General features: G+C 50.3%; 181 protein-coding genes, 2 tRNA genes, 1 pseudogene and 2 riboswitches (2 of these 186 cut by a window edge). Of the genes and pseudogenes, 70 read left to right on the top strand and 114 right to left on the bottom strand.

Features of this window, described 5'->3' with window-relative positions; translation table 11 throughout:
* From DESTI_RS15920 to DESTI_RS15930, 3 genes are all read right to left on the bottom strand, one after another.
* Positions 1 to 732: the 5' portion of a GAF domain-containing protein gene (locus tag DESTI_RS15920; protein WP_014810992.1), read on the bottom strand. 1653 nt of this gene lie to the left of the window's left edge; only the first 732 of its 2385 coding nucleotides appear in the window; the start codon lies at positions 730 to 732; its stop codon lies off the left edge, out of view.
* A gap of 249 nt (positions 733 to 981) precedes the next feature.
* Entirely contained in the window at positions 982 to 1167 is a 186-nt protein-coding gene (locus DESTI_RS15925; RefSeq protein WP_014810993.1) for a type II toxin-antitoxin system HicA family toxin, read from the bottom strand.
* Complete coding sequence (locus tag DESTI_RS15930; RefSeq protein ID WP_014810994.1) at positions 1164 to 1355, bottom strand: type II toxin-antitoxin system HicB family antitoxin; 192 nt, start codon at positions 1353 to 1355, stop codon at positions 1164 to 1166. Before DESTI_RS15930 ends, DESTI_RS15925 begins: the two co-directional genes overlap by 4 nt.
* Before the next feature lie 496 nt (positions 1356 to 1851).
* Here DESTI_RS15930 and DESTI_RS15935 point away from each other — a divergent pair, with 496 nt between their 5' ends.
* Together DESTI_RS15935 and DESTI_RS15940 are read left to right on the top strand one after the other, a co-directional pair.
* Positions 1852 to 2454 carry a methyltransferase family protein gene (locus DESTI_RS15935; RefSeq protein ID WP_014810995.1) on the top strand — a complete coding sequence of 201 codons (603 nt, stop codon included), beginning with the start codon at positions 1852 to 1854 and terminating at the stop codon, positions 2452 to 2454.
* Between the two features lie 87 nt (positions 2455 to 2541).
* Positions 2542 to 3072 carry a GNAT family N-acetyltransferase gene (locus tag DESTI_RS15940; protein ID WP_014810996.1) on the top strand — a complete coding sequence of 177 codons (531 nt, stop codon included), beginning with the start codon at positions 2542 to 2544 and terminating at the stop codon, positions 3070 to 3072.
* 127 nt (positions 3073 to 3199) lie between these two features.
* Here DESTI_RS15940 and carB read toward each other — a convergent pair whose 3' ends face one another.
* Positions 3200 to 6442, bottom strand: a complete 3243-nt coding sequence (gene carB, locus DESTI_RS15945) for a carbamoyl-phosphate synthase large subunit (protein WP_014810997.1) — start codon at positions 6440 to 6442, stop codon at positions 3200 to 3202.
* A gap of 163 nt (positions 6443 to 6605) precedes the next feature.
* Between carB and DESTI_RS15950 the strand changes: the two genes are divergently transcribed.
* The 3 genes from DESTI_RS15950 (at position 6606) to DESTI_RS15960 (ending at position 12399) form a co-directional block, all read left to right on the top strand.
* Positions 6606 to 8039: an MATE family efflux transporter gene (locus DESTI_RS15950; protein WP_169316381.1), complete on the top strand. Its 1434-nt coding sequence runs from the start codon at positions 6606 to 6608 to the stop codon at positions 8037 to 8039.
* Between the two features lie 950 nt (positions 8040 to 8989).
* Positions 8990 to 9853 (top strand): substrate-binding domain-containing protein, encoded by an 864-nt coding sequence (locus DESTI_RS15955; RefSeq protein WP_014810999.1) that lies wholly within the window; start codon positions 8990 to 8992, stop codon positions 9851 to 9853.
* 773 nt (positions 9854 to 10626) lie between these two features.
* A complete protein-coding gene (locus tag DESTI_RS15960; protein WP_272913414.1) occupies positions 10627 to 12399 on the top strand; it encodes a PAS domain S-box protein in 1773 nt (590 codons plus the stop codon).
* 13 nt (positions 12400 to 12412) lie between these two features.
* Here the strand turns inward: DESTI_RS15960 and DESTI_RS15965 are convergent, their stop codons facing one another.
* Together DESTI_RS15965 and DESTI_RS28995 are read right to left on the bottom strand one after the other, a co-directional pair.
* Positions 12413 to 12688 carry a hypothetical protein gene (locus tag DESTI_RS15965; RefSeq protein ID WP_014811001.1) on the bottom strand — a complete coding sequence of 92 codons (276 nt, stop codon included), beginning with the start codon at positions 12686 to 12688 and terminating at the stop codon, positions 12413 to 12415.
* Between the two features lie 21 nt (positions 12689 to 12709).
* Complete coding sequence (locus DESTI_RS28995; protein ID WP_052316063.1) at positions 12710 to 14197, bottom strand: S41 family peptidase; 1488 nt, start codon at positions 14195 to 14197, stop codon at positions 12710 to 12712.
* 776 nt (positions 14198 to 14973) lie between these two features.
* Between DESTI_RS28995 and DESTI_RS15975 the strand changes: the two genes are divergently transcribed.
* Positions 14974 to 15441 carry a hypothetical protein gene (locus tag DESTI_RS15975; protein WP_014811003.1) on the top strand — a complete coding sequence of 156 codons (468 nt, stop codon included), beginning with the start codon at positions 14974 to 14976 and terminating at the stop codon, positions 15439 to 15441.
* A gap of 120 nt (positions 15442 to 15561) precedes the next feature.
* Here the strand turns inward: DESTI_RS15975 and DESTI_RS15980 are convergent, their stop codons facing one another.
* Positions 15562 to 16203: an energy-coupling factor ABC transporter ATP-binding protein gene (locus DESTI_RS15980; RefSeq protein WP_014811004.1), complete on the bottom strand. Its 642-nt coding sequence runs from the start codon at positions 16201 to 16203 to the stop codon at positions 15562 to 15564.
* A 493-nt stretch (positions 16204 to 16696) separates the two neighbouring features.
* Here DESTI_RS15980 and DESTI_RS15990 point away from each other — a divergent pair, with 493 nt between their 5' ends.
* From DESTI_RS15990 to glnE, 5 genes are all read left to right on the top strand, one after another.
* The gene (locus tag DESTI_RS15990) at positions 16697 to 17542 is read left to right on the top strand and encodes a purine-nucleoside phosphorylase (RefSeq protein WP_014811006.1); all 846 of its coding nucleotides are present in this window, start codon (positions 16697 to 16699) and stop codon (positions 17540 to 17542) included.
* A 2-nt stretch (positions 17543 to 17544) separates the two neighbouring features.
* Complete coding sequence (locus tag DESTI_RS15995; protein ID WP_014811007.1) at positions 17545 to 18882, top strand: amidohydrolase; 1338 nt, start codon at positions 17545 to 17547, stop codon at positions 18880 to 18882.
* 43 nt (positions 18883 to 18925) lie between these two features.
* Positions 18926 to 19954 carry a phosphoribosylformylglycinamidine cyclo-ligase gene (purM, locus tag DESTI_RS16000; protein WP_041287229.1) on the top strand — a complete coding sequence of 343 codons (1029 nt, stop codon included), beginning with the start codon at positions 18926 to 18928 and terminating at the stop codon, positions 19952 to 19954.
* A 34-nt stretch (positions 19955 to 19988) separates the two neighbouring features.
* Positions 19989 to 20423 (top strand): 2-thiouracil desulfurase family protein, encoded by a 435-nt coding sequence (locus DESTI_RS16005; protein WP_157212179.1) that lies wholly within the window; start codon positions 19989 to 19991, stop codon positions 20421 to 20423.
* Between the two features lie 655 nt (positions 20424 to 21078).
* The gene (gene glnE / locus DESTI_RS16010) at positions 21079 to 24111 is read left to right on the top strand and encodes a bifunctional [glutamate--ammonia ligase]-adenylyl-L-tyrosine phosphorylase/[glutamate--ammonia-ligase] adenylyltransferase (RefSeq protein ID WP_014811011.1); all 3033 of its coding nucleotides are present in this window, start codon (positions 21079 to 21081) and stop codon (positions 24109 to 24111) included.
* Positions 24112 to 24150: 39 nt separating this feature from the next.
* On the opposite strand, the pseudogene DESTI_RS16015 reads toward glnE, so the two are convergent.
* A pseudogene (locus DESTI_RS16015) lies at positions 24151 to 24450 on the bottom strand (IS66 family transposase); the annotation flags it as partial.
* A 180-nt stretch (positions 24451 to 24630) separates the two neighbouring features.
* Between DESTI_RS16015 and DESTI_RS16020 the strand changes: the two are divergent.
* Positions 24631 to 25116 carry a VOC family protein gene (locus tag DESTI_RS16020; protein ID WP_014811012.1) on the top strand — a complete coding sequence of 162 codons (486 nt, stop codon included), beginning with the start codon at positions 24631 to 24633 and terminating at the stop codon, positions 25114 to 25116.
* 205 nt (positions 25117 to 25321) lie between these two features.
* Here the strand turns inward: DESTI_RS16020 and DESTI_RS16025 are convergent, their stop codons facing one another.
* The 12 genes from DESTI_RS16025 to DESTI_RS16080 form a co-directional block, all read right to left on the bottom strand.
* The gene (locus DESTI_RS16025; RefSeq protein WP_014811013.1) at positions 25322 to 26008 is read right to left on the bottom strand and encodes a corrinoid protein; all 687 of its coding nucleotides are present in this window, start codon (positions 26006 to 26008) and stop codon (positions 25322 to 25324) included.
* 189 nt (positions 26009 to 26197) lie between these two features.
* Positions 26198 to 27238 carry an MtaA/CmuA family methyltransferase gene (locus tag DESTI_RS16030; RefSeq protein ID WP_014811014.1) on the bottom strand — a complete coding sequence of 347 codons (1041 nt, stop codon included), beginning with the start codon at positions 27236 to 27238 and terminating at the stop codon, positions 26198 to 26200.
* Between the two features lie 106 nt (positions 27239 to 27344).
* Positions 27345 to 28094, bottom strand: coding sequence for an ABC transporter ATP-binding protein (locus tag DESTI_RS16035; protein WP_014811015.1), 750 nt, complete (start codon positions 28092 to 28094; stop codon positions 27345 to 27347).
* 19 nt (positions 28095 to 28113) lie between these two features.
* Positions 28114 to 28854: an ABC transporter ATP-binding protein gene (locus tag DESTI_RS16040; protein ID WP_041286250.1), complete on the bottom strand. Its 741-nt coding sequence runs from the start codon at positions 28852 to 28854 to the stop codon at positions 28114 to 28116.
* A gap of 11 nt (positions 28855 to 28865) precedes the next feature.
* Positions 28866 to 29657, bottom strand: coding sequence for an ABC transporter permease (locus tag DESTI_RS16045; RefSeq protein ID WP_014811017.1), 792 nt, complete (start codon positions 29655 to 29657; stop codon positions 28866 to 28868).
* A gap of 90 nt (positions 29658 to 29747) precedes the next feature.
* Positions 29748 to 30725, bottom strand: a complete 978-nt coding sequence (locus tag DESTI_RS16050) for an ABC transporter substrate-binding protein (protein ID WP_014811018.1) — start codon at positions 30723 to 30725, stop codon at positions 29748 to 29750.
* Positions 30726 to 30781: 56 nt separating this feature from the next.
* Complete coding sequence (locus tag DESTI_RS16055; protein WP_169316382.1) at positions 30782 to 31699, bottom strand: homocysteine biosynthesis protein; 918 nt, start codon at positions 31697 to 31699, stop codon at positions 30782 to 30784.
* A 46-nt stretch (positions 31700 to 31745) separates the two neighbouring features.
* On the bottom strand, positions 31746 to 33074 hold the full coding sequence (locus DESTI_RS16060) for a (Fe-S)-binding protein (RefSeq protein WP_014811020.1): 1329 nt from the start codon (positions 33072 to 33074) through the stop codon (positions 31746 to 31748).
* A gap of 56 nt (positions 33075 to 33130) precedes the next feature.
* Positions 33131 to 34456, bottom strand: coding sequence for a methanogenesis marker 16 metalloprotein (locus DESTI_RS16065; RefSeq protein WP_014811021.1), 1326 nt, complete (start codon positions 34454 to 34456; stop codon positions 33131 to 33133).
* 21 nt (positions 34457 to 34477) lie between these two features.
* Positions 34478 to 35206, bottom strand: a complete 729-nt coding sequence (locus DESTI_RS16070) for a UPF0280 family protein (protein WP_014811022.1) — start codon at positions 35204 to 35206, stop codon at positions 34478 to 34480.
* Positions 35207 to 35218: 12 nt separating this feature from the next.
* The gene (locus DESTI_RS16075) at positions 35219 to 35713 is read right to left on the bottom strand and encodes a 4Fe-4S binding protein (protein WP_014811023.1); all 495 of its coding nucleotides are present in this window, start codon (positions 35711 to 35713) and stop codon (positions 35219 to 35221) included.
* A gap of 64 nt (positions 35714 to 35777) precedes the next feature.
* On the bottom strand, positions 35778 to 37991 hold the full coding sequence (locus DESTI_RS16080; protein ID WP_014811024.1) for a molybdopterin-containing oxidoreductase family protein: 2214 nt from the start codon (positions 37989 to 37991) through the stop codon (positions 35778 to 35780).
* Positions 37992 to 38967: 976 nt separating this feature from the next.
* Between DESTI_RS16080 and DESTI_RS16085 the strand changes: the two genes are divergently transcribed.
* The 4 genes from DESTI_RS16085 to DESTI_RS16100 all read left to right on the top strand — a co-directional run bounded on the left by DESTI_RS16085 (position 38968) and on the right by DESTI_RS16100 (position 45186).
* Positions 38968 to 40392, top strand: a complete 1425-nt coding sequence (locus tag DESTI_RS16085) for a sigma-54 interaction domain-containing protein (protein ID WP_014811025.1) — start codon at positions 38968 to 38970, stop codon at positions 40390 to 40392.
* A 923-nt stretch (positions 40393 to 41315) separates the two neighbouring features.
* Positions 41316 to 43052, top strand: coding sequence for a sulfoacetaldehyde acetyltransferase (gene xsc / locus DESTI_RS16090; RefSeq protein WP_014811026.1), 1737 nt, complete (start codon positions 41316 to 41318; stop codon positions 43050 to 43052).
* Positions 43053 to 43749: 697 nt separating this feature from the next.
* A complete protein-coding gene (locus DESTI_RS16095) occupies positions 43750 to 44682 on the top strand; it encodes a uroporphyrinogen decarboxylase family protein (RefSeq protein ID WP_041286252.1) in 933 nt (310 codons plus the stop codon).
* A 114-nt stretch (positions 44683 to 44796) separates the two neighbouring features.
* Entirely contained in the window at positions 44797 to 45186 is a 390-nt protein-coding gene (locus DESTI_RS16100) for a hypothetical protein (RefSeq protein ID WP_041286253.1), read from the top strand.
* Positions 45187 to 45469: 283 nt separating this feature from the next.
* Here DESTI_RS16100 and DESTI_RS16105 read toward each other — a convergent pair whose 3' ends face one another.
* Complete coding sequence (locus DESTI_RS16105; RefSeq protein WP_014811028.1) at positions 45470 to 46024, bottom strand: flavodoxin family protein; 555 nt, start codon at positions 46022 to 46024, stop codon at positions 45470 to 45472.
* Between the two features lie 197 nt (positions 46025 to 46221).
* A complete protein-coding gene (locus DESTI_RS16110) occupies positions 46222 to 46740 on the bottom strand; it encodes a helix-turn-helix domain-containing protein (protein ID WP_014811029.1) in 519 nt (172 codons plus the stop codon).
* A 418-nt stretch (positions 46741 to 47158) separates the two neighbouring features.
* On the opposite strand from DESTI_RS16110, the gene DESTI_RS16115 reads away from it, so the two are divergent.
* The gene (locus tag DESTI_RS16115; RefSeq protein WP_014808019.1) at positions 47159 to 48598 is read left to right on the top strand and encodes an IS1182 family transposase; all 1440 of its coding nucleotides are present in this window, start codon (positions 47159 to 47161) and stop codon (positions 48596 to 48598) included.
* Between the two features lie 270 nt (positions 48599 to 48868).
* Here the strand turns inward: DESTI_RS16115 and tnpC are convergent, their stop codons facing one another.
* From tnpC to DESTI_RS16205, 17 genes are all read right to left on the bottom strand, one after another.
* Complete coding sequence (gene tnpC / locus DESTI_RS16120; RefSeq protein ID WP_014809758.1) at positions 48869 to 50245, bottom strand: IS66 family transposase; 1377 nt, start codon at positions 50243 to 50245, stop codon at positions 48869 to 48871.
* Positions 50246 to 50606: 361 nt separating this feature from the next.
* Entirely contained in the window at positions 50607 to 51080 is a 474-nt protein-coding gene (locus DESTI_RS16125; protein WP_014811030.1) for a hypothetical protein, read from the bottom strand.
* Positions 51081 to 51618: 538 nt separating this feature from the next.
* Entirely contained in the window at positions 51619 to 53682 is a 2064-nt protein-coding gene (locus DESTI_RS29000; protein ID WP_014811031.1) for a sigma-54-dependent Fis family transcriptional regulator, read from the bottom strand.
* Positions 53683 to 54063: 381 nt separating this feature from the next.
* Entirely contained in the window at positions 54064 to 54900 is an 837-nt protein-coding gene (locus DESTI_RS29005) for a PRC-barrel domain-containing protein (RefSeq protein WP_014811033.1), read from the bottom strand.
* Positions 54901 to 55143: 243 nt separating this feature from the next.
* Positions 55144 to 55707 carry a UbiX family flavin prenyltransferase gene (locus tag DESTI_RS16145; RefSeq protein WP_041287235.1) on the bottom strand — a complete coding sequence of 188 codons (564 nt, stop codon included), beginning with the start codon at positions 55705 to 55707 and terminating at the stop codon, positions 55144 to 55146.
* 191 nt (positions 55708 to 55898) lie between these two features.
* The gene (locus DESTI_RS16150; RefSeq protein ID WP_014811035.1) at positions 55899 to 57170 is read right to left on the bottom strand and encodes a TRAP transporter large permease; all 1272 of its coding nucleotides are present in this window, start codon (positions 57168 to 57170) and stop codon (positions 55899 to 55901) included.
* Positions 57170 to 57682 (bottom strand): TRAP transporter small permease, encoded by a 513-nt coding sequence (locus DESTI_RS16155; protein ID WP_014811036.1) that lies wholly within the window; start codon positions 57680 to 57682, stop codon positions 57170 to 57172. The genes DESTI_RS16150 and DESTI_RS16155 overlap by 1 nt, the downstream gene beginning before the upstream one ends.
* Positions 57683 to 57798: 116 nt before the next feature.
* A complete protein-coding gene (locus DESTI_RS16160; protein WP_157212180.1) occupies positions 57799 to 58806 on the bottom strand; it encodes a TRAP transporter substrate-binding protein in 1008 nt (335 codons plus the stop codon).
* A 77-nt stretch (positions 58807 to 58883) separates the two neighbouring features.
* Positions 58884 to 60230, bottom strand: coding sequence for a UbiD family decarboxylase (locus DESTI_RS16165; protein ID WP_014811038.1), 1347 nt, complete (start codon positions 60228 to 60230; stop codon positions 58884 to 58886).
* Between the two features lie 327 nt (positions 60231 to 60557).
* Entirely contained in the window at positions 60558 to 61232 is a 675-nt protein-coding gene (locus tag DESTI_RS16170; protein WP_014811039.1) for an RraA family protein, read from the bottom strand.
* A 15-nt stretch (positions 61233 to 61247) separates the two neighbouring features.
* A complete protein-coding gene (locus tag DESTI_RS16175; protein WP_014811040.1) occupies positions 61248 to 61928 on the bottom strand; it encodes an RraA family protein in 681 nt (226 codons plus the stop codon).
* Between the two features lie 12 nt (positions 61929 to 61940).
* Complete coding sequence (locus DESTI_RS16180) at positions 61941 to 62621, bottom strand: 4-carboxy-4-hydroxy-2-oxoadipate aldolase/oxaloacetate decarboxylase (protein WP_014811041.1); 681 nt, start codon at positions 62619 to 62621, stop codon at positions 61941 to 61943.
* 15 nt (positions 62622 to 62636) lie between these two features.
* Positions 62637 to 64061, bottom strand: coding sequence for a Serine dehydratase alpha chain (locus tag DESTI_RS16185; RefSeq protein WP_014811042.1), 1425 nt, complete (start codon positions 64059 to 64061; stop codon positions 62637 to 62639).
* A gap of 116 nt (positions 64062 to 64177) precedes the next feature.
* Positions 64178 to 65803 (bottom strand): FAD-dependent oxidoreductase, encoded by a 1626-nt coding sequence (locus tag DESTI_RS16190; protein WP_014811043.1) that lies wholly within the window; start codon positions 65801 to 65803, stop codon positions 64178 to 64180.
* Between the two features lie 142 nt (positions 65804 to 65945).
* Positions 65946 to 67136, bottom strand: a complete 1191-nt coding sequence (locus DESTI_RS16195; RefSeq protein WP_014811044.1) for a 4Fe-4S binding protein — start codon at positions 67134 to 67136, stop codon at positions 65946 to 65948.
* 35 nt (positions 67137 to 67171) lie between these two features.
* The gene (locus DESTI_RS29010) at positions 67172 to 67900 is read right to left on the bottom strand and encodes a FadR/GntR family transcriptional regulator (RefSeq protein WP_014811045.1); all 729 of its coding nucleotides are present in this window, start codon (positions 67898 to 67900) and stop codon (positions 67172 to 67174) included.
* Positions 67901 to 68860: 960 nt separating this feature from the next.
* The gene (locus DESTI_RS16205) at positions 68861 to 70300 is read right to left on the bottom strand and encodes an IS1182 family transposase (RefSeq protein ID WP_014808019.1); all 1440 of its coding nucleotides are present in this window, start codon (positions 70298 to 70300) and stop codon (positions 68861 to 68863) included.
* A 741-nt stretch (positions 70301 to 71041) separates the two neighbouring features.
* Between DESTI_RS16205 and pncA the strand changes: the two genes are divergently transcribed.
* Entirely contained in the window at positions 71042 to 71740 is a 699-nt protein-coding gene (gene pncA, locus DESTI_RS16210) for a bifunctional nicotinamidase/pyrazinamidase (protein WP_014811047.1), read from the top strand.
* A 199-nt stretch (positions 71741 to 71939) separates the two neighbouring features.
* Here pncA and DESTI_RS16215 read toward each other — a convergent pair whose 3' ends face one another.
* The 3 genes from DESTI_RS16215 to DESTI_RS16230 all read right to left on the bottom strand — a co-directional run bounded on the left by DESTI_RS16215 (position 71940) and on the right by DESTI_RS16230 (position 76311).
* On the bottom strand, positions 71940 to 73598 hold the full coding sequence (locus DESTI_RS16215) for an acyl-CoA synthetase (RefSeq protein ID WP_014811048.1): 1659 nt from the start codon (positions 73596 to 73598) through the stop codon (positions 71940 to 71942).
* Between the two features lie 224 nt (positions 73599 to 73822).
* Positions 73823 to 74305, bottom strand: coding sequence for a MaoC family dehydratase (locus tag DESTI_RS16225; protein WP_014811049.1), 483 nt, complete (start codon positions 74303 to 74305; stop codon positions 73823 to 73825).
* Between the two features lie 422 nt (positions 74306 to 74727).
* Complete coding sequence (locus tag DESTI_RS16230; protein ID WP_014811050.1) at positions 74728 to 76311, bottom strand: ImmA/IrrE family metallo-endopeptidase; 1584 nt, start codon at positions 76309 to 76311, stop codon at positions 74728 to 74730.
* A gap of 979 nt (positions 76312 to 77290) precedes the next feature.
* Between DESTI_RS16230 and DESTI_RS16235 the strand changes: the two genes are divergently transcribed.
* On the top strand, positions 77291 to 78988 hold the full coding sequence (locus tag DESTI_RS16235; RefSeq protein WP_014811051.1) for a long-chain-fatty-acid--CoA ligase: 1698 nt from the start codon (positions 77291 to 77293) through the stop codon (positions 78986 to 78988).
* Positions 78989 to 79666: 678 nt separating this feature from the next.
* Positions 79667 to 82702, top strand: coding sequence for a PAS domain S-box protein (locus DESTI_RS29015; protein WP_014811052.1), 3036 nt, complete (start codon positions 79667 to 79669; stop codon positions 82700 to 82702).
* Between the two features lie 45 nt (positions 82703 to 82747).
* On the opposite strand, the gene DESTI_RS16245 is transcribed toward DESTI_RS29015, so the two are convergent.
* A complete protein-coding gene (locus DESTI_RS16245) occupies positions 82748 to 84298 on the bottom strand; it encodes a sigma-54 interaction domain-containing protein (RefSeq protein ID WP_157212182.1) in 1551 nt (516 codons plus the stop codon).
* A 346-nt stretch (positions 84299 to 84644) separates the two neighbouring features.
* Here DESTI_RS16245 and larAH5 point away from each other — a divergent pair, with 346 nt between their 5' ends.
* From larAH5 to DESTI_RS16275, 6 genes are all read left to right on the top strand, one after another.
* Entirely contained in the window at positions 84645 to 85910 is a 1266-nt protein-coding gene (larAH5, locus tag DESTI_RS16250; protein WP_014811054.1) for a nickel-dependent malate racemase, LarAH5 family, read from the top strand.
* A gap of 66 nt (positions 85911 to 85976) precedes the next feature.
* Positions 85977 to 86255 carry a UxaA family hydrolase gene (locus tag DESTI_RS16255; protein WP_014811055.1) on the top strand — a complete coding sequence of 93 codons (279 nt, stop codon included), beginning with the start codon at positions 85977 to 85979 and terminating at the stop codon, positions 86253 to 86255.
* A 3-nt stretch (positions 86256 to 86258) separates the two neighbouring features.
* Positions 86259 to 87422, top strand: a complete 1164-nt coding sequence (locus DESTI_RS16260; protein WP_014811056.1) for a UxaA family hydrolase — start codon at positions 86259 to 86261, stop codon at positions 87420 to 87422.
* Positions 87423 to 88064: 642 nt separating this feature from the next.
* Positions 88065 to 88532 carry a tripartite tricarboxylate transporter TctB family protein gene (locus DESTI_RS29020; RefSeq protein ID WP_014811057.1) on the top strand — a complete coding sequence of 156 codons (468 nt, stop codon included), beginning with the start codon at positions 88065 to 88067 and terminating at the stop codon, positions 88530 to 88532.
* Between the two features lie 7 nt (positions 88533 to 88539).
* Positions 88540 to 90057, top strand: a complete 1518-nt coding sequence (locus DESTI_RS16270) for a tripartite tricarboxylate transporter permease (protein WP_014811058.1) — start codon at positions 88540 to 88542, stop codon at positions 90055 to 90057.
* Positions 90058 to 90075: 18 nt separating this feature from the next.
* Positions 90076 to 91038, top strand: a complete 963-nt coding sequence (locus tag DESTI_RS16275) for a tripartite tricarboxylate transporter substrate binding protein (RefSeq protein ID WP_014811059.1) — start codon at positions 90076 to 90078, stop codon at positions 91036 to 91038.
* A gap of 278 nt (positions 91039 to 91316) precedes the next feature.
* On the opposite strand, the gene DESTI_RS16280 is transcribed toward DESTI_RS16275, so the two are convergent.
* Positions 91317 to 91391, bottom strand: a tRNA-Gln gene (locus DESTI_RS16280).
* Positions 91392 to 91413: 22 nt separating this feature from the next.
* A complete protein-coding gene (gene ispE, locus DESTI_RS16285; RefSeq protein WP_014811060.1) occupies positions 91414 to 92271 on the bottom strand; it encodes a 4-(cytidine 5'-diphospho)-2-C-methyl-D-erythritol kinase in 858 nt (285 codons plus the stop codon).
* A gap of 61 nt (positions 92272 to 92332) precedes the next feature.
* On the opposite strand from ispE, the gene DESTI_RS29025 reads away from it, so the two are divergent.
* Complete coding sequence (locus DESTI_RS29025) at positions 92333 to 92965, top strand: class I SAM-dependent methyltransferase (RefSeq protein WP_014811061.1); 633 nt, start codon at positions 92333 to 92335, stop codon at positions 92963 to 92965.
* 597 nt (positions 92966 to 93562) lie between these two features.
* Positions 93563 to 98521 carry a PAS domain S-box protein gene (locus DESTI_RS29030; RefSeq protein ID WP_014811062.1) on the top strand — a complete coding sequence of 1653 codons (4959 nt, stop codon included), beginning with the start codon at positions 93563 to 93565 and terminating at the stop codon, positions 98519 to 98521.
* A 12-nt stretch (positions 98522 to 98533) separates the two neighbouring features.
* Here the strand turns inward: DESTI_RS29030 and DESTI_RS29035 are convergent, their stop codons facing one another.
* Positions 98534 to 102202, bottom strand: coding sequence for a hybrid sensor histidine kinase/response regulator (locus DESTI_RS29035; protein ID WP_014811063.1), 3669 nt, complete (start codon positions 102200 to 102202; stop codon positions 98534 to 98536).
* 800 nt (positions 102203 to 103002) lie between these two features.
* Between DESTI_RS29035 and DESTI_RS16305 the strand changes: the two genes are divergently transcribed.
* Positions 103003 to 103989, top strand: a complete 987-nt coding sequence (locus tag DESTI_RS16305) for a magnesium transporter CorA family protein (protein WP_014811065.1) — start codon at positions 103003 to 103005, stop codon at positions 103987 to 103989.
* 240 nt (positions 103990 to 104229) lie between these two features.
* Here the strand turns inward: DESTI_RS16305 and DESTI_RS16310 are convergent, their stop codons facing one another.
* The gene (locus DESTI_RS16310; RefSeq protein ID WP_014811066.1) at positions 104230 to 104955 is read right to left on the bottom strand and encodes a PilZ domain-containing protein; all 726 of its coding nucleotides are present in this window, start codon (positions 104953 to 104955) and stop codon (positions 104230 to 104232) included.
* 852 nt (positions 104956 to 105807) lie between these two features.
* Here DESTI_RS16310 and DESTI_RS16315 point away from each other — a divergent pair.
* Entirely contained in the window at positions 105808 to 106095 is a 288-nt protein-coding gene (locus DESTI_RS16315; protein ID WP_014811067.1) for a hypothetical protein, read from the top strand.
* 540 nt (positions 106096 to 106635) lie between these two features.
* Here DESTI_RS16315 and DESTI_RS16320 read toward each other — a convergent pair.
* The 13 genes from DESTI_RS16320 to iorA form a co-directional block, all read right to left on the bottom strand.
* A complete protein-coding gene (locus tag DESTI_RS16320; RefSeq protein ID WP_014811068.1) occupies positions 106636 to 108489 on the bottom strand; it encodes a hypothetical protein in 1854 nt (617 codons plus the stop codon).
* A gap of 473 nt (positions 108490 to 108962) precedes the next feature.
* Positions 108963 to 109349, bottom strand: coding sequence for a DUF488 domain-containing protein (locus tag DESTI_RS16325; RefSeq protein ID WP_014811069.1), 387 nt, complete (start codon positions 109347 to 109349; stop codon positions 108963 to 108965).
* A gap of 252 nt (positions 109350 to 109601) precedes the next feature.
* Positions 109602 to 111839 carry a molybdopterin-containing oxidoreductase family protein gene (locus DESTI_RS16330; RefSeq protein WP_014811070.1) on the bottom strand — a complete coding sequence of 746 codons (2238 nt, stop codon included), beginning with the start codon at positions 111837 to 111839 and terminating at the stop codon, positions 109602 to 109604.
* A gap of 127 nt (positions 111840 to 111966) precedes the next feature.
* Positions 111967 to 112380, bottom strand: a complete 414-nt coding sequence (locus tag DESTI_RS16335; RefSeq protein WP_014811071.1) for a MarR family winged helix-turn-helix transcriptional regulator — start codon at positions 112378 to 112380, stop codon at positions 111967 to 111969.
* Positions 112381 to 112555: 175 nt separating this feature from the next.
* Positions 112556 to 112894, bottom strand: coding sequence for a helix-turn-helix domain-containing protein (locus DESTI_RS31085; RefSeq protein ID WP_014811073.1), 339 nt, complete (start codon positions 112892 to 112894; stop codon positions 112556 to 112558).
* A gap of 96 nt (positions 112895 to 112990) precedes the next feature.
* Positions 112991 to 113419, bottom strand: coding sequence for a type II toxin-antitoxin system RelE/ParE family toxin (locus DESTI_RS16345; protein WP_014811074.1), 429 nt, complete (start codon positions 113417 to 113419; stop codon positions 112991 to 112993).
* A complete protein-coding gene (locus DESTI_RS16350; RefSeq protein WP_014811075.1) occupies positions 113416 to 113637 on the bottom strand; it encodes an addiction module protein in 222 nt (73 codons plus the stop codon). Before DESTI_RS16350 ends, DESTI_RS16345 begins: the two co-directional genes overlap by 4 nt.
* A 255-nt stretch (positions 113638 to 113892) precedes the next feature.
* On the bottom strand, positions 113893 to 114615 hold the full coding sequence (locus DESTI_RS16355; protein WP_014811076.1) for a TVP38/TMEM64 family protein: 723 nt from the start codon (positions 114613 to 114615) through the stop codon (positions 113893 to 113895).
* A gap of 75 nt (positions 114616 to 114690) precedes the next feature.
* Positions 114691 to 116157 carry a protein-disulfide reductase DsbD family protein gene (locus tag DESTI_RS16360; protein ID WP_014811077.1) on the bottom strand — a complete coding sequence of 489 codons (1467 nt, stop codon included), beginning with the start codon at positions 116155 to 116157 and terminating at the stop codon, positions 114691 to 114693.
* A gap of 342 nt (positions 116158 to 116499) precedes the next feature.
* Positions 116500 to 116670: a hypothetical protein gene (locus DESTI_RS30800; RefSeq protein WP_014811078.1), complete on the bottom strand. Its 171-nt coding sequence runs from the start codon at positions 116668 to 116670 to the stop codon at positions 116500 to 116502.
* A 48-nt stretch (positions 116671 to 116718) separates the two neighbouring features.
* Positions 116719 to 117339, bottom strand: coding sequence for a DJ-1/PfpI family protein (locus DESTI_RS16365; RefSeq protein ID WP_041287248.1), 621 nt, complete (start codon positions 117337 to 117339; stop codon positions 116719 to 116721).
* A 517-nt stretch (positions 117340 to 117856) separates the two neighbouring features.
* Entirely contained in the window at positions 117857 to 118447 is a 591-nt protein-coding gene (locus DESTI_RS16370) for an indolepyruvate oxidoreductase subunit beta (protein WP_014811080.1), read from the bottom strand.
* Positions 118444 to 120225 carry an indolepyruvate ferredoxin oxidoreductase subunit alpha gene (iorA, locus tag DESTI_RS16375; protein WP_014811081.1) on the bottom strand — a complete coding sequence of 594 codons (1782 nt, stop codon included), beginning with the start codon at positions 120223 to 120225 and terminating at the stop codon, positions 118444 to 118446. Before iorA ends, DESTI_RS16370 begins: the two co-directional genes overlap by 4 nt.
* Before the next feature lie 454 nt (positions 120226 to 120679).
* Here iorA and DESTI_RS16380 point away from each other — a divergent pair, with 454 nt between their 5' ends.
* Complete coding sequence (locus tag DESTI_RS16380) at positions 120680 to 121540, top strand: L,D-transpeptidase (protein ID WP_014811083.1); 861 nt, start codon at positions 120680 to 120682, stop codon at positions 121538 to 121540.
* A 214-nt stretch (positions 121541 to 121754) separates the two neighbouring features.
* Positions 121755 to 122804: a selenide, water dikinase SelD gene (selD, locus tag DESTI_RS16385; RefSeq protein WP_085930235.1), complete on the top strand. Its 1050-nt coding sequence runs from the start codon at positions 121755 to 121757 to the stop codon at positions 122802 to 122804.
* A 292-nt stretch (positions 122805 to 123096) separates the two neighbouring features.
* Here selD and DESTI_RS16390 read toward each other — a convergent pair whose 3' ends face one another.
* Positions 123097 to 124188 (bottom strand): SDR family oxidoreductase, encoded by a 1092-nt coding sequence (locus tag DESTI_RS16390; RefSeq protein WP_014811085.1) that lies wholly within the window; start codon positions 124186 to 124188, stop codon positions 123097 to 123099.
* A 1112-nt stretch (positions 124189 to 125300) separates the two neighbouring features.
* Between DESTI_RS16390 and DESTI_RS29040 the strand changes: the two genes are divergently transcribed.
* From DESTI_RS29040 to DESTI_RS16440, 9 genes are all read left to right on the top strand, one after another.
* Positions 125301 to 133226 (top strand): type I polyketide synthase, encoded by a 7926-nt coding sequence (locus tag DESTI_RS29040; protein WP_014811086.1) that lies wholly within the window; start codon positions 125301 to 125303, stop codon positions 133224 to 133226.
* The gene (locus tag DESTI_RS16400; protein ID WP_014811087.1) at positions 133223 to 134035 is read left to right on the top strand and encodes a 4'-phosphopantetheinyl transferase family protein; all 813 of its coding nucleotides are present in this window, start codon (positions 133223 to 133225) and stop codon (positions 134033 to 134035) included. The genes DESTI_RS29040 and DESTI_RS16400 overlap by 4 nt, the downstream gene beginning before the upstream one ends.
* Before the next feature lie 20 nt (positions 134036 to 134055).
* Positions 134056 to 135621, top strand: a complete 1566-nt coding sequence (locus DESTI_RS16405) for a B12-binding domain-containing radical SAM protein (protein WP_014811088.1) — start codon at positions 134056 to 134058, stop codon at positions 135619 to 135621.
* 119 nt (positions 135622 to 135740) lie between these two features.
* Complete coding sequence (locus tag DESTI_RS16410) at positions 135741 to 136034, top strand: integration host factor subunit alpha (RefSeq protein ID WP_014811089.1); 294 nt, start codon at positions 135741 to 135743, stop codon at positions 136032 to 136034.
* A 158-nt stretch (positions 136035 to 136192) separates the two neighbouring features.
* Positions 136193 to 136819, top strand: a complete 627-nt coding sequence (locus DESTI_RS16415; RefSeq protein WP_014811090.1) for a hypothetical protein — start codon at positions 136193 to 136195, stop codon at positions 136817 to 136819.
* A gap of 16 nt (positions 136820 to 136835) precedes the next feature.
* On the top strand, positions 136836 to 138227 hold the full coding sequence (locus DESTI_RS16420; RefSeq protein ID WP_014811091.1) for an MATE family efflux transporter: 1392 nt from the start codon (positions 136836 to 136838) through the stop codon (positions 138225 to 138227).
* A 247-nt stretch (positions 138228 to 138474) separates the two neighbouring features.
* Positions 138475 to 139641: a methionine adenosyltransferase gene (gene metK / locus DESTI_RS16425; RefSeq protein WP_041286256.1), complete on the top strand. Its 1167-nt coding sequence runs from the start codon at positions 138475 to 138477 to the stop codon at positions 139639 to 139641.
* A 68-nt stretch (positions 139642 to 139709) separates the two neighbouring features.
* Positions 139710 to 140963 (top strand): adenosylhomocysteinase, encoded by a 1254-nt coding sequence (gene ahcY, locus DESTI_RS16430; RefSeq protein WP_014811093.1) that lies wholly within the window; start codon positions 139710 to 139712, stop codon positions 140961 to 140963.
* Positions 140964 to 141223: 260 nt separating this feature from the next.
* The gene (locus tag DESTI_RS16440) at positions 141224 to 142171 is read left to right on the top strand and encodes a diguanylate cyclase (RefSeq protein WP_014811094.1); all 948 of its coding nucleotides are present in this window, start codon (positions 141224 to 141226) and stop codon (positions 142169 to 142171) included.
* Between the two features lie 337 nt (positions 142172 to 142508).
* Here DESTI_RS16440 and DESTI_RS16445 read toward each other — a convergent pair whose 3' ends face one another.
* A complete protein-coding gene (locus DESTI_RS16445) occupies positions 142509 to 143615 on the bottom strand; it encodes an ATP-binding protein (protein ID WP_014811095.1) in 1107 nt (368 codons plus the stop codon).
* Between the two features lie 262 nt (positions 143616 to 143877).
* On the opposite strand from DESTI_RS16445, the gene DESTI_RS16450 reads away from it, so the two are divergent.
* A complete protein-coding gene (locus DESTI_RS16450; protein WP_014811096.1) occupies positions 143878 to 144750 on the top strand; it encodes a hydroxymethylglutaryl-CoA lyase in 873 nt (290 codons plus the stop codon).
* 97 nt (positions 144751 to 144847) lie between these two features.
* Here the strand turns inward: DESTI_RS16450 and DESTI_RS31255 are convergent, their stop codons facing one another.
* The 24 genes from DESTI_RS31255 to DESTI_RS16565 form a co-directional block, all read right to left on the bottom strand.
* Positions 144848 to 145204, bottom strand: a complete 357-nt coding sequence (locus tag DESTI_RS31255; RefSeq protein WP_014811097.1) for a hypothetical protein — start codon at positions 145202 to 145204, stop codon at positions 144848 to 144850.
* Between the two features lie 154 nt (positions 145205 to 145358).
* Positions 145359 to 146015: a hypothetical protein gene (locus DESTI_RS16460; RefSeq protein WP_014811098.1), complete on the bottom strand. Its 657-nt coding sequence runs from the start codon at positions 146013 to 146015 to the stop codon at positions 145359 to 145361.
* A gap of 3 nt (positions 146016 to 146018) precedes the next feature.
* Positions 146019 to 147752: a terminase large subunit gene (locus DESTI_RS16465; RefSeq protein WP_014811099.1), complete on the bottom strand. Its 1734-nt coding sequence runs from the start codon at positions 147750 to 147752 to the stop codon at positions 146019 to 146021.
* Complete coding sequence (locus tag DESTI_RS16470; protein WP_014811100.1) at positions 147733 to 148125, bottom strand: hypothetical protein; 393 nt, start codon at positions 148123 to 148125, stop codon at positions 147733 to 147735. Before DESTI_RS16470 ends, DESTI_RS16465 begins: the two co-directional genes overlap by 20 nt.
* 21 nt (positions 148126 to 148146) lie before the next feature.
* On the bottom strand, positions 148147 to 148335 hold the full coding sequence (locus DESTI_RS16475; RefSeq protein WP_014811101.1) for a hypothetical protein: 189 nt from the start codon (positions 148333 to 148335) through the stop codon (positions 148147 to 148149).
* Positions 148336 to 148367: 32 nt separating this feature from the next.
* A complete protein-coding gene (locus DESTI_RS16480) occupies positions 148368 to 148745 on the bottom strand; it encodes a hypothetical protein (RefSeq protein ID WP_014811102.1) in 378 nt (125 codons plus the stop codon).
* Positions 148745 to 148972 (bottom strand): hypothetical protein, encoded by a 228-nt coding sequence (locus DESTI_RS30805; RefSeq protein WP_014811103.1) that lies wholly within the window; start codon positions 148970 to 148972, stop codon positions 148745 to 148747. The genes DESTI_RS16480 and DESTI_RS30805 overlap by 1 nt, the downstream gene beginning before the upstream one ends.
* A 310-nt stretch (positions 148973 to 149282) precedes the next feature.
* Positions 149283 to 150218 carry a hypothetical protein gene (locus DESTI_RS16490; protein WP_014811104.1) on the bottom strand — a complete coding sequence of 312 codons (936 nt, stop codon included), beginning with the start codon at positions 150216 to 150218 and terminating at the stop codon, positions 149283 to 149285.
* Between the two features lie 52 nt (positions 150219 to 150270).
* On the bottom strand, positions 150271 to 155577 hold the full coding sequence (locus DESTI_RS16495) for a Kelch repeat-containing protein (protein ID WP_041286259.1): 5307 nt from the start codon (positions 155575 to 155577) through the stop codon (positions 150271 to 150273).
* Between the two features lie 400 nt (positions 155578 to 155977).
* Complete coding sequence (locus DESTI_RS16500; protein ID WP_014811106.1) at positions 155978 to 157126, bottom strand: phage adaptor protein; 1149 nt, start codon at positions 157124 to 157126, stop codon at positions 155978 to 155980.
* A 17-nt stretch (positions 157127 to 157143) separates the two neighbouring features.
* On the bottom strand, positions 157144 to 157296 hold the full coding sequence (locus DESTI_RS30810) for a hypothetical protein (protein WP_157212184.1): 153 nt from the start codon (positions 157294 to 157296) through the stop codon (positions 157144 to 157146).
* Between the two features lie 46 nt (positions 157297 to 157342).
* Positions 157343 to 157537: a hypothetical protein gene (locus tag DESTI_RS16505; RefSeq protein WP_014811107.1), complete on the bottom strand. Its 195-nt coding sequence runs from the start codon at positions 157535 to 157537 to the stop codon at positions 157343 to 157345.
* 3 nt (positions 157538 to 157540) lie between these two features.
* The gene (locus tag DESTI_RS16510) at positions 157541 to 157945 is read right to left on the bottom strand and encodes an NlpC/P60 family protein (RefSeq protein WP_014811108.1); all 405 of its coding nucleotides are present in this window, start codon (positions 157943 to 157945) and stop codon (positions 157541 to 157543) included.
* A 34-nt stretch (positions 157946 to 157979) separates the two neighbouring features.
* Complete coding sequence (locus DESTI_RS16515) at positions 157980 to 158279, bottom strand: DUF350 domain-containing protein (protein ID WP_014811109.1); 300 nt, start codon at positions 158277 to 158279, stop codon at positions 157980 to 157982.
* Between the two features lie 10 nt (positions 158280 to 158289).
* Entirely contained in the window at positions 158290 to 158643 is a 354-nt protein-coding gene (locus DESTI_RS16520) for a hypothetical protein (protein ID WP_014811110.1), read from the bottom strand.
* Between the two features lie 196 nt (positions 158644 to 158839).
* Positions 158840 to 159226, bottom strand: coding sequence for a hypothetical protein (locus DESTI_RS16525; protein ID WP_014811111.1), 387 nt, complete (start codon positions 159224 to 159226; stop codon positions 158840 to 158842).
* A gap of 10 nt (positions 159227 to 159236) precedes the next feature.
* Positions 159237 to 161105 (bottom strand): DUF5000 domain-containing lipoprotein, encoded by a 1869-nt coding sequence (locus tag DESTI_RS16530; protein ID WP_014811112.1) that lies wholly within the window; start codon positions 161103 to 161105, stop codon positions 159237 to 159239.
* Between the two features lie 3 nt (positions 161106 to 161108).
* Positions 161109 to 161429 (bottom strand): hypothetical protein, encoded by a 321-nt coding sequence (locus DESTI_RS16535; RefSeq protein WP_014811113.1) that lies wholly within the window; start codon positions 161427 to 161429, stop codon positions 161109 to 161111.
* 13 nt (positions 161430 to 161442) lie between these two features.
* Complete coding sequence (locus DESTI_RS16540) at positions 161443 to 161769, bottom strand: hypothetical protein (RefSeq protein ID WP_014811114.1); 327 nt, start codon at positions 161767 to 161769, stop codon at positions 161443 to 161445.
* An 86-nt stretch (positions 161770 to 161855) separates the two neighbouring features.
* Positions 161856 to 163073, bottom strand: coding sequence for an SU10 major capsid protein (locus DESTI_RS16545; RefSeq protein ID WP_014811115.1), 1218 nt, complete (start codon positions 163071 to 163073; stop codon positions 161856 to 161858).
* Positions 163074 to 163149: 76 nt separating this feature from the next.
* Positions 163150 to 163917 (bottom strand): hypothetical protein, encoded by a 768-nt coding sequence (locus DESTI_RS16550; protein ID WP_014811116.1) that lies wholly within the window; start codon positions 163915 to 163917, stop codon positions 163150 to 163152.
* A 20-nt stretch (positions 163918 to 163937) separates the two neighbouring features.
* Entirely contained in the window at positions 163938 to 164225 is a 288-nt protein-coding gene (locus DESTI_RS16555) for a hypothetical protein (protein WP_014811117.1), read from the bottom strand.
* 239 nt (positions 164226 to 164464) lie between these two features.
* Positions 164465 to 166420: a portal protein gene (locus tag DESTI_RS16560; protein WP_014811118.1), complete on the bottom strand. Its 1956-nt coding sequence runs from the start codon at positions 166418 to 166420 to the stop codon at positions 164465 to 164467.
* A 142-nt stretch (positions 166421 to 166562) separates the two neighbouring features.
* On the bottom strand, positions 166563 to 166802 hold the full coding sequence (locus DESTI_RS16565; protein ID WP_014811119.1) for a hypothetical protein: 240 nt from the start codon (positions 166800 to 166802) through the stop codon (positions 166563 to 166565).
* Positions 166803 to 167353: 551 nt separating this feature from the next.
* On the opposite strand from DESTI_RS16565, the gene DESTI_RS16570 reads away from it, so the two are divergent.
* From DESTI_RS16570 to DESTI_RS16595, 6 genes are all read left to right on the top strand, one after another.
* Positions 167354 to 168529, top strand: a complete 1176-nt coding sequence (locus tag DESTI_RS16570) for a glycosyltransferase family 2 protein (protein WP_014811120.1) — start codon at positions 167354 to 167356, stop codon at positions 168527 to 168529.
* Positions 168530 to 168658: 129 nt separating this feature from the next.
* The gene (locus DESTI_RS16575) at positions 168659 to 169504 is read left to right on the top strand and encodes a PsbP-related protein (RefSeq protein ID WP_014811121.1); all 846 of its coding nucleotides are present in this window, start codon (positions 168659 to 168661) and stop codon (positions 169502 to 169504) included.
* A gap of 18 nt (positions 169505 to 169522) precedes the next feature.
* The gene (locus DESTI_RS16580) at positions 169523 to 171904 is read left to right on the top strand and encodes a glycerol-3-phosphate dehydrogenase (RefSeq protein ID WP_014811122.1); all 2382 of its coding nucleotides are present in this window, start codon (positions 169523 to 169525) and stop codon (positions 171902 to 171904) included.
* Between the two features lie 44 nt (positions 171905 to 171948).
* Positions 171949 to 172941, top strand: coding sequence for a 3'-5' exoribonuclease YhaM family protein (locus DESTI_RS30815; RefSeq protein WP_041286260.1), 993 nt, complete (start codon positions 171949 to 171951; stop codon positions 172939 to 172941).
* Positions 172928 to 174032, top strand: a protein-coding gene (gene prfB / locus DESTI_RS16590) for a peptide chain release factor 2 (RefSeq protein ID WP_157212186.1) whose coding sequence is annotated in 2 segments (ribosomal slippage) — positions 172928 to 172993 and positions 172995 to 174032 — 1104 coding nt in all. Because the reading frame shifts where the segments join, the coding sequence is not laid out codon by codon here. Before DESTI_RS30815 ends, prfB begins: the two co-directional genes overlap by 14 nt.
* Positions 174033 to 174511: 479 nt before the next feature.
* Positions 174512 to 175744 (top strand): hydrolase, encoded by a 1233-nt coding sequence (locus tag DESTI_RS16595; RefSeq protein ID WP_014811124.1) that lies wholly within the window; start codon positions 174512 to 174514, stop codon positions 175742 to 175744.
* A gap of 239 nt (positions 175745 to 175983) precedes the next feature.
* Here the strand turns inward: DESTI_RS16595 and DESTI_RS16600 are convergent, their stop codons facing one another.
* From DESTI_RS16600 to DESTI_RS16610, 3 genes are all read right to left on the bottom strand, one after another.
* Entirely contained in the window at positions 175984 to 177594 is a 1611-nt protein-coding gene (locus tag DESTI_RS16600; RefSeq protein WP_014811126.1) for an ankyrin repeat domain-containing protein, read from the bottom strand.
* A gap of 233 nt (positions 177595 to 177827) precedes the next feature.
* Positions 177828 to 178715 (bottom strand): PRC-barrel domain-containing protein, encoded by an 888-nt coding sequence (locus DESTI_RS16605; RefSeq protein WP_014811127.1) that lies wholly within the window; start codon positions 178713 to 178715, stop codon positions 177828 to 177830.
* A gap of 475 nt (positions 178716 to 179190) precedes the next feature.
* The gene (locus DESTI_RS16610) at positions 179191 to 180726 is read right to left on the bottom strand and encodes a B12-binding domain-containing radical SAM protein (RefSeq protein WP_014811128.1); all 1536 of its coding nucleotides are present in this window, start codon (positions 180724 to 180726) and stop codon (positions 179191 to 179193) included.
* Positions 180727 to 181426: 700 nt separating this feature from the next.
* Between DESTI_RS16610 and DESTI_RS16615 the strand changes: the two genes are divergently transcribed.
* A complete protein-coding gene (locus DESTI_RS16615; protein ID WP_014811129.1) occupies positions 181427 to 181756 on the top strand; it encodes a hypothetical protein in 330 nt (109 codons plus the stop codon).
* Between the two features lie 105 nt (positions 181757 to 181861).
* Here DESTI_RS16615 and DESTI_RS16620 read toward each other — a convergent pair whose 3' ends face one another.
* Together DESTI_RS16620 and DESTI_RS29050 are read right to left on the bottom strand one after the other, a co-directional pair.
* Positions 181862 to 182953, bottom strand: coding sequence for a 4Fe-4S dicluster-binding protein (locus tag DESTI_RS16620; protein ID WP_014811130.1), 1092 nt, complete (start codon positions 182951 to 182953; stop codon positions 181862 to 181864).
* 206 nt (positions 182954 to 183159) lie between these two features.
* Positions 183160 to 184563 (bottom strand): N-acetylmuramoyl-L-alanine amidase family protein, encoded by a 1404-nt coding sequence (locus DESTI_RS29050; protein WP_157212188.1) that lies wholly within the window; start codon positions 184561 to 184563, stop codon positions 183160 to 183162.
* A 173-nt stretch (positions 184564 to 184736) separates the two neighbouring features.
* Between DESTI_RS29050 and DESTI_RS30820 the strand changes: the two genes are divergently transcribed.
* The 5 genes from DESTI_RS30820 to DESTI_RS16645 all read left to right on the top strand — a co-directional run bounded on the left by DESTI_RS30820 (position 184737) and on the right by DESTI_RS16645 (position 188086).
* A complete protein-coding gene (locus tag DESTI_RS30820) occupies positions 184737 to 184892 on the top strand; it encodes a hypothetical protein (RefSeq protein WP_157212189.1) in 156 nt (51 codons plus the stop codon).
* Positions 184893 to 185147: 255 nt separating this feature from the next.
* The gene (gene ftsY, locus DESTI_RS16630; protein ID WP_014811133.1) at positions 185148 to 186266 is read left to right on the top strand and encodes a signal recognition particle-docking protein FtsY; all 1119 of its coding nucleotides are present in this window, start codon (positions 185148 to 185150) and stop codon (positions 186264 to 186266) included.
* A 248-nt stretch (positions 186267 to 186514) separates the two neighbouring features.
* Positions 186515 to 186913, top strand: a complete 399-nt coding sequence (locus DESTI_RS16635) for a secondary thiamine-phosphate synthase enzyme YjbQ (RefSeq protein ID WP_041287256.1) — start codon at positions 186515 to 186517, stop codon at positions 186911 to 186913.
* Complete coding sequence (gene rnhA, locus DESTI_RS16640) at positions 186910 to 187380, top strand: ribonuclease HI (RefSeq protein ID WP_014811135.1); 471 nt, start codon at positions 186910 to 186912, stop codon at positions 187378 to 187380. The genes DESTI_RS16635 and rnhA overlap by 4 nt, the downstream gene beginning before the upstream one ends.
* Before the next feature lie 172 nt (positions 187381 to 187552).
* The gene (locus DESTI_RS16645; protein WP_041286262.1) at positions 187553 to 188086 is read left to right on the top strand and encodes a hypothetical protein; all 534 of its coding nucleotides are present in this window, start codon (positions 187553 to 187555) and stop codon (positions 188084 to 188086) included.
* Positions 188087 to 188150: 64 nt separating this feature from the next.
* Here DESTI_RS16645 and DESTI_RS16650 read toward each other — a convergent pair whose 3' ends face one another.
* The 3 genes from DESTI_RS16650 to serC are packed head-to-tail and all read right to left on the bottom strand — an operon-like array spanning position 188151 to position 192215.
* Entirely contained in the window at positions 188151 to 189440 is a 1290-nt protein-coding gene (locus DESTI_RS16650; RefSeq protein ID WP_014811136.1) for an adenylosuccinate synthase, read from the bottom strand.
* A 54-nt stretch (positions 189441 to 189494) separates the two neighbouring features.
* Positions 189495 to 191099: a phosphoglycerate dehydrogenase gene (gene serA, locus DESTI_RS16655; protein ID WP_014811137.1), complete on the bottom strand. Its 1605-nt coding sequence runs from the start codon at positions 191097 to 191099 to the stop codon at positions 189495 to 189497.
* A 30-nt stretch (positions 191100 to 191129) separates the two neighbouring features.
* Positions 191130 to 192215 carry a 3-phosphoserine/phosphohydroxythreonine transaminase gene (serC, locus tag DESTI_RS16660; RefSeq protein ID WP_014811138.1) on the bottom strand — a complete coding sequence of 362 codons (1086 nt, stop codon included), beginning with the start codon at positions 192213 to 192215 and terminating at the stop codon, positions 191130 to 191132.
* A 343-nt stretch (positions 192216 to 192558) separates the two neighbouring features.
* Between serC and DESTI_RS16665 the strand changes: the two genes are divergently transcribed.
* Together DESTI_RS16665 and DESTI_RS16670 are read left to right on the top strand one after the other, a co-directional pair.
* Positions 192559 to 192855, top strand: a complete 297-nt coding sequence (locus DESTI_RS16665) for a hypothetical protein (RefSeq protein ID WP_014811139.1) — start codon at positions 192559 to 192561, stop codon at positions 192853 to 192855.
* On the top strand, positions 192852 to 193367 hold the full coding sequence (locus tag DESTI_RS16670) for a hypothetical protein (protein ID WP_014811140.1): 516 nt from the start codon (positions 192852 to 192854) through the stop codon (positions 193365 to 193367). Before DESTI_RS16665 ends, DESTI_RS16670 begins: the two co-directional genes overlap by 4 nt.
* A gap of 325 nt (positions 193368 to 193692) precedes the next feature.
* On the opposite strand, the gene trhA is transcribed toward DESTI_RS16670, so the two are convergent.
* Complete coding sequence (trhA, locus tag DESTI_RS16675; protein ID WP_014811141.1) at positions 193693 to 194352, bottom strand: PAQR family membrane homeostasis protein TrhA; 660 nt, start codon at positions 194350 to 194352, stop codon at positions 193693 to 193695.
* Positions 194353 to 194671: 319 nt separating this feature from the next.
* A riboswitch (cobalamin riboswitch) is annotated at positions 194672 to 194859 on the top strand.
* A 404-nt stretch (positions 194860 to 195263) separates the two neighbouring features.
* Between trhA and DESTI_RS30825 the strand changes: the two genes are divergently transcribed.
* From DESTI_RS30825 to DESTI_RS16700, 5 genes are all read left to right on the top strand, one after another.
* Positions 195264 to 196025, top strand: a complete 762-nt coding sequence (locus DESTI_RS30825; RefSeq protein WP_014811143.1) for a hypothetical protein — start codon at positions 195264 to 195266, stop codon at positions 196023 to 196025.
* A gap of 58 nt (positions 196026 to 196083) precedes the next feature.
* On the top strand, positions 196084 to 198579 hold the full coding sequence (locus tag DESTI_RS16685; RefSeq protein ID WP_085930236.1) for a TonB-dependent receptor: 2496 nt from the start codon (positions 196084 to 196086) through the stop codon (positions 198577 to 198579).
* A gap of 49 nt (positions 198580 to 198628) precedes the next feature.
* Positions 198629 to 199312, top strand: a complete 684-nt coding sequence (locus tag DESTI_RS16690; RefSeq protein ID WP_014811145.1) for a hypothetical protein — start codon at positions 198629 to 198631, stop codon at positions 199310 to 199312.
* Between the two features lie 401 nt (positions 199313 to 199713).
* Positions 199714 to 200235, top strand: a complete 522-nt coding sequence (gene cobO, locus DESTI_RS16695) for a cob(I)yrinic acid a,c-diamide adenosyltransferase (protein ID WP_041286266.1) — start codon at positions 199714 to 199716, stop codon at positions 200233 to 200235.
* Between the two features lie 46 nt (positions 200236 to 200281).
* Positions 200282 to 200584, top strand: a complete 303-nt coding sequence (locus DESTI_RS16700) for a hypothetical protein (RefSeq protein ID WP_014811147.1) — start codon at positions 200282 to 200284, stop codon at positions 200582 to 200584.
* 65 nt (positions 200585 to 200649) lie between these two features.
* Here the strand turns inward: DESTI_RS16700 and DESTI_RS16705 are convergent, their stop codons facing one another.
* From DESTI_RS16705 to DESTI_RS16730, 6 genes are all read right to left on the bottom strand, one after another.
* On the bottom strand, positions 200650 to 204573 hold the full coding sequence (locus DESTI_RS16705) for a cobaltochelatase subunit CobN (protein ID WP_014811148.1): 3924 nt from the start codon (positions 204571 to 204573) through the stop codon (positions 200650 to 200652).
* Entirely contained in the window at positions 204574 to 206634 is a 2061-nt protein-coding gene (locus DESTI_RS16710) for an adenosylcobinamide amidohydrolase (RefSeq protein WP_014811149.1), read from the bottom strand.
* Positions 206635 to 206647: 13 nt separating this feature from the next.
* Positions 206648 to 206986, bottom strand: coding sequence for a DUF2149 domain-containing protein (locus tag DESTI_RS16715; protein WP_014811150.1), 339 nt, complete (start codon positions 206984 to 206986; stop codon positions 206648 to 206650).
* Positions 206983 to 207603, bottom strand: a complete 621-nt coding sequence (locus DESTI_RS16720; protein WP_014811151.1) for a MotA/TolQ/ExbB proton channel family protein — start codon at positions 207601 to 207603, stop codon at positions 206983 to 206985. The genes DESTI_RS16715 and DESTI_RS16720 overlap by 4 nt, the downstream gene beginning before the upstream one ends.
* Positions 207604 to 207608: 5 nt before the next feature.
* Positions 207609 to 208352, bottom strand: coding sequence for a DUF2162 domain-containing protein (locus DESTI_RS16725; RefSeq protein ID WP_014811152.1), 744 nt, complete (start codon positions 208350 to 208352; stop codon positions 207609 to 207611).
* A 61-nt stretch (positions 208353 to 208413) separates the two neighbouring features.
* Positions 208414 to 209634, bottom strand: a complete 1221-nt coding sequence (locus tag DESTI_RS16730; protein ID WP_014811153.1) for an energy transducer TonB — start codon at positions 209632 to 209634, stop codon at positions 208414 to 208416.
* Positions 209635 to 209758: 124 nt separating this feature from the next.
* A riboswitch (cobalamin riboswitch) is annotated at positions 209759 to 209944 on the bottom strand.
* Positions 209945 to 210150: 206 nt separating this feature from the next.
* Between DESTI_RS16730 and DESTI_RS16735 the strand changes: the two genes are divergently transcribed.
* A tRNA-Val gene (locus DESTI_RS16735) sits at positions 210151 to 210225 on the top strand.
* 1 nt (position 210226) lies between these two features.
* Here the strand turns inward: DESTI_RS16735 and DESTI_RS16740 are convergent.
* Together DESTI_RS16740 and DESTI_RS16745 are read right to left on the bottom strand one after the other, a co-directional pair.
* Positions 210227 to 211504, bottom strand: a complete 1278-nt coding sequence (locus DESTI_RS16740; RefSeq protein WP_014811154.1) for a tyrosine-type recombinase/integrase — start codon at positions 211502 to 211504, stop codon at positions 210227 to 210229.
* Positions 211498 to 211959, bottom strand: a complete 462-nt coding sequence (locus tag DESTI_RS16745) for a helix-turn-helix domain-containing protein (protein ID WP_014811155.1) — start codon at positions 211957 to 211959, stop codon at positions 211498 to 211500. Before DESTI_RS16745 ends, DESTI_RS16740 begins: the two co-directional genes overlap by 7 nt.
* Positions 211960 to 213120: 1161 nt before the next feature.
* On the opposite strand from DESTI_RS16745, the gene DESTI_RS16755 reads away from it, so the two are divergent.
* The 4 genes from DESTI_RS16755 (at position 213121) to DESTI_RS16770 (ending at position 217243) form a co-directional block, all read left to right on the top strand.
* Positions 213121 to 213354 (top strand): helix-turn-helix domain-containing protein, encoded by a 234-nt coding sequence (locus tag DESTI_RS16755; RefSeq protein ID WP_014811157.1) that lies wholly within the window; start codon positions 213121 to 213123, stop codon positions 213352 to 213354.
* Between the two features lie 208 nt (positions 213355 to 213562).
* A complete protein-coding gene (locus DESTI_RS29055) occupies positions 213563 to 214480 on the top strand; it encodes a bifunctional DNA primase/polymerase (RefSeq protein ID WP_014811158.1) in 918 nt (305 codons plus the stop codon).
* The gene (locus tag DESTI_RS16765) at positions 214461 to 216317 is read left to right on the top strand and encodes a phage/plasmid primase, P4 family (RefSeq protein WP_014811159.1); all 1857 of its coding nucleotides are present in this window, start codon (positions 214461 to 214463) and stop codon (positions 216315 to 216317) included. The genes DESTI_RS29055 and DESTI_RS16765 overlap by 20 nt, the downstream gene beginning before the upstream one ends.
* Positions 216318 to 216742: 425 nt before the next feature.
* Complete coding sequence (locus tag DESTI_RS16770; RefSeq protein WP_014811160.1) at positions 216743 to 217243, top strand: hypothetical protein; 501 nt, start codon at positions 216743 to 216745, stop codon at positions 217241 to 217243.
* 390 nt (positions 217244 to 217633) lie between these two features.
* Here the strand turns inward: DESTI_RS16770 and DESTI_RS16775 are convergent, their stop codons facing one another.
* From DESTI_RS16775 to DESTI_RS16800, 6 genes are all read right to left on the bottom strand, one after another.
* Positions 217634 to 218299 (bottom strand): recombinase family protein, encoded by a 666-nt coding sequence (locus DESTI_RS16775; RefSeq protein ID WP_014811161.1) that lies wholly within the window; start codon positions 218297 to 218299, stop codon positions 217634 to 217636.
* Positions 218300 to 218510: 211 nt separating this feature from the next.
* Positions 218511 to 219083, bottom strand: coding sequence for a hypothetical protein (locus DESTI_RS16780; RefSeq protein WP_014811162.1), 573 nt, complete (start codon positions 219081 to 219083; stop codon positions 218511 to 218513).
* Between the two features lie 12 nt (positions 219084 to 219095).
* Positions 219096 to 219464 (bottom strand): helix-turn-helix domain-containing protein, encoded by a 369-nt coding sequence (locus DESTI_RS16785; RefSeq protein WP_014811163.1) that lies wholly within the window; start codon positions 219462 to 219464, stop codon positions 219096 to 219098.
* Positions 219461 to 219835 carry a hypothetical protein gene (locus tag DESTI_RS16790; protein ID WP_014811164.1) on the bottom strand — a complete coding sequence of 125 codons (375 nt, stop codon included), beginning with the start codon at positions 219833 to 219835 and terminating at the stop codon, positions 219461 to 219463. The genes DESTI_RS16785 and DESTI_RS16790 overlap by 4 nt, the downstream gene beginning before the upstream one ends.
* The gene (locus DESTI_RS16795) at positions 219832 to 220473 is read right to left on the bottom strand and encodes a hypothetical protein (protein ID WP_014811165.1); all 642 of its coding nucleotides are present in this window, start codon (positions 220471 to 220473) and stop codon (positions 219832 to 219834) included. Before DESTI_RS16795 ends, DESTI_RS16790 begins: the two co-directional genes overlap by 4 nt.
* Before the next feature lie 362 nt (positions 220474 to 220835).
* Positions 220836 to 221060: a hypothetical protein gene (locus tag DESTI_RS16800; protein ID WP_014811166.1), complete on the bottom strand. Its 225-nt coding sequence runs from the start codon at positions 221058 to 221060 to the stop codon at positions 220836 to 220838.
* Between the two features lie 751 nt (positions 221061 to 221811).
* On the opposite strand from DESTI_RS16800, the gene DESTI_RS16805 reads away from it, so the two are divergent.
* The 4 genes from DESTI_RS16805 to DESTI_RS31090 all read left to right on the top strand — a co-directional run bounded on the left by DESTI_RS16805 (position 221812) and on the right by DESTI_RS31090 (position 223475).
* Positions 221812 to 222024: a ribbon-helix-helix protein, CopG family gene (locus DESTI_RS16805; protein WP_014811168.1), complete on the top strand. Its 213-nt coding sequence runs from the start codon at positions 221812 to 221814 to the stop codon at positions 222022 to 222024.
* Positions 222025 to 222081: 57 nt separating this feature from the next.
* Entirely contained in the window at positions 222082 to 222792 is a 711-nt protein-coding gene (locus DESTI_RS16810; protein WP_014811169.1) for a hypothetical protein, read from the top strand.
* Positions 222793 to 222836: 44 nt separating this feature from the next.
* Positions 222837 to 223229: a hypothetical protein gene (locus tag DESTI_RS16815; protein WP_014811170.1), complete on the top strand. Its 393-nt coding sequence runs from the start codon at positions 222837 to 222839 to the stop codon at positions 223227 to 223229.
* Between the two features lie 69 nt (positions 223230 to 223298).
* The gene (locus DESTI_RS31090) at positions 223299 to 223475 is read left to right on the top strand and encodes a hypothetical protein (protein ID WP_014811171.1); all 177 of its coding nucleotides are present in this window, start codon (positions 223299 to 223301) and stop codon (positions 223473 to 223475) included.
* An 18-nt stretch (positions 223476 to 223493) separates the two neighbouring features.
* Here the strand turns inward: DESTI_RS31090 and DESTI_RS16820 are convergent, their stop codons facing one another.
* The 5 genes from DESTI_RS16820 to DESTI_RS16840 all read right to left on the bottom strand — a co-directional run.
* The gene (locus tag DESTI_RS16820) at positions 223494 to 227414 is read right to left on the bottom strand and encodes a phage tail tape measure protein (protein WP_014811172.1); all 3921 of its coding nucleotides are present in this window, start codon (positions 227412 to 227414) and stop codon (positions 223494 to 223496) included.
* Positions 227415 to 227429: 15 nt separating this feature from the next.
* Positions 227430 to 228122: a helix-turn-helix domain-containing protein gene (locus tag DESTI_RS16825; protein WP_014811173.1), complete on the bottom strand. Its 693-nt coding sequence runs from the start codon at positions 228120 to 228122 to the stop codon at positions 227430 to 227432.
* Positions 228123 to 228540: 418 nt separating this feature from the next.
* Positions 228541 to 229773 (bottom strand): tyrosine-type recombinase/integrase, encoded by a 1233-nt coding sequence (locus DESTI_RS16830; protein ID WP_014811174.1) that lies wholly within the window; start codon positions 229771 to 229773, stop codon positions 228541 to 228543.
* Positions 229764 to 230096, bottom strand: a complete 333-nt coding sequence (locus DESTI_RS16835) for a helix-turn-helix domain-containing protein (protein WP_014811175.1) — start codon at positions 230094 to 230096, stop codon at positions 229764 to 229766. Before DESTI_RS16835 ends, DESTI_RS16830 begins: the two co-directional genes overlap by 10 nt.
* Positions 230097 to 230257: 161 nt before the next feature.
* Positions 230258 to 230686, bottom strand: the 3' portion of a protein-coding gene (locus DESTI_RS16840) for a hypothetical protein (protein ID WP_014811176.1). The gene runs 231 nt beyond the window's last position; 429 of the gene's 660 nt are visible here — the last part of the coding sequence; the start codon falls outside the window, past its right edge; its stop codon occupies positions 230258 to 230260.

Genomic DNA, 230686 nt, shown 5'->3' on the forward strand with positions numbered 1-230686 from the left:
GTCCTTGTCGATGAGATCTCTGTCCAACGCGGCAAGAACCTTCTGGTCCGTCACCTCCATAGCTTTTATGGCCACGAATCCCCGAAACTCGAATTGCTCGGGAGGAAGCACCTGCCTCAGAACCTCCGGTTGGTTCAGATTGGCCAGGATAGTTTCTCGCTGTTCAGGAGTGAGGATCTCGGGAGCACCCACTCGATGAATTTCCACAAAGCGGGTGTTCAGCGTGAGTGAAAAATATCTGTCGAGACCTGTCTCCGGGTCAGGGACCACATGAATCTCAGGGATGTCTATTCCCTCTTCAATGCCGTAACAGTTCTTCAGGATGAAGAAGTAGGCTCGCAAGATTCGTTTGCGTACGTACTCGTCGGGTGCGAGACACGGATGTCCCCTGTACGATCTGTCGCCGTTAAGAAGCAATCCCTCGAAATTGGGAGAAGCCAAAAACGGGCTCAAAGTAAAAGGGACCGCTGCGGCCATTGCTTCGGTATCCCAAAGTGCCCGCGGAAAAACAGCGTCCATAAGATAGCTGACAAGCTGGCGATGAGGCTCCAAATCCGCCAGGTTTTCGATCGGCTCCAGAAGAATAGGGATCTGCATCAGCGGCTCACGAAACCCCGCAGAGTGCGAGACGTCCTTCCCACAACCGGCGCCAGTGCACTGCTCCCAGAAGTCGACCAACGGTTTGAGATTCAGTACGCATCGAAACGGATAGTCACGCAGAGTGGTTTCCATGATCGGCCTCCTTCGGGGAATAGGCGCTAACCCAGAGTGTTCTTGGTTGGTTGTTCCGGAGGAACAACTGCAAATAGGCCGGCGATTCATCGCCGGTTAAGAAAAAACATAATGATTTCCGAGTCCCAGAAGGACGGCTGATACACAAATTCCCGGCAATGAATTACCGGGCTATTTTCCTTAGTCCCTTTGGGACAAAGAATTGGAACAAAGCTAGCGCACATGCCCCTTCGGGGTACTGCGCAGAGGCTATTTCGCCTCCAGGCCCAGATACTTCATAATGTGCTTCGCGAGTGCTTCGTCAACTTCGGCATGTCTCGGAACGGGTTGCTTTTGTCTTGTCATTGGATTCAAGTAGATGTCGTGTCGGGAGCCGTGGCGATGCAGGACACAGCCTGCCTGGATCAGTTGCCGAACCAGCTCACTTCTCTTCATAGCACAATTTCTTTGATCTCATAGGAATCCGGGACGTCATCCAGAGCCATGAGAAGGTAGGCATCGCGAAGATTGGCTTCCAACTCTTCCGGAGTCTCCCCTTGAGTCATGATCTCAGGATGCTCCAAGAGCTTGCCCAGCCAGAACTTGTCACCTTTCCAATAAATCATCGTGAGCTTTCTCTTCATGTCAGCACTCCCGATTTCCAGGAATCCGCGGCGGATCACGTTCACTCACACCGATCCGCAGAAAATCACCCATTTGCACCAATAAGTCCGCCCCTTATCGACTCCGGCCCTTCCGATGACCGGGGAATCAGGGATTCCTAGTTTAGAGTACTATCCTTCGGAGCCTGAGTCAAACTCCGGGGACATCCAGAGGTCAGTAGGAATAGAGAGGCTGCCATTTGGGCAGCGGTACTGTGAAGATCGCCATCGATGAGACCTAGTCCCCTCGATGGGCGCCAGGATCACATCGTGCTTGCCTTGGCGGCGAACGCGGGCCTATACTCCAGCGCATCGGAGGACAAGGACGGCCGTGGCGTTCCCGGCCCAGTCGATGGGCGTGCAGTTCGGGAGTAGGTTCTTGCACGGAAAAGAAGCTTCGGTCCCACATCTGATGCGAATCTGGTCATTGTGAGGTGTGAGACCTCGACTGGAGGAGCAGAATAACAAGGAGGGGCTCTTGGAGATCATCATTGTTCAGGTGCTTGGCGTCTTCACATTTCTGATAGGCTCTGTCTGGCTCGGGACCTGGATCAGGCGTGCCCCTGACAAGGACACGGCTGAAAAGGCCAGCCGTATCAGTCACTTGCTGTTCTGGAGCTGTCTGGTGCTGCCTGGCTCGATCGGTCTTCTCTACCCGGGCCTGACTCGTTACGATTCGATTTTGGGGGTGCCGTCGCTTCCACTGCAGAGCCCGGCATTCGCCGGTGGCCTTGTGCTGCTATTGGTGGGAATCGGCTTTCTGGTCAGATCGAACCACGCGTTGATCAGGCTCGGAAGGGGGATCGCAGCATTCCTGCTTACACGGCAAGTAGTCAGCGAGCAGGTCTACCACTGGGGCAGGAATCCAATGTCTCTTGGGTATTACCTGGCTTGTATAGGGATGGGCCTGATGGCGGGCTCCACCACAGTCACTCTTGGGGCCTTGTTCCTAATAATTCCTGTTCACATGTTTAACCTGAGATATTTTGAAGAACGTGAACTGGAGCTCCGATACGGACAACCATATCTCGAGTACAAGCGCCGCGTTCCCTTTCTTTTGCCGAAGCTCGGAAGAGGTTGAGGGATGTGCGCCTGACGCTCCGCTCAAGTGCAAGCAAGGCCGGGCGGATCAAAGCCAATCGCCAGAGAACTGAGCAGAGGCTGAAGCGTGGAAACGAGGACTGCAATAAAAGGCGCCCATATGAACGCAACAGCAAACATCGAAATCCGGAATGGTAAGCCATCAGATCATCAGAGCATTGTTTCCGTTATGCCCGATTGGTGGGGCGGACGGGATCTGTCGTCTTCGGTGCTGAAGATCTTCTTTATTCATTTTGCCGACACCACGTATGTGGCTGAAATAGGAGACGATCTGATCGGTTTCCTGGTGGGGTTCCTGTCGCAGTCGGATAAGGATGTGGGGTATATCCATTTTATGGGCGTTCATCCGGAGTACCGGAGGGCAGGTGTCGGACGCCGCCTGTATCAACGGTTTTACGATGGCTGTGCAGCAAACGACAGGCCGATTGTCAAGTCGTGCACTTCACCCATAAACAAGCTTTCCATTGCTTTCCACCTTCGCATGGGCTTCGAAATCGAGCCCGGTGACGGAATAGTTGACGGTGTTCCTGTCACGATGGACTTTCTGAGAGCCAATGATCCCAAAGTGCTTTTCAGAAAAGAGCTAAGGAAGAAATGAGAGCTCATCCGCAGGCCCTTCAGTAGGAGTTGAACATGATCATCCATAATGAGACAATGTCCGATGTCGACGCAATATCTGAGGTAACCAAAGCGGCTTTCGAAAACCCGTAACAACGATACCAGCATCAGCTATCTTTAGAGATATTTTTCGTTCCGTGATACTCCTGGAGCGAGACGACCCGGAATGTGTCTCCTCTTCGAATTGCTCTGAGTCCCAAAGACAACGCGTTCGCTCCGGCAATGGTGGTGAAATAGGGTACATTGTGATTCAGAGCTGCGAGACGAATCCTGTACGAATCCTGCATGGATTTCTTGTCTGCAGACGTGTTTATCAGCAGGGCAATCTTATTCTGGCGGATAAGGTCGATTACGTCGACATCACGTTTTTCATGGACCTTGTCGACGCGAGTACAGGGAATTCCGGCAGCTTCCAGAGCCACTGCAGTTCCATTGGTACACACGAAGGTGAATCCGCATTCCTTCAAACGACGGGCGACAATCACCGCATTGGCCTTGTCCGCGTGAGCTACGCTGAGGAACACCATGCCGCCTGACGGGATTGGAAAATCCGTACTGTACTGAGATTTGAGAAACGCCGGACCGAACTCCCGGTCGATTCCCATGACCTCACCCGTGGATTTCATCTCCGGTCCGAGCACGACATCCACGCCAGGGAACTTGATGAAGGGAAACACCGCTTCTTTCACGCTCACGTGATCGGGAAGAATCTCTTTCGTAAATCCCAGTTCATGGAGCTTCTTTCCAGCCATGACGCGAGCGCCGATCTTCGCAAGGGGCACTCCAATTGCCTTGGATACAAAGGGAATGGTTCTCGATGCCCTGGGATTCACTTCCAGGACGAAGATTTCTCCCTCTTTGAGCGCAAGCTGCAGGTTCATGAGTCCTTTCACCTTCAGCTCCAGAGCCAGCATGCGAGTAATGCGGCGGATCTCGTCCAGATGATACCGTCCGAGACTGTACGGCGGCAGTGAACAGGAAGAATCGCCCGAATGCACTCCCGCTTCTTCAATGTGTTCCATGATGCCGCCGATCACCACGTTTTCGCCATCCGCCACTGCGTCCACGTCTATTTCCACCGCGCCGGTGAGATATCCATCGACAAGGATCGGGTGCTCGGGCGAAGCCTGAACGACGTGCGTCAAATAGTCCTTGAGATCCTGTTCGTTGTGGACAATCTCCATGGCCCGTCCGCCAAGAACGTACGAGGGCCGTACCACGAGCGGATAGCCGATCCGCTCAGCCACTTCCATCACTTCCGCGTACGAATGGGCTATGTCGTTGGGCGGTTGATTCAGCCCCAGAGCTATGAGCATCTCTTTGAAGCGCTTCCGATCCTCGGCACGGTCGATTGCATCGGGCAGCGTGCCGATAATCGGAACTCCTGCCTCCCAGAGCGATACAGCGAGTTTCAGGGGAGTCTGGCCTCCGAATTGTACGATGACTCCATCAGGTTTCTCGCGTTTTACAATTTCCACCACGTCTTCAAAGGTGAGAGGCTCGAAGTACAGTCTGTCCGAGGTATCGTAATCGGTGCTTACAGTTTCCGGGTTACAGTTGACCATAATGGTCTCGTAATTGTCCTCTTTAAGCGCAAATGCACCATGCACGCAGCAGTAATCGAATTCGATCCCCTGACCGATGCGGTTTGGACCTCCACCGAGAATGACGATCTTCTTTCGGTCTGTCGGTGCGGATTCGTCTTCGTCTTCGTACGAGGAATACAGATACGGAGTATGTGCTTCGAATTCCGCTGCACAGGTGTCTACTCTCTTGTACACGGGGATTACCGTGTTCTTCTCTCTGAGCTCCCGAATATCCTTTTCGGTTTTTCCTGTGATCTGCGCCAGGCGAATATCCGAAAAACCGTACGCTTTGGCGTCACGCAGAGCTTCGGCAGCATCATCTGCCTCAAGCCTGCCGGACCTGGCAAGATCGGTTTCCATTTCCACGATTTGCGCGATCTGCCCCAGGAACCAGGGGTCCACTTTGGATGCTTCGTAAATGTCTTCCAGAGAAATCCCGGCTCGAATTGCGTCTGCCAGATACCACAGCCTTTCAGGCGTCGGTATCGCCACATGCTGTAGGATCTCACCCCGTGAGAGATCGGAAGGAAGTCTGGGATCAAGCCCATACACATCGATCTCCAGGGATCGGATCGCTTTCTGGAGCGATTCTTTGAATGTGCGGCCGATTGCCATGACTTCACCCACTGATTTCATCTGGGTATTGAGAACCCTGTCAGCACTGGGGAATTTCTCGAAAGTGAACCTGGGGATTTTGGTTACCACGTAGTCTATGGTGGGCTCAAAGGAAGCAGGTGTTTTGAGCGTGATATCATTGGCTATTTCGTCAAGAGTATATCCTACCGCGAGTTTTGCGGCAATTTTCGCAATGGGAAAACCCGTGGCTTTTGACGCCAGAGCACTGGATCGGCTCACCCGCGGGTTCATTTCAATGACCACCACGCGTCCGTTATCCGGATGCACAGCAAACTGGATATTCGATCCTCCGGTATCCACTCCGATTTCACGGATGATCGCAATGGACTGATCGCGTAGGATCTGGTACTCCTTGTCCGTGAGTGTCTGGGCAGGTGCGATGGTTATGGAATCGCCGGTATGCACGCCCATGGGATCGAAGTTTTCTATGGAACAGATGATCACGACGTTGTCGCCGCCGTCCCGCATGACCTCGAGTTCGAACTCTTTCCAACCGAGCACGGATTCTTCCACGAGAATCCTGTTCACAGGGGACACTTCCAATCCCCATCGGGCGAGATCGTTAAATTGCTCCTCGGAATACGCGATGCTTCCGCCTGTGCCCCCCAGAGTAAAGGACGGCCGTATAACATTGGGGAACCCGATTCGCCGGGCGACTTCCCAAGCCTGATCGATATTTTCCGCGTACCCGCTTTCGGGAAGATCCAGTCCTATATTGGTCATAGCGATCTTGAACAGATCACGGTCTTCCGCTTTCTTTATCGCGTCTATTCCCGCACCGATGAGTTCCACGTTATACTTCTGAAGCACTCCGGCGTCATGAAGCTCCACAGCCTTGTTGAGAGCCGTCTGTCCGCCGAGTGTGGGGAGCAGTGCGTCCGGTCGTTCTCGTTCGATGATCGTGGTGAGAATGTCGAGCTTGAGCGGTTCGATATAGGTGGCATCCGAGAATTCCGGATCGGTCATAATGGTTGCCGGATTCGAATTGACCAGGATGACGCGATATCCTTCTTCCTTGAGTGCCTTGAGAGCCTGGGTTCCTGAATAATCGAATTCGCAGGCTTGTCCGATGATGATCGGGCCTGATCCGATCATAAGTATGGATTTGATGTCTGTTCTTTTCGGCATAGTTGATGTGGTCCTGCAGGGAAATACCCGAAAATTGGTCACCGGAAACTATAGGTGGCGCAACGGAAAAATACAAGAGTATCTGCCCGGATTATGATCGGCTTCATGTCAGCATTGTCGAAAACCTTCCGGAAGGGTTATGTTTAGAGTGATGCGAGAGTTCATGAGAAATTTTGGTCAAATGAAATCCATTTCGGAAGTGAGGCATTTTCTCCTGGAATCCTGGAACATGGGATGGCCTATCATCCTGATCATGTTCTTCCAATTCCTCATTGGACTTACCGATGTCTACGTAGCGGGTTTGCTCGGAAAAGAAATATTGGCCGCTGTGGGGTATGTGGGTCAACTCTACTGGACACTCATGATTTTGGCCAACGGCATTACTGTTGGAACGGTGTCCATGGTCTCTCAGGCCTATGGAGCGAAACATCCGGAAGGTGTGGGGAGCATTACAGCTCACTCTCTTGTTTTGGGCGTCTTCATCTCTGGTGTGCTCACTGTTCTCGCTCAATTGTTTCCGGAACAGATAACGAGATTTGCCGGAATGCCCCCGGAAATTCAAGGAATTGCCACTGCGTTCCTGCGCGTCTTCTCGCTCGTGCTTATCCCGACGTACATCATGATCATAACGAGCGGTGTTTTGAGATCTTCCGGCCGGGTGCGCGTCGCAATGCTCAACAGTTTTGTCACTGCAATGGTGAATATCGTGGCCGACCTGTCGCTGGGGTTGGGATGGGGACCGATACCGGCTCTCGGGTTCATCGGGATAGCGTGGGGCACTGCCATTGCCACTACTATCGGCATGGTCTTGAATCTCGGATACGTGATTCGAGGAGAGAAACTCCAGATCCTGCATTCCCTGGGAAGACCTCTTCCTAGATGCATGCGGAATCTGGTGAAGCTGGGCGTGCCCACGGCACTCCAGCAGACTGCCTGGAACGCAGGAACCCTGGTTGTCTATTTTCTTGCAGGACAGCTTCAGGCAGGGGAAATAACGGCTCTTGCCGCAATGACCGCGGGCGTCCGGGTGGAGGCGGTAATCTTCCTCCCGGTATTTGCGTTTAATATGGCATCTGCAGTTCTCACCGGCACCAGGTTGGGAGCGGGAGATGTAAGCAGTGCGCGATCCGGTGCGAAGGCGACTGCATTGCTCTGCCTGGGAATTATTCTCCTGCCGGCAGTAGCGATTTTCTTTCTTGCGCCGTACATATCCGCTTTTCTTACAGAAGATGCTGCGGTTCGCGAAGAAATGACCCGCTATCTTCAGATCAATATGGTGGGAGTCCCTTTTCTGGCCCTGGGAATCACGCTTTCCGGTGCTCTGCAGGGAGCCGGTGACACATTCGGCACCATGAAGATCATTTTTACAGGAATGTGGATATTTCGTATTCCTCTCATTTTGGTGGTTGTCCACATTTTTCATGCCGGCGCGCTGGGCATCTGGTGGTCCATGACCGTTTCCATGGTGCTGATGTGCAGTCTTCTTGTGCATCGTTTTGTCGGAGAGAAGTGGATAACCGCGTCCAGAGACAAGCAGACGAACACCATGCTTTGGGAAGCCTGTATACCCGAAGACAGGCCCTCCGAAACCAAATAGGCGTTGACCAAATGTCGGTTCCTTCCTTGAATGCCCCGGAGGGGCAACCCAGTGGTAGCCGTGGGTGTCAGAGACTGTCTCAAAATTCTCGAATACACAACAAATCGTGCCACGATTCGCCATCTTCGTAGGGGTAGGCCTAGTGCCTACCCTTATTTGGGCGGACACGAGACCCGCCCCTACAATCAGTCCAGCAGGACGATGATAAATTCGTGCCACGATCCGGGGTAAATTTCGACTTTTGAGACAGTCTCGTCAACCCACGGAAACGATGTGTCGAAATCCTTGTTCTTGCCGACCCCGCCGGGGTCGTTTATCAGAGATTATGGACGCTCTGTCCCACGGGTTTCACCCGTGGCTACTGTCGGTTCGCTCCTCCGGAGCTCGAAATTTCATTTTCCCCCGAATAACTGAACACTTACGTGAGCGGTATGAGCATTTGTTCGCAAAGAGTATCGGGATTGTCCATTCAGCAGTTCCGTTAAATGTTGTCATTGCGAGGAGCGCAGCGATCCAGCGTCTCGCGGGACAATCGCCCGGGACTCAGGCGCTTAATTTCAGGCGATTGCTTCGCTCTGCTCGCAATGGCAAGCTTTAAGGTCGCAGTAAGCATGAGGACCCTAAGGATTCTCGTTGTTCACTCTCGAGTGGTTCTGGTGTCGATCTTTTCTGCTTACTCACCACAATTTATAAGGATTTTCCTTCCCCGGATAGAGAATGAACAACCATCTACAAAGAAGAGGAACAAAATACTTTTTCCTGGTATCTTAAACTAGTGAAGGAATCCCCCGGAAACGTGCTTGGTACGATTCCTTCGGAAATGCTGGTAGACAGTTCGTCCGAGAGTAATCTTCAAGTATAGCGAATTGACTGTTGTTGCTGAATTGTGGGGGGATTCAATTGGGGTGCGCGTCTCCAAGAGATCGGCCGCTTTTAGGGAGGGGAATGGTATGAAGCGGTGGTTCGCAATTAATGAACATTACTGTTTGGGGCTTCGTCGCAACTTATCCGGCAGAATCGCTCTCTATTTGATCATATGCCTGACCATCCTTTTGGGCGGATTCGAAGCCACCGCCCTGAACTCCAGAGGAACGGAAGAATCCAGGCTGCCGGACAGCCGGCAATTGGACCGGTTGACAAAGCTGGATTCGGACAGCCTGATTCGGATGATACGACTGGCCGGCAGAGATCGACTCATGTTTGTGTTGAAGAATATTGACGCCGATACCCTTGCTGGAATTCTTCGCACCATGGAGCCCGAGAAATTGGCTAAGATAATTCGTGTCTTGGCCGACGAGCAATTTCTCGCACATCAATCCCAAAACCGAAGATTCTTGAATCGAGAGAACGTGCAGAGAGAAGCAATTCAGCAGACGATTTGCGAGCCTGACAAGAAGGTCGAACCAGCGACAACTCCCGTCAATGTTCAGCCTCCTGCATCTGAGACGGAACCGTCCATCGAGATTGACCGGTCCGTTTCACTCATTATTCATCCGTCCAACCCGATCAGGGAACTCAGCACGCGTCAACTCAAACAGCTCATCTCCGGTGACGTAACGAATTGGAGTCAACTGGGCGGACCTGATTTGCCATTGAAAATGGTTACTACTCACCCCAGACACGGTATTGGCGAGTTCATGAATCCCGGAAATCTTATCCAGGCCCCATTTGACAGTCTGGTGGTAGTTGGCGTCGCTGGAACCCGGGGAGCGCTCGGCTTGGTTCGCACGCAAAACGAACGTCAACGATCGTTCTTGAACAACCATTCTGCAGTGAAGACGCTCGGCATCAGAACCGCAAGCGAAAAACCGTAATATGTGCTGTTCGGAAGAGTGGATATGTCCTTACTCCAAGTTTTGAGGGCCGGCTGGATTTTCCGATGATAGTTATAGCCATTGCCGAATTGATGCCCGATTGCGGATAGGAGTTTGGTGGGCGCCGGCCTCCGCGCCTGCACACGTTAAATAGAATGAATGATATCAATAGAATGGACCGGCAGGGAAGCACGGAGAATATGTCTCAAAAGTCAAAATTGATCCCTGATCGTAGCACGATCTTCTCGTCATCCGCCCGGCCTGATTGTAGGGGCGCCCCTCGTGGGTGCCCGGTAGTGACCGGCCTCCGTGCCGGTCATTCGGGGAAGGGCAGGCACTAGGCCTGCCCCTACCAAGATCGTGAATCGTGGCACGATATTCTGTCCATTCATGAATTTTGAGACAGTTTCGGGACGCCGGTCCCCACTAACATCCTGAACTGAAGCGTGGGATAAACGTCGGAATTTATAGCAATCGCTCTAACATTCACATGCAGAATATTTTCCGGATGTGTTTTCCGGATTTTCTTGAAGGCTTGTAGCACTGCTCTGCGTGAATTCTTATACTATGAAAGATCGTGAATTGCTCCCGCCGCAAAATGTGATCTCGGCGGGTTCGGTCCGAGTGTCATGATTTGAAGGAGATCAAAAACGGAAGAATTACCTGCCAGACTCTCTGACACGGATAGCGCCGAAGAACGGTTGCATAAGAGGAGCCGGTTTTCCGCGGTGTTGCCGCAGGCTCATCATATTGCCGAGGCGTTCGAGGGGCTTGTGTACACTTGTTCTCCACATTCCCGCATAGAATTTATGAACTCGGAAATGGCTGAATGGATCGGCCGCAATGTAATCGGAGAAAAGATATCCGAATCAGTCCCGGAATTAACATTTACCTGCCCCGAGGAAGCAATTGAAGAAGCGAGACAAGGGAAAACGGTAAAATGGGATGCTTTGAACCCGGCGAACGATCGCTGGTACCGCGTTGTGAATGCTCCTCATGAAAACCCGGACGGTTCGGTTTCTGTGCTGGTGATGGTGCGTGACATCACCGAACAAAAATCTACTGAAGAGAGAGTTCGGCTACTGAACAATTTTCTCGATCACGTGGTGGAATCGTTGGCTCATCCGTTTCTTATAATCGATCCTGACGACTACTCGATCGTTATGGCCAATTCTGCGGCAAAGAAGGCAGGGGCAGCATCGGGATTCTGTGCCGAAATGGGTGATGACGACTTCAACAATGATAACCTTCCCTGCCCTCTAGACGAGATTAACCGAACCGGCAAACCTGTCATCAAATCGTTTGAACGTGAACTGGCCGGAAATTCAAAATACCTGGAAATCCATGCTCACCCGTTTTTCGACAAAGACGGTAATCTCGTCAAAATCGTGGAATATATCCTGGACCTGACCGAAAAAATCACCTTGGAACAGGCTCTTAGAGATTCGGAGACAAGAACTCGTTCGGTTGCACAATCCTCGGTGGACGCCATAATTTCGTCCAACGATGAGGATGTAGTCATTTTCTGGAATGACGGCGCACGAAAGATGTTCGGGTACCGTGAGGAGGAGATCCTTGGTAAACCGGTTACCACGATTATTCCGGAGCGCTACAGAAAGTATCACTCCGAAGGGGTGAAGCGCTTTTTGGAAACCGGCGCAACCAGCCTCACCGGCCGCACTATGGAATTACAGGGACTCAGGAAGAATGGTCAAGAGTTCCCGCTGGAACTCTCGTTATCCACATGGAGAGCCCGCGGACGCGTTTACTTCAGCGGCATAATCAGAGATATCACAGATCGAAAAGAAGCGGAGCAAGCCCTGGCCCAGCGAACAGCCGAGGTTCAGGAGAGAAAGGAAGAGTTGGAAGCACTCATCCAGATGGTTGCTCACGACCTGAAAAGCCCGGTCATAGCCATTGCCGGACTGGTGCGGAGTTTGAAAAAGAAGATCGACTCAAATCCGCAGGATGAAAATGTCGGTCGCATTGCAGAACAGATTCTCACTTCAAGTCAGACCATGGAAGAATTTCTGACCGATTTGTTGGATGCCATGGCTGTGGAAAAGACGGAACCGCAATTAGAACAATTCAACCTCGAGGAAGTCATCGAAGAAGTTGTGAGCGAGCACCGGCCTTCAATCGATGAAAAGCGAATCACGGTTCAAACTGAATTCTTTGCGTCAGATTCCACGGTTACCGCTGACAAACGAAGAATAAAGCAGGTCTTCGATAATCTGGTCTCAAACGCGTGGCGTTACATGGGCGATGTGTTGGAGCCCACCATATGTATCAAAATCAGGGACGATGGTTTATTCGTGACCGCCATGGTGTGCGACAACGGTATCGGAATTCCGCAAGAATATCAGAAAAGAGTTTTCGATCAGTTCTTTCGAGTATCGAATTCATCCCAACAAAAGGGCACGGGTCTGGGATTGTCTATCGTGAAGAAAATCGTTGAAATCCATGGAGGCGCGATTCATTGCGAATCGGAGTTGGGAAAGGGCGCTGCTTTTATCATGAAATTGCCCAGGAATCCTCTACAATAGTCAATGTTCTGAACTATGGCTTCTTTTTCTTGTTTTTCTGGCCCTCGGGACCGGAGGTGTCCCACTCTCCCGATATTTCGACCGTTATACCATCCTGAGCCATCCGTGCCATATCCTGAATATTGATCATTTGAGTATCCGCAGCGGAGATCTCCGCCGGATCGGGTCTGTTCGGGTCCAATTTTTTTTTGCATTTGGGGCAGCTTGCGCGTCCTGCCTTTAGCTGCGATTCGGATACTATGAAGTCATTACCGCAGGAACAGTGCCATGAGATTTCACGTTTTTTCACTTTTCACCTGCCATTAATTGCTCAGTACATCGTAGTGAAAGGGGAGACGCCGGGTCTATTGTTTGCCGCGTGGTACTCGAGAATCTTCCGTATCCAGGGGTCCCGTTCCAGTTGATCGGCTCTTAGAACATCCACAGCGGTGCGCTCCGGCCAATGCGAGTCTTCTTCTATGAGAATATCCGGCTGGAGTCCTTTTCCTTCTATATCACGACCGTCCGCAGTGTAATAGTGGGCAGTCGTGAGGCGCAAGGCCATTCCTGTCTGAATGGGAAAAACTGCCTGAACCGATGCTTTTCCGAAACTGGGTTTTCCAGCGACAATGACATTCGTGCGTCCCTGCAGTGCTCCGGTCAGAATTTCGGAAGCACTCGCAGACCCCTGATTTATCAAAATAATGATCTTTGTATCCGGAACCATTTTCTTTCCGGATGCTCGAAATTCCCTCGCGAAATCCGGGTTTCTCCCTTTTAGAGAGGTAATCATGCCATCAGGGACAAAAAGATCCGCCACCTGGATTGCTTCTTCAAAGACCCCTCCGGGATTATCCCGAAGATCCAGGATAAGCAGTTTATCACGGGATGGCATTCGCGAGAACCGGACCAGTGCCTGATATACTTCTCCTGAAACCGATTCCTGAAAATTGACGATTCTTAAATACGCTGCATCCTGTGAAAGTAGAGCAAAACGAACCGGACGGATTTGGATCATGCGCCGTTTCATGACCAGTTGACGAATTCGTCCAGATCTCGCTTCTTTCAATGTCACGGATATGGTCGATCCCGCCGGACCTCGTACCTTGCGAAGGACCTCCAGTAAAGGCACATTTTGAAGAGAATTCTGATCTATTTGAAGGATGGTGTCACCTGCCCGAATTCCCGCATCGTAAGCCGGAGATCCCTCGAACGGCGAAATGACGACGTACTCGCCATTCTTGGGCGTCACCACCATTCCTACGCCTCCGAATTTTCCGGAAGTGCCTATCTTGAGCTCTTTGAGCATGCTCAAATCCATCAAGCAGGAATTGGGGTCCAGATCCTGAAGGAACAGGTTCAAGGATCTGAGGAGAGACTGTTCGCGGTTAATTTTACAGGCCGATTCTATTTGTGCGATTGCCTTCGAGAAACATACTTCCGGTTCCGCACCGCATTCTTGAAAAGTCTCCAAATCTTCCGTGCAATTGGGCAGCATACTGAATGTGAATTTCTCCAGTATACCATTGAAGAGATCGGCATCATGAATTTTCTGTGCATAATGCTGACGAAACAGAGCAATTGCCTCATCGAACGGCCGAATGCCTGTAACAGATCGCAATGGTCTGATGAAACCCGAATCGGAAAATTCCGTGCCGTTTGTAGCAGCGAACCCCGTGACAGCGCTCCCGTAGATGAAAAACATAAGAAACAGGAGAGGTAAGATGACTTTTCCGGAAGTCAGTATCAACATTTCTGCTCGAATAAGAACGGTTTTCTTGGGCAGAAAGCAAACTCCTGCCTTCGGTGAATCATCCACTACGGAGCAAATCCTGTCAACCGTATCCGCCAGCCTGCAGAGTTAAAATTTTCCCCGAATCGGGACTAATGCAGCGGCCTTTCAGGCCCAATCCCCTACATTACTATACGCTAAGAAGACGAAAAAAGAGATGACAATCATGCAATTCGAGGATACAATCCAGCTCATGTAGTTATTTTTTTTCTGTGGTGAGGGTATTATGCGGTTCAAACAGGTCTGCCTTGCCATTTTTGTTGCGGTTCTTTGTTTTATTCCGGCTTTGTCCGGCGCAGCCTGATGTGATTTCGCCTTCTGGGCAGAAGGTCCGAGCTATTTTCAGGGTGGCACGACTCCTCCAAATCCGGGATATTCCGGTAATTGGAACAATGGTTACCAACAGCCGCAACAGCAATCGGCTCAAGATCGAGATTACGAAGTCCAGGTATTCACCGGTGAGGGTGGCTCAGTAACTCCCAGTCCTGCGAATCCGCGGCTTCGGCCGGTACATCAGCGAGACAATGCTACAGTAGCACGGCCCGTGAATCCGCGTTCTGTGAAGCCACACATCGAGGTTGGCAGCGCCGTTTCCGATTCGCGACTGGTCTATGGAGACCAGGCTTCACGCCCTATGTCTTCGAGAGTTTTAGGCCCTTACATGTGGTAGTTTTTTTGCTGGTTTCGCCTGCCTTTGAGCGGCTTCATTGAGAGGATCGCACCGTTCGATATGCCGTGTGATCTGATTGGCAATTCAAGATACACATATTTACTTTATTTTTTGGATGAACTGAGGGTGAACCGTGGTAGTAAAGGAGCGTAAGATAAAGAAGAGCAGTGTTGATGAGACGACTGAGACGGATCAAGCATGGTGGTCCGATTCGAGTGACGACACTGATTGGCTGGATCACGATTCCAACCATTTTGATCCTGACATGAACGGGATGATCTCTCCCGTGATTGTCGATTCCGTAAACTTCACGTCCAGCCGTGTTGCTTCGATCAGAGAAAGCCACGCGTTGCTCAGTCAATTTTCTCAAAAAGAACTCAAAATACTCATGAGTCTCAAGCGCAACACTTCTCCGAAAGCGTGGACGCTGAGAGAAGATCTCGTAGTCCTGACGCTTGCCATGAGCAATCGAGAAATTGCTGAAGTGTTGACGGACAGGAACAAGGAAGCAGTGAAGAAACGGCTGCAATTATTGCGATCCAAAGGTTTGTCCAAGAGACAACCCGAAGAAGAATCAGCTCCCCAGCAAAACGCACTCTAAAGGTTGCAGAGCCGTTTTCAACAATTCGCGCCACAACCAAATCATATCACAAAAAAAGATGTCGGAAGGGACCTCTAAATGAGCAGAGGTCCTTCTCTTTGCTGTTTGCCCTGGGTCAGCTCAGGCTTCGACCAGGTTTCCTCTGGAAATTTTCAGAAGCGAATTTGTAGTTTTCTGAACAAAATCCCTGTCGTGAGAAATCACAATATAGCTGAGATTCAGGTCGTGCAGCACTTCGATTATGCGTTCGGTAGTCTCTTCATCGAGTCCGCTCGTAGGTTCATCGAGAATCAACACTTCCGGTTCCATTGCCAGAACAGTGGCTAGCGATACCAGGCGCTTCTCCCCGCCAGACAGCTTGTACGTTATTCTTTCCTCGAATCCCTCCAGTTTGAGGGTTCGCAATGTCTCACGAACAATGCGCTTCGCCTCTTCGGGCGATTTCCCCATGTTCAGAGGACCGAAAGCTACGTCTTCCAGAACCGTAGGACAGAAAAGCTGGTCGTCTGCATCCTGAAAGAGAAATCCTATGCGGCCCCGTATTTCTGCAAAATCCGATTCACTGGTCCGCTGTTTTCCGAAAATTTCCACGATCCCGGATTCAGGGAAAGCCAACCCCATAATGATGTGGCATAGCGTGGTTTTTCCGGATCCATTCGGTCCTACAAGCCCGACCCGATCGCCGGGATTCAGCGAAAATGTTACACCATCAAGAACGTACCGAGTATCGTAGCGAAATCTTATGTCTCTCAGTCGGATCATTATTGTGCGATCAGGAGGGTGAAACGAACGGTGGGTGCAAAATGCAAATGAGATGCTGCGACTACGTATCTATCGAGTATATGCGCTTGTTTCATCGGCCCGTATTTAGTTCATGTTATGTTTTTTCAATAAATAGCATTCCTGATTCTCTCTGTCAACTCGCAGAAACCAAGACCTCATCGCGTGACACGGGCTTCTATCCGATACCGAAGTGGTAGGCAGAACGCGTGCGTTCGAAGCGTCGGAATCCGGCCAAAGCGAGACCCCTCGCATCAAACTATAGGAGTGGAGCGGGTTTGTCCGGAATACTTGGAGCATATCATGCAACTCGTTAAGAGACTGTCCAAGATGGGTGACAAGAATCACTGTCCGCGAAGCCATTCCTGCAATGGAACTCTTGCGACATGCAAAAGAGTAGACTTTGTATTGTGTTTCCTTGACTTTCCCTGAGTCGATCATTGATACTTGCCTCAATTCGCAGGAAAGAGAACACATGGAAGACCTCTATCAATGGATCCAGGAAGCTGCCGCTTTCCTGAAGAGGACAGTCGATTTCAAGCCCGATGCAGGAATTATCCTCGGAACCGGACTTGGTGGCGTTGCCGAGCGTCTGGAAATTGCCGAGCGTATCCCGTACAGCCGGATTCCACATTTTCTGGAATCCACTGTTGAAGGACATTCGGGGCACCTGGTTTTCGGAAAGCTGGCGAATCGTCCCGTTGTTGTCATGCAGGGACGTTTCCATTCGTACGAAGGCTACTCGATGCACCAGATAACACTCCCGGTCAGGCTCATGCACGCATTGGGTGCCCGGTACCTGTTCGTCAACAGTGCAGCGGGAGGACTGAATCCTCAATTCGTCCCGGGCGACATTATGATCGTGACGGATCACCTCAATTTGATGGGGCAGAATCCCTTACGAGGTATGGTGGATCCGAGACTGGGAGACCGTTTTCCTGAAATGAGCTGTGCATACGATCGTGAGATGATCCGGATTGCCTTGAATGCTGCACTCGACCTGAAGATGCACCTGCAGGCAGGCGTGTACGCTGCGGTTCAGGGGCCTTGTCTGGAGACCCCCGCAGAAACCCGGATGCTGCGTATCCTCGGAGCTGATGCAGTAGGAATGAGCACCGTTCCGGAAGTCATCGTTGCTGTCCAGTGTCGCATGAGAACCATGGTCTTGGCTGCCATAACCAACGTCAATCTTCCTGATTGCATGAAACCCGTGTCCGTGCAGGAAGTCATAGCCAACGCCTCGATCGCGGAACCGAAAATTTCTCTGCTGATACAGGAGACGCTCCTGCGTCTCACTTTTGACGAAACGATTGAGGTATGAGCATGACGGGTTCCGTCCAAGAAATTGCGCTCGTGAACGGTCTCATTCTTGCCGATCCGCGATCCTGCAAGGTCGTGCCTCACGGGAAGACTATCATCAAGGGCAATCGAATTGCCGAGGTGAATTCATCATACCTGGGGGATGAAATCTCTGGCGAGGTATTGGACTGCACGGACTGCATCATTCTTCCGGGCCTCGTAAATGCCCATACGCACGCGGCCATGAGTCTCCTGCGAGGATTGGCCGACGATTTGCCTTTGAACACCTGGCTGAACGATTACATTTTTCCTTCCGAAGGGCAGTATGTCGCGCCTGATTTCGTGTATCTCGGAACGAGCCTGAGCGCTGTGGAAATGGCTCTGGCCGGAATTACCACCTTTGCCGACGGCTATTTCTTCATGGAAAGAGCTGCCGAAGCAGCGGCTGCAGTCGGCCTGAGAGCGATCGTTGCCCAGGGGATTCTCGATGTCCCGGTTCCCGACAATCAACGCCCCGAAGCATGGCCTGACCGTGTACGGGCATTCTTCTCCGGTTTTCCTTCAAACGATCTGGTGACTCCAGCGCTCTTTTGCCATTCCCCTTACCTGTGCAGCCCTGAAACCCTTGTGCGGGCCAAGCGCATGGCCGAGGATCATAATTGTCTTCTTTTTTCGCATATTGCGGAAACACGCTCTGAAGTGGAGCAGATCGGGTTTCGTTATAATCGAACGCCTCTGGACCACGTTCACGCTTTGGGAATACTGGACCCGAATTTTGTTGCCGTACATTGCGTTCATCTCTCCGAGAAAGAGGTGGAATTGGCAGCGGAATCAAAAACCGGCGTCGTGCACTGTCCTGAAAGCAATATGAAGCTCGCATCCGGCGCTTGTCCTGCCTGGGATCTCGTCCGTCACGGCGCAAAGATGGCCATCGGCACGGACGGTCCTGCGAGTAACAACAATCTCGACCTGTTTGAAGAAATGAGGTCTGCATCATTCTTGTCGAAACTGTTGACCGGAAATCCCGAGGCTCTGGATGCAGCAACCGCTCTGCGGATGGCAACAATTGGAGGAGCAGAAGCCCTGGGACTCGACGATAGAATAGGCTCCCTGGAACCGGGCAAATTTGCCGATATCATCGTGATCGATCTGAATAGACCGCATCTCATGCCCGTATTCGACCCGGTTTCGCATCTGGTGTATTCGGCAAAAGGATCGGATGTGAGGGATGTTCTGGTCAATGGAAAGTTCGTGGTGAGAAACGGCACTATCATGACAGTAGACACGAGCGAGCTTTACGCTCGTGTTCGCGATCTCTCTAACAAAATCGCCGCTGCTCTCGATGCCCCCGGAAGGCGGTAAGATCGGGGAATTGTGGAAGTTGGAACAACGTATGACGGAAAAAATAACGTACAAGGATGCGGGAGTAGACATCGAGCTTGCTGACAGGGTTATCGGTTCTTTGTCCGAGCGGATCAAATCCACGTTTCGGCCTGAAGTCATCGGGAAGATGGGCGGATTTGCCGCGATGTTTCGACCTGAGTGGTCGCGATATCAGGACCCGGTACTGGTGTCTGCAACCGATGGTGTAGGAACAAAATTAAAACTTGCGTTTCTCACGGGGATTCACGATTCAGTCGGTATCGATCTCGTGGCCATGAATGTGAACGATCTGCTCGTTATTGGAGCAGAGCCGCTCTTTTTTCTCGATTATTTCGCTACTGGAGCACTCCGGGAAGAGACGATCACCGCTGTGGTTTCAGGCATTGTGGAAGGCTGCAAACAAGCAGGGTGCTCTCTTATCGGAGGGGAAACTGCGGAAATGCCCGATTTCTACGCACCTGGAGAGTACGATCTGGCGGGATTCTGTGTGGGCATTGTGGATCGTGCCCGTGCAATCGATGGAACGGGGATTCAAGCGGGAGATACAATTCTGGGCGTGGCATCATCGGGCCTTCACAGTAACGGATACAGCCTGGTGCGACGCGTGTTGCTCGAGCACAAGAAGTATTCTTTGGACTCGGTTTTTCCGGATCTGGGAAAGCCCCTGGGAGAAGTATTGCTCACCCCTACGAGGATTTACGTGAAATCCGTATTAAAGCTATGCAGCGAAATTCCTGTCAAAGGTATGGCTCATATTACCGGAGGCGGCTTCATCGGAAACATTCCCCGTGTGCTGCCTGAATCCTGTGCGGTACGCATTCGTCGCAGGTCCTGGGAGATTCCTCCTGTATTCAGGATGATCCAAAGAGATGCATCTCTGGATGACGAAGACATGTATCTCACCTTCAACATGGGAATCGGCATGGTGATTGTCGTGAATCCCGGTGACGCGGACAAAGCAGCGGATTCACTCAAATCTATGGGAGAGCGTGTCTCTCTGATAGGAGAAGTGGTCGCTCGGACGGGAGAATCCCCGGTAATTCTGGAATAGGATGAATAGTAGAGTTCCGAAAAGAATCGTACTTATGAGCGCATGTCTTACAGGCCTGCGAACCCGATACGACGGGAGTTCCCGTCCTCATCCTCTTCTGGATTATATCTCGAAGAATTGCATTGTCGTGCAAGTCTGTCCCGAAACGCTCGGCGGTATGGGAATCCCGAGACCTGCCAGCCGGTTTATGGGAGGAGACGGAACAGCAGTGCTTCGTGGGAATGCTCGGGTGGAAGATGCGTTCGGAAAAGACAGGACTCCCGAATTTGTGCGTGGAGCCGAAGAAACGCTTGCCATGCTCCGACTTGTCGGCCCGGAGTTGATTATCTTTAAAGAGGGAAGCCCCTCATGTGGTGTGAGAAGAATCGATCTTGCCGGAGCAAAGACCGCAGGCGTCGGAGTTGCAACCGCACTCCTGTCTACCACGGGAATTCCCATTATAACTGAAGAGGATGAGCTACCTTTCTGATACGAATTCTCAAGGGAACAGTAAGATGTTTTTCTGCAAATGGATTGATCCTTTAGCAGCTACTAACGCTACTGTGCTGAGACGTGCTGTCCGGAGCCCCACCGGGGCGATCCAAATGGTAGCCATGGGTGCAACCCATGGAAAGAATTATGGCAAAACTAAGTAGTCAGGACCCTGGAGGGATCCACCATCGTTCAACTTGAACTCAGATTTACACAATGGTGGACCCTTTCAGGGGTCCAAACAGTTATAATGTGGCGCCGCTGCCCACGGGTTTGCGAAACTGTCTCAAAAATCTTGAATGCACAACACATCGTGCCACGATTCATCATCCTTGTAGGGGCAGGTCTCGTGCCTGCCCTCCCGCAATGACCGGCACGGAGGCCGGTCACTACCGGGCACCCACAAGGGGCGCCCCTACAATCAGGCCGTGAAGATGATGAGAATTTCGTGCCACGATCTGGGACAAATTTCGACTTTTGAGACAGTCTCTTGCACCCGTGGCTACTCATGGTTTGTCCCTTCGGGACTGCAGCATTGAGCCAAGTGGCGCCCCAAACGCAAGGGTATGAAATTAGCTGAACTAAGGACATAATTCATTCACGAAAAAGATTCCCCGGTCTTACCTTCGGCATGAGGTTTTCCGTTTCGGCTTATGGAAATAAACACTTTACTCACGTACATCGGACGCAACTGCCCTGCTCTTTCCTGCTGGTTGGCTTCCCTGGAAACAGATCAATCGGATCGAGTCTGCAGGGATCTGCTCGACACTGCAAATCCGAGGATCGCCGTCGGTCGGGTGGAAGATCTTCTGGGAACGGACGGCGGTGAAACGGTCAGGACTATTCTGCGGGATGAGCGATTGCGAAGAGTCTTTCTGACCACCGTCGGAGGCTCCCGTTTTCTCTTCTCAATCCTGTGCAGGATTCCGGAATCGCTCGCTCCCCTGTTCCTTCAAGAAGGGTGTTCGATCCGCAAGACTCGTGCAATCATGGAACGGGAATTGAGGGAAACCTATGAGGGATTAGGCAACTCCAAAGAATTCGACCGTATGCTCCGGGTGTACAAGGAACGGGAATTCCTCCGTATCGGCTGCAGAGATCTGAATAATCTGGCCGAGGTGGAGGAAGTTATGGCCGAGCTCTCCGACCTCGCTGCTGCCGGCATAGAATCCGCAATACAGTTTCATTGGAAACGTCTCACGGAAAAACACGGCACACCGGAAGGTCTCGAACAGGGACTTGGTTTTGTAGCTCTGGGAATGGGCAAGATTTCAGGACGTGAGCTGAACTTCTCTTCGGACGTGGATCTCATATTTATTCGGGAACCGGAAGAAGGCAGGACACAGGGACCCGAGCCGATCCCCATCGCGAAGTTTTATGAATCCCTTGCTCAGTCTGTTTCTCGCTCTCTTTCCGATGTAACGGAGGACGGATTCGTCTTTCGCATAGATCTGCGGCTCAGGCCTGAAGGCGAAAAAGGAGAGCTTGTCCCTTCGTACACCAATGCTCTCGATTACTATCTCGGATGGGGCCGGACCTGGGAGCGGGCTGCGCTCATGAAAGCGGCTCCTCTGGCTGGAGACCGTAAGCTCGGCAAGGATTTCCTCCAGGAATTGGAGCAATTCGTCTATCGCAAGCACCTGGATTATTCGACACTTGAAGAAATGCGAATCATGAAGCTCCGCATTGAGGCACAGCTCAAGAAGAAACCGGGAGTCAATATAAAGCTCGGCCAGGGAGGCATTCGGGAGATAGAATTTTTTGTTCAGGCACTTCAATTGATCAATGGCGGAAAACAACGGCGTGTCCGTTCAGCCAGTACACTTGAAGCTCTCGACCTGCTCCGGGAAACAGGTCTGCTGGATAAGCAGACTACAGACGCTCTTCGATCTGCGTATCGTTTTTTCCGCAAGACCGAACACAGGATTCAGATCAATCACCAGCTCCAGACGCACGAACTGCCGCGAACTCCCGAAGACCAGGAAGAACTGGCACGGCGGCTCGGGTACAAAGAAGAGCCTCTGAAGCATTTTCTTGCAGACCTTGATTATCATCGTCGTGTGGTGGAAGAGCTTTTTTCCAGCATGTTCCATCATTCTGACGAGGAGATTCTCGACAGAATCTCGCCCGAGGCGAAACGTTTGATCGAAACCATACACGATGAGTCTGTATGTAAGAATCTGCTCGAACAGCTCGGCTTCGACGATCCTCTCTCAGCCTATGCGGTTCTCAAGAATCTTGTGATCCCGACAGACCGCAAGATTCCATCCGAGAAGGCTCGAGTACTCCTCAGCCGACTTGCTCCGCTGTTCCTCGACGAGTTGCTCACGGTTCCCGAGCCGGAAAAGGCTCTTGTTGCGCTCGACCGGTATATAGATTCCCTGTTTGCGCATTCGTCCTATTTTTCCACACTCCTCGAGAATCCTCCTACCATCCGTTTTATCGTCAAAATACTTGGGGAGAGTCGTTTCTTTACCGACTTGTTGGTCCGTCATCCCCAAGCTATCGATTCTCTTATTGCACGTGGCGCTGAGGAATTCCCCAAATCCAGGGAGACTCTTGAAAGCATCGTCACCGAGCGCCTTGCGTACAGCGAGGATCTCGAAGCGGAAATGGATGTGCTCAGGACATTCAAGAACGAAGAGATCCTGATGATTGGGGTCAAGCATCTTGCCGGTGAGATCGATTCGCCCACGGCAAGGGCGCTTGTCACGGAACTGGCTGAAGTATGCCTGTGTGCTGCCATCGATCTTGCGGTAAAAGAGATGACCAGAAAATTCGGGGAATTCGATTTTCTCGATCCGCTTCCTTTTGTGGTGCTGGGCATGGGCAAGCTTGGCGGCAGAGAGATGACCTACTTGTCGGACCTGGATGTCATCTTTATATACGAGTGCCCGGAGATGCAGATCGGACGGTTTTCCACACACGAATGGTTCACAAGGCTGGCCAATCGCATCATTTCGATCCTGAGTGTTCCTACTGCGGAAGGGACCGTTTTTTCCATCGACACGAGGCTTCGCCCTTCAGGCAATAAAGGTCCGCTGGTTTCGTCTCTCGACTCTTTCAGGGATTACCATGAAGCTACTTCCCAGCTCTGGGAAAAGCAGGCGCTCTTGAGAGCCAGGCCGCTCTCGGGTGGACCCGATCTGGTGCAGCAGGTAAACTGTATTGTGAGAGATTGCATCACCCGAACGCGGCTTTCCTCTGACGACGTGAAAGAAATCGCCAGACTGAGAGGCCGCATGGAAACGGAATTGGCGTTGGAAGACGACTTGCATGTGGATCTCAAGACCGGGCATGGCGGACTGGTTGACGTGGAATTTCTGGTGCAGGCTCATATTCTTAAGCATGCCTATCACTTCCCGGAAATAATAAAGAATAACACTCTGGAAGGACTGTCCGCTCTGAGAGATGCAGGCATTATTGACGAGTGTGCGTTTGAGAGCCTGGATTTCGGGTACCGATGGTTGAGCAATCTTGAAGACCGTCTCAGGATAATGGAACATAGAAGCATCGACAGAATGCCCTTGACCGGCGAAAAACTACGGGGCCTGGCGCTCCGGCTGGGATATGGCGAGGGAGGCGAGGATCGGCTCATCAGCGACTACTTCACCATAACGGGGACTATTCGGAGCATTTACCGGGCATTTTTCGGCGAACCCCTTGCCCGTGCTCCACGAACGTAAAGCTTCAGTTATTCGCGGGAGCAACAATGATGGGGATATCTATTCTTGAGGTCCACTTCTTTGAAAGAGGAGTTCATAGGGATCCGGCTTAAGATTCGTTGCTAGTCGATCGAGAGTTTTCTTGATCTGTTCTGTAGGATCACTGCCTCGTTTCTTGAGGGTGGTGAGGACGGTTGTAAGAATACTGCACGTCTTGGCTCCGTTATCGGAAATAGATCCGTAGCTGACTTTTCTCGCTACAACAGACGGTCTGAGATCTCTCTCGGCCAGACTGTTTTCTGTCGGAACCGTTCGGTCTCGAGCCCAGTGGTACAACCTCTCTTCATTTTCACGGAAGATACCGGAACCTTTGTGTCCCGACCGCGCCTCCCACTTGTACAATTGACGAGAAAAGATACGTGTACATACTCTTAATTGAAGCAACATAGTTGATGACTGAAAGACAAAGCACATGAGCGCAGTGTTTGCCAAGGAGAAAAGTCTCTTGCATCAAAAAGATGAATGAGAAGGAGAGAAATTATGCAAAAGATTATCCCTTTTTTGTGGTTCGATGATAATGCTGAAGACGCCGTGAATTTCTATGTCTCTATTTTCAAGAATTCCAAAATCGTAAGCGTCGCTCGCTATGGTGAAGCCGGGGCAAAGGTTTCCGGGCAACCGGAGGGAACCGTAATGACTATCGTATTTCAGCTCGAAGGGCAGGAATTTATGGCATTGAATGGCGGCCCTGTATTCACTTTTTCACCGGCAATATCGCTTCTCGTAAATTGCGAGACACAAGAAGAAGTAGACGATCTCTGGGAAAAGCTCTCCCAAGGCGGAGAAATAATAGAGTGCGGCTGGCTGAAAGACAAATATGGAGTGTCATGGCAGATCGTCCCCACTGCTCTCAATGAAATGCTACAAGATAAGGACACTGAGAAATCGGAGCGAGTTATGAGTGCAATGCTCCAGATGAAGAAGATTGATATAGACGAATTAAGGCAAGCATATGACCAAGGCTAAAGTCTCACACTCAATTTTCATCCGACATTGTCCATAAAGGTCTGCAGGAGCCGCTAGATCCGGAACTCAAAATTGAAAGGAGTCCGGCAATACTGGGACTCAACCAAATTTGATCTGACGGCGGCTCCAAATAAACCGAGAGAAAAGCAACTCCACCAAATATCATCTATACGAATTACTTGAGCGTTAGACACCCGCAGTCACATCAATTCGGAGGGCCCGTTTGGTCCAACTTGCGGCGCAACTTTATCATTTTCAGCGCTTCCTGGATCGCGTCTGCAGTTCCCTCCGCATAGCCGTCCGCTCCGAAGAGCGCAGCGACCTCCTTGGTCACCGGGGCTCCTCCAAGCATGACGGCAACATCCGGATTCTTCTCCTTGATCGTTTCTATCACCTTCTTCATGTTCATCATCGTGGTTGTCATCATGGCAGAGAGGGCCACGATATCGGAATTGGTGCGCGACTGCTCCTCCGAGAATTTCTCTAAAGGCACGTCTCGCCCCAAATCATACACAGTGAAACCGGATACTTCGAACATCAGCTTTATTAGATTCTTTCCGATATCGTGTACATCGCCTTGTACGGTTCCGATAACGACCTGTCCTTTTATCCCGATGGAATCAGTCTTTTTGATATGAGGCTTCAGAATGTCCAATCCTGCGTACAGAGCATCAGCGCACATCAACATTTCCGGTACGAAATACTCTTGCTGGTCGTAAAGGTCACTTACAATCTCCATGCCTGCAGCGAGTCCGTTCATAATAGCGTCATACGCGTCCAGGCCTTCTTCCAGGGCTATTTCAGAGTATTCTCGGACAAGATCCTCCTCGTATTTCACGACTCCTTCGGAAAGCCTTCGCAGAATTTCCGCACGTCTTTCTTCCGAGACCATCTGTATTCCTCCATGTTATTCGATCATCCAACGTGGTGTACTCATCGTGACTGTCTTCTTCCGATCTTCCTGACACTCGTGAGCTTTTGACCCGAGGCAAAGGACACAGTGGTCCCTGTCGGCACCCGCTCCAAGCTTGAGGTAGATTTGTATCCCTTATTTCCGGACTTGCCAGTCGATCTGAAAGAGTCAAGCAGTCTGCGCTTTTTCCCGACTGCCGAGGAAGTAATCGTCCCTCGCCTTCCGTAGTTGGAGAATGTTTTCGATGGGCGACTGTGGAGCTATCCCGCATCCGGGAGCCAGGAAATCAACGCCATTTTCCAATGCTGCTACCGCTTCTTTGTAGCATTCTTCAGGTGACCCCATGAACAGCGTAGAGGATGTCCCCACGTTTCCAAATACTTTGACTCCCTTTCCATGGGCAATCTCTACAGCTTTCTTCAAATCCGTCTTCTCCTCCACACTAATCCCGGCTACTCCGGTGTCGCACATCATGTGGATTATCCTATCGGTGTTTCCGCAAACGTGTAAGACTATTGGGCCGTCCACGTTCGTCACCACTTTTCTCACTGCGGGAAGCACATATTTCTCGTACGCTTTCGGGCTCAGGAGATCGGGGCTGCTCGTCGGGTCGCCGAGGCAGAAGTAATCTGCTCCGTTACTGAATGCAAATTGGGCGACTTTAGTAACTGCTTCCACAGTAACATCCAGAACCTTCCGGACTGTTTCCGGATCTTTTATTATGGCTCGCATAATAGTCGATGCTTCAAGAAGGTTGGATGCGCAGGTGAAAGGTCCCTCAGCCATACCGAAAATGGCGAGTCGGTCTCCCACCCTTTCCTTCAAAAGCCTGAACTGTTCTTTGTAAGCCGGAAACCTTCCCCGCATCAACAGGTCTTCCGGGCAGTGCAATCCGTCCAGGTTGTGCTCGAAAGGATGGACTTTGATATAATATTGTAAGTCGATGGCAGGTTCTCCCAGGCCACAACCAAACACTTCGCTCAAAGCTGTCAGATCCCAGCCCATCGCTTTCACCCATTCGAATCCTGCATACTCATGTCCTGCCAGTGACAACTCTGTCAGGGCCACTGGATCGACATCGGCCAAAGGGCGTGCGTAGCCGCATCTGCTCATAAATTCCACTACGGGATAAGCCGTGGTACACCCGACAGGGGTCACGTCAACTTCTTTACCGGTCAGGCGTCGCATAAATCTTTCTTTAAGTGTCATGTGTGTTCCTCGCGGATACCTCGATGCTGATGAACACGAGCAGCTCGAATCGAATCGGCCCCGGGTTCCAACGCAAAAGATCCTGGCAACTCGTCACCTGATGTCCTTACCACCACCTCACCAGATCGGTCACCTGCTTACGAATTTTCACGAATTCGCGGTCGGTAATGTCTCTCGGATAATCGAGATGATCCACCATGACTTCCTCTTTGATCTTGGTAGGTTTCGGCGTGCACACCAGTATCCTCTCGGACAGGTACACCGCTTCTTCAAGATTGTGAGTCACGAATATTACGGTCTGCTTAGTCTTCTGCCACAGCCGAACAAGACTGTTTTCGATATGGAACCGGGTGCTGGTGTCCAGTTGTCCGAAAGGTTCGTCCATCAGCAGCATGTCCGGCTCGGTAACGAAAGCCCTTGCGATGGCTACACGCTGTTTCATCCCTGCGGAAATCTGGTTTGGGAAGAAATCCTTGAATTTCGTCAATCCTGTGAGGTCAAGAACGTTACCTACCCTTTCCTTGATTTCCGATTTCGGGTAACCCTTGATTTCAAGCCCGATCTTTACGTTGTCCCAAACGGTCCTCCACGGAAGGCAGGATGGTTCCTGAAACACAAAGGAAATATTGTGCTTCTTGAAATCCACAGGTTCACCATCCATGATGACGGATCCTTTTGTTATAGGCATGAGCCTCGTCACTACATTGCAGAACGTGGTTTTGCCACAACCCGTCGGGCCGACAACACATAGGAATTCGGAATCGTAGATATCGAAGTTGATATCGTTCAAGACGACCAGATCCCCGAAGTGCTTGCAAAGATCCCTCACCTGAATTTTAACTTTCTTTGCGGCCATGCCCTGTCCCTCTATTCTGTTATTCGACGATTTCGCATTCTCTGGTAATAGTAGCTCGGAACTCAAGGAATTCCGGGCTCGTCAGATCCCTCGGTCTCGGTAGGTCCACGGTGTACTCGCCTTTCATATGCGCCGGGAGCTTCGAAAGCACAATGATCCTGCTGGCAAGGTACACGGCCTCTTCGATGTTGTTGGTGATGAAGACCACAGTCTTCTTTTCCTGCTCCCAAATGCGCATGATTTCGATCTGCATCAGGTATCGTGTCTGAGCGTCAAGGTGACCGAAGGGTTCATCCATAATCAGGAGATCCGGATTAGTCGCATATGCTCTGGCAATGGCGACTCTCTGCTTCATTCCCCCGGAAATCTGCCATGGGTAGTAGTCTTCGAAGCCGGCCATGTCTACCAGCTTAATCACGTCTTTTGCCCTTTGAATCGCTTTTGCGCCGTCCACTCCCCGTATCTCGAGTCCCATGGAGACGTCTTCGATCATGGTGTACCACGGGATGCACGACGGCTCCTGAAAGACATAGGATATGTTGTGTACGTGGGGGTCGATGATCTCACCCCTGATTCTCACTTTCCCGGCTGTGGGCTTTTCAATACCGGACAGGATGTTACCCAGAGTGGTCTTTCCGCAGCCTGTCGGTCCCACGATTACCAGGAACTCGTTCTCCTCCACCGAGAAGACCAGGTTGTCCAGAACATCCATGCTCGAATATTTCTTGCTTATGTTGACATCAAGAAGTTGGCTGGCCATTTTTTTCTCACCTAGTCGATGGAGACTTCCGACCTCCATCTGAATAACCTTCGTTCTACCACGATAAAGATCTCATTCATGAGAAACCCGATGACCCCTATCACGAGCATCCCTACGATAATCTCGGGCATTCTGATCAGCTCGGCATACTTCAGAATGAGTCGGCCGACACCTACCATCTCGCCGCCAATCATTTCCGCTGCCACGATACACATCCACGCAATCCCCAGTCCGACTCTCATGCCTGTAGCGATATCCGGCAGCACGGAAGGAATAACGATTTTTCGGATGATGTACCAACGCGGCGCTCCGAAAACCTTTGCCACATTGACGTGGATAGGGTTCACATGGGTCACGCTAAGGAGCGTGGTGATAAAAATGGGAAAGAACGCTCCCAACCAGATTAAGAAGGCGTAGCGGGAAAATCCGACAAGGAGGACTATGGCCAACGGAATCCAGGCGATGGGTGGTATAAAACGTACCGGTTCCAGAATGGCACGGGTTCGGTTGTAGATCTTCGGCTTGAGTCCCAGGGCCAGTCCAAGAGGAATTCCAAGGATGCACGCGGCTGCAAAGCCAGCAAATATCCTCACAAGACTAGCCCATATGTGAGCCCCCAGACCAATCTGCTCTATGTCACCCTCAGTGATCAACCCCACAAAAGCTTTCCAGACCGCGGAGAGAGACGGAAAAAATGGTGAATTCTGCCAATAAGAGAAGATTGACCACAGGATAGCGACTACAACAAGACTCACAAGATTGTATACTACCGTCTTGGTCTCTTCTATTGTTTTTCCATTCATACGTGAATCTCCCTGAATTGGTGATCTCGGAGCCTGATGTCCACCGGTTTTGTATTGAAATGTATTCTGGGGCCATCAGACTCGAGAGCCCTATTTCTTGGTCAGACACTCATCCAGAATCGCAGGCTGATAAACGGCCTTGATGAAGTCGTCCATATTCTTTATGGAATCTTTTTGGATTTTACCGCTGGTAATCAGACCTTCTGCCTGCAGCTTGAGACTCTCCACATTGCAATAGGGCGGAAAGGGATGCTTTACGGTCTGGAGTGCCGTGCGAATCACTTCCTCTTTCATACCTGTCTTCTGGGCCATCATTGCCACAGATTCATCATAATGCGTTCTGAACCACTCACACGCTTCCAAATAAACCTTTAACACCTTGGCCACTGTCTCAGGATCTTTTTTGAGGATTGACCCTTTGGTGACGATGACGCAGCACTGATGATCGGGAAGAATATCCTTGGAAGTGAGAATCTGATGGCCATACCCGAGATCGACTGCTCGAGTCGGATGAGGCGCCCATGCAATGAAGCCGTCAACCTCACCTTTTTGCAGGAAGAGCGGCATATCAGAGACTTTCATATGTTTGTGACGTATCTTGATGTTCTCTTTCCTGGCCACCATGTCCACCATAGCATCCTGAATGGAACCGATACCCGGGGTGCCAACGCTCTTGTCTGCGAGATCCTTGGGAACTTTTATGCTGTCTTTAACCACAATACTGGATCCTTCAGAATTGGCGCTGGCAAGAATAACTACATCAACCCCTTGCCCTCTGGTAATCATGACAGGCACGGCTCCAAGACTGCCAAAGTCAATCTGCCCGGACGTGAAGTCTTGCATCAGGTAGGCGCCTGCGAGAAACTCTTGCCACGCCACCTTGAAGCCTGCTGCCTCCAGCATTTGCTTTTCTTTCATGATCATCACGCCGGGACTGTGTAGCTGATCGGCCACCAGGTACCCGAAACGGATTTCCTTCGTTTGACCACTTGCCGGTCCCTGAAGCCCCAAGAGGAGGAGGAAAACCACTACGACTGGAAAGACTGACCGCATGGCTGCTCGTTTCATAACTCTGCTCCTTCTGAAATAAAGGGTGGAACTTCGTACCTTTGATGAGTTCAACTTCATGGTGTTCTAACCATTGTTGCTTCAGATGAATCGTATAGTACTTCGACGTCGGAATCGGTTACGTGAAACTCTTTTTTCAGAATAAGTTCCTTGAGATATTCCGCTAATTTCTCATCGGATTCGGTAAAGTAACGGGTGTCTTTCTCAGGCTTCATCTTGCTCAGGTACGTGCTGACGCTCGCTAGCACCGAATCATCCAGAACCGGTATCGCCAGGGCCACGGAATATGCGATTGGAGAGCTGTTGCTCATCGACTGATCATGAATGAGTAATGGCGTCATCCCAAACATCTCAGCAGACAAAGATAGCGCTTCTCTGGCGGAAGAACCGTAGGATCCACGGCCGATTACGATGCCGGGCACTTTATTCAACAGCACTTTATTGCCTCTCCGGATAGTCCGAAGATGGGCGTTCATACTTGGGCCGTCATCACCAGCATTAACACGTGAAGTCGGGATAAACGTGTTGTACGTGAACATCCTAGCGAACTGAAGAGTTTCCGATGCAAAAGAATTGTGATACATGTCTCCTTCTGCAGAAAGGCACTTCACCCGAATTTCTCTGTTATTCAGAATGTCTACGAGCAGCCTTGCTCCGCATGGGATTTCACTCGTGTCATCACAGACTTCGTCAGCAAAAATCAGCGTGTCCACTACGCCAAGCCGCTCGTTCGGAGCAGGGCCCGGGTGACCTGGAACGCCATTCAGCCATATCTTCTTGGCTCTCGTGAAAGTTCCCCGTCCAGCAACCGGAACCAGAAGCATGGCTGCGCTTCCTGAAATACTGCTGTGGAAAGCCATCGTAATCAGGTCCACATCAAGGGATGTCAAGTCTTCCCCTGATTTCATTCGATTTAGGAGTTCCATTTCGGTGTAGACCTTCGCTTCTCCAGCCATGATCTTGCTGTTTATCATCGAAATACTCTGTTCAAAGGCGCACATTTGAGGACTCCTCATCCGACTACGACGGTTCCACAGCGCTGGCGAGATGCATGACTCTCTGCGACATGTGATTTTGCTCGATTCCATCAATGAGGTGAATCATGCATCCCGGACATGTGGTGATGACCACATCGGCCTTTGTTCGCTTGATGGATTCGATCTTGTCCTGGCCGATCTTTCTCGAAAGATCCTGGTTTTTCAGATTGAACGATCCTCCGAAGCCGCAGCAGCCATTGTTGTCCATCTCTACAAAACGATTTCCAAAGACTTTCTGAAGGATCGCGCGGGGTTGCTCGACGACCCTCTGATGACGGGCCAAGTGGCAGGGATCATGGTACGTGACCCGAACGTTGTCCGGCAGTAGCGATTGATAGCGAAGCGGCTTCAGGTCAGTCATTTCCACGATAAATTCGGAGATATCCCTGACCTTGGCCGCAAATTGGGAAACCAGTGCTTTCGGGCCTCGATCTTGCACGAGACTTGCCCAGCCCTCCTTCAGAGCCGAACCGCACGTTGCACAGCCGGTGACGACGTAGTCCGCCTTCGCTTCGGATAAGACCTGCATATTGTGAAGCGCCATTTCTCTGGCAGTTTCCATGTCTCCGTTCGCATGAACCGCTGTACCGCAACATCCCTGGTTTTTTGGAAAGATCACTTCTACACCGGAACGCTGCAGTAATCGAATAAGGCTTTCTCCTACATGCGGGAACATGAACTCGGTGGCACAACCGGAGAAATACGCAACGCGAAGGTCCTTCTTGTCACTATTGGGGTCGGGAGGGTTTATTTCCGAAATCCGTTCGCTCAAGAAACTCGCAGCAATAGAGGGAAAGTGACGAGTTCCTGCGATTCCGGTAAACAGCATCGGAATGTGACGAACCCTCCCGGATTCCGACGAAACACCCGTTCCTGAGCTTCCCCCCTTCCTCTTGGATTCCGGAAGCATCCATTGGAATGCAGCCGCCATTCTCAGTGCCTTCTTCATGGTGTCCCTGTTCTTCAGCACGTGCCGAAAAGCCAGGGAAGAAGTCAGTGGAAGCCCGTTTTGCCTCACCAGTTCTCCTCTCACAGCCAGCATGATGAGGTCATTGCGCACACCCTGGGGGCAAGTGTTGGTACACCCCCCGCACAGGAGGCATTTCTCAAAACGATCCCTGGCGTCCGTTACGAGATCTTGCGGGTTCTCAACGAGTCCCTTGATCAGGTGATTGCGTCCGCGAGGACCATAGTTTTCATCCGCGATTTCGCTGTATACAGGGCAGTAAAACAGACAACTGCCACATCTGATACACTTCTCCACCTCATTGCGGATCGATTCGATTTCCTCTCGTGTGCCTTGACTCTTCATCGCTCTTTTTCCTGCCCTGAGCACGTGAACCTTCGGCTTCCATCCGGAAGGCACGGTCAAAGATTCCAAAATTTCAACTCAAGATCCGAGTCCGACAAAAGGAACTCTCCTTTGAGCATGAGGTCCTTGAGGTGCTCGGCTGCCTTTTCCGAGCGGTAACGGTTTGATTGTCTGAAAATGATCGGTATATCTCGTTCAAATGCATGAACTGTCCCCATGCACCCCTTCGGAATATCGCCTTTGCCTTTGAAAGCCCCGCCAAGGCAGTTGGAAGTGCAAGCGCCACAGGCCACACAGAGCGACTGATCGATACGCTTGTCTTTCCAGGAAATGGCTTTCATGGGGCAGTAGTATTCTGCGGGACACTGAAACGAGCAGCAGATACATCGTTCCGCATCGAATTCGACTTCGAGGGGTGCGCCTTTCCAGATGTCCGCGTACGTGATACCAAAGATGCCTATTCTGTCTCCGAGATCGGCTATTTGAAGAGGTATCGTCTCATCCAGGCAATTGGCCAGACCATCCAGTACCTCCCGATCGGTGATAGGGAAAGGAATGGCCAGACCATTGGTCACTTCTACCCCGAAGCTCGTCCTGAACCCACCCATATATTGCGGGTCCATGTCTGCCATATCTCCTGCAACACAGAGGCATCTTTTCGCAGGACTGCTGCGGGTTCCATTGCCTACAATCACTCCCGGCGCCCCATTCAGCAGTATTTTGGTACCTGATTTCATGACTTTGCTGTAACGATCGTTCTCTACAGGGTTGAGTTCACCGCTGCCACTTACTGTCAATCCTCTCATGAGAGGCACAGGACGGCAGGCAAAAATGGAGGTCGGATTTTCACGGTACAACCTGTGGTTCTTGAAATTGCCAAAGGCCATATAGTTTTGAAAACAGTTTCGGAAGTTGTAGAGACGGGCAAACTTGAGTTGAGCCAGAGTGATTGACGTGCAAATGGTGTTTCCCTCTGATGTCAAACACTCAAGATCCACCTCTTTGCCTTCCACCAGGTCTCTCAGAAGATTACCTCCTCCATAGTGTCCGTGATGATCGCGGCTTTCGGCTGTACCGTACACCACAGCTTCCACTATGCCTGTTACCTCTTCCGTATTGGATGACAGGATGCAGGGCACTCCATTCAGCCACATCTGCCTGGCCTTCTTAAAACTGCCATGTTCGGCTAACGGTATGGCCAGCATGGCTGATGTCCCTGACATGACACCTCTGGTGCCCGTAGTGACGACGTCCACATCGGACACTTTGAACTTGTGCCCTCTTCTCACCTCCTTTTTGAACTCCATCGCCGTCATGACCACTGCCTGGCCACTCTTCAATTTCTCATTTATTTCGGCGACGGTCTTTCTGTCTTCTGCCATGTGAGACCTCCCAAGGCCCGTTCAATCTAGAATCTCTACCTGACCCCAAGCACCCATTTTGTCGTTTACGAGTATGACTACTCCGTTCACACCTATTTCCCGGGCCTTTTCAATCGCGCTCTCCACATCACGAGGTCCTTTCACCAGATTACCGACGGCAGTGGCAGCCGCATCCGCTAGCGATGCCGAAGAAGCAACCACCATGACAGCATCGGCACAACCAAAACTGAGTGAATGCCCCAGGGTTCCTGAAGACGTGCAAATTCCTATAGGTTCCGGGGTTGCATCCAAGGCTATTCTCAACCCCTTGAACATCGAGCTTTCAGCCAGGAGAAGCATTTCTCTACGCTTTGAGGAGAAAAGGAAGATGTCTCCTCCGTTCTCCACTATCAGTTCATGGCTGAAGGGCATGAGATCCATTCCGACGAATTCCGAAATCGCACCTGCAACCGATGCCATCGGCCCCACGCCACATTGCGTCGAAACTGAAATCATGGTCTTGACAATCTTCGCTGCTGTGTCATCCGGAGGAACGGGAACCAAAGACCGGGCAAAAAAAGGATGACTTACGATGTACTCTTCAATCTGCCGCCGATAGTGCATCACCGTGGGGAAGGCTTTGCGACTCAGGTTGGTCGTACCCGAAATCAAGAGATCGGTTTGCTTGATGCGAATTCTCGCGGAGATCAACTCCTTTGAGTTGACCAGTCCTCGATACAGGTCCGCATCTATTTCTCTGGGTACAGGCATTTGATCCATCCCTCACGCCGTGATCTGGATGTCACCCATTTCACGGAGTCGTTTCTCGTTCAGGACGAAGGCTACATCTTTCGCATGGCCGAAATAGATGCATTTCATGGTGCACCGCGTTGCGCATGCAGGCATGAACCCCATTTCCAGCCGATCCACACAAGAGTCGCAACTTTTAGCTCGTCGATCGGGTTGTTGTCCGAAGGGACAGGTGATCCAAAAATTGTACTGGCTATAATAGTCACAAGGTGTATCGCAGTGACGGCATGATAAAGGCATGCGCAGGAGCGGCTGAATACTTGGACTCTTGCCGGCGTGTACCCCGATAGCTCTGCAGGAATCGGGTTCGTGAATATCCGCGGTGTGTTCGATTCGGCATGCGATCTGGCAAGCGCCGCAGGATATGCAGCGGTCCAGGTCAACCATGAGAACCAGTTCCGCAGGATTTCCCTTATCCAGATCGGCCACGGAGACCTTGAAGTTTTTGCTCACATAGAGGACTTTCATTTCTCAACATTCCTCCGGGTTGTCTCCGCGCAAGGAATCGTTTCGAGCAACCATCGCTGCGGGTTCATGATACGCTCTTTCGCGGTTGAAATTGTTCGACAAACCTGACGATCAGTGCAGTAGCCGCTTCTTTTTCCGACTGAAACTTGTATGCGGTTACCCATGCAAACTTCTTTGGTGCCACCCCGGAAGATGGCAGATCAAAGAGGCTTCTGGGACTTTCATATGCAAAAAAAGGTTGATAAGGATCGATTTCCTCCGGACACCAGACAGTCCTGGGGTCAATGTCGTCACTCAACCACGCAGGGGCAGTCAAAGTGCCGTTGTCATTTTCGAGGGTGAGAGATTCGCCTTTACTGACGCCAATGAGTCTTGCCAGTTGCGGATGAATCTTGATTCCTGAGCCGTTGGCTTCGACTCCCCGATCCGTTACGAAGTGGCCGAACTCGTTGGTGCTGTCGATAAGTGTTCCTGTTATCAACATCAAAGGGTATAGGGCTTTTTGCGGTTCTGCCGATGACGATTTGTCATGAATCAGGGAGACTGCACAGTTGATTTTGCCCGAGGTTGTCGGGAAACGACTTTCTGATAGAGGATAATTCGTGCTCCTGCGGAACAGAATGTTCTTACCTCTGATATTTCCCTGGATAAGTCGGTTGTCTTCAAAATCCAATTCCGATGGATCGATACACGGCCACAGTATTCCACCGGGTGGGTTGATTTCGGGATCCAGATCCTTGGCGGAGACTACCTGAGTCAAAGGATTGTTGAGCAGGAAGAAATGTACAGCTTTCCGAGAATCGACTTCTCCCTGTTCGTTCCGCCATGGACATGGCTTGCCGGAATCCATGGAAGTTGCCAAGTCCGTCCAGAATTGCAGATTCGATCCACACTCTCCCGGAGGTTCCACGATTTTGTGGTGCCACTGTACAGACCTACTGTTGTTGGTAGCAACGAGACCGGAATATTCAAGCCACGAACTCATGGGAAAGGAGAAGTGGGCACGATGAAAGGTCTCGTTCGGATATGACGAGAGGTGCACGATGAGGGGAATTTCGCTCATCGCAGCTTTTGTCTTCTTTCCATCCGCGAGGCGTGCACAAGGATTCCCACGACAGATCAGTGCACCGATTCTGTGTTTGGGAGAAAGGAGAATATCTTCAAGATCGAAATGAGACTCTTCCTCCTCGGATGTCCTTGCATCACCGGAATTCTCCAAGCCCCAGGATTCCCAGAGAAAGGGTGATGCATTAAGAAGGTTCAATCCTCCTCCGGGAATTCCTATCGATCCTCTTGCGCAAACAAGAGCCGCGCAGAGAAATACTTCGAGCTCGGAAAGGTATCTCCGGGAATGCCAACTCCCTGCAATAACCTGGATCGGATAGGCACGACCGATGGTGTCGGCCATCCTCTCCAAATCTTTAATATCGACCCAGCAATCCTTGGCTGCCGTTTCAAGGGAAACCTTTTCGAGTTCCGACTTGAGACTCGTAAAGCCTTCCGTGGATTCTTGCATGAACTCTTCGTCTATCATTCCTTTCCGAATAAGAAGATGCAGAATTGTCTTCAACGCCAGAGACTCACTTCCAGGTTTCACACGAAGCGATAGACTGGCTCTCGAAGATGTCATTGTAGTTGCGGAACCAATCGAGAGGAGAGGTGTGCCCCGATCTCTGGCATCCAGGAGAGGACCCAAGGTCATTGGATCCGTGGCTGCAAGATCGCAATTATAAAGCAGAATGCACTTGCTGTGGCACCAGTCGCGGGGTGAATTCATCAGCAAAGAGGATCCCGGAACGCCGAACATGTTGTCGATGATGCCGCCTTTTCCAAAGGGACGAGGAAAGAATCGGGCGGGAGTATTGGTTATGCCGAACTGACGGGCGAACCAGGCTGCGCCTGCAAGGTAATCAAAAGGATCGGAATCGTTGCCGTGAATGCAGATAGATTCTTTGCCGAAGGTCGATGCAATTTCCGAAATCCTTTTTGAAAGTGCACGAATGGCGTCACCCCATGTCACCTCCTGGAAAGGTTGTGTGAGGCTTGCCCTTACACGGGATTGTGTAATGCGGTTCGGATTTGTGCCATGAAAATAGGAGAGCATTCCTTTGGGGCAGAAGGAACCTTTGTTCACAGGGTGCTCTTCGTCACCAAAAATGTCTACGATCTCGCCATTTTTTAGAAAAACCTTTACACCGCAACCTGCCGGACAATTACCACAGGTGGATCTTCTCATGGTGTCAAAGTCTCTGACGGTTTGTTGCTTTTTCTTGAACATTGTTTCCGGTCCTCTTCCAACGAATTCACCGAGAAACTGTGCAATAACTCTAGATTTTTTCGATCATGAACCCCAGTCCCGATCTCAGACCTCGGATGGGGTTGCTATGAGAAAATGCAGACCTGGAGTCACTTTGTCCGCCGTGCTTTTATTCCGAACGCTTCAGCAACGGCCATTGTGGATAATCTCTTCTTTTCACGAACTGAGGTTAGTGCAACTGACATGCCAATTGCGAAGTGTGACCGGATTCTCAATCACAGAGGGACTATGAGGTGCTCTCGGGAGAGTCATTTGTTTAGCTCGGCGGTCTCCTTTATACGATTTGCCGAACTAATGTCCGAATTGAGGACAAGAGTATTGGTGGGTGCCGCCCTCCGGAAAGTGTCTCAAAAATCTCTAATGCACAAAACTCGTGCCACGATTCTCCATCCGAGTAGGGGCAGACCTATGTGTCTGCCCTCATTTGGGCGGACTCGCAGGTCCGCCCCTACAATCAGGCCGTGAAGATGATGAGAATTTCGTGCCACGATTTGGAATGAATTTCGACTTTTGAGACAGTCTCAAGGCGCCGGTCCCTACTAATATCTTGTGTTCGAGCGGGGGATAAGCGTCAGAATTTTGGGCAACCGCTCTAAATACATGCTTTCCTCGCGGGGTTTTTCGTCACATGCCGGTTGGCAGATCGGAATGTGTGTCCGACTGGGTACACCGCGTCCGGAATGCTTTTCATAGTGATAATCCGGCAACAATCTCTTTCAAAACAGTTCTTGCAGATTTCTTTCAAGGATGTAACAATGGAGATTATGAGTTTTCTGTAATCAATTGATTACATGTAACCGGTAGATTACAGTGGCAACAGAATCCGGTCGCTATGCAGCAAGAAGCGGCACTGAGGTCGGGCTCTGATGCAGACACGATTCTTCCCGTGATAGCTTAAGGAATATCGCATCCGCCTACCGATTCAGGAGGTTTGGCCATGATGGCTGGCTCTGTGTGCCGTGATGCCGATGTGTTGCGACTGGAAAAGTATGAAGATTGCCTGCACAAGCTCATACTTGATCTTGCGCACGTTGGCGTGCTGATAACGGATAGGAAAGGTGACATCAAATATCTGAACCCGACGTTCGCCATGATGTTCGACATGGACATCAAGACGGCCATCTCCAAGAATATCAACGACTATTTTCCCCATTCCAAGCTCATGAGGGTAATGGAAACGGGAATACCCGATAAGGCTGTTGAGTTTTCTTTCAAAGGCCAGAGTGCCCTCGTGAATCGCTATCCCATTACGCACCAGGGAGTGACTGCAGGCGGGTTTATTGAAGTGTATTTTCGGGATATTAGAGATCTCCAGAAACTCATGCGCAAGATGACCAACCTGCAGAAGAAGGTCATCTATTATAAGCGCAAAAGCCAAGGGCTTCCGGGAGCATCGTACACTTTTGATGACATCATAGGCCAGAGCACGGTCATACGAAAATTCAAGAAATTGGGTATGCAGTTCGCCCGCAGCTCTATTCCTGTTCTCGTACTCGGCGAGAGCGGTGCAGGAAAGGAACTGGTTGCGCATGCAATTCATTCCGCCGGTTCCAGGTCCGATGAGCCTTTTGTCCGTGTAAATTGCGCGGCAATTCCCAAGGACCTGCTAGAATCAGAGCTTTTCGGCTATGAGGAAGGAACATTCACTGGAGCCAAGACGGGCGGGAGAGTGGGGAAATTTGAGCTGGCCGACAAGGGAACCATATTCCTTGACGAAATCGGTGAGCTTCCCTTGGATATGCAGGCCAAGTTGTTGAGAGTACTGGAGAACGGAGAAATTCAGAAGATCGGGACTTCCGATGTGGTCTATTCGGATTTCAGACTGATCGCAGCAACGAACAAGGATTTGGCGGCATCTGTGGCCAAAGGCACCTTCAGGGAAGATCTGTACCATCGTCTTCACATTCTGGTGCTCGCAATTCCGCCATTGCGAGACAGGCCTGAAGATATTCCCCTGCTTGCGCAACACTTACTGGATACTACCAGAGATAAGCCATCCAACCTGGAAATCACCTTCGCAAGTGAAGTGAAGCAACTGCTGCAAGCTTACCCCTGGCCGGGCAATATTCGCGAACTCAGAAACGTGCTCACGTTCGCCGTTTTTTCGCTAGACGAAGGACAGACAGAGATCCGGCTGCGAAACCTTCCACCGTACATGCTCGAAAATCAGGTCATGATGGTAACCAGATTGAAGCCTGCACTGTCCCCTCTGAATCAGGCCAGAGAGAAATCGGAAAAAGAGGCTCTTCTGGCGGCCCTGGAGCAAACCGCACAAAACAAGGCTCAAGCCGCAAAACTGCTGGGAATATCCCGGAACGAAATTTACCGCAAAATGCGAAGATACGGACTTCTGTCCAGATAAACTCGATCCCCCCGAATCAGATGATTCTGCGCTTCGGGAGACAGTCTCCTGACTGACGTGCTTCCATTCAAGCGCGGGATCCAATCTCATTGATGTCATCTCATATCGATTTGCTTTCAGAGTTAGACGAAAATCCCCTCTACCCCCATAGGCGCTACCTCGCTGTAATTCTTTGTCCTGCAGGGACCAAAGAAAATAGCCCGGTAATTTATTGCCGGGAATCTGTGTATCAGCCGTCCCGCCGGGACTCGAGAATCATTAGGTTTTTCCCTTAACCGGCGATGAATCGCCGGCCTATTTTCAGTTGTTCCTCCGGAACAAACGATCCAGAACACGCTAATTTAGCGCTTATAGCAGTTGCCAAAATTAGTGACCGATTGAAGAGTAGGAATATTGGTAGGTGCCGTGCCTCCGTGCCGGCACATCTTCAATATGATCAATGATATCGATGAATGGACCGGCAGCGACGCCGGTCCCTACCAATATCCTGTAATTCACACGAGGGATAAACGACAGAATTTTTGGCACTGACTATATGGGGAATGGGGGGATTTTGAATGCAAATTGGTATGACGTGCCTCTATTCAAGCGCATGATCGAATCTCATTGATGTCACGTCAACTCCTCCAAGCACGGTGAAAAGCGAACCGTCCGGCGTCGGGAATCGAACAGACGAGTCGGCTGGCACACTTCCTGCACCAGTCACTACATATGTGCCTTCAATCGAAGGCTCGAACAGTACGAATCTGCCAACCCTTTATCGACCCATACTTGCCGGGTTTCCTATTCCACAGCGACAGATGCCGCTTCCGGGTTGGCCGATGACGAATGTTGCCCAGACACGCCGCAAACAGGTCGGCTGTTTTTTCGCTCGATACGTTCTTTAAAAGAAACGCTCGAGCAGCAACCAGGAGGAAATGAGGATGACGACAATGAAAATGTTGGCCAGTGAGGCGCTGGTCGAAACAATGGTCGCAGAAGGAGTAAAAGAAGTATTTGGGCTCGTCGGTTCCGCGTTCATGGATGTGCTGGATCTCTTTCCCCAGGCAGGCATCCGTTTTGTCTATGTTGCTCACGAACAGGCTGCAGCTCATGCCGCCGACGGACTGGCACGGGTTACGGGAAGACCGCAAGTATGTATCGCGCAAAACGGCCCTGGCGCGATCAACTTTGTTTCGGGGATCACGGCCGCATTTTGGGCTCATTCCCCTGTGGTCGCAGTCACTCCGGAAACAGGAAGCAAAGGAATAGGTACAGGCGGGTTCCAGGAGATCGATCAGTTACCTTTTTTCCAGCCAAACACAAAATTCCAAGTTCGACTCAATCGTCCCGACCGCATGGCCGAAGTGGCTCGCCGCTGCTTCTATATCGCCAAATCCGAGATGGGACCTACCCAGCTCAATATCCCGAGAGACTACTTTTACGGAATCGTCCAGGACGAAATCTATACAACTCCGGAACTACTGAGAGGCGCCGGTCCCGCAAGCCAGCTTGCAGCAGCAGCAAACCTTTTGTCACAGGCCCGGTATCCTGTGATTCTCGCTGGTGGCGGAGTTTCCATGGGTGATGCACTTGACGAGACCAAGATGCTTGCTGAATACCTGACTGCACCCGTAGTGAACAGCTACCTCCATAATGATTCTTTCCCGTACGATCATCCCCTGGGAACCGGCCCGATAGGTTACTGCGGTTCCAAAGCAGCCATGAGGACCATAGCCAAAGCAGATGTAGTATTAGCTCTGGGCTGCCGTCTCGGTCCGTTCGGTACACTTCCCCAGTACGATATAGACTATTGGCCGAAGGGTGCCAAGATCGTTCAAGTAGATATTGACAGCCGAGTGCTCGGGCTCAGCAAGCGAGTCGAATTGGGGATCCTGGCCGATGCCAAAGCATTCGCTCAGGAACTCCTGTTGAAGCTCAAAGCTCAGGATGCTAACCGAAAGTCGGACACCAATCGCATTGAAGACGTAAAGAAGGAAAAAGCCGACTGGGAGGAAGAGCTCCAGGCCACATCCTCATCATCCCAGAATCCGATGCATCCTCGACGCTTTCTTAAGGAGTTTTCCGCCGCCATTCCCAAGGACGCCATCGTCACCACGGATATCGGAAATACGTGTTCCATGGCAAATGCTTACCTGAAATTCAACGGTATTCGCCAGCACCTCTCTGCTTTGAGCTGGGGCAACTGCGGATTTGCTTACGGAGCAGCCCTTGGGGCAAAGATAGGAGCTCCGGATAAGCCGGTCTTCGCGCTCCAGGGTGATGGCGCATGGGGAATAAGTGGTCTTTCTGAAGTAATGACTGCTGTGAGAGAGAACATCCCCGTTATTGCCGTGGTGTTCAACAATTTCGAGTGGGGTGCTGAGAAAAAGAACCAGGTAGACTACTACAATGAACGTTATCTAGGTGTGGATCTCCTGAGCAATCCGAATTTTGCTCAGCTCGCCAAGGACATGGGCGCAGAAGGGTACAGAGTACATGAGGCGGGAGACGTCCAGGAGTCCATTAACGCGGCCATTGCGAGCGGCAAACCGGCAGTAATTGAGGTCATTCAACAGGGTGGGAAGACGGTGTTGGCCGAGCCCTTCAGGCGGGATGCTCTCCAGCCGGCTTTACGGTATCTTCCCAAGTATGCACACTTGACGGTCAAGCCGGAGTGATAGAAGCAGAAGTAACAATTTCCACGTGAGCGGAGTTGACACATTCTTCCTTGATCACGGCATTCCTGGTTTTCTGAATCCCGCCTAAAACCTCTTCACTAAAAGCGGAATCCCAGGATGCTCTTTTAATACCCCCTGTCATGAGAAGGTGGCAGGGGGCCTGCGGTGATTCTCAAAAGCGATCGATGATTGTGAAGAGCGATTCATCGAAATTGGTAGTCACCGACCTGCGTGCCGGGAGACAATATGTAAATAAATCCATCAATTGCGTTAGGCAGCGACTGTGTTTCTTGTCAAGTAAGAACTAGCGGTATCGCGTAACCATTTAGTCATAGCCGGGCGCGCCCTGGAAGGGCGGCCCCAATAGTAGCCACGGGTGTCAACCCGTGGACAGCCGCACGCCCCTATGCATAGTTGAATGACCCTGAAAGGGTCCACCGATAGGCAATAATTTTCAAATGTCGTTGGTCGACCCCTTCAGAGTCTTGAAAACAAAAGACTTCCCGTATCGCTTCCGTGGGTTTGCACCCACGGCTACTGTTGGGTAGCCCCTATGGGGCTGTAGAAATCTCTACCCCCTGTAACTGAATGGTTACAAGTATCGCCATTAGAAATCGCAGATCGGACCGAAGGAAGCGCGAACGTCGGGAGATGAGTCATAGACTTGTCACCCTGGAGCTTTTTCAAGGAGAACGAAATGGGTAAACAGGATGTAATAGATGCCGTAAAGGGACTTCCCACGGAGAAGGTCCCATGGGTTCCATATGCGGGGGTGCATTGTGCTCACATGATCGACCAGCCTGCCGATAAGTATCTCCAAGACCCTGATCTGATCGTCGAGGGGGTCATGTTCACCGCAGAGAGATACAAAGCCGACGGGATTCCGCTTTTGTTCGACCTGACGGTCGAAGCAATCTCTATGGGTTGCGATCACAAGTGGTGGCCGGACAACCCCCCTTCCATCACAGGGCACCCTCTCGACAAACAGAACCTCGTAGAATCCGGAATCAAGATACCTGGCCCCAAAGATGGTAGGTGGCCAGTCATCGTTGAGGCCGGCAGAAGACTAAAGGCCGCAATGCCCGATGTCGCTCTCTTCGGCATCCTCTGTGGCCCGTTGACCCTGGCCAGCCATTTGCGCGGAGTTCGGATCTTCACAGATGTGTACAAGAACAAGGTACTCGCGAAAGAAATCGTAGATTTCTGCGGTCAAGTCGCAGGTGAGTCGGCCAGGATCTATGCCGAGGAAATTGGGTGTGACGTAATAGCGATCACGGATCCTGTGGCATCTCAGATCAAACCCGAAACGTTTCGCGAATTTGTGACGCCTGCCTGTCAACCGGCCATCCAGGCGGCTAGAAAGGCGGGAAAGGTCTCGAGCTTCTTTATATGCGGCGACGCCACGAAGGTACTGGAAGAAGTGGCGCAAGTAGGAACTGACGGCTTTGCGATTGATGAGCAGTTGAACCTCACGTACGTCAGGGATGTGGCACGCAAGCATAATGTTGGCTTCGGAGGAAACCTAAAGCTTACCTTGGCTTTGTCTTTGGGCATTGTGTCGCCGCGCGAAGACGCGATCGCCTCTTTGGCCGCTGGAGGATCTACGGGATACGTTTTTGCCCCAGGGTGAGACATGCCCTACGATGTTCCGGCGGAACACGTGGATCAAGTTGTCGAGGCGGTGGAGTGGTATAACACCTACTTCGCAAAATATCCCCATCATATGATCAAATAGGAGGTTGCGATGTCGGGAAAAATACAAATCGATGTTCTCACACTGGACAGCGTTCAGTGTGCGGCCTGCGGTTATATGATGGAATCCATTGCGGCTCTGCCCAAGGAGATTCAGGACATAATCGAATACAAGGAATGGTCGATAAAGAACAAAGAGGGCATCGGAAAATTCCTTGAGATGAAAGGAAAGGTACTTCCAACCATAGCCATTCAGGGAGATCTACTCTTCGAATCCATCATTCCGCAGTACGAAGAATTGATCGATGCCATGGCCGACCGCGCCCCAAGCCAGGAAATGGCAACCAGGATCAGGATGCTCCGAGATATGGGGTTTGACTTCGACAATCTGTCAGCCAATCTGGAGCGGGCTGAAGCGGGCAAACACACACGGCGAGAGTGACGATCTCCCCATCCCGAGGCTGGCGTCGCTGGGTTAGGCCTTTCACAGTCTAACCAGGACGCCCGTTGCGATCCTTATATTTTGCTGCCCAGGCGTCCAAATCAACTCCATCGAATGCAGTGCCTTGAGTTTCGTGATCAGAATACAGCATCAGTAGCATCTAATGGACCTCGGCGCTGACATTCAAAGTGCTCTTCAGCCTTTTCCTCCAAAGCTCCTTCCACGTGATTCAGAGCGGTTGCGGCTGTCCCGATCAACGCTTGCACCCGGGCGGATTCCCTGCTCACACCTGGAGAATAGCAGACGTCAAGGAAGTCACGTGGCGCAAGTCCTCCTCGTTCGGCCGGCCGGAAATGTCACCCATGCGTCCAATCTTGTTGAGCATCTCTAAATTCCCATGATACTGCCCAACGAAATGCCATTCCGCGAGTATTGTAAAACCCAAATGATCAAAGAGCTGGCCCAGGTACTTCATAGTCGGCCCCGATTCATTAACACCTGTGTGGCCTCCGCCAAAAGTGCAGTAGACAACGGCCTTCTTTCCCTCTCTCTTGGGCGCTTTTGGTTTCACGTCACCATTGATCAAATCGTTCTTCACATGTTTCTTCAGGGACTTCGACAAGAACTCCATCATAGCCTTGCTGGGAAGCCACTCATAAACCCCTGATCCGACAAAGACGAAATCGTAATCCAGAACGTTTACGCTCTCAGGATCGAGGCTCTGTCTGACCCTTACGGTTTCAACATGATGCCCGAGACTCTGAGCCGCTTTTTCGATACAATCAGCCACCTTTTGGGTGTTGGATGTTGCCGTAGAGAAGATATTCAAGACCTTCATTCCTTTCCTCCTTTGACGTGTGTCTCACGAAACTATCGTTGATACCAATGTGCTTCGACGCAAGGAACAGAGACTCGACTCCTATGCGGCCTTTTGCGGGAAATCTCCTCCGATACGGATCCTGCGTCCCCGAGGGACTCTTGAGGTCCACCGCAAACGGCACTCCAATACGCCGCATTTCGACAACCGTATCGCTATCAGACCATACTGTGGTGAATTAACAGCATCTCGGCTTCTTCAACAATGTCATATTCGTGCTCATGCAATGCCTTGAATCTCAGCGCCGAGCCCGGGGTCAGTTCGTGCGATTGTCCTCTTACGGTCACTCTAACCTTGCCGGAAAGCACCAGGCACACTTCGGCCGTGTTCTCATGATGTTTGGGATCCGATTCCTTTCGGGCGCCGACCCGGGCTCGAACGTGACGAATCTCAAAGGCCGGAAACCAGACGTGGGTACCCTCAAATTGCCCCTTCTTGAACGGCTTGGTGATGGCAACCTCACATTGCGCCACCTCCGCAAGCCGGATCAACTCGCTTGAAGACAGATGAAAGACCGCACTGAGAGCTTCAATAGTATCTATGGTCGGATTGCCGTTTTCTGCTTCGATCTTCGCTATTGTTCCTCGGGTAAGCCCGGCCCGTTTGGCCAGTTCCTCGGCGGAGAGACTCCATTTTTTGCGCAGATTGCGGATTACGGAAAAGTCGAACTTGCCCATCGCGAAGCTCCTCTTAAATGCGGACGTTCCTTTTACGTACTATATAGTGATCATTATGTCAACTATAATATACAACCGAATGTAAATCTTCAGTGGACTTTTTTGAACAGAGTGTAACCATTCAGTTACACGGGGTAGAGATTTCTACAGCCCCATAGGGGCTACCCAACAGTAGCCGTGGGTGCAAACCCACGGAAGCGATACGGGAAGTCTTTTGTTTTCAAGACCCTGAAGGGGTCGACCCACGACATTTGAAAATTATTGCCTATCGGTGGACCCTTTCAGGGTCATTCAACTATGCATAGGGGCGTGGGGCGGTCCACGGGTTGACGAAACTGTCTCAAAACTCCATTTTGGGCTCGCGATTTGCCAAGAGATGTACTAGAAAGGAGAGGAATTCAACAACCACGAGGCTGTCATGGGCAAACAGATCCGGGCCGATTACGAACAGATCTTGATGTTTCCGCCGTCAGTGGAAGACTGGGTGGCTAAGGATCACCCGGCGCGCTTTATCCGAGATTTCGTGGATTCCTTGGATCTGTCCGAGTTGGGAATCGAGGTTCCCGACAGCGATACAGGACGTCCTCCGTATGCGCCAGATCTTCTGTTGAAGGTGTGGCTTTTCGGATACTTCAATCGGATCAGGAGTACCCGTAAGCTTGAAAAGGGTTGCCTTGAGAATATGGGGCTGATTTGGCTGACGGGGATGAATGCTCCGGATCATAATTCCTTATGGCGATTCTTCAAGGCGAACAAGAAATCATTGAGGCATCTGTTCAGACAGTCGATTCGTGTTGCTCTGAAGGCCGATCTGATCGGTCTAGCTCTTCATGCCGTGGACGGGACCAAGATCCAAGCCGTCTCATCCAACGACAAGGCTCGGGGTCGTGAGCACCTGGAGAGGTTTCTGGAAAGTGTTTCGGAGAGATTGGACCGCACGATTGCCGATGCGATGACTGAGATAGAGAGAGCCGAGCGGGAAGAGACCGGTGAGTATCGCCTTCCGCAGTCCATGCAAGACGGATTGAAACGGAAACAGCGGATACAAGAGGCTCTGAAGGAGTTGGATGAATCGGACAAGAAGTCAGTTCACCCTTCGGAACCGGAAGCTCGCTTTATGAAGAATCGCCGGACCAAAGACTTGTCGTACAACGCTCAGGCGGTTGCCGACCAAAAGAGCGGCCTTATCGTGGCCGCAGATGTGGTCACGGATGGGGCCGACAACGGGCAATTGGTCCCCATGCTCGACAAGGTGAAAGAGAATCTGGGCGCTGTGGCAGAGGAAAATGTGGCGGACGGGGGATATTTTTCCTCAGGGCAGATAGGTCTGGCCCATGAGCGAGAATACGGCATTCTTATCGGGAAATCGTCAGGGGAAATTGTTTCCGAGAGAGGTGCGGATGAGGATCTCTATCACCGATCCCGGTTCGTCTTTGATCAGGAGCGTGATTGCTTCATATGCCCTGAAGGGCGCTTGTTGCCTTTTCATCAGCGGAAAATTAACGGCAAGAACCACAATGAGGTTCGCAGGTATCACTGCAAGGATTTTCTAACGTGTCCCAATCGCTGGAAATGCTCCAAGAGCAAGAACGGACGCCTCATAGACCTCAGCGTTTACGAGGCGGCCCTAGAACGACACCGCAGCAAGAGGGAAAAACCAGAGAACAAAGAGCGCCTGAAGACTCGAAAGAAGATTATCGAGCCACCGTTTGCCTGGATCAAGAGCGCATTAAGCTTTCGGCGATGGACCGTGGCCGGAATCGACAACGTAAAGGCCCAGTGGGACCTTATTTGCACGACCATAAATCTCAGGAAGCTCTACCACCATTGGGTATCCGGCGAGGTGGCATTCACGTAAGCAGCCGGAGGGAGACCATGACCTTATAACGGACAGTACACTCGGATCGAACCTCGCCTGATCTTCACTTGACGGGACTGCTTTTTTCCCAGAAGCAGGTCCTCCCGTCCGGCTTGCGTGATTCGCCGCAGTGCGCAGGTTTTGAGACGCTTTCTGACACCCGTGGCTACTATTGGGGCCGCCCTTCCAGGGTGTGCCCGGCTATGACTAAATGGATACAACAGAGTGTAAAGCTTCAGTTATTCGCGGGAGCAATTGTGATGGATATAGCTATTCTTGAGGGCCGTTTCTTTGAAAGAGGAGTTCATAGGGGTCCAGCTTAAGATTCGTTGCTAATTGATCGAGAGTTTTCTTCATCTGTTCTGCAGGGTCGTTACCTCGTTTCTTGAGGGTGGTGAGGACGGTTGTGAGAATACTGCGCGTCTTGGCTCCGTTATCAGAAATAGATCCATAGCTGACCTTCCTTGCCACAACAGTGGGTCTCAGATCTCTTTCGGCTAAATTGTTTTCTGCCGGAATCGTTCGGTCTCGAGCCCAGTGATAGAGCCTCTCTTCATTTTCACGGAAGATACCTTGGATCCGGCGAATGCCCATATGGCGGGCCGGTCGTTCCATTGCGGCCTTAATTTCAGTCCGAAGCTTAGCCGCTCGACGATAGAATTGCTTATCCGTAATCGGTTGGCTGCGAAGTCCCTGAGCGAGTGCAAGTAAAGGAGCCACAACAGCCACAAAAGTTGAGACCTCTGCTTCTTCGGGAAACTCTTTTTCCAAATCCTGGACATCTCGCAGAAGGTGAGCGTAACAATATTGAATCTCACATGGAGCTTTCTTGTAGCCGCGGTAACGATCCACAACCAAAACGCCCGGTAGCCGATCTTTGCCGAGGACTGCATGAGCTACTTGGGACGAGCGACTCTTGCCAAATTGGAAAATGCTCAAATCGGGAGTGGCGAAGAGCCAAACGTATCCGTTCTTGCCGTCAGTGCGCCAGCTCGTCTCATCTGCGTGTTTCACAGGAGCTTGTCGATATTCTTCAATGAGCTTCTGGGGAACTCTTTCAAAAAGTCGCCCCATTCGATGATATACCTCCATCAGGCTTCCTTCGCTTACTCCAGTCTGTTCACAGATTCGTCCCATGGGAAGACCATAGAAGTAATACATCGTCATGGCATTGGCAATGAGTTGATTTCCGTAAAGACTCTTGGGAAGCACCCCGGGAGTCTGGGGAGTAAACGTGCGTTCACAACGATAACAATACCTTTTGGGTAAGCGAAATACTATTCGTTCGGGTTTTTGAGAAGGCGTATCCAGGACACTCCTCTCTTCCACCCCTTTCTTTTCAAGAATACCCCCGCATTCGGGACAGATATCTGGAGCCTCCACTTCTACCGCATAATCAAACTCGCACTCGTGGCTCTTGCGACCGGAACCTTTGTGTCCCTGCCGCGCACCTTTGGGCTTTTTCTCCTTCTGTTCACTGTTCCTCTTGATTGGTATTTTGGATGAGGGAGTGGAAGAGCCGAAGTATCCTTCTTGAGCCTTGCGCTCTTGATAGCGCAGTTTAGCCTCCAGGCTCTGGATCTTTTCTTTTAACTCGTCAATGCAACGCTGTTTTTCCAAACAAACCGGACAACCGTTTATGCCCATCCCATCATCACCTGAACAAGCGTTTCACCCACCAAGCCTATACCCCATCTCAAACCCGAACGCGAGAACCATTTAACCCCAAAAATAAAATTCTTCTCAAACTACCGCTCGAAACTGAAGCTTTACCCGGCAAGACACACATTCAAAGCTATATATGGAGAGGGAAACCCTTCTTATAAGAAGGGCTTCCTCGGTTTTCCCTGAAGTACTCAACCCTCTTGCAGCGTGAGGGTAACGGATACCCCAAGGAAGGTTCCGGGATCACTTTTAGGGGTTGTGTAATTCACTCCCGGATTTGCATCGGAGGTAGAGGGAGCATCGTATATGTTTATCTAGCCTGCATGACAAAATCACAATGAAATCAGACACTCAGATGATCGTTCAAAGCCGAATAACGCTCTTCTGTCACTGCGGCAAGGGTTTCGAGCCGTTGAAATCGTTCTTTGAGCCAAGGGAGCATTTCTTGCAGTGCTTGCTTGAGTTCCAGCGCCTCCTTGTTCGATAAGTACCCGATGGCTTGCTCCACTCGAGAGAAATCGTCCAGAAAACGAAGATCTCGATCGCTCAGGGCTCGTATAACATCCATTCCCGTCAGTCTTCGCACATTTGCAGCAGACAGTTTTTGGAAGGCAGTTGCACTCAAATTTTCGAAATCTTTCCCTTCCCCGTTTTCGTTTTCGCCTGCTCGATCAAAGGCTGCTACAATGATTGCCGAGACAGGCAGGTTTTCTCCAAAGAATCGAAGCAATAGTTCATCCAATTCTTTCCGAAAATCATTCCAATTCGAGGGCAATGCATCTCCGTCTGCTCCTTTCCATTGCACTAATTGCATCATTTCTTGTTTCCTCTCCGCTGTAATGCTATCTTAAAAGACGGTCTATAGCATTGCTCCTGCAAACAATTATGTGTGGAGGACCGTTAGCTGACTGAGACCTTACAAACAGCTATAATGGAACGTCTTTTCAGACGTGTTGCTTTGAGGCCCTGGAGGTGCCGCTCTCGTGCTCGAATCAAAGTGTTTTCTTGATAGCCGAAACGGTCGTTACTAACACAATGGACAAGAGGTCTTTTCGCGGCACCTCAGGCCCCAATGACGGCGTTTCAACGCCGGTAACTCGTCTTCGGTTAGTTAGTTGTAAAGCATTTTCTGTGCCAAATACGGGAGAATTGACTCGAAAATTATCTTACTGATTTAATTATACAAATATCACAGTGTAAATTCGATGTCAGGGCATGCCGGAATTGGTGAGAATTCTATTCCGCGCGAAGTTGGAACAAAAGTTAGAAGACAACGACCTCGCATGACCTAAATCAAAGAAAATATTTCCGAATGGGAACATGCGTCATGTTCGATTTCGCGCGTGGATGCAAGACTATGTGTCATTATCGCGCGAAATGCCTACACGCTTCATATACCTGTAGAGCGCTCCTCGAGATATATCCAAGAGATCGGCGGCATCCTTCTTGTTACCACCGCTGCGCTCCAGGGCGCATTCACACAGCCACCGTGTGATTTCATCGATTATGGCCTGAAAGGTTTTGCCCTGGCCGAAAGAGACTCTCAGCGACTGTTCATCGTTGGAAGGCAGCAGGATATTCAGGCTGCCCTCCTGAGACAACATCAGGGCCCTCTCAACCACGTTCCGCAGTTCCCTCACGTTTCCGGGCCAGCTATAACTCATGAAACTTCTCATTCCTGCGGCGTCGATGGGAGGAAGTTCCGTGAGCTGTAGGTCCTTCGCCAGTTTGGACATGATCTCTCTCAACAGAATAGGAATATCTTCGGTCCTGTCTCGTAATGGCGGCATGGTTATCGTAAACACGTTGAGACGGTGGTACAGGGGCGATAGAAACCGGCCTTCTTCAACTTCCGTTTCGAGATTTCGGTGAGTGGCAGCAATGAGCCGTGCATTGACATGAACCGCCCTTTCTCCTCCTACACGCAGGAATTCCCTGGTATCGAGAAACGTGAGCAGCTTCGCCTGCAAGGGGAGCGGCAACTCACCAATTTCGTTGAGCAATAATGTGCCACTTTCAGCCAATTCCAAGAGCCCTTTCTTGCGGGCTCTCGCACCAGTGAAAGCGCCCGCCTCATGACCGAAGAGTTCGGATTCCGCCAATTCCTTCGATATTGCAGCGCAATTCAGCGAAAAATAAGGACCGCTGGATCTCCTGGAATGGTCGTGAATCCATTGAGCCAGGTAATCTTTTCCGCTTCCACTCTCACCCTGGAGCAGCACGAGGCTGTCCGAATCGGAAGCATAGCGAGCAGTCCGCATGGTCTCGCGCATTGCTGAAGAGGGATATTGCTCCGGCTCAGGAGGGGACAAGGTGACCTGTGCCTTTTTTCTATCGGTGATTTCCCGTGAGATGCCGCAAATCCCGACCACCTCACCGGCATCGTTCTTGAGAGGTGTTCTCACCTCATGGAACGTCAGACGGACCCCGAACAAAGTCCTTGACTGCTCCTCTTCAATGGATTCCCCTTTGAGAACCCTGAGGTCTGCTTCCCTGATGAGCTTCCCGGTTTCTTCTCCGAAAAAATCTTCTGCTTTTCGCCCCAGAATTTGTGATGAATCAACTCCGAAGATTCGCTCCATTGCCCGATTTACATGCGTGAAACGCATATCAAGGTCTTTGATGAAAATGAGGTCGTTCGCGCCTTCAAATACGGTGCGAAACCGTTGTTCACTCTCGCGCAAAGCCTCTTCGGCGCTCTTTCGGTCCGTTATATCGTAGATAACAGCTATGGTGTCTTTGCCGGGATCGGTTGGATCAAGAATCTTTATCCTTACATGCCCGTCAAATAGGGTACCATCCTGTTTGACGAATTTCGCATCAGTTTGGGCAATTTCCTTACCATTTTTGTAGAGCAGCCTGCCCACTCGCTCGAATTCTGCTTCTGAAGGATACAAAACTCTTGCGCTCTTTCCCGAGAATTCGTGGCTGTTCTGAAATCCGAACATTTTGGTCCAGGACTCGTTCACCCATATTATGCGCCTGTCTTGTGTCAGTCCGATACCCACGGGAGAGAGTGACAAAATACCTCTCAGAGTTGCCTCACTCTTTCGAAGACCTTCCTCCATACTTTTTTGATGGGTGATATCATTTGCGATGAGCAGAATTCGGTGTTCACCATTGTCGGTAAAACGATTCAAACGGCAATCCAGCCAGACATTCCTGTCAAAGCTTCTCACCACAAGAACTTCTCTTCGCTTTTCCCTGCCGGTAGACAGAACTTCATCTGCATCAACGAGAAGGCCGAATCCTTTCCATGAATCCATTTCCCGAAAATTGCGTTGCCAGACTTCTTCGCGACCGGCTCCTATCATGGAGCACAGCGCTTCGTTAATGGAAATGCATTGACCGTCAGCCGTGAATACGGCCATTCCCAAAGAAGTCGCCTCGAGTACATTTTGATGTAATCCGTAGGTCATGATCTGCCGATCTCTCGTCCTTTTCGGGTCATCCAGTCTCTTCCCGAGAGGCGCTCAAGTGTTTCGAAATTACTTTCCGTGGATCGAAAGCGATCCGTTTACTCGGGTACCATAGCAAGTCAATGGTGTAAAATCCAATGATTTCGTGTAACGGCTACCGGGAATGGCAAGATGTACTATCTTATAGGGATAAGCCTTTGGAGGCAACCCTCGTGCACGAATCCGCGAACAGCGACTCGTTGAAAATGTATCGAAAAGGACTGAGAAGGCGTTTTTTGAAAGATTCAGGATGGAAATGGATGGCTGTGCGAATCTGACATTTCTCCTTTTTGAAATGCTGTATCAGGAGAAATGCCAGATATAATTGGGATTTGCCACGAATCATTCCGTATTTGCTCTCGACCCCATACCTCGTCCGGGCAAGTCCGGGCTCTTTTGTACGTTGGGATTCGTTTCTGAGAATCTACCTTTCGTATCAGCCTGAGTTTCTCTCGAACGCTTTTCGCTATGCATCATCTGTGCGTCGGTACGAGACCGTTCTCTTCCAACTTCCGGTTTATCTACAGATTTTCCCTGGCCCATTTCTTCAGGACCTCGGTCTTTTTGAGCACGTTCTCGCATAGACTCATTGGTTCCTTGTGGTCGAAAAATGTCTCTGGCGTGCCATCTTCCTTGGTCCTTGCGTTCGAGAGCTTTGTCCTGTCTCTCGTCTGAAGTTTGCTGTCGGGATCTGAGATCCTTCTTATCGCGATCCATTTCGCTGCTGCTCTTTTCCTGCTCCTGTTCCCGCTGCCGGGTCATTTCTCGTGCGCTCCGATCCCCAGTCCTTTCGGGAGAGACAGACATTTTGTGCTCAACATAGAAGTTGTGCACTCTCGGACGCCATTGAGAGAGAGCAGCGTCATTGAGTGTTTCAATTACCGGTGCTTCTTTTAGGACCGTGACGTCGATATCCGTGACGAGCGTGTCGCCCGAAGAGCTTCTCACGATATTCCAGGGTACCGGATAATAGCGACCTCTTGCCCCAGAGAAATCTCCTGAAAGAACAATGTATTCTACGCATCCCCGGTCACTCAGCACTACGTTTTGTACTTTACCCAGTGTGACCCCTTGGGAGTTCTTCACCATCTTGCCGATCACTATCATATCCTGGCCCGAAGCTTGCGTGCTCAGAAATACCAGAAGCGGGAGCACTAATAATAGACCTATTCTTTTCATTGTCTACTCCATAATTTGATGAACGACAACAAAGGGGCTCATCAATTCGCTCGAAGAGATAAACAATTGCCCTTTTATCTTACATAACGTTGTATATTCCTGGAGAGGGAGTCAACACCGTATGCAGTCCAGTCCATGAGACTGACGCTATATGAAAATGCATTGATATAATTCACAAGTGAGCTCTGTATTCTTATCGGAAGAGCTGAAGCAGCACGGAGATTTGAGAAAAAAAGAAAATTCTCATCCTCCACCCCATCTATTGAACAAGTTATGAGGAATTCCGAACTGATCCAATGCCTTTCCAACAGTCTGGTCTATAATGTCGGCAATGGTGCGGGGTCCATGATAGAATGACGGCACGGGAGGAAGGATTATCCCACCCATTTCCGTAATTGCAGTCATAGCCCTGAGATGTCCCAAATGCAAAGGTGTTTCCCTTGGAATGAGAACGAGTTTCCGTCTCTCCTTGAGCACAACATCCGCAGCTCTCACAAGGAGATTATCGTTGAGAGAAAGCGCAATCATGGACAGACTCTTCATGGAACACGGAGCCACAATCATTCCCTCGGTTTTGAAGGAGCCGCTGGAAAGGGGAGCCGCAAGATTCTCCGGAGCATGGACCTGGTCTGCAAGCTGCTCTACTTCTTCAGGAGGCAGAGTTCCTTCCAGATTCATTGTGATACGAGCGCCATGGGTAAGAACGAGGTGTGTCTCAATGTCCTCAATTTCTTTGAGAACCTGCAGGAGCCTTACCCCGTAGATCACTCCGCTTGCGCCACTGATTCCTACTATGATCCTCTGCAAGATATTCCCTTTCATGCTTTTTCGTCGCTGTGTCTGAGTCACCGTTTAGAACAAAGAGCAGGTTCCTGATGCCCGCGTCGTGCGAGAAAAGTTGCTCGCACCTGACATCTTCAGGCGTTCCGAGTCACCCCAGAACAAATCGTGTTTTATTGCAGTACGTTGTTGTTTTATTGCAGCCCCGAACTCCCGGATCACTGCCCGGTGTGCCCTAGCCAAATCCTGGGAAGCCACAGATAGAGCTGCGGGAAATACGTTATAATTACGAGCGCCACAAGAAAGACTCCGAAGAATGGAGGTATAGCCCGGGCGATCTCTTCAAGCCTTTTCTTGAAAATGCTCTGCATGACGAACAGGTTAAGGCCGAAAGGTGGAGTAAACATGCCTATGGCCAGGTTGATCGTGAAGACAATGCCCAGATGCAGCAGGTCTATTCCCAGAGCATTGGCAATAGGCGCCACCACCGGAGCAAGAACCAGCACAGCCGAAGTGGGATCGAAAAAGCATCCTACTATGAGAAGTACCAGGTTCAGTATCACCAGGAACCAGAACTGGCCGAGATCACCCACAAGAGGGACCAGCATATCCGGAACACGGGCCACAGTCAGCGCTTGAGAAAAAACGGTACTGGATGCAATGAGGATAAAAATCTGAGCAGAGAGCCTTGTGGTGTCCTTGATACTGCTCACGATCTGTTTCCAGCCCAGTTCACGATACAGAACGGCGGGGAGAAGAAAAGCGTAGACAGCCGAAAACGCCCCTGCCTCCGTCGGAGTAAAGATTCCCGTGTAGATGCCTCCGAGGATTACAATCGGAAAGCTGAGAGCTGACAAACCCTGGATCGTCTTATGAACGGCCACTTTCAAATCAAAACGCTGAGAGACATCAGGTCGCGGGCTGACAAGGAAAATGTACACAGCCAGACACCCCCCCAGGATAGCTGCGGGCACCACTCCGGCCAGGAACAGTGCACCAATAGAGACATTCGTGGCTGTGGCGAAAAGGATCATGTTGATGCTGGGAGGCATGATGATCGCCAGAGCCCCTGCTGAAGTCAAAAGGCCCAAAGCGAATCTTTCACCGTTGGTCTTTGTGATCTCTGGAAACATTACCCGGCCGATGGTGGCCGTTGCTGCAGCGGATGACCCGGAAATTGCACCAAAGATTTCGTTGGCGATTATTCCTGCAATGGGAAAACCTCCGCGAACCCTTACCAGCCATGGAACGGTGCAGTCCACCAGGCGGCGGGAGATGGAGCTATTTTCCATAAGAGCTCCAGCCAGGAGAAAATAGGGAACGGCTAGAAGTGTGAATTTTGCCACGCCGTCGTATAGGCCGATAACGACCATATCAACAGGAATGTGATAAGCGATGACCAGAATATAGAGTCCACCGGCCAATAGCCCCAAATAAATGGGAAACCCCAGGACTAAACAGGTGAAGAGAATCACAACGCCCCAGATCATTATGAACCTCCTTTCTCACAATTGACTACCGGAGGTTCGTCCCCATACTTGACCGCGGGGTCCAAAATACGCGGAATCATGATGATGATGAACGTTACGGGAAGGGCCAGAAACGCTATCCAAATCGGAAACCCCAGGGCCTGAGTGCAGGTCTTGAAGTTGTAGTTGTTGGTTATGACTCCGCATCCGGAGATCAGGAGATAACCGAATATGAACAACGTCAGGGCAGTCCTGATTGTATTGACCAGAAATTGCAGTTTGGGGCCGAACAGTCTGGACACAACTGTCATTCTCAACTGACTATTTTCACTCTCCAGCATACCCTGTGAAAGATACACCATCCAGACCATACTCAGAACGGTCATCTCTTCCATCCAGGCTATGGGTCGAGCAAACAAGTAACGCATTACGACATTGAGAAATCCCATGACAGTTATGACTACCAACAAGAAACCGGAGACATTGTCCAACACTCTCATCAACGACCTAGTGAGTTTTAGAGCAGACGACATAGCAGCCTCTCTATTCTGTCTCAACATGGGTGAAGAGTTGTGATCATGCGCTTGCAGAGGGGAAGATCGGTTCTTTGAGGAGACTCCTCCCCTCTGCTGATATTGGGGGTTGTCGGTTACTTCTCCATAGCTTTCTTTAGTCTCTCATAGATCGGCTTTGCATCGGGATTTTCCATGAGAAAAGTCTCGTGCACGAGTGTGGAGGCATTCTTGAGTTTTTGCTGTAGCTCCGGCGATGCATCCATCACTTTCACCCCGGATGCCACCATTTTTCTCATTGACTCTTTTTCGGTATTACGTGCGTATTGAGTGGCCTCGGGAACTATTTCCTTGGCGCTGTTGGTAACTATATCTCGCAAGTCTGCGGGCAAGTTGTCCAACCATTTCTTATTCATCAGGAAGACGGTCACTTCAGCGCCTTTTGGTTCGGTGAAAATGTACCCGGCAACCTGGAAATACTTCAGCATAAAAAAGAACTGAGCCGCACTCTCCAAACCGTCGATCACTCCCTGCTGAAGAGCAGTGTAAAGCTCGGGAACATCCATGGGAATGCCCGCGCCGCCCCAGGCTTTGATCTCGTTTTGAAGAACTTTTGCTCCCATGACTCGCACTTTCTTCCCTTTGAAATCGTCCATGCTGTTAACCGGGAATTTCAGAAGAAGAATACGGTCACCGTAAGGATAAAATGCGGCTGCCACCAACCCTCTGTTCTGGAGATATTCCCTCAATTTGTCTCCCGCCCTGCTATTGAGCAGCGCTGTGGCGGTCCAGACGTCTTCGAAGAAGTACGGCAGGTCGATCAATGTCAGGATATCCGAGAATCCTCCCAGGAATGCTGTGGGTTCCAGGAGCCCATGGATCGTGCCCATCTGCAATCCCTGTAACATCTGGGCATTACTGCCCAGTTGACAGGAAGGGAAGAGCTGTACTTCGATCCTGCCTTGGCTCTTGTTTTCAACCACCTTTTTGAACAGGTCCATTTCGTGGGTTTGTGGATCGTTGGTGGTAGGGGTAGCGACCCTCATGATCACTTTGTCGGCTGAAAATGCGTTTCCGACAAAAAAGATCGTGAGAACCATGACCACCAGAACAGTCACCGACAGTGAATGCATCTTTTCTTTCATAGCAAGCTCGTTCTTTTTGTTTACAAACGTAATTATTGTTGGATCGACTGCTATGTCGCGCATTCGACAATAACACATTAGACCAAATACTGTGATAGATTAAGTTCAGCGGCTCCCGGCACTTCTATGGTTTCGGGAAAACCGACCAGAGGTTTTGTTGCATCGATCCCGATCTTGGTCACCAGGAATTCGTTTTCCACCGTGGGATCCAATGCATTTGTCTTGGCCTGGGGAATGATGACTACATTACCCATGGGTTTCCAGCGCGTGCTGATAGCCAGCAGGACGCTGTAATAGTCAAAGATGTCGATGTCTTCATCCACGACTACAGCCATTTTAATGAAAGCATCGGCTCCAAATGTTGCCGCCAGTACATTTTTTGCCTCACCTTCGTGACGTTTCTTGATCCGGACGAAGCAGGTGAATCGACAACAGCCTGATGGCGGCATATACACGTCTTGCACGGTCGGACAGGCCTGCCGAACGGCTCGATATATGGAAGCCAAACGGGGAGTACCTCCCAGGAACTGATGATCGACATGCCCTGAAAACACGTCGAGATAGATTGGCTTCTTACGCATGGTAATTGCGGTTATTCTGATGTATGGATTGACTCTGAGCTTACCGTAAACAGTAGTGTACTCACCGAAAGGAGCGTCCTCACAGGTGTCGCCGGGATAAATCATGCCTTCCAGGACGATCTCTGCATCAGCGGGTACTTCCATATTCACGGTCTTGCATTTCACCAGACGGAGCGGCTCCTGCATATAGCCGCCGGTGATTTTGTATTCATCGACTCCGTACGGAACAAAACTGAGCGCTCCCATGTAGACCAGGGGATGGTGCCCGATGGTAATAGCAATCGGCATAGGCTCGTTCTTATTCATGTACTTATCGAAATTCACCCGACCGTGTCCTGTTTCTGCCAGGTGGATGCCCAATTGAGCTTTTCCCTGAAGCATGTGCCGGTACATACCGACGTTCCTGATACCGGTATCCGGATCGACCGTAACCATCATGCCTGAAGTGATGTACGGTCCGGCGTCTTTTTCGTTGTGGTACCAGATGGGAAGCTTGAACAGGTCAACATCGTCACCGGTGTAGACAACCTCCTGTACGGGTGCATTGTCGACCATCACCGGTTCCAAGGGCTTTTCTTCACGTTCTCGCAGTATTTTGTTCAGGTTGTTTCCATCAGTTCCGAAAGCAAGAGCTATTCTTTCCCGATCGGCAAACATGTTGGCAACAACCGGGATATCGGTTCCTTCCACTTTATGGAAAAGAACAGCAGGTTGTTTCCTGTCTATCTCCAGCTTGCGCAATACTGCACATCCTTCAAATTTTCGGTCTACCTCCTTTCCAACCTCCAGAAGATGTTCCTTGTTGCCCTTAATTCGGTCAAGAAAAGATTTCAGATCATACATGCTCACCCACCTCATAGCTTTCTTTGAATTTCAACAGAGTTCGTGCATAACCATCAGCGACCGGATTCCTTCTTAAAAAGGGATCCCTCTTGTTTTGCGTTGTACGAACGGCAACGATTTGCCGATTACCGTTCAGTCAAACGGGGTAGAGAAAATCTTCTCCTGCGATCACGGTCCCTCCGACTTTCTAAATCCCCCCTACCCCCCCTTTACTAAGGGGGGAATTGCACGTTGCTTCTTACTCCCCCCTTTTATAAAGGGGGGCAGGGGGGATTTTACCCACGAATAACTGAATGGATACATTTGCCGATCGTTCCCTCTTGCGAATCACTCTTGCATCTTCTTGGCCTGCAACTTGTGGTATCCGAACTTTTCTCGCACCTCCCTGAGGCTCAACCCACTCTTGACCGCCTGCACGATGGAGTTTTCCGCCTCTTCGATAGCTTGAGCCGAGGACAAGACACCTTCGGCGATTTCCCATGGGACAACCACGACCCCGCTATCATCCCCGACCAGGATGTCGCCGGGTTTTACCTGAACATTCCCTACCGAAACAGGAACTTGCATGGCCTGGACCATTACTCGGTCTTTTCCGGTCACCATGAATCGACCGCGAGTGAATATCGGGTATTGTTCCTCTCGAATTCCCGGCACATCGCGGCAGACCCCATCAATAACCGTTCCTTCCACTCCTTTCATCTTCGCAGTTACAGTGAGAATATCTCCCCAAACAGTGCAGTCTGTCCGTCCGTTGTTGTCGAGGACAACAACGTCACCTGGGCCCAGGTCGTCGATGTAGTCGCCAACGGTTCCCTTTACGCTCCCGACGGGAACATACTTGACCGTAAAAGCCCTTCCGGCCATTCTAAGACCGGGAATTACCGGGGAAATTCCCAGACATCCTCCGATCATGCCGAACGTACCAAGGGCGTCCGATATGGCCGCGGTTGAGAGAGACTTGTATTCTTTCAGTATCTCCAGACCTGGCTTCTTACTTTCCATTGTCTTCCCCCTCGACTAAAGGGCTATTTTTTTTAACATTTGTTCATAGTTATATTTCCGGTCGACTTCCAGGATGTCGAGACCGGCCAGGATATCGTTTTTCATGCTTTCTTCCTTGGCCATAATCGTTTCTGCCGCTGAAATGACCTCGTACACTTTCTCCACCGGGATGACGACCACACCATTGATATCGCAAACGAGAATGTCTCCGGGGCGTACCTGGACGTCCCCAATTCTGATCATACAGTTGAAGTCTTCCTGCATGATTCGGCCTCGTGCGGTAATAGGAACGACGCCTCTGGCAAACACAGGGAAATCCATTTTCTGGCACTCGTCCACATCTCTGGCAGCTCCGTCGATAACGACGCCTGAAATCCCCTTCTGCTTGGCTGCGCAGGACAGAATTTCCCCCCAGCAGTTGTTTTGCACGTCACCATGGTTGTCTATTACGATCAGATCCCCTTCCTCGGCAGAGGCGATCGCTTCAACACCCAGGTGATGTTTCGATTTCGTCATACCTGCAGCGGTGATTTTGATTGTTACAGCTCTACCGCATACCCGGGGCATGCCGAAGAGCGGTCTGATTCCGATTACAGCTCCCCGGAGCCCCACCTGGTCCAATGCATCGGAAAGATTGGTTGTGGACAACTTTTCCAGTTTCGGTCGACAGTCGCGATCAAAAACATGTCTGTCCATGACGCTTATTCCTTATTCCTCTTTCAGCCCTATGCGCTGCAGAATGTCCGAGAGCCCGTATAGCTCCAGTGTGGTCTTTCCTTCTTTTAGGAGTTGTGAGACTTTCGCTTCTTTTTCTTCTCGCTGTCTGGCCTTTTCTATGACCCAGGGTACATCCTCTCTGGCTACTACCGTTACTCCATCAGCATCCCCGACTATCAGGTCACCCGGGTTGATCACGGCGCCGGCCATAAAAATCGGCATGTTTATGGTTCCGAGACACGATTTCGTAGTAGCTTTTATACACAGCGCCTGACAAAAGATGGGAAAGCCGAGACCGGCTATGTCTTCCGAATCCCTGACGGCTCCGTCCGTTACCAGTCCTGCCACTCCTCGATGTTGAGCAGCGGCGGTCATGATGTCTCCCCAGAAACCTGCTTCAACATAGGAAGATGTATCCACAACCAGAACGTCACCAGGTTGAGCCGTGTATATGGATTTATGGACAATAAGGTTATCACCGGGCCGTGCTTTGACTGTGACTGCGGGCCCGCAGATCCTCATTGAGCTCCGTATAGGTTTGATGAAGTGGTTAAGGGCCCCTTTCGCACCATAAGCTTCATAAATGGTGGCGGATGGAAAAGCTTTTATCGCTTCGACAAGATCGGGCGACACTCGGTTAATGTTTCGTATGACGTGTTTGTCCGTGTTCATTTCTGTCTCCCCGATCTACTGGGCGACTTCGATACCAAGTCGTTTAGCGGCATTGAGAGCTTCCTGTAGAGAAGGTTCTGCCTGGACGATAGCCACTCTGCCTCCGCCACGGTTCCGTGCATCGATCATGGCGCTTTTTTCGGAGGCTTCGATCCTTATCCGCTGAACCTGCGGTTCTTCAATCTTGTTGATTTTGATTTGAATATGTTTCAGTTCCGGTAAGTCCAGGACCCGCTTGTACATGTCGGCGTCGCCGGTTGGAGTTCCATAAATCGCGGCCATCAAGATGGCGGGTACGTTTATGGCTCGCCTGGAAAACAGGTCGGCAGTCAGGTCTATCTCGATGCTGCTAATGGTCCCTGCGGTCATTGCATGGCATATGCGAGCCATGTTGGCCGGCGAGCCCACGGCCATGCTGCTTCCCCCGACGACGACGTCGCCAAGGACTCCCGTGAGGGGCCTGGCCTCTTTCAGCATGTTCCTGACTTCTTCCCTCGCTCGTACCTGAATTGTCTCGGCACTCTCCTTTTCCCGGGCCCGTATTTCACCATCGACATAGGGCTCGATTTGCGGTTTCTTTGCGAAATACGGCTCCAGGTACTCCAGATTTATGGATGTGATAATAGGAGCAGCCTCCATATGAATCCTGGCGGCCATGGCCAGCATCACATCAATGTCCACATCTACAGGCAATGAAGTCTCGAGGACAAGGTTGGAAGCAAGATTACCGATGAGAATGGCTCCGCCTATGTGGGCAGCGCAAAGACCGTGGACCATCACCCTTGGGGTGCAGGGAACGGCGATAGTCGGCGACAGTGCGAGAACAACAGCCCGGGCAACCTGTCTCGCCGTTCCGCCTCTCATATCTGTCAATGCTGCTGCAGTTGCTGCCGCGCCCGCTCCAAACCCTTCCATGTTGCAGCCGGTAGTCTTCTTCCCGACTCTGAAGAAACTACCCAGTTTGAGCATAATCGCGGCGGCATGGGCCAATTTTTTTTCAGGGACGCCGGCTTGCCGAAACGCATGGAGCAAACCGGTGTAAGGACAGGAATCTCCGGTTCCTGCGCATGGCTGTAAGCCGATTTCATGGTTGCCGACTTCAGTTGCCAGCGTGTACGTCACCGCATTATTAATAAGCTCATCATCGATCAGAGCACGTTCCTTATTCGCAAGATCCGTCCCGACCGTGCCCAACAGAAAACTTCGGCCCGAAGTCAGTCCAACCTCAAGAGCTTCAAAATTGTGCTGAAATGTGGCCAGAGCCAGGTTAAGAATCTCTTCTTCAGACTTTTTCTCCCGGACTATGGCTTCGGCAACGACGGCTTCGCCGAATGGAGCGTTTTCTTCCTCCGAAACCTTGACCAACTCGCCGAAAGAAAGCAGTCTTCCGTTGAGGTCGTCACGAAGTCGTTTGATCATTCTTTCAAGAGGGCTCATCATTTTCTTACTTCACCTTACCAGTGGCTGCCTTTGATTCTGGTCAAAGGCAGCCGGTCACACGGTTGGTTGGTTCATGCCCCGTTGTGATTCAAACCTTGTTCCTGAATTTCATCCTTTCAATCCCAACCTGCCACCATTCCGTCCGAGCCTTTACGGATGAGGGACGGTTTATTCAGATCCGGTCTGTTTTCCGGGAAATCTTCGCGATAATGAATACCTCTGCTTTCTTCCCGCAACATCGCCGATTTCATGATAGCCTCTGTGGTTGTGAGGAAATTGTCTATTTTCAGATTCAGTTGCTTGAGGTTCGCTCGATAGTCGTCAATGAGCTGTTCCAGTTTCTTGAGCCTATCTGCGTGACGTACTACCATGAGGGCCTGATCGATGGCTTCACGAATGGGCGCCAAGTCTTGTGGTTCAACTTCTGACGAAGCCATTTCAGGAACGTGCTTCACGTCCATCTTCAATGGCCTGTTCAGGGCCAAAGTCGCTGCGGCCTGACCTCCGCGAAACCCGAAGACTTGGGAATCAGCGAGATTGTTGCCACCCGGTCTGTCAGCTCCATGCACGCCTCCGGATGCCTCACCCACAGCGAAAAGACCCGGAACACCAGTAAAGGCATGCTCGTCTATACGTATGCCTCCATTGAAGCTCTGCACAAGAGGAGCTATTTCCACTTTGTCGGTGCAAAGGTTTACGCCTTTATCCAGGAAAGCTTTGAACGTTATGGGCGCTTTGTTCTTGAGTTCCGCTTCCGGAACATGATTGACGTCAAAGAGTATCCCGCCGTGTTCGGTGCCCCTCCCGGACATGATCTCCTTACTCATGGCAATGTCCAGGTAACGTGCATTTGTCCTGACTGAAAAGGGAAAAGACATGGATTTAAGGGAAATGACCTCTTCTCTGGTAACGCCCTCAGGCAGATAGTCGGAGAGAAACTCCTTTCCCTGACCGTTCCTCAAGCGAGGAAGTAGATTCCACATATGGGAATGGATGATGAACGTCATGTGGGGGTACACCACGCCCGGGCCTATCTGGATAAACTCCAGGTTAGTAAGAGTGGCTCCCGCGCGGTAAGCCATGGCATATCCGTCACCTCTCAGGGACGGGTGGTTAATATTATGAGGAAAGAGAGCACCGGCTCCACCATTTCCCAGAATCACCGCCTTGGCCAGGATGACTATCTCCTCACCCTTTCGAATGCCTTTTACGCCCCAGACTTCTCCGTCCTGAACGATCAGATCCAGGACCCGGATGCCTTCCAGAGCGTTAACCCCAAGATTCAGTGCAGCTTTCTTGAGTGCAGCGACGATTGCTACGCCGGTCTGCCCGCCTTGAGAAAGGGAGCGGGCTTTTGTACATCCTGACAGTTTTCGCTGCCTGAGCTTTCCGTCAGTCTGGTCAAATTGAACTCCAAGATCGATCAACTCCGATAGGCGAGCAAGTGATTCGTGAGCTATCAGAGACGACAGCTCATGATTTGCCACGCCCAAACCGGTCTCTATAATGTCCTGGAGAAATATTTCCGCCGAATCTCCATCCCCGGCCGCATTGAATGGAGCGTTTATCCCTAATGTTTCCGAAGCGACCCAGACTGTGCTGCCCGTCGCACCCCATGTCCCGTCAACCGCGATAGTGACATCCAGATCAGGGGCTGCTTTTTTGGCTTCATAGGCTGCCCTGCTGGCCGCACCTCCACCACCTACAACCAATACATCGGTTTGTACTATGCTACTAACCACCACCAATCCTCCCTGGCACTTATTCTCTGACCAGTCAGTTGATTGTGATTAATTGGGGTTTGTCGCCGGAGTGGAAGAAGGCCTGGTATTTTCAGGACGATCCCGCGACCAACCCCTACTGTATTTTCTTCATCCGTTATAGTTAGACGTATTTCAACTCCGCAGCGTACTCGGGACAGACTTCTACGCACATCCCGCACACGTCGCAAAGCTCTGCATTGATAACCGCGCCGGCTTTGGTCAGAGTAATAGCGTCATAGAAACAGCTACGAAGACATGTCCCGCATTTGGTACACTTACTCGTATTGATTACTGCCTTAATGTTGTCGGGCTTTCGTGGCACATTAGCGGTCTTAACTATGTTGGGCAGCGCCATGCCGCGGATTTCATTGAGGCTCTTGTATCCTTTGGCTTCCATCCAGGCGCTCATGCTATCCACCCAGCGTCCGGCGACCTTGTATCCTTGCAGCATGATTCCTACCGCCGACTGCACAAGAGAGGCTCCGCACATGGTATACGCAATGATGTCACGCCAATCCCACACTCCCAGACCTGCAATAAGAGGTATCTTGAGTTCTTTGGCAGCCTGGCTAATGAGCTTCAGACCGTAGCCGATCAGGTAAGGACCTCCATACCCACCCATTGAACCGAAAGGAATCGGCTTGGCAGTCTCGATATCGATGATGACTCCGGAGAATCTGGCAGACATGTTGACCGCATAGGCGCCTGCTGCCTCTACCTGTTTAGCCACATCCACCGGATTGTTGGTCTGAGGTGTAATTTTGACAGAGAAGGGTTTTTTGAGTATGTCAGCGCAGGTTTTGACTGCTTCATACGTAACATCCACAGCCCCGGCACCCATTTTGACACCCATATCCTGTGCAAAGGGGCAAGAATTGTTGAGTTCCACCCAGTCTGCGCCGGTCTTATTGACCAGTTCGCACATTTCCACCCATTCTGCCAGGGAGGAACCAGAGAGACTGGCGATAACCACGCCGTCATCCTTGATCAGGTCTTTGGTCCGGTTGATATCGTCCATGTAGGTTGGATAGTCAAATGCGGAACATTCTTCCAGCGAACGCAAAGTGAAGGCGTGAGGCAACTTGTTCGGATAACCCGGATACTCCCGGTAATCGATGAGCTTGAACCTGGGTCTGGGAAACTGTCTGCCCAATCTGCCTCCCTCACCGAAGAGAGACTTGGCTATGACCGCCCCTGCTCCACCGTCAATACCGTGCTTCATTCTGATTGCATCCATCGTAGGAGTCGCGGACGCCACCACCACGGGATTCTTGAACTTTACGCCACCTATTTCAACACTTAAATCAACCATTGCTTTCTCCTCGTTTCTTGCCCCGAAAAGAATCTTCATTTCTTCTCAGGACTCAATTTTTGAACCTCTGAGAGCCTCTCGTGGACCGTACGTATGTGGACACGCATCTGATCGTGAGCCATACCAACGTTTCTGAAACGTATGTTGTCGAGAATGGTTTTGTGAGCAATCAACTCGTTCCGGACGAATTCCTCATCAATCTCAGTCTCTCGGACATTGTCCTTCAAGACATCCATGACCGAATTTAACGTGAAAATTACAACCGGATTTTTGGTGAGTTTGCAGATGATACGATGAAAGTTGAGGTTATTTATTCGGGCTTGCTTTATCTCGCCAGCATCCAAAGCAGCTTGAGTCATGGAAACATTGTGCTCCAATTCCGTCAGTTCGTCGCCTTTCCACACCTCTGCAGCTACGCTGGCAATTTCGGGTTCAAAGATGAGACGCGCCATGGTCAAGTCGCCTAGCCTGACCCTTTTCAGTTGAAGCATGTCAGACAAATAGGTGCTTACCGCTAAGGTATCCGCTTCGGCCACAAAGACGCCACCTTCGGCACCTCGCTTTGTGCAAACCAGACCGGAACTCTCCAGGACACGGATGGCCTGCCGAATGGAGACTGTGCTCACTTCAAAAACTTGGGCCAGTTGACTCTCCGACGGAAGCTTGTCACCAGGTCCGTAGGTGCCGTCGAAGATGGTTCTCTTGATCTGAGCAGCTACTTCGGCAGCGTATTTTCTGGACTTTAGAGGCTTGAACTGCTTCAACTTTACTCTCTCCAGTGAGTCGGACGTTGACTTGTTACGAATGACAACAGTTAGTTGTTAAGCTTTTGTACGCTGAATCGACGATGCGCTGTATTCGGAAAGAAGAGACCAATGACAGCACAGCGTCACTATTTGTTGTGTCGTGCTACCGAGCAAAGGTCTGAGCGAGAGGAACAATCTAATTAGGTAACTAATTACCGAATTCAGATTTTCTCGTCAAGAAAAAAATTCAAATCTTAATGTTGTCATTTTTTAACTGTTATTACACAGACTTATCAATGCCGATCTTCCTCTCAAGCCTCAATCTCACGAAGACGATGCAAAATCTTCGAGAGTTCTTTATGACTCTCCCCCCTCTTCTGCTTCCCTTCCCGCAGGTCTCCATACAGACTTCGGTCGCTTTCCAACTCCTAAAATCTCTTACCAAAGTGCTTTCACAGAAGGAATATTGGGAAACCTGTTATTTGCCGGTCCCGGCAAATCTCCTTCGCTACGAACGCCACGCCTTGGCGTGGCTGACTTCACTTCGGAGACATGCCGGGACCGGATTTGCTAGACGTTACTTCTTTGAACGCTCATTTGTATCACCTTTCCCTTCCGAATCCTTTCCCCACGGAGAACATCTCCAGTCAGACGCGTCAACGCGCTCATCCAGGTGGATCGCATTTCGTACAGGAATGAGACCGACGGGAGGGCGGGTCAAAGTAAGTAGAACGCTTAGGCTATCAGAGAACAACCATTCAGTTAGGCATGGGAGAGGTTTCTTCAGCCCCGAAGGGGCTACCCAACAGTAGCCGTGGGTGCTAGAAAGCGTCTCAAAACCTGCGCACTGCGGCGAATCACGCAAGCCGGACGGGAGGACCTGCTTCTGGGAAAAAAGCAGTCCCGTCAAGTGAAGATCAGGCGAGGTTCGATCCGAGTGTACTGTCCGTTATAAGGTCATGGTCTCCCTCCGGCTGCTTACGTGAATGCCACCTCGCCGGATACCCAATGGTGGTAGAGCTTCCTGAGATTTATGGTCGTGCAAATAAGGTCCCACTGGGCCTTTACGTTGTCGATTCCGGCCACGGTCCATCGCCGAAAGCTTAATGCGCTCTTGATCCAGGCAAACGGTGGCTCGATAATCTTCTTTCGAGTCTTCAGGCGCTCTTTGTTCTCTGGTTTTTCCCTCTTGCTGCGGTGTCGTTCTAGGGCCGCCTCGTAAACGCTGAGGTCTATGAGGCGTCCGTTCTTGCTCTTGGAGCATTTCCAGCGATTGGGACACGTTAGAAAATCCTTGCAGTGATACCTGCGAACCTCATTGTGGTTCTTGCCGTTAATTTTCCGCTGATGAAAAGGCAACAAGCGCCCTTCAGGGCATATGAAGCAATCACGCTCCTGATCAAAGACGAACCGGGATCGGTGATAGAGATCCTCATCCGCACCTCTCTCGGAAACAATTTCCCCTGACGATTTCCCGATAAGAATGCCGTATTCTCGCTCATGGGCCAGACCTATCTGCCCTGAGGAAAAATATCCCCCGTCCGCCACATTTTCCTCTGCCACAGCGCCCAGATTCTCTTTCACCTTGTCGAGCATGGGGACCAATTGCCCGTTGTCGGCCCCATCCGTGACCACATCTGCGGCCACGATAAGGCCGCTCTTTTGGTCGGCAACCGCCTGAGCGTTGTACGACAAGTCTTTGGTCCGGCGATTCTTCATAAAGCGAGCTTCCGGTTCCGAAGGGTGAACTGACTTCTTGTCCGATTCATCCAACTCCTTCAGAGCCTCTTGTATCCGCTGTTTCCGTTTCAATCCGTCTTGCATGGACTGCGGAAGGCGATACTCACCGGTCTCTTCCCGCTCGGCTCTCTCTATCTCAGTCATCGCATCGGCAATCGTGCGGTCCAATCTCTCCGAAACACTTTCCAGAAACCTCTCCAGGTGCTCACGACCCCGAGCCTTGTCGTTGGATGAGACGGCTTGGATCTTGGTCCCGTCCACGGCATGAAGAGCTAGACCGATCAGATCGGCCTTCAGAGCAACACGAATCGACTGTCTGAACAGATGCCTCAATGATTTCTTGTTCGCCTTGAAGAATCGCCATAAGGAATTATGATCCGGAGCATTCATCCCCGTCAGCCAAATCAGCCCCATATTCTCAAGGCAACCCTTTTCAAGCTTACGGGTACTCCTGATCCGATTGAAGTATCCGAAAAGCCACACCTTCAACAGAAGATCTGGCGCATACGGAGGACGTCCTGTATCGCTGTCGGGAACCTCGATTCCCAACTCGGACAGATCCAAGGAATCCACGAAATCTCGGATAAAGCGCGCCGGGTGATCCTTAGCCACCCAGTCTTCCACTGACGGCGGAAACATCAAGATCTGTTCGTAATCGGCCCGGATCTGTTTGCCCATGACAGCCTCGTGGTTGTTGAATTCCTCTCCTTTCTAGTACATCTCTTGGCAAATCGCGAGCCCAAAATGGAGTTTTGAGACAGTTTCGCTAACCCACGGAAGCGGTACGGCAAATCCTTTGTCTTCAAGACCCTGAAAGGGTCGCCCAATGACAACGGGGAATCATTGCCTGTTTGTTGGTCGACCCTTTCAGGGTCGTTGAACCATGCTTGTGGACATGGCGCTGTCCACGGGTTGACGAAAGTGTCTCAAAATTCTCGAATACAGAACAAATAGTGCCACGATTCATCATCCTTGTAGGGGTAGGTCTCGTGCCTACCCTCCTGCAATGACCGGCACGGAGGCCGGTCACTACCGGGCACCCACGAGGGGCGCCCCTACAATCAGGCCGTGAAGATCATGAGAACTTCGTGCCACGATCTGGGATGAATTTCGACTTTTGAGACAGTTTCTGACACCCGTGGCTACTATTGGGCCGCCCTTCCAGGGCGCAGAATCCCTAGTGTCCGCTCGTAACTGAACAGTCACTGTCAGAGTAGACATTGCTCTTGACTGAAGGCGCTCCGGTAAAGTACGCTTTCAATATGATCGAATTTTGGCGACGCTGCTTGATCCCGGTTTTATCGATGCTCAGGCAGTTGCGAGCGGTTTTTTGTTGCGTAAACAGGGGTGATAGGATCCCCCGTTAATGAGGTAAAGTCGTCGAGAAGCCGGGTACATTATCGCAAGGGAGGCATTGTCATGAGGGAAGTAGGCTTTGTTCTCACGTTGGCATTCTTTGTTGGAGCTTCGATTCTAATGGCCGTTCAAACAGGTTTCTGTAAAGACATCGTGGGCGTTATAGTCGTTGATATGCAAGGTGATTTCACTACGTTAAAGAACGGGGCACTTGCAGTCAACGGAACCGACAAGGCCTTTGTGGAACGGGTGCAAAAGGCCACCGAAGCCTTGAAGCAAAAAGGGTGTACCATTTTTGCCACTCAGGACTGGCACCCGAAAGACCACATTTCGTTCTTCACGAATCACGAAGGCAAAAAACCGTTTGAGGCTATCCAGATAGAGGGCAGGACTCAGGTGCTCTGGCCGCCTCATTGTGTTCAGGAAACGGACAATGCCGCTCTCCTGCTGGATAAGAGCCTGTTTGCCGCTGTTGTTAAAAAGGGCCAGGACAAAAAATATGACAGCTATTCCGGCTTTCAGGATGATGGTGGAAAACAGACCGAAATGGCCAAAATCCTGAAAGAAAGCGGGATCAAGGAGCTCATTGTCTACGGCATAGCCACGGATTATTGCGTGAAGGCTACAGCCATTGACGCAGCCAAAGAAGGATTCAAAGTTACCGTTATTGAAAACTTGTGCCGGGGGGTGGCTCCTGAAACATCCGCCAAAGCTATTCAGGAAATGAAAGACAAAGGCATAACCGTCAAACAGGAGCTGTAATACCGATTCGTCTTTCTTCTCATAATTTAGGAGGCTGGGGTATTCTTCGCTCCGGACGACGCAGAGCCGTCTAATCACTTCGCTCAGGACACCCCAGCCTTCGCTATTTTCATCGCTAGATGCACGGCATAATCTTGAACACATGAATAGGCCAGTGATATGGCACTCATCTTAAGCGCAAATTACCCTGAATTCATTGCTACTTTTTTGAAAAAGCTTCCTTGTACGTGATCCGCATTTCACGTTTTAGTATTTTGCCCGTGGGCGTTTTGGGAAGAGCATCGACGATAATCACCTTCTTCGGACATTTGAATGCTGCCAATTCCTGCCTACACAGGTCCATGATTTCCTGTTCTTCTATCTTTTCGCCCTGCTTCGCAACAACGATGGCAGTGACGGCCTCGACCCATTTTTCGTGAGGCAAGCCGATTACAGCCACTTCCTGGACGCGTTTATCCAGATATATAGCTTCTTCCACCTCTCTGGTGGGCACGTTTTCTCCCCCGGTTTTCACCATGTCCTTTTTTCGGTCCACGACGGTGATGTATCGGTCATCATCCATGACACCAATATCACCGGAATGGAACCAACCGCCTTTCATGGCTTCTTCGGTCTTTTCAGGGTCCTTGAAATACATGATCATCACGTGTGGGCCTTTGCCGCAGATTTCTCCGGAGACTCCCGGCTCTGTAACCTCCCTGGAGAGGTCGTCTTCCAGTCTCGTTTCCATGTTGAGTCCACCCATTCCTGCGGATCCCAGTTTCGCGGTCGCATCTTTTGCTTTCAGGATGGTGTGGTACGGAGCAAGTTCCGTTTGACCGTAGTAATTATAGATTTTCGTTCCGGGCAGCCGCTCCATGATCTCTTTGAGAATCTCCACCGGCATAATAGATGCGCCGTAATAGCATTTCTTCAGACTGGAGAGATCGTACTTGGTGAACTCAGGATGCCTCAAGATAGCTATCCAGACCGTAGGTGGAGCAAAGAACATCGTCGCTTTATATGTTTCGATATTCTTGAGGATTTGAGTAATATCCGGTCCCATGAGGATATTCGTTCCGCCGAGCCAGAATATGGGATTCATAAAAACATCACGTTGTGCGCAATGATATATGGGCAGGGCATTAATGTTGACATCTTCGCTGTCATACCGGCCGTCAATGATGCAGCCCATGTAATGCGATATGAGCGCCTGGTTACTGATGATGACTCCTTTGGGCTTGGATTCCGTTCCGCTGGTATAGGTCATCTGACACGGATCTTCGATATGGAGAATGGCGTCAGGCTCAGTTGCAGGATACTGCCTCACCCAGGAATCGAAGTCTCTGAAACGATCGCTGGATGGAGGAATTCCTGCGCCTTGATTCGACCAGATGAGCGTTTTTACAGTAGGCATATCGTCGAGAACATCTTTCACCAGATCGTACAGAGCATCTTCCACAATAAACACAGTGCTTTCAGAGTGGTTAATGCAATAGGAAATGTCTTTTCCTCTGAGAAGATAGTTGATTGCCAGGTACACAGCGCCGATCTTGCAGCATCCTATCCAGGTAAGCACGTGGTGAATGGTATTGTGAGCAAGTATTGCCACTCTATCGTACTTTTTGACACCAAGGTCCAGCAGAGCATTTGCAACACGGTTGCACTCATCTTCCATTTCTGCATAAGTGAGGCTCTTGTCACCGAAAATAATGGCTTTTTTGTTCGGAACATGATATCGGGCCCGACGAATCATATCCGCGATGACCCATCTGTTGGACTTGTTATACCGGTTCATCAGGAATTCCATGTTTTCCTGATTGAGCTCATTGTAGCGCTCCTTTTCTGCTTCGGTTAAAGGTTTCAACAAATCAGTCATGCCAGCTCTCCTTTTTCAGAAAATTTCATTTATTGCATCGGTACGATTCATCGGTGAGGCCGATTCCTTGAGCAATCTTTGTGACATTCCTCTTCACGGGAAATGCAAATCCGAACGTCACAAAACCCGATTTCTGCTCGTTTCGAAAAAAGGCATTATGCGATGGACAATTCTATGAGAGGCGCTGCCGTGATCAAGAAGCCCTGAACACTTCCACATTCGATTCACCCGGCTGAATTGTTCGTTGTCCGACATCGGATGAAGCCTCCCGATTTCATGGTCATCACAATATCGCCGTGCTGATTAAGCACTTCGGTGAATGCTCGGATGAAGCCTTGGTCGGGCTTTGATGACGAACGCTGAGCTTCGAGGAGAGTAATCCGGACAGAAAGAACATCTCCGGGACGCACAGGTTTCAACCAATGCAGCTCATCCACACCGGGTGAGCCCAGGCTCGCTGTATGAGAGATGAAATTGTCGACCGTGAGTCGCATTGTCATGCTTGCTGTGTGCCAACCACTCGCAATTAAGCCACCGAATACTGACTTTTCGGCCGCGACAGGGTCGATGTGAAACGGCTGCGGATCGAAACGTTCCGCAAAGGCAATAATTTCAGATTCCTCAACGGTAATGCTGCCGAACTCGTGCACGGAACCGGGAATATAATCTTCAAAATAGCGGTCTTCAACTGGGGTTGCGAATGTCATAGGTGAGCACTCCTTACAAATGGAATCAGTCACAAAAAGACAGGGGGATGCAAAAGCAAAAAAGTTCCTGTCGAGAATACCTCATTTTCAGTTGAACGGAAAAGTGATTTCACAATCTGAGGTAGAATTTCTATGAGTTTTACATCTACGGCATAAAGAACACGATCGCTCTTTACTTTTCCAATCCGTCTGAATAGTTCTTTATTCGCGGAGTGAGCGCCACTAATCCTGCACAACGTTCTTCATGCCTGGTTTCTCGGCGAGACTCCGGAACGCCTCCGGGACGAGCATCACATTATTTTACAGATTGTAAAGAATTGCTACCTGTAGATCTGACATTTTGCAATAGAGTAATAGAGTTTCAAGACGTTTTTCTTCACACATTTTCTTTCTAATACATTCTGTAAGGATTACTAAATGTACTACGAGTCTAAAAACCCCGAACACTTTGCTTCCTGATTAGAAAATCGCTCTTTTCTAGTCTCAGCTATTTGCTCGGCAGTCAACTGATCTAACCAGCCTAGATTTTTCAAATGCTCAAGAGTCCCATCAAAACTCGTTTCAAGTCGTTTCCGAACTTCATGAACGGCTCGTTCAGATGCAAGAGGCACAGTTAGAGCGGCAATAGCCCTATGAACCAGCTTGGAAGGCATGAGAAGCATCGCGGCGAACGCGTTCGCCCGTTTTTCGATCTGAAGGGGTGCCCACCCGTCACTAGCCATAGCCAACTTCTTGCCGTAACTACGGTCAAACAGAATATGGCAGAGTTCGTGAGCAAGAGTAAATCGCTCACCGGGAAAGGTATCGTTGCGTGAGTCACTGCAATTTATCAGAATCGATGGCTGGTGATATGGACCTGCGATAGAGACTCCTCTAATTTTCTTGTCACTAAGCTCGATCTTTTCTTGTCGTATTCCAAGGGCATTGAGTATCGCTGAAATATTTATTGAATCTGCATCATTCTCTTCCAGTGAAAAGTACTCAATCACCTGTTCAGCTAGATCATATCCCAGTTCCCATGCCGGTTGTTTGTCGAGGAGGATTGGTTCATTAGCAACGAGGTCTTGGAGTTTGGAGCCTTCTGAGTTCGGGGAGTACAGTTCGATCAACTTTTCAGCCAGTATTTCAAGATCGGTATCAGTGAGCGTAGGAGATGCCGACCCAAACATGAGTGCCGCATGACACGATCCTTTTAGGACAAGATCGTCATCGGTCACTTCCAAGAGGTACTCAGCAATTTTTTTTGGAGCCTTTCTGACAAGCTGAGTTATCTTGCGCCAGCGTTCAATGCCTTGCGCTGAAAAACCTAGTCCTGCAAGCCACGCCAAGCGTTCATTTTTGGATGAATTCTTGACAGCATCGATTATTTGCCTAGTTCGTAGGAGTCGTTCAGAGTCCGGCAGTTGTTCGGTCAAGTATTGTATAGTCTTCTGTAAGACCTCATATAACGGCGGCGCAACTTTTTCGGGATCCAGACGAACAAAACCATGAGAATAGATGAACATGATTTCTTCAGGAATCCCGGGGAGTGATTCGTTATTCCACGACACTTCAACCATATCTCGCCAACGTCTTATCACAACATCCGGAAACATTCCCCCGGATCGGCAGGAACGGAGAGAATGCCGATATTGCCATTCTTGCCATCGCATATTCCATTCGTTTTCTGCATCTTTTTCATAACTTATCGGAGGAAATCGAGTCTTGAACAATGATTGCCATGCATCATCACCAGCATTCCAATTTGGCAGTCGCTCTTCGTGTAACAATGGATTCCAGTTTCTTGCAAGCCAGTCAATGAAAGGAAGTAAATACCAGTGAACAGATGAGACTAATTCGCTTTCTTCTACATGGGAGCACAGATTCTTGCCGTGTACCCATATCTCCAACGAGCCCCAAGATAGACTTTCTTCCTCCGTAGTGCTTTGGCCGGCATCCGGGTCGGGTTCGAAAACTATATTCAAAGCAAAATCTTCTTTTTTGCCCACAAAAATATTATTAGGCACTGTTTCCACCTCTACCAGTTCTTACGGATATCATTGGCTGAGACTGCCCCTTGGTCTCGCCATTGGCGTCTAAGCGTCTCCGGTACTTCTTGCCATCCAACAGGATATCCGTGCCAACAATCCGGTCGATGCTCCTGAGCACAAAAACACCGCCCGTCACAGGTCGCGTACCGTTTTCCATCCGGTCCCAAAACACTGTTGTTCAATAAGTCTTGCGGTGCAACACTCATCGATTTCGGACATATTGAACCTTTTCTCCCACGTTGCCAAGGAGACTTATGTTTTGGACTACCCTCATAGACCATAGTATAAAGGTCCTTCGAAAGATCAATTTGCTGTTCAAGCCCGTAACACAATATGGCCTCACGTTGCGATAACAATAGGCTTCATCGCATTCTTAGTCAATCGCTTTCCTGGATTTCCCTAACGCGAGTGAAAATTTCCGATTATGTTGTTTCGGCAGTCTAGTTTTCTCCAAATCCATCGCTGAATCGGTTAAAATGAACAGGTTGATGAAAAACTTCTTGACGGAGGACTTCGAGCACCATTACTATAGTTAGTAATATTTACTTACCTATTTCTTATCGAACGTAAAAATCCGCCAAAGCTTAGGGTTAAGGGATGTTCTTGGGTTCAGAATACCGATTCATAACACTTATTCTTCTTCATCCATGTGACTTTGCTTTGTGAAAGCAAGGCTCAGATGCGCACTGTGTCAACAGGTTTCCCCCGGCCGGATTTGCTCCATCAGATAATTCGTGAGGGGGTGCCGAAAGACTTCGAGATCGCATTGGAGTTGATGAAGAACGATCATATTTGGATTGGTATTTTGTCTTAAATAGGCGTGCTGTACTGTAGTCGACACTCTCGGACGTTAAAAGGTGTATCTTGGAGCGACTAATGATCCCATGCGTGAGGTCACGCTCAAGAAATCGGCAATCCGTTTCCCAATATCGAACAAGAGAGCAGGAGGTAAGTCATGGACATCGTGAAGGGCTTTCCGGCGACATCCCAGGATCATTTTCAGCTAAACGTCACCAACATCATCAAGCAAGCGGTTCAAAGCTTCGCCAAACAGGAGATTGCCTCGCGTAAACACGATGGCACCATCTTCCGGTACACGTATGGAGACGCATACAACCGAATGGGTAAGTTGGCGAATGCGCTCAAAGAGTTGGGCGTCCGGACCGGCGATCGTGTGGGAGTGCTCGCCTGGAACACGCATGAGAATTATGAAATCTACTTCGGTGTTCCCGGTATGGGAGCCGTCATGCTGATGCTCAACCTGCGGCTTGCTCCGCCAGATCTTTCGTACGTCATCAATCATGCGGGTGCATCGGTGATTATCGTAGATGAGACGCTCTTGCCCATAGCTCAGGCAATTGTTTCTCTTTGCCCGAACGTGAAAACGTTCATCGTGATCACAGCGAAAAGTATCGACAACTTTGCGGACAAGTTGCCAAACGTCGTGTCCTATGAAGACATCCTTGCCAAGGCTGATTCACAATTTCCATGGCCCAATCTGGATGAGAAATCCGCATATGCCGCCTGCTACACTACCGGAACTACAGGAAAGCCCAAGGGCGTCTACTACTCCCACCGTAATGTGTATCTCCATAGCTGTTCGATAGCACTCAATGCGGAAATTGCTCTTCGCGATACAGTCCTTCAAATCGTTCCCATGTTCCACGCCTTGGGCTGGGGACTGTCCCAAGCTTCTACCATGGTGGGGGCCAGACAGGTATTTTCCGGAATGTACACCCTCGATAAATTGGGTACCCTGGCAGAGCTTTTCGTGAACGAAAAAGTAAGCGTAAGTGCCGGAGCTCCGGCTATTTTTATGCCTTTCCTGGAATACATCCGTAAACTGGATCCAAAACCTGATTTGACGGGAGTCCGACTTCTTTCAGGTGCAACCGAACCGCCGATTGCGATGATGAAGGGATTCGCAGAGCTGACCGGAGCCGAGGTAATTCACGCTTATGGTGCAACAGAGACTACTCCGCTTGTCACCATAAACAGGATCAAACCCTGGATGGAATCTACAATTTCCGAAGAAGATCGATGGGACCGAAAAAGGAAGCAGGGCTATTGCGTCAACGGACTGGATTTGAAAGTGGTGGATTTGTCCGAGAACCCGGTCCCCAATGATGGAAAAACGGCTGGAGAACTACTCATACGAGGCCCATGGATTACCGGCAGCTACCACGAAGCACCGGGTTCGGAAGCGCAATTCACCGCTGATGGATACTGGAGGAGCGGCGATGTAGCGACCATAGACGAGGAAGGCTACGTAAAGATAACAGACCGGGTAAAAGATGTGATAAAGAGTGGAGGCGAATGGATCTCTTCGGTTGATATGGAGAACGAAATTATATCACATCCGGCTGTTCTCGAGGCCGCTGTGGTAGGCGTTGCACATCCCAAGTGGCAGGAGCGACCGATCGCTCTGGTGGTGTTGAGACCGGAAGGCCGGGGAAAAATAAACGTCGAAGATATACGAGAACATCTCGCGGCGAAATTTGCGAAGTGGCAATTACCGGAAGCTGTGTTCTTTGTCGATACAATTCCCAAGACGAGTGTCGGTAAGATCAACAAGAAGGTAATCAGAGAAGACTACAAGGAAACTTACGCTAGTCAGACGGAAATTCCCCCCGTTGGGCATTCTCGGACATAACAGGATCGGATGATCGCAATCCGGCTTTCATCAATCATGAGATCCCGGCAACTTGGCTGCTCGGGATCTCAATGAAATAGAGCCGGACAAAGAAACTGCGATTGTGGCGGAAACAAGAGAAGAAGAAAACTAAGATGTCAGACAAGAGGATTAGTCTGCGCCAGCTTTGGAAGGATAATTGGGTTTTTCTAATAGTTGCAGGTACTCTATTAATTTATTGCGGAATGCAAGTCTTAGTTTGGCTATTACAGCCAAGACCCTTCATATGGTTGGATGCCTTTTAGGCTCAAATGGGAAGACTACCTTACTCATTTTGAAATAAATGTAATGGGTGATCCAATCGTAACTTCCGCAATTGTTGATGGATATTTGGACTGCCTCGATCCGGCCCAATACATGAATATGGACGAATTTGGAATCCGGAGCAGAGCCAAGCTCAGGTGAGCAGTTCAACCAATTGAAGGTTTTGAACTTTTCCGGTTATTTTGCTCTTGAACTCGATCGGATCTCGAATGAAGGTTGGCCTAAGAACCAACTTACGAAACCGAGTTTGCACTCTCATCATCCGGGATGAAGTGTCGTGCCTGAAACCCGAACAATCATAGTACTGCTTTGACTTTGGTCATCTCTCCGGCTATGGTCAGTGGTCTTAATAGTGGAGAGCCCCGGAGTACTCGTATGGTCATGGAAATGGAAACACGGACAGAGACTAAAATCCTGATTGCCGAAGACGAGGCTATCGTCGGAGAAGATCTTGCACGGATTTTGCGGGAGTTCGGCTATCAAATCGTGGGCATAGCTTCTAAAGGTGAAGAGGCTGTTCGAATGGCGGACGAGTTGAAGCCGGCTCTTATTCTCATGGATATAAAGTTGGCAGGATATATGGACGGTATTCAAGCCGCAGAACAGATCCGTGTCGAATTGGATATTCCCGTTATTTTCGTTACGGCTTATGAAGAAGAAGATGTGTTATCCCGAGCAAAGCGGGCCCAACCATATGGTTATCTCACGAAACCTTTCTCGAATCACATACTGAAGATCACCATAGACACCGCTCTACTCAGACATGCTGCAGACAAACGACTCAGGGAAAGCGAGGAGCGTTTCTCCAAGTCCTTCGAAAATAATCCGGCATTTCTCGCGATTGTGCAGATGAGTAATTGGGAAATGTTGGAAGTCAATGACGCATGGACAAAAGTGACCGGCTATACTCGTGAAGAAGCGATCGGCCGGACCCCCGTACAGTTGGGCATATACGATGATGAGACGTATCGCGAGATAATGGCGGAAGCAAGAGCCAAGGGCTCGGTCCGAAATGCAGAGATAGTATCAAAGAATCGGAACGGCGAAGATCGAGTGCTTCTGGTCTCACGCGAAGTCATAAGAATCAAGGATGAACCATATCTGCTTGCAATGGGAGTAGACATCACCGACCGTAAACGGGCTGAGGAAACGATAAAGCAAAGTGAAAAGCGCTATCGCTCCTTATTCGAAAACATACTTGAGGGATATGTTTTCTGCCAGATGATTTTTGATGGAGATTCGCCGGTTGATTTTGTTTTTCTTGAGGCGAATCCGGCATTCGAGAAATTGACCTGTTTGAAGAATGTTGTGGGGAAAAGAGCCAGCGAAGTGATGTCGGGACTGAAACAAAAAGATCTCAAATTAATCGAAATATGCGGAAGAGTCGCTTTGACCGGAAAACCGGAGAAGCACGAACTGTATGTGCATAGCCTGTCATCATGGTTTTCCGCTTCTCTGTATAGCCCCCAAAAAGGCTATTTTGTCTCCGTGTTTGATAATATTACGGAGCGCAAGCATGCTGAAAATGCGCTGTCGAAGAGCGAGCAGTTTCTCCGTCAAACCGAGCAGATTGCTCGCGTAGGAGGATGGATTGCCAATCCTCTGACAAATGCCTTCCATTGGACAGATGGGTTTCGACGAATCATAGAAGCCCCCTTCGGCTATCAACCGGATCTGGAAGAGGGATTGAAGTTCTTCACGCCTCCTTACATTCCCATTATCAAGAAGTTGTTGATTCACACGTTAGAGAGCGGGAATCCCCAGGAAATGGAAGCGGAGGCGATCACGGCCAGTGGCAGGCACTTGTGGACTGAAATCAAATTTCTCATGCGTGTTGACGAATCCGGCGGCCCCCAAGTATTGGGAACTATACAGGATATCACCGAACGTAAGCAGGTTGAAAAGGACCGCACTCGATTGGTAACTGCTATAGAACAAGCTGCAGAGACGGTGCTCATAACGGATACGGACGGAACTGTCGTGTACGTAAATCCTGCATTCGAACGAGTGACCGGCTACAGTCGTGACGAAGTGCTTGGCCTAAATCCCCGGATTCTCAAGAGCGGTCATCAAGACGTCGCATTCTACAAGCGTTTATGGGAGACTATTGCAAATGGAAAGACTTGGAACGGCTTTCTGATCGATAGAAGGAAAGATGGCACGATTGTCCACACGGAAGCGACAATCTCTCCCGTGAAAGACATGTCGGGCAATATTGTCAATTTTGTTGCCGTACAACGTGATGTGACCGAAGAGTTAAAACTCCAAAGGCAGCTTGCTCAGGCTCAGAAGATGGAGGCAGTTGGAGTCCTGGCCGGTGGAATCGCACACGACTTCAATAACCTGCTACAGGTGACATTGGGTTTTTCCGAAATCCTGCTCGAGGAAAAGAAAGAGACAGATCCGGAATACCGGGATCTGCAGAAAATATTTCAGGCAGCTACGAGCGGAGCGGAACTTGTTCGACAACTGCTCACTTTCAGTCGAAAGGTCGAACCGAAAACTGTTCCGCTTGATCTGACTGAACCGATAATGCAGATAAAAAAGTTCTTAAATCGGACCATCCCCAAGATGATCGACATTCGCATTAATGTGAGTGGCGATCTTGCAGAAGTCGATGCAGACCCAACTCAAATTGAACAGATTCTCATGAACTTGGCAGTAAACGCTCGCGATGCCATGCCCGAGGGAGGAACCCTTACGATAACTGCCAGGAATGAGACGCTTGATTCAGAATGCGTCAAATGTCACCCTGGGGTCAGTCCGGGCGATTACGTGTTGTTGGCAATCACCGATACCGGAACAGGCATGGATACTGGCATTGTCGAACATATATTCGAGCCGTTTTTCACCACAAAGGAAATAGGCAGAGGCACCGGTTTGGGACTTGCCATGGTATACGGGATTGTTAAACAGCATGGCGGACATATCACGTGTCAGAGTGATGTGGCCCAAGGAACCACATTCAAGATCTACCTGCCCGCAATTAGACGTAAAACGGAGCCTGTAACAGAATCATCAGAGGAAATGCCCGCTCATGGAACTGAAACCGTGTTGCTGGTCGATGATGAAGAATCTGTTCGAGAACTGGGCACACGGATTCTCGCACGGAGTGGTTACACGGTGCTGACCGCAACCAATGGTGTAGAAGCTTTGGACCTTTACACCAGGGAAAAGGATGACATTACTCTCGTGATTTTGGATCTCATCATGCCCATCCTGGGAGGCAAAGATTGTCTCAAGAGAATCCTTCAGATTAATCCTCAGGCGAGAATGCTCATTGCCAGCGGCTATTCGGGCGACATTTCGATCAAGGAATGCTTGGATTTGGGTGCCAGGGGATTCGTTTCCAAGCCTTTCAGATACAAGGAATTGCTGAGACAGGTGCGCAAGACTCTGGATGGGAGTTGATACTCGCCTCGTTGAGGAATGCTGACATCTTTCTCGTTTCTTCGATCAGCTTGTCCCTTCACCTCTCTGGTAATCGTGTGGATTGAGACCGAATTTGCGTAGACGGTACTGCAGGGTGGAACGGGGCATCCCCAGGAGCCGAGCAGCACCGTGCGGGCCGCCCAGAACACCCTTGCACTTGATCAGAGCACGCTCGATGTGGGTACGTTCCGCATCTGCCAACGTGCTCACCGGGATCTGTTGCTCGGTTTGGAACGTGCTCAGTATTTTGTCGATATCAGCCTCTGAGATGCGCATCCCGGGACGAAGAATGACCAGGCGTATGACGAGATTCTTCAACTCCCGAACGTTTCCCGGCCAATGGTAATGAATAAGCTTTTCAAGAGCCAGATCGGAGTACTCCGGGGCAGGTCGGTTCATTTGCTTTGCCTGGAGTTTGGTGAGGCGTTCAACAAGCAGAGCGATGTCCTCGGGCCGATCTTTTAACCGCGGAGTATGAATGGTCACCATATTCAAACGATAATAGAGGTCCCGCCTGAACGATCCGTTCCGCATAGAATTCTCGAGATCCTGATTGGTCGCGGCAATGATCCGTATGTTCACCTTAATGGCACGGCTCTCCCCTACCCGCTCGAACTCGCCATCCTGAATCACCTGCAGCAACTTCGCCTGTAAATTCGCGGGTAGATCGCCCACTTCGTCAAGGAAAACGGTACCGCCGTTACCCATCTCGAACCGTCCCACTCGCTGGACGTGAGCACCTGTAAATGCCCCTTTGCCATGACCGAAAAGCTCGCTTTCAATCAATGACTCAGTCAAAGCAGGACAGTTGATCTTAACGAAGAGATGATCGCGACGGGAGCTCAAGTTATGGACAGTCCGGGCCAGATAGTCTTTTCCTGTACCGGTTTCACCCGTGATCAGCACAGAGGCATCGGTGTCCGCGACCAATTCGATTTGGCTCATGATTTCGGCCATTGCAGGAGATGCATAGAAAAAGTGATCTCGATGATATGCATCATTGCCGTTGACCATGAGAAATCGCTTCTGGCGCTCCAGATTTTCATTCACCTTTGCCAGGGCTACATAATTGAGCATGTTATCAACGGCTATGGCCACCTGATTCGACACATCGGTCAAGACTTCCACCAGATCGTGCATGTCCTCAGGTCTTTTCCGGAAGGAAAAATGGACGCTTCCGAGAATGCGATTGCGCACCATAAGCGGAAAAGCCATGGTCGCCGTGAGTCCGGAATCAAGCATTGAGATCACTGAAGGCAAGTCTTCGTAGCGATTCAGATCCTCGATAATCACCGGACTTTTCGAGGTTATCACCATTTGGGCAACGGAACCCTTCGCCAGAGGACGACTTTCTTTACTGGAAATCCCCTCGGGAGCGATTCCGTCCGCTGCTGCGAAGTAGCTGAGGGACTCGGTCTCAGGATCGTACAGATTGATGCTCAGCCGATCGTACCGAAAATGCTTGTGGATCTCAGTAGCCAGAGCCTGGAAGAGTTTCACTCGAGAAGTCTGCGTAATGATGGCATTGTTGATGGAAAGCAATATGCGATATCGTGTTTCGAGATTCCAATGCATCGATCGCCTCGTAGGATACTTGCGCTCCAGGTTCCCTCTTTGTTTGCCCAACTTTGGGCAGCAGAGGTTTACACGTGTCCCTCGATCCCAGAGCTTGTTCAGGGCGTTTTCCGGATATTTCTAAAGCATAGCAGAGGCGAGAGGAAAGGCAAGACCAATCTTCGGCATTTTCCGCCCAATATTCGGCTCGACTGCGCCATGTAAAACCGAACCACACAGACTATCTCATATTATTCCGGACTCTTACACACACAATAACATCAGGCACGATCTTTGCCTTATGAATGGAGCATCGCCCGTCCATGACGCGGCGTTCCATTAGTTTCCCTGTACGTCGATAAGAACAATGCACGTTGTACTCAAATACGGTGAGGCAGAGCGCCGATTAGAGATTCCCGAGAAAGCGGATGTGACTATTCTGCGACCCGCCACCCTTCCACCGGTAAAAGATCTGAAAATTGCTCTGGAGGAAGCCCTCGCCCACCCGCTTGACAACCCCTCGTTCCAGGAAACCATTCGCACGATTGCTCCCAAGACCGTCGCCATAGCTGTTCCGGACGAAACCCGACCGTCACCGCTCGGAGTGATCTTGCCTGTGCTTCTCAAGCAAATCGAAAGCATTGCCCCACATCTGGATGCTTCGGCAATCAGCATAATCGTTGGAGGCGGTTTGCATCAGCCTATGGCTGACCATGCATTGCGCCGCATCATTCCTCCGACCGTAGCCGCGCGATGCACGATTGTTGCACACGATGCCATCAATTCGCGCATGGCCGATCTGGGTCTCACCAGCCGGGGCACGCCGGTTCTTGTTAATGCCCGATTTGCAGAGGCAGACCTGAAAATCGTCGTCGGCCAGATAGATCCACATCAATTTGTAGGGTTCACCGGAGGTTCCAAGGGTGCGGTCATCGGTCTTGCTGCAGCAAAAACCATTGAACACAATCACGGCCTTATGTTCGATTCCCGCGCCCAGGTCGGCCGACTGTCAGACAATCCTGTCCGAGAGGACCTGAACGAAGCAGGACGAATGGTGGGCATTCACCTGGTGGTGAATCTCGTCTTGGATTCCGACAAGCAACCGGTGAGTGCTTTGGCAGGCCATCCAGTATCCGTGCTTACCGCGGGAGCCGAGGTTTGTCGTTCGGTATACGGCGTGAAGATATCAGGCAAATTCGATGTGGTAGTCGCTTCCTGCGGCGGGCATCCCAGGGACATTTGTCTCTACCAGGCGCAGAAAGGACTAAACCTCGCGTCTCAGACGCTTAAGCACGGTGGAAAGATTCTCCTGCTTGCAGCGTGTCCCCAGGGAGTAGGCGATGACGTGTACTACGAGTACGTGAGCCGATTCCGGACACCCCAGGAGGTACTGGAGCACTTCCGCAGTCTCGGATTCAAAATGGGAGCACACAAAGCTTATCTGTTCGGCCGCACACTCGACAACTTCGATGTGGCAATCGCGTCTGAACTCGATACGGCTATTCTCGACCGGTGCCTCCTGCGTTCCGCCGAGCCGGAAGAACAGATCCGACGCTGGATTGAAGAGTTTGAAGGAACGCCGCGGGTTGCGGTTGTTCCGAATGCCAACACTACTTTTTTCGTCGCGGAGTGACATAAGTCCAGACTCCGCAGACCAGCCGAGAGTTTTTCCCGGCACAGCATTTGGAGAGGAGAGAACATGATTCAGTTTCTGGTTCATGAGAAAGCGGACAATGTGGGTGTGGCCACGGTTGATATCAAAGCCGGGGAAACCGCAAAAGGGTTGTTCATGGACACTCAGACAGAAATCGATATGAAGGTTTTGAGCGACATCCCACTCGGTCACAAAATAGCCCTGGTGGATTTCAAGACCGGCGACACTGTCATCAAGTACGGGCACGATATAGGGCAAATTGTATCTGACACGACAACCGGAGCCCATGTGCACATTCACAATCTGAAAACAAAGAGGTGGTAACAAATGAATATACCAAAGATTGTCGGTTATCGTCGTGAAAACGGAAGGGTCGGAGTTCGGAATCATGTAATTATTCTGCCTCTTGATGATTTGTCCAATGCCGCATGCGAAGCAGTAGCTAACAATATAAAGGGAACACTGGCTCTGCCTCACGCTTATGGACGTCTACAATTCGGTGAAGACCTCGAGCTGTTCTTCCGGACCATAATCGGCACGGGCGCAAATCCGAACATTGCCGCAGCAGTGGTGATCGGCATCGAACCGGAATGGACACAGAAGATTGTGGATGGTATAGCTCTGACAGGAAAACCGGTGCAGGGCTTCTCCATCGAGCGCAGCGGGGATATCGCTACTATCGCAGAAGCATCCCGTGCTGCCAAGCAATATGTACAGTGGGCTTCGGAACTTCAGAGGACCGAGTGCACCCTGGACGAGTTGTATGTCTCGGTCAAGTGTGGTGAGTCCGACACGACTTCGGGTCTGGCATCCAATCCCACGGTGGGGAACGCCATCGATAAGCTGGTGAACATGGGAGCAACGACCTGCTTCGGCGAGACTTCCGAGATCACGGGAGCCGAACTGGTGTGCAAAGAACGGGCCGCAACACCCGAGATCGGCGAAGAATTCATGCGTGTCTGGAACGCGTATAATGACACTATTGTGAAGTTCAAGACCGACGACCTTTCCGGCTCTCAACCAACAAAGGGCAATATTCGAGGCGGCCTGACCACGATAGAAGAAAAAGCTTTTGGAAATCTCCAAAAGATTGGCAAAACTTCGCGATATCTCGGGGTTCTCAAACCAGCCGAGGCTCCCAAAGGCAAAGGCCTCTGGTACATGGATACTTCTTCCGCTGCCGCGGAGGCGGTCACCTTGTGGGCTGCTTCAGGCGCTGTAGTCCACTTGTTCCCGACAGGTCAGGGGAATATCATCGGCAATCCCATACTGCCGGTGATCAAGTTATCGGCCAATCCTTTAACGTGCCGGACGATGTCCGAGCATATCGATCTCGACGTGTCCGCTATTCTGCGGGGAGAGATAACTCTCGATCAAGCCGGCGACAAGTTGCTTGAAATGATCGTTCGCACGGCTAATGGTCGCTTAACCGCTGCCGAAGCGCTTGGTCATCGCGAATTTGTCTTGACCAAGCTCTACGTTAGCGCATAAAAAGTATTGACGTGACAAAAACGCGGGTAAGACAAGAAGGGCTAACCTGAAAAAGCCCGGAGTCGTTTCGGACTAAATATCGTCGAAGCAGACGAGTTAAGCGATCCCATGAGAACGGGTTTCTTCCGGCACGGTTCATCTGCTTGAATCGTTGCTCGGATGATATCTCATAGGGCAAAGACACTCCTTCGCTACTGAATGGCGGAGTGCGTCCTGCGATCGATCCCGGATATGGGATTGGAAATATCACGGTATTCCTGAACCGACCAGGTAGCCTGAACCGGTAAACCCTTGTTCACTCTTGTATGTTCGTCCGATACCGATTCGCAATGAAAGAGGTGAGACCGGGGAACCCTCATATGATACCAATTTGATTTCAAAGTTGAACGCCCCCTCTAATCCATTTTCATTGAAAGGGGAATGGAGGGATTTTGAAAGCAAATCAGTATAATACCCATTTCGCCAACGATTTAGTAAAACCGGGAGGTCCGGCGGAGACACCGGACCCTACTATCAGCCGGTAGTGGTCGGCCTCCGTGCCGACCAACATTCGATTCATAAAAGCGAAATGGAACAAGAAGGTGTTCCCCGCAACTCTAGCTGCTTTGAAAGCGGATTGATATCAGAGCACAGAGAGATCCCATGGCAAGGACACAAAGCTCATATGACCGGATTGCTTCGATCTTTTTCATTGGCGTAGGTTTATTCTTCACTCTGTATGCTCGCCGGGTAGACATTGGGAATTGGAATGAGCCCGGTCCTGGATTCCTGCCTTTCTGGGCAGGAATTACGTTAACCATCATGGCCGTCGCGCTTTTTATCGGCAGTCTACGGAGCACCGGAGTCAAACTTCCTCCATTTTTTCCTCAAGCCGATTCGTGGAAACGTGTGGCGGCAACCTCCCTGGCGATGATCGTCTACGCTCTGATTCTGAATTTCGTGGGCTTCACCATAGCTACTTTTGTCTTCGTGGGGTTCCTGGCGAAATGCATATTTCCCCAGACCTGGATGCGAACCGTCATCGTTGCAGGCCTCAGTGCTCTTGGAGCACGATTCCTTTTTATCGATCTCTTGAAGACTCAGCTTCCGCTCGGATTTCTCGGATTTTAGGTGCACCATGGATTTGCTCAATCATATGGCTCTGGGAGCGCAGGTAGTCTTCACCCCCATGAACCTGCTTCTCTGTTTTCTCGGAGTGCTTCTCGGGACTCTCGTTGGAGTGCTTCCAGGACTCGGACCTACCGCAGCAATAGCATTGCTTTTACCGAATACGTTCCATCTTTCCCCTGTAGGCGCCATTATCATGTTGGCAGGCATTTACTATGGTGCAATGTACGGGGGATCGACTACATCGATTCTCGTCAACATTCCCGGAGAAGCAGCCTCGGTAATCACCACTTTGGATGGGTACCAGATGGCCTTGAAGGGTCGCGCCGGACCTGCACTGGGGATAGCTGCATTCGGATCCTTTATTGCCGGGACCGTTTCCGTTCTCGGGCTCATGCTGGTTGCTCCACCACTGGCTCAATTTGCCCTTGCTTTCGGCCCTCCCGAATATTTCTCCTTGATGCTTATGGGGATTTTGATCCTGATCTACCTGGCATCAGGTTCCATTCTCAAGGCGCTGATGATGGCAGTCCTGGGATTGTTGATCAGCACGATCGGAATGGACTCCATTTCCGGTACACAGCGCCTCACCTTCGGAATGGTGGAACTGAGCGACGGTGTGGGGCTGATCCCCGTCATCATGGGTTTGTTCGGTGTCGCGGAAGTGTTTTCCAACGTCGAGCAAGTGATGAAGCAAGAGATAGTCACTTCCAAGATAAGGGATCTTCTCCCTTCGTTGCGAGACTGGAAAGATTCCTTTCGGCCCGTAATCCGGGGCTCCTTTCTCGGTTTCTTCTTGGGGCTTCTCCCCGGACCCGCGCCAGTAATTTCTGCCTTCAGCTCGTATGCCCTCGAGAAGAAACTTTCCAAACATCCTGAGAAATTCGGAACCGGTGTCATCGAGGGGGTTGCCGGACCCGAGGCAGCGAACAACGCTGCAACAGGAGGCGCTTTCATACCGCTGTTTACCCTGGGCATTCCGGCTAACTCCGTGATCGCAATACTTTTGGGTGCTTTCATGATTCATGGGATTCAGCCCGGGCCGCTGCTCATTTCTCAGCATCCTCAGATCTTCTGGGGAACGGTCATCAGCATGTATGTGGGCAATGTGATGCTCGTCATACTTAACCTGCCGTTAATCGGTTTATGGGTAAAACTGCTACGAGTTCCCTATCCCGTACTCTTTCCTCTCATTCTCGTCTTTTGCGTAGTGGGCGTATACAGCCTGAATTACAGCCTGGTGGAAGTGGGCCTGATGATCGGGTTCGGCATACTGGGCTATGTCGGCAGAAAATTCCGGCTTGAGATGGCTCCGCTGGTCCTGGCTTTGGTCATCGGTCCCATGATGGAACAGAATCTACGGCTGTCGCTGGTGATCTCCCAGGGCAGCCCCTGGATCTTCCTAGAACATCCCATTTCTGCAGCATTCCTGGGCTTATCTCTGTTCTTACTTATTTCACCTCTGATCCCATGGATTGGAGGCAAACGCAAGAAGCTACAAGAGAAGGTGGAAGGAGAGGAAGTCTAACCAAGAAAGGACCGAAAAATGAAAGGATTCAAACTGCTCTTCATCATCGTGGCTATCTTTGCTCTGGCAGGAATGGTCATGAGTGCCGAAAAATATCCGACCGGACCCGTAACGTATGTGATTCCCTTCAATCCGGGCGGCCAGTCTGATGTGGAGGCTCGCCTCCAGCAACCGTTTCTTGAAAAAGACCTGGGAGTTCCCATTGTAATCACGTACATGCCGGGTGCGGGAGGTGGGTTGGCATGGACAAAATTCTCTCAAGCAAAGCCCGACGGCTACACGATTTGCGGAATAAACGTTCCCCACATCGTCCTTCAGCCACTTTGTCAGGCGGATGTGGCTTTTAAGACTCAGGAAATCAACCCCGTGTGCATCTTCGAATCGACACCGATCGGTCTGGCAGTCAAAAAGGGCTCGTCGGTCAACAGTGTCAAGGAGTTCATAGAATTCGCCAAAGCCAATCCGGGCAAGGCTACTGTGGGCATGTCCGGCAAATTCTCCGGTCATCATATGGCAGCGCTTCAATTCATGAAAATGACAGGAACAAAACTTACCTTGGTGACATTCACCGGCGCAGCGCCACAGATCACCAATTTACTCGGCGGTCACGTAGAAGCTATCTTTGGGAACTCCTCGGATCTGGTGACGTATCAGACTCAGATCAAAGTTCTGGCAATCGGCTCTGAAAAGCGTATGGAGCAGCTTCCCGGTGTCCCGACGTTTGAAGAAGAGGGGATGAAATTCTTTCCACGGATCGATCGGGGCGTGGCTGTGCCCAAAGGAACTCCTCCAGACGTTACGGCCCGATTGGAAAAAGCCTTCCTCGATACGGTGAACACCGACAATTATCGTTCCAAAATCATTACGGCAGGATTCGTGCCCATGTGTTTGAATAGCGAACAATCGAAGAAGTACATTGCCGAGCAGATTGAGACTTGCGAGCAGTTGCTGAAGGAACACGATCTCCTCCTGAAAAAATAGCGACTCCACCGTATCCGTCCGGACTGTTTCGAAAAGAGGATCGCGACCCAAAGTCAAACAAGGTAGAATCTAAGAAAGCCTCTTTTTACCGCTTTTCATACGATTTCGCAGTTATGCACATAACATAGCGGAGGCCGGGGTATCTTGAGCGGAGTGATCAGACGGCTTTGCGTCGTCCGGAGCGAAGGATACCTCGGCCTCCCAGATTATAAGAAGAAAAGCGAATCGGTATCAGGCCGCTTCTCGGGACGATGCATTCGATCATTCTGAGGGGTTGTTGGCTGGGGCGGGAGGATTCGAACCTCCGAATGCGGGTTCCAAAGACCCGTGTCTTACCGCTTGACGACGCCCCATCAGCATGAAAGGAACGGTGAATCAGTCCAGCACGATCCCGTTCAGTTCCGGTGACGCTTCCAGGATAATCCATTCCGCTGGAAACGAAAAGTTTACCGGGATCGATTCTCCCCGGGGAACCAAAGCGAAAAAGGTCGGACCGCTTCCGGACATGAGTACGTGCTTGAATCCCTTATCCTCGAGACGCTTACCTATTTCAAGAATCTCGGGATACAAAGACTCGCTCACGGGCTGCAGGTCGTTGTGGAGAATGTCACACACGTCCGTGGACTCCCGCAGCACCGACCACAATCTACCCTCCACGGGATTGCCTGTCAAGTTCCTGGAAAACTCACGGTATACTCTGGCGGTGGAGACGGGAAATCCCGGGTTAACCAGCATGATACGGTAGTCAGAAGCAATTTTCACCGGCGTGACAATTTCGCCGATGCCCTCTCCCACTGCAGATCCCCCGCTGAAGAAAAAAGTGATATCAGCACCCAGTTCTTCAGCCCCCGTGCGCAGATCCTGATCCGAGACCCGGAACTGAAACAGCTCCCGCAGGGCAAGAAGCATTCCGGCCGCATTGGAACTTCCGCCACCAAGACCCGCAGCAATCGGTATCTGCTTGGTTAGACGTATCTTAACGGGTATCCGACAGCCTACACGATCTTCCATCCACCTGAGCGCTCTGATTACCAGGTTATCATCCGATTTTAGTTGAGCTGCACCGATTACATCAAGTTTGCAGGGACCTGAGGATTTCTCTACGATCAATTCGTCACGCAGGCTGATTGCCTGGTACAAGGTCTCAATGGTATGGTATCCATCCGGACGACGATCGAGAACCTGCAGGAACAAGTTGATTTTGGCAGGAGTTGTCGCTCGTATCTTTCGCACTAGTGTGATTTCCTATGAATTTTTTTCCTGAAAAGATTAAATTTGAACCTGAAGAATGTCAATGAAGAAAGGTAAAATAGTGGTTCATCCGGGTTGCAGTGAAATTTCCATTCCTGTTGGAGAGAACTCCATACGCATGATGGTTCCCGGGCAGGAAAAGGACTCGAGCGAACGCCTGACATTCTGGTGGGGGATTACTTCTGCAGCTATTGCTTTGGCAAAACACGTGCAATCATTCGAAATCGGAGGAAAGCAGGCCATCGAACTCGGGTGCGGGCTCGGACTTGCCGGTGTGACCGCCGGATTATGCGGAGCAGAGGTATTGTTCACGGATTTCATGCCAAAGGCTCTGAACTTTGCAGACAAGAATGCTCGTCTGAACGGTTTGCACAATTTTGCCACAGGATTCCTCGACTGGGAACAACCCGGCTCGATCGGAAAATTCGACCTGATACTAGGTTCGGAGATTCTCTACGATTATTTCTTTCACGGCTCTTTGATCGAGCTTTTCAGAAAGATATTAAACCCTGAAGGAACAATCCTTCTCGCGGACAGAAAGAGGCTCTGTGTATCACGCTTTATCGGACGCATGAATTATGCGGGGTTCATCTCCGAAGAATTTACGGAACACGTGCAGGTACAAGGCTTCCCGGATCAGGAAATAAGCATTTTTTCTCTGAAACTCTCAACATAATCAGACCTTGACACCACCTCAGATAACATAATTTTTATGCTTGCTTCATTTTTTCCTTTTGAGAGAGGATATTCTCCTGTATTATTGCGGCAGTTTTCACTAGGGAGTCAGTCATTCAGTTTCTTTCGAACCTGGAGTCATCTCACGTTACCGGCTCGAGACTCCAATATCGCAATATAGTTGAATATTTTTGGTTATGAATAGAACGGGCGCAGATAACCTGTCTCGTGTCTTGGGGACGATAAAGGAAAGGGTGAGGAAGGATGAATTGCGTACGGAGATATGCAAGAACATCGCCCGCATTTCCTGGATTTAGGCGGTTCTCGCTCTCGGCATGCCCGAGGGTCACGCGACGTGCTCAGCGGGGAATAAGGGAGAAGAGTTGTCGGAATAGTATCTATATTTTAATAACTTGCGCTGTCAGCGATGGAATAATGCTGGTTGATGAGAATACGCTGCGCGCTCATATCTGTCACTCCGGTGTGAATTTGTTGAGAAATGCCGGACGATCTGAGAATCCGATGAAATTCCGCCATTATTCTCAAGAACGAACCAATCTTAATGTGCGCCTTCTATCGAGAAGTACGGGAAGATTTGATGAGCGAAGATAAACCGACGTATGATGAATTGGAACGGCGTTGTCGTAAGGCCGAGGCAATGCTTGAAGCCATTCGTTCCGGTCAGGCGGAAACGGTCATGGGCAAAGAAGGCCCTCTGGTGATTCGTCTTGCTCGGGCTGAAGCCAGAACGGCCCATATCAGGCAAGTCTTAGTAGCCGTTCGCAATGTCAACAAGCTCATCGTTCACGAGAACGATCCGCATCGCCTCATTGAGCGGGCATGTGCAAATCTTACCGAAACATTAGGCTATCACAGCGCCTGGATCGGATTGCTGGACGACACGGGAAAAAAGATGACCGTCACCGCAGCCGCAGGTCTCAGTGAACACTTCAGGAGTGTGAAAGAGCAACTGGAGCGAGGCGAATTTCCCTCATGCACCATCAAGGCCCTCAGCAATGAGAATGTTGTTCTGGAAGATCCTGTGAACGCCTGCAACGACTGTGCGCTCGCGAGTGGACACAAAGGCCGCGCAGTGTTAGCCCGGCGTCTTGCATTCGGCGCCAAGGTGTACGGCGTTTTGGTCGTATCCGTGCCTGTAGGTTACGCTTATGACGAGGAGGAGCAGACTCTTTTTCGGGAGTTGTCGGAGGATATGGCCTTTGCCTTGCACAGAATTGATACGGATCGATGCCGCAAAGCTGCCGAACGCGAACTTGCCGGCACTTTGGAAAGCATCTCTGACGCTTTTCTTGCGCTCGACGACACTATGGTGGTGACCTACTTCAATGCATCGGCAAGTCGGCACTTGGGACGCAGTCCGGATGAGGTTTTGGGAAAGCACTTCGCCAGTGCATTCCCGGAGATGCAAGGATCTATTTTCGAAATCAGGCTCAGAGAAGCGATCGATACCGGAAAATTCGTAAGCTTCGAGACTTATTTCGATGTAGCCCCTTATCAGAATTGGTATGAGGTCAGGGTGTATCCTCGCGAGAAAGGCATTTCCGTTTATTTCCTGATCACCACGGAAAGGAAGCTTTCCGAAGAAAAACTGCGCCAAAACGAGGAACTCTTCCACAACTTCTTTGAGACAAATAATAATTACTGCTACATCATTTCTCCCGAAGGTACCATCATCGACGCCAATGCTGCCGCTCTAAAAATCCTGGGTTACGAACGTGACGAGTTAATCGGAGAATCTGTAACAAAGATTTATGCATCAGAATGCCAGGGCCAACGGAGAGAAGCCTTCGATCGATGGAGACTGACGGGGCAGGCGCGAAATGTCGAATTGGTTCTCCTCACGAAATCGGGAGAACGGCGGACGGTGCTCCTGAATGCCGGTCATCTTTTGAAGAGAAACGGAGAAACGTTACTATCCGTATCCGTCCAAACGGATATAACGGAACGCAAGAAGATTGAGGAAGCCCTCGAACAGCAGCTCGCATTCAAGGAAGCCTTTCTTGAGGCAATACCTGCTCCTGTATTTTTCAAAGATCGCAATTATATTTATCGAGGCTGTAATGCCGCTTTCGCTGAATTCTTAGGAATACCGAAAGAAAAGATCATCGGAAACTGCATCCTTGACTTAATTTCCAAAGAAATCGCAGAGTTTTACCAAGCTAAAGACGAAGACTTGTTCCGAAATCCGGGACTTCAATACTATGAAAGTGATTTCAAGACGCAAGACGAATCCATTCGCCATGGACTATTTCACAAAGCGACTTTTACGGATGCTTCGGGAGAAGTTGCCGGCATAATCGGTACGATATTGGACATCACGGATCGCAAGAAGGCCGAAGAGGCACTGCGGCATCGTGAGCGACTTCTCGATAAGATCTACGAAATACTGCCGGTTGGACTCTGGATAGCTGATGAGACCGGACATCTTCTTCGGAGCAATAGTGCGGGCCGTGCCATATGGGGTGCAGAACCGCTCGTAGGTCAAGAGGATTATGGCGTATTCAAAGCTCGTCGATTGCCGTCCGGTGAGCCCATTGCGCCTGAGGAGTGGGCTCTCACGCGGACAGTGAACGAAGGCGTTACGGTCACGGACGAATTGTTGGAGATTGACGCTCTTGATGGGCAAAAGCGTATTATTCTGAATTACACCGCTCCAGTCTTGGATGAAGACGGCCGTGTTGAAGCCGCGGTCATCGTCAATCTTGACGTCACGCGGCGAACGTGGGCCGAAGAGGCCCTCAGACAAAGTGAAGCAAAGTACAAGGCTCTCTTCGAGGAAGCTCCTGTGGGACTTCTGTCTATAGACACAGCGGGCCGCATTCTCGAGGTAAACCAGAAGCTGCTCGAGATTATGGGCTCTCCGTCTCATGAAGATACGAAATCGATCAACATGCTGATGTTCCCGCTTCTCGTACGCTCAGGCATCTCAGGCATTTTCAGGAACTGCTTGGCAACAGAACAGCCGCAGTACGCGGAAATCCCGTATACGAGTAAATGGAATAAAACCTCGTACCTACGGATTCTTGTCAGGCCCAAATTGGATTCCACCGGAGCTGTAACGGGCTGTCAGGCGATGATGGAAGACATAAGTGAAAAGAAGATAGCCGAATCCAGGCTGGAGCGGGAATTGGCAGCGAATTTCGCTCTTGCAGAGCTTTACATTCCACTGATGTCTCAGTCCGCATCCATAAGTGACATGGCAGAAGCCGTGCTTGACAAAGCCAAGTCATTGACGAGAAGCCTACATGGTTACGTGACGGAGATCGATCAAGCAACTGGGGAAAATATCTGCCTTACCCTTACGTCCATGTTGGATTCTGCTTGCACACTCGTGGAAAACCGAAGAATTGTGTTTGCCAAGAATCCTGACGGACGATATCCAAAGCTGTATGGACACTCGCTTAATACCGGAGAGCCGTTCTTTACCAATTCTCCCGCATCGCATTCCGCCTCAGGAGGAACTCCTCCAGGGCACATTCCATTGGAAAGATTCCTTTCGGTTCCTGTAACTCTCGGTTACGAGATTGTCGGACAGATTGCGTTGGCAAACTCCGATCGAGACTATGACGAAGAGGATCTGAACGTTGTTAAGCGTCTGGCAAAGTTTTATGCTCTAGCGTTGCAAAGGAAACGCTGGGAAACAGCCCTTAGAGCCGGCGAACAGACATTACAACTTGTATTGAGCGGAGGTGATCTCGGTTTTTGGGATCTTGACGTGCAGAACGGCTTCCTCAAAGTGAATGAGAAGGTTCTGAACCTCATCGGCTACTCGGCAGAAGAAATAGAACCTACTGTCGAAGCGTGGCGAACCTTCTTACACCCCGATGAAAAGCAACGGGTTCTTGAATTGTTGGATTCCCATTTTGAAAAGCGTTCAGAGCAATATGAGGACGAATTTCGAGTCCGTTCCAAAGATGGGACATGGAAATGGGTGTTAGCACGCGGTCGTGTCGTGAAACGGGATGAAGACGGCTCCCCAGTCCGCATGACAGGAACCGTCCTGGATATAAGTCAACGCAAACGATCGGAACTTGCCCAGAGACGTCTTGCAACCGCGGTGGAGCAGGCTCTGGAAGGAATGGTTATGACCGATACCCGGGGAATCATAGAATATGTGAATCCAGCATATGAAAAGATTACCGGGTACACGCGGGAAGAGATGGTGGGACGGACGCTTTCCCTGTTTGAAAATGAGGAACATGACTTTGCTGTTACGCAGTCGATTCTGCAGAGTCTTACCCGTGGAGAACGGTGGAGCGGACACTTTACGAGAAAACGGAAAGACGGTGTGATTTTTGAAGAAGATGTAATGATTGCACCGGTATCCGATCCTCGGGGGGCACTTCTCAACTTTGTGGTGGTCGAACGGGATGTGACGAGAGAGGCTGCGCTCCAGAGGCAACTTCTCCAGGCTCAAAAGATGGAAGCCATAGGTACGCTGGCGGGCGGCATAGCCCACGATTTCAACAATCTTCTCCAGATAACGCTTGGCTATTCAGAGCTGCTTCTGACGGAGAAGAATGACAGAGATCCGGATTACGGCGATCTCAAGAAGATCAACAATGCTGCCAAGAGCGGTGCTGAACTGGTGAGAAGCTTACTTACTTTCAGCCGAAAAGTCGAAGCCGAACTCACACCACTTAATTTGAACCGGCAAGTCAAGCAACTGGAAGCACTCCTTGAACGAACCATTCCCAAAATGATCGACATTCGATTGCAGTTGGCGGAAGTGCTTCACAGGGTGAATGCAGACCCCACACAGATAGAACAGATACTCATGAATCTCGCTGTGAATGCCCGCGATGCAATGCCGGATGGCGGCACTCTGACTATCGGAACTCGAAATGTGGAGCTTGATGAGGAATACTGTGGATTTCATGCAGACGTTGAACCAGGAGAGTACGTCTTACTCTCGGTTACCGATACAGGTCATGGCATGGACAAGCAGACTTTGGAACATATTTTCGAGCCTTTCTATACGACGAAGGAGTTGGGGAGAGGTACCGGGCTGGGCTTGGCAACAGTCTATGGAATTGTCAAGCAGCACGGGGGACACGTCACTTGCTACAGTGAAGTCGGCCATGGGAGCACGTTCAACTTGTACCTGCCCGCGATTACCGGAAGGACGGAAATCGATCTGGAAAAATCGATGGAAATGCCGGCTTTCGGAACAGAAACCGTTTTGTTGGTGGATGATGAGGAGCTGATTCGTAATCTTGGTGAGAGGATTCTTCAGAGGAGTGGTTACACCATAATTACTGCAAACAATGGTTCAGAAGCATTGGAAATATATAGCAGAGACAAGGACCGGATTTCTCTGATTGTTCTCGATCTCATCATGCCCCAGATGGGAGGCAAGGATTGCCTCAAGGGTCTGCTCAAGATAAATCCTAAAGTGAGAGTTCTCATCACAAGCGGATACGCCGCGGACGGATCCACGAAAGAATGCATTGAGCTGGGAGCGAAAGGCTTCGTTGCCAAGCCGTTTAAATATAAGGAATTTCTGAGACAGGTTCGCAAGGCTCTGGATGAATAATCTTCAGGGCAACTACTTTGCATCGAGCGTTTCGCGGACCACAGTGAAAAGCTCTGTCATGTCGTAGGGTTTATTGACAATTCCCTTAACTCCTGCCTCATCGATATCGATTATGTGGCTGCGGGCTGAGACACCGCTGGCAATCAATATTTTAGCTTTCGGGTCGATCTTGAGTATCTCTTCCAGACACTGCTTTCCGCCCATTTCCGGCATGATCAGGTCCATGATGATAAGGGAGATTTCACGCTTCTGTTTTCGAAATATCTTCAGAGCCTCTTTTCCGTTGGAGGCCAAAATCACCTTGTAGCCGAGCTTGCTCAGAATCCTCAGGCCCAGTTCACGGATCAGTTCATCATCATCAACGACCAATATCGTTTCGGACCCTCCCTGCAGAAATTGAGCAGCTTTCGGCTTGTCCGGTTCTGCATCCGATTCCACAGCCGGAAAATACAATTTGAAGGTTGTTCCTTCACCGGGTTCGCTGTAGCAGAAGATGTACCCCCCGTGCTGTTTCACAATCCCGTAAACCATTGCGAGACCTAATCCTGTGCCCTCGCCCGGACCTTTGGTCGTGTAAAAGGGCTCGAAAATATGCTCGAGAGTCTCACTGTCCATCCCGAGGCCGGTGTCCGTGACCCGCAAGAGAACGTAATCACCTGGCACCTGTCCCAGGCGAGTTTTGGCACAGTCCTCATGGACCGTAACGTTCTCCGTTGTGATGACCAGTTTTCCCCCTTCAGGCATGGCATCCCTGGCATTAATGGCAAGATTCATCAGGACTTGTTCGATCTGCATCGGATCCGCATAGATGGTTTTGCAGTCTTCAGCCAGAGAGATCTCAATATCTATCATCTTGGGTATGGTGCGAGAGAGCATTTTCTCCAACTGCTCTACTCGGTTGTTCAGGTTAAGCTGAATGGCCTTGGTATCGGACTTTCGGCTGAAAGTAAGCAGCCTTTGAACGAGGTCGGCACCGCTTTTCGCTGCGTGACAGATCTTCGAAAGATCTGCTTTATGGGCCGCAGATAATCCTTCGTCCGTGAGAATCATCTCAGAATACCCCAGGATGACCTGCAGGAGATTGTTGAAATCATGGGCAACGCCGCCTGCCAACGTACCTACCGCCTCCATTTTCTGGGCCTGTTGGAGTTGCCTGGAGAGTTCCAGGTGCTCGGTGATATCATGTTTCACCGCAACGTAGTTCCTGATATGGCCCGCTGAGTCTTTTACGGGAGAAATCGTTGCATCTTCCTGATAGATTCGCCCATCTTTTCTTTTGTTGATGAATCGCCCCGTCCAGATCTCGCCTGCTCTGATGGTATCCCACAAACGTTTGTAGAAGTCGGCTTCATGTTCTCCGCTCTGCAGGATACGCGGGTTCTTGCCCACAGCCTCCTCGTATGCGTAACCGGTAATTTTCTCGAAAGCGGGATTCACGAACAGAATCGTACCTGCTATATCCGTAACAACTACTGCTTCACCAGCTTGTTCAATTGCTGAAACGAGGCGCTCTCGTTCCACCTCTGCCCGCCGAGTTTCGGTAACATTTGTGAAGATGCAATGCGTCTGGAGGAATTCTCCTTTATCATTGTGGGCTACCCTGGCCTCGAATAATACCGTTATGATGGCACCGTCCTTGCGTTTCATCTCGAATTCGATGCCATGACCCTCACCCTCCTGTTTAAGCTGTTCGAAATGATCGGGAAAACGTGAGGCGTCGCCGTCGTTTGCCAGGAATTCTCCGAATGATTTCCCGATCACGTCGGTTCGCTCATAGCCCAGTTCGTTCAGCCACGCATTGTTCACATCAAGAAGTCTTCCTTCCGCATCCAATGACTGATATGGCAATGGTGACTGCTCGTACAATCGGCGAAAACGCTCTTCACTTTCTCGCAAAGCCTGTTCCGCACCTCTACGGACGGTAATGTCCTCTCCGGATGACAGGGTTCCGACGATCGCACCTTTTCGATCCATCAGGATTGAGTTATGCCATGCTATGAGTCTGTTTTTCCCACGGCCGGTCAGGACCATGTTCTCTGCATATTCGCTATCCTTGAGAGATCCTGTAATGACTTCGCGGAAGCGGTCTTTTATCTGATAGCGAATTGTCTCAGGGATAAAGTGCTCGAACCAGTCTTTCCCAAGAATGTCAGTTTCGGGGCGATCCAGGATCTCACACCCTTTCTTATTCACCATTGTCACGCGACCGGTGACATCGAGCGCAAGCAACATTACTCCGGCAACATCCAGATAATGCTGTGCTTTCTCTTTTTCCTCGATGAGAAGCCGCTGTGTCGCACGCTCTTCGGACTGATCGCGAAACACGAGGACCACACCGGTTACAACTCCGTCCTCGTCCTTAATTGGTGCTGCGCTATCAGCTATAGGTCGTTCCGTACCGTTCCTGGCAATCAGCAAGGTATGATTGGCCAGCCCGATGACGAGTCCCTCACGCAGAACTTTGCTGGCCGGGTTCTCGACAGTATTGCGAGTATCTTCATTCAAAATGCGGAACACCTGTTCTAAAGGCTTGCCGATGGCATCTTCACCATTCCAGCCGGTGAGTGACTCCGCAACGGGATTGATCATCTCTACCCGGCCCGCAATATCCGTGGAGATTATCGCGTCTCCAACGCTCATGAGGGTGATTCTGTGTCGCTCTTCCACTCGGCGCAGTTCCATTTCAGCGCGAAGCAGCTCCTTGTAATGCTTCTTTCGGTGTTGTTGCCAGATCCAGCCTACTGCAGCCACCAGGAAGGCAAGGAGAACCAGAACAAAAGCAATACTCAGAAGAGAACGGGTCCTCAAATCGGCGAGCGCTTCAGCTATGTCCATCTTGGAAATCATGAACCAGGATGAATCCGGAACGGCTTTCAAAGCTGCAAGGACCTCAACGCCACGGTAATCGGTGCCTTGAACGACGCCCTCGATTCCCGATACTGCCATACTGGCAGGTAGATCCTTCATGGTGAGAGGAAGCCGTAATTTGAGGGCTGTATCCGTCTGGTGGCGCAGTTCATTAAGGAAAAGGACTGCTTCATCATCTTTCCTGACCAGCAGAGTTTCTGCTGAGGAGCTTTTCACCGGCCAAAAATGGATGAGAGGATAGAGGAAATGCCGAGCATCAACCTGGAGGACGACGGCACCAATCGGTTCTTCCGTATTGGCCGTCCTGGAGAAAAAAGGCGCTATTATATCAACATGTGGCGGGAATTCTTCCGGTCCCTCATGCAGATCCGTCATCACGGGTTTTCTTTGCTGCATTGCCTGATCGCGAGCCTTCGCCGCTACTTCATGGAGATCGCTGGCATGATCGCGGAGACTGAGTCTCACCTTGTTGTCGCGCTCCACGAGTATCACGTTGTGATATTCAAGAACTCGTTGTATCGTCTGAAATCGAGAGAGAATCTTCGCTGCCACTTCGGGATCGGGGTCAACAAACCATCGCTCCACTGCCTCGATAAGAAAAGGGCTTTCCACGATAGCCGAGGCATTACGCAAGTGTTGAATCCGCCATTGCACTATCTGATTGACCTTTAAGTGTGCAGCCGCTTCAAGGTTGGCCTCTGCGCTCCTCCGCACATGGTGCTCCTGGTAAAGATGAAACCAATAACCTCCAGCCATTAAGATTGACATTGCCAGCAGCGACGCAACGAGGAGCCACCGCGGAAAAGATTTCATCTCATGTGCCTCTCTTGAGAAAGGTAGTATTCTTGAAACTTAAACACTGGGTCGGGAACAGAATTCGTGAACGCCTGCTTTCCACATTTTTCCCCTTTCTCTGTACTTGAAATTCTCTGGGAGTAACGGCGCGGTTGGCTCCAAATGGCTGTTTTCGATACGGAATAGGTTGGATCTCCAGAGGAAAACCAACAAACCGAGCATATCACACCTCTCGCCCGGTTAGGACCATAAACGTGATGTTTCTTGCCTTTGAGGCGGACGTTTCCGTTGAAAAATCCTTGGTAAAGGAATTTCTACGCGCTATCCGGATTCTATATTCCCGTTTTTGCCTCAATTTTCTCCTGATTATAATCTATAATATCAGTAGATTAAGTGCATGACTGAATCAGCCTCTCCTCACGGGAGTATTCTTTGTAGATTTTGCATTAGGATTGCATTAGAAACACGGCAAACGGTGAAGGCATATTGCTCGCGTCATGCTCGTGAGCTAGACTCACTGCTCGAATCCAGGAGGTTCTTAAAGGAATGACCTGGATGCGTCCAGCACTTGTGGAAGATCTCATCTCATACCATTTGGCAATTATGCGTATAATATGGCGAAGGCTGAGGTGTTCTGAGCGGAGTGATTAGACGGCTTTTGCGTCGTCCGGAGCGAAAGATACCTCCAGCCTCCCAGACTATGAAGAGCAAAGCGAATCGGTATCAGGCGTTTCTTCCCGAATTTTCGTTCAGGATATTTTATGGTATTCCGCTGCGTTACCGTACTATAACGAGAGCGGGAGAAGGAGTCACGGAATATGATCACCGCCTATGTCAAAGCGCACGATGGAATCCATCCCGTTTCGCTGAAAGATATTTCCGATTTTCCGGAAGAGATGGTGTGGCTCGACCTGCTCGAGCCCTCAAAAAGTGAAGAGCAGATCATAGAATCCTTTCTGGGCATTGAGGTTCCGACGAGTCAGGAGCTTTCGGAAATCGAGGATAGTAGCCGATTTTATCGTAGGGAAGATACAATTTATCTGACGGCTTCAATTCTTGCACGTCTTGAATCGGAGCAGCCATCCACAACGGATATTCGTTTCATCTTGACTCCTGCGGCCGTGATCTCGGTCCGATATGTCGATTCCAAGAGATTTCGTCTATTTACCAGTCGCCTGACTCGTGGAGCCAGTCAGATTCAATCCAGCGATTTGCTCATGGAAAGCATGCTGGAACTGATTGTTGACGACCTTGCGGACAGCCTGGAAGCAACGGCCCTCGATCTGGACAGACTGGCCCACAGGGTGTTCTTCTCGGGACCGACGGGGAAAGGCGAAAAGGGAGAGAAAAAGGTCGATCTAAAAGAAGCTATCACTGAAATAGGTAAATATGGGGAGCTGGTATCTGAGGAACGCTTGAGCGTCTTGAACATGAACCGATTGCTCATCTTTCTTTCTCAGAGCGGAGACGGTTGGTGGAGCCCGGAAACAAAATCAAGGCTTCAGACGCTCATCCGTGACGTTCGTTCACTCACGGAGCATGCAACCTTCCTTGCCAACAGGGTCAATTTCATACTGGATGGAACTCTCGGATTGATCAATATCGAGCAGAACAGCATTATCAAGATCTTCTCGGTGGCTGCGGTGGTGTTTCTCCCGCCGACCTTGCTAGCGAGCATTTATGGAATGAATTTTAGGGCAATGCCTGAATTAGGCTGGGAATTTGGCTATCCAATGGCCCTCGCGCTCATGGTGATTTCTGCGATCCTTCCGTACTTCTACTTCAAACGCAGAGGATGGCTGTAATACCAAAGTGCTTTCATAGAAGGAATATTGAGAAACCTGTTATTTGCCGGTCCCGGCAAATCTCCTTCGCTACGAACGGCACCGCCTGACTTCGCTTCGGAGACATACCGGGACCGGATTTGCTAGACGTTACTTCTTTGAACGCACATTTGTATAAGCCGAAAGGAACCGGCATTCATACAGATGTCGGTATCTGGAGGACTATTTCCTGCGGGATTGAGACAATGGCTTCCTGATCGGTCATTCGAGGAAGCAGGCGACTGACATAAGTTTCGCTAGATTATCAAGGCATTCGTCGGAAATCTTGGTTATCTCGAAACCTGCGGCCCATTCCCCGGTATTTTCATCTTGTTTGACCCAGCGACATTCCGCTTCGAGTACAATGCGATCGATTTCCGGAAATCTGTCTGTAGGAATCACGAGGACTTTCGTTTCACCCTCGCGAGTTTCGATACCCTCGGTTGCAATCCCTTTCTCGGTGATATTGCTCAGATTTCCCCGTAAGTGGGGTCGCTTCGCCTCATAGATTTCCACTACGACTGCAAAAAAATAGCGGGGCGACTCGCGCATGTTGTTAACGAAAACTGTGTCCGCCTGAGACGGGGTCGTATTGTACAATTCATCCAGACTTATGACCTGTGTATCGATCAAGGCTTGCAGGGTAAATCGGAGACCTTCTGAAGACAAGCCATACTTTTGCATCAACTCTGCATCGCTCATGCCTGCTCTGATATCTTTCGTGAGGTCTGTGCCGACGATTGGTGTGACATGGGCAGTCTTGTGCAGAGTAGTTCGTCGTCGGTCCAGTTCCTCTCGGGTGATTGCTCTGACTTCGATCAGTTTGCGAAAAAGGCTTTGGAGTCCCTTCGCGCACAAACCATATTTTTCCATCAATTCGGCATCCGAAGCACCGGAACGGATGTCAATTACCGCGTCTCTGGCATTAATTCTCGGTTTTTCCGTCATTTCGTCACGGTTGAAAAAGGACTATCGATCCCTTCTCTGCTCGGCGGCATCACATAAGTCATTGTTCACTGCAGCCGTAGAATTCACGAGGGCGGCATTCTTTCAAAGAAAACGCGAATTGCCGATCAGTCTACCTGAAGCAATACTCATGTAGATTAACACAACCTATCGCTTTCGTCTTCAAAATGTTTTCTCTATCCAACAATAGTACAATCGAATCATCCGGAACGGACTTGGATCTGCGTGCTCCGGCTGTACCTCGTGTTCTCGTAGGCATAACATTTGAGAAATCCCGAAGTACAATGTACCATAGATCATCGAACATATTGGAACGGATGCGGACCTCCATACGGAGCCGGGAAATGGGGCCACAATGCAGGTCCTGCCTGCCACCACTGCTCGAGAGCGCTGCTCGGATGAACCGGCATTGAATGCTCGGTGCTTATCGTCTGTGAAGCTTTCACTGTGTCTCTCGGATTACGTTTACACTTCTTTGATGGATAAATTGGCTTGTATTCAGGACATTTCAGTTATAAAGTATTGCCGTATTATTGCTTTGTGCAGTTGAGATGACTAATTACTTCTTAAATAAACTCCGCCACCGTGCAGATGATGCCAACTGACCTAGTATGACAGGCTGTGGTTGACAGTGCAGTCATAAGTGAAGTATTCTTTCTCATAGGTGGTGCGCGTTTGAATCTTGCACAACAAAAATTGGAATTGTTTAATTTTTGTAAGGAAGGGTTTAACCCAATCAGTCGAGAAAGAAAGTTGTGGTTTTAGCGTCCTATATGCCGGATAACAGGGTAGAGTGGAATTCAATTCTCCAAGAGGACTACAGAAGGTAATCACATGAATCAGCAGCATGAAGAAAACTGGCGAAGAAAATTCGAACCTTTCACTAACTGGCGACCTGCGTCCAGCTCTTCCCGATCCATCATTGACGATACACTCGGAGAGGCACAGAGGCTGGCGGAGTCGCTCAAAAGCACACTGGAGCCGCTGGCTGATAATGCCGTGGACAAGGTCAAGGCCCTTGCTTCCACTCTGGAGGATTTGGCTGGCAAGTCCTCTCATGAAACGAGAGGGTTCCTGGCAAAGACGCTCGAATCCATAGCGGAGAGGATCAAACCAAAGTAACCGTTATTCGGTGACCTTTTTGCTTACCTCGATTCACTGGATCGGTGGGAACGTAAGCGTTCAGTTATACGGGGAAAGATGGAATTTCGAGCTCCAGAGGAGCGAACCGACAGTAGCCACGGGTGAAACCCGTGGAACAGAGCGTCCATAATCTATGATAAACGACCCCGGCGGGGTCGCCCAAGGCCTGAATATCATTGAGGGACCCCGCCAGGGTCGGCAAGAACAAGGATTTCGACACATCGTTTCCGTGGGTTGACACCCACGGCTACCACTAGGGTTGCCCCTCCGGGTCATTCATCGAATGTCGCACGTAAGTGAATGCTTACTCGGGAACGTGTTGCGATCTGAAGACAGCAATACGTCTTCATTCTCCCGCCTGGTCCCCAAGCTCCGAAGCATGATCGCCGGTGCAAACGACACCGACGATCATGACATTCCCGTCTCACATTTGCATTCAAAATCCCCCCATTCCCCCTTTAATAAAGGGGGGTTAGAGGGGATTTTCGTCTAATTTTGAAAGCAAGTTTCTTCAGTCATCTACACGGCAGGATCGTACTTCCAGAGTTCCGTGCCAAAGATGAGGTCAGTCCCTACGAAATACAGATCACCGCTGTCAGACCAAAATAAGTTGTATTGAGGGGGCATGCCGTGAAAAATCTGTGTTACCTCAGAACCGTTGTATTTGTAGCTGTCGAAAAGGCCATTTATCGGATCAATGGCGCTGAAGTAAATCTCATTCTGATATACTACAGGGGAGGCGGACATTCCGCCAAAATTCGGAATAATGTTATTCGCTAACACCGTTTGGGCTGAACCGTCATATTGGTGCAGATCCAATCCCATTGCACCCTGAGTCAAGAAGCAGAGATGGCCGTCAATTCTGCCAAGCCATTGCATAACATTGGTAGCCACAACAATGTCCATGCCGTCGTGAAGTTGATGCAAAGACAAGCCGGTTGTATCTGACCGCGTGAAATACACCTCGCTATTAAATTCCGTAACAGTGATAAATTGGCCTGCGCTCAATACCTGAGAGGTATAGGCTCCATCATACTTGTATAGATTGCCTCCCATATTGAAATAGAGGTCCACACCATCACCGCCAAGAAATGCGTAATTGAGGGCAGCCCCGCTACCATCGAAGACTTTGGTAGTCGATAAACCATTATCTTTATATAGATCCCAGCACATGGCGGCATCCTGAGCGAAGAAGTACCCACCGTCAGAAGTTCGAACAACGTACCTGGGGTCCACGTTTCCATCAAAAACTAAGCTAACTGAGGTCCCGTCATACTCATACAGATCATATCCACCTGTTGTCGCGTCCAGGGATTTGAAATAAAAGGGTATGGTACCGGACGGTTCCATCACATACGGGTTCATCGGGTTGTAAGCAGGAGGCTGCCACCACACATTACCATCAAAGACCATGTTCAAAGAGGATCCGTCGTACTCGTACAGGTCTATTCCACCGCCGGAATCTGAGATTGGGAGATACAACGCATCGCCAGCAACAAATGACCAGAAGGTTCCCACATATGGAAGAACTGACTCGGATGGGCCTTCAAAAGCTACAGTCAACGCGGACCCATCGAATTTCATACAATCCCAGTCTCCTGGGGTAGGGCCGGCAATCACAAAATAGAGATCATCATTATAGATTACAGATCCTAATAGATATGCACTAGTTGTATCGACCTCATAAATCAGATTGGCTGAATATCCGTTATAACCATAAATTCCGATGTGTTCGGAATCAGCTCCTTGGAAATAAAGGTAACCGTCAGCTTCCCCAATGATGGTGATGTTTGAATACTCCCACCCGGGGGCGAAATCCAGCGCCAGTGTTGTGCCCTCAGGCTGATGCCCCAGGTTTATCCAGGTACCGCTTGAATTGATATAGACATCACCGGTCCAATGATCGCGATAAAAGTAGTGTGCATCGTCAGCATAATAGGACGTTCCATTCCAATCATTCAAAACCCAGTATGAATGAGTATCATCGTAATACCAGGAAAACGCTGTCTCCCAATGATTATCTACAATGTCATCCCACCAGAACCACAGGCTCGTGGAAGTCTCATATGCCCAGTATTGATGATCTCCCTTATACCAGAAATCAAATCCGTTCTCGTTCTTGAACCACCAGCCATCACTCTCATTCCACCACCAGCCGGTGTTCTGGTTCCACCACCAGCCGGTATTCTCGTTAAACCACCAGCCGGAACCCGTGTCCTCATACCACCATCCGTTTCCGGCAGAGATCCAGCCGAGACTGTCAACGTGTTGGGCATCGCCCTGTGAATCCTGCACATCTTGGACGTCATTGACAGCACCATCCAGGACGATTCTCTCTTCTAACTGCTCCATTACGAGCCCGTGATGAATCATGCAAGAGCCTCCCTTCTCTAAATTGGATACAAGAAAACTTGTAACCTAATATCTTTAACGGCATCGAAAGCCCGATATCGCGATTTCGAGTTGTCTGAATGTTGTTTTCATGGGCCAGACAGTCACTCGAAATGGCGACACATTTCGGCGCGGTCCCCCTAATCGTCCCTGCCGTTCAAGATCAGTAATGGTTTTAATTACCTGAAAATGCCCCTCTTCGGATCAACCAAAATAAACGTGTTGAAGCACAGTGAGATCTGTCCCCCGATCTTGGAACGTACGGCGGCTCATGTTAGCTGTCAAGTAAATTTATCGTGTGACTGTTAATATGCGCTTAACAGCATTAACATTTGCCCCTTGTACTATTCAATTCGTAAATTTCGCTCTATTTTCGTCCGCACGCAAAGCGCCCTAACCGAACCTATCCTCATCTTTCGAGCAGTAGCGGTGCTTTTCAATATCTTTGGCACAAATTAAATCAGACTTGCTTGTCGCTCCAAAAGCAACTCTTTGAGAACAGACCTGTGGCATCTGTTTTCATCTTCGCAATAACAACCAATGGACATATCGGTCTGATGGGATAGTGCGGCCAACAGGTCCAAAATCTTACTTGCCTCGGATTCACGCATTTCGGAGCGAAACTTCTTCTTGAATGCTGCCCATGAAGCTTCATCATGAGCTGTTCTCGCCTCCTTCATCAGGTCCGGACTGGGGGAAAGATTGGGCAGCCAGACATCATAAAAGTCCCTTGTTGCGAATTCTGATTTCGGAACACCCCGGGGAGGTCTGCGGACTGTTCCGATGCGAAGCCCTTCGCCCGGTTCTCTGGGAGATCCGAGTCTCACGACACGAATAGCCATGGTGACTCCTTTCGGCCCTGTGCCAATGGGCCGAGTCGATCCAAAGGAAAGTGGAAAAAAAGGAATACGTGACAGGAACTCCGCCCTCTTCCTGCGAGAAGCGGAGTTCCACCAGAGGCATCAGCAACTCGGAATCAGGAAGACCGAACAGCACCGGGTGCGAAGTCTTCCGATCGACTTTCATACACATTTTGCTCGGACACGATCGCTCCTCTTTCTGAGCCTTCAACCGATGTTCTCCCAATCTCCAATTCAGATCTTTTCCACTCTGCAGGCGATATATTTGTGGAGCGGTGTTGCAGCCAGTCTATCCCTATGGGCTCTGTGGGCGAGCCGGTTCACGTTTGCCCCGTATGTTTGACCGTTAAAGACAAGTCCAAAGCCATGTGGCATGACCACCTGGCCGGCTCTTGCTTTATCGGTTACTTCAGCAGCGATCTCTTCATAGCCTGCTTGAGTGGTTACTCGAACCATGTCTCCATCTCGAACTCCGATCTTCTCGGCATCCGACGGATGAATCAGGAGGGTACACACCTGCTTCCCTTCATTCCATGCGGGATCTCGCATGATAGTGTTCGCGTTGTGGTCGAAATGTCGTCCGCCTACCAATATGAAGGGGTAATCAGGGAGCGGCTGGAGAGCCTTTTCCTCGGTTTGAGGATCTATACTCTGAACCCAATCAGCCATCTCAGGGACGTACAGTTCGATTTTTCCGTGCTCGGTGCGGACAGCCTCAAGTCCGTTGTCGACATCGCATTTTCCGATCCACAATCCCTCAGGATGGTCAAGAATTGCCTTGAAGATCTCTTCGCCCATTGTCATCCCGGGATTGAACCCAGCTCGAGTCGCTTGTTCACGGAAGGACTTCGGAGCTGTCTGGAGCAGTCCCCAGAGTGCGGCCAGGTTCATTGAGCCCATTTCCTTGCCCAGGGTCTTTGCGAGGATAAAAGGTAAGACTTTCTGCGCCTTCGGTTCCGAAGCGGCGTATTGCATGAGTGCCATGCCGAATTGGAGCCGGTCTTTCCCGGCAGCTTCATATAACGATTCGGGAATGTCCGGGAGAAGACCCAATTTGTCTGCCAATCGTACGAATATCTCGCTTTCCTCAAGTTGCGCTCCACGGGGCTCAACCACCGGTCTGCGCATCTGGAAGAATATCTCGGGGTAATTCCAGGAAAAGAACGCTGCATCCCACTTTTCATACGCCGATCGTGCAGGAAGCACATAGTGGGATAGCACCGCTGTCTCGGTCATTGCCACTTCGATGGTAACGAGCAGATCAAGCTCCTTGAAAGCATTCTCATAGGCGGTCGTATCCGCGTACGATCTCAACGGGTTCGATCCGCTGACAATTACAGCTCTCAGGCGCTCTGCTTTGTCGCTCAGTATCTCTTCAGGCATTACGTTGGGCGGGAACACTCCCATGATTGCCGGAAAGCCTGTCTCCACGGTCCGCCACGTTTTGGGATCGCGTTCATCCGAGTGGGCTCCCAAAGGCATGAGGGAGCCGGGAAGCACGTTTCCTCCAGGCACCCCGATTCTCCCACATATGGCCAAGAGAAGGATCTGCAGGTAAGTGACCAACGTACTGTGGCGATTCATGTACACGCCGAGATCAGGGTGAAGCGACGACTTTCTGGTTGCGAAGAGTCTGCAGAATTCCCGAACCTCCTCGAAGTCCAGCTCGCACACTTTCAGGGCGGCTTTCGCATCGAATCCTTCAAACCACGGACGAATCTCATCGAAACCTGCTACATGCTTCGCTATGTAATCCGCATTGTGCCAACCTTCTTCGAGGATTATCGAGATCATTGCACGAGTCATTAATGCGTCGGTCCCGGGTCTCAGCGCCAGGTGTATATCGGCACGTTCAGCGGTTTCAGACTTACGCGGGTCGATAACTACAAGCAGCTTGTCCGGATCTTCGGAAATCCTCTTCAAATGCCGCCGAGCCTGAGGAATCTGATGGCTCATCCATCCGTTCCAGCCTATGGCTACGAGCATGTCGGTATGGTGATCGTCAGGAATCATGAACTGATACTGGCGACCGAGAGTGCGCCCGATTCCCCAGAAGATGCCGGTCAACTCCTGGCCCAAAGCGTTGTAGTGATACCTGGAGCCCAGGCCCCGAAGTAGTCGCACGCCGAATGCTGCTTCAAAATGACAGGCCTGACCTCCTCCTCCCATGTATGCTAAAGCTCTTGATCCATGTTGGTCGACAACACTTTTAAGTTTAAAGGCAATCTCATCTATGGCCTGATCCCAGGAGATTTCCTCAAAACCTGCCCCAACCTTCTTGAGAGGGTGTTTGAGTCGATCCGCGTGATGCTGGTAGTGCGCTACCTGCAGTCCTTTTCTGCAGACGTATCCTTCACTTCGAGGATTATCTTTGTCGGGTTTGACCTTGACGATGCGATTGTCCTGGATCTCTACCTCAAGGCCGCAATTCTGGGCACAACATACGCACGTAGTTTTTTGCCATGATCCCATTTCAAATCCTTTCTACGATTTGTCCCTCTGCCATACGGTTCCTGGTTGATGCGGCGATTCCGGAGCAAGGTCCGGCTCGTACATCCGAACAACTAGTTTGCATACAAGACAATCTGTCAAAAAAATTTCAACCCTCAAGATCTTTGAGCAGTCTTTTGAGAAGCACCTTCTCTTCAGTAGAGAGATTCTTTAGAACTTCTTCATTGGATCTTTGTTGCCGTTCCCCCATCTGCTCTTCGAGCTCTTTGGTCATGTCACTCAAATAGAGTCTCAAAGAGCGGCGATCCACTTCATCTGTCTGCTTGACTATCCATCCTTTTTCCGCCAATCTCTCCAGCACGCCCGACAGCGTAGCGCTGTCAAGCACGAGCTTCTTGCCGAGTTCTCCGGAAGATATTCCCTCCTCTTCTCTCAGTGCAGCGATGACCAGCACTTGAATGGGCGTCAACCCGTAATCGGCCATACATTTTTTCAGGGTTCCGTGTGCCTTCTGGTAGGCTTTCGCCAACAGGAACACAATGCAGTCAGAATATTGAACCATCACAATCCTCTTGTATACAAGATATTTGAGACCTGTTAGGTTGTCAAGGAGAATTTCTTTTCTTATGGTAAAGCTTCAGTTATTCGCTGGAGCAATTATGATGGGTATAGTTGATGGAGAAAAAGAGAATTTGAAGATTAGCATATGGCGAGGTCTCAGACAGACCTCTCTCAATCTATGAAGCGGTCTTACAGGACATAGCACTATCCTCAAACACAGGCGATTTAGATCCATGTTCTCTCATGAATCCTAACCATTGATTTATCTTGATGTACACGTTTCTGTAGACATCACGTGGAGGATCAGTGAAATCTCCATATTCGAGTTTCAAGACATCCTTTTCAGAAAGACCCAAGACTTCCCCGAATCGCTTTCTGGACATTTTAAGTTTTTCTCGGAGTAGAAATATTCGATGTCCTGTCTCTAATCGATCATGTACCTCGTCCAGTTTTGACAGGAATTCAGGATCTTTTTCTATGAATTCTGCGACAGAGTCGTCTAGTGTTATTGGCATTGTCTCGTTTCCTCTTTTTGCGCTGTCCTTCTTTCTTTTTCTTGGCATCTTTGGTGTCTTTTTTCTTGAAGCGCTTTTGATGATCTTTCATTCTCTCTAGGGCGATCTGACGTTCCTTGGAAGGAGTTTTGTTTGTCTTCTTGATGAAACCATGACAGACAACAGCTTTTTCCTCCTCAAAAAGTAGATGAGCCGGTACCAAATGTCTCGGTAATATATTCTTATTTGAAAAAGTCCATCTCCAAGAGATTCAAAGTGGTCAGGATAATCCTGCCAGACGAGAGGTCCACCTATCTCCAGTTTCTTCATCCGGTCAATTAGCTTGAGTCTAGCTCCACCATCTATCCGTTGAATTTCGCGATAGACTTTGGATGAACTCAGTGGATTCCGCCTGATTCCTTCCAGACAAACGTAGAGCATTCGCAGGAACTCTTCACCGAGGCCGGGAGCTTTGTCTTCATACCATCTGTATGCGGTAACAACATCTTCTTCTACGTCCGGAAGAAAACGGAGGACATACCTCATTTCCTTTTCTCTACGCGGGTTTGAAGTTCTTCTAAAGAGAGAAGGTTTCCCGGACCCGATTCATAGGAATCGAGCCTTCTCTCCAGTTCATCTTTATGGCTTTGAGGAACGACCAGGCTAGATTCGTCACCAGCTATACTATCCCACAGATCTTCTACCAAGAGGATCTTTTCCGGTGTACTGAGCCCGGCAATTTCGGGAATATCAGTGAGCCGCATTGCGTTCTTCCTCTCAACAAACTAATGGATTTCGTGTTACGACAGGAACGATTCCTCAGTCTTTTATTCATGATTCCGACTGAAAGGTCAAGTATCAGACCACTGATCACGCTTCAACCATTTACCGAATGGGATTCCGCGAGATTCCGGCACACCACACTTAGTTCAATTCGCCTGCCCCTTTTTCTCCTGACTTTTTCTTCCGAGGCTTCGGGCGATCAGCTTCTCAAGTCGACCTATGAACTCGTCGCCACCTCAAGCTTGCTCCGGCTGTTCGCCGGCCGTCTCCTGCTGCGCTTCTTTGAGGCTCTTTCTTGCAACGCGTGTTATGAAGGTGACGACGACTATGGTCGCGACCAGCCCCACCCAGTAATACACCTGCCCGGTGCGGCCCGCTTCGACGCTTCCGGAAGCCACCTCAGCCAGGGATCTGGCAGCGGACCCGAAATAGACATACATCAGACCGCCCGGGATCATGCCCAGGAAAGAGGCCAAAGCATAGTTGCGGAATGATACTTTCGTGAGACCGAGTGCGTAGTTAAGGATGTTGAAAGGAAATACGGGACTGAGCCGAAGGAGAAACACGATCTTGAATCCTTCCCGACCGACCGCCTCATCTACGGCGGCAAACTTCGGATTTCCGGCTACTTTCGCTGCAATCCAGGCACGGCCGAAGGTCCGCCCCACCAGGAAGGCTGCACAGGCTCCAAGAGTTGCACCCAGCCATGCGCTCAAGAAACCGATGGGAACTCCGAACAGGAATCCTGCTGCAAGGGTGAGAACCGATCCCGGCAGTAAAAAGACACAGGCCGCAATATAGAATAATGTGACGAAAAACGGCCCCCACGGGCCAAGCTCCTGAATCCACTGCAAGACAGTCAACATGTGCTGCCTCACTGAAGGCAGAGAAACTCCCCAGATGATAATTCCCGCAACAAGTCCAACCAGTAACAACACAAGAATCGATTTCAATCTCATTGGAAAACCCGGTCCTTTACGACATTACCCTGGCGTTCGTGCATGAACAATGTTCTTCCTCAACAGTACGGACATCTATGAACCCGATCCGGTGACCTGTTCCATTGTTGCCAAGAATTTCTTCGGCGGAACAAAGCCCTCAAGCCGCAAGTCTGCGCGTTCTCGACCCTCCTTATCAAAGAATACCACCGTCGGCACGCCCTTGATGGAAAAATCCTTTGCGAGTTTCCGAATGGATAAATCCTCAGCAGAAGTAAGATCCACTTCCAGGGTCATGAAATTCTGCGCCTGTCTCACCACTGCAGGATCGGTAAACGTTACTTTCTTGAGTTGCTTACACGGGCCGCACCACGCAGCCGAAAAATCGACCATGACCGGCTTGTTCGATTTTTGTGCCTGTTCTATCAATGTTGCCGAGTACGGCTGCCATACGATCCCGGGCCGCGTTGTAAACGACGTACTTACGAAATAGATCGCTGCCCCTACACATACTACTCCGACAGTCTTTTTTACAAATTCGAATTGCCTGAATCCGGCTTCGGTTCGATCTATCCATCCGAGATACACTCCTGCCGCAATGACCACCGCAGCCAGAGTAATGTCGGCGATCCATTCAGGGAAGAGGGGTCTTACGAAATACACGGCCATAGCGATAAGAACCCACCCCATTAATTTTCGAACCCAAAGCATCCATGCTCCTGAACCGGGCAATTTCTCCAAGGCCCCGGAGAACATAGCCAGCACGAAAAGGGGCACCCCCAATCCAAGGCTCAGCACGAAGAAAACCAGAAATCCCATCCAAGGGCTTCCCATGGCAGCAACCCAGGTGAGCAGGCCGACGACGAAAGGTCCTAGACATGGCGCCGCCACTACTCCAAGAGTTAATCCCATGAAAAACGAACCGAAATATCCCGCGTACGATTTGGATGCTGAGTTTCTCAGTCTCTCCGGGAGCTGAAATTCCCATAATCCGAAGAGGCTTGCGGCAAAAGCCAACAAAATGACTGCCACAGCCGAGAGAACAAAGGGATTCTGAAGAGCGCTCCCTAAAATGTTCCCGGTGAGAGCTGCTATGACCCCCAAAAGCGAGTTTGTTATGGATAAGCCGATGATGTACAGTGCAGCGTGAATTGCCAATTTCCCGCGGCCCTGCTCTGTTCTCCCTCCAAAGAAGGCAATGGTAACAGGGATTAACGGATAAACGCATGGAGTAAGATTGAGCGCCATGCCTCCGACAAAGACCGCCAGCAATGCCCAGAGAACAGTCAACCCGTATGGGCGTGCCGAGCCCTTGGGTTTGGCATTTTTTGCCGTCTCGTCTGCTGCAACAATTGTCACGGACGATCGGAGATCGAGTTCGGCAGGAGGCATGGGACTGTCAACATGAGCAAATCGTTTACCTGCGTGGTCTGCCTCAGTTATACCATTGTGCCATGCGGATGTTGCGAATGTAGAGGATGTGAATATCAACGGAAGAAAGCTTACGGTGCCGCCTATCAGCACAATAGCAAGAAACCGAAGCAGCGGTTTTCGTATCCACATGGCTCAGCACCTCCTTCTCTGACGCGATCCCTCGTTATCAACAAATTAAGCATTCTGTTTTGTTCCTTCGCTCTGAGCACTGTAAAAAACGACTCAGGAGACTCAAGATCGAACGTCTTCGAGCAGCATTATGCAAGCTCGTATAATCGGAATGTAATCATCTCGTCAGAATGGTTCTGCAAATCTGTAAGGATTCGAAAAAGGTGATCACGAAACCGGTGGAGACGAGAGATCGGATGTGCTCAAGAACGCAGATGCCCTGTCCTTACTTTCAGGACAATATGTCTCTGTACTTCGAGCGAATCGGCGTCGAGGAGACGAAACACCGTGCTGAATAGGACTTTAGTAGGTTGCAAATTCAGCTTGCGATTGTTTTATTTTCTCACGAATGTTCTTCACGTCAGGAACTCGAACAGTTATTTCACGTATACGAGAAGGTTTTCGGAGACCTTTCAGGTATTCGGCCCCCTGTTTCACGCCTTCCAGCAATCGATTGAAATCTTGATCATTCATCAAATTCACTCCTGACATATTCTCTTGTCACGCTCATTTGAGCAGCCTTCAGACTCTTCGAGCATTGTCGACGGGATATGGATATTCCATGTGCCTGGCCGTAGCACGGGCAACAGCTTCTCCATAACATCGGGTCACAAGCTTGAGAGCCATATCGATCCCTGCGGAAATGCCGGCAGAAGTGAACAAGGAACCGTCCTCAACCACGTGTTCATCGTACGAGACGGTAACGCCCGGAAATGAATCCCTCATCCAGTCCAAAGACTTCCAGTGAGTCGTGGCCTTATGGCCTTCCAACAGACCCGCAAATCCCAGGAGCATCGATCCCGTGCAAACCGAGGTCAGCATTTCCACTTCAGTTGCTCGAGCACGCAACCAGTCGAGCATGACAGAATTACCGATCTCTTTACGCGTGCCCCACCCTCCCGGAACCACAAGAATATCCAGCTTCGGACAACTCTCGAATGTATAGTCCGGGATGACTTTCATTCCTCCCGTGGTAATCACGGGTCCGGCTTTCTCAGCGACAAGCAATACCCTGAAAGGAGACGGTTCTTCCCTCCGCTTTTCCTCATTCAGGCGGGTGGCGCTCAGCACCTCGAAGGGACCGCAAAAATCCAGAACTTCTACATCGTCAAATAAAACTATGCCGACCTGTTTTTGTGTCATAAGTGTCCTCACTGGAAATCCATAGCGTTGTGTTTCGTTTTCTCTATGGTCCGAGACGTCACTGAAATCGTTTTGATACGCCCAAATGGGCGGCATGGAGGACGCCTCCTACTGTCTCACGGTGGGGTCCGAAGTCAATATTGCACCATTTGTGACGCAAAGGCATTAGTATCTCTTTCATTACGGAAAACACGAACGACAGTGACAGTCAAGCAAACATAGCATAGCAGTTGACATAATTTCTGACCTTTTGAACACCCTACCCTTTGTAAGGAACGGTAGGGGCCGGTCCCTGCCGAACCGAACTAATTGATTTGTTTTAAAAAATGTGTCGGCACGGAGGCCGGCACCCACCAATTTTTGAGAAACGCTTTTCGCAATCGGACAAAAATTCTGTCATTTGCTATGAATGTGATGCGAGACCGAGGGAAATGCTAGAGAAGGAAGAGGCGTGTAATGCGAAAGAGGTGTTTTGAGTGGGGAGGCGAAAACCTGCCTCCCCCAACAGTGTAGAAATCTATGAAGCCAGGGAACGGCCTTCATGGAATGCTTTGAGGTTTATGTCCACAAGTTTCGGCTTAAGCGATTCTCTGAGCACTTTTTCGTAGACTTCCACCGGAATATCCAGATATTTCGACAGGACCCCGAGGAAGATCACATTCACCACTCTAGGATTGCCGAGTCTCTCGGCTACCGAGATCCCGTCGACCACGACCATATCAGGCACTTTTGCTTTGATTTTCTGGATCACGTCCGACGGATATTCCTGTTTACCCGTAAAAACTGCAGGCGGCAGGATCTTCTGGTCGTTGAGAATCACTTTGCCTTTCTCGGAGAGGAACGGAAAATACCGCACGGTTTCCAGTTGCTCGAAAGACAAAAGAACGTCGGCTTCTCCGACTCTTATGATTGGCGAACTCACCGTTTTTCCGAACCGCACGTGACTCGAAACAGAGCCGCCTCGCTGAGCCATGCCGTGGATCTCGTTCTTCTTCACATCGTAACCATAGGCCGCTGCAACTCGTCCGAGGACGTCACTCGCAAGGATGATCCCCTGACCGCCGACCCCGACTATGAGCACGTTGTATACTCGATTATTGTCGCTCATGACGCCTCCTCGATCGCATCAAATTTACAGACTTCCTGACAGGTCCGACATCCCACACAAAGCGCATCGTTAATGCGGGAATATCCCTTACGTTTGTCGCCTTCTGCAGGTTCCTCGATTTTCACGAATTCCAGGGCCGGGCAGCCGGTGTTAATGCAGCTCTTACAGCCTTTACATACGTCCGCTTTTATGCGAAGCGGCTTGTCCGGTAATATCCGATCTGTTTTGAGAAGTGCACAGGGAGCCCGAGCGATGATAAGAGACGGTTCATCAGTCTGCAATTCCTCGCGAATTGTGTCCTCAGTTTCTTTCACATTATAAGGACTTACCGTGCGGATTCGCTTAAACCCGAATGCCTCGGCAAGCTTTTCGATATCTGCGCTAATCGTCGGGTCCGCCCGCAACGTAAATCCTGTTCCCGGATTCGGCTGGGCTCCGGTCATAGCAGTTGTCCTGTTGTCCAAGATGACAACCGTAGTGGAACCGCCATTGTACGCGAGCTCCAGGAGCGGCGTCATACCGGAATGAAAGAATGTTGAATCTCCGATGACTGCTACGGCTTTTCCCTTTGCCAATTCTCCCAGGGATCGATCCAACCCTGCAGCAATTCCGATTCCTGCTCCCATGCACAAACAGTTGTCAAGCATCCCTACAGGTGGTAATGCGCCAAGTGTGTAACAGCCAATATCACCGGCCACGTAGACTTTGTTCTTTTTGAGAGCGGTAAATGTGGCTCTGTGCGGACATCCGGGACACATATTCGGAGGTCGAAGCGGCAGTTCAATGTCGATGGAACCGATGCTTTTGGCCTTGGACGATCCCATGAGCGCAATTTCTACCTTCTCCGGAGAAAGTTCGCCACAGAGTCCTGTCAACTCTTTTCCCTCGACCTTTATCCCCATGAGTTTCACGGCATCTTCGATAATAGGATCGAGTTCCTCTATGACTACCAGTCTCTTCACCTTGGATGCGAACTCACGGATCAGCTTCTCGGGTAGAGGCCAGGACATCCCGAGCTTCAGGAAAGAGGCATTCGGCAAAGCTTCCCGGGCATACTGAAACGCAATACCGGCAGCAATGATTCCCAATGAATCGTCGTTCATGATGATGCGATTATAGGAAAAAGTGTCCGCAAACGAAGCTACATCTTTTTGCCTCTGCTCTACAATCGGATGTCGCTTTCTCGCCATCGCGGGAAGCATGACGAACTTCATAGGATCCTTTTTAAGACCGAGTTCCCTGGGGCCTTCCGCTCTGTCCTGCGTTTCGACGAGAGACATGGAGTGAGATACGCGAGTGGAACTCCGGAGTATGACTGGAGTATCGAACATTTCGCTTATCTTGAGAGCCTCACCCACGAGGTCCTTTGCTTCCTGACTGTCTGAAGGCTCGAGACACGGTACTTTCCCGAACTTCGCGAAATTGCGGGTATCCTGTTCGTTCTGTGAAGAATGCATTTCCGGATCGTCACAGACCACGATCACAAGTCCTCCGTTTACGCCGGTATAAGAGAGGGTCATAAACGGATCTGCAGCCACATTGAGCCCGACATGCTTCATGCATGCCATTGCCCTGGCGCCTCCATATGCGGCCCCTGCCGCAACCTCCAAAGCCACCTTCTCATTTGGAGCCCACCCGGCCTTGATTTCAGGGTATCTCTCTCCAACGTACTCCATAATTTCCGTACTGGGAGTACCCGGATAAGCCGAGGCCAATCGGACGCCGTACTCGTAGGCCCCTCGTGCAATGCCTTCGTTTCCTGATAGTAGCTGTTTCACGGCTGCTCACCTTTCATTGTCGTCCGGCAAATGCCGGCAAAATAACCCTCTTGGGTGATTTGCATTGAGTTTAGTTGTAATTTCGTCATGTTATAGAGATTCTGAGGACGCCCGCATGGGGAAAAGACATGCAGCTATCCTAAACTCCGATTCGAGTTCTGTCAAGATTTCAGTGAAATGTGAAAACGATACCCGCATTCGTCTTGCCATCTTTCGCTCTTTATCTTTGAATTTTGAGGGGTTGAGTTGTAGAAATTCTGCCGAATTCACTCTGACCAGTTCATTGTGCTGAAACACTCAGCTTCACCATTGCCGCTTGAGGTTGAAATCCTTACAATTAAGAAAATGCTAATGTATGATTGCCGGTACGCAAGTATCGATTTTGGTCTTGATTTTTGCAGTGTAAAATGCTAAATATACACAATTATTTTTAACCATAGGAACGTGGAGCATCATGTTTCGTATTTTCATTATGTTGGGTGTGGGATTGTTGGTAACGTGTTCGCTTTCACTCAACGCGTTATCTGCTGAAAACGATTATCGCGGCCAGGGTGATGAAGCCATATACGAAGGCACTCTCTCCGGCACTGTAGGGGAACTGCTTTTTCGCGGATTACCCTTGACCTCTGCAACATCCGATGCAGGAGACAAGGCACGTGATGCCCGAATTGCATCGAATCCGACCCTTGTGGATCGCAGGCAGATGAACTCCCTCCTGAATACATCCGACATAGCTTCAGTGGGGAACATGACATCGGAACCGGCGGAGACCAAGTTCAAATTCGTGGCCATTGAAGTGAGCCATTCCGAACATACCTTCAAGCTGTTCAGTGTATCACAGCCAGGCAAACCCGAAATTCTGTACGAATGCAGAATAGGACTTGGATCGCCGGAATTTCCTACTCCGGTCGGCACCTATTTCGTCACCCATATTTACGATGACAACCCCTGGTGGATTCCTCCGAAAGATCGGGCCTGGGCTGCAGGCGATTCTCCGAGTAAAACGGTCTATGGCGGCACTATGGCGCCTCTTCTGAAAAAACGGCCTGTAAGCCGCAAGAGAATAAACGACCCGGAAGATTTGATTGAAGATTTCATGAAATTCGATGACTATGGTTACCGTTTTCATGGAACCAATGCTCCACGGAGTATCGGTCACAATCAATCACACGGATGCGTCCGTATGCTTCCCAAGGATGCCAAGCAGGTTGCATCCATCATCAAAGATGTCGTAGGAACAGCAGAGCGCCGCGAATCGGAGAATGGCACGTACGTGATATTGAACGCCCCTGTGAGGCTCAATCTCATCAAATAGAAGACTTTTTTGAGGAGACTCGATCCGGGTCTCCTCGCTCCTCTCCCTCGATATCATCCCTTCCGGACTCACTGTTGACATGGCCGCATCAAAGGTGTAACCGTTTAGATAGATCGGTATAACCGATTCACGGGAAAGACCGAGCTGAACGAGTTCTCGGAAGAAAAGCGACGGCGCTGGTTTTTCCATAGCCTTGTACGACATGGCGGAATATATGGACAATATAGCACTCACAGCCCTTTCAAAATCGTCCGGTTGAGCGTCAAAAATCGGTCCAGGGGACCTGGACAAAGCGCTCTGTGGACTGGAAGTGCCGCACGATCCGAATGTCCTGGTAGGGTTTTCCGGATCTGAGGATGCTGGTGTGTACAAATTGAGCGATGATACCGCTATTGTCCAGACACTTGATTTTTTTACCCCTATTGTTGACGACCCCAAAATTTTCGGCATGGTTTCCGCGGCAAACTCCCTGAGTGACATTTACGCGATGGGAGGACGTCCCATCACTGCAATGAACGTGGTCTGTTTTCCCATAAAGAGACTCAGCTTGGATACGCTCAGACAAATCCTCGAGGGGGGACTCCAAATACTTCGCGAAGCCGGGGTGGCTCTCGTGGGCGGTCATAGTGTGGAAGACGACGAACCGAAGTACGGTCTTTCGGTTACCGGTCTTATTCATCCTGAAAAAATCATGACGAACGGCGGCATACAACCGGGCGATCGGCTAATCCTTACCAAAGCTCTGGGAACGGGAGTAATAGCTACCGCGCTCAAGGCGAAACTGGCCACACCTTCATCCATCGAGGCAATGGTGAATTCCATGTGCACCATCAACAAAATTGCTTCCGAGGTGGCAGTTCGATTCGGCGTTAAGGGTTGTACCGACATTACCGGATTCGGGCTCGTCGGACATCTCGTCGAAATGGCAAGAGCTGGTCAGGCGCGGCTCCGCATACGAGCCAAGAACGTTCCTCTTCTGGAGGGTGCACGGGACGCGGCATCTATGGGATTGGTTCCAGCGGGAGCTTACGGAAATCGTACGTTTTTCGCAGAATGGACAACGCTGGATCCAGCCATACCAACGGACATTGCAGATCTCCTCTTCGATCCTCAAACGTCGGGCGGACTCGTGATGGCTATTCCGGAAGAGAAAGTTGCAGAATTTGTCGCGGCTCTGTTAGCAGAAGGAGTGAATGTCGCGGCAGAAATCGGCGCGGTTGAGCGATCCGATACACTGGGACATGTGGAATTTTACTGGGAGTAATGATCCAACCTTATTCCAATACAATTCTTTAAACTGAAGTCAAAACGGGGAATACGGAATCAGAGCTTAGTTGACGGGGAGTTCAAGGAATGGTTTCGGGGTGATACTACCATGCCTCGGTACCTGTGGAGGACCGAGTAATACGATTTCGCAGTTATACAAATAAGATAGCGAAGGCTGGGGGTGTCCTGAGCGAAGTGATTAGACGGCTCTGCGTCGCCCGAAGCGAAGGATACCTGCAGCCTCCCGGATTATAAAAAGAAAAGCGAATCAGTATAATATCACCTTCGGACTAGTGTCCTGACTGCCCCCAGTCTCGTTCGATCGCATAATTCAAGAGACGATTAATCAGAGCTTCATCCGCAGGTGGGACTGGCAGATCCGGAAGCGCACGATCGATGTTGGTACGCTCGAACACCGGATTATTGGAAAAATGAAAGAGAATCGTCTGCATCTGACGCCAGACCATGCGCTCCACCCTGTTTCTCGGCTGCGTGAAGGGTGCTCCGGCACCGGCAAAACGGAATCCTCCGAGATTGAACCTGCGGCAAATCAGATCGAGGGTCCATTCATGAGTGGGAGGAGCCGGATGGGTCAGGTGGAAAATCTTCCTGTGATTTTCGGGATTCTCGATCAGTCGAACAGCAGACTTGGCTACGTAATCCACAGGAATTATGTTCGTTGTCCCCGCGGCGTCAGCCGGAATGTTTATGTTCAGGTCTCTCCGATTGTAGCCCGCATCCTCTCCCATGAGCCGGTCGAGAAGATGCACCGCCTGGAACAAAATGTACCAGCCGGTAAATGAGGTGCATCGCCCGGTTTCCGAATGCCCGACTATGATTGCCGGTCTGAGAAGCGTGGCATCTCCCATCCACAGTTGTTCCGACTCCCATTTGCTTTCTTCATACACATTGACGAAATCACCTCTGGGATGATTCACTTCCGCCATGCTCAAACCATTAATAAATCCACACACGTAAGCAGTACTAATCAGATGGACGTTCATCGGTTTGCGCTCGACGAGTTTCCTCAGAACCCGAGCACTACCGAGGTTGGTTCTCAGAGGTTCCCCGGTTTCATCCATGTGAAGCCGTGTGGATGCAGCACTATGGAGAAGATTGTCCACATCTTCCAGACCTTCACACTCTCTGCACCAGTCCTCCCATTTGTCTGAGGCGTCCAGTATTTCGCCTTTGAACCAGCGCAGACTTTCCGAGCTTCTCGGCAAATTGAGGCTGCTCAAGAACCTGATTGTGTCTAATTTCCGGGATTCGCTGCGATATAGGGCCCACACTGAATGCCCTCTCTCCAGGAGTTCTGCCAAAAGATACTCTCCCAGGAAACCTGTTGCTCCTGTGAGGAGAACTTTCATGGATCCGCTCATTCAATGCTCCGAATTCTTGTAGAATAATGAGAAGTGCCTGGTATCGTAAGCCTCCAGGCAATCGAATTAGTCTAGCGGATACCAAACCTTTATGCAAGCGCAAAAGAGCCGCCGGAGTAGCCGTTCAGTTACGCGGGGCAGAGGAGATCTTCTTCTGGGAATCATGATACCACTGACTTTCAAAATCCCCCCTACCCCCCCTTTATTAAGGGGGGATTGGCACGTGACTGCTTTAGCCCCCTTTTATAAAGGGGGGAATGGGGGGATTTTTCCCACGCATAACTGAATGGATACCCGCCGGAGCACCTATTCGGTCACACATGGGAGAGGTTTCTTCAGCCCCGAAGAGGGGGCTACCCAGCAGTAACCGTGGGTGCAAACCCACGGAAGTGGAACGGCAAATCCTTCGTCTTCAGGACCCTGAAAGGGTCCACCAATAACATTTGGGAATCATTGCCTGTTGGTCGACCCTTTCAGGGTCGTTGAACCATGCTTATGAAAATCGCGCTGTCCACGGGTTGACGAGGCTGTCTCAAAAGTCGAAATTTATCCCAGATCGTGGCACGATTTTTTCATCATCTTCACGGCCTGATTGTAGGGGCGCCCCTCGTGGGTGCCCGGTAGTGACCGGCCTCCGTGCCGGTCATTGCAGGAGGGCAGGCACGAACCTGCCCCTACAAGGACGATGAATCGTGGCACGATTTTTTGTGGATTCATGATTTTTGAGACACTTTCTGACACCCGTGGCTACTATTGAGCCGCCCTTCCAGGGCGCAGAATCCCAAGTGCCCGCTTGTAACTGAACGATTGCCCACCGGAGCACCTATTCGGTTATTCGGAGAAGAGCCGGTTCAGCATCCCGGTGAGATGAACTCAATGCATCCCCGTAATCCTTTTGAATGGACCCGACCGCCTACCCCTTTCAACTGAAGATCCGTAGTATTGCCAAAACTGTCAGTACATGCTATTTCCCCTGTGGGCAACGTATTTAAAGAGATGATTTCATTCAGACTAATCAGTGCGTTGGCTCCAAAAGACCTTTTGGGACTTCCAACTTTGGTTGGATATGCTATAGTAAAAGTTTGACTTAATGCCGAAAAAGGTGCGTACGAATGGACCGCTACTCCGATACTCCTTTCATTGCTTTTGTATGGCAACCAACACACATCAAATCGTCTGTCGTAGAAACGGCACGCCAAACCGGAACACGAATTATTTTCGATCTTTCGCATGGAAACTGGAACGCTTCCGGGATTTCACTTCTCCAGGCCGATGCCGACCCGAATCACGTGCATCTGAAGCTCCCCCAAACGGCCCTCTCCGATCCTCATCTCGAAGAGTTCCTGCAGGATACGGGCTTGCGCACGGTATGGATTGAGCTGCATCCGTACGTGTCACCGCAAGAGCTTACCGGTCATCTCGACAGTATTGCATCCTTTCCGGCGGAGTTTCAGATCGTTCCCATCGTAGGAGACGTTCGCCTTTGCAGAGACATTTTGTTCAAGTATCCGGAAATTCGATCGATTGCCCTGAAAGGAAGCGAAGCGTCCGGATTTGTGAGCACGGAAACTATATTCAGCCTGTACTCGTTCGTTCGGAAGTTGAGTCCTTCTCTGTCCGAGCCGCCGCAATTCTCCATCTGGGGTGGAATAGCTACTCCGGAAGCGGCTGCAGCATTCCTGGCGGCAGGCTGTGGCGGGATAGTATGCGAGAGCGTTCACTGGTTGACCGATCTGGCTGCTGCGGACAATGCCGTATCGCAGAAAATAGCGAATCTCCGGCCCGATCATACGGATATCGCAGGTATGTCGCTCGGCGTACCATGCCGGTTCTTTAATAAAGGCAATTCAAAGGCAGTAAAGAAGCTCAAAGATTTCACCGGTTCCTTGTGTGGCTCTGAAATAGGTGACCAACAACGGCGATTCTTTACCGAACAGGTCCTGTCACAATGGGTTTCTCCGCTGGACAGCACCTTTTCCCGCGATGAGTTGATTCCTCTCGGCGTGGAGGCTTCCTTTGCGCAATCGTTCGTCCAGCGCTTCGGTTCCGGAACTGAGGAGAGCATTACAAATTTCCTGGAAGCTGTAGACACGTGTCTTTCACTTGCGCCCGAACGCGCGGGAGCATTTGCTGCGAGTCGCATTGCCATGGAAATGGGCACTGCGTACCCGTTTATCCAGGGAGCAATGTCATGGATAACGGATAATCCGGAATTCGGCAGAAAGATTGCCGATGCAGGCGGTCTCCCCACCATTGCGCTCGGGATGATGGACGAAAGAGTCCTTGAGGAAAAACTTGGTGGAATCGCTGAGTTCATGGGAGACAGGCCTTATGCAGTAAACATGATTGCTCTGGCCGAAAATCCTCACCGAGATGTGCAACTTGCGTGGATTCGGAAGATCAAACCGCGTTTTGCCGTTATCGCTGCGGGGGAACCATCTCATGCTCTGGAGTTCATGAAAGACGGCATCGAGCCGATTTATATCGCGCCGAACGAAGAGCTCCTGAAAATGGCTTTCGATACCGGCATTCGGTACGTGATCTGCGAAGGTCATGAAGCCGGCGGGCATGTGGGACAGCACAGTACGGTTACACTCGCCCAGATGATTGCCGATCTCAAGTATCGCAATCCCGACCTCTTCAAGGATCGCAGGATCATCCTGGCAGGTGGAGTCTGCACGCGTGAGACCGCTTTCATGGCATCTATGCTGGGAGCCGATGCCGTCCAGATGGGGACCGTGTATCTTGCCACGGATGAAATCGTGAATACAGGTGCCCTATCGGAAATCTACAGGCGGATGATCCTGAGTGCCGAGCCCGGTGGAACAGTGGTTACGGGAGAAGGCACCGGTCTCAGAGTCCGTTCTCTGAAGACTCCCAAAATAGACGCAATCTGTTCTCTTGAACGGGATTTTGCTTCCGGGTCCGAGGACGAATCATCGTTCAGGCACAAAATAGAGGCACTCAGCGCGGGTAGTTTGTTCATTGCAGCTCGTGCAATGGATCGTCCGGGTGGGACGGTTCTCGATGACACCAGTTGCATAACGCAAGGACAGTTCATGAGCGGCGCCTGCTCCGGAGTAATCGAAAGGGTAATGTCCGTAGCCGAACTACATCAAGAGCTTGCTTCGGCACCACTGGCGGAAGGACTGCCTGTGACAGGTCCGCTTCGCTCCCAGTCCCCTACCCGACCGGAACTGGTTGAAATCGTCGAGCCTCGTCGCCAATCGATTGCTGGAGCAATCCAGATTTCCGGTGGAGACAGACAGGTCGAAAGAATCGCCATTACCGGCATGAGTATCGTGAATTCATTGGGGAATAGCCCTAAAGAAGTATGGGCTGCGAGTCTCGGCATGAAATCCGGCATTTCTCCGGTTCCGAATACCAGGTGGAATCACGAGCTGTTCTTTCATCCTCGTCCACGCATGCCGGAAAAGACCTACTGCAGATTCGGAGCTTTCCAGAACATCGACGTCACACGAAAGGACATCGGAGTCCCTCCCCAGGATTTCCGAACCATGACCGACGCCACCAAGATCAGCATGTGGCTCGCGCGGAATGCTGTGGAGGAATCGGGAATTCTCGATTCAGACATTCCCCGGGAGCGCATTGCGGTTCTCATCTCCCAGAACTCCGGCGAAGCTGCAGCGACACTCCAGGACGTAATTATACGGGGTGCTCTGACGCAAATCGTTTCCGCAGTCAAGAGCGTGCTCCCCATGGATTCAGCGATGGAGGAGGCAGTCTCTGAAGCGGTCAAATCAGGGCGAATAGCGATCGATGACACCACGCTCCTTGGAAGGCTTAATTGCTCTGCAGGCGGCTTCATCTGCAACAAATACGGCTTCATGGGGCCGAGCTTTTCTGTTTCCGCTGCATGCGCAACCGCTCTGGTGGCGCTCTACAGTGCGGTTCAGATGATACGCAACGGCATCATTGATGCTGCTGTAGTGGGAGGAGGAGAAGAATTCCTCACCCCCATGCATTTCCTTGAATTCTCTGCACTGGGTGCTTTGGCAGGTCTCTCGGGAGTCGAGCGAGTGCCGGGAGAAGCCAGCCGACCTTTTGACGCGGATCGTGATGGTATGGTCCTGGGCGAAGGCGGCGGCATGATCGTGATCGAACGGGAAAGCGTTGCCAAGAAGCGTGGAGCGAACATTCACGCGTACATCACCTCCATGGGGGCCAGCAACAATAACCTGGGAATGGTCGAGTCTTCCCGGACGACTCAGGAGATTGCCATACGGTCTTCTTTCCGGGACACCGGATACGGACCGGACACGGTAGACCTCATTGAATGTCACGCCACGAGTACACGCCAGGGAGATGTGGAAGAGGTTCAGGCGCTCAAGCCTTTTTACAATGGCGACAGCCGCACGGTGCTCACATCTTTCAAGTCACAGATCGGGCACACTCTGGGCGCATCCGGGATCAACAGCCTGATTCGGGGCGTTATGGCCATGAAGGCCGGGATATTGCCCGCAACATTGAACTGCCACACTATCGACCCGGAGACCGGTATTGAAGGCACGGGAATTAACATTCTTTCCGAACCTGCCGAGTGGAACACTTCTAATGGTAGGCCCAGAAGATTTCAAGTAAATGCATTTGGTTTTGGAGGTTCCAATTACGTGGTACAGCTTGAACAATCTTTGAGTTCTCGAGACACAGTCCTCGTCGCGACACCTATGGAAAAATCGATGGAAACCGACGCAGATCTTCTCCCCCGGGGAATATCCTTCTACGAAACCAGGATCGGCGAAAAGAACTACCGGGTCTCGGTAGTAGCCGAATCAGACCAGAAGGCCCGATCTCTCATTGCTTCAGCGGAACCTCTGACCGATCCCGGTCCTGTTGCCGCAAAGCGCATAAAAGTCCTGGCACGACAGGGAATCCATCTCGGCCCCGCAGACGTTCCTCCCGTACCACTTGCCTTTGTATTTCCGGGACAGGGTTCTCACTACGCGGGAATGAGCTATGAGCTGTATCAGACGTTCCCGATAATTCGAGAATGGATGGACCGCGCGGCTGACGTAGCCGACTTCGATATTCTCAACTTGATTTTTCATGACCGGGAGGAGGATCTTCAAAAGACCCGCTGGCAGCAGCCTGCCCTTTTCACCATGGAATACGCCATGGTGCAATATCTCATTTCATTGGGAATTCGGCCGACAGCCCTTGCCGGCCACAGTCTCGGCGAACTGACGGCCCTATGCCTGGCTGGAGTGTACTCCTTCGAAGACGGCTTCCGCATCGTAAACAAACGTGCAATCTGTATGGATAAAGCATGCACCATGAATGTGGACCCCGGAGTCATGATGGCAGTGGACGCCCCGCAGGAAGTGGTGGAAGAAGTCCTGTCCAGAGCCAATGATGTGTACATAACCAATCTCAACTCCAATCATCAGATTGTAATCGGCGGAAATTCCGAGAAAATCAAAGAAATCGGAGTCGAGCTCAAGGCAAACGGCTTCAGGAACACGTTGCTCCGGGTCAGCATGGCTTTCCACTCTCCAATTATGAAATGCATTCATGATGAGTTGGACGAATTTATCGCTGATATCCCGTTTTATCCTCCTCAAATCCCGGTAATCTCCAATACAACAACCGAGCCGTTTCCACCGGATTCAACCGAGATCAAGCGCATAGTTATGGCACATCTGGAATCTCCGGTTCACTGGATGAATAATGTGCGAACTCTGTGGAACGATTACGGAGTGCGCCTCTTTGTTGAGGTGGGTCCGAGGGACATTCTCAGCAACCTCATTTCAGACACGATCGAACAGGCTGAGTGTTTGCAGACCTGCTTGCCCTCCGTCGAAGCCGTGATGTACAAAACCGCACTTGCTCAGCTCTTTGCTCGGGGACATCTCCCGGTAGGAAAAAAGCTGCACTCGGTGGAATTCCCCAAAGCGGGCAAAATTGCCGAAAAAGTTCCTGTTGCGAGCACTCAGACTCAGGTGGCGCAAGTTCAGCAGGCTGTCAATCCGCCTGCAGTACGCTCCTACGCGACGGCTTCTCATCCTATGGAGGAGATAGTCCACAGAGAGATAGGAGCATTCGTCCTTGAGAGCTTCGGTCGTTTTCTGCGGCCCGGCATTCTCTCCAGTATCCGGAAAGAGATCGATCCGAACTTTGATGAGGCAGCACTCGATGCGCTGGTATCGAGGATGTTTCCCCGCTCGGAAATTCCTGTGCAGATAGTGCATCAACAGGAACCGATAGTAGTTTCCGTGCAAGAATCACCGGCCCGAGAGGAACTGCCCGAAGCGGAAACACCGGAAATGAACCGTCTTGACACTACGGAGATGGTGATACGCATCATTATGGAAGCAACCGGGTACGACCGAGATGAAATCGAACCCGACATGGATCTCCGAGAAGATCTCTCCATCAGATCAAGTCGGCTGCCGGTGATCATGGATTCCGTGGAAAGCCATTTCGGGATCAAGATCGAGCTGGAAGATTTCATGGATGTCCGCACAATCAGGGACATCTCCGACCGCATAGCCCGAGTAATGTCACGCCAGAAAGAAAAGACGGTCGGCAAAAAGGAACATGTTGCAGCTCCACAAACTGCTCCGACAGTCACCGAACCTGCCCCGATTGAAGAAAAACAGCCGATTAAACGTTTGACGTTCAAGCATGTGCCTCTCGATATGGGGAGCTTTCAGCCTGTTGAACTGAGTCCTCTTGATTGCGTGAGCGTCTTTTCGCCTACCGCGGGAACGGGGATCAGGAAGCAATTAGGGGATGTTTTCCGACGGGATTACGGAGTGAATATCGTTCCTGTGGCTTTCCTGGATAGCGGCTCAGAGGGAGAAGGTTTTGACTTTCGATCCTCATCGGAGGCGGATTCCGCTGTACAGCATTTGTCCGAATTCGAGTCTCTGGCAGGCTTGGCTTTCGTGATAGATGAAGCGTTCGATGAAAGAGTCACGGAACTCCAGGATCTGTCAACCATTCTCACGGGATTCTTCTCCGCTCTAAAAGTACTGTTGTCATCTCCTGCCAAGAAATTTGCCATCCTGGTGAACAAGTCGGAAAACCCGAACGGTTTGGGTAATCTCCTTGCTGAAGGTGTTTTGGCCATGTTCCTGAGTGCAGCCCAGGAATACTCGTCCGTTCAGTTCCGTTCCGTAAAGCTTGATTCTGACGTAGACGTCAGCACTGCAATTCGCGGCGCTCTCGACCGGAGTCAGAAGGTCATAGAAACCATTCATAAGGAAGGCCAAGTCTTCACCCTCGAAGCATCACCGGAAAACACTGTTCTACAAGACGAGCAACGTTTCACTCTCACTTCAGATGACGTAATCGTATTCTCCGGCGGCGCTTCGGGTATTACTCCTTTCATCGCACTCAGTCTTGTGCCTTTTGGCTGTAAAATGGTCATGTTGGGACGAACCGCACTGACGTCCCAGGATGAATCTAACGTCTCAGAGAACGGCAAAGCAGCGGAGATTCACGAGACCATGCAAAAGTTGCGGACCTCGGGAATTGAAGCTACTTACATAAGCTGCGACGTGGCCGATCCTGTACAGGTGGAATATGCATTAAGGGAAATCGTCTCCAGATACGGCAAGATTGATGGAATCGTGCATTCCGCGGGAATTCTACGAGACAACTTCATAGCACAAATGAGCCCTGATGATTTCAAATCTGTGATCGCAGTGAAATACGAAGGCGCACTGAATCTTTTCAATGCATCCCGAGATCTGGGCCTCAAATTTTTCGCGTGTCTCTCATCTGCTGCATCGATTCAGGGCAATCCCGGTCAATCCAATTATGCTGCGGCAAACAGAATGATGGCAGCGCTCATGACCCACTGGCGCGGGCTGAACAATTCGGTGCTTTTCAAAGCTTTTGTGCTGCCCCCCATAGAAGGGGCCGGAATGGCGGAAAATCCCGACATTCGTTTGTTCATGAAACGTATGAACGCCCAGTACGTTCACGCCGAAGAATTGGCTTCCCTTGTGGCGAGAGAACTTTTCGTGGCTTCTCCTGAGGATATCTGGGTCCTCTTCATGCGATCCCTCCCGGATGTCTGCACGGTCAGACTGATTTCCTCAGGACCGGAAGCCGGGGAAAACATGGCTGCAGGGACAGTGGAATTCACGAAAAGCATGTTTCCCATGGTTGACTCGGTGAAGCGACTTGACCTGGCACGAAAGGAATTGGTTGCCGAGCGGGCGTTCTCTCAGGAACGCGATCTTTGGGTATCGGATCACAAACCGTTCAAGTTCTTGAAATATCCGTTGGTTTCCGCAATCATGGCGATCGAGACATTCATGGAAGCATCCACGATTCTCTATCCTCATCTCAGGGTGAAGGGTGTCCGCGACGCTCAGTTCCTGAACATTATCGAATGTCCCCCCGGAAAAGAGCGAACTGCAGAGATTTGTTGCCGCAGTGCGTATGAACGAAGCGGAGAGGCTGCCTGCGACGTCTCTCTCGCGACCAGGGAGATTTCGCCCACGGGACGTATTGTGGACCGTGTTCATGACAACTACAGGGCGACAGTTATCCTAGGAACTGCTACAATGAATCTGCGGGAATTGGAGGATTTCGCTCCTATTGACTCCGCTGTTCTGGACACGCGTCCTATGGACCATGAAGAAGCAATTAACTGGTACATCGACAGGACCGATATGCAAGATCGTTATCGAGTAATGGAAGCCCTGGACGGCACCTGTGAAGGCGCTGTCAAAGGCAGAATGGTTTATAGTATTTCCCGGGATTTTTCCGGAACTGTGGAGTCTCGATATCATTATTCACCATATTTGCTTGAAGCGTTAATGCAGCTTGTAAACTTCTACATTATCATGAGACAACCATCGGAAAAGCGCTCCATGATTCCTGTTCGCATCGGCGAAATGGGATTCTTCAGGAATTGCTTCGATGGAGAAATCATCACCCTTGAAGCAAGAATGAAAAGCAGGAACGATGAAGGTATCGGCTGGGATACGAGAGCGACCGATCAAGACGGTAGGCTGGTGATGTACACGAGAAATCTGATGATGCGCTGGTTTTCGAAATGAACGTTTCCGCAAGAGGAGCAGGTTTGCGCAGAGGACTTCTCCCCGTAAATCAACTCGACGCCGTGAGCTTCCTGAAACTGGGAGGTCGATTTACCGTTTACGGCTGTTTCGAAGGCAATGAGATTAGCAAGCGACATGCCGAGAGAATAAAGGAACTCCTGGCGCATCGTTTGTGGCATGAACTCAGCACTCGAAATCTCTGCCCGCCTCCGGACGGATCGCTGAGAATTATCACCTCTGCACTTGGTAAGCCCGCAGTAATGGCCGGAAACAGGATCGGACCGCCAATCTCTTTTTCCCGTTCCGCTGGTTCGATTCTGGCAGCAGCGTGTGCATCAGGCCCACAAATAGGGCTTGATTCCGCGAGTCCTGCGGAATTTCCTCACGGATACCCGGTCTGGAAAATCTGCTACCCCCATGAATGGAGCGATGCCCTTCGAATCACCGGAGGAGATCCCCACAAAGCGGCCTCCCTTCTCTGGTCCGTAAAGGAGTCTTTCGCGAAAGCTCTGGGGTCCGGATTCCACCTTTTCGATGCACTCAGCGTGCTCGCAGAGTATACTTCCAAAGATAACGAGACCTTGTGCTTTAAATTATGGTTGAACGATAAAGCGCGGGAAAAAATATGCACGTTCAGTTCGCTGTCTCAGTGCCGGCAAAGGAATGGACGCCATTTCGATCTACCCGAACGGGAAAACCCCCTCTTCTCTAATATTGAATATACCCCGGGAATGGCCTTCGCGAGATATGTTAAGCAGAAATTTGCCTGGTTGACCGTTACGTTTATTGATACTCCCTTCTCTCCGTGATAAAGGAGGAAGCCGTTTTTTTGCGTTTTGGTTCAGGGGTAGGTATTGTGCGAATTCTTCTCATAAACAGCAATCGAAAAGAAGATCTACTGGCGGCTCCACCGCTGGGCATCTGCTACGTGGCTGCGGCAGCGGAATCAGCCGGGCACGAGGTGAGTGTACTCGATTTGTGCTTCGCTCCACGAAACTTCGGCCGGAAACTGGAACAGGCAATCAAGGATTTTCATCCTGAAATAATAGGCATTTCCGTCAGAAACATCGATAATGTCAATATGCTGCATTCCATAAATTATCTGCCCGAGATAGTGCAAATAGTGCAGCAAATCAGGAAATGTACCAATGTGCCGGTGGTAGTGGGTGGCTCTGGGGCAAGTTTGATGCCTTCCAGGATACTAAGGCTTCTGAAAGCGGACTATATTGTCGTGTCCGATGGAGAAGCAAGCTTCGTGCGCTTATTGGAAGCGCTGGAAAAAGGCGATTCCCCGGCAGGAATACCCGGCGTCGGTACGATGGAGAACGGCAAATTCATCCTCACCAAGCCCCAGCTTCCGGATTTCAATTCCATAAAGACTCCCGACCTGGGAAAATGGATCGATTTGCGGCCGTATCTCAAAATAGGGAGCAGCTATAATATCCAGACTAAGAGGGGCTGCAGACAACACTGTATCTACTGTACCTATAATCAGTCCATCGAGGGGAACAGACTGCGCCTGCGATCTCCCGTTGACGTAGTGGATGAAATTCAGGATGCACTCTTTCGCTACGGCCCCAAATCATTCGAGTTTGTCGATTCGGTGTTTAACGATCCATTGGATCATTCCGCCGCAGTTCTCGAAGAAATAGCGCGAAGACCCTGGAAAGCCGAATTCACCGCAATGGGGATGAATCCCAAAAACCTTGACGGCACGTACCTTCGCCTTATGTGGAGGGCCGGATTCCGGGCATTTATGATAACTCCCGAATCGGCATCTCCGACAATGATCAGGAGCTATCGCAAGGGCTTCGATCCGGATGAAGTGTTTCACGCAGCGGAGGCAATCAATAGAACGGAATTTGCTGCCTGGTGGTTTTTTATGATCGGAGGTCCGGGCGAAACCAACAAGACGCTCAAGGAGTCTCTCGATTTTGCCTTGAAGTACTTACAAAAGAACGGACGCCCGGTGACACACGTTGCTCATTTTTTCACAGGAGTGCGAGTATACCCCGGGACGACTCTCTGGGACATCGCATGCAGAGAGGGCTTTGTCTCGGCTGATACGGATGCGGCCACAGCTTTATGGTATCTTTCGGAAGATCTGGATCTCGATGAGGCAGTGAAGCAAATGTCAGAGGCTGCTGCAAGCTGTCCGGAAATATATCTGGGTTTTGACGAACGAGTCCTGGTATTCTCCAAGGTCGCAGCTTTCGTGTTCAAGATGCTGAGACTCCCGAGACCTTATTGGCGATACTTTCGCGCTGCCAACAGCTTGGGTTTGAGCACGGGAATTCGATTCATGTTCAGGCCGCGGGATATTGCCGGACTGCTCAAAGATTCTTTGCGCAAACAGGGATACGCCGGACGTTTGCTCCGTGATACGGTCTCGTGAGTTCGAATGAGGCTTGCAGCTAGGCTTTTATTACGGAAGTCGAAGAAATTTCTTGCCTTTCCTGACGTGCATTGATATAAGTAACAGACTTCTTTTTGCTTTATTTTTGGGAGGGCATGATGACACTGACAAAGGCTGACATTGCGAAGAAAATCGCAGACGATTGCGGATTTATGAAAGGTGAAGCCACCGAGATCGTTGAAAAATTGCTGGATATAATCAAGCAGAAACTTATCGAAGGCGAAGACGTAATGATATCGGGTTTCGGAAAATGGACTGTTAAATCCAAACATTCGCGTCGTGGAAGAAATCCGCAGACCGGTGAAGAATTGATCCTCGATGCACGCAGAGTAGTGACGTGGAAATACTCACCCGTCCTGAAAAAAGCTGTGAATTCTTTTGTCTCCAAGTAGGTCTCGGCAATTCAACCTCACCGCTTTGGCCCGAGCAATGGAAGCCAATTTTCCTCGACTCGTAAGGCCTCTGAACGTGATGCATAGAGCAGGGATGCGTCAGCCGGTACGGCAAGATGTGATAAGGGATTGGCCGATTCCGATTATCGGGTAAAGAAATGACAGTAAAGAGCGAACAAGCTCGGTTAAAAGTCCCGCTCAACAGTTTTCTTGCGGATTTTAGCTCCAGTCTGTCGGATCAAGAGCTAAGAGATAAATACGATTTATCGGCAAAAGCTTTTGTGAGTTTAATCAAGGCCTTATTGACTAAGAATGTCATAAGCCCTCTGGATCTTGAAAAACGCAAAGAAATGGCTGTTCGCAGGGATCTGGCCAAGGAATCCCAGTTCCTTTCCGGGCTCTACATCTGTCCGAATTGCAGTCACCCGCATCCCAGCCCTTTTGCACGATGTCCTGCCTGCGGTGCAGTTCCAGCGGAAGTTGCACCGTCTCAAGAAGTGATGGAAAACTTGAGCGCTTCAGGCGATCACTTCTACATTGATGAGAGCAAAACGGTCCGGGTTCGCAAGCGCCAGCAGCAGGACGATTTTCCGCCGACTGAAGAGGTGGAAATATTCCAGGAACCTCCGCAGGATCCGCCAACTGAACTCCTAGCCACCTGTAAGGACGAGGATGATTTTCCTCCAACCGAAGAAATTCGTATTCAGGAAGAACATTCCGAGTCGAAGAAGAAATCCACCACAGATCAGATTCGCTCATTCTTGAACAAGATCAAGAGACCCTGATCCGGCAGTCTCTCCCGTGTCCCTCAAAAGTATCTTGAATGATTCCTCAGATTCTCTCGTCCCGGGTGGCTATAGAGAAGTCCTTAAGATAGCAATTCCGCTGGTTTTATCGACAGCCTCACTCACCCTCATGCTTTTTATCGATCGCCTGTTCCTCTCGTGGCATAGCCAAAGTGCCGTTGCCGCTTCGACTCCCGGAGGGATTACGTACTTTACAATTTGTTCTTTCTTTCTTGGTACCGCACAGTACGTCAATACTCTTGTAGCTCAGTACCACGGAGCCGGAGACAAGCAATCCTGTGCGAAAGCAGTGTGGCAGGGCATATGGTTTTCTGCGCTTTCCGCTCCACTGATCCTGTGCATGATACCTGTGGGAAAGGCGGTGCTCAGATGGGGCGGTCACGGCCCCGAACTCCTGGAATTGGAGGAAGGATTTTTCACTCTTTTGATGCTGGGAGGCATGCTTCTTCCTTTGAATGCGGCCCTTTCTTCTTTTTTCTCGGGGAGAGGACAAACCAATGTGGTCATGTGGGGGAACCTCTTAGCCAATGCCGCAAACGCTGTGCTGGATTACGTCTTTATTTTCGGTCGTTGCGGGATTCCCGAACTGGGAATCTATGGAGCAGGTCTTGCAACTGCTCTGACCAGCGGTGTACCCACGATCTACTGGGCTGCCCTGTTTCTGTCCCGGAGATTTGCAGGCACGCACGGGACGCGAAAAGCTTATGGTTTCGATAAACCGATGTTCGCTCTTCTGCTGCGTTTCGGTTTACCTTCAGGAATGCAGTTTTTCCTGGACGTGGGTTCTTTCACGGTATTTGTCCTTCTGGTGGGAAGGTTGGGTGAAGCAAGCCTGGCCGCGACCAATATAGTCCTAAGCATAGAAATGTTATCTTTTCTGCCAATGGTTGGAATGTCAATCGCTACGTCTATGCTCGTGGGAGCATACCTTGGAGAGGGCAGTCCATACCTTGCGGAAAAGAGCGTCCGATCTTCAATGGTGCTGGCTCTGAGTTATTCTTCCACACTTGCTTTGCTTTATATGATTTTCCCGGGTGTCTTTATCGAAATGTTCCGACCGGAGCACGACGACCAGTTCGGAGCCGTACTTGCCCAGGGCATTCTGATACTAAGGCTTGTTGCGATCTATACGGTATTCGACACCATGTTCATCGTGTACAATGGTGCCCTCAGAGGGGCAGGAGACACAAAATTCACTATGCGAGCCCAGATTTTGCTCGCATGGTTTTTCTTCATTCCCCCGGTGTACTTTATGATTGAATATCTTCAATGGGGACTTGGTATAGTGTGGTTCTGGGCTGTCGTTTATGTGGTTACTTTGGGTTTGGTTTTCTTTTATCGTTTCCGCTCGGGGTATTGGAAGACAATTGATATGATCAAGAGGTAATCATCAGAAACATTGGCACAAATTTGAGGACAATCGCCTGTGGCGTTGCCGTGGTTCTCTCTTGACGGGACGTTCAGGATATGTGTAATATTTCTTTTTCGTAGTAGCTGCCAAACTCCTGACCGCATTACCCCTTTACAGGACAGAGCGGGACTGAATGGCATGGCCGCGTCGCGCGGGTAACCGGACCGTCGACAGGTACTTTGGCATCCTCTACAAACAGGCAAAATGGTCCAGAAGGAGGACTTTGGGGATGGGAAGCTATTTGTTTTCATCGGAATCTGTTACCGAGGGGCACCCGGATAAAGTTGCAGACAGGATTTCCGATACCGTTCTGGATGCGATGCTCGCTCGAGACCCGAAGTCCCGGGTGGCTTGCGAAACACTCGTGACGACCGGTTTGGCTCTTGTTGCAGGCGAAATCACCACCACAGCAATCGTGGACATTCCGCAACTTGTGCGCCAAACAGTCAGGGATATCGGATATACCGACGCTGCCATGGGTTTTGATGCCGACACCTGCGCGGTAATGGTTACTTTGGACAAGCAATCACCCGACATTTCCATGGGAGTCACCGCAGGTGAAGGATTGTTCAGCGAACAGGGGGCAGGCGATCAGGGCCTTATGTTCGGATTTGCATGCACTGAGACACCTGAATATATGCCCATGGCGATCAGTTATGCGCATCAGTTGACCGAACGGCTCTCTCTGGTCCGTAAAGATCGTACCCTTTCTTTCCTCAGACCCGATGGAAAATCCCAGGTCACAATAGAATACAAGAACGGGAAACCGACCCGTGTCGATACGATCGTCGTCGCGGCTCAGCACACTCCCGATGTGACATACGATCAGATCAAAGAAGGCATAATCGAGGAAGTAATCAAGAAAGTTATCCCTGCGGATCTTCTCGACAACACCCGGTATCTCATCAATGCCACAGGAAGATTTGTCGTGGGCGGCCCGCTGGGAGACTGCGGACTCACGGGACGTAAAATCATTGTGGATACGTACGGCGGATACGGAGCCCACGGCGGCGGAGCATTCTCCGGGAAAGATCCGTCCAAAGTGGATCGATCTGCATCGTATATGGCCCGCTACGTGGCAAAGAATGTGGTTGCTGCCGGTCTGGCGGAAAAGTGCCTGTTGCAGGTAGCGTACGCCATCGGGTACCCGGAACCGGTTTCCCTCATGGTAAACTCGTATGGAACCGGAAAAATCGGAGACCAGAAGATTGCTCAAGCAGTTTCGAAGGTATTCAGTTTCAAACCGGCCGCAATCATCGAATACCTCGATCTGTTGAGACCGATTTATTTCAAAACATCTGCCCACGGTCATTTCGGTCGCGAAGATCCGGATTTCACCTGGGAACGTACTGATAAAGTTCAGGAACTCAAGGAAGCGGCGGGCGTATAATGCATGCCGGTCCCGGCGACCGGCCGCACTGTGCTGCGCTCCGGTTGAAACTGACATAAGGAGAGTATATGGAATACGATGTAAAAGACCTGTCCCTGGCCGGATCGGGAAAATTGAGGATCGAATGGGCTGAGCGGAGCATGCCGGTCCTGAGAATGATTCGGGAGCGATTCGAGCGGGAAAAACCTCTTGCCGGTATTAAGCTTGCTGCTTGCCTTCATGTTACCACGGAAACGGCTGCACTGGTTCATACTCTTGCAGCGGGCGGAGCGGATCTCTATGTATGCGCTTCCAATCCCCTTTCCACTCAGGACGACGTTGCGGCAGCACTGGTTTCGGATGGTTTCCACGTATACGCCATTAAGGGAGAGGATACGGAGACCTATTACAAGCACATTAACGCATGCCTCGACCCCAAACCCGCTATTACTATGGATGACGGCGCCGACCTGGTGAGCACCATACATTCCGCACGTAAGGATCTTGTTCAGCATCTCCTCGGCGGAACTGAAGAAACCACCACTGGCGTGATCCGGCTGAGAAGCATGGCCGATACCGGCGTTCTGATGTTCCCGGTAATCGCGGTGAATGACTCGAATACCAAGCACTTCTTCGACAATCGATACGGAACCGGTCAGAGCACGATTGACGGGATTCTCCGGGCTACCAACAGACTCATGGCCGGTAGCTGGTTTGTCGTGAGCGGTTATGGATGGTGCGGCCGAGGTGTTGCCTCCAGAGCAGCCGGCATGGGAGCGCGGGTCATCGTGACAGAAGTGAATCCTCTGCGAGCCCTTGAGGCCGCAATGGACGGGTATACCGTTATGCCCATGGAACAAGCTGCGCCTCTGGGAGATTTCTTCTGCACGGTTACCGGTGATACGAGTGTAATCCGGAAGGAACACTTCGATCTCATGAAAGACGGCGCTATCGTTTGCAATTCAGGGCACTTCAACGTGGAAATCGATATTCCCTCACTGGAATCCATGGCAGTGCAGAGAAGAATAATTCGAGACTTCGTCGAAGAGTTTACTATAGCTGACGGCCGTAGAATCGTAATCCTGGGGGAAGGTCGACTGATCAACCTTGCATCGGCCGAAGGGCACCCCTCATCGGTAATGGACATGAGCTTTGCCAATCAGGCCCTGGCTTCCGAGTTTCTAGTGCAACAGGGAAAAAGTTTGTCCAAAAAGGTCCATCGACTTCCTACCGCGCTGGATGATGAAATCGCCCGTCTCAAGCTGGAAAGCATGGGAATCAAAATTGACACTCTTACCGATCAACAAAAGCATTATCTAGCTTCCTGGGAAATGGGAACCTGATATAACAATGTAATTCTGCCCTGTCGTAATACATACGGCGGGGCAGTCTCATCACATTCGGGGGGATTCGAATTGCTGCGGACAGTCATCAGACTGTTTACTGTCAAAAAGGGTGTCCTGGATTCTATTAGCATTCTTGTCTTTTTCAATCCACGTTTGCAAAAAATCTTGTCTGTAAAACACAATAGGAGTATAGGAACCATGCAGGGGGAGACTGAGTTCCTGGATATCGCTCCACACATTTTCCACAGAGTCAAAACATGACATTAGCTTCCTCGCGGCACGAACATAGAGACGGACCTGCAATCCTTGTAGTCGATGACGACGAAATGGTCAGGGATATAGTGGTTGAATCAATCAAAGCTGCGGGTTTTCACGCCGAAGTCAGCGAAGACGGCTCTGATGCATTGGAAAAGAATGCAAAGAATAAATACGACCTCATAATTACTGATATGAGACTACCCGGAATGGACGGGCTTACTTTAATTAAGAAGTTGAAGTCGAATAACAGTTCCACCGACGTAATCGTGATGACAGGATACGGGACGATAGAAAACGCGGTGGAATGTATGAAAGCAGGGGCTCTCGAGTACCTTATCAAACCTTTCACGGTAGACCAGATACAAGTAGCGGTTCGGAAAGCCATTGAATTGCGAGAATTGCGTCGAAGGGCCATGGAAAGAGAATTCTATCGTGAACTCTCCTACGTGGACCCGCTCACGGGCGTTCACAATCGCAGGTACTTGGACGAAGCTCTGCGAAATGAAGTGCAAAAGGCCTTGCGATTGGGCACTTCATTCCTAGTGCTCATGATCGACATCGACGATTTCAAGATTTACAACGATCGAAACGGCCATCAAAAGGGTGACGAAGCCTTATCCAAGATAGGAAACCTGCTCAAATCGGTATGCCGCGTGTACGATATTGTCGTGCGGTATGGAGGCGAAGAATTCGCGATCGTGTGCCCCGGAGCGAATCTCGAACATGCTTCGGAGCTGGCGGGAAGAATTCTCAGGGGAATCGAGGCCGAACCGTTCGATGGCGAGGATTTGCTACCTTCCGGAATTTTGACTGTTTCCATAGGGTTGGCGTGCTTCCCGGTACATGCAAAAAATGCAGAAGACATCATTCGCTGTGCCGACCTGGCGCTGTATGCGGCAAAGAAAAAGGGCAAGAACAATATCGTGATTGCCCGTGTGCCGAAATAAGACCCGATCGAAGTTACTGCAAAATTCCCAGACCTAACAGTTCTTATACATTACCTAGCAAGCGCTTCCGCTTGGGCGAATTTGTTTTGTTAATCCAAATGAGCGGCACGGAGGCCGCCCGCTACCGGCCCATGGATAGGACCTGTCACCTCGCTTAATCCCAGTCAGTTTATCACTTCACTGACGAAAAGTATGATTTCCTCACTCTAGGAAGAACAATGAAGACGAGGTGGGCATCGAGTTTCTGGTGGTGGGCGGCGTCCCTGCCGCCCTTATTCCTAAATTAGAACTGTTAATAGTTCGGGCTATTCTGTTTGCATGCACTAGCTTTCTCAGGTTAGAACCGTGTGTATTCGTCACAATCCTGCTGAAACTCAGCTATGATCTCGTCCGTCAGAGTCGGCCGCACAGAAGGAAGCAGTTCCATGAAAGTGTCCGTGCAGATCTTATAGTCTTTTCCCACCTGGTACTCTTTCTCGAAGGCAAACTGAGTCACTTTCTGAAAGAGGTACTCGATATCAGCCGGAGTGAAAAACGGAATCATGGAAACGATTGCATCGATGTCCACATCTCCGCGGTTCGTTTTCGACAGATAATGCATGAAGATAGTCTTTCTTCCCTGTTCATCGAGACCGCCCACGGGAATAATGCAATCGAATCGGCCGGGTCGGAGCAGTGCGCTGTCCAATTCACGGATATAATTCGTTGCACACACCAGGAGCGATTTCCTGGCAGACCTCTTCAGAAGCGGCACCTGTTTGAGGAATTCGTTCGTAATGGACTTATCGATTCTGGAAGCCTGTTCCCTGCTACCGGCAATCTCCTCGAATTCGTCGATGAAGATAACCGCTTCTTCCAAATTTCTGGCTTTCTCCATAAACTTCTTCAGACTTGAACCCACCAGATCGGCTCCATCCGCCATGAGAACGCTGGGACTGATTTCCACGAACCACCATTGAAGAATTCCCGCAATTGCCCGGACAAAGTGTGTCTTACCGGTTCCCGGAGGTCCGAAAAATATGATCGCTCTGGGAGGCTTTACACCATGCTTCGCTGCGAGCTTGGGTTCGGTCAAAGGAAGAACGATCTGCTTGTTTACGATCTGTTTCGGAGGCTGGGAATCGGAAATAGTGTCCCAAACGGATCGATCGACCATGTGCGCACCCATCTCCTTGAGGAGAAAAACCTGCTCCGAATTCTCAAGACCGGTTTGAAGCGTATCCGCGTTCTCGATGAAATCAAGGCAAGCCACTTTGATTCCTACGTCCCTTCCCAGGCGCTCGGATAGAAACCATTTGTGTCTCAGAATGTCACCCCAGATTTCTTCGGCTATTTCAGGTTCGAACTTCCGACCGCTGCAATCGTATATGAATGAAGCACAATGCTCGGGATTCGGCACATTGATGTTATGCTCGGGATTCTTCACATTCATGTCAAGTTCCATGTTCTTCCTCCCTTCAAAAAATAAACGGACATCCTCACCTCGTGCGAGAACCTCCGTGGGAAAGAATGTCTTTCTAACGCTTGGGGCTTCTTGTGTCAAGCCGAGGTCTGATTTCCAGTTATCTGCAGTCCATGCATCTGCTAAAACCGTCTTGCGGTGTGAACCCTTGGATTGATACACTCATATTTGTCCTACGACACCCTTTCGCATTCCGGGTTCCCCTTTAATATGGGTCACTCTGTTAGTGCACAGCGAGAAATTGGTGAATTCGCAACGAGCAACAGTCACAAACGAAGTTCTCATCCAGGAGGTCGGGCTACGGGACGGTCTCCAGAATGAACCTCGCATTCTGCAACCAGGGATCAGAGCCCACATTGCCGATTTGCTTGGTGATGCAGGAATACCGCGTATTCAGATAGGTTCGTTTGTCAATCCAAAACGAGTTCCCCAGATGGCCGGCACCGCGGAAGTATGGCATGAGATTCGCCGCAAGCCTGGCGTGCGATACAGTGCTCTGGTTCTCAATGCCCGGGGATTGGACCAGGCCATTGCGTGCGGAATTCCCCATGTGGAAATCTATGTTTCCGTTTCAGAAACGCACAGCCTGAAGAACTCCGGCATAGGAACTGAAGAAGCTCTGGAAGCCGCTGCTCTCATGATTGACGCGGCGCGTTCCCGAGGACTGGGTGTCACTGCCGGGCTCATGTGCGCATTCGGTTGTTTTTACGAAGGGAAAATCGACCTGAGACGGGTATTGGACATGGTTTCCCGGCTTCGAGCATCTTCGCTCGATGAGATCGGTCTCGCAGATACGAGCGGGATGGGCGACCCGGAGTCGATCGGTTCCACACTCGAAGCCGTGGCCGAATTGATGCCCCTGGACGAAATCACCTTGCATCTGCACGACACCAGAGGATTAGGCATACAGAATATGGTTGCCGGATTAACAGCAGGAGTGCGAAGATTTGATGCTTCAGTCGGGGGGCTGGGCGGGTGTCCGTTCATTCCCGGAGCGGTTGGGAACATTGCAACGGAAAGAGTGGTCCAAGTGCTGCATTCGATGCGCTACTCGACAGGAATTATGCCTGAATCGCTGGCACTCGCTCGTGAGAGGGTTTTTTCCGCGCTCGCTTAAGTTCGCTTGGATTGAGCCCAAAGAAGGATTGATGCGTAGCGCCTATTCGCATGAACAGGCGCTATTTCCGTACCGTGAGAGCTATTAGCTCCTTCAGTTACTCATCTTCATCGTAATCTTCGTCTTCATCTTCGTCGTCGTAATCTTCGTCCTCATCCTCGTCGTAGTCATCATCTTCTTCGTCGAAGTCCTCGTCCTCATCCTCGTCATAATCGTCATCTTCATCATATTCATCGTCATCATCATAATCTTCGTCTTCGTCGTCGAAGTCCTCGTCCTCGTCCATGTCCTCAGTGCGACGCGGGTTCATAAACAGAGGGAACTGTCCAGACCAGTTCTCGTCTTCAGGGCCAAGATCTCCACGCATGAGGTGTGATTCCAGACTGCAATTGTGGAGGGCCGCAACAGCATCCCCCCCGACATATTCCGATATGATACTGGTAACTTGGTTCACATTCGGCTCCTGGGATAATTTTGGACTTCCTATTTAACATGAATCCTGAACGATGTCATCGATTGTAAGAGACTCCTTTGAGGTCATCTAAGTTTCCAAAAGTGGATCAAAATAAAGGAAAAATCAACTCGGTTTTTTTGATAGCCTTTTGTGTCTATTCTCTGGGTAGATTTCCATACCAGGGGTCACCGTCTTCCGGTTGCTGCAGGTTTCCCTTGGATTCCTCGAGAGCGGTCAGCACCCAGACAAGCGCCCTCATGACGGGTGATTTCAGTAATTCATCAAGGGGCTGCCTGAGACTGTAGACCAGCACCGGACAATTCTTCTCGTGTACAATTAACTGCCCCTTGAGAATAAGGCCCCTGACCTTTTCCAGAGCAGATCGATAGTGATTGAGCGTCCGCGCCGGAACCGGCGAAACAACTGCTGTCATGGTGCGATTCTTGAACTCCGTCCACAGCTTCGCAGTGCTGATTATGCAATCATCCGAGTGGTCTCCGGTTTTTTCGTAAAAACAGAGTCCTTCCAGTGTCCTGACGTACGATGCGGCAACAGAATCGCGTGCATCTATCCAAATGCATTCAACCAGGAACCGATCCTTTACCTGAAGGATCTCGTCGCCCAACTCCAAGAGTCCGCCCTGCTTTTCCCATAATGCATGGTATCGACCATCCCCTCTTTCACCAATTATGCACAGGTATCCTGTCTTGAGTTCCGGCCAACCGATACCCGCCCAAATCCTGGTAAATCGCTCAACACGAAATGTCCCGGAAACAGCAATCGTTCCGTCCCCGAGATGCTCGGCTCGCATGGATCAGAATTCTCCTCCTTTCGGCAACGGTCCTGCTATAAAACGATTCTCCCAGTTATGCATTCTCATTTCGTACGCAATGCCCAAGGCCATAATTTCATCGTCATGCGAAAGCCTGGATTGCGCTGATCGATAACTCTGCTTGAAGGCCTTCTTTTCAGCATCCCAGACGAGTCCCTGCATTTCCAGGAGAGTGTTCTGGCAGTAGATGATAATGCCGCCGCTCTCGAACGCCTGAGCCAGACGGCTCAGCATTGCCTCTTTGGTGGTCCTGTTGGTAATCCATCCCAGACGTCGCGTCTCTTCCGGTATTTTCCGGTCCGTAAATGTGTGATAGTACAGGTTCGGATATCCCGATATTTGTTGAACGTCAGCCATTCCTCGTTCGCAAACCGTTAGGGTGGCAAGTCCAGGGCCGTTTCGCTCTATGCCCAGCAGTCCGAAATGATAAAAGCTCCCCAGCAGGTACGCATCGATCCCTGCAATCTCCGCTCGAACCCGGTTTGATCGGTATCTCGCAACCACTTCTCCGGTTTCGTTACATAACACCTGAATGACCGTGTAGTCTGCCCCGACCCCTTCTCCCACGTCCATACCGAGGCTGTAGGTCATATCCGTCCGGGGAAGCTTCCAGATATCCAGAGCACCCTGCTCGCATGCGACGAACTCCGGCTCTGCGGAATTTTCCCTGAATTTCAGATACCCTTTTGCAGATGGCGAAACGGCAGTGTTATCCAGGAGTTCCTGCAGCCTGTCCTGATCGAACCAGGGCATTCCGGTGAACACGAAAGCGAGTCTTGCAGCTACCGGATATTCTTGATGAAACTTGTCCCAGTTGTTGTGGCACTGGTTGCGTTTCGTATGAAGCGCCCATTTTGTCTGTTCCCTGGTCAGCAGATGCCTGCTCGCATATGCCTCTTCTTCGATGCTGAGCTGCAGGTTTTCTTTTGGAGCCACCGGCAGGCTGTATTCAGGAAACTCACGCCATGAAAGGAAAATCGGTTCCATATCCGATTCACCCCGCTCGGCACTGATCCATGTCTGATGAAACAGGTTCCCTGCACCATTGGCAGTGGACTCCCAGAAGACGAGCGTATCCCAGTGCTGAGGAACACATTGGTTGATTGCAAGGATCGGCTCTTCGGGGTGCTCCCAGAAGGCGACCTCGCTCGCGTGGACGTAGTGAAACGTCCCTCCCCTGCCGAGATTCCTGTTTGCGGCCGTATCGATTTGAAGTCTGGAATAATGCGGTGCAGGATACTCGAGACGCCGTGAATTGGAAGCGGGAATGAACGAACACTCGCTGTCCGGTAGGTTAGCGGAGAATCGCTGCGCCGTGGAGAACACGGTCTGTGCCCCTTCTATGGAATTTGCCACCACCAACGCAAATCGGTATGCATATCGCGTTATGAGAGCAAAGATGAATGCTTGAATCAGTGTCGATATTCCCAGTTGCCGGGATTTGCAGCAAATAAAGCGGGCTGGAACCTGTTTTTCACGCGATTCCATTAACCGGTGAAAGACCATTTCCTGAGATCGATTCATGATCAATGACACCAATTCGCCGCGCTTGTTGATAATTTTCAAATTTTCTATGAAATTCTGCACATGAAAGAGATCGTCCCCCTGCGAGGGAACGATCTGTCTGAGTGCATCGGATAATTTTCCGAGTCGTATACGGGATTTACGAAAGCTGCTGTCTTCATGAGAAGAAGATTCAACTGTCCATTCGTCCATTCCAGATTTCCCTGGGCTTTTTCGAGTCTCCCTTTTTTTCTTCGGCCAATCGCTTAATCCAGCTCTCCATTTCATCCAGTCTGGTTGCGATTGCCGCGGCTTCATCGTTCTTCAATCGTGTCTCCATCATGGCCCGGGCTGTATTCAACAGCTTGTCCATAAGCTTTATTTGCTCCAACCCCTCTTTCCGGGACGCCGGAACTGCTCCGATGAGCCGGGCAATCAACTCGAGCGCTGTCGATGGCGTGAGGTCGCCAAGGGAGAAGCCTCTGATTCGCTCTGCCAATTCCGGATCGAACAAGGGTTCGAAGCCGGTGCCATTCAATTCCGTGAATTCCTCAGATGTGCTGGTTTTCCTTTTTCGTAATGCCAAAAGAGCTGACCTCTGCTTTCGTTATTCCTGTTCCCATTCGCCCCAATAGAATGGCTCCATTTCCTGGTACCGTTCAGACCAGCACGACCATTGACCCTGCGAGCACCAAAACTCTGAAGGATTTTCAATTTGAACCGGTTTGGGGTCCAGGCGGCAGTCGTTGCCGTCAAATTTGATGCAGCTCGTACAATGCATTTCGGATTTCTTCATGGGAAAAGCTCCTTTGTGTGTCAATGAAATGGCTAAACATTAACCAGAGATCTGCGCCAGTCTGCTTCCTCGAGCATACATGACGGGTTGACCAAACGATCGACAGCTCGAGCACGGTTGACCAGATGCTTCTTCGTCGAACGCATCTCTTCAGAAAAACTCATTGCTGGAGACGTGAGGTCCTGATCCGAAAGTAGGTGAGGACAAGGCACGGGATTCAAGCAAGAAAGGTACTCCGCATTCGCTCTCTCATGCTGCTCTCCGTGACCGCCGAAATGAATGACGTACCGTTTTGTTCGGGTCTGGTAAGCCCTGCATGATTCCAGAGTCATACTGCATCCCCACCGGCAGTCCACCAGTCGGTGCGCATTGATTTCCTTCCACTGCTGCACGGTAACTGGTGAAGTCATTATGCCGTCTCCATCATTTCCAGTTTCTTCTCATGCCAGTCGTAGGGGATGTCCAGGTGGATTCTGAGCTTCCTCATGGGAGCGAGCAGCCCGAATTCCATCGATTCCATCAGTTTTCGAGCGGTGGGGTCATCGAGTGATTCGATATGAGATCTCACCAGGGATAACTGCTCGTGCAATTTGTTGAATGAATTGGACATGAGCTTTCGATGATTTACTTCAGCCATGACAGACCTCCCTTTCCGATTTCTCTTCGAGAGCATGCAAACTGCAAATTTCGTAATTAACCGATCAGGATAATTCCGTGCTGAGATTTGGACTGCCGTTTCCAGACCATTCCGGCTGTGAGCCGCCGTAAAACACGGTCTGAAGGTGGTCAGCCTCTCCAGAAAAAGTGTCGAATTCCACAAGGATGCGTATGCTCTCTTTTCTCCAATGGGACCATAATTAACCAAACTTGTCAACCATAAAACGAAAATAATACGAAAGTCGACTCATAACCGAAGATCTCCATTCTCAGCGGCAGCAATACTATTATCAGCCGATCTTGACATTAAACGAGCGTTTCCAGGGAGTCATGTATCCGAGTTGAATCCCCAATGCATCGAAGAGTTCCTGATCTCCTCGTGTCCAATGAAGAGGTTGTGTATCCATTTTCCGCAGCAACTGTCTCCATTGAAGTTCCAGCCAGCGTTTATCCGCGGCAGCACGGGTCCGCTCGCTGGCGTCGGATTGAGCGCTCCCTTGGGTCGTTGCGACGGCGGGGGACGACTCCTGCACCACTTGTTTCTGGGTGGAATGAGCAAGCGGTCTCAATTTTTGGGACTCATCGGTTTTTTGCGATTCGTCGCGGGATGACAGCACACGATCCGTTTCTCTGAGCCAGTCCTCACGTTGAAAAGCGCCCATTCTGTCCTGCCGATCTTGTCTATTTGAAAGATAGCTCAGTTGGATGCCGAACAGGTTTTGAAGATCCTTTGCTCGATCTCTTCTTTGCTGGTAAAGAGTGCTTTTGGTGGTACGGTTGTAATCTATCGCTTCACGGAAACGATCCGAATAGCCGGATGCAAGGGATTTCATGGCATCATGGTGCAACGAGGAAGCGAGATCAGGTCCGCCCATTACGTTCATGCCGGCGCGAGATCTTCCTTCCCTCGAGGCCCGTTGCACGTATTCGTCCATGAGCGCTCGCTGTCCTCCGAGAACGTGTGACATGTAGTCACGCACTTCAGGGTCGTTTGGTCGAGCGATAACGGAATAATCATCTTTCTGCTTTGTGAGATCTCCTATGGTATCGCCAATCTTCTCAGAAGGTGCTTTCAGAAGATCGGGTCCGAATGAAGCGGAATAGTTGAATCGATATCTTCGGGTTCTCGATGTACGGGATACGGGTGTTGTGCTCGTCTGTAGTGACTTGAGATCCGAAGCGTTCGGACCGTTCAACACACGAAAACGAGAGGTAATTGCGGGCACGGTAATCCTCCTTTAATTTCATTCGCGCTGTTTTTTGAAACCGGGATATCTTTCAGGCGCCCCATTCTCGAATTAGCGACAACCCGAGTTGCAGCCCGTATATGTCTGTCGGTCCTGTGAATGAGATGCGGAACTTGTAGAATCTGCCTTGAACATTCTGGGCTTCCTGTTCCAGCGCAAACATCTTTCCGCCGATCTCGGACAGATCATGGAATTGTACATTGAATCGGGGAGTCACCTCTCCATCGCAATAGACGGAAACGGTTATGGGACCTGTTTTGCATTTCCCGTATAACGAGAGTAGTCTCAGGATTTTTCTGTACTCCGGCGAACCGAAATGAAACCATCCTGTTTCTACCCAGGCAGTAATTTCCTCGCCAGCGTCATTCAAGTCGTTCGGTCCGAAAAGCCTCAGAACCCTTCCTTTGTAGTCACCTGCATAGAGCCCCAATGAACCGATCTTTCCAGGTGCAGAAGCGCTGTAGTGAGCAGCAGTTGCGAGGGACGACAGGCTCAGAGTGAATGGAGGCAACCAAGCTTGAAGCGACAGGTCGAATACGATCAAGCGATTGTTTGTGGTCTGGGGACCTTCACCGCTCACGATCATGGGTACTGTCCACATCACCCAATTCTTTTCAGGCCAGTACTCACCCCAAGCGATGTGCAGATTTTCTAGATCGAGACGAGGGAGAGAAGTACCGTCCCACCAGGTGAGGAGTTCCGAAGCATTGCTCCCTCTCCCGGTGTTCCAGATTGCGTCAACATGGAGTCCGGTGCTGACGAACGCTCCGTAACGATTGATGAAGAACAGGGCGTATCGATCGCCTTCTCCGAATCCACCGGCCGGAGCTTTCACGACTACATGTGCATTCACCGGAACGTGCCGGGCCGCTTCGATTGATTCCACATCGGACTCGCTCCCGGTGATGCTTCTGAGCTGATGAAAGGAAGTTGCCTTTCCGATGAGCAAGCTATTCCATGCTGACACAAGACTCGAGATTCCGTCCATGCCGCCAACTCGATAACTGAACGTATCGTAGCCCGTGAATGCGTACTCCTGGAGCGGAGCTGTAATGTCTATTTGATCGAGAGCGTCCGGCCTTCCCGCGAGAGCGACCCTGTTCTGAAAAACGGCTGCATATTTGTGCTTCACCAGAGCATCAGGGACGCTGCAGACTCGACACTCGGAAATTGCAGTGGAAGCTGAAAGATCCGCCGAGGCCGAGAGTCTGATCCAATAACCCCGGTACAATCCGGGCGCAGCAATATTTTGCCGCCAGTCAGTCGGTAGATGCCATATGATTTTGCCGCTCCTGGACAGAGTCGCTTCGCCTGAGTTCGACGCATCCGTGGCATTCAATGCTGACCAGACTAGTCCATTCCAATACTCTGCCGAGAGCGTAGCGATTTCAGTATTGGGTTCGATAATGTTCAGACTTATCTCGTTAAAGCGTGTCAGGTAACCGATATAGAGGAAGTCGCCTACTTTCAGGGGAATTGAAGCTGCGGAATCCTCGGTCTCCGTGTAGTCGCTCACTTCGACAGTGTAGTCTGTGACTTTGGCCGTCTCTCCCTCCACGACAACAAACCCGAGAGGACTGTCAGCCTTGCCGTCGCCGATGTTCCTGAGTGGTTGGCATGGAGCTCTGTATTTTATTCTCGTAATGCTGCACCCCGGAGACGTGGCAGAACATTTGATTCTGAACCAAAATCCCGGAATTCCGTCAAACACGTGGTAATCGGCTTCGAAATAGCCCGGCTCATTGCCCCTGTACGTTATTGTTCCGGTTTGCGCGAGGCTCGTACTGCCCACTCGAGTATTATCGTCCCAGCCCGCGCCGGTTTGCCAAGTGGCTCCTTTCCAAGCTTCCACAATATGTGGACCGTAATCCACGGCCGACACCAGAAGGTTGCGTATCTGCGGCACGACTCCTTCAACCTGCTCCAGCCCGACCGCAAATCCCAGATGCGTCGTGCTTCCCGGAACAAAACCGCCTGATCTGGTGAAGTGCTCTGAAGTCATGGCTGCAAGCTGGGCTGTGCTCTGGCGGTTTGCAGCGATTCCGAAAGCCTGCTTGAGCGCTCTCAAAACCGTATTCTCCTGAGCTGTCTGCCAGCTTCCGGAAGCGTTCTTGTATTGCCACGTTCCGGAGTCCTCCTTGACAATTTCTTTCCAATGCCAGTTGTCAGGATCCGGATTGACCATGTCAAACACGCTGAATACATTCGATTTCCAGGAAAACGCTACGCACAGCAGTCCTTGGTCACCTGCGATCGTTGCCCACATAGAGTTAAAGGAATCCACTCCGTCCACCGGCAACGCCAGATCGTCTTTCGTGACTGCAGTGAACAGTTGCGAGGGAACGATTCCCGTTACTGTGGACGCTTCGATCTTAATAAGACCGGGAACGACACCCTCAACAAATGTTATTGGCGCAAAATCTACATTTTCCGCAAATTTGATTCCGTCTGCGGAGTTGAATGGACCGAAATTGAACTCTCCCGGAGAATACTCAAGATTCATAGAAGAGCGACTTGTCCGGTACGGTCCGAGCTTGTCAGGGGTATTTGGAGGAATTGCCCAGTAATAACCCGTTCCTGGAACAGAGGCGAAGTACCCCGATCTCCAGTACGTATATACCCTCTCTCCGAGAGGATAGAGACTCGGGAGCCCATTGGGAGGCTCAGGATGGAATATCAGCGTCTGTACTTCTTTCAAGCTGCTGTTCACATCGAGACAAATGAGGTAGTCTTTTGCAGGATCGATCTGAAAAGCAAAACCGTCGCACGTCACCGATTGCCCGGCATTCAGGTTTATCCACCGGGTGGATCGGTTTTGAAACGTGATCGGAGTGGGAGTTCGGATTCCGTTGGCGGAATTCCCGGAGCGCTCGACAATGGACGCTTTCCGTATCGAAATTGCTTCCGACCCTGCCCGGAAAGTCAATTTCACGTACCGGTCCACTCCAGCGGAAAGCTCCGCACCGCTCACCACTATGCGGAGAGACATTGCTCCAAAAGAGGTCGTGCTTGCCGAGACAGCCTCAGTCCGGTCCCAGATTGTATTCCAGGCCGATTCCGTAGAATTGCGGATCGTAAGATATCCGCCGGATATTCTCAGCCCGTAAATTTTCGTTACTTTTCCAGTTTCTGCGACAGAACTCAAGGTAACATCATTATCTCCCGCTCCGTCATTCTTAATGGACGTAATCGAGTGCTCAGCAGAATCGCCTTCCAGGGACACAAGCAATGCCGATTCCACATACTCGGCAATGTTGCCACATCCAAGTGTGATTCTCATTCTCGCCAGGTCTGAAGACGAAAAAGTTTCCGCAACATACTCTCGGGTTATTACAAATACGTCTTCATTACCGAGCAGTTGATTCGGTAGGACATACGTATTATCGTAGTGTGCAGTACCTTGCAGTAAGATTTCGTCGCCTTCGAGAAAACCATGGTTTTCGCAAGGAATTCCGACTGTTCCATCTCCATTGTCAATTGCGCCAAGAGCTTTGAGGTTTTGCCGTCTTTCAAAGTGACCCGTTCTTATGCCGTCTGCGACCCAATAATTTATGCGAGATTTGAGGTCCTCGAATTCGATATTGGCAGGTAATCCGGTCGTTTCATCTATTTGAGACAGATCTGTGCACAGCAAATTATCGAAAGAACTGTCCGGATTGCCCTCGTTGGGAGCATTCATTTCGATGTAAAAACCTGATACTCGGGGGACATCGCAGCAAATAAAGATATGCCCCCACGATCTGATTCCCCCTACATCTGCAGAAACCTGCGTGTCGCTATCGAGGACGTACTGGCTGATCTCGTGGGATTCGATCCCGTCGTAACTCACGAAAGCCCGCAAAGGAAATGCCCAGTCGCTCCCATCGTCGGACAACCCACCGAGAAACACCAGAGGCACCTCTTCGATGCCCTCGGTGACGATCGCGCGATCACCGAGAACAGCGACGCTCACCACTCCGGCTGTTTCCGGAAGAGCATAAATATGTGCAAACTGAGCATCTGAAGTAGGTAAATGACTGGAAGAAGCATAGAGACCTGAATCCGCCAGGCCCAATCCCCCTGATTCTGGAGTGCACAATTGCGTGGCATACCAGAGATCCCCGAGGAGCACCTGCGGATCTTGCTGCTGAATCCCCCCGAATATTATGAGCTTCCCATCGTCGGATGTTACTGCAGAATGCCGCAAACGGCGTCCCGGGTCGGCCCCGAGTTCCGGAGAACTCCACCTGTCGGTTGCAATGTCGTATACCAGGTACGTGTCTGCAAAATCGTGTATCTCATTGCTCACGCCTCCACAGCAGATGATACTTCCACCGCAGATCACCGCCCTGTGAGACACCAATCCGTCCAAAGATTGAGGAATATTCGTCTTCCGACTCCATGAACCAGCATTTAGATCGAGTGCCCAGACCTCATTTATGTTCTGCTCCAGATTCTTGCATCCAGCAATGACGTACATAATATCATTCATCCGGACTGCTGCATGTCCGCAAACGCTTGGAACAAACTGGTCGGGAGGCACCGATCCTGAAAGCGACTGCCATTCGGCTGTATCCAGCGACAAGACGTAATGAGTAGTAAGAGACCACGTGTTACCACTGTATCTGCCACCAGCGACTACAATAGCATTACCCCAGAGGACTGCGGTGTGATCTGAACGACCGGGAGGAATTGAACCGGTGACTTCCAATTCCTGCCAACTATTTGAATACATATCGTAATAATGCGTGTCGTTAAGATAGTCGCCTGTATATTCACGACCTCCAAAAACGTACATCCTGCCGGAAGAAGGATCCAGAACAGCGGTATGACCTGACCTTGGGGTTGGCGGATTGCCTGTAGGGTTCAATTGGAGCCATTGTCCGGTTTCAGGAGTAAAGGTCCACAAATCGTTGCATAAATCCCTTTCGGATGCTCCACCGAATACGATCATGCGCCCGTTCTCTGCATCCCAGACTGCAGAATGGCTGTGCCGAACTCCAGGAAACGGGCTTGATTTTGTGAATTCCCTGCCGAGACTGTGACTCGACTGCACCAGCAAGTACGAAGACTCATTCGTCGGGAAGCGTATCTGCCTGATGAATCGAATGGGCCCGTTAGGTATGGAATTATCGGAATGAGTGACACTCATTCCTCGTCGGGTTCTCAAGCCACCATCGGTAATGTCGACGTTTTCACCCCTGGTGAGTGCGTTGAGCGGATACGCAAGAGGGTTTTTTCGTCGATCCTGGATACCGCCAGTCCAATCGAAGAGATTGATAACGTTATACGGCTCCTGAGCCACTGCAAATCCCCTTCCTGTCATGGGATCGAAATCCGATCCGGCTCTTCCGGGCATTGACTTCTTGAGAATTCGGGATATCCATTCAGTTATCCGTGAATAAAATCCCCCTGCCCCTCTTTATAAAAGGAGGGAGTAAGAAGCGACGTGCAATTCCCCCCTTAGTAAAGGGATTGGAGGCATAGGCGCTAACTTAGCGTGTTTTGGATCGTTTGTTCCGGAGGAATAGCTGACAATAGGCCGGTGATTCATCGCCGGTTAAGGAAAAACCTAATGATTTTCGAGTCCCGGAGGGACGGCTGATACATAAATTCCCGGCAATGAATTACCGATCTATTTTCTCTAATCCCTGCGGGACGAAGAATTGCAGCAAAGTTAGCGTCTATGGGAGTTAGGGGAGATTTAGAAAGTCGAGGGAATCCTGATCGCAGGAAAATCACTCCCTCACTGTCTCCTGTTACCGATAAGACCTGAGTCCCAGATGCGGAGAATCTCCTGCACCGAGAAGTCGTTGCTTCTCCTGTTCATAGAGCGCTGAATATTCGTGAAACTTCACATCTGCCCCAGGTGCATGACGATCCTTCAGAAATGCTTCTTTCAGGACATAGTACACAAAGAGTAAATCGTGTGCTCCCGGTATTGGAGGATTGGGATTCACAGGGCTGCAGGTAATATCTTCGGGGAGGTAAGAGTGATACATACAGAAGCCTGACTCGAGACTCTGAGAGGCTCGCGGCCACACATACAGATCGGTATTCTGAACGACGTAGTATTCCGGAACTCCGGTAGAGTCGCATCCCGTTTTCAACTCTTCATATTCCTGAAAGCTCCCGAGAGGCTTCATCGGGACAGAGCATCCGCTGTAGTAGATATGGTGCAACTGCTGGAAATCCGGAACCGCTTCTAGGAGAGAAATCCGATTCGAACCTGCAACGCACGGCAACCAGGATTCGCGACGCCAGTAGTTTTCCTGTGTCAGGTGACGCAAACACCTGTTGATCGATCGGAGTATGAATCGATCCGGCAAGAATCCCCCGGTACTCTCGTTGAACAGATCCCGCACGGCATCCACGATCTGGCCGCATCTGCCGGCGCACTCCGACACTGAAGTGTCGTCCGTCCAAAACTCGATCGCTAATCCGAAGACTTTGATCGCGCTCGGGTCTTCGTCCGAGGATGCGGAAACCCTTTTCATGCTGACAGAGAGCAGGTCCGCGGGTGCAATTTGAATTCCTGCGATATGCCCCTGAACGGAGGCGCCGGTCACAGCGATGGATCTGGATACGAGCCTATCCGGATTTTCCGCGGAAATGATTTCCGACAGGAACGTTTCCGTGGGAGTCGCCTCGTTGGTACTGTGAACTCCCGGTCTGATCAGAGAGCACGTGAACTGCCATTTGTGCCTGGCACTAACGCTCGGGGTAGACTCGTGCAACACAAGGACAGCATTCGTCCCCGGATCATACTTTTGAGGCACTGTGACGGAAAAGTGCGCCTCGTCCTCCAATTCCCATTCCCAATAGGCCGCGAGGGATACGGGATCGTACATTTCGGTCGGGACTGATCCTGAGACAGGTGTCAGCCTTTGTATAGGTATCACCGGCATCCGGTCCTCTTTTCCGATTATCCATGCACGAAGAAACGATCGTCGTCGAAATTCTCCGCCAACTCACGGCAGATGTCGTCAAGTCCATTCAAGTCGCCAATCGGATAATCGTTTTGAAATTTCGCGGTGTCACTTACGAATATTCTATGGTCTTCATGTTTCGAGAGCATCGACTCAAGTCTTCACTGCAAATGAGAGCGGATGAATGCCCGGCTATTACTTCTCGGATGTGAGCGTGATTTCCTCTTTCGTGCAGAATCTGAGGATAACGTTGACTACCGCAAGCGAAACGGTGGAGATTTCAGCCCACCTGCCCGGCTCGAATCCCATGGCAAGGACCACCGAGCCGACGAGTGCAATGAGATTCGCCCAGATTGTCTTTGATGCCCACCACTCTTTTGCTGTCTCCATATTTCAATCTCCTATGGTAAGTCTCCTGACTTTCGTCAGGTTTGTTGCAAGCTGTCCGTTCAGGTCGTCGAGCACTACTCCTCTGGCACTGCTTGCGTGGGTTACTTTCAACCTGTCCGATTTTGTCCTCAAGAATGCTCCTACATGGCCGTTCGGTCTTTCCGGAGTCATGGTCCAGAAGGACAGATCGCATTCATCAGCCAAAGTGGGGTGAGTCTCTACTCCACGCCAGCCCCCAAGCCCCTGGGACATCCGGAGCGAAGTGGTCCTCGTGATTCCCGGCACTCCTGCCCATTTGCAGGCAAGAAACAAATATCCGGAGCAATCGAGACCAATCCTGAGATCTTCCGAGCCTCCCCATGTGTACTTCGGATGTTTAGCGATAATGAAAGCGAGCTGTTCCTTCAACGATTTCCGGTAATTCTCGGAAAGGGCCTGTGCTTCACGTCCAGCAAAGGATAGCGCCAATAACAAGGACAACAGCAGACATGAGAATTGCCGACGACGTTGGGTCTTTTCCAATGCCTTCCATCCAGTCATCGGGAGTGATGAAATCGACGAACAACATCCCTCCCGTAAGAGTGATCATTCCTATCAGTACTGCGGTTAAACGTATTAGCGTGTACCGCAGCAACCCGGAAGGATCTTCCGGCATTACCCAGGCTCCGGACCACAACAAACCCGAGACCGCAAGTGCGCTCAACACTGATGCAATCGCCCATTGCTTGAACTCATTCGGCATACGACTGCTCCTACATTTTCGAGAGGAAATGTGAGATGATTATTGCCACAACCTGCGCTGAAGTGGCCACAGCGACAACTGCCGTCCAGAACAGCGCCCTTTGACGGCTATTCCAGGAATCATGGTTTGTAAATACTGCATGGGTGACCTGCTGTGCAGCTTCCAGTCCGGAAAGTCGCATTTCATGTTTTTCGTACTCCTTCCGGCGAGATCTCTCCAGATCCTCGTGACGAATTCGGCAGTTATCCTTAAGCTTAACGAGACAGTCGCTGATCCTTTCAAGAACAGGCAACTTGTCTTTAATCACTGCCACGTCGACGTTGAGTTTTTCCAAAAGCTCAAGTTCGGAGGTCTTGGGGTACATTACAGAATCCACCTCCTACGAGTGACTCACAGGCTGCTATCACCTGTTCAGGACCGATGGAGGACATGCACGGATGCCCGGGTAACGGGCACTCGCACATGCACGGTTTTTCGTGGCAAGGCAAATACTTATTCTCACCTTCCCTCACATTCGTAGTGCGTCACTCTTGTGAAAGGTCCGAGACATCACCATGCGATCAGCGATAGTCTCCGGGCCAGGGATGACGGACTTTAATTTCGTTTCTTCTGTCCAGCCATAATTGGCGGGAGTCGCCGTCGCCTTCATAGGCAAAGAACATACCGTCAGATTCCTGCCGATAGCATTCGGCTCGAACAGATCGTATTTTGTCACACTGAAATTGCTTTAGACGACTCCACTCTTCCTGGTTGACGAGCATCTTAAGAGCGAGGGCGCTCGGATCGTTTTCCAGGTCGATCCTCAAGAAATCGGAGAACTCCTGGGGAAGATTTTTGGCCGCCTCCATTTTTGCGAGATTCTGCGAACTGAGGCTTCCTCTGATTTCGCCCTCGTACATCCCTCCATTCCACTGAATTCCAAGCGCCTGACAAACTGAAAGAATCATGGATCCCCTCTCAGATTTCGATGCTTCCCACAAGGCTTGCTTTGGTCAATCCTCCGGGAAAAGAGTTGTAGTAGCGTACAGACTGTTCCATTTGGGATTCAACCGAGATCAAAGGAATGTAGTAGTGCACGCCTTCAGAAAAGAAGTCTTTAATGTAGCATCTGGCAGGTATTGAGGACGAAAAGACCGGAACGAGTAAGCAAGTCTCAGGCGGAGCCATCGAATCCATGCCTATGGCAGTGGTGAGGCGAAAATTGCTCGTAGAATTGAACGATACGCTAAACTCCAAATACACCTGACTACCGTCCAATAGCGCAGCATATACTTTGTAATCGCTTCCTGAAGCAGGAATCCACATTTTGCCGGTGAATGCCGGTTCGTACGTCTCTGCTGCAAAAGGACACCATTTTCCGAAGATTTTCTTCATCCCTCGATAGGCAACTCCGCGCCAATCCATGACATCAATGGGTCCCTGAAACGTGCTCCTATGGTTGAAGGCGTACATGATTCCAAGGAAAAGGCAGGATGGATCGTCGGATTTCACCTCAACTCCCTGGCTAACCGCTCTTTTCGTTTCAGAGGCATCGAGCCGGAGCGAACCTTCTTGGAGACTCAGGTAGACGCTGAACAATGTACCGGCCGTCAGGGCTTCGCAGTTGAGCGTAATACCGGATTCAGGGATATCGAAAAATCCGGTTTGCGGCAGGTACACGCCTTTTCCCGACTGTCTGCCGTACATCAACTGCGGAACGTGATTCTGGGTGGAATTCAACACCACGTTCATCAGCGCCGGCTTGTTCTCCTGAAGCGACTGAGTCCATGTGTTTCCGTCGTTCTCCTTCGATTCACAACCGTCCGGGAACATGGATGCTGGATTCGTGTTCCACCTCCGAACGGATAATCGCGCAGTCGCTCCGACCTCACCGGAAAAAACCAGCCACACTCTCTTCCCGCGCCAGAGTTGGACCGGTTGAAACGTATGCCTGATCCAGACGTCCGCAGCCACACCTGTATTTATCGATCCCAGCGACTGGATTATCTGACCGGGAACGGTCCTGTTTTCAGCTTCGAAGAGGTGGATTTCCCCCAGAGCCGTATACGCTGCCGTGCCGTTTCTATCAGTTATTTTCCATTTGTAATGCCGATACGCCGCCGCATTCCTGACATGATAATCGCGAGCGCTTGTGGACCCGGTATCGTTCTCAAAATTCCAAGGAGTGGAACCGACTAATTGAGTCCAACCGACATCAGTATTATACGCTGGAGATACTTCATTTGAGCCCCAAAAAGTGAATGCTCGTGGATATGCTCTTACATTGATGTCTGCATTGCTGAAGGAAACAAAGCGAAATCTGTTAATAACCCTGGCATCGCCTGCACCAAGATCGATAGCCCAATAAATGGGTGCAAATGATGTTGGAGCCGCATTTGAACGGAATCCGACGTCAGTTGCAGTGGAGCCGTCCATTGCCTTAAACGCTTCAAAACCTGCTGCTTCAGCGTTGGCATTATTGCTGTCCCGAGCGGTGACAACATATGGAGAGGGCGCATTGTTGGAAGTCATCACCAACGGCACCCTTGCAGTCAGTCCGTTGAGAAGTCCGTTTGGCTCCAGAGAATATCCATCGTCTTCACAAAGGGCAATGTTTACTGACCCACCGCTTCCCGCGCCGGTTACGTAAAGGCTCAACGAACTCAGAGCGAAGTCGATTTCGGGAACAAAAGCAATCGCCAGTTTGTGATTGGCAGAAGCCAATGCCACTTCCCGATCGCCTGATGTCTGCATGTACGCAGGAGGAACCCATAAACTTCCCGTCTTTTGCGAAGCGACGAGTTGGGCTTCCGAAGAAAGGCCGGAGGTCGAGACCATGCTACCCATTAATTACCTCCAGGCAAAGATGCTCATGTTGCAGGTACCCGATGGAGAAGCCACATGCACAAAAGTCTGCCCCGACTCGGTGATAACAGGCAAGATCCAACTGGTTCCCTGTGAGGTCAATCTGGCAGTTTCCGAACCGCTTAACGTACCTCTTACATGCAGCACTTCAGTACCGGATTCCACATGAAGCATTACTTCCTTGAAATCCGTGAGAAGAGCCACTCCGGTCATGCTCGTCCCAAGATTTACGATGCGAGTGGTGAATAATTCGGAGCCCCGATCTGTCAGGGCATGTCCGTTGTCATCACGAGGAACGGGTTTCATTCGCTGTCCTTCCTTATGCAGCAGTTCCGCCGAAGACCGCCCATGCGTACAAGCCGCCTGCCACCGGTCCGCATGTCAGGAAAATCGACTGGCCCGCATTGATGGTTACAGAATCCAGATCATGAGGGAATCCGTTGGGACAAGCCACAGTCTCGTTTCCGGACGATCCGTTCACTACGGCTATTTCCACTCCGTTCAACTCCCTGGACGGTGAAGGCAATGTTACGGTTCCGCTGACAGCGGCAAAAAACCAGCCGAACACTTTACAGTCGTGCTCCGACAGCGTGACGTTTCCGGAAATCTCCAGAGGATTCCATTGAGAAGGTGAATCGCACCTCATATCGATTCCTTTTTATTTCAGGAGATCGGTTATTCCTCTCCTGCATTGAGTGTTTTTGCGAAGAGTCTTCCAGAGGCATCAAGAAATCATGAAGTGGGAAGACCGTGAATCATGCCGATATTCTGCCTTGGTCCGCGAACAACGACTCCGTAGGTCTGGAATGAAATCAACCAGCGCTGATATCGACCCTGGGTGGGGATTTCCTTTCGATCCATCCGGTCGTTTGCAAAGTACCCGTAACTCGTTGCAGCAAAGTTCACGAGTAGGAGGGTGTCGGGTCGCATATACCTGTCGGACAGAATGGGAAAACTCTTGCCGATTTTTGCGTCGAAGGTATCGACGGAGAATCCTACATTTTTATCGTCTTTTTCCATGCGACGGTAGGAAATATCAAAATCGTGAATATACTGATGCGTCAAAGGATGACAAACCAGCCACCAATCGCCGGTATTGTAATCGGCGTTCTCGTCGAGCCACAAGTGTCGAGCGAGATCGTCCAGGTCGGTCTTGGTGAGTGCGGAGCCGTTCTTATTGACGAATACCTGCGGATTGGAAAGCTCGCTTTGCGTGATCACCGGCCAGGTTGAGATGCCGCACATAGTCGGCTCTTCGGTCTTGTTGCCGTACACGAAATCCGTGCCGTCATGATATGGTCTGGACCTGAGCACAGCATAGGCGAGCTGACGCCTCAGCTTTTCCAGTAGAGCGGAAATCTGGTGCTCGGTTTCATTTGCAATGATTTCATACCGGGTGTTCTTGCGAGTTTTCGGTATCTCAAAAGTCTCCGCGTGAATCTGAGTTCCTACTTCCCGAAAAACCCTGTCAAGAGATCGAGGATCGGATGCATCCCGGTAATCGGACCACACTTCCGAGATGATATCCCACCCGATGGATTGGGCATCGTCACTCAGAGTCGTGTTGCCGTACGCTGCTACCGTCGCGGTCAGCCCATCAAGGGATGACACTTTCACCTGCACTCCGTCACTCGGTCTTTCCAGTATGGTTCCCGGCCGGATTACTTTGCGGGCAGACTCCGCATTGGCTGCAGCTCCGAAGAGATTCCCGGAGATCGTCATAAGATTGCCGTCCAATTGAGCGGTAACCTGCGAGGGATAACCCCATTCTTCCATCCAGCGGACAACCGGCCCCGCAACTGACGGGCCTACCGGTATTTTGGAGAGCACATCACTTTTGCCCTGGACTACCTTGTCCAATCCCATGAGAAGGAACTTCTGCAACTTGCGTTCGGAAACGGCGTCTCCTTGAGTCCAGAGCTTAAGAAAATCACTGACATTACCAGACATATCAATTCACTCCTTATGCATTCTCGCTCATACAGTTTGATAGAACTACATGGGCCGCGCTGTCTTCAGCGCATGCTTAGATCTTCCTTTTGCGCAGGCCGGCAAACATTTCATCAAGGTTTTTTGCTTTCTTCATAGTCCGTTCAAAGTCTTTTTCCTCATCGCGGGATTCATTCGTTTCCCCATCACTTTCAACCGCTGAGCGATTCCGGATATCTTGTGCGGCTGCCGAACGTCGTTTGAGAACGAGATCGTTCTTCTCTTCTACTTTCCGGAGAAGCTCCGCAGCCTCATTTGCATGCAATCCTTTGTCCCGGATCAGGAATTCCAGTTCATCAGCATATGGCTTCAACCCGGAATTGCTTGGGCGGGAGAGAAACTCTTCAAGCAGTTTCCCAAAATTCCGCTCTTCCTGAAGCGCTTCATCAATCATCTCATCTATGGAACGCAACGATTCCTCCTGAGCCCGTCGAATCATGAGTGCGGTAGCCCGCACCGGATCCGACTGATAAGCAGACCTCATTTCCTGGATGAATGCGTCGTCGTCTGCTTGTTGAGAAAGGACATTCCCTTCCTGATTGGCGTGTTCCAGCAGAGAGCGATATCGTTCGGCCTCCTGACTCTTCTGTTGAGCGATCAGGACAGCGTTCTTGTACGCTCTTAGGATTTCCTCACGATCTGCTGAATCGATTCCTCCAGGATCGTGCGATTGGAGCGCCTGTTCTCCTCCGCTCTCTCCGACTTGTGGTTCTGTGAATTCCGTCGAATCGATCGAAGCGTCTTCCACAGGGCTCTTCTCTCGTCTCTTCAAGCGTTCGGTCTGTGCCATTTCTGTGAGATCCACTGTTCCTCCTGGCTCCAGTGTTATTGGTTCCGTGGCCGGGCTTTAAGCTGTATTCGGTCAAGACGATTGAGAACAAGATCGATTCCGGCCACAAAGCCCCGATTGAATTCCAGGTTTTTGTCTCTATCGAGACACTCCATGATTTTTATGAACTGCTCCCGTTTCAGCATTTCCACGAATGCCGGAAGAAACTGATATTGCCAGGACGGACTTGCTGCGCATTCAACGAGCTTGTCCTCTATTTCCTTTTCCGAATCATCATCCCAACCGTCTCGGAACAGGAGATATTCTTTGTAGAATACTGACATAGCCTTCTCCCTGATGAGTTGGTGGCAATGTGTTGATCGACCCGGACCCGTCAGACACCTGGTGTCGTGTATCCATTCGGCTATACGTGGGGAAAATCCCCCCTACCCCCCTTTATAAAGGGGGGGTTAAGAAGCAACTCGAAATTCTCCCCTTAGTGAAGGGGGGTTAGGGGGGATTTGGAAAGTTGAAAGGACTGTGATCCGAGAAAAGATTCTCTCTACCCCGAGTAACTGAATCGTTACGCTGTCGCAGACAAACTCTGCATTTGCAGTAGTTGCGCCACAGCATTGGCGTCAGTCGGCTCATCTCCCATGGGACCGCCTCGTTCCACTAATCCGTGAGGACGACCCTGCTCCCGGTTGACACCTCCAGCGGAAGTCTCGCCAGCCTCCGACATGATTCGTTCCGTCGCTTCTGCAGGTAGTCGAGTGAGAACTCTTTCTGTGCCGTCGATGCCCAGAAGTTCGAGATACCTTTTGATCATCTCTGAAAAGGAGATTTGGATTCCTTCCTGTGCAAGTACCGGTTGGAAACGTACCAGAGTGGGCAAGACTCGCTCTATACTTTGCGCCTTTGCAATTCGACTCGCATCCTGGCGAGTGAGGGTAGCGACAACCTTGTATCCTCCGGATTGTATTTCCGCGGCGGAAACCACCAAAGGAACGTCTTTTCCCGCTGCATTTCGGACCGTGATGGTCTGGTCGTCAAGCAGGAATTGTTGCAGCATGGAGAGTGCTATGCTGCCAAGAGGCTCGAGAAAACTTCTTGCGAACAAGTCTGTCCGGGTTCCGAAAGACGCCATCCCTGCTTGCTGGAGAATATGAGCTTCCGTTGCTGTCTTTGCACCGCCGAGAGTCCCGAGAGTCGTTTCCGTTATCCCGGTTCGCTTTTCCAGAAGATCGTTCAGATACTCAATGAGAAAATTGACTTCCTGTTGAGGGAAATGAAGAGGTGGAAAAGGCTGAATATCTGCAGGATCGTCGACGGTCCATACTTTGCCGGGATAAACCACATCACTATCGGTACTTATTTGCCGTGCAGCGGAAGATCCTCTGCGAACGATAAGTTGCGAATTTGCCGTCAGCCGCGCATTGTCCTGGGATTGGCTCACGAATTGTGAAATTGAGTGAATAAGATCCAAATTGCTTTCAACGGCTCCCATGCCGAGGGGACCCGGCAGCGGAGTGTACTGAGCGGATACAAAAGGCCGCATTCCCGACCAGAGAACCGGACCTTCAGTCACTCTGACAAGGATCCCGTCTTCCGGAGTGTCCGAGCCACGTTCCGTTATGAGGGTGCATACGCATTCTTTCGGGCCGTCCTTTGTAGGAACTGAGCCGTGCCACTCCCAAAGGGTCAGTTTCCGGATTTCATCGCCTTCCAGGTAATCGCTGTCCGGATCGTGGGCAAGTTCGGAATCACTCCGAGCATTTTCCTGAGCAGCTTTCTTCCATCGAGCATCGAACTCGTCTCTATTGAAATTGTACACACCCTTTTCAAACTGATCGACGACGTACTCATACGTCTTGTCCACACGATGGCCTATGCCACTGTGTCGCTGCACGTCATTATGAGTAGCGCTCCAATCCAGGAGCATTCGATCGAGAGGAATCACCTGAATAACGGGGCAGTCGTAAATCTTTTCCCTGTTTTCGACAACTTCTAGAGACTGATGGAACCACTGACACCTGGTCACCCCCTTGGAGTACCAGAATATCTTTGCATACACGGTTCCGTAGAGAATTAGCTGCTGGAGCGCTTCATAAATCCTTATATGAATCCGGCCTTCCTCAAGGCGCGAAAGCAGCAATTCCTGCAACTTGTACGAAGTTGGAAACTGAATGTCATCCGATACGGTAACCTGTCGGTCTTTCGGAAGGATTGTCAGCCATTCAGGGCCATTGAAAATTGCCTGATACGCCCTGTCCGTCCAGTTGTCCACAATATAGGAGGGAGAAACGACTATGTCGGCCTGCCAGCGATCCTTTCCCGGAGTGCTGCGCTTGCCCAGCCCGACACGACTCTGAGTAGAAGGGACCGGTGCACCGCTCCACGCATTTAACTCCCGGCGGTTATGGTACAGGTCTTCGAGCAGCTTCCAGCGATCGACCTTGCGATGCACAAAATCATGCGCAGCTTTGCACCAGGACGTTACGTATTCGAAAATTTCGTCTTGTTTCCGGGTCGGGTTCAATGTGTCCTCTCATTCCGGTAGATTCGATAATGTGCGTACCGCATTCGTTCTTTTCACGAAATACTTGTTGTTTCCTAAGTTTGAATTGCTAACGGGTCTGATAGGTTTGCTCTTTTAACTCGTCCTCGTGTAGAGGTCGGTTTCAAAGCTCGTCCCGATCTTTTTCATCGAATGCACACAATGGGGCGGAGAGTTGTTGTATAATCTTGTTTTTGGCGATACGCATGATTTGTTCGCGAGACATATTTTTTCCGTTGTCCGGATGCTCGGTGTCAAACATGTGCTTACTTATCGCCATGCTTTCTGATTCTTTCCTGATCATGCGAGAAAGTTTTCGATGTTCAGGCAAACTCATCCCGGTATACCTTGCAAGTTGTTTCATGCAGATACTCTATTGCTTGTTATGTATCGACTCAGTTCAGAATCGAGTAGATAACGCTAATATGTGAGGAAGGAAGATGTCAGTTCACAAACAAGAAGCCTCATGGCACACTTTGAGAGCATTGATTGATCATCGTGTATAATGTAATTATCTCAAACAAGATTAGCCTCGTCAACTATTCGTTGAGAAACCTGCTTCAACCTTTTCAATCGGCTCATACCATTTCGCCAATAAATTTGATAAAACCGAGAGGCCGGCAGGGACGCCGGACCCTACCATCAGCCGGTAGTGGCCGTGCCTCCGTGCCGGCCAAAATTGCATTTATAAAATGCGAATAGGTATCAGACACATTCTTTTCCACTTGGGAAGATTCCGGAGAAAAAACTTCGCGCTGCCGCCGCCAAAAAGCCCAAATTAGTGAGTAAGCAGGAATAAAATGCTTGCCAGAGCGGAAAAACACTATTCATTCGATTCAAAAACTGCTAGTTCTGCACAAATTACATGGATGCGGTCTGAGCAAAATCCATATCCGCGCATGTGAAAGGAGTTGAATGGCGTCGAGTTGGTTTGTATGGGGAGCGGTCGTGTTTAGTGCGATCATATTAGCCGAATTGTTACGCCTCAATATCTTACTGTTCAAGACCTTGAAAACAGAACAGGTCTTGTCTTCCCCGACGGACTGCACCAAGCAATCATGCCCAACGGTATCCGTTTTAATTCCGGCGAGAGACGAGGAAGGCAATATTCAAGAATCTGCAAAATCCATTCTGGATTCTGATTACGAAAACCTTGAACTGATCCTTGTTGACGATCGCAGCTCCGATGACACGCTTAAACTCATGGAACAAATTGCGGAGAAGGACCGACGGGTCAAGGTGATTTCCATCCGAAGTCTTCCGGAAGGATGGACCGGAAAAACCCATGCACTCTATGAAGGAGTTCAGTCTGCAACTGGTGACATCCTCTTGTTCATAGATGCCGATTCGGTGATTGCTCGAAATCTCGTTTCTCGATCAATCAACCACCTGCTCACGCACGATCTCGATATGCTGAGTCTCGCACCCGGCTTTGTGCACAGAGGGTTTCTCGAAAATGCGGTGCATCCGCATTTGGCTCTGGGGTTGTCTTCCTTTTTTCCCATGCTAGATGTAAATGACATGTCGAAAAGAACCGGTCTAGCCTCCGGCTGTTTTCTAATGATGACGAAAAAAGCGTATGAAAAAGCGGGTACGTGGAAAGCATTCAGGACGGAGGTCACCGAAGATATTGCCTTGAGCAAGGCCTTGAAGCAGAAAGGAATGCGCCTGAATTTCCTGCGTGGAGGCGAACTGGTCCAGACCAAACCATTCGAGAGTTTTGCGGAGCTGGCAGCCTTTTGGAAAAGAACGTTTTACGGTGGCCTGGAACAAAGCATTACGAGATGCATAAAATTGTGCCTGAATTATATTACCCTTCTGGCACTTTTGGCGTTTCTCATATATTCAATAGTCATGATTGCGGGAGGAAATCCCTCTACGGGACTCTGGATACTCGGAGCGCTTTCAGCTTTGGGAATGTGTGCCGTCGTGATACCGTATGGAATGGTAGTCGAGAAAGAGCACGGCTCCAGATGGTACGGTTTTTCTGCGCCTATCGGTCTGGCACTGAGCGCTTGGGTTGCACTGAGCACCCTGATAATGCTATTGACCAAGAGAGGAATTCATTGGCGAGGTTCAGTATACAGATAGGAGCTTAAACTCACGGTATTAAAACGCGATTCGCTCCGATGGGGAAGGAGAAAAGCGTTGACCATGTTGTTGATTTCCTGGTATGATCCCGGTTCGCCTAGTCGAGCCTCGCGCGAAAGGAGAAGGTATATGAGCCCTGTGAGGATTGGTGTTTTTGTGAAAATCCTCGTGTTATTGATTGTGTGTGCAATACCTGCAGTATCCGGCGCTCAGGAATTCAAGGTTTTCACCAGCGAGGAGTACGGGTTCACTATGAAATACCCCGCTTCGTGGCTCAAAGTCGAGCCCAAAGGCAATTATTATGTCGTATTTCAAGCCCCGGATCTCACCGACAATTTCAGAAACCGGATCCATGTCGCGGCTCACAAACCCGTCAAGGACAATCTTGATGTTTTCCTGAAAGAGTTGAGGAACGGAATTTCGGATCTACAGAAAGGCTCCGGCAAGAAACAAGAGGTCAAGATACTGGATGAGGGCGAATTCAAGAGTGAAGTCCCCGGAGCTTACTATTTTTTCATCCAGGCTTTCGATGACAAGCTCCGAATCTGGATGGACATTGTCATAGTATTTTATAAACATGAGCAGACGCTTCTCAGGATCTCTTGCCTGGCACCGTCTCAAAGTATGGAGAAGGTCCAGCCCATGTTCAATGAGGTGCTCGTGAGCGTCAAGTTCACCTCACAAGATAGCGAGACAAGTCCGGCACCGACTCGGCCCCCTGCAACGGCTCCGACACCGCCTCCACCTCCCCCGTCTCAGCCTGCGCCTCCGCGGTCTCAGGTCACCCCAACTCCGGCTCAGCCCGCCCAGCCGGGTGTTACCGAACGTGTTCCGGAGCAGCCGCGCTATGCACCGGAGCCCAGATCTGAGCAGCCTGCGCCTCGGACTACTCAGCCGCCTATGCCACCTGCAACCGGACCTCGACCTCTTCCGAGAGGACCGGCCAGAGAACCGGAAACAGGTATAATAAATTAAGAACAGGTTATTTAAGCCATGACAATGCGCCGCGTTGAAAAATTTTTCGATTCTCATGAAGGGTTCCGGCAGTTCAAGAAAAGTCTGACTGACCGACTGCCGCTGCCTATGGATACCAGATTCGTGAGAGAACGGGCGCTGAAGTTGGCCGAGAAACACGAGCCCAGAGGTGACAGGAACGAATTGGATTTTGCCCTGTCCCAGCTTTCTGTTTCCGTAGATCCAAAGCGGTTTCAGCAGACATCCGCCATGACTCTGTTTATGGCAAAGACCCTGTTCAGGGACATCTCTCAACCGATTGCATTACGAATTCGGCAAAAAATAGCAGAATTCAAAGGTCCGAAGTTCTTCTTCGTAGGCCACACATCATATTTCGATTACGTCCTGACCAATCAGCTCGTGCAGAGGCTCGGTCTGGGCTCTCCTGTTACGCACGCCACCGGCAGTTTCACCAAAGGATGGCTTTCAAACTGGCTGCATGGATTTCGTGCGCTGGTGACTCCCAAGAACCAAAGTCCGATTCAACACAGGGCTTATTCATGGTTCAGCGCTGCCCTGGCTGAAAGCGGCGAGACTCAGATCCTCATGGCCCGGACAAGCCGGTATACGGTTCGATCCAGGGACGGTGTTCTCCGTGAACCGTACGTTCCTCACGGTGTTCTGGCAGCGGTAAAGGCTACGGGCCGCGCGATGATTATCCCGGTATCGATATCCTATGAGGCTGTTCCTGAGGATGCATACCTGACATATTCTCCTTTCTTTCCGTTGCTCGCGATGTTTCCTCGCAGGTGGCCTATTCTGCTCCCGCTTCTTCTCGGAGTAGGCAGTGCCGATAAAGTGTTGAGAGGACTCGAGGGAGTATTTGGCGATGCCAACATAGAGACGGGAGAGCCTTTCGAGCTGGCAAACGACGATTCACTTACGCTTCAGCGAATATCTCATCGCGCTATCGAAGAAATTGCAAAAAACAAACTGATTCATCCAAGCCAACTTGTAGCCAGAGCAATGCCGCATGGAGAGTGGGTTGACATAAAGACTCTGCGGCAACGAGTTGAAACCGAAATTGAAGCTATTTCCGACTTTTTTAAATCGCGGTACAGAAAAGCCGCGCCTTTTCACCCGATAATCAACTCGGATATTCCCGCTGCCATAACCCGCGGTCTCAAGGTCCTGGGCAGACGCCGCGCTGTTAGCCGATCGGTTGTAAGAAGAGCTTATAGAGCAGACAAAGCCTCTTTGCTGAGATTTTACGCCTATCACGGCGACCGGCGTATATATCCGCTCAGCGGACGAAATACGCTCACAGTCGTAAATGCCGGTGTATGGGGATACACGCTCGCTCTTCACATTGGCATGAATCTGCTGAAGAAAGAGGAATTGTCCGAGACATCCCTGATCCTGTACGATTCTCGAGAAGATCTGATTGAAAAGCTCACGGTGGATGGAAAGCATCCGTGGCACTTCAAAGACATCGCTCTTCCGAGATCCGTCCGACCTGAAGCGGATCTGTTGGCTGCCATTGGGGACACGTCGCTCATTCTTATGGTTACTCCCAGCAAGTACTTTCACGCTATGCTGATCAAAGTACTTGAGTTGGCACCAAATGGGAGCGATCTGGTGATTGCCACGAAAGGTTTTATTCCGGAAACAGGGCTCCTCCCCTGCCAGACGGCTCAACTGGAAATGGAGCGCCTTGGAAAGAAAGTGAAAATTTCTATTCTATCCGGAGCAAATCTCGCCCATGAAGTTGTCCAGGGCGGTGCTTGTGTCACCCAGATTGCGTGTGAAAAGGACGATACGTTTGACCGACTCCGTCCGTTGTTGGACACTCCCAAATTCCGCGTGGTGTACTCTAACGATGTGATCGGCACGACAATTGCCGCTGCTCTCAAGAATGTGTACGCCATAGGTTTCGGCCTGTTGGAAGGATCCAAGAAGGCTCCGGAGAACTTTTTGGCAACGTATGCGACCCTCGTTACCGCTGAGATCAGGAATTTCGGACTTCTGCTGGGGGCTGCTCCAGAGACGTTCGATGCCGAAAGCCAGGTATGGATGGCCGATCTACTGGCAACATGCAGAGGCGGCAGGTCCGCGCAATTCGGTCGCGATCTGGCAGTCATTGAAGAAAAAGCGGGAAAAGTGAAGCCCGCCAGACAATTACTCGAACAATATCGAAAGAAGAAAGTGGCCGTGGAAGGATTCGAGGCGGCCCGATATGCGAACAGAATCGCTTCTCAAAGAGGTTTTCACCCCCCGATTCTCGGCGAGATTTACGCAATTCTTCACGGAGGCAAGCAGGTGGACGTGGACGGTTTTATCGAGAAATGCCTCGATGCGCTGAGCCACAAAACCAGCCAATCATCCCCGTCTGCAATCCGACCTCGATCCATCCGGTATTGACACATCGCCCCGACACACGCTTCGGGGCTCACACGTGGGGAGCCATGAACGAGTCTCTGTCCATTCTGCCCATTTGCATTAAGGACCTCAGGCCTGGAGACAATATTCTCCAGTGCTTCAGATTAGGAACAAAAGAGCTTCGTAAGACAAAATCGGGCCATGACTACCTGGACCTGGTATTCAGCGATGCAACCGGTTCGGTCACCGGAAAAGTCTGGGCCGACGTGCTCCGTAAATGGGGTCACGCTTTTGCATCCGGCGATTACGTTAAAGTTGAAGGACGAGTCGAAACATACAGGGACAAAATTCAGGTCGTGGTTGAAAAAATACGCAAAGTCGATTCCTCCGAGGTTCCGGACATCGACTCGCTCGTAAAGAAAAGCAGCCAGGATCCCCAGGTGTTAATGGCAGAACTGAAAGGGATCGCGGGAACATTACAGCCGCTTCAACTGTCGAATCTTGTGCTGCATCTGTTGGAGACGCATGCAGATGCTTTTATGAGTCTTCCGGCAGCCCAAATGGTGCATCATGCGTACAGGAGCGGTCTGATCGAACACGTTACGGCGGTAACTAGAAAGGTTATGGCTGTGTTGCCGCTCGAGAACGATATCAACCCTAACATAGCAATTGCAGGAGCCATTCTTCACGATATCGGGAAGATTCGCGAGCTGAATGCAGAAGGAAATGGCAGAACACCTGAAGGGAGACTCATCGGGCACGTCTCGCTCGGAGCACAAATGCTTCGTGACGCGGCACATGCAGTGGGAGTGACCGCATCTGCATGGTTGACGGAGTTGGAACACATCCTGCTTTCACATCACGGGGAGACCCAATTTGGCGCTCCGGTGCGACCCTTTACACGGGAGGCCGTGCTGGTTCATTTTATCGATAATCTGGACGCAAAGCTCAAAATTATGAGCGAAGCGCTCGAATCCGCGGAACCGGATGGTTTCGCTCCTTATAACAAATGGTTGGAAGGCAAAGCTTTCGCAGGAAGCAATGCGCTTCGCCAGGAGGATCACGATGCTGGAACTTGAAGAAAAACTTGCACTGTTGAAGGATAGATCGTCTCAGCTTAGAGGTTATCTTTGACCTCGATGCCAAAATAGCCCGCCTGAATGACCTGGCAAAAACTCAGGAAGATTCGGAATTCTGGAATAATCCCGAGCAGGCACGATCTCTTTTGAAAGAACAAAAGCAGATCGCTGTGATAGTGCAGGGATTCGAAGACCTTAATAAAGAAGTGGAAGAGACTTCGCTGCTGCTTGAGCTTGCTGTGGAGGAAGACGATAAGTCGGTCCTGAAGGAAGTTGAAGAACGGCTCAGTGTCATTGAAGAAGACATTAACAATCTCGAAATTCAGCGTTTATTTACCAGGCCGGAGGATGCCGGCGACGCAATCGTGGAAATTCATGCCGGCGCCGGTGGAACAGAAGCTCAGGATTGGGCGGAGATGCTCCTGAGAATGTATTTGAGGTGGGCTGAGCGCGAGGGATTCAAATCCGAAATCATGGATACACTTCCAGGTGACGAAGCGGGGATCAAGAGTGCCACGTTTTCCGTTGAAGGTGAGCACTCGTATGGACGTCTGAAGGCTGAAATAGGAATTCACCGGCTGGTGAGGATTTCTCCTTTCGATGCTAATTCCCGACGTCATACATCCTTTGCTGCAGTGTTCGTGTACCCGGCAGCGGATGAAAACGTAGACATTGAAGTGAATGAATCGGAACTGAAAACCGATACGTACAGAGCTTCCGGTGCTGGCGGTCAGCACGTTAATAAGACGGATTCCGCAGTACGTATTACGCATCTTCCCACCGGAATCGTTGTCCAATGCCAGAACGAGCGTTCTCAGCATAAGAATCGCGCGATGGCCATGAAGATTCTCAAATCTCGACTCTACGATCTGGAAATCCAGAAAAAGATGGAGGAGAAAGAGAGTATGCACAAGGCAAAGAAAGAAATTGCCTGGGGGTCTCAAATCAGGTCATATGTCTTGCAGCCCTATCAAATGGTGAAAGATCATCGCACCAATTGTGAAATCGGCAATGTAAATGCAGTCCTGGATGGAGATATTAATCGGTTTATTCAGGAATACCTCCTGGTACAGGCACGGGAAGCGTCTTAAAGCTCAGAGGTCAGGATTATATGGTGACAAAGCTGCCATGATGAACTATGGTGTGCGTTATTGAATATTGACTATAAGGAGTAAAACATGAGTCGTTGGTTCTCAAAGTTGTTTTTTCTTGCCATTCTTGCAGGGTTTGCTTTGGCTCCCTGCATCTCCGAGGCGTCTTGAGCGGGCTGTTTTCCCTCCTGGTCAGGAGCCTCAAGCAGCTATTCAGCCAGTCCTTCTTATTACGGTTATGGATACGGATACGGGTACGCGGGACAGAATTACGGGTATTCCGGTCAGCCCCGAGTAAAAAAAGCCAAGAAAAAGAAGACACAGGGCAACTAGATTCAACCAGGGGAGCCCTCATGAGGTTCCCCTTCCCCATATCACCTGCTCTCTATTCACTTCTCCATCTCACATAATTAATGTAATATCCCGAAGAATTGCCAAGCAAGGACATTCTGCGTTGAGCAACATAAAAGAAGTGTAGCATGCATAATCCCGATTTTATAGCATTCTTGGACACTCGCGAACACACTCGCGATCGGCTTGCATCGATTTTGTCACGATGGGCCGACATCAACTCGTTTTCCTACAATCTTGAAGGCATACAGCGGGTTCAGACGTTATTCCAGGAGGATTTTTCAGATCTCCGGTCACAGGAGGACTCTTGCGAGCTGCCTCCTCAAAAGGTACTTTCACCCGAAGGTCACGTCATTGAAAGACCCCTTGGCAAGGCTCTCATGTTTCTGAAACGTCCAGAGCAGAAATTGCGGGTATTCCTCTGCTGCCATCTGGACACGGTATTCGCACCGGACCATCCTTTCCAAAGCTGCTCCCGAATTGATGAAAATACTCTTCGCGGCCCGGGAGTTGCCGACGCAAAGGGTGGTCTGCTGGTTATGTTGACTGCCCTCCAAATGTTCGAGAAAAGCCCCTGGGCCGATAATCTCGGCTGGGAAATTCTCATCAACCCGGATGAAGAGATCGGGTCGCCGGGTTCGGCTTATCTGCTTCGTCAGGTGGCCGAGCGCAACGATGTGGGTTTGATTTTTGAACCTTGCAGCACTGAGGGCAAATTGGTGTCGCACCGCAAAGGATCCGGAAATTTCTCAACGTTCGTGAAGGGACGAGCTGCGCATGCCGGAAGAGACCCGCATCTGGGACGCAATGCAATCCTGGCTGCAGCCCGGATGATTGTAGACCTCCATGCTATTCAGAATCCTCAACGAGGCATCACGGTTAACACAGGGTACATTGAGGGAGGCGGTCCGGCAAACGTGGTGCCGGACAGGGCTTTCTTCAAGACGAATGTCCGAGTGGCCGATTCGCAGGAGCAGCACGATTTCGAGTCACTCTTGACCGAGACTCAGAGCAAATTGAACGAGACGGACGGAATTAGTGTGGACACATTCGGAGGATTTGGTAGACCGCCGAAACTTCTGGATTCACGTACACTGTATCTACTCCGGCAGATCGCAGAATGCGGACGAGAGATCGGACTTCATCTGGAATGGATAGGCAGCGGCGGCACGTGCGATGGAAATAATCTGGCTGCAGCAGGTCTGGTCACTGTAGACAGCCTGGGACCTCGAGGGTTCGGAATTCATACCCAGGATGAATACGTGCACTTGGACGACATCATTGAACGAGCGCAACTCACCTGTCTTCTCCTGATGAAGATGGCGGCGGGTAACGTTGAAATTCCTCCGAGGAATTCATGAGAACTGAAGAGGGGAGGTTCGTCTCAGATTATAGCAAATTCAGAATTTTTGTCCGATTGCGAAAAGCGATTCTCGAAAATCGGTGGGTGCCGTGCCTCCGTGCCGGCACATTTATCACAATAAATCAACTAGTTCGACCAGGCAGGGACGCCTGGCCCTACCGTTCTTATAAAGGATAGGGTGTTCAAAGGTCAGAAATTATGTCAACTACTATATCAGATGATCCTTGGTGCACGACGCTATTCGGCTCCGAACCCCTTCAGAAGCTCGACAACATCGTGGTGTCCTGCTGCTTCGGCTAATTTCAGAGCGGTCAGCCCCTGATTATTTACAGTATTGAAGCTGATTCCACTCTCAAGGAGTAGAGCCACGGAGGACCGGAAGCCTCGAGCCGATGCTTCCATGAGAGCAGTATTGCCGTTCTTGTCCTGGACATTCCTGTGAGCTTTTCGTTTGAGGAGAATGGCAACGATTTCAGGCATCTCATTTCCTGACCTCAGGCGTGCACTTTTCTTCAACTTTTCGCTCCGACCGACTCCCATGCAGGCCCAGATCAACGGAGTCCTTCCATCATCGTCTGCAAGGAAAGCCTTAGCACCAGCTTCCAGGAGCAATTTCACGAGCTTGGCATGTCCCGCGCGGCATGCATGCACGAGAGCCGTACGACCATACTCGTCTCCGGCATCCAGGTTCACCCCCCTGTCGATGAGTATTCGAGCGCACTCAGCATGACCTTCAGCGCACGCGATCATTAATGGAGTCCGGCCGTCTTCGTCGCCGGCATTGAGCAGGGCTCCTTTATCCAACAGCATCTTGACGAGCTCTGGAGAACCGCTCCGGGCGGCCCGCATTAATGCGGAGAGATCGTGCATGTCTATCGAATTGACATCAGCTCCATGCTGCAACAATACCTTTGCAGCTTCCACGTGCTTGCCTCTGGCAGCTTTCATGAGAGCGGTTGCTCCGAAATGATCCGTCATTTCCGGATCGGCGCCTTTCTCCAGGAGCAATTGCACTATTTCGGCATGGCCTTTTGATGCAGCCCACATGAGTGCAGTCCAGCCATTCCTGTCTCGACCCGCTATTTCGGCTCCTCGCTTCAGGATGACACGGACAGCTTCAAGGCGTCCCTCGCGTGCGGCGAGCATCAAAGGAGACCAGCCGTTAGCATCCTGATAATTTATCTCGGAGCCGTTATCGCACAGGATGTCAATTACCTCCGCATGGCCTTCACCTGCAGCCTTCAGCAGCCCGTTATAGCCAAGCTCGTCCCGAACGTGGATGTCAGCACCGTGTTGGAGCAACAGGCGCACTACACCGGTTTTGCCTTCACGAGCCGCATCGATCAAAGCAGTACTTCCATCTTCGCTTCGAGTCCCAGGATTGGCTCCGGCATTCAGAAGAAGCTCGATAATGGCAAGACAAGCATCGTGATCGGCGGAGCACCATCCTCCAGCGACACTGAGAGCTGTACGCCCTCCGTACAGATTCCTGGCCTCCACATCGGCTCCTCTCTCCAGCAAAAGCTTGACGGCAGAAACGTGACCGAATTCGGCTGCATACATCAACGGCGTCAGGCCGAACCGATTGGAAGCATTCACATCTGCGCCCAGATCGAGCAGGAAACGAATTACGTCGCACGTGCCTGCTTGTGAGGCTCTGCACAATGCTGTTTCGCCCAGGGCGTTTCTCGCATCTATGTCACATCCCAATTCCAGCACACGGGAAATGGATGCTAGATCTCCAGCGCATGCGGCAGAAACCAGAGACTCCGCCGCCTCGGTAAGACAAGAAGAACACAATGAATTCTTAGAAGAAATGCTGCTTCCGCACTGAGAACAGGTATTCATTTTTGACTCGTTGGCGAGAGGAGCACATATCACGAGAGAAAGTGGAATTGTTTTTACTAGCCTAACGGGAGAAGCACGGGAAGTCAATAATATAACAACAGAGCGAAGCGGGAATCGAACCGAAGGATATTTCCGTAACTCCCAAAAATTATGGGACATGACTTTGAGTAGCCATGCCCCATTCTCATCTGCTGTCGTGAGCAATCAGATGAAATCTGAAAGAAATGCGTTAGTTACTCTGCGCTTTGAACTTCTACTCCACTTTGTTGGATCTTCTTCTCCATTTGAGTATCGCTCGAAGCTGTTCCTGTTTGGCCCATCTCCGTTTCAGCACGTGCACCACCGGTCTCAAAGAAGTTGAAGACCCGATTCTGGAAATCCACTCCGGCCAATGCCTGCAAATCTTTACCCTTCAGGTCGGGAGCATTGTTCAGTTGATCTAGTTTCACGTTCAAGACCAGTTTATCTTTTATGGCGTCTCCATTTACCTGATCCCAGGGAATCGGAATGAGTTTGCCGTCATGTGACAAGATGATGAATTCCACGTTCCCAATCTTGGAAATGACGATGTGCTCGACTTTCCCCAACTCGTGATTCTGATTGTCTACAACGCTGGCTGGAATTACATCAAACTTGGCAAGATCGTCACCGAGCATCACTGAAGACGAGGCTTTTCCGGCACCTCTTGCCATTCGTCCGGATTCTCTCACATCGGATGCGGCCCGTTCAGATCTCCTTCCCGATGTTGCCGGGGCCGTGGGAAAAGTCTCCGACTCAAATTCCCTTGCGACAAACATTTCTCCGGGGATAAATGGAGTCTCAAGAGATTCGAATTCGCCTTCCCGGGCAATGATGCCTTCCGGCCGATTGACTGAAGGAGCCGGCATGCCCGACATGCCGCCAGGCATCCTGTAGTCCCGGCCGATACCTGCAGCTCGATAAGCAGCGTCCGAAGTGCTGAAAGGCCCGAAGATTACTGTCCATCCAATTCCCGGTAAGCCTTCTATAACTTTGTCTGTGCCCATTTTGTCTTTGACCACATAGAAGTCAGCCGACGCCCCGGAAACAAAAAGAAAACTCATCAACAGTGCCGATATAAAAACTACGCGTAAGTTTTTCATTTTTAGACCCTTTCCTAACTGAGTCAATCTGTAATTTCTTTTGGTGAATCGCTTGCGCTGCTCGATTCTGACTGTCAACGACCGACAATTCAGAGTAAGCGTTGTCGATGCAGACAGACCTCAACGCATCACCAAATTTTTCTATGTCCATGCAGAATTCGTGCCATTACCTGATATTTTTCACTGCCAAAACAGCCTGATATTGTTTGTCATTTTCGAGCTTTTTTTGCGCAGGCAAAATTGTACCCAATTCTTAGCGTTTCAAATGGGTATAATTTCCACCTATTTTACTAAGTAATTAGTTTTTGATAATTTTACTATTGCTTTCCTGGGCGTCAATTACCCTTCTTTGTTCGGTTCTTTGGATGAGAATTACACAATCTATAGTACGCGACTGCTTGCTGGTTGATATATCGAATTATTGGATTGCTACGGGCAGGAATAATGGTATCAGGTACACAGTAATGCGAAATGGCTATTTTGCCGTTGTCGGTCTCAGAGTAACCAGGAACTCGTTATATATACCGACGTAGTGCTCCAGAGCCACGCAACAGCGGATCAGGAGCAGAAATCTTCTGAGATCCATCTTCGTATACGCCCTCACGAGAATCCTCCAGAATTTGGTTCTCGTATTCCGTAGAAATCCCCATTGAATGAAGGTGATGATGAGAACTCTGATTTCGGCCCATTCCAACTTTTTGGGATAGAGTGGCATTTGAACGGGTTTCATTGCAAGAAAATGGCGGAAAGCTCTATCCAGAAAGGCCGAGTGATCGTAGAGGGCGCTCATGGTGTTGAGGAATTCCGTTTCTATTTCATCCAGAGACCGTGTGGGCCGGAAATTCATCCTCAAGTTGTTGCTCTGGATAAGGTCTTCTCTTTCTCCATTGACCAGACGATTCTCCCGTTTCAGACGGGTCCATAGACTCGTGCCGGGATATGCGTAGAGAAGAGCGACTTCGACCAGAGGTATATTGTTCTTGGAAACGAACTCTATCAGACTTCGATCTCTTCCCGGACGTTCTCCGTCCATTCCGAGAATCGTTCCTGCCATGATCTGAAGCCCGGCCTCGTTGATCTTGCTGCAGGCATCGTCCAGATCCGTTGAAGAGTTCTGAAGTTTCCGGGCAATTCTGAGCACCTCTTTATCCGTGGATTCTATACCGATGTAAACAGTGGTGAAACCCGCTTCCACCATCATTCGCATGATATCCGGCGAACGGGACAGATTGATTGATGCATGGGTAAAGAATTCAAACGGCCTGCGATGCTCGTTCGACCATGTGACCATCATCTCGAGCAGCGCCTTCGATCTCTTTGGATTTCCCACAAAGTTGTCGTCAACCACGTAGATTTCCCGTCGCCATCCAAGATCGTACAGCGTCTGCAATTCCCGGATGAACTGCTCGGGAGTTTTCGTTCTTACTTCTCGACCGAAAATCTGCGTGGCATCGCAGAATTCGCATTGAAACGGGCATCCACGCGAAAACTGGATCGCCATGTCAACGTACGCTTTCATATCGAGCAGATCGAACCTGGGTACGGGCGACATGGTGAGGTCTGCCCTTTCCGCGCTTCTGATGATGGTCGGTGCTGCGTCCTGTCGCATTTTTTCCAACAGCAGAGGAATAGTGATCTCGCCCTCCCCTACCGCGACATAATCAGCCCCTACATTGACGAATTCATGCGGAAAATGGAAAGCTGCAGGCCCTCCCACGGCCACCACTTTTCCCTTCTCCTTACTTTCACGGATGACATCTGCAATTTGTGTGAATTGCATGAGCGTCCCGGTGGTGAATACAGTCTCACACCAGGCCCAGTCTTCCTCGGATATGCATTGAAAGGTAAGATCGATTAATTTTAGATCCCAGGAGTGCGGCAGCAGAGCAGCGACTGTTAACAGCCCGAGCGGCGGGGTGTATGCCTTTTTTGAAGCAACTCTTATCACCGAATCTTCTGTGCCGATATTCAAATTACGAGGGCTTTTCGGATATACCAATAGCACGTTCATGCTGTTCTCCAATGTAGATCAATGCAAATAAACTAATTGAATGAAGACGCGATCGGTTTCTCGATCTCTGATTCTGTTTTCTCGATTGTCTGTTCAATCTCAATAAAGATTAACTTCACGTTCAAGTGTTCATCGCACTTTATGTTTACACAGTATTGAAGACAATTTTCAAAGCACCCAGCTTCTGCGCAAGATGCAAATACCAGCATTGCAGTTAATTACAGAATATCACAGTACTATTGCCGCGTCAATACAGAACAGTTTTGTGACAATGGTATGACGGATCTTCTTCATGAACGGATTATTTCCTTGGTTCAGATGAGGGGTTAGTTAGACGTTCCTATCTCACGGATGACGGTCAATGGATCGGTAGGGGCGCCCCTCGTGGGTGCCCGGTAGTGAGCGGCCTCCGTGCCGGTCATTGCGGGAGGGCAGGCACGAGACCTGCCCTACCCGATGGCGAATCGTGGCACGAGTCAAGCGTCAATACAGTTTTGAGACACTTTCCGAGACCTGCCCTTACAGTGACTGCGGTTGCAGTGTCAAAATATATAGTTCAGACCATGAAGCAAATGCTTTCAATTCGGATCGGAGCTGAGCTAAAGGCGCAATCCGTTCATAAAAACCAGAGTTCGTTTTTTATTGCACTCGTTATGATATCGGTGCGATCATAGACCATACAATTCCAGGGGTAGCAACAATGCCGGATAGAGATAAACAGGATGTACTGAATGCGCTCAATCCCGACCGGGAGAAAGAGAGAGAATCGGGATCATCCCTCTCCGATTTTGGAGAAGGTGCAGAAGTCGGCATGGACATAATTGCCGGTGCTTCCGAGTTTGTAGAGAAGACAATTTGCACCATAAATGAAACCGGAACGGCGCTGTTCCATGGTGCTGCCGATACAGGCGAATCAATCGCAAGAGGCGCTGCACAGATTACCGGGGCAGTCGCAGAACATGTCGTAGATGTGACAGAGGCTACTGTGGATGCGGCGGCCACTGTTCTTTCAGTCCTGCTTGATTCCTGACTCTCGCCTGTGCCTTGAACGCAGTTCCTGCAGGGCTTGAATCCCATGATTCCTGCCCTGCAGATTCCTTCAAATTATGCGATTTTCTTCAGCCTCTATGCTGGCTTAACCCTTCATCATGGCAAGAGGAATCAAGGTTTTTCCTCTTTTCTGCGCTGTTTCCATGATCAAGTCCCGCGGAGTGGCAGGAGGTTCTCGACGTTCTTCGGGGGGTTTGGTCATCAAAGACATCGCGCCCGTACTACAGGTAGTCACGCACAGCCCACATCCAATGCAGCGATCACGATCGATGGTTGCAACTTGCTCGGAATCTATCGAAATGGCATCCATCTGACATCTGTCCAGACAGATTTCGCATCCTGAACAGGTGTCTGCATCAGCTACCGCATAATAGTTGGTGATTACCTTTTCGGCGGGTTTGGAGTGAAGCTTTATGGACCGTAATATACCGCAGCAATCTCCACAGCAATTGCAGAGCCCGCCGGGATTCTGAGCATTGAATGGTTGCGGGACAAGCCCGGCCTCGTCACATCGATCTATGATCCGCAGTGCTTCTTCATGGTCTATCCATCGCGCTATGCCTCTGTCGACATAATAATCTCCATGGGATCCGAATATGAGGCAGACCTCAAGGGGTTTGTCACACCCGGATTCACTCAGACCTTGCTGAACTCTGCAGATGCAGTTCGCTACGGAGATTCGTTTCTGGCTGCTCACAATTTTCCGAATATCTTCATACGGGGCAACGGACCACGACTGCTGAATTGCCCGTCCGACCGGTATGGTTCTCAGAGGAGGATTCTCACCGATTCCCTGTTTTCCGAAGGCTTCTACAAAGTATTGTTCCATGAGATCTGCGAATTCCCGGTCCATACCCTTGAGCTGGAATTCATACGATCCGACCACAAAAGGAACTGCTCCATACTGGACAGAATCGCCTTTCCGGAGCCTGAATATGAGCCCCTTGTCAAACATGCGCTCCAGAATTTTCGTCACTTTCTCAGGGTCTTCTTTGATTCGGTCGGCCACGGATTGAGGCGTCTCGAGCATCATGCTGAGATTCAAGAACATCAGTGCTTCTTCTTCAGTAAACAATTTCTGCAAGAGTTTGATTTCAACTCCGGACTCGGTCGAGGGAAAGCCTACCGAGTACTGATCCAATTGTTCCCTCAAATCATGGTAAACCTGCTCAGTCATTTCCTCCTCCTTTCGGCCTTACGCGTGCGGGAGATCTTATCACTGCCACATGAAAGATGATAGTCTCAAGGCTGGGTAATTCGCTATTGGGTGGGAAATGTGGGGCGGTAATTCAGAAAAGAGGAGCCTTCCATCATTTTCCTGAAAGCACTCTGCTTACCTTGCCGTATTCCTTCGCATTTTCTCCGGGATGGCTTTGACCCATTTCAACCTTCTCGGCCCAAGCCGCGCACATACTGTTCCGCACCGTGTGCGAGTCCCTGGGCAACGGCATCCAAATACTCGGGAGTAGTCAGGCTCCTTCGATCCCTTCCATTGCTCAAAAATGCGCATTCTACGAGAATTGCAGGCATCTTTGCTCCCAACAGAACATAAAACGGAGCGCGTTTGACGCCTCTGTCCCGGATACCGAATTTTCTGCGCTTTAAACTAGTTGCCATAGCTTTGTGAAGTGTATTTGCCAGTTCTTCGGATTCCGTCTTCTTCGAGGTGACCATGAGATCGAGCAAGGTTGCTTCCAGATCGGTCATCTTGACAAGCGGAATCCCGTTCTCTTTTGCAGCCAGTCTCATGGCCCGGGGAGAACCAGCTTTATCCAGATAAAATGTTTCTATACCTTTGGATGTCCCATCCGTTGCCGCATTGCAATGGATAGAAACGAACAGGTCTGCACCCACGGAATTTGCTACTGCGGTCCTTTCCGGAAGTGCCAGGCTTTTATCGTCTTCTCTGGTGAGAACGACTCGAAACATGCTGCCTTTCGCCTCCAAAGCGGTCTTGAGCCGTTTCGAGACTTCCAGGGTGATATCTTTCTCTTTTAGGCTGCCGTCGCGAGACACCGCGCCGGGATCTTTTCCACCGTGTCCCGGGTCTATCACGATGGTGAAAATCTTACATTTGTCCCGGTGTTTTGCACGAAGATCCTGAGATGCATCCGTTGGAGGGAGAGAAGCTATGCGTTCCGGAGGCGAACGTCTCTCGGCTGATTCGAGATATAGAGGATTACCCTGGAGCGCGGGTCGGGGCTTCCATTTAGCAGCATTGTTAAGAGATTTCGGATCGGCCGCAACGTGTGTGCTCGCGAGTTTGTCCGATTTCTCGGCAGCACGCTCCAGCGGCTGTTGGGAAACCGCTGAAGCATTGGGCATACTTGAAGACGGGCAAGCCATAGTATTGGACCTGCCGCTCTGTTTGAGCTTCAGGGTGTGCGCTTCTTTGGCAGCCTTCAAACCCTTCATGAAATATGGACCTGTACGACATACGCGACTAAAATCGTTCAGGTATCGTATCGCCTTGTCCAGATCTTCGGGTTTTCCGCTCACTTTGTATAATTCGAGACTCGCCTTCCCTGCATAGTACAGGGTCTGCTTCGAGGCGGGTTTCCCTGTGACATGAGCGAGTACGAACGCGTTGATTACGGAATTCCACTGTTCTCTGTCCCCGGAGCGATCCCGACAGAGCCGTTCCAATTCCTGTTGGGCAGCGACAAACGAGAGACGCTTTTGAAGCATTCCAGGAGCCGACGAAACCATAATAAACGGGACAATAAGAACGAAGCAGTAAACGTACGCCTTAAGAAGAGGACCAATCTTCTTTGAAATACGTCGCATTTTTCCTGAACACCAGTGAACAACCGGTCCGCACCCGGATATGACACGGTGTTCGATTACAGATGAAGCAGCTTTTCGAAAAACAGTCTTATGCTGAATTATCATGAGGCAACAGGCTGATTCCGGAATTGTGTACAGGCGCATGTAAAGGAAGTGAGTCGGGGAGACCTTTCGTGAAGAGAAAAGCTCCCCATATGTTCGAAATGTGCACGTATCAGTCCAATATCTTTTTCCAGAGTGTCCTTTTCTCGGGTTTCATCTTTTTTACCGGTGCATGCCTGACCGCCACCACTTCGCTGGAAGTATCGTTAATGGGAGTGCAGGACTGAAGGATTTTCTCATGTAACTCTGCAGGTATAACGATTCTTGAGTTTCTCAATTTCCACATCAGGCTTTTCCTCCTCGCTGGTCTGAAATTACTTTAGCACAATAATAATAAGATATTCAATTCATTTTCTAGAAATTGGATTAACTAATTTCTTTTGACCGGTACCGAATCCCCTGTTAGACTCTTCAGATGTGGGACAACCTTTCGCCAAAATTGTCCTAATGATTTGAAAACTCCGAATGGAAATAGTTTCAATATGAGTGACGAGAAAGAACAAAAAGCCGGTTTTTTTAAGCGGCTCTTCCGCAGAGACAGAATAGAAGAGGTTGAGCCGGAAGCTCCCGCGGCTCCCCCAATCCCTGAACCCGAACCGGAACCTGAGCCGGAACCTGAGCCGGAGGTCGAGGTTCTCGCCCCCGAAGAACCGGAGGAACAAAAGCCAAGCATTTTCAGACTGAAAAAGGGTCTGGTCAAAACCCGAAAGGGATTTCTCGGCGGTCTCAACGAGGTTCTCCTCGGAAAAAAACAGCTTGACGAACAGATGGTTGTCCGGCTCGAAGAACTGCTTGTCACGTCGGATATAGGAGTAAAGACGGCGTATCAACTGTTGGAAAGTGTGCAAGACCGCATCAAGCGAAGGGAAGTCCACGACCCGGAAATGGTTGTTCACCATTTGAAATCGGTCATGAAAGACATGCTTTCCGAAGTCGAGGCCCCATTGCGAGTTGGCTACGGGTCAGAGCCCTTTGTGGTCATGGTAATCGGCGTGAACGGGTCCGGCAAGACAACGACCATCGCCAAAATAGCAGCACGGCATAAAGCTGCGGGCCGAAAGGTTCTCGTAGCGGCAGGCGATACGTTCCGAGCCGCTGCAGTGGAACAACTCCAGATCTGGGCGGATCGCGTCGGCTGTTCCATAGTAAAAGGAAAAGAAAAAGCCGATCCTTCGTCTGTAGTTTTTGAGGCCATGGATCGCGCCATCAAAGAGGATTTTGAACTGGTACTGGTAGATACTGCAGGGAGACTCCATACTCGAGTGCCGTTGATGGAAGAACTCAAAAAAGTCAAAAGGACTATGGAGAAAAAACTTCAGTCAGCTCCCCAGGAAACGCTTCTGGTGATCGATTCTTCCATGGGCCAGAATGCAATTCTCCAAGCGAGAACGTTCAATGAGGCCATTCCCATCACCGGCATAGCGCTCACGAAACTCGATGGAACGGCAAAAGGCGGCGTTGTCGTGGGAATGTCCAACGAGCTGAAAATCCCTATCCGGTACGTGGGAATCGGGGAAAAAATGGACGATCTCCGGGACTTCAACGCAGGAGAATTTGTAGAAGCCCTCTTCACAGGGGTCGATATTTCAGACGAAGAATAGTATGTATACCATGCGCTTCTAAAGAGTTAATATCGAGGAAACCCTTCTTGGAAGAAGTGTTTCCCCGAGCCCCTTCCCAAGAACTTCTAATATTCGTCCAAATCACGATTTTTTCAAGAGAAAAAACCGTGATTTGGACAAGTGTTAAAAGTTTTTTGGAAGGGTTTGGGGAACCTTTTTAACAAAAAGGTTCCCCAATATTAATGCCTTGGAAGCGAATCGGTATTACATCGATTACTGAGGGAGCATTGATGGAGACATTTGAGGTGAAGTCCAATGGGAGAGTCCAGTTTTTGGACATAACTTCCCGCGTCCGGGACACTATATCAGCAAGCGGTGTTCAGGACGGGCTGGCGATTGTTTTCGTGCCGCACACCACTGCGGGCGTGACCATAAACGAAGCGGCAGATCCTTCCGTGGCCCAGGACATTCAAGAGAAACTGGGAAAACTGGTGCCTCATTCAGATTCGTACAGGCACGCGGAGGGCAATTCCGATGCTCATATCAAGGCCTCCATCGTGGGCAGTTCGGTGACCATTATCATTGCAGACGGTAAACCGGTCCTGGGAACGTGGCAGGGTGTTTTTTTCTGCGAATTCGACGGCCCCAGGAGCAGGAAAGTATTCGTCCGGATCGTGGCTGCATGACAGAAACACAAAAATCCAAACAAAAAGAAGAGAGCGTCGTGGAGATCTTCACTGACGGCGCTTGCAGCGGCAATCCCGGTCCGGGCGGATGGGCTGCCATATTGCGGTACAAAGGCGTGGTAAAACAGATCAGCGGCTCGGAACGGTTAACCACAAACAACCGTATGGAATTGACCGCGGCAATCAAGGCATTGGAAGCTCTGAAACGGCCTTCCGTGGTACGCATGACCACCGACTCTCAGTACATCATGAAGGGTATCACCCAGTGGATCAAATCGTGGAAACGTAACGGTTGGATCAACTCACAGAAGAAGCCGGTCAAGAATGTCGACCTTTGGGAAAAGCTGGATGCCGCTGTCTCCAAACATAAGGTAGAATGGCAGTGGGTCCGGGGCCACAATAACCACGAAGAAAACGAATTGGCCGATGCCCTTGCAAGAAAGGCAATGATCGATTCGGCACGTTGAAATGCTGTCTTCAGTCCTCTGGTCCTGTAGGATGCGGTGACCATAGGGAACCGCATCGTTCGAGGTTTCTTTTTCAATCAATGCGGTTTGTTGCGCTTACCATATCCTGCTCAAAAGACGTAATACTATTCGCGCCAATATCAAATGAGATTCCTAGACGAGGCTGCCGACCTTGCAACAGATCCGCCCATTTCAAATTGCCATCGTCTTCCTTCTGAGCTTGGCATGCGCAGTGGAATCGGGTATTGCCGGAGACTTTGGATTTGACTCTCACAAATACTGGTTCGTGTATGAGACGGCTATTTTCTATCTCACAACAATTGTTGTCGAGTGCCTTGTGGCGTATGCGTTTCTCAGATGGCCCCGAAAGACTACTATCCACCTGTTCTTTTGGATTCTGGTCATAAATGTGATCACGAGTCCTATTGCTCCATTCGGGCCATTCATTCTTAAGACTTCAGGGATACTGAAATTTGGGGATAATACGCCCGCAATTATGTTGATCAGCGAATTCATAGTGGGATTTTTGGAATGGGTATTCCTCTACTGGATATGCACCCGTATGCGAATCAATAAAGTAATAGACGAGCATGTCACAGAAGAACGCGCCTTCTTGATTGTATTGGTTGGGAATATAGCGAGCTTGGGCTTGACTATTCTTTTCGCCTGCCTCTTACATCGCATGCTTTTTTCGATGTACTACTGAAACGGCGGGGCTGCAGTGGGGTGGAGAGAACCCTACAAGAAGGGCTCTCTCAGACTTGATTCCATCAAAATGGAGATTTGCGAAGAATACTCTGCTCTCTGGCCGGCCCCACGGAAATCAAGTTCACAGGAGTCCCGGTGAGATGTTCGATTGTTTCAACGTAATCCCGTGCGTTCTTGGGCAGATCGTCAAAAGATCTGCAGTAGGAAAGCGGTTCGTCCCATCCTTTGACTTCTCTGAATTTGGGGACTACCCGATTGAGGTCCTCTATATTTGCAGGAACCCTGTCCACGGCCTTGCCGTCGAGTTCATACGATGTACAGATGCGAATAGGATTGACCCCTGTAAGCACGTCCATTTTGGTGAGTGCTATGCCGGTTAACCCGTTGAGTCTCACGCTGTGGTTCACCACTACCAGGTCGAGCCATCCGCACCTGCGGGGTCTGCCCGTCGTGGCGCCGAATTCCGCGCCGATCTTCCGAATCTGTTCGCCCAGTTCGTCGTTCAATTCCGTCGGAAAACCGCCGGCTCCCACTCTTGTGGAATATGCCTTTACCACTCCCCAGACGTTTTCAATCCTCGTGGGGCTCACTCCACTGCCGCAGCATACGTTGCCTGCCACCACATTTGAGGATGTGACGTATGGATACGTCCCGTGATCGATGTCCAGGAGGGTTCCCTGTGCACCCTCAAAAAGCACCCGGCTGCCTTCGGAAATTCGGGTGTGCAGGATGTGCGAAGCGTCCATGATATGCGGCAGCAATTGCTGACCGTAATCCAAATATTGTTCGATCACCTGATCGGCATCGATCTTGGGAAGATTGAACCTGTGCTGAATGAGAAAATTCTTCTCCTCTAGAGCAATCCGCACTCTCCGGGTCAAGACATCCGGCCTGAGCAGATCCCCTACCCGTATTCCCATACGAGACGCTTTATCTTCGTAACAGGGCCCTATGCCCCGGCCGGTGGTTCCGATCCTGGAGTTTCCGAGAATCTCTTCCCTGCCCAGATCGATAGCCTTATGATAAGGCATGATCACATGGGCTCTATCGGAAATGATCAGTTGTTTATCTTGTTGAAAATAGCCCCTTTCGCGCAGGGTCTCTTTTTCGTGCAAGAGTACGGACGGATCCACGACCATCCCGTTGGCAATTATGTTGAGAGTGTCAGGGTACAGTATTCCGGACGGAATGAGATGCACGATTATCTGTTCGCCGCCGACTTTCAAAGTATGGCCGGCGTTGTTTCCGCCCTGGAATCTCACGACCACTTCCGCACGGCCCGTGAGGAGATCCACCACCTTCCCTTTTCCTTCATCGCCCCATTGAGTTCCTACTATAACAAGAGTGCTCAAGATTTCATGCCTTTCTCGTAATCTTTTCGATTCGTATGTCTTGTGCGCTGGTTATCAATACAAAATCACCTGCTTGACACTGAGAATACCGTCTATTCCTCGTATGGATTCGAGCGTGATTTCGTCTGCAGGTGTATCTATATTGATTATCGACATGGCCTGGCCGCCGATTTTATCCCGCGAGAGATTCATCTGCGCTATGTTGATACGGCTGCGAGCCAAAGCCCCTGAAATACCAGCTATCATACCCGGCACGTCCTTGTTCGCAACCACAAGCATCGCTCCGGTAGGGACTGCTTCTGTGACGAAATCGTCAATACCTATGATCCGCGGCTCCATTCCGATTCGAGGAATGAGAGCGCCCAGGACGTTGACCTTCGTACCGTCCGGGGAAGAAGTCCGAATTCCCACGGTGGACCCGTAAAAGGGGCTTGTCTTCGATGTTGTCTCAGAGACCTGGATACCTCGTTTTTCGGCGATGGCCGGGGCACTCACATCATTGACGTTCGGCCCTTCAGACCAGGTCAGGAGACCGACCAGCACAGCGTTCGTCACCGGCTTCACGTCCCATTGAGCGATTTCACCACAAAACACCGTCTCCAGAGCAACTATCGGACCTGGCGCAAGCTGTGCCATAAATCGTCCGAGTCGCCCTGCAAGATCGAGGTACGGCTCAAGTTTCGGCCGGAGGCTCGGATCGATTGTCGGAGCATTCACGGCATTGCGCACAAGCCCTTTTTCCAGGTAATCGATCATCTGGCCGGCTACGGCTACGGCAACATTGATTTGCGCCTCTGTTGTGGAAGCGCCGAGGTGCGGAGTCGCAATCACTCGAGGATGCTTCACCAGAGGGTTGTCCTTTGGCGGGGTCACGGTATAAACATCGAGTGATGCAGCCGCTATTTTGCCGGATTCCAGTGCATCGAGAAGTGCTGCTTCGTCAACTATTCCTCCGCGGGCACAGTTTACGACAACAGCTCCTGTCTTCATTTTTGCAAATGCAGCAGCATTGAGCAGACCCCTGGTCTCCGACGTCAAAGGCGTATGAACCGTGATAACGTCACTCTTACGGAAAATCTCTTCCAGCGAAGTTAACTTGGCTCCAATCTGCGCGGCAGCTTGAGGTGTCGTCACGGGATCGTACCCGAGAACGTTCATTTTCAACGCTCGTGAAGCCCTCTTGGCCACCAGACTGCCCACCTGGCCCAAACCGATCACCCCAAGAGTCTTGCCGGTGAGTTCGCGTCCCTGGAATTTCTTCTTTTCCCATTTTCCCAGTTTCACGGACTCCACCGCCTGAGGAATATGGCGAAATGCAGCCATGATAAGGCTCAAAGTATGCTCCGCGGTCGCCATAGAATTCCCGCCGGGAGTGTTCATCACCACGATCCCTTTGCGAGTGGCTTCGGGAACATCGACATTGTCCAGGCCGGAACCCGCTCTTCCGATCACCTTGAGGTTGGATGCGGCGGCGATTATATCGGCCGTTACTTTAGTTGCGCTCCGAATAACCAGACCGTGATACTTGCCGATAACCTTCTTGAGTCCTTCCGGCGAAAGGTCGGTTGCGACGTCAACATCGCACCAATCACGTGCTCGGAAGAGTTCTATCCCTTTCTCGTGCAAATTATCCGATACCAGAATGTGATAGCGCTCCATGTCGCCGCCTGATGTAAATTACGGAATCGGTCAGCCGTTCTTTTGGGCAAAAGTCTTCATGAAGTCTACGAGGCTCTGCACACCATCCAGACCAAGCGCGTTGTAAATGGAAGCTCTGCATCCTCCCACAGATCTGTGACCCTTGAGTCCGCCAAGCCCGACCTTTCCGGCTTCGGCAACAAATTTCTTCTCGAGATCCTCGTCCGGAAGCCGGAACGTCACGTTCATCAGGGACCTGCTGTCCTTTTCGGCTGTGGGACGGTAAAAATCCGTAGAATCGAGATAGCCGTAGAGAAGGTCCGCTTTTTCACGGTTTCGGCGCTCCATGGCGTCCAGTCCGCCAATGGATTCTTCTATCCACTTGAGTACAAGCTGAACAATATAGATGGCCAGACACGGCGGTGTGTTGTAAAGAGAATTCTTATCTGCATGAGTCGAGTACCGCAGCATGGTAGGCACATCTTTGGAAGCTCTCTCGAGCATATCTTCGCGGATAATGACCACGGTTACTCCCGCCGGCCCAAGATTCTTCTGAGCACCTGCATAGATCAGCCCGAATGGCGATGCATCGAACGATCTGCACAACATATCCGAAGACATATCGGAAACCAGAGGAACTCCGCCACCATCCGGAAATTGAGCCCATTGAGTGCCTTCGATAGTATTGTTGGAAGTGAAATGCAGATACGCAGCGGAAGGATTCACTGAGAATTTCTTTGGAATGTAAGAATAATTCTTGTCTTCACTCGAGGCGATTACGTTGCAGGTTTTCTTCAAAATTTCCGCTTCCTTGATCGCCTTTTTTGCCCAGGAGCCAGTGTTGATATAATCCGCGGATGAGCCTTCCGGAAGCAGGTTCATGGGGACCATAAAGAATTGGGAACTCGCCCCACCCTGGAGAAACAGAATCTTAAAGTTGTCCGATAGTTTCAGAAGCCTTTTGAACCGAACGATCGCATCATTGAGAACATCCTCGAACAGCGCAGATCTATGGCTGATCTCGGATATGGACATTCCCGAACCCTTGAAGTTGATGAATTCCTGTTGAACTTCCTTCAACACTTGTAACGGCAATGCCGCAGGCCCAGGATTGAAATTGAAAATACGATCCGCCATGGCTAAACTACCTCCTGCCCGGTTTGGAATCTGGACGAATGCACACAAGCACATTAATTTACATCAGCAATACTGAGATTTCAACACCTTTTCACCTGAACACCCGCTCGGTGTTCATCACATTGATTCGCTTTTCTTTTCATAATCTGGGAGGAGGCTGGAGGTATCCTTCGCTCCGGACGACGCAAAGCCGTCTAATCACTCCGCCCAGGATACCCCAGCCTTCGCAATGTTTGTGCATAACTGCGAAACTGTATCTGACGAGGAATTCTGGTTCGTTGAACGTTTCGGCATTTTATGGCAATATCATTTCGTTGACATGCTTGCTTCCGGAGGCGTCCCTATGAAGGACATCGAGAGTATTCTTTACAGCCTCATCCCGTTGGTTCTGATCATCTTGTTTTCATGGCTCTTCAGCTTTCTGGGATCGAAGATGAAAAAACCTTCCGAGAATGGGGACCAGGTTCCCGGTAGGGTTCTAGGAGATCGTTTCTTCGATCTAATGAAAGAAGAAGAATCCGAAGAAGTCCCGCAACAACGCCAGCCCCAGACTCCTCAGCCGGGGATTACCATTCCTCAAGGAAGCGGCGCTCCGCTCGTTTCAGCCAAACCCATAACCCCCAAATGGTGGGGAGCATGATGGCGTTCCGCACGTGGAAAAGAAGCGGCATTTTTCTGTTTCTCGTTTTCTTGATTCAGTTCGGTCTGGAGAGCAACGTCTTCGCTCAGGCAACGGAATCCGAAGCCTCGAAAGATATCAAACGAGAAGGCGGCGAGCTTGCCTGGGAGATACCCGGAAGAATAGCAATTTACGATTTGCAGTTCGGGCCGGCCTTATTCAAAGACGACAAGTTCCAGTTTGTCGCAAATACGAGAACTTTCAATACGGACCAGTATCCCGATAGACTGACACTCATGATCCGTTTTTCGTACGTCGGATCGCGATCGGAGAGCCCGCTCAAATTCGTGATAAAGCTACCCAATTCCAGGCAGTACGAAGAAACCGTGCACCTCACGAACAAACGAGGCAATCATACCTACCATTTCACCGTTCAGCGACCGACCGATTTTCTAGGAGCTGGATCGGTGTACATTTATTACGGGTTCAACATAGTGGATGTGTTGGATTTCACAATTGTCCCGGGTTCTTAATAGTTTTTTGTCGGCTGAATTGGTCTAACGAACACGAGTATAGCAAATGTCAGAATTTTTGTCCGATTGCGAAAAGCGCTTCTCGAAGACCGGTAGGTGCCGTGCCTCCGTGCCGGCACATTTTTCATAATAAATCGACCAGTTCGGTCCGGCAGAGACGCCGGACCCTACCATTCCTTATTAAGCGAAGAAGGAAGGGTGTTCAAAAGGTCGGAAATTATGTCAACTGCCATATCATCCCCACCTTCCCTGCACTTCGACGGATTGAAGGATGCTCCGCATCGCGGCCACCCACGAGAAACCTTCAGGTCGGAAGCAAATACTCCTAATATTCCAGAGGTACAGCATAAAACAGGACTGCAAAAAAGTGAAAGATGCTTCCAGCTAGTACAAAAAGATGCCAAACGGCATGGTGATACGGCAATCTATGCCAGACGTAGAAGATAATCCCGAAAGTATAAGCAAGCCCCCCTGCGAGCAGAAGCATCATCCCGGGTGGCGCTACAGCCACGAGCATTTGTTTGATAGCCACAACAACGGCCCACCCCATGATGACATACAATCCGACTGAAATACCAACCCATTGACGAAGCAAAGCTGTCTGAACGATTATCCCCAAAAAAGCAAGTCCCCAGACAATGCCAAAAAGAGACCAGCCCCATGGCCCTCTGAGATTTACCAATGTAAATGGAGTGTACGTGCCTGCAATGAGAAGAAAGATCGATGAATGATCGATGATCCGCATAAACGCTTTTACACTCGGGTTTTGTATTCCGTGATATAATGTGGACGCTGTGTAGAGAAGAATTAGCGTCATTCCGAAAACGACACAACTGATAATGCGCCAGATATTTCCCGATTCACTTGAAGACAGTATCAAAATAACCATGCCTGTGATGGAAAAAAGGATTCCAAGCAAGTGAGTAAGGCTGTTCGCAACCTCTTCTCTAATACTATAACGCCCTGAAATTGTTCTTGTATTCACATAATCTCCAAATCTATCGTCATACTTGACCTTTCATCAGCTTTGAAGTGATGAGTTCACAAGAAAATCATCACCAAAATGGCATTATACTTAGTTTGTATGTGTTTTCAACAAAGCAACATGCGAGAGCGTAAATCTTACAGATTCCACGCGACGGATGCGATTTTTCGATGATGCAGCACGGACAATGCCGGAAATTCATGAAGCCGAACATTTGCTGAATCCGGAGGATTGCACGAATTCATCTCCTCACTTTGAGTGAATTTGTGCACGGATCACAAAACAGCTTGACATCTCTCGACCAGTGTTGATAGGATTTGTTTGATAGTCTTTTATTCTTAGTCCAAACCAACGTGCTTTGGGGAAGTCGGTGAAAGACCGACGCTGCCCCGCAGCTGTGACCGTGAACGAAATCCGCTAATAGCCACTGGAAGAAATTCTTTCGGGAAGGCGCGGAGACTAGGTCGAAACGGAAGCCAGAATACCCAAGCATGAAGGTCACCGAAGATGTCCTGCGCGGGCGGGATGGGTGAAAGCACGCAGACCACCCTCTTTCGCCCCAACGCGCGAAGGAGGGTTTTTTGGTTTCAGGCTGTACTCGTTTCTAAAATGAAGAGCAGGTAAGGAAACCCCAGGTTCCGATGGCGCCGGAACCCAGGGCAAGCGGGAATCTCATGTGCATTCCCTTCCCGCCATTATCCAAGCCTAAGCTCCTCAAGTCAACATCACTTTTTCTCGGCATGTTTGGACGGCCAAACAGCAGGTGTCGAAGTTTATCCGTATCTACCGCTGCACATTGGAGCCGGAACTGGAAGAAAAGGCAGGACATTGAGCCTGCTGTTCATTCCAGAATGGTGAGTGCAATCCGGATCATTTTTGGGTGAGAGTTTTGTCTCATGAGGAGGAATCCAATGAAGAGGAGTTTTATAGGATTAGTCGTCACACTTATCGGTCTATCGTTAGGTGTTCAGATGCAATGCCAGGCGGGCGGTATTTGCCCACCTCCAGGCTATTCGTCAATGCCATACACTCCGGGCTATATTGGCCCCCAGTCCCCATATCCAACCATGCCGGCGAACCCCGGCCACATGTCGCGGCGTGGAGGAGCCTGCAATCAGGCACCTCTTTCGTGTGTCCCTGTTCCCCACAAAGTTAGATCGTTTTCTGGGCCGGAATCCGTACACGACCCCAAACTCGTACCACTCTATGTTCGTGATCCCGGGCCGGTCAGACCTATCATTCAATGTACGGTGGGGCTGGCTGGAGCGGCGTTGGCATTGCCTTTCAGAATTGCCGAAATACTGTGCCCTGTTCCCAGAGGAACATGCAAGCCAGTGAATGCGCCTTCCTGCGGTCCAAATTATCCTGTTCCGCAGAGAGTGTCCGGTTGTTATCCGACGCAATCTCCCGCTGGTTGTTTTCCTGTTTGTCGGAGACCTGTTACCTGCGCTCCGGGCGGGCCTGCGGTTGCGCCGCTACCGCCGGTACCTTGTGTACCGACATGCAGTCCAAACCTTCCACCGATGCTTGTGGAAGAGTACCAGTTTCCGGCGCTGGCCCCCCAAAACCTCTTATCAGGAATCTGGAATTTGCCGGGAAGTCTGCTCCGAAATGGAAGATTTGCCGGAGACATTCACAAAGCTTCTCCGTGTGCTCCACCTATTTGTCGGTAGCCGATGCGAGGCTGTCGAGTTCAATTTCCCTGAGGACATATTAATCGGAGATGCAGACATGAGGGATTCAACTACTCTTCTCTATATCATAGTCGTTTGGTTCGTTTTAACGTTGACATGCTCCTTTGGCCCCGCACTAACAACGGTTAATGCACAGCAGAGATCGTCTTCAGAAACGGCACAGAATCTGCCGACAGAGCAGCTTGCTCCTGTAGAGATCGAAGCCCCGCGTCAGGATCGGCGGCAATCGCAAGCGAGAACCGGGACTACCGACGGGGGGTTTGGCACAGGCGATCCAATTCCTTCAGGCCAACCGGGTTCCGACTATCCACTTACTCCCGGTGAAGTGGTCTCCACAGGAGGGCGGCCTCAGAATCTCGCGAATGTACCCGCTGCAGTCAGTATCGTCCCGAACCGGGGCGTAGAATCGTTAGGGTACATAGGGGTTCCAAACATGATTCAAGGCCAGCCGGGTGTATATACGTCGGGCTATTCCGCTACACCTTTCGATGCCGCGGTTGTGTTGAGAGGTTTTTCCAATGAGCCGGGTAATAGAGTGTCCTTACTCTACGACGGTAGAACGCTGAACACTCCACTGGGTGACGCCAACTGGATGTCTATATTTCCCGAGTTGATCGATCGTATCGAAATACTAAGAGGAGACGGCACCGTTCAGTTCGGTCAGAAGGCGATAGGGGGAACCATCAACATCATCCCCAAGAGACCTCGGCAAAACCCCGGAACATTCTGGGGCGCAGAGATTGGCTCCTGGCAATCCGACAGAGAGTGGGTTGCGAGCAACATGGTGTATGGCCCGATAGCAGCGGGTATCTTCGCAGGCAGGTTCTTCACTGAGGGATTCCGGCTCTATCAAGGCAATGGATTGGACGAAGAGTTCGTTCCTCGGCCCGGCCCCTGGATGCTCTATAACGTGCAGGGCAGCATCAATTGGAAGATTACCCCTAATCTTACTTTTGAGATTTCTCAGTTGTTGTCGGATCGGCGGAACGGCAATGCCACATATGTGCAGCAACCCCAATGGGGAAGAAGGGATATCCGCGATGTGGCAATATTCGATTACGGGTTCGGAATGCGTTTGTCACCTGTGTGGGACGGCCCAACCGAGCTGTGGGACGCTGTGACCATCGGACGACTGCTCTATAGCGGTGATCGACTGGGTACCTTCGAGGCTATCTACAGTTATAGACGATCCGACCAGAGGACCACAGGAATAAGCTGGTTCGGCCTGTCGGACCAGCGCTGGATCGATTCGGGGCTCTCGTTCAAGTACTTCCGAACCGATAAATATTCTGTTGTGACGAACGAGTTAACCGTGGGGTCCGACCTGTGGGACGGCAAATTCGGCAGAGAATCAAGACAGATCGTTCAGACATTCGGCACCAACGCAGTCGAGCACCAGGCTGAACAGTCGGGCTACAGGGAATCCTTGAGCTATTACGTGATGAACCAGACCAGGTTCTGGGATCGGCTGTACGTGGACCTTGGGTATCGCATAGAGAACTACGATCTCCCCGATCTCTATGCAAACGATGCGGCACGGGTTGTCACGAATGCAAAGAGAATAGACAGGAACAAGAGTGCGTCTCAGTGGGCTCTGGGGCTTGTTTACGACAAAGAACTCGGTTCCAGCACATATTACAAGCATTCCAGAATGTACCGATTTCCCGAATTCTACGACATGGTAAACCTGGGGTCGTTCGGACTCCCGCCGGATCCGCCGTTTTGGCTGTTAGACCCGGAAGAAGGCACTTTGAAGGAAGTAGGAATACGTCACTGGTTTAACCGCAACATCTATGCAAGCGCAACGTATTACGACTTGGATATGGATAACGAGATTCTCTACGGAATGGATGACGCAGGAAACCAGAGAAACGTTAATGTTCAAAATGTCTCACATGTAGGTCTTGAGCTGGAAGGCCTTGTGAAAGTGACACCTTCCTGGACGGTAAAAGGAAACTGGACAAGGCAGAAGGTGCTTGTCCGAAGCAACTTCCTTCCGGCATTGACTCCTCTCAACGGTCTGACCACCGAAGACAAATGGCTGTACCAGAATCCGGGAGAGATGGGAAATTTTTCGCTGGAATACAATAACAGGGAATGGGGCTTCTCAGGCCTCATCACGTATCACTATATTGGAAGTCGTTATCGGATCAACGATCCGTACAACATAGCCGAACCTCTTGAACCCGCAAAATGGGGAGATCTGGCGTTTTCTCAGACCTTCCTTGGTGACACTGTCACACTCTATTTTGGAATCAAGAACTTCTCGGATGCGCAGTATGCGATCATTGGCACCAAGTCTGCCCCCAGCACTTCCAGCCCACTGGGAACCAGTGTTCCTGCCGCCTGGTATCCGAACGAGGGGCGCACCTTTTATACAGGGCTGAAAGCCAATATGGATTTCAACCGTATGAAAGTCCCGACACGTGAAGACTTGAACAGAATGCAAAGACGTCTGTACGGATCGGTGCAGGCTGGAGTCGACAGCGTCTATGGATTGGGAGCCAGATTCCGTACCATGGCCAACTTTTAGGGACCGGTCAAGATTGCTACGACGTCGGGCAAGTAAGGAGGTATTCAACGTGAGAAAATTGCAGATTTTTGCGACGATACTTGGAGCTATTTTGTTATCGGGAATTGTTCTGAACGCTCAAGCCGGTCCCCCTCTTCAGAAATGCGCTATTCAACCTTTAGAGACACGCGACGGCGGATCGCAGAGACAATCCCGACCCGAATGCGGATTGGAGCTTACCTGCACGGATAAACCCGTGCTGCTGGGCAATTCTCAAGGGGTGTGTTTTCGGGCCACATGTCCGGGAATCTGGGGACTGATCCATACAAGAGCAGATCAAGCTTCTTTTCGGAGGCGCTTTTTTACATATCGTCATTATGCCTTCAGAGGGTACTGGGATCTGAAAGATCAGGGAGTCATTGAGACCGGGGCGGCGCCCATTCGCGAACTGTTTCTGGTATTACCTGAGGATCTCATCGAGTTCAGACTGAACGATCCGGATTGTTACGCCAGGGTTGAAATCAAAAAGCTCGGGTACATCAAAACCGGTAACCTCTGCGAACTGCAGGAATGGTTGGCCTACAATTCCTATCTCGAGAAAGCAGAATTAAACAATAACAGCAATGTTTCATGTCCGGTGCCATTAGGATCGTGCTCGAAAAATGCAAATTGGTTGGATCATGCACGCGGGGCGGCTGTTGGGGGACTGTTTACCCTCGGCCGTAAGATCGGACTGCCTTGGCCCGGCAATTAACATTTTTGAGTTCGAACGGAAACCGAAAATAGTAATTTACGCCCGGGAAAAGCCACCTTCCCCGGGGATTTCGAGCGACAGACCTGCTCTTTGGGAGGTAGTCGTTTTAAGACGCCTCCCTCTTTTCTCTTTTCGGTTTGAGTTCCGCGGGTATGCAGTCCAGGTGCAGAATCAACCCGGCGAAATACGGGTTGTGCACTTTTGTGACAATTGCCGGAATTGATGTCCGATCGAAGAAGGATAATGGTGGGTGCCGTGCCTCCGTGCCGACACCTCTTCAATATGATCAATGATATCAATCGAATGGACCGGCCGGGACGCCGGTCCCCACTAATATCTTGTGTTGGAGCGTGGGATCAACGTCAGGATTTTTGGCAATCATTCTATGCTGGAGAGCTTTGGTGAAAAAAGGACTTCTCATGATAAATACCGGTAACGGAAAGGGGAAGACTACAGCCGCTTTGGGGCTCATTTTTCGAGCTATCGGCCATGATTACCGCGCGTGCCTGATCCAGTTCATCAAAGGGACCAGAATAAGCGGCGAGTTGGTTGCGTCCGATCGTTTCAAGGATCTCCTGGACGTCTATGTTTTGGGAGAAGGGTTCACTTGGAACCCCAAAGGGATGGCAACGCATGTTGAAGCCGCAAGAAAAGGATGGTCCTTCGCAAAAGGACTCATTCTATCCTCGAGCTACCGGCTCATTGTCCTTGATGAGTTCACGTACCTTCTGAGATATGACGTCATAGATAAATGTGAGGTGCAAGACGTGCTTTTCAATCGTCCTGAAGGGACGCACATAATGATAACCGGTCGCGACGCCCCTGAATGCCTAGTGGAGATTGCCGATATGGTAACCGATATGAAAGCTGTGCGACACCATTTTGATTTCGGGGTAACCGCCCAATGTGGAATTGAGTTCTAGCCACTCCCGGTCAGGAGTGTCCAGATCGTGCGTAAAGGAGGGATCTATGGAAAATACTACGATAACAATCGGAGAGATGGACGAACGGGTGAGGACTGCCATTTCCCAAGCCCGGCAACAATTGAAAAATGACAAAGAATCCTTGGCCAGTTTGGATGAATTCACCCGTTTGTGGAACGATCTCAGCTACCGTCTGATTATGAGTTACACCGGCATATCCCTTATGAAGCTTGTTACGATGGAAAATGGCCGTAGCATACTACAACTTGCACAGAGCCTGATTCCGCAGAAAGACCATTCTCTCTTATCAATGGACTGCGGCAAAAGCTTGTCAGAGTTCTCGAACTGACTTTGCTCAAGGCACATGGCTGCAGGTACAAGAAGGCCTGAGGCCTTGACGGCAACGTTTTTGCGCTAGTGGTTTCGGCTTCGTCTATTCCGGACGATCATGCCTATCCCGACAAGCACTATGACGGCCGCAGAGAAGACTATCGCGTACCACTGGGCTCCTGAAGAAGGTAATTCAGTCGTTTTGTCCTGAGAATTCACCTCTTCCATCTTGTACCCTTCCACATCTTCTTTACTCTTATCATCAGCCTCTTTCTTCTGCTTTTCTTTCGCTTCAGCAGGGGCTTGTTTACTAAACCCCTCATTGACCTGCTGTTTTATGTCAGCCATTGCCGTAGTTTGTTGATCCAGTGTCTTCTTTATGGCCTTTTCCACAGCGAGCCGGAACTTTTCCACAATTTCCGGAGACAATACACCCGGTATGGAAACAATGTTCATCACCATAGTATTGAGCATAGGATTATTACAAGTGTGATCGCAGCAAGCGATTCCTTGCTCCACAACGTTAACCGCGTATTCCGCTGCGAGCTTCTTCTTGGTGGCATCGTCCGCTCTCCAGTAGTCTTTGCGAATCGATTCCAACATCCTGGCTGCAATGGACTGGTATGCCCAGGGATTGGTTTTGTTGAAGAACTCTTTGATATCCATCTTGTATTTGTCTTCCACGTACACTTCATATGTTTCGCGCCATTTGGCTTCATCAACGGCAAAGGGAGTCGTTGTTTGCCATCCCCACATGTAATCCACGAAGTTGGACATTTCCCTCGCGCCTGCGTAGTCTTCCTTCTTCATACCGTCAATCCACTTGGGATTGAGATAGCGCGTGCGCAGCTCCTTGCCTATGGTCTTCCCGAGACTTTCCACTTTTACATCGTCCGGGCGTTGTTGCAAAGTCACCACGGTGTCGGGCGCCTCGCCTCTTTCCTTGCTGATGGCCAGTGAAAGCCCCCCCAGATATTGGAACATGTCATCGTTGTCCATGGTTCCGTAAACAGTAGATGATATGGAATGAACAGCCACATCGGATCGTTTGAGGTTCTCTCGCAGCGCTTCTTGAGCCTGGTTGCCCCATTTTCCCTGACCGTACGCATATCCCGTGTGCTGTTGAAAAACTTTGGCAATCTCGTCGTCCTTTTCCCAGAGTCCGGAAGCACTCGAAAGCTCTGACACCCGGTTGCCGTAATTTCCCGGCATCTCTGAAAAAATACGCATCCGCGAAAGGATGGAAGCTTTTTCCTTCGGAATACCTGATTGCATCAACTGATCTTCGATTTGGTCGTTGTTCTTTCGTATGAGGTTCTCAATATCGGTCAACACCGCTGCCTTTTGCACGGCCTGATCCAGATACTCGAACATATTTGGAAAGAGGTCTCTATACAGTCCCGAAGCATTTATCAGGACGTCAATGCGGGGTCTTTTGAGGAGTGAACCGGGAATGGGCTCGACCCCGGCAATACGATCGCTACTATCCCAAAGCGGTCTCATACCCATGAGGTGCAGGATAGTCGCTTCATTAATTCCTTCGTTGCGGATGGTTTCAGTAGCCCACAGCACCATTGCCACTTTCTCGGGATATTTCTTCTTTTCCTTCAGGCTTCGGTCGATGATTTCCTCGGCTGCTTTGACTCCCAATTTGTATGCAGCTTGAGAAGGGATTTTTGCAGGATCGAAGCCGTAGAAATTCTTGCCCGTGGGAATAGCATTGGGATTGCGAAAAGGATCGTTGCCTTCGCCCGGCGGAACGTAGCGGCCGTTCAGTCCCGCGACCAATCTATCAAGCTCCATCGGGCCGGATTCGGACAGTCTTTTAGAAACGTCGCCACCTTCGCGTTTAGGATGCATCTTAAGAATGAACTGGACGGTTTCGGAAAGAGCTTCACCATCAGGAGACAAACCGAAAGTGTGGAGACCGTACGGCATGAAATTGCCCTGAACCTCAATAAGGTAGTTTTCGACACTGCGGAGTTGCTCGTCGCCGATCTCTGTAATGCCCAAGTCCTTATCAATGCCCAGTTTTTTTATGAGCTCCACCAGGCTCTGCAATCTTACTCCAGCAGTCTCTGCTCCCGTGGAGCGCGAAGCGTAGTACTGGCTTATCATGCTGTAGAGCTTGCTGTATTCCTGGTAGAGGCCGCCCTCCTTTACCGCAGGGATGAGATGATCCACAACGACAGCTCTTCCGCGGCGCTTTGCCTGAATCCCTTCACCAACGTCATCTACGATGTACGGATAGAGACTCGGGATGTCGGTAATCAGAACGTCCGGAGGACAACTGGTGCTGAGGGCCACCTGCTTTCCGGGCAGCCATTCGTGGGTTCCGTGCGTGCCCAAATGGATTTGGACATCCGCTTGGAAACCATGTTTCATCCAGAGATAGGCCGCCACGTATTGATGATGAGGATAGAGGATCGGAGAATGATACAATTTCATGGGGTCGTCGGTGAAACCGCGTGAAGGTTCAGGCATGAGCATCACATTTCCGACAATAATTCCGGGCACTATGATTTCACCGCTGCGGATCATGAGATCCGACTTATCCACTTCTCCCCATTGATCGAGGACTCCCTTGCGGAAATCTTCCGGGAGTGCTGCAAACCACTTCATATATGTTGCGACAGGCACACGAACGACGTTTTCGTTTCGTAACATATCGTCGAGTTCCCCTGGAGCCCAGTTGCCGATGTTCCTACCTGTCTTGAGGATGAGATCTCGAATCGTCTCACTGGTGAGATCGGCCCTCGAGCCCACCGCGAATCCTTCCTTCCGTAACCGGTCGAGAATCTCCTGGAGGCTTGCAAAAACATTCAAGTAGCTTGCGCCTACATTCTGTTTCCCGGGAGTATTGTTGTAGAAAAGAATGACCACTTTTTTCTCTGCGTTCGGTTTCCGCCTCAATTGCAGCCAGTTTCCGATCCTCGGGATGATGAGTTCCAGATTGTCGGCGATCGCCTTGTGGAGAAATACTGTTTGGCCGGTTTCCTCGTCTATTCGCTTTTCTTTGCCGGACACTGCGCTCGGCTCAATCAGCCCTGAAAGCTCGGGGTTTGAGACAGCCCACCCGACTTCGATCGGCGTGAGTCCGCGGGGATCTGTCTGCCATTCTTTGATGGTACTGTAATAGACATTCAAAAGATTGAAAATCGGAACGTCGAGATTCTTGAGATTCGAGAATACGGATTCATCCAGAGCTGACTGAAACTTCAAGGAAAAAGCCAGAACAATATCCATATAGGGCTTGCCTGACTTGTCCCTCATGAGCTTGTTCAGAACCTCCGGGTCCCAGCCGAAAGCAGTGGCAACACTGAAGCCGGAATCCTCGAGCTTCCGTATGATCTGGTCGATGTAATCTACCTGTCCCGAGCCGATGAGAGGGGAATACGTCAAAAGAGCAATCATCGGGGCCTCGGGACGAAAACCTTCGCGGCCGCGATACCACGCGAGGTAACTGTCAGGATCGGGAAACGAGGCAGGAGAGTCAGGATGATACATGCCGAGAAGCGGTGCAGGCTTCGGCTTTTCATACAGAATGAATCGATCGAATTCACGATTGGCGACCTTTAGGATAAGGCTGCGAATGTTGTCGGGTTCCAGATGGTGGTAGAATTCCCTCACTTCATCGTCGAAGACAATTCCTCGTTTCTTGAGGGATTCATCGTCTCTCGAAGCTCTTACAGCGTAGATACGCCTCTTTGGGACATCGATGTTCTTCTCCAGGTGATCGACGAGCTCGTGAATCATTACATCTACGATGATGACGTCAGCGTTGCGAACCCCTTCTTTCGCCTTTTCACTTTTTTCGAGATTCTCCGGACTGTATATGCTCACTTTCAGGGTTTTCGGGAGCGCATCCCCACGGACGGCCTGTGAGACTACCAAGGTATCGGAATCCGACACGAGGAAGGCGATATGATTCGCATGGCACACCTGCGAGCACAATCCTACCGCCAGACACACTTGCATTGCAATGAAAGCCCTCATCTTCGAACCCATTTATTTCCCTTGCCCCCCAACAGAAGAAGTTTTGGAGGATGCAGATTTCCGCTTGTTAAGACCGTTCAGAAAAGCGTCAATAGCCATGCGGATAGGCTTGGAGGCCATGTCACGGGGAACAAACTCGATCAGGGTGTCCACCGGGCAACCTGCAACTTCTTCGCATTTGTGTCTGCAAATGTCCTGGAAAGCCTTGATGTCGCAAACCAGACCGCTATCACAGGCAGTGCCAAGAGCGAATGATGACTCCAGGAACCCTGCATGCGAAGGATTTAACAGCAGTTTCTCCAATCCTGCGTATATGCCTGAAACATCTTCTCGAGAAAACCTGCCGCATTCGCTTACCAGTCCGTACAGATCAATTTTACGTTCGTTGAGTCGTTGAAAGACGCTTCGGCGGGCTGACAGACCGTTCTGCAAGGAAATACTCTCCTTGACGCCCTGATATACTCCTTTGGCAATCAGCTCTCCCAACTTGGAGTGGCCGCCAGTGTTTTCGACTGTTTTCCCACGACCTTCCACAACCAACACCTCGTCCGTTCCGGTTCCTGTAGCCTGATACCGCGGAGAATAGCTGCTGCGGATGTCGAGATCCTGGAGGGCTGCTGATTTCGCTTCTGTTGCGCTTATTATTGCTCGGGCCTGAGCCCTTGCCGTGAGTCGCATGTTCGTGAGGATGATGATATTGATTGTCCCGGGCTCATAGAATTTTCCTTCATCGACGGACGAACAGATAGCATTGGTTTCAACTCCCGCAGTGACCAGCGCATAGACGACCATGTCTTTATAATCAGTCCTCTGTATCGATAGGTTGTCCATTTTCGCGCCTGTGTACAGGAGCGAAGTGCTTTCAGGGCGCCGTGTACTGAGGGTGCAGACTTTGTTCTTGAGAGAATCGATAGAAGTACTGTGTCCGATAGTCCAAAGAGGTGCGGAGAAGTAGTGATTCCCAACCGTAGTTATTCTTGTAGCGCTTCCTGCACATGAGTTTACGCAGCTCATTGGCTCCGTGAAGTCGATCAGGAGGGTTTGAGTCGGAAAATCATGGATGCTGGCGTCAATCACTTGAGCTGCCTTCACATAAGGGAGATCGACCGTGATCCCACGAGACTGTGACACCGCGTCCGGAGACAAGTCAAAATCTTCGTTAGTCAACTCATCCGCATAAATTACTCCGGCTAACCATGCAACAAAATCACCCATGTGCACGGATGCTCGACAGGTCAAGTCGCAAGGAAAGTGGGCGTAGTTGCTGTTCTTCACTGCCTCCACATCTTTCCAGCCGGGTTTGTCGAAAAGTTTCTGAAAGAGTCTCCCTTCGATTCCACAGTAGTAGATAAACTGGGGGTTAAACTTTTTCCATTCTTCTTCGGTCACCCGGACGACCGCTCCTGATTTGCCAAACGAGGGCGGTATTCCGCCTGCCAACTGGATAAATTCATTTTGAAAAGAGCCGTCTCCTGGCGTCATAATCCCGTCCGATCCCATGAGCCGCATGACACGTTTGCGTTTGTTTTCCGGAATCCTCGAAACCTTGCGAGAGACTAGATCCAGTTGTTTTCGTATCTTGCCGATCTTTGCCGTAGCCTCTTCGGTCTTGCCACTGACTTTCCCTACGAGCTCGATCGTCTTGAAACCGTCTTCGATTGTGTGTGCATCCACCTCTATCAAGGTGATGCCGGAACCGACGAATCTCTCACGTATCTTGCTCTGAAATTGGGAAAGCAAAATTATGTCAGGTCTGAGCTTCTCGATCAGCTCGGGAACCGGATCGAAAAAGCCTCCTACGATAGTCTTGCTGTTCGCTTCTCGAGGAAAAGTGTCATGATAGGTCAAGCCCACAATCCGATCGCCTGCACCAAGGGCAAAAAATGTTTCTGTAGCGCCGGGGACCAGGGATACGACTCGTTTGGGAGTCTCCTTGAGACGTATTGTTTGGCCGCTGGAATCGATTATGGTGATCTCGCTCGAAGAGCCTGCAAGGCAGACGCTTCTTACAGAGAGAAGCACAATCAATAGTATCGGCACCATTCTCTTGAAAGAAAATAGGATCGAATGCATCTATTACCTCCAATTAGTCCGGAACGTACACCATCGTGCCGTCTTCCAGACGATATGCGGTCCCCAGCCGCTCGCCCCCTCCTTTGGCTTTAGCTTTCGTCACTTCCATAGCTTTGATCTTCTTGCCTTTTTTCGAGATAATCTGAAGATTGTCCGAGGAGGTCTTTTTGATGACAGTCATGTCGGATTTCTCATTGAACAAATCCAGGAGCTGGAAGGTCGAAAACACAGTCACTATCAGCCCAACAATGAACACTACCGATAAGTCGAAGAGGTTCGCCACTCCGGTCAACGGATCGTCATCACCAAGGTCGTCTTCACCTGCCAATGTATGACGGTTCATGTACCTCATATTCTTGGCACTTCCTTATTGCGGTTTTCCATGAGAATCTCCGTGAGGAATTCCATGCGGCGCACATCCTGCTCTATCCAGCGTCGCTTCTTCCAGTACAAGAAATAGGCGGATGTCCCGATAGCCAGCCCGACTACAGTCGTGGTGAATGCCAGAACCAATTCCGAGGCCAGCTTTGACATATCACCCTGACTTAGAGCGGCCAATCCAGTGCTCATTGGGATAAGTGTTCCGATCAAACCGATTCCCGGACCGATGCGGATAAGCATTCTCAAGTGATCTGAAGATTTCCAGAGCTCTGAGATATTCTCTTGTAAAAGGCTTTCAATGACGGCTTCTGTTCTAGAATCCGCTTTCTCCAGCAAAGGCGCAAGTGCCTTGAGATAGGACTGAACAGTGTGCGAGGACACTCTCTCAGTGTTTGACGTAAGGGCCAATTGCGTCAATTCCAGTGAAGTGACTTTCTTCAACCTCGCCCTCTCGAGCCATTCGGCAAAGAAATTCCCGGCAAAGATAAGAATGCATAAAACGAGCACACTCTCCAGGAAAAGCGCCGGATACAGGAGTGTGCTTGAAACCAGATAGATGAAGCTCTGGAGAAGAGCACCAATATTCAATGTATCTACCTCCTTCTTCCAATCCTTCTGAGGACAAAACCGGTTGCGAACGCTACTACCAATATGAACCCTACAGACACGGTTTCGTTGATATTCCCCCCGGACCCTTTTGCAGTGTAACGGGCAATCCGATATATTCTTTCCAACTCCCCGAAATGGGGCGCCACTAGGATTGACACCAGAAAGTATGCTGACACAAACAACATGGCCAGTCCGAGAGTCCTTTCAGGGGTTGTCTCTGTCAGCGAGCTCGATAGGGAGACAAGAAGGATCGTCACTAACGTGATAACCAGGTAGATTCCATAGGCTCCCATCATGGCAGAAAACGAGTTATCCGGAAAAAAGGCCACAAGAAAACCGGTAATAAAGAATATGACCGACGCACAAACAGGACAGGGAACAACGAGAGCAAGCCACCCGAGACTCTTCGCGTGTCGAGCTTCATCGGTCCTGAGAAGAGAGACCGCCCAGAGGAGAGTTCCTCCTGCCATCAGCACATGGAGAACCATGCCTGATCCAAAGAGGTTCTTGAGGCTATTGAAACGACTGACCAAATCGATTGTACTGGAGACATACCACGAGCCCAGAAACAGACCGAAATAGGTTACGGTGATGGCTGCAAAAACCGCAGCTTTTCCTGCAAAGGTGGCTCGAACGGATAGAAGGTAGGAAATTCCGCAGCCACTCTTGACGGAAAACATTCCGAGCGCAAATACAAGTCCTAGTAGGAGGCTTTTGAATTCCGGCATGGCTATTCCTTCGAGAAATGTCGTGCTTTAGAGCTCAAGGCAGTAGTGCGAGAAGACAATTTCAGCTCCTCTTCTTGAAGATGATCGGCACTACGTAGGTTAGTTGATCCTTCATCAAGGCATCAGGTATGGGCGGAAAATGCGAAGAGGCATTCTCAACAATCTTCAAAGCAGCCTTGTCCAATATTTCGGAATCTGCGTGAGTGATGATAGAAACACTCGCCAGCGATCCGTCCTTGTTAATCGTGAAGCACACCACAGCCTGGCCGTTTGCCATGTTCCTGAGCGCAGCCCTTGGATAATAGGCCGCATCATGTATGGCAGAGAGTATCCGGTCCTTATACCTCTCTGCTTCGTCGCCGGCTTTGAGTGCCCCTCTTCTTTCCGGACTTGCAACAGAGGGTGTAGAAGCTATCGAGTCGTGCAAGCTTCTTGAATTATTGGGATTATCGTCTTTCCGAGACTCCTCTTTGGGAACCTTCTGATGAGCGAGGATAGTTTCATCCTTGCGTTTCTCGTTCAGAGGAGAGGATTCAGGTTCCGGTGGCAGTTCTTCCTGCGGGATTTCTTTCAGTCGTTCCTTCTCAGATTCCGGCTGTACGTTGTCCTTTTCCTGGGTTGGATGTCTTCGAGCGAGAGAAGCTAAAGAAGCGGGAGAATCGATGGAAGCACGTGAAGGATCGTCCGGAGTTACAGATTCATGCTCCGTCTGAAGTTTTACAAAAATCGGCTTTTCAGAGATTCCGCCGAGTCCCCGAAGCGTTTGGGTCGGAATCGCAAGAACTATGGACAATGCTGCCAGATGAATCAAAGAACCGATAATGAAATATCTGAATCTGTCAATAACGAAGCCTTGATGCATCACGCGGCTCAAAAAACCTTCCAGCAATTCACATTCGTCCAAGCGCAGGATCCGGCCCGATGGCGGTCTTTCGTGTAGTTCCGGATGCCCGCCAATATGGGGAAGATCGAAAATGAGGCAATCCCAATCTGTCGTTGCAGGTTCCGGATCGCAATATGAGGAGTCAGCGGGTTGATATTGGCAAGAGACATGGGGTTCGAGATCGGCGTCAAGAACAATCGAACTACGATACTCCGCGTCGAAGAAACTCAGCATGTGGTTTTCACAGAAATCTTCTTGCCAATTTCGAGAAGATTTGCTCTGCCGTGCGAACCACCTGGCGATCCGCACACTCGACGATCTCTGTTCAGGCAGTACCGAGAAGGCGATAGCGTCCGATGAGGGGCGGTACGAATGGAGAATGTGGGTGAATTTTTCCATCTGAATGCCCTTCCGAGAAGTTCGCTGCCGCGGGTTTTGTCCCCTAAGAAACAAAAACCCGAGACCAACAATGGACTCGGGAGTGCACCCAGTTTACTTTTTCCCAAGTTATCGGCTGTCTATCGCAGCACTATCGTCACAGGCAGGTCTTCTGGCTCCCGGATCGATCTACTTGCCCGACCTTCCCACTTGGATACGCCAAGCAGTGGCATTAACGGGCTTTTGTCCCCGGTTACAGCGGCGGGACCGCGCCGGATTTTAACCGACTTCCCTATTAAGCGAACATCGCGCCTGTAATTATATTTTTTCACACATTTCCAGTTCTGTGTCAAGCTAGAACGCGAAAATGGTGACTTCAACAATATGAACGTCACTCATAAGGCTTCTTTACAGGGGCAAGATGGCAGCGTTTAGAAGACTGAAATACTAAATGTGACCGTCAAAGAGTCAAGTCTCGCTTTTAGGGCAATTACCCCTTGACAAAAATCACGGCAGAAGCGTATTGTAAGAATTGCTGGGCGGGTAGCTCAGGGGGAGAGCACTGCCTTCACACGGCAGGGGTCGGAGGTTCAAATCCTCTCCCGCCTACCAGTTAACTACTTGAAATCATTAAAACAGGGTCACGATGCAACGTGGCCTTTTTCTCTTTTGACTGCTTCCCAGTTACTACTGAGTTACTACTTTTTGAGGAAAGCCCCGCCACGTCATTTGCAACCAAGATTTCCGTTTCACCATGATCAAACGTCATCTGGTCTATTGCATTCACTAGTTCTTCGTCACTGATCCTGCCATATCGTTCACTGACTGAGCGGGCTTTAGTTTGGTGTCCAAGAATGCTCTCAGCAATTTGTGGATCCATTTTTGACCGGCGAGCATTTGTCCGCCATGTATGCCGCAGATCGTGGAACCGAGGCCAAGGTTCTTTTAGTCCTAAAGCCTCACATGCGCGAGGCCATACATTCTTGAAGGTTTCCAGTTCAAGCGGACGGGGCCCGGTCTTGTCATAAAATAGGAAAAGCTTATTGCTGAGACTCGTCACCTTTCGCTTACCATTTTCCAAACTGCTCTCTAAAATCGGAACAAGATCTTTATGAATGGGCACTCGTTTCCAGTGAGCCTCTTTCGTGTTTTGCGGAGCTAATACAATGATCCGCTTTGAGAGATTCACTTGTTTTTTGGTCAACCCCAGAATCTCACCCCGTCTCATTCCAGTGTAATACGCTGTCAGCGCTAGAGGTCTAAACCATTCTGGAGTGCGAGCAATGATTGATTGTACATCCTTAAAACTGATATAGACCTGGCGCTCACCGTCTCTAGCTGAAAGAGAGTCCAGCAACCTCACAGGATTAACCTCAATGAGCCGATGCTTGATCAAGACCGAAAACAGTTTGGATAAGCTGACAAGTTCACGGTTCACAGTTGCCGGGCTCACTTTGTCTGTTAATCGATCACGCTGATATTGCTCAAGCTCTGGAATCCACACGGATTTTATCGGCCGATTCACTCCGATCTTTGCTCCAATGTTGGCAAGCGAGAGTTCGTGTCGCCAACGTCCAGGACTGTCATGAATTCCGGGATCCGTGATGAAGATCTTACATGCATCTCGGTACGTCAGATCTTCTTTCAGTTCGTCTCCGCCCAAGTCCGGAGGGATTGCCAAATTTTGATTCTTAAACATGCGAATACAGGCTTCCCGGCTAACAGCATCAAGCCCGGAATAATCACCTGATCGAATCGCTACAAGAATCGCCATTTCAATCCGCTCCGCCTCTTTCTTCCTTTTGACCGTTGGAAGCTTTATGCCAACCTTTTTCTTACCGCCAAAGGGATAAAAATAGATGAACAGGCTTCCATCTCTGTCTTTTACCATTCGCGCAACTCCTTTCGGAATTCCGCTTCAACCGATTCCCTAGATAATTTCTTCCGAGACCTTTTGTTATCACCCCCTTTTGGTCGGGATGGTAACGAGACCGGACGTGCTGTGTCAACAGGTGATTTTGTATGCGGAGGGGATGAGGTCTGTAAAGAATGGGAAGCTTTTGAAACGCTAAAGTTTTCAGCCTTTGTTTCTACCCGACAAGCGGCTTTGTAAGCCTCAATATCTGAAAAATCAAAGCGCCGTTCTTTGCCGTTAATCCAATAGTAACCGAGTTTCCCTGCTCTACAGAGCGCATGAACAGACTTGACGGGGATCTGCAGCATTCCCGCAACTTGCGCGGGCGTTAAGAGCTGGAAAGGTGTGGATGGTGAAGGTGTGGCCGGATTACGTTCGTTCTCTCTTCTCACGCGGTCATCAGTGCGACCGGTTCCGCTTTTCTTGGCCATTCATGGCCCTCAAAAAATCACGGAGATTGTGTATCCATGACGATTTTCTCCTCATGTGTCGATTCGGCCCGCAAAGCGGTGTTCCGTCGGGGATTGGTCGTTCAGTATCAAAGACGTACACACGGTGTCAACTATTTCTTGCCGGCATGGGTTAAAATGAGGTTCCGGAACCATGTTTTTCAGAGAGTGTATTTCAAACTTGTGTAAACAGTTACACAAGTTGTCTGTTATTCCGGTTCCGGAACCGGACTTATGGAATCATTACCTTTTTTTAATCCGTGTACAGACACGGACTTTATGGTACTTGTGGATACGGAACCACATGCCACGCAACCCATCCACGTGCCCACACTATACCGGAACGGCCGACGAGACAGACGAGGAAAACGAGTGTCCGTACCTGACCGATGATGGGGAATATCTGTACGTTCTTCCGGTATAGCTGCGACCGATTGCCAGCGGGAGGATTGATTGTAATCTATTCCTAGGTCTTTGAGCTTGACAGGCTTAGTTCTCTCATCATGAAAGGGGTATGATTCGTGTTCCGCTTTCCCCCCCCTATTTAACTCCATTACCTCCAACATCTCGCCCGCTTTCCGTTCAGCCCGTATCTTGATCTCTGCACACTGATTGAATGGGTTTGTTGTCGTACGTATGGCAAAGGGGATCTGCTGTACGTAGTACCTGAACCACATTTATAAAAAAGCTCAAACCAGCCCCCACAGCCGCCCGGCGAAGTTATACACAGGTTCTTTCATCTGTCCACAGCCACTATGCCGAAGTCCACACCGACCAAAAATGTATGAACAACCGCACAGTCTATCCACAACGATCATCCGATCCGCTCCATTTACGCAACTTACACCCTACAAAATGCACCCTCAATTGTAGGGTGTAGCCTACAGCCTACTTTTTGTCGGACGACAAGAGAGGTCGCAACAGCTACCCGAGCCACATACAGACCATTTCTAAACTATTTTCATTAATGTCGTCATTGTTTTTGACACGCCTGTCCTGATGTGATACCTCAAACATGAATTACGGGGGGCTTACCCCCCAAAGAGACATTATGGGACAGATCACTATATTTAATTAGGTAGTTATGAGAGCAACCCAAACAAACATCACAACGATAGAGCATATGTTAGAGAGGTAACAACAATGGTTCTAATGAAGATTCTCCGAGTGTCCAAGGGTTTGAATCAACGTCAGCTTGCAAAGCTCATTGACCTGGATCCTGCCGTCATCTGCCATGTCGAGCGCAATCCAGAGATTGGACGCAACCGCTTCCTGACAAGGGAGACAGTCCGCCGGTTGGAATCATTTTTCGGGGTGCCCATCGGTAAATTGCTGGGACCCGTGGACCACGAGAAGCTGCTGAAGCTCGTGGCATAGTCTCCCCAGAAAAACGCAAACCGGGAGTGACGGCCCGGTTCGCAGGAAAAGAATTTTGTTTGAATGGTTGTTATGTCAATTCAATACCCCCCAAACCGAGAAAAATCAAGCCCTTTTCTTCGTTTTCCCCCCGAACACGAAACTTTTTTTTGCCCGTGCCGCGTTGCGCGAGTGCCGTATTCAATGAACTACGAGAGGAATTCCCGAGATGACCGATAATTGTGAGACCGTGAGCCCCGCTGATACCATGACTGTTGATACGGTCAGCCTCAAAGTTCCGCAGCTAATTCCAGAAGAGCAGGCAATGGGGTGGGTAGAGCACTATTTAGGGGACATAGGGACGTGGTACGCCAATCAAGCGCCGCAGTATTATCAAGACGGCAAATTCCAATGTCCCGACTGTCTAGGACAACTTGAATTGATTTGCCCGTCACAATTCAGATGCACAGGGAAGTGTCCACAAAAAAAACAAGTGAAGAACTTTGGCCACCTTCTGTCGTCTTTAAATAAAACCGAGTTCCCTTATCCGAAAAAAGCCCTTTACTATCTAGCCGCCCAACAGCTCCGCTCATGTATTGTAGAACAGCCAAACGACACCAGACATGCCGAATTGATTAAGTGGGTGGCGTTTTACGTCCAGGCCATGAAATGGCGTGTCGTCCCGGTCTATGAAATCGGTCTCAATGGATTCTGTACCTGTTCCAAAGGCCCAGACTGTAAATCACCAGGAAAACATCCACGCGTGGGAAAATGGGAACAGAGAGCCACAAACGATCTCACGCAAGCCCTCGCATGGTGGAACGGCAACTGGAGACATAGCAACATCGGTCTCGCTACCGGTCCCGAGAGCAATGTGTATGTGATCGACCTAGACGGCCCGACCGGAATTGCCAATTTCCAAAAACTCATTGAACCGCTAGGAGACACTCCCGACGTGCCCTGCCAAATCACAGGCTCACGAGCCGGCCGTCAATACTTCTTTGAGTGGCCAGCCGACGGGACCACTATTAGAGGCAACGCAAGCATAATTGACGAGGGGATTGATATTCGTGGAATGAACGGCCTTGCAATTTTACCACCCTCAAATCACAGAAGTGGAGAATATTATGAATGGATTCTTGGATAAGAGGCCGCAACAGTGGCCGGGGTTAGTTGAATTGATTAAAGAGAAATCTGGAACACCAAGACAATCGCAAGAGGATGGCGAGACGGGCAAGAAACGTGGAAAATCTAGCCGAGTGTCACGCGGACACCTATCTATAGCTGAATCAATCCCTGAGGATACCAGAAACGACATATTGTTTAGGGAAGCCTGCAGCTTGCGGGAAAAAGGACTCACGAAGGATCGAATCCTAATCATGATCCGTGCCATAGACCGCGAACGATGCAACCCCCCGATAAACGACGATGTCGAAATTGAAACTCTCGTGAACAGCGCATGGAGCTACAAGGAGAAAAAAGAGAGGGAATTGCTAGATCTGACTGCTCCAAACCGAAACACCTCGGACATGGGAAACGCCTCCCGCATGGCTGGCCATTTCGGAGACGATATTCGGTTTAGCAGTAACTTCGGTTGGTTGACTTGGGAAGGTGCCCGATGGGGCCGCGACAACCGTTCAAAAGTGCAAGGCTTCGCTAAACGCGTGCCGGGTCTCGTTTACCGTGAGGCCGCTAACGCAGCAACCCAAGACGAACGTGAGGCCCTGGCCCGACACGCAATGCAGTCTGAGTGTGCATCTCGAATCAACGCTATGATTCAACTGCTACCCTCCGAACCGGGAATCTCTGTTCCTCATGACGTATTCGATACAAACCCCTGGTTGTTTAACGTGCAAAACGGAACCATTGATTTACGAACAGCAAAAAAACACGAACACCGCCGGTCCGACATGATAACGAAAATCTCGCCGGTCACATACGACCCCGATGCACAGTGCCCGCGGTGGCTCCAATTCTTACAAGAATTGAAACAGGAACAGCGAGTCATTGAATTCATTCAAAGATCACTGGGCTATTCGTTGAGCGGGAATACATCCGAACAGGTCTGGTTCTTCCTTTACGGCACAGGGAATAATGGTAAGGGTGTGTTGATAGACACAATTTCTTACGTTATAGGTGATTACGCCGTTGCCACCGATGCCGCCACATTCCTGGATAATCAGAAGGGCATCCGCAACGATTTAGCCCGACTTCGTGGCGCTCGCTTTGTTTCAGCACAAGAGCCAAGCCCGAACGTCCGTTTCGATCCTTCCTGCCTGAAGTCCTTCACGGGACAGGATACAATCACTGCGCGCTTCCTGCATCAAGAGTTTTTCGAGTTCAAACCTGAAGCGAAGCTGTTTTTTTCCGCCAATCATAAACCCGGAGTCATAGACAATTCGTTAGGTTTCTGGCGCCGAGTCCGAATGATACCCTTCACGACACAATTTGCAGGAAAGGCAAAAGATCCGAATCTCCGGGAGAAACTAAAGGCCGAAGCATCGGGAATTCTAAACTGGCTCATTGAGGGTTGCTTAAAGTGGCAACAGGATGGTTTGAAAGTGCCGAAAGAGGTTCACGATGCCATTTACGAGTATAGAGAGAATACGGACATTCTCTCAGACTTTCTGACAACCCGCTGTGTTATAGGGAAGGATACACTTAAAATTGAGCCTGTGAAGCGTCTGTATGATGAATACTTAAAGTATTGCGACGAAAACCGCATCCGAAAACCGTTCAGTAGACCCAAGTTTAACCAAAACATTGAAGAAAGACAGGGGGTTAAACAAAGAAGGGAGACGAATTGCCGTTTCTGGTCCGGAATAGGGTTGCGTTGCGATTATCCAGACGAACTAGTTAATTCAAACACTTACCCCGTTGAGCAGCGCTGCCCCGAGGTGTGCGCTATTTCTGGCACGTGTGAGCATCCGCATCTTTGCGCGTCTGGTTTTTGTAACGATTTTCGTGAGATACTGAGAAGTTAAATGAAATCAATAGGATGACAGAATGACAAAAAAACTATAAATCTGACTTTTTTTCTACATGAGAAAATTTTAAAAAAAAATGTCAAAAAAACGATATTTTTGTCATTTTGTCATTCTCCAATTCTTTCAAGGACTTATGTGAAATTGGACAAAAAACAGGGTTTGGTAATTATTTCAACATTTTATATGTATAGGGACAATAGGGACAACAAACACTAAATTCTGACTTTTTTCTCTCGCGTAGGGTACAGGGAAAAAGAATTCAAAATCATATAAAGGTTGTCCCTGTTGTCCCCAATCCGGAAGACGACACTAACCACTAAGAGGTGATGCCCCTAACCACTGTTGTAAGCTATGAATAATATTACTTGAATTGCCTTACCTCGAATTTCGAGGGACATTGACCAAATTGTTAGGAGAAAACCATGAGCGCTTATGATTGTAACCATGATGATTACGCCGGCCCCTATTTCTTATCTCGGGAATGCACTGCAGACCTGATGTCTTCAGCTCAACAGAAATTTTTCAATCCCCAGGCGATGCGCGACTTCAACGATGCTCTCAGTGAGGGATATTTTGTGAATTCGCAATTCAAGTGTCGTGGCTGGAAGAACATCAGCAACCACTATCTCGCGTGGTGTATGAAGTGGCAAATCCCCTACATCACCTTTCATCCGCGTGGGAAGCTGGCAACACTATCCTTCGTGTTACGGATTGCAGATCGGACCTTGACGCAGTGGGCATACGAGGAAGCGGACGAGCTGGTCTTCGACCATGTGGTCAAGTTCAACGCAAAACCAGTATCTACCCCCATATGTATCCAAATTGGGAAAATCAGCGTGGATGATATTGAAGAGGTTGGATTTCAACTGGTAGATTTGGCTGCATATCGGAGCTATAAAATACAATGGCCAAAAGTGGCCTAAAAAGCTAAGTGTTTGTTATTATTACATAAGGACTATATATAGCTTTTTAAATATATAGCATACTTATAACAACGCGGAATTACGCAAGTAATTAATGGTATTAAGTGTAGCTAACAAGCGGAGTAGGTTTATTAGTTACAGTCACACCCGCTCACCTATCGCTCTGGCCTATGGCTTGCTGGTTGTTTGATAGGTGCAGCCTATGGGAAGTGGGATATTCGATAGGTCGGAATGATGGGGATGTGAGGGGAAGCGAGAAAAAAGCGGGATTCGCGTTGATTATTGTGGAGTTTTTGAGAGAAACGGGATAGGTATTACCTATCTTTTTCCATAATACATCTCCGGAATGGAGAAAGCCCGGCTTACTCCCCGGGCACTTTCTCGTTTACTTCACCCCTGCAGTATTCTGACGATCTGAGATTGACTGAATGGGGTTCCGATCCGTGTGAGAGTCCCCATGTCACAGAGCACGTCTCGAATTGCTCGTACCGAGAATTCACGTTCCCGTAATATCTTAATCTGTAAGATAACCCGTTGCTCTTGCGCATCCTTGACCAGCTTTCCGTTGCTCACTTTCCAACCATACTTCGGCCGGCCGCCGATCCGCTCGCCGCGTTCCCGTTTCCGTTGAAGGGCCGCTCGAGTCCGTAAGCTTATGATGCGTCTTTCTCGAGAGTTTAAACCGGCACGGAGATAACGCATAAGTTCAGCGTCCAGGTCTTCAGAGTTCAAACATCCCTCTGTTGCTGAGATGTATCGAATACCTTTTTCAATGAACAGCGTTTCAGTTTGTAGGCTCTCGAGCCCGTCTCTGCTTAACCTGTCGGACCGATACACGATCACAGCATCAACTTGTCGGGTATCAACCAGATTGAGCACTCGCTGGACTGCAGGACGGTTCTTGATACTCTTGCCAGAGATCCCATTGTCAACTTCGAGACTAATCAACCTGAGTCCTTCACGTTTACACAGTTTCTTGATCTCTGCCTTCTGATAGTCCAGAGAAACACTTGATTCGTCTTCTTTGGATATCCTGCAATAACCGACTGCTTTCATTTATATTTCCTCTCACGCTTCCGGTAATTGACACAAAAACGAACGTTTTTAGGTAAATCAAATCGTGTTACGAGGTCTTTTCGAGTGGAAAGCCCGAGGGGAGCGGACCGCCTATGGTCAACCCCCCCGGGAATTGGGACCCCGGGTCCGACAACGTGTGGCCTAGACCCGGCCTCTGTTTCTTGTCTCTAATGTGGCTGATGTGAAAGCCTCATTTGGTGGGGGTCTTGGTTAAAACCGATCCCCTCTGTTGCAGCACTTCTTTCTTTTTCTTCTCATAAACCTGTCGGGCTCTTTTGAATTTCTTTAAGAATTCTTGTTTTGAGTAGTTCCCATGGTATTCGTTGACATGGTTTATGATCTGGTCGAAGTCCGCTTGGGGTGCTGCGACAACTGCGTCGGTAATGGCGTTGTAAATGAGTGAGGGACGGAACACGGGAACATCTGTATAGAGTTCCCGGTCATTACGGATCATTTGCGCTAAATCCTTCATGCCAATTGTGTCAGCTTTTTTTGCTGCTTTTTCCATTCTGGTCAACCATGGTGTCTGGTGAGCATCCCTGCAGCGAGAGACAGCGTGTGCAATCTCGTGAATCAAGAGCACCTGGATTGGCATTTCCGGATTTGCGCAAATCTTGATGGTCTTTGTGGTCCAATCGCAAAAACCTTCGTCGTTAGTATCCTCAAAACGAGGGACGATTTCTAATTTCCATTCACCTTTTCTGTTCCATTTTGGAAAAAAGGTCGAGCGGATGTAATCGTATTCGGCTTTTACTGTGTTCATGTTTTTGCCCTGTTACGAGGTTTTTGCTTTCTTTGTTGCCATTTCTTCCGCTCCGATCTCTTCGACAATCTCGAGCGGTTCTCTCGGAATTCGCGTGACTCTCAATCCTTCGCCGTTTAAAAACTCCACTTCATGTCCGCGTCCTGCTATCAGCCATTCAAGTTTCACGTCCAGTCTGTCGGCAAGAACTAAGGCGCTAATCACGTCGGGTTCAACGCTTTTGTATTTCCACGATCTGAATTTGGACAATGAGATTCCAAGTCGGCTGCAAAACTGTTCGTCAGTCTCGCCCTTTGAATATTTCGTTTTGCGCTTTTTGAACGAGGTCAAGCGTTTAACGAACGTGGAATATTTGGGATCGTGTGCGGCTTCATCCTTCATAATTCCACCTTATCGGCGCCGTCGTGGTCCAGCACGGAGCATGCTATTCCTCTGATGACCTCCAGGTCTTGGAACACTCGCAGTGTGGCCTGTAGGACATGGTAGATCTGCCAGTTTTTTTCATCGGCGGTGTCATCCATGGAGTGGGCGATGTCTCGTGCTGATTTGATTAGGGGAACGGTTCGTTCTTGCCATTCTTCCAAGAGGGATAAAACTGAACTCGGTTCGACTGGTTGATCTCCGGGGTTTTTGAAAAAGGGGTGAGCGTATTCTTCCCAGATTGACGCCTGTAGGTCAGACAGGGGCATGGACCACGGGAACGGTGGTTGAACGGGCTGAACGGTGATCTGTTTTGCATTGACTTCGTTCATTGTGTCTCACCTCGTCTCTGCGCATCGTGTACCAGGACGTTCCAGACGACACGATTCAATGTTTCGTAATCCTCGAATAGCCGGCTAACCTGGCGCAACAAGTGGAAGAGCTGCCAGTCCTCTTTGGTCTTCGCGTGGTTATTGACCATGTCGACTGCTGCTTCGACAAGGGGTGCGGTCTCGCTTGCCCATGTTTCCAGCATTTGCAGGCTTCGGAAGGTCGGATCGGGTACGAAAGACCGGCCCCATGGGATATGGTAGCGGTCAATGAGCCTTTTTTCGAGGTCCGTCAGAGGTTTTTCAAGAGGCCAAGGGAAGTTGTCGGACGTGTGTGTGGATGTGTCGGCAGTCTCGTCGTCGTCGTCAAGATCGTCGTTTTCGTCTTCGTCCTGATCTTCGTCGGGATCGGACAGGGTGAGAGGTTCATCGTCGTTGTCGTCCACAAGAGAGACAGAATCAGACGGGGTGATGTCGTCCACGAACTCGATACTGATGTCATCGTTTTCCGGGTCGGACAGGGTATCATGTGGATGGGAAGGGGAGGGACCGGCAAGGGCGGACTGGTCCCTGGATTCCCCGTTTTGAATGATGGTTGTTTGGCTTGATTCTTCCGCGGTAGAAAGATACACTTTTGACATGCTGCTTACCTCCTTGGTAGGTTTGTGGCTTAGGGTGACTGAAAGAGTACCAGTCTTTTAGTCACCCGATTCCGTTTGGGGGTTGAGGAAATGGTAAGTGATACGCGCGTTCTCGGTCAAGGAAATTTTAGCGGATTTGACAAAAAAAGAGTAAGCCTAAAATAGGGATATGTCAGTACCAGACAGGCTTTGAGCTGTTTGGCGCGTTCTGAAAGTGTAAGGATATCGCGCGACTAGCGAGGACGCTAGTAGGGATGGGGTCGTTTTTGAAGTGGGTGAGTGTGGCGCGTGATCCGGTCGTCTCTCCCCTCCATCCTTTTCAAAGTGCCCGAGCATACGCGCACGCGTGCGCGTTCTCTCTGTTAATCCACTATCCGCCATAGGTGCCCCCTGCTCCAGATAGCAGCGGCAATGTTGCGGTATTTTGTTTGCTCGTTTGTCCGGAGGTTGACTCTCAGGTGATAGGTGCGTTTGAGACGTGCGAGGTCGATCTGTTCCTTGCCGAGTAGATCCACGATCTCTTGGATGGTATCGAGCATGAGCGCAGCGTGGTAGGTGTTGGATGCGTATAGGATGGTGGTAGGCATGGGGTTGTCTCCTTATCTGTATGGACTAAGGGGGGGGCATCCCCCCGGATGTGCTCCTTATGCTGCTCTCTTGATGGTTACGACTGCCCATGTGGGGACCCGTCGCCAGTGTCCGCGGACCGGATGACCGTTGCGAAGGTGGGGACGGACCCAAGTGAATCCATATTTCCGCATTTCGTTTCTTTGTTTTTGTGTCGGTTCCGGTCTTTCCATTATCCTTCCCCTCTCTTTTGTGTGTCGCTGTTATCATTTTATAGAGCAAAATAGATGCCAAATGATGTTGTAAATATAACTTAGGCGTCATTATGGTTAAGTAGAATGTATTATGATACATTTCACTGTGCGTTTAATGTGTGCTCAATATGTATAACGACACCCTTTGTCACAATTAATGACATTTTACGTCACCAGTATGACATTTATTGTCACATGGTGTATATGTGCTATTTATACTTACACATTTTGATATGTGTTCCTGTAAACTTTGTTGATAGTGGTTGACGTAAATTGTCACATTTTGGCGGTGTTTTTGGGTCGGAATGTTGCCTAAATCTGGTGAGCGTGTGGCGCGTGCGCTCAAAATAATGAAGTCCTTTACGTGTCATTACTTCCACTTTTCGTTTGCAATAGTAGTATTGTTCAGGTAAACCTTTGTCGAAATTAAGCCCCGATACGCGGGGAGTTGGTAGACACGACAAATTTTTCAAATATCTCATGACCGGCAAATTGTTTACAGAGAGGCCGAAAACGTATGGACAGAGCACCCGAGAAACAGTCATTCAACCAGACGATTGCAATCAAAGTTGATGCCAGCACGGCCGATTTGCTTGCCAACCTCGCAGCACAGCGCGGTCAAACCGTATCCTCGTTTGTGCGCGGGTTGATCGACATGCAGTTGAGATTGACGGGGAATGGTGTCGACCGTCCCGCGATAGCCCGAAGGCGACCATTGCGTGGTTGGTAGTCCTTTGAAAACGATCTTAACGATAGTTCCGCAATAGTAAGAGAGGAAGGGTTTTATATGGAAAGCGTTTTGGCATACAGCAGAGACAGGCATCAATTGCGATGTGCGCTCATGGATAAAGGTTTTCACAAGGCACTTGCCGCTTGCGACGCCATGGAGCCCGCCATATTGGAACAGCTTATCGGTACGTGCTTTACGTTGCAACACCATAGAGACACGCAAAAGACGGCAAAGCAGCCCACATTATGGCACAAGATCCGTAGCGAGCTTGGTTTGAGCCAAGCCGAACTTGCCGCGGAGATTTCCAAGTTTCACCGGTTGGATGTTTCCGGCCAAACAAAGAAATGGAGAGTGGACCGCGAAAAATTCGCCGAAGCATCTTTCAACAAGAATGATTTGCGCATGTGGAAATCGGGAAGCCTCTATTCAAAGAAAATGGATGCATGGGAAAAAACCCATCCGCAGCCGTCCCTCAGGCATATTGGTGTTGAGGATATCATGCAAATCGAGCGGACCCGGCCGCACCGGGAGTCGCTTAAAAGCGGTTTTGTCGAGGTCTTCGAGCGGTTTTTCACAGAAAAGTGTGGTGTCGCTTTGTCTTGGGAAGACTTGACAGCTCCGCTTATCGGCTCCCGCGATCCTCGCAAATCGAGGATGCCCGAGACCGAGAAAAAACGGAATAAGGAGAAGCGTGCGACAACCGACGCACTTGACGGCCCTCTCTTCCCGGACGGAACCGAGCAGGAATTAGTGGCTGAAGTCGCATAGAGCGTCAGCATCTTTTTCAAATAGTAAACGATAGGAGAAACAATATGAGTGGTCCGATAATGCGAGCGCTGTCTGCAGCAGCCGAAACTCTGAAAGACATACAGAATAGCGTTAAAGAATTGAAACAGAAGGGCGATGTTGCTCCCCTTCGCAGCCCAGAATTGTTGACCCTGCGTAAAGACTTGGGGTTGATTGAGACGCGTATCAATTCGATGTTTCCGGAGTCAAAAATACCCCCGAAGCAGGCCGAGCCGCAACCGCCCCGTGAGCCCGCATACACCACGAAGTCAGAGCAGGCATCTTACAATTTTCAGAAGATCTCGGGCAAATTTGATGGTCTGTTCGCAAGCGGCTCAATCACTGTCGACATCCCTTCCGAATCCGAGCCCGTGAAGAAATTTGATGCGCCAGTGGGTAAGTTTACCGGCGCTTGGTAGTCTGGATATTTGAAAAATAAAGGGGGAGTGATTCCGATCCCCCTTATTACCCTATCAGGAGTATTTGTTATGAAGATCGAGGAAGTCGAAGCAATGCAAGAGCTGGTCCGCAATATGGCCGGCGGGTTCTCCGTGATGGTCGAGGCGTTTCAGAAGACAAGCGAACTGTTTACGACTATGGATGCCTGGCTCGAGAATGCCAAGGCCAGTATAACGGACGAGCAACCGGAACAAGAGCCTTTGTGATCGAGTTCCTTCAAACGACTATATAATCCTTCGGACACTGCCGAGTGATGCGCCGTCGTCATCACTCAAATTCACATCGATTTGCATGCCCCGCCCAAACGCATCTTCGATTGAACGTTCCGTCGTGTCTGCGAACCGTCCACCAGCATCGTCCATTACTGACTCGAATTTGTCGCTAAAGTTGTTGAAAACGTTCTCCAGTTGTTTGGTCATGTCACCGATTTGATTATTCAATTGGGTTTGGGGGTCAAGTGCTTCTTTAGCGCCGTCGACGGTTGACTTGGCGCGCTCATACATACTCCCAAGCTTCTGATCGATACCCATCCGCATAGCGTCAAAATCAAAGGTGTCTCGGCCTAAGATTCTCTGTAGCGCTTGGCTGATGTCCATATCGCTTAATCCGAACTCCGGATCTGCCATGTCTTGCGGACCTAACGTCCCGAAATAACCCATTCTTTCCTTGTAGTCGAGATTTTTGGCCGCAGATTCCAGGTATTTTAAAGCATCCATGCGCGCGGCCATGGTCTGACTCTCGGTTTGAGATTTTGCAAGCAATCGGTCTGTCTGAGCGAGTAGGCGTGCCACTTCCGGAGAATTGGCAGCATAAGCTGACATGCCGGACATGGATGATCCGTATCCGCCGCCCCCCAATCCATAGTCACTACTACCAAGACGCGTCGATGTGCCGTCGGGCAATACGAATATATCTGGTCCTGAGTCGCCACTTGCTCCTGTTTGGCCCGATTGGTTTGGCGCTTGACCCTGTTGTCCAGGGGCGCCTGCGTTCCCTTGCAATGCCGCAGTATTGGCGTTTAATGCTGCTATCAGATTTTCAGAGCTCTTAATTTGCGCTCTAATTAAATCCTCAATCATTTTTTGTGCCGCTTCAAGATTCTTTTTTGCTTGCTCATTCGTTTTTTCGGCCTGCAGCTTTTGAAGATTGATCACATCTGTTAGGCCGTTTGAAGCCAAAGTGATATATGATCGTGCGGTTTCTTTCGCATCCTCAAGATTTCTCTTGTCAACTTCAGCATCCCCCGTCTTTTTGACAGCGCTAGGCAGTGTCTCTGCTGTGCTAATGAGGGAATTAAAATACTGTTCAGCTGATTGAAAATTTCCTCCGGCAATAGCTTGATTTGCCCGCTCTGCCAACAAGCGGGAATTCCTGGCCACCTCGAAATATTTGTTAGCCCCTTCCAAACCAAATTGATCCACGCGACGGAGTGCGTCCTGAGTATTGATCGCCACATTCTGCAGCTTACTATTGAACTGCTCGATATTATTAACCATTCCAGCACTTTCGCTCTTCACCTGTTTGAAAAGTTCGAGTGCTTTTTCCGGCATGGTCGGAATTAATTTGGTAGCTTGTTTAAATTTCTCATTGATATCAAAAAGTTTAACTTCTATCTTCCCGTATTCGTTAAGATAAGCTCCGCTAATCCCTTTTAAGGCTTCTTGCGTGCTAGTCTGCTCGGACTGTAATTCCTTCTCGAGATCTTTGATTTTTTTGACTGCATCACTTTTAGCATTGAGCTGGTTTTGCGCCTCTTGCAATACGACTTCGGACAATTTGCGTTGGTCGGTGATTCGGAATTCCGTTTCCGTCTTTTCGAGTTCGGCAAGTCCTTTTTTCGCAGCGGCAACGTCTTCGCCATTTTTCAGCATATCCTGGTATATGGTGCGTTGTTCGGAGAATCCTTTCTCCCGGGCTGTGCGTGTGGCCATATATTCTTGTTCCGCCAATGCAATACGCTGCTGTGAACTGGACGCGACAAGGCTGTTTATCTGTTGCTCCGCTAGTAGCGTGCTTTTTGTGTTCGCTTCAATGGCAACTTTGCGCTGTTCCGTCTCCAACTTGAAAGTATTCTCTTTGTTTTTTATGGAATCACCAATGAGCTTTAATTCAACCTCGGATCTGTTTTTGGTAAGCTGTAGCAGCTCTTCAGAAGTCTTGACCTCTTGCTTTTGGGCATTGACAAGCTTTTCATGAGCGACCACCAAACCTTCAATAGCGGCTTGCTGATCGATCCGACTGTTAATCTCCGCCTGGATAAGGTCGAGATTCTGACGTGCCAAGACGAAATTTCGTTCCGCCGTTTTGGCCTCTGTCGATTTACCCGGCAACCACGATTGCGCATCCTTTTCCCGAGCTTGTGTCAGCTGCTCGCCGATCCCAACGAACTCCGCAACAGCCTGTTTACGCTTCGCCACAAGATCGACATACGGATCATTCTGTAAATCTGCTCCGGAAACTCTTTTGATAGCAGCTTTCGGGTCGAACCCTTCACTGATAGCGCGTTGTAAGTCGTCTTGCGACTTTTTCAGTGTCTCCGCCTGGATTCTTGCGGCCTCTGCCCGGTCACTCAGTATTTTGTACCCGCCCGCTACCGCTCCAATAACAGCACCTATCGCTAGACCGATTGCAGCAATAGGACCGCTTGCGAACGCTGCAATGGCTGTGCCTGCCGTCCCGAGCACAGAAATAAACGAACCAATCGCAGCGGTAAGCCCTGCCCACGATGGAACAACAGCCGTAACCATTGAGCCGAGAGAGGCAATGCTGCTTCCTGCAATCGCTGTGCCAAGCCCTCCTAACGCATAGCTCACACCCGCAATGGCAAGGCTAATAGTTCCTGCAGCCGTTGCTAACAGGCCGAAGCTTGCTACAATTGCAGTAATCGCCTGTGTAATGATTGGATGTGCCTTTGAAAATTCGCTCACGCCCCGAAGAAATGCAGACACCTGATCAAGAGCGCTTTTCAATGATTCCAAAAACGGACCGGCCAGAGCAATCGCAACCTCACCCAAAGCAGACGTGAAATTTTTCCAAGCTGGCCCAAGCCCTTTGTTGATAATACTGACAACCTTATCGAGACTACCTTTCGCATTCTCATTCTCAACGGTCAGTTTCTTGATTGCATCAATATTCTTCGTTGCCGTGATCGCTACGTTTCCGCCCTGATCTCCGAATATCTTGAATGCGTTTGCTGTCGATAAACCTGCTTTGTTCAGTGCCTCAAACGTTTTAGTAAGGTTGACGGAACCGTCAGAATTCTTCGCGATTTCTACTCCCAGATTTGCTAGCGCCGCCTTAGCATCTTTGGTCGGATTTGATAGGTCTCCCAGGATGCGCCGGAGCCCTGTTCCCGCCATGGACGCGTCAACACCGTTTTGAGCAAATATGCCGAGATACGCTGTCGTCTCCTCAATGTTCATGCCAACGTTGTTCGCCATGGACGCCACATACTTGAGACCTTCAACAAGGCCGCTCATACTGGTTGTTGTCGCTAAACTCGTCTTTGACAACACATCTGTAGCCCGTCCCGCTTGATCCGCACTCATTCCGAAACTGGCCAAAACCTTAACAAGGTCCTCCGCTGTGTCCTTCATGGACCGCCCTTCAGTAAAGGCGAGATTGAGCGCAGGCCCTATCGATGCGAGTACTTCTTCGGTCTTAAAGCCCGCTTTATACAACTCTCCCATACCTGACGCCACTTCAGCAGCCGTAAATTGAGTCGTGGCCCCGAGTTCGCGAGCTTTGTCGGTTGCCGCTTGAAAAGCCTTTTGGCCGGCATCCGTCTTTATATCGATCTCACCGAATGCCTGAAGTTTATTCATTTCAGTCTCAAAGTCTGCAGCCGTCTTAACAGCCAACCCCATAGGCGCCGTGATTGATGCGCCAAGAGCGGTCAACGATGCGCCCATACTGGCCAGCTTGTTGGAAAAACTTTCAACCCCCTTATTCATCTTGTCCAAATGGTCGGGAATGGACGCGAACGCATTTCTAATCTGATTCCCCGCCGCACTCGCCTTGCCGCCTGCAGTAGTAGAACTCAGTCCAATCTTATCGAGAAAACTGGATATTTTTTGCAAGACTGGCGAGCCCTCGTCAATTGCTTTGATAACAAGAGAAATACCGATGTTACTATCGTTTGCCATACTAATTACCTTCTTTTACGCTGTACGTATCGGCTGTATTAATTCGTCAAAGGGAGCGCCGAGAGTGTCTTCAAGTATTTTTTGATCTTCTGGTGAAATGTCTGGTCGTGTCTTCAGTAGGCCGTTTTCGAGCAAGAAAATCCGGTTTTGTTTGCATCCAATTAACTCGCCAAGCGCCTTTTGTGAAATTCCTGCCTGTTCCCGGTAATAGCGAAGTTTTAGGGGGCCGGAGTCATTTTTCCGTCTGGTGCGTCCCGGTCGCTTTTGTGTCGTTGGTGTGGGGTCCGTCCTGGAATCCGTCCAGTTTTGATTCGTACACCGAATCCTGATAGTTGCGGCTGTCTGGTCGGACTGTTCAGACCTGTTGAGCGCTTCAGATGTGTCGGGTATGGTGGGCAGTGTGGAAATATGACAGGGATGATCCGCCGTCGTACGTTGCGCGTGTTCCACCTTCACATCGGCATCCGCCTGTTTGCGCTCCCAAAAAATCTTACTACCCGCAAGCACATCTTTCTGGAATTCCGGATCAATAGACAGATACCAATGGCCAAGCCCATCGCATACTTTTTCAAGTAGCAGAGAAAATGAGAGCCTGTCTTTCTCCGTGATCTCTATCCCGTAAAACTGGTCGTGAAGAGGGGATGGTGTGCGTGATGGTGTGTCAGTAGGTATGAGAGAATACGCCCTTGCCGTCTGATCTGCTATCATGTAACCCGTCCTATCAATTCCGTGTGTCGTGTGTCTTGTACCATTGAAAACGAGTGCCGGAGGCTGTTTTCAGCCACAATTCATAAGGTTTACTTAGCATGAAGGTGGGGGTGAGGAAAGGGAAAAACAGACGACTTAACCACAACCTTGTGGATTGTCAGATCTCCACATTGCCGCTTAGACATGTGGCAAGAGAATAAACCAGATTACCAATATGAGTTACTACCCAGTTACTATTTTTCCGAAAACAATCAGGATTTATTAGGACAGGTCAAGACTGAAGTGGACTTAAACAGATTGAAATTGTTAAGGGAAATCGGTTAAAGCGTTGATAGTATATACTGTTAGATTGCCTTCACACGGCAGGGGTCGGAGGTTCAAATCCTCTCCCGCCTACCATTTAACCAGTTGATAGTATTTAGGGTATGGCCATGTGACCGCATGGCCTTTTTTCTTTTTCAGGGGTCTTGTACACGCCTTGTACACGCGTTCGAGGGGACCCTTCCGACACGAAGATCTCCGACGGGCCGTGATCAAAAGTCACCCCATCTATGGCTCGAACGAGTTCTTCGTTGCTGATGCGGCCGTAGCGTTCGGACACGGACTTCTCCCTGAACCAATGACCCAAGATACTTTCCCGAATTTCCGGGTCCATGCCGGAGCGTCGCGCATTGGTCTTCCATGTGTGCCGTAAATCGTGAAATCGAGGCCAGGGCTTTTCCAGCCCAAGTTTCTCACATGCCCTTGGCCAAGGGTTCTTCATAGTCTCCACCTCGATCTGCCGCACCCCCCTCTTATCCTGCAGGAGGAAAACAGCGTCAGTCCCCATGCTCGTGACCTTCAGCACGTCCTCAAGAATTGGAACAAGGTCAACATGGATGGGAACTCTCTTCCAACGACCTTCCTTTGTGTCCTCTGGTCCCAGAATGATCATCCGTTCGGATAGCATGATCTGCTTTCTCCTGAGAAACAGGATCTCCCCGCGTCGCATCCCCGTGTAATATGCGGTCTGGGCAAGCTTCCTGAACCACACTGGGGACTGGTCGGCAATTCGGTGAAAATCGATCCATCCTATGTAGACTTGCCTCTGGCCGGAAACCTCACTCAAGCGTTTCACCAGGGGGACCGGATTGCTTTCCATCAACTGTAGATCGACCAAGACCGAAAACAATTTCGACAGCGTACTGATTTCCCTGTTGATAGTGGCTGGAGCTGCCCCGTCGTTCATGCGGTCGATCTGATATCTCTTCAGATCGGGCACCCAGATGGACTTGATCGGACAGTCCCGCCCTAGTTTCTCAACCAGGTTCACCATACAGCACTCGTAACGCCACCTTGTGGCGCTATCCTTTATCTCCGGGTACTTGAAGAAAATCTCAGCCGACTCCCACAAGGAGAGTTCCCGGACCGGTTCCCGGCCCATGAGGTCAGGTGGAAGCTCCCATCCCTGATTCCTGAACATCCGTACACAAACCTCTCTGGAAACTGGGTCCAGTGAACGATAATCTCCAGATCTACAGGCCGTGACAACCGCGGCTTCGATTTGTCTTGCCTCCGTTTTTGACTTTGCGGCGGTTTTCACGCCTATGACTTCCTCGCCAAAAGGCCGAATTCGGAGGTAGTAATTCTTTCCACGTCTCGTTATCGCCATGAACGTATCTCCTCACGAAGATCCGTCCGTGAAAGCCCAACCGATTTCCTGTCACCCCCTTTCTTGGGACGTGATTGTACCGGCCTGGGGTCTTTCTTGTCAACGCGTACTGGGGTGCTTTGGGAGCGTATATATTCTTGGATCTGTTCGTGGGTGAATCGGCGGTCGCGGGAGGTGACCTGAACGCAGGCGAGCTTCTTTTCGCGGACGAGTTTGTGGACGGTCTTCGGGGAAATACCCAGGATAGAGGCAACCGTCACCGCGGTGAGGAGCCGCTCAATTGCGGCTGAGTCACTGTGGTTTTCGGGGTAATTCTTGATCATTGCCTTTTCCTTGGGGTGCGGTTCCATTGTCGTCGTCATGCTATGCCGTGTTCATAGGGCGTTTTATCGAGGAATCTGTGCGGTCTTCGTGGGGCAGAGAGGCCGTCTCGCAAAGGCCTCCCCGCCCAAGGGAGCGATCATTTACTCCGGGGAATCACAGATTAGCCTTCCCTCTCGTGGTGGTCCTTTTCACCAGCATCATCCGCGTGGTCGCGGCAATGTCCGAGGAGCCATTTAGCCAGAGCCTTCCCATCCGAAATGAGATCATCGTCATCATCAAGCTCATACCCGCAGTGATCGCATTGAAACTGGACTTCCTCATCGTCGTCAACAGTACGGTATCTTCCCCATGCGATCTCCCCGTCGTCAAAGACGCCTTTGACTCCGCAGTCTTCAACCATGCCAGTAACGATTTCTCGCAGATCATGTTCCCCGCAATTAGGACATGTGAACCGGAACATCTTACTTCGAGGCTGTTCCATTGCCTCCTCATCCCGTTTCTGCCGAAGCCATTCGAGGAGCAACGGGAAGCCCCAAAAAGCGTTCCCTTCTTTATCAAGGAGCGGGACTCCGCATCTGCTGCAGCGGTA

Source organism: Desulfomonile tiedjei DSM 6799 (assembly GCF_000266945.1).
GTDB lineage: Bacteria > Desulfobacterota > Desulfomonilia > Desulfomonilales > Desulfomonilaceae > Desulfomonile > Desulfomonile tiedjei.

Bases quoted from the DNA above. Each gene is read 5' to 3' on its own strand.
- DESTI_RS16540 (WP_014811114.1), bottom strand. From the start codon at position 161,769: ATGAGGTGCGATTCACCTTCTCAATGGAATCCTCTGGAGATTTCCGGA.
- DESTI_RS16595 (WP_014811124.1), top strand. From the start codon at position 174,512: ATGCATAATCCCGATTTTATAGCATTCTTGGACACTCGCGAACACACT.
- DESTI_RS16580 (WP_014811122.1), top strand. From the start codon at position 169,523: ATGACAATGCGCCGCGTTGAAAAATTTTTCGATTCTCATGAAGGGTTC.
- DESTI_RS16535 (WP_014811113.1), bottom strand. From the start codon at position 161,429: ATGAAACCCGTTCCTCGTGATGACAACGGACATGCCCTGACAGATCGG.
- DESTI_RS29025 (WP_014811061.1), top strand. From the start codon at position 92,333: ATGAAGAAAGGTAAAATAGTGGTTCATCCGGGTTGCAGTGAAATTTCC.
- DESTI_RS16495 (WP_041286259.1), bottom strand. From the start codon at position 155,577: ATGCCCGGAAGAGCCGGATCGGATTTCGATCCCATGACAGGAAGGGGA.
- DESTI_RS16765 (WP_014811159.1), top strand. From the start codon at position 214,461: ATGAATGGATTCTTGGATAAGAGGCCGCAACAGTGGCCGGGGTTAGTT.
- DESTI_RS16410 (WP_014811089.1), top strand. From the start codon at position 135,741: ATGACACTGACAAAGGCTGACATTGCGAAGAAAATCGCAGACGATTGC.
- tnpC (WP_014809758.1), bottom strand. From the start codon at position 50,245: ATGGGCATAAACGGTTGTCCGGTTTGTTTGGAAAAACAGCGTTGCATT.
- DESTI_RS16665 (WP_014811139.1), top strand. From the start codon at position 192,559: ATGAAGGACATCGAGAGTATTCTTTACAGCCTCATCCCGTTGGTTCTG.
- DESTI_RS16745 (WP_014811155.1), bottom strand. From the start codon at position 211,959: ATGGCCAAGAAAAGCGGAACCGGTCGCACTGATGACCGCGTGAGAAGA.
- ftsY (WP_014811133.1), top strand. From the start codon at position 185,148: ATGAGTGACGAGAAAGAACAAAAAGCCGGTTTTTTTAAGCGGCTCTTC.
- DESTI_RS16755 (WP_014811157.1), top strand. From the start codon at position 213,121: ATGGTTCTAATGAAGATTCTCCGAGTGTCCAAGGGTTTGAATCAACGT.
- DESTI_RS16185 (WP_014811042.1), bottom strand. From the start codon at position 64,061: ATGATGAGCCCTCTTGAAAGAATGATCAAACGACTTCGTGACGACCTC.
- pncA (WP_014811047.1), top strand. From the start codon at position 71,042: ATGAGGGAAGTAGGCTTTGTTCTCACGTTGGCATTCTTTGTTGGAGCT.
- DESTI_RS16740 (WP_014811154.1), bottom strand. From the start codon at position 211,504: ATGGTAAAAGACAGAGATGGAAGCCTGTTCATCTATTTTTATCCCTTT.
- DESTI_RS16800 (WP_014811166.1), bottom strand. From the start codon at position 221,060: ATGCCTACCACCATCCTATACGCATCCAACACCTACCACGCTGCGCTC.
- DESTI_RS16790 (WP_014811164.1), bottom strand. From the start codon at position 219,835: ATGAACGAAGTCAATGCAAAACAGATCACCGTTCAGCCCGTTCAACCA.
- DESTI_RS15930 (WP_014810994.1), bottom strand. From the start codon at position 1,355: ATGAAGAGAAAGCTCACGATGATTTATTGGAAAGGTGACAAGTTCTGG.
- DESTI_RS16170 (WP_014811039.1), bottom strand. From the start codon at position 61,232: ATGGAAAGTAAGAAGCCAGGTCTGGAGATACTGAAAGAATACAAGTCT.
- DESTI_RS16670 (WP_014811140.1), top strand. From the start codon at position 192,852: ATGATGGCGTTCCGCACGTGGAAAAGAAGCGGCATTTTTCTGTTTCTC.
- DESTI_RS16530 (WP_014811112.1), bottom strand. From the start codon at position 161,105: ATGGGTAGCATGGTCTCGACCTCCGGCCTTTCTTCGGAAGCCCAACTC.
- DESTI_RS29050 (WP_157212188.1), bottom strand. From the start codon at position 184,563: ATGCGACGTATTTCAAAGAAGATTGGTCCTCTTCTTAAGGCGTACGTT.
- DESTI_RS16030 (WP_014811014.1), bottom strand. From the start codon at position 27,238: ATGACACTTAAAGAAAGATTTATGCGACGCCTGACCGGTAAAGAAGTT.
- DESTI_RS16085 (WP_014811025.1), top strand. From the start codon at position 38,968: ATGATGGCTGGCTCTGTGTGCCGTGATGCCGATGTGTTGCGACTGGAA.
- DESTI_RS16315 (WP_014811067.1), top strand. From the start codon at position 105,808: ATGAATCAGCAGCATGAAGAAAACTGGCGAAGAAAATTCGAACCTTTC.
- DESTI_RS16465 (WP_014811099.1), bottom strand. From the start codon at position 147,752: ATGGACGAATGGACAGTTGAATCTTCTTCTCATGAAGACAGCAGCTTT.
- DESTI_RS16045 (WP_014811017.1), bottom strand. From the start codon at position 29,657: ATGAATGGAAAAACAATAGAAGAGACCAAGACGGTAGTATACAATCTT.
- DESTI_RS16390 (WP_014811085.1), bottom strand. From the start codon at position 124,188: ATGAGCGGATCCATGAAAGTTCTCCTCACAGGAGCAACAGGTTTCCTG.
- DESTI_RS16600 (WP_014811126.1), bottom strand. From the start codon at position 177,594: ATGAATACCTGTTCTCAGTGCGGAAGCAGCATTTCTTCTAAGAATTCA.
- DESTI_RS29035 (WP_014811063.1), bottom strand. From the start codon at position 102,202: ATGAAATCTTTTCCGCGGTGGCTCCTCGTTGCGTCGCTGCTGGCAATG.
- DESTI_RS16080 (WP_014811024.1), bottom strand. From the start codon at position 37,991: ATGTTCAAGAAAAAGCAACAAACCGTCAGAGACTTTGACACCATGAGA.
- serC (WP_014811138.1), bottom strand. From the start codon at position 192,215: ATGGCGGATCGTATTTTCAATTTCAATCCTGGGCCTGCGGCATTGCCG.
- DESTI_RS16040 (WP_041286250.1), bottom strand. From the start codon at position 28,854: ATGGCCAGCCAACTTCTTGATGTCAACATAAGCAAGAAATATTCGAGC.
- DESTI_RS16235 (WP_014811051.1), top strand. From the start codon at position 77,291: ATGGACATCGTGAAGGGCTTTCCGGCGACATCCCAGGATCATTTTCAG.
- DESTI_RS16615 (WP_014811129.1), top strand. From the start codon at position 181,427: ATGCCGGATAGAGATAAACAGGATGTACTGAATGCGCTCAATCCCGAC.
- DESTI_RS15990 (WP_014811006.1), top strand. From the start codon at position 16,697: ATGGAAGACCTCTATCAATGGATCCAGGAAGCTGCCGCTTTCCTGAAG.
- glnE (WP_014811011.1), top strand. From the start codon at position 21,079: ATGGAAATAAACACTTTACTCACGTACATCGGACGCAACTGCCCTGCT.
- DESTI_RS16515 (WP_014811109.1), bottom strand. From the start codon at position 158,279: ATGCCGAATGAGTTCAAGCAATGGGCGATTGCATCAGTGTTGAGCGCA.
- DESTI_RS16820 (WP_014811172.1), bottom strand. From the start codon at position 227,414: ATGGCAAACGATAGTAACATCGGTATTTCTCTTGTTATCAAAGCAATT.
- DESTI_RS16110 (WP_014811029.1), bottom strand. From the start codon at position 46,740: ATGGGCAAGTTCGACTTTTCCGTAATCCGCAATCTGCGCAAAAAATGG.
- DESTI_RS16565 (WP_014811119.1), bottom strand. From the start codon at position 166,802: ATGAAACAACTTGCAAGGTATACCGGGATGAGTTTGCCTGAACATCGA.
- DESTI_RS16245 (WP_157212182.1), bottom strand. From the start codon at position 84,298: ATGCATTGGAATCTCGAAACACGATATCGCATATTGCTTTCCATCAAC.
- DESTI_RS30815 (WP_041286260.1), top strand. From the start codon at position 171,949: ATGAACGAGTCTCTGTCCATTCTGCCCATTTGCATTAAGGACCTCAGG.
- DESTI_RS16810 (WP_014811169.1), top strand. From the start codon at position 222,082: ATGGAAAGCGTTTTGGCATACAGCAGAGACAGGCATCAATTGCGATGT.
- DESTI_RS16775 (WP_014811161.1), bottom strand. From the start codon at position 218,299: ATGAAAGCAGTCGGTTATTGCAGGATATCCAAAGAAGACGAATCAAGT.
- DESTI_RS16700 (WP_014811147.1), top strand. From the start codon at position 200,282: ATGGAAAATACTACGATAACAATCGGAGAGATGGACGAACGGGTGAGG.
- DESTI_RS16605 (WP_014811127.1), bottom strand. From the start codon at position 178,715: ATGAAAAACTTACGCGTAGTTTTTATATCGGCACTGTTGATGAGTTTT.
- DESTI_RS29005 (WP_014811033.1), bottom strand. From the start codon at position 54,900: ATGAAAAGAATAGGTCTATTATTAGTGCTCCCGCTTCTGGTATTTCTG.
- DESTI_RS16105 (WP_014811028.1), bottom strand. From the start codon at position 46,024: ATGAAGGTCTTGAATATCTTCTCTACGGCAACATCCAACACCCAAAAG.
- DESTI_RS16610 (WP_014811128.1), bottom strand. From the start codon at position 180,726: ATGAACGTGCTATTGGTATATCCGAAAAGCCCTCGTAATTTGAATATC.
- DESTI_RS16620 (WP_014811130.1), bottom strand. From the start codon at position 182,953: ATGACTGAGCAGGTTTACCATGATTTGAGGGAACAATTGGATCAGTAC.
- DESTI_RS16555 (WP_014811117.1), bottom strand. From the start codon at position 164,225: ATGTCAGTATTCTACAAAGAATATCTCCTGTTCCGAGACGGTTGGGAT.
- DESTI_RS16065 (WP_014811021.1), bottom strand. From the start codon at position 34,456: ATGGCAGAAGACAGAAAGACCGTCGCCGAAATAAATGAGAAATTGAAG.
- DESTI_RS16715 (WP_014811150.1), bottom strand. From the start codon at position 206,986: ATGAGGTACATGAACCGTCATACATTGGCAGGTGAAGACGACCTTGGT.
- DESTI_RS16155 (WP_014811036.1), bottom strand. From the start codon at position 57,682: ATGTCGTCTGCTCTAAAACTCACTAGGTCGTTGATGAGAGTGTTGGAC.
- DESTI_RS16180 (WP_014811041.1), bottom strand. From the start codon at position 62,621: ATGAACACGGACAAACACGTCATACGAAACATTAACCGAGTGTCGCCC.
- DESTI_RS15955 (WP_014810999.1), top strand. From the start codon at position 8,990: ATGAAGCGGTGGTTCGCAATTAATGAACATTACTGTTTGGGGCTTCGT.
- DESTI_RS16835 (WP_014811175.1), bottom strand. From the start codon at position 230,096: ATGATCAAGAATTACCCCGAAAACCACAGTGACTCAGCCGCAATTGAG.
- DESTI_RS16275 (WP_014811059.1), top strand. From the start codon at position 90,076: ATGAAAGGATTCAAACTGCTCTTCATCATCGTGGCTATCTTTGCTCTG.
- DESTI_RS16710 (WP_014811149.1), bottom strand. From the start codon at position 206,634: ATGCATTCGATCCTATTTTCTTTCAAGAGAATGGTGCCGATACTATTG.
- DESTI_RS30805 (WP_014811103.1), bottom strand. From the start codon at position 148,972: ATGGCTGAAGTAAATCATCGAAAGCTCATGTCCAATTCATTCAACAAA.
- carB (WP_014810997.1), bottom strand. From the start codon at position 6,442: ATGCCGAAAAGAACAGACATCAAATCCATACTTATGATCGGATCAGGC.
- DESTI_RS16160 (WP_157212180.1), bottom strand. From the start codon at position 58,806: ATGAAAGAAAAGATGCATTCACTGTCGGTGACTGTTCTGGTGGTCATG.
- DESTI_RS15925 (WP_014810993.1), bottom strand. From the start codon at position 1,167: ATGAAGAGAAGTGAGCTGGTTCGGCAACTGATCCAGGCAGGCTGTGTC.
- DESTI_RS16305 (WP_014811065.1), top strand. From the start codon at position 103,003: ATGATCACCGCCTATGTCAAAGCGCACGATGGAATCCATCCCGTTTCG.
- DESTI_RS16020 (WP_014811012.1), top strand. From the start codon at position 24,631: ATGCAAAAGATTATCCCTTTTTTGTGGTTCGATGATAATGCTGAAGAC.
- DESTI_RS29040 (WP_014811086.1), top strand. From the start codon at position 125,301: ATGGACCGCTACTCCGATACTCCTTTCATTGCTTTTGTATGGCAACCA.
- DESTI_RS16525 (WP_014811111.1), bottom strand. From the start codon at position 159,226: ATGATTCTTTCAGTTTGTCAGGCGCTTGGAATTCAGTGGAATGGAGGG.
- DESTI_RS16115 (WP_014808019.1), top strand. From the start codon at position 47,159: ATGGGCAAACAGATCCGGGCCGATTACGAACAGATCTTGATGTTTCCG.
- DESTI_RS16320 (WP_014811068.1), bottom strand. From the start codon at position 108,489: ATGATTCATCACGGGCTCGTAATGGAGCAGTTAGAAGAGAGAATCGTC.
- DESTI_RS30800 (WP_014811078.1), bottom strand. From the start codon at position 116,670: ATGAATGATCAAGATTTCAATCGATTGCTGGAAGGCGTGAAACAGGGG.
- DESTI_RS16360 (WP_014811077.1), bottom strand. From the start codon at position 116,157: ATGTGGATACGAAAACCGCTGCTTCGGTTTCTTGCTATTGTGCTGATA.
- DESTI_RS16355 (WP_014811076.1), bottom strand. From the start codon at position 114,615: ATGAGATTGAAATCGATTCTTGTGTTGTTACTGGTTGGACTTGTTGCG.
- DESTI_RS15950 (WP_169316381.1), top strand. From the start codon at position 6,606: ATGAGAAATTTTGGTCAAATGAAATCCATTTCGGAAGTGAGGCATTTT.
- DESTI_RS16445 (WP_014811095.1), bottom strand. From the start codon at position 143,615: ATGGAACTTGACATGAATGTGAAGAATCCCGAGCATAACATCAATGTG.
- DESTI_RS16070 (WP_014811022.1), bottom strand. From the start codon at position 35,206: ATGCCTGTACCCAGAGAAATAGATGCGGACCTGTATCGAGGACTGGTC.
- DESTI_RS16255 (WP_014811055.1), top strand. From the start codon at position 85,977: ATGATTCAGTTTCTGGTTCATGAGAAAGCGGACAATGTGGGTGTGGCC.
- ahcY (WP_014811093.1), top strand. From the start codon at position 139,710: ATGGAATACGATGTAAAAGACCTGTCCCTGGCCGGATCGGGAAAATTG.
- DESTI_RS16055 (WP_169316382.1), bottom strand. From the start codon at position 31,699: ATGATAAACAGCAAGATCATGGCTGGAGAAGCGAAGGTCTACACCGAA.
- xsc (WP_014811026.1), top strand. From the start codon at position 41,316: ATGACGACAATGAAAATGTTGGCCAGTGAGGCGCTGGTCGAAACAATG.
- DESTI_RS16005 (WP_157212179.1), top strand. From the start codon at position 19,989: ATGAGCGCATGTCTTACAGGCCTGCGAACCCGATACGACGGGAGTTCC.
- DESTI_RS16825 (WP_014811173.1), bottom strand. From the start codon at position 228,122: ATGATAGCAGATCAGACGGCAAGGGCGTATTCTCTCATACCTACTGAC.
- DESTI_RS16350 (WP_014811075.1), bottom strand. From the start codon at position 113,637: ATGCGGCTCACTGATATTCCCGAAATTGCCGGGCTCAGTACACCGGAA.
- DESTI_RS31090 (WP_014811171.1), top strand. From the start codon at position 223,299: ATGAAGATCGAGGAAGTCGAAGCAATGCAAGAGCTGGTCCGCAATATG.
- DESTI_RS16415 (WP_014811090.1), top strand. From the start codon at position 136,193: ATGACAGTAAAGAGCGAACAAGCTCGGTTAAAAGTCCCGCTCAACAGT.
- DESTI_RS29020 (WP_014811057.1), top strand. From the start codon at position 88,065: ATGGCAAGGACACAAAGCTCATATGACCGGATTGCTTCGATCTTTTTC.
- DESTI_RS16725 (WP_014811152.1), bottom strand. From the start codon at position 208,352: ATGCCGGAATTCAAAAGCCTCCTACTAGGACTTGTATTTGCGCTCGGA.
- DESTI_RS16310 (WP_014811066.1), bottom strand. From the start codon at position 104,955: ATGACGGAAAAACCGAGAATTAATGCCAGAGACGCGGTAATTGACATC.
- rnhA (WP_014811135.1), top strand. From the start codon at position 186,910: ATGACAGAAACACAAAAATCCAAACAAAAAGAAGAGAGCGTCGTGGAG.
- DESTI_RS16100 (WP_041286253.1), top strand. From the start codon at position 44,797: ATGTCGGGAAAAATACAAATCGATGTTCTCACACTGGACAGCGTTCAG.
- DESTI_RS16785 (WP_014811163.1), bottom strand. From the start codon at position 219,464: ATGAAGGATGAAGCCGCACACGATCCCAAATATTCCACGTTCGTTAAA.
- DESTI_RS16460 (WP_014811098.1), bottom strand. From the start codon at position 146,015: ATGCGAGCCGAGCATCTCGGGGACGGAACGATTGCTGTTTCCGGGACA.
- DESTI_RS16520 (WP_014811110.1), bottom strand. From the start codon at position 158,643: ATGTACCCCAAGACCTCCGAACTTGAGCTTTTGGAAAAACTCAACGTC.
- DESTI_RS15980 (WP_014811004.1), bottom strand. From the start codon at position 16,203: ATGATCCGACTGAGAGACATAAGATTTCGCTACGATACTCGGTACGTT.
- DESTI_RS16150 (WP_014811035.1), bottom strand. From the start codon at position 57,170: ATGATCTGGGGCGTTGTGATTCTCTTCACCTGTTTAGTCCTGGGGTTT.
- DESTI_RS31085 (WP_014811073.1), bottom strand. From the start codon at position 112,894: ATGCCAATAACACTAGACGACTCTGTCGCAGAATTCATAGAAAAAGAT.
- DESTI_RS16805 (WP_014811168.1), top strand. From the start codon at position 221,812: ATGGACAGAGCACCCGAGAAACAGTCATTCAACCAGACGATTGCAATC.
- DESTI_RS16165 (WP_014811038.1), bottom strand. From the start codon at position 60,230: ATGTATGATCTGAAATCTTTTCTTGACCGAATTAAGGGCAACAAGGAA.
- DESTI_RS16050 (WP_014811018.1), bottom strand. From the start codon at position 30,725: ATGAAACGAGCAGCCATGCGGTCAGTCTTTCCAGTCGTAGTGGTTTTC.
- DESTI_RS16780 (WP_014811162.1), bottom strand. From the start codon at position 219,083: ATGAACACAGTAAAAGCCGAATACGATTACATCCGCTCGACCTTTTTT.
- DESTI_RS16545 (WP_014811115.1), bottom strand. From the start codon at position 163,073: ATGTCTGGTAATGTCAGTGATTTTCTTAAGCTCTGGACTCAAGGAGAC.
- DESTI_RS29015 (WP_014811052.1), top strand. From the start codon at position 79,667: ATGGTCATGGAAATGGAAACACGGACAGAGACTAAAATCCTGATTGCC.
- DESTI_RS16025 (WP_014811013.1), bottom strand. From the start codon at position 26,008: ATGGTCTCGGAAGAAAGACGTGCGGAAATTCTGCGAAGGCTTTCCGAA.
- DESTI_RS16365 (WP_041287248.1), bottom strand. From the start codon at position 117,339: ATGACACAAAAACAGGTCGGCATAGTTTTATTTGACGATGTAGAAGTT.
- DESTI_RS16095 (WP_041286252.1), top strand. From the start codon at position 43,750: ATGGGTAAACAGGATGTAATAGATGCCGTAAAGGGACTTCCCACGGAG.
- DESTI_RS16035 (WP_014811015.1), bottom strand. From the start codon at position 28,094: ATGGCCGCAAAGAAAGTTAAAATTCAGGTGAGGGATCTTTGCAAGCAC.
- serA (WP_014811137.1), bottom strand. From the start codon at position 191,099: ATGGAGCGCTATCACATTCTGGTATCGGATAATTTGCACGAGAAAGGG.
- DESTI_RS16575 (WP_014811121.1), top strand. From the start codon at position 168,659: ATGAGCCCTGTGAGGATTGGTGTTTTTGTGAAAATCCTCGTGTTATTG.
- DESTI_RS16205 (WP_014808019.1), bottom strand. From the start codon at position 70,300: ATGGGCAAACAGATCCGGGCCGATTACGAACAGATCTTGATGTTTCCG.
- DESTI_RS16770 (WP_014811160.1), top strand. From the start codon at position 216,743: ATGAGCGCTTATGATTGTAACCATGATGATTACGCCGGCCCCTATTTC.
- DESTI_RS16270 (WP_014811058.1), top strand. From the start codon at position 88,540: ATGGATTTGCTCAATCATATGGCTCTGGGAGCGCAGGTAGTCTTCACC.
- DESTI_RS16330 (WP_014811070.1), bottom strand. From the start codon at position 111,839: ATGGGATCATGGCAAAAAACTACGTGCGTATGTTGTGCCCAGAATTGC.
- DESTI_RS16060 (WP_014811020.1), bottom strand. From the start codon at position 33,074: ATGAAGAGTCAAGGCACACGAGAGGAAATCGAATCGATCCGCAATGAG.
- DESTI_RS16570 (WP_014811120.1), top strand. From the start codon at position 167,354: ATGGCGTCGAGTTGGTTTGTATGGGGAGCGGTCGTGTTTAGTGCGATC.
- DESTI_RS16795 (WP_014811165.1), bottom strand. From the start codon at position 220,473: ATGTCAAAAGTGTATCTTTCTACCGCGGAAGAATCAAGCCAAACAACC.
- DESTI_RS15995 (WP_014811007.1), top strand. From the start codon at position 17,545: ATGACGGGTTCCGTCCAAGAAATTGCGCTCGTGAACGGTCTCATTCTT.
- DESTI_RS16815 (WP_014811170.1), top strand. From the start codon at position 222,837: ATGAGTGGTCCGATAATGCGAGCGCTGTCTGCAGCAGCCGAAACTCTG.
- larAH5 (WP_014811054.1), top strand. From the start codon at position 84,645: ATGCACGTTGTACTCAAATACGGTGAGGCAGAGCGCCGATTAGAGATT.
- DESTI_RS16505 (WP_014811107.1), bottom strand. From the start codon at position 157,537: ATGGAGACAGCAAAAGAGTGGTGGGCATCAAAGACAATCTGGGCGAAT.
- DESTI_RS16335 (WP_014811071.1), bottom strand. From the start codon at position 112,380: ATGGTTCAATATTCTGACTGCATTGTGTTCCTGTTGGCGAAAGCCTAC.
- DESTI_RS29055 (WP_014811158.1), top strand. From the start codon at position 213,563: ATGACCGATAATTGTGAGACCGTGAGCCCCGCTGATACCATGACTGTT.
- DESTI_RS16830 (WP_014811174.1), bottom strand. From the start codon at position 229,773: ATGGCGATAACGAGACGTGGAAAGAATTACTACCTCCGAATTCGGCCT.
- DESTI_RS30810 (WP_157212184.1), bottom strand. From the start codon at position 157,296: ATGCTCTCGAAACATGAAGACCATAGAATATTCGTAAGTGACACCGCG.
- DESTI_RS29000 (WP_014811031.1), bottom strand. From the start codon at position 53,682: ATGACCTACGGATTACATCAAAATGTACTCGAGGCGACTTCTTTGGGA.
- DESTI_RS16215 (WP_014811048.1), bottom strand. From the start codon at position 73,598: ATGACTGATTTGTTGAAACCTTTAACCGAAGCAGAAAAGGAGCGCTAC.
- DESTI_RS16685 (WP_085930236.1), top strand. From the start codon at position 196,084: ATGAGGGATTCAACTACTCTTCTCTATATCATAGTCGTTTGGTTCGTT.
- DESTI_RS16475 (WP_014811101.1), bottom strand. From the start codon at position 148,335: ATGAAGAAATCCGAAATGCATTGTACGAGCTGCATCAAATTTGACGGC.
- DESTI_RS16260 (WP_014811056.1), top strand. From the start codon at position 86,259: ATGAATATACCAAAGATTGTCGGTTATCGTCGTGAAAACGGAAGGGTC.
- DESTI_RS29030 (WP_014811062.1), top strand. From the start codon at position 93,563: ATGAGCGAAGATAAACCGACGTATGATGAATTGGAACGGCGTTGTCGT.
- DESTI_RS16075 (WP_014811023.1), bottom strand. From the start codon at position 35,713: ATGAAAGTCCTCTATGTGAGCAAAAACTTCAAGGTCTCCGTGGCCGAT.
- DESTI_RS16325 (WP_014811069.1), bottom strand. From the start codon at position 109,349: ATGGCTATTCGTGTCGTGAGACTCGGATCTCCCAGAGAACCGGGCGAA.
- DESTI_RS16175 (WP_014811040.1), bottom strand. From the start codon at position 61,928: ATGGACAGACATGTTTTTGATCGCGACTGTCGACCGAAACTGGAAAAG.
- DESTI_RS16225 (WP_014811049.1), bottom strand. From the start codon at position 74,305: ATGACATTCGCAACCCCAGTTGAAGACCGCTATTTTGAAGATTATATT.
- DESTI_RS16195 (WP_014811044.1), bottom strand. From the start codon at position 67,136: ATGGTTGATTTAAGTGTTGAAATAGGTGGCGTAAAGTTCAAGAATCCC.
- DESTI_RS16705 (WP_014811148.1), bottom strand. From the start codon at position 204,573: ATGGGTTCGAAGATGAGGGCTTTCATTGCAATGCAAGTGTGTCTGGCG.
- DESTI_RS16500 (WP_014811106.1), bottom strand. From the start codon at position 157,126: ATGCCGGTGATACCTATACAAAGGCTGACACCTGTCTCAGGATCAGTC.
- DESTI_RS16480 (WP_014811102.1), bottom strand. From the start codon at position 148,745: ATGACTTCACCAGTTACCGTGCAGCAGTGGAAGGAAATCAATGCGCAC.
- DESTI_RS16370 (WP_014811080.1), bottom strand. From the start codon at position 118,447: ATGAGCGACAATAATCGAGTATACAACGTGCTCATAGTCGGGGTCGGC.
- DESTI_RS16400 (WP_014811087.1), top strand. From the start codon at position 133,223: ATGAACGTTTCCGCAAGAGGAGCAGGTTTGCGCAGAGGACTTCTCCCC.
- DESTI_RS30825 (WP_014811143.1), top strand. From the start codon at position 195,264: ATGAAGAGGAGTTTTATAGGATTAGTCGTCACACTTATCGGTCTATCG.
- DESTI_RS16440 (WP_014811094.1), top strand. From the start codon at position 141,224: ATGACATTAGCTTCCTCGCGGCACGAACATAGAGACGGACCTGCAATC.
- DESTI_RS16730 (WP_014811153.1), bottom strand. From the start codon at position 209,634: ATGGAAAAATTCACCCACATTCTCCATTCGTACCGCCCCTCATCGGAC.
- DESTI_RS16125 (WP_014811030.1), bottom strand. From the start codon at position 51,080: ATGATGCAATTAGTGCAATGGAAAGGAGCAGACGGAGATGCATTGCCC.
- DESTI_RS16345 (WP_014811074.1), bottom strand. From the start codon at position 113,419: ATGAGGTATGTCCTCCGTTTTCTTCCGGACGTAGAAGAAGATGTTGTT.
- DESTI_RS16380 (WP_014811083.1), top strand. From the start codon at position 120,680: ATGTTTCGTATTTTCATTATGTTGGGTGTGGGATTGTTGGTAACGTGT.